Source organism: Modestobacter italicus (assembly GCF_000306785.1).
In the GTDB taxonomy this organism is placed as follows: Bacteria; Actinomycetota; Actinomycetes; order Mycobacteriales; family Geodermatophilaceae; genus Modestobacter; species Modestobacter italicus.
The window spans coordinates 2,479,814-2,708,006 of sequence record NC_017955.1 but is presented as its reverse complement, the minus strand read 5'-3'; the positions used below and the strand labels follow the sequence as shown (position 1 = coordinate 2,708,006).

Genomic DNA, 228,193 nt, shown 5'->3' with positions numbered 1-228,193 from the left:
ACGTGGCCGGCAACAACGTCATCCCCACCCCCATGGCCTGCAACCCCACCCTCACCTCGGTCGCGCTGGCGATCGGCGGGGCCCGGGACATCGCCGACCGGCTGACGGCCGACCCCTCTGCGGTGTCCGCAGAGAGCGGGGGACACGCGGTCCCGGCTTGAGACGCAGGCCACGACACCGTTAGAATCAACACGACGGTTCGGATTGAGCTGTTAGACGCCAGCCCGCGGTGCGGGACCCGCTCGTGGGCGGGGGACCTCCCTGGCGCCGACCTCGACGAGGCACCCGAGCGATCTCGTCGGCCCCGCAGGCACTCCGCAGGGCGCCGTCCGAACGCCCTGCCCACCGTCGAACGGAAGTGGGCGACATGTACCAGCTGTCACCGAACATCGAACTGCTCTTCACCGAGGCCGGGCCGGACCTGGCCGACCGCGTCCGGGCGGCGGCCGCCGCCGGGTTCGACGCCGTGGAGATGTGGGGCACCCTCGACCGGGACGTCCCCTCGCTCGCCAAGGCGCTGGCCGACACCGGGGTGTCCATGACGTCGGTGCTCGCCGAGCCGCGGACGAACTTCGCGATGCCCTGGGAGACGATGGACGCCTTCTTCGCCGGGCTGGACCGCGGCGTGGAGAACGCCCGGCTGCTGGGCAGCCCGCGCATCGTCCTGGGCTCGGGGTCCGGCTTCGGCGGCGCCAAGCGGGTGAAGAACCACGAGCGGCTGGCCGAGATCTTCTCCGAGGCCGTCGAGCGGACCCAGGGCTCGGGCGTGAAGCTGGTGCTCGAAGCGGTCAACACCCGGGTCGACCACCCCGGCGCGCTGCTGGACCACACCGCCGACGCCGTGCTGGTCGCCCGGGCCGTCGGCGCGGAGTCGTTCGGACTGCTGTACGACCTCTACCACTCGATCACGCAGGGGGAGGACCCCGCGGCCGAGCTGGCCAACGCCGCCGGCCTCGTCGACTACGTGCAGATCGCCGACGCCGCTGGCCGCGGCGAGCCCGGCAGCGGCAGCGTCGACTGGCCCGCGCGGCTGGCCGAGCTCCGGGCGGCCGGCTACGACGGTCCGCTCGGCCTGGAGTACGTGCCGACCGTCGAGACGACGGCCTCCGTCGAGTACATCCGCACCGTCGCGGCGGCCGCGTGATGACCGACGCGAGCCAGCGCGCCATCAAGTGGAGCTACATGGACCACTGGCGCAGCAACGGCCCGTCCGGGCCGGTCGACCAGTGGCACTCGCACAAGACGATGTCGGCCTTCCTCAAGCAGGTGAAGGCCGTCGGGTTCGACGCCATCGACACCTTCGACTTCCGCATCTGGCAGATGTACGGCGACTACGGCGGCCCGGCGAAGTACCAGGAGATGGTCACCGACCACGGGCTGGAGCGGATCGTCAACACGTTCCACGCCGCGGACTACGACACCCGGACGTACGCGCCGCACCTGCCGGAGACGCACGAGAACATCCTCGAGGACTTCCGGGTCACGATGGGCCGCTGGTCGGAGATCCAGCTGGACAACATCATCGTGATGCCGGCGACGCTCTACTACGACATGGAGCCGGTCACCGAGGACAAGCTCAAGCACACCGCGGAGCTGTGGAACAAGGTCGGTGAGATCACCGCCGGCTTCGGGGTGAAGCTCACCTGCCACCACGAGTTCTTCTGCGGCATCCAGAGCGAGCCGGACATCGACACCTTCTACTCCTACACCGACCCGCAGTACGTGAACCTGTTCGTCGACACCGCCCAGCACTGCATCGCCGGGCTGGACCCGGTGGCGCTGTACAACAAGCACGCGCACCGGGTGAGCGGCTTCCACTTCAAGGACACCCGGCACGTGGCCACCGGCGACGACCACCGTCACCGCCCGGACTCCGAGATCATGGCGCCGACCACCGGCAAGTGGTTCTACGAGATGGGCACCCCGCAGGGCCTGGTCGACTTCGAGGCGATGATGACCGCGGTCCGGGACAACGGCTACACCGGCTGGATCTCCGTCGAGCACGACAAGGCCAACAAGGAGGGCGGCGACTACTCCGAGAGCACCGCGATCTCCCGCTGGTACGCCAAGAACGTCCTGGAGGAGATCTACCGATGAGCGGCATCCAGTGGGCGTACGGGATCAACCAGTGGAAGCCCCAGTTCGACGACTTCGTGCGCCGCGAGCAGCACGAGCGGGCGCTGAAGACCATCTCGATCGCCGGCTTCGACGGCGTCGAGCTGACCGCGGGCACCGGCCGCTGGGAGCCCCTGGGCAACCCGCAGCAGCTGGCCGCGAACTTCGGCTCGGTCGCCGGCTTCGGCGACTTCGTGCGCAGCTGCGCACTGTCCGCGGTGAGCAGCTGGGTGTGGGACCCGGCCGAACGGTCGATGGAGCACCTCACCGGACCGCTGTCGCCGCTGTCGGCCGGCGACGTGCCGGCGATCGTGGAGAAGGCCCGCTGGTACGCCGGTGCGCTGGCCGCGCTCGGCGGCTCGGTGCTCGTCGTCCCCGGTGCCCCGGCGGCCGGGGACGGCGACCCGTTGGACGACGCCGCGCTCGACCAGCTGGCCGCGACCTGGGACGCCGTCGGCGAGGCGGTCGCGCAGGACGGCGTCCAGCTGGCCCTGCACGTGGACTTCCTGTCCGCCCTGCGGCACGACGGTGCCCTGGACGCCCTGCTGGCCCGCACCGACCCGGCCCTGGTCGGGCTCGCGCTGGACACCGGTGAGCTCACCGTCGCCGGCATCGCCCCGCTCGGCGTGATCGAGCGGCACGGCGACCGGGTCCGGCACGTGCAGTTCAAGGACGCCCTGGCCGTCGACGACGCGCAGGAGTACCGGCAGCCGGCCGCGCACTGGACCGTCCGGGTGCGCGGGGGAGCGCGGGAGGTGCCGCGCTGGTTCGCCGAGCCCGGTGCCGACGGCGGTCTGGTCGACTTCCCGTCCCTGACCCGGGCGCTGGTGGAGGGCGGCTACGCCGGCTGGGTCGTGGTCGAGAGCGACCAGAGCCCGCACCCGGCGCAGAGCGCGCTGCTCGCCGGCTACCTGCTCCAGCGCGAGCTGCTGCCGATCGTCGAGGCGGCAGCCGCCGGCGTGCCCGCCGACCGGTGACCGGCGACACCGAGGTGCTGGCCGGTGCCGGGCGGACCGCCCGGCACCGGCCGAACGCCGTGCTCGCGGTGGCCTGCGTGGCCTCCTTCATGGGCATCCTGGACGTCAGCATCGTGAACGTCGCGCTGCCGTCGATGCGCGACAGCCTGGGCCTGTCGAGCACCGGCCTGCAGTGGGTGGTCAACGGCTACACGCTCACCTACGCCGGCCTGCTCCTGGTCGGCGGCCGGGCGGCGGACCTGCTCGGCCGCCGGCGGGTCTTCCTCGGCGGCCTGGCGCTGTTCACCGTGGCCAGCCTGGCCGGCGGGCTGGCCCAGGAGGGCTGGCAGCTGGTCGCCGCGCGGGCGCTGCAGGGGGTCGGCGGCGCCATCTTCACGCCGGCCACGCTGACCCTGGTCACCACGACGTTCCGCGAGCCCCGGGAGCGGGCCCGCGCGCTGGGCATCTGGTCCGGGGTCGCCTCCGCCGGTGGCGCCCTCGGCGGGGTCATCGGCGGGGTGCTCACCGGCCTGCTGGACTGGCGGTGGGTGCTCTTCGTCAACGTCCCGATCGGCGTGCTCACCTTCGCCGCGGCGTCCTGGGCGCTGGTCCGCGAACCGCGGCTCCCGCTGCGCGGCCGGCTGGACCTGCCCGGCGCGGTCACCGTCACCCTGGGTTCGGCCTGCCTGATCGGCGGGCTGGTGCGCAGCGAGGAGAGCGGCTGGGGATCGCCGTCCACGCTGGGGCTCTTCGCCGCCGCCGTCGTGCTGCTCGCCGTCTTCGTCGTCCTGGAGCGCCGCGCCGCGCACCCGCTGGTCCCGCTGTCGGTGTTCCGGATCCGCTCGCTGGCGCTGGCCAACGGGCTCAGCCTGCTCACCTCGGGGCTGGTCCCGGCGGTGTTCTTCTTCGTCTCGCTGTACCTGCAGCAGGGGCTGGGCATGGAACCGCTGCAGGCCGGGATCGCGCTGCTGCCGGCGGGGCTCGGCATGGTGGTCGGCGCCCAGGCGGGACCCCGGCTGCTGCGCCGGTTCCCGCTGCGCGCGGTCTACCTCTCCGCCTCGCTGCTGAGCGTCGCGTCACTGCTGTGGCTCTCCCGTTTCGGATCGGGCGGGGGCTCAGCCCGCGACGTGCTGCTGCCGCTGTTCCTGGCGACCGTCGGCTTCGGCACCGCCGGGCTGCCGGTCACCCTGTCCGCCACGTCCGGCGTCGGACCCGACCGCGCCGGGCTGGCGTCCGGGTTGCTCAACACCTCCCGCCAGGTCGGCGGCGCCGTGGGGCTGGCCGGCCTGGTGGTCATCGCCGCGACCGTCACCGCGCGGGTCACCGCCGACGGCGGGGCACCGGTGACGGCCCTGACCGACGGGTTCGGCGTCGCCCTCGTCGTCGGCGCCGGGCTGGTGCTCCTGGCCGCGCTCGGTGGCCTCGCCCTCCCCGAGGTGGACCGGCAACCCGCCCGACCGAAGACCTGACGGAAGGCCGAAGAGCTCCTCAGGATCGCGGTCCCGCCCGCGGACCACCTGTTCGTCACCCTCTCGCCCCCACCCGGAGGAACGCCCGCCATGCCCGTCCACCCGGTCTTCGCCGAGGCACTGCCCCTCCTGGAGGGGATCACGTCCTTCGAGACGGCCCTGGCCGATCCTGACCTCGCCCCCCGGGTGCTGGCCTTCATGGACGCCGGGAACGGGCCGCCGCCTCCGGACGCGGACACGTCGGAGGACGCCGCTCCCGGGCCGCACGGGCCCGTGCCGCTGCGCATCTACGCACCCCCGGGGGACGACGCGCCGCAACGGCCGGCAGTCGTCTGGGTGCACGGCGGTGGTTTCCGGATGGGGAGCGTCGACGACCCGTCGAGTGACCGCACGGCCCGGGAGCTGTCCGCCCGGGCGGGTGCCGTGGTGGTCAACGTCGACTACCGCCTGGCGGTCGACGGCGTCTGCTACCCGGTCCCGCACGACGACGTCGTGGCAGCGCTCCGCTGGGTCCGGGACCACGCCGCCGAGCTGGGCGTGGACCCCGCCCGCATCTCGCTCGGTGGGGACAGCGCCGGCGGCAACCTCGCCGCCGGGGCAGCACTCCGCGTGCGGGACGACGACGGCTGGACGCCGGCCGCGCTGCTGCTCGCCTACCCGACCCTCCACCCGGTGCTCCCGCCGCTGTCCCGGGGGCTCGCGGCCGCGGTCGCCGGCCTGCCGGAGCTCCTGCGGTTCCTGCCCGCCGACGTCGAGGACATGCACCGCAACTACCTCGGGGGGCCAGAGACCACGGCGGACGGCTACGCGATGCCGGGGCTGGCCCTGCTGGAGGGGCTGCCCCCCACGCTGGTGGTCAACGCCGAGTACGACGACCTGCGTGCCTCCGGCGAGGCGTTCGCCGCCTCGCTCGCCCTGGCCGGGGTGGACGTCCGGTTGGTGACGGCGCCCGGCATGCTGCACGCCTTCCTCATCGCCTCCGACGCCGTGGAACCCGCCGTGCGGGTGCGCGAGCTCCTGGCCGACACGGTGCGCACCGCCCAGTCGCCGCAGTCGGGAGCGGTGCGGCCGCTCCGCTCCGCCGCGGGGAGTGCGGCATGAACGCGGGGACCGACGTCGACGCCCTGATCGCCCGGATGAGCTGGACCGAGAAGCTCGCCCAGCTGCAGGTCGGATACCGCCCCCAGCTGGAGGACGCCGCCGAGCTGGTCCGCGGCGGCATCGGCGCCGTCTTCTGGCCGCGCAGCGCCGAGGCGACGAACGAGCTGCAACGGGTGGCGCTGGAGGAGACGCCGCACGGCATCCCGCTGCTCGTCGGCCTGGACGTGGTCCACGGCCAGCGCACGACCTTCCCCATCCCGCTGGCCCAGGCCGCGAGCTTCGACCCGGCCGTCGCCGAGACCGACGGGCGGGTGTCCGCGGCCGAGGCCGCCTCGGGCGGGGTGACCTGGACGTACGCGCCGATGATCGACGTCTCCCGGGACCCCCGCTGGGGCCGGGTCGCCGAGGGCTTCGGCGAGGACACCCTGCTCAACGCCGTCTTCGGCGCCGCCAAGGTGCGCGGCTACCAGGGCAGCGACCTGGCCGACCCCGGCTCGATCCTGGCCTGCGCCAAGCACTACGTGGCCTACGGCGCGGCCGAGGGCGGCCGCGACTACGACACCGCCGACGTCTCCGCGTCCCGGCTGCGCAACGTGTACCTGGAGCCCTTCCGGGCCGCGGTCGAGGCCGGCGCCGCCACCGTGATGGCCTCCTTCAACACAGTGGACGGCCGTCCGGTACACGCCTCCCGGGAACTGCTGACCGACGTCCTGAAGGAGGAGTGGGGTTTCACCGGCGCTGTCGTCGGGGACGCCGATGGCGTCGTGAACCTGCTCGCCCACGGCATCGCCGAGGACCTGCACGACGCGCTCGTCCAGTCGCTGTCGGCCGGGCTGGACGTGGAGATGGGCGGCCACGTCATCGCCCCGGACGGCACCACGTCCCTCACCCCGGACGACGTGACCGTGGCGCGGGTCGACGACGCCGTACGCCGGGTGCTGCGGCTCAAGGTCGCGCTGGGGCTCTTCGACCACCCCTACGTCGACCGGGCCGCCGAGGTCGCCGCCCCGACGGCGGCGACCCGGTCCGCGGCACGCGAGGCCGCGGAGCGGTGCCCGGTGCTGCTGGCGAACGACGGCACCCTGCCGCTGGCCGACGGCCCGCTGCGGGTCCTGCTCACCGGGCCCTACGCCGACAGCACCGACCACCTCGGTGCGTGGGTGCAGTCCTTCGCCGAACCGGCCGGCTCCCTCGCCGACGCGCTGCGGGCTGAACGCCCCGACCTCGAGGTCACCGTGCTGCCCGGGGCGTCGTTCGACGGCACCGACCCTGCGCGGCAGGAGGAGGTGGCCCGCGCCGCGGCCGGCTGCGACGTCGTCCTCGTCGCGGTGGGGGAGCCGTCGCACCTGACCGGGGAGGCCAGCTCGCGGGCCGACCTGCGACTGCCGGGTGACCAGGAGGCGCTCGTGCACGCGGTGGCGGACACCGGTGTGCCGTTCGCGGTGGTGCTGGCCAACGGCCGCCCGCTGGTGACCAGCGACTGGATCGACCGGGCGCCGGCGGTGCTGGAGGCCTGGCACCTGGGGCTCGAGGCGGCGCCGGCGATCGCCCGGGTCCTGACCGGTGCGGTGAACCCGGCCGGCCGGCTGCCCATGTCGTTCCCGCGCTCCGCGGGCCAGGTGCCGGTGCACTACGACCACGACAACACCGGTCGTCCGGCCACCACCGGCGGCAGCATGCAGCCGCTGTCGCACGACATCGGCCTGCAGGGGCCGGCCAACGTCCAGGAGTGGTTCACCTCCAAGTACCGCGACCTGCCGCTGGGGCCGCAGTTCGCCTTCGGGCACGGGCTCAGCTACACGACCTTCTCCTACGGGACGCCGGTCCTCTCCCGGGCGCAGCTGTCCGCGGACGAACTGCGGGGCGGGACGGCGGTCGAGGTCTCCGTCGAGGTCACCAACACCGGCCAGCGGGCCGGGGACGAGGTGGTGCAGCTGTACCTCCGCGACCCGGTCGCCTCGTTGGCCCAGCCGGTGCGCCGGCTGCGCGGCTTCCGGCGGCTGCCGCTGGAGCCGGGGGAGAGCGCGACGGTGACGTTGTCCCTCGGGTGGCGGGACCTGGGCTTCTGGACCGGGCGGGGCGAGGAGTTCGTCGTCGAGCCGGGCCGCTTCGAGCTGCACGTCGGCGGCAGCCTCGAGTCCACCCAGCAGTGCGACCTCGTCGTCACCTGACGCGCTGCGCATCCGAGAAGAGGACGACGATGGGATCGACGACACGATGGGGCGCCGGACCCGAGGGACGGCGGATCGCCGACCTCGGCGACGGCACCTACCGGAACCCGGTGCTGGCCGGTGACTTCCCCGACCCGTCGGTGCTGAAGGACGGTGAGGACTACTACCTGACGACGTCCTCCTTCGACGCCGCGCCGGGACTGCTCATCCACCACTCCCGCGACCTGGTCAACTGGGCCCCGTTGACCTTCGCCCTGCCGCGCCCGATCACGACGGGGTTCGCCGTCGACATCGCCGCGCACGACGGCCGGTACTTCATCTACATCCCGTTCATCCCCTCGGCGTGGGCAGAGCCGGACTTCGGGTCCGAGGCGCGGATCTATGTCATCCACGCCGACTCCATGGCCGGGCCGTGGAGCGAGCCGATCGACCTGGGCATCACCGGTGCCATCGACCCGGGCCACGTGGTCGGGGAGGACGGCCGGCGGTACCTGTTCCTGAGCGGGATCCGGCGCGTGCGGCTCACCGACGACGGCCTGGCCACCGACGGGCCCGTCGAGCACGTGTACGACGGCTGGCGGTACCCCGACGACTGCGTCACGGAGGCCTACGCGCTGGAAGGGCCCAAGTTGTTCCACCGGGACGGCTGGTTCTACCTGGTCAGCGCGGTCGGCGGCACGGCCGGGCCGCCGACCGGCCACATGGTCACCGTGGCCCGGTCCCGGTCCGTCCACGGGCCCTGGGAGGACGACCCCGCCAACCCGGTCGTCCGGACCCGCAGTGCCGAGGAGGCGTGGTGGTCGCGCGGTCACGCGACCGTCGTCGAAGGACCGCGCGGCGACTGGTGGCTGGTCTACCACGGGTACGAGAACGGCTACCGCACGCTCGGCCGCCAGGTGCTGCTCGAACCGGTCGAGTGGACCGAGGACGGCTGGCTGCGCGCCCTCGGTGGCGATCTCTCCGAACCGCTGCCGAAACCGATCGACCTGCCGGACCAGCCCGCCGGGATCCCGTTGTCCGACCCGCTGGCCGGGCCGGCCCTGGGCCCGCAGTGGGCGTTCCACGCCCCGGCGCGGGACGAGACCGCCCGGCTGCAGTTCCTCGAGGGGGCGCTCCGGCTCGCCGGAAAGGGAACCGGTCCGGCGGATGCCTCACCGCTGACCGTGCCGACGGGGGACCGGGCCTACGAGGTCGAGGTCACCCTCGAGCGGGTCGGGCCAGGGGCGCAGGGCGGCCTGCTGCTGTTCTTCAACAGCGCCCTCTTCCTGGGCATGGGCTGGGACGGCACGACCCTGGTCACCTACGGGGGAGGCAAGCGGAGCCACTACCGGGAACCGGTGGCCCCCTCCGACTCGCTGCACCTGCGGATCCGCAACGACCGGCACGTCGTCACCTTCTGGCACAGCCCCGACGGGGTCGACTGGACGCGGCACGGCATGCGCTTCGAGGCGAGCGGCTACCACGCCAACACCGCCGGTGACCTGCTGAGCCTGCGGCCGGCCGTCTTCGCCGCGGGGCAGGACGCCGTCACCTTCCGCGTCTTCCGCTACCGGGCACTCCCCGAGGTCGACGCCCCGGCAGGTGCCGAGTGACCGCCCCCGGGCCGCCGCCACCATTCGACCCGGAGTGCGCCGCCGTCCTGGCCGGCCTGCCGCCCTTCCCCACGCTCGCCGTCGAGTCGCTCGCGAGCATCCGGCAGCCACCGCCGCAGTTCATGCCGCCGACCGAGGAGCAGCTGGCCGCCTCCGGCGCGTTCCGGGTCGAGCGGCGGATCGTGCCCGGCCCGGCCGGCGTCCCCGACCTGGCCCTGACCATCTGCCGCCCGGCCACGCTCCCGTCCTCGCGGCCGGCCATCTACCGCGTGCACGGCGGCGGCATGATCATGGGCAACGCGCGCACGGCCCTGCCCCGCTACCTGGACTGGGCGGAGGAGCTGGACGTCGTGGTCGTGGCCGTGCACTACCGGCTCGCGCCGGAGACCCCGCATCCCGGCCCGGTCGAGGACTGCCTCGCCGGGTACTCGTGGCTGGTCGAGAACGCGGATCAGATCGGGGTCGACCCGCGGCGGATCGTCCTCGCGGGCGAGAGCGCCGGGGCCGGGCTGGCTGCGGCGCTGGCCCTGCTGCTCCGCGACCGGGGTGGCCAGTCGCCGGCGGGCGAGCTGCTCATGGCGCCCATGCTCGACGACCGCAACGACAGCCCCTCGGTCCTGCAGATGGCCGGGGTCGACGTCTGGGACCGGGCCCGCAACGAGTTCGGCTGGACCGCGCTCCTGGGCAACGCACGCGGTGGCCCGGACGTCTCCCCGTACGCGTCGCCGGCCCGGGCCACCGACCTGTCGGGCCTGCCACCGACCTTCCTGGACGTGGGCTCGGCCGAGACCTTCCGCAGCGAGGTCGTCGACTACGCCTCCCGCATCTGGCTGGCCGGCGGTCACGCGGAGCTGCACGTCTGGCCAGGCGGGTTCCACGGTTACGACGGCGTCGCGCCGGACGCGGCCATCTCCCGGCAGGCCGGCGCCGCCCGGCTCGTCTGGCTGCGCCGGCTGCTGGCGGACTGACCATCGGCAGCCCTTGAGCGGCGGGGCGAGGGCGGCTACTCTCAAATCAGAATATCCATTCTGATCCTGGGCGGAAGCCCGCTCCCTCTGGAGGCACCGCCGGATGACCGCCAGCCCGCTGCTCGCCCCGCCGCTCGTCGACCCGGCTCCCGCCGCACCGCTGACCCGGGCGGACCGGGGCTGCGGCGCCACCGTGCGGACCGCCGGTGACGCGCTGGACCGGCGGGCCGGCCGGCTGGCCGCCGAGTTCGCTGCCCGCTTCGGCGCCGAGCCGGCAGTGGTGACTGCCGTGCCGGCTGCGGTGACGCTGCTCGGCGGGGACCTCGGGCCGGTGCTGGGCGCCGCCGTCGACCGGTACGCCCTGGCAGCGGTGCGCACCACGGGGAACGGGCGGGTCGACCTGCTCACCGAGCGGGACTTCCCGGCGGGCGCGGGGCTGGGGTCGCGTGCCGCGGAGCGCTGCGCGGTCCGCCGGGCGCTGCTCGAGCTCGGCCGGCCCGACGCCCTGCCCTGGACGGCGGGGGAGCTGACCGCCCGGCTCGGGCGCCCGGGCACGGCGCTGGTGCTCGGGTCGACCCCGGGCGTCGTCACGCACGTGGCCCTCGACCTCGCCGCCTGGGACCTGTCCCTCCTGCTGCTGGACACCGGCGCCCGGCACCTCGGCGCGGACGGCGCCCTGCGGGCGCGGCGGCGGGTGCTGGACCGGGCCGCTGCGGCGCTGGGCACCACCCCGGCCACGGCGACCCCGGAGCAGCTGGCCACGCTGGCCGGGTCCACGGATCAGGTGGTCGGCCGGTACGCCCGCCACCTGGTCACCGAGCGCGCGCGGCTCGACGCGGCGGTCCGGCGGCTCGGCGCCGGTGACGTGGCCGCGCTCGGCGAGCTGATGACCGCCTCGCACCACTCGCTCAGCCAGGACCTGCGCACGACCACCCGGCAGCTGGACCGCACCGTCGAGGCGGCGTGCGCCACCGGTGCCGTCGGGGCGCGGATGGCCGGCGCCGGGCTGGGCGGCGCGGTGCTGGTCCTGGTGCCGACCGCCCGAGTGGGCGCGGTCGTCGCCGCGGTCGGCGAGGCGGCTGCGGAGGCCGGGTTCCCGGCCCCCCGCCAGCACCCCGCCTGACCGCCACCGGCCGCGCGCGGGTGGTCAGCTGACCCCGTCCTCCTGCCTCACAGGTCGAGGACCAGCCGCTGCCCGCGGCAGCGGGACACGCAGGTCATGATCGTCTCACCGGCCAGCCGCTCCTCCAGGCCCAGCACGGAGTCGCGGTGCTCGGGGACGCCGTCGAGGACACGGACCTCACAGGTGCCGCAGGTGCCCTCGCGGCAGGTGGACAGCACCGCGGCGCCGGCCCGGTTGACCGCGTCCAGCACGGTCTCGTCCTCGCCGACGGTCACGACCGTGCCGCTGCGGGCGAGCGCCACCTCGAACGGGCGGTTGGGCTCGGCGGAGGTGGGCCGGGCAGCGAACCGCTCCAGCACCAGCTGCGCCTCCCGTCCGGCGGCCCGGGCGGAGTCCTCCAGCCCGGTGAGCAGCTGCTCGGGGCCGCAGGCGTACACGTAGCCGTCCTCCGCCGGGAGCCCGGACCACAGGCCGTTCAGGTCGAACCGGCCGAGCTCGCGGCTCGGCCACACCTGGACCCGGTCGGGGTGCCGCGCCACCAGCTCGTCGACGTAGGGCATGCGCTGCCGGTCCCGGCCGAGGAACACCAGCTGCCAGTCGGTCCCGCGGTGCTCGGCCTCCTCGATCATCGGCAGCAGCGGGGTGATCCCGATGCCCCCGGCGACGAGGACCAGGGACGCCGCCGGGCGGAGCCGGAAGTGGTTGCGGGGGCCGCGGATGCGCAGCCGGTCGCCGGCCCGCACCTGGTCGTGGACCGCCGCGGACCCGCCGCGGCCGGTCTCCTCGCGCAGCACGGCGATCCGGAGCTCGCCGGTGCCGGGCCGGCCGCACAGCGAGTACTGCCGCAGCGCGCCGTCCGGCAGCTCCAGGTCGATGTGCGCGCCCGGCTCCCAGTCCGGCAGCGCCCCGGGCCCGTCCGCGGTGAGGGTCAGCTCGACGACGTCCGCGGTCAGCGTCCGGCGGGCGGCCACCGTCACCGGCAGGGCCGCGGCGGGCGCGGGGGCAGCGACGGTCCCGGTCGGTTGCCGCTCGGGAACCGGCAGCGGGGTCCACGACAGCGGCAGCGCCACCATCCCGCGCCCGGCGGAGACCGGCAGGTACTGCAGCTCCTCGTACGGCACCGCCAACCGCAGGTCCGGCAGCCGCTCGTGCAGCACGTCGAGCTCGATCCGCAGCAGCAGCCGGGCCAGCGGCGCACCCAGGCACGCGTGCACGCCCTGGCTGAAGCCCAGGTGCGGCACGGCCCAGGAGCGGTCCAGGTCGAGGGCGTCGGGGGAGGAGAACCGGCTGGGGTCCCGGGACCCGGAGGCGTAGGCGAGGAACACCTCCTCACCCGCCTGCAGCCGCACCCCGCCGAGCTGGGTGTCCCGGGTGACCAGGCGCTTCATGCCGGTGATCGCCGACTCGTAGCGGAACAGCTCCTCCAGCGCCGCGGCACGGCTGGTGTCGTCGCGCTGCGCCGCCGCGTACCGCGCCGGGTCGGCGAGCAGGTGCGACAGGCCGGTGCAGATCAGGTTCGACGTCGTCTCGTGCCCGGCCAGCATCAGGCCGGGGAACAGCGACAGCATCTCGAAGTCGGTCATCTCGACGGCGCCGGAGTCGCGCACGTCCCACACGTGGCTGATCAGGTCGTCGCGGCGGTCCTCCTTGCGCTCGGCCATCACCTCCAGCACGTGGTCGTGCAGGTCCAGCAGCCGCTGCGCCTTCTCCTCCGGCGTGCCCGGGTGGGGATCGGCGGGGCCGAGGAAGAAGCCGAGCGCCGCGCCGATCCACTCGGCGCGGTCGGCGTCCAGGCCGACCACGTGGGCGATCACCCGCAGCGGCAGCGGGAGGCCGAAGGAGGCCTTGAGGTCGGTGGACCCCTGCTCGACGAAGCCGTCGATCAGCCGGTGCGCCTGCTCCCGGATCCACGGCTCGTACCGGGCGAGCCGGCGGGGCATGAAGAAGGTGTTGACCGCGGCCCGCAGCCGGTCGTGGTCCGGGTCGTCCAGGCCGAGCAGCGTGCCTCGGGACGGCACCCGGCCGGCGAACATCTCCCGGAACGGGGACGGCATCTCCGGCACCGTCGCGGAGGAGGAGAAGGTGTCCGGGTCGTGCAGCGCCTGGACGATCTCGTCGTAGCGGCTGACCACCCGGGCACCGAACGGCTCGGCGTAGGGCAGGCCGTCGGTGGCCCGGGCGGTGGCGAGGTCTCCGAAGAGGGAACGCGGGGAGGTGAAGGGGCAGGTGCCCTGGGGCGACATGGGTCCTCCGGCTCGGGGATGTCAGTGCCCCGCCGGCAGGTAGCGCACAGGCGGGACACACGGGTGTCCGTCTGCTCGCCCGGTGCGCTGGTCGCACCGAGGGGGATTATCCGCCCCGGCCTGGTCGCCGAGCGTCCTCACCCCACCTGAAGTAGCCGCAGCCTACCGTCGAGCGCGGCGCCGGACCAGAACCATGACTCTGGTTCTTCGTGACGGGGCCTGCCGCCGGTCAGTCGACCATCAGGGCCAGCTGCCGGCTGATCTCGCGGGGGTTGGAGTCGCCGGCGACCTTCTGCAGGAACGGCGTGTGGTCGAACAGGAAGTCCCGGACCGGGCGCAGCGGGGCGGGCGCGTGGTGGAAGACCTTCCCAAGCAGGTATGCCTGCTGCACCTGCCGGGCGGTGTGCGGCTTGCGCGGGTCCTCGTAGGTCTGCAGGGCCCGGGCGAGGGCGGCGGGGTCGGTGAGGTCCACCCCGCGCAGCGCCCGGCCGAGGAAGTACCCGTCCTCGATCGACATGCCCGCGCCGTAGGCGGCGTAGGGCGAGGTCGGGTGCGCGGCGTCGCCGACCAGGGTGGCCCGGCCCTTCGACCACTGCCGCAGCGCCGGGCGGTCGCGCAGCACCCAGCGCTGCACGCTGCCCGGGTCGGTGGCGGCGACGAGGCCCGGGAGCGGGGCGGGGAACTCCGCGGCCAGCGCGGCGGCCGCGGCCTTGAGGTCGGCCGGGGCCGGGGCGTCGGGGTCGGTGGCGGTGAGCACCCACCACTGGTGGCCGTCGCGCCCCTTGTTCCGGATCGACGTCCAGCTGCCCTGGGTGGTCCGGCTGTGGCTGAGCAGGCAGGTGTTCGGGGTCGTGCCGGGCACCTCGGCGAAGGTGAACCCGCCGAAGATGTGCAGCCGGTGCTCCCGCTTGGGTGCGTCCCCCCACAGCGTGCGGCGGACCAGGGAGTCGATGCCGTCGGCGCCCACCAGCAGGTCGTGCTCGGCGGTGCTGCCGTCGGCGAAGTGCAGCGTGACGGCCCGGTCGTCGTGGGTGATCCGCTCGACCTGGGAGCCGAAGCGGATCACGCCCGCGGGCAGCGCGGCGAGCATCCGCTCGTAGAGCTCCGGGCGTAGCAGCCCGATGAACCCGCCGCCGTACTCGCGCTTCACGTCCTCGTCCAGCTTGACCCGGACGCGGACCCGGCCGTGCACGTTGCGGAACTCCGAGTCGGTGGGGGCGCCGAGGTCGTCGGTGTCCACGCCCAGCGAGCGCAGCGCCTTCAGCGGCGGTGGCCAGAGGTTGAGGATGTTCCCGGCCGGCCGGGCCTCGCGGTAGCGCTCGTAGACCACCACGTCGTGGCCGGCCTGCAGCGCGCCGAGCGCCGCGGCCATGCCGGCCGGGCCCGCGCCGAGCACGGCGACCCGGCCGCGCGGTCCGGAGGGGGAGGGGGTGGGGGACATCGGGCACCTCACGACGACGGGACAAACAGTAGCGTGCGCTACTGTTGAGCCGAGACTGTAGCGCGCGTCACCGGCCCGTCAAGGACGGCGCCGTGCCGGGAGGACCGGGGAGGATGGCGGCATGGCCGAGCTGGAGCCGACGCCGCCCGCGGACCTGGAGGTCCGCCCGCCGCAGCAGCGCCGCAGCCGCGAGGCGTGGAGCCGGGTGCTCGACGCGGGGGTGGCGATCCTCGAGGACGGCGGCTCCGAGGCCTTCACCATCGCCGCCGTCTGCGCGCGGGCCGGCGTCGCACCCCCGGCCATCTACGCCCGCACCACCAGCAAGGACGCCCTCTTCCTGGCGGTCTACGAGCACGGCATCGCGCGGCTGCTGGCCGACCAGGCGGTGCTGGCCGACCCCGCCCGGTGGGACGGCCTGGCCCCGGCCGAGCTGGTCCGCGCGGCGGTCGCCGAGGTGGTGCGGGTCTTCCTGCGCCACGAGCGGTTCCTGCGCGCCGTCGTCCTGGTGTCGGCGGCGCACCCCGAGGTGCGCCGGCGCGGCTCGGGCTACGGCCGGCTGCTGGGCGACCAGTTCGGGGCGGTGGTGCTGCGCGCGGCGGGGGCGATCACCCACCCCGACCCGCCGGCCGCGGTGCGGGCCTGCTTCGGCACGGTCTTCGCCGCCGCGGTGATCCGGGTGGCCTACGGGCCGGGCTTCGCCGCGTCGGCTGAGACCAGCGACGAGGTGTTCGCCGCCGACCTGGGGGAGACCGCGGTCCGCTACCTGCTGGCCGAGTGCCCATAGACCCCGGTGATGCCGATCGTCAGCACCAGTTGTTTCCCCTCCGGCCCCCTCGGCCGCACACTGCTCGCAGGGTGCGGGTCAACGGTGACCTGCCGTCCTGAGCCGGAGGACGCCATGAGCGAGTCCGCGACGTTCCTGGAGATCGTGGCGCCGCTGCGCGCCGAGTTCGCCATCGACCCGGCGACGGGCACCCTCTGCGGTCGCCGCCGCGGCGTGCTGGCCCGGCTGGTCCTCGGCCTGTCGGTGCTCGGCTGCGCGCAGGGCGTGACCATGCTGACGCCGGCCGCGACGCTCGGCGGCCTCCCGGACCGGGCGGTCGGGCAGCCCTGACCCCGGGCGTCACCCCGCCGGGGCGTGCAGCGAGCGGGTGATCCCGCGCGCGGTGGCCGACAGCAGCGGGACCAGGCTCCCGCCGCGCCCGTCGTTGGGCACGATCACCGACAGCGCGGCGACCACCTCGCCCCGCCCGTCGCGCACCGGCACCGCCACCCCGGTCGCGTCCGGGTGCTGATGGCCGGCGAGCACGGCCGCGGAGGTGCGCCGGACCTCGGCCAGCGCCGTCCGCAGCTGGGCCGCGCTGCCGAACCCGGCCGGGGTGACCGGGTGCAGCGGCCGGGCCAGCACGCGCTGCTGCAGCTCGGGCGGGGCGTACGCCAGCAGGACCAGCCCGGACGACGACGTCGGCAGCGCCAGCCGGCCGGCGATCCGGGAGTAGTTGACCACCGCGTCCCGGGCGCTGAGCCGTTCCAGGAACAGGACGTCCTCGCCGTCCAGCACGCCGAGCTGCACGTGGTGACCCACCACCGCGTGCACGTCCTCCAGGAACGGCATCGCCGCGTCGCGCAGGGACACCGTGGGGGAGGCGCGCGCCCCGAGCTCCCAGAGCCGGACGCCGACCCGCACCTGGCGGTCCGGGCCCCGCTCGAGCAGGCCGTGCGCGACCAGCTCGGCGACCAGCCGGGACGCGGTGGCCACGTGCAGGCCGCTGCGCCGGGCCACCTCGCCGACGGACAGGGTCGGTGAGTCGGCGGTGAAGGCGGCCAGCACCCGCACGGCGCGGGCCAGCACCGACTCGCCTGTCGGGGTCCGGGGCACGGCCCCAGTGTGACACCGGTCTCTCGTCCATTGAGAAGTCCCTTCTGCCGGGGGTGACCCGGGTCGCACCCTCGACACGACGACGAGGAGGTCGCCCGTGCTCACCGCAACGCAGCCCAGCAGGACCCGCTCCGGCGGGGTGGACCGCACGACCGTCCGGGTGGTGGACAAGACACCGGTCGCCGACGGCGTGGTGACGCTCACCCTCGCCGCCCCGGACGGCGGCCGGCTGCCGGACTGGTCGCCCGGCGCGCACGTCGACCTGACCCTGGACAACGGCCTCACCCGGCAGTACTCGCTGTGCGGGGACCGCTGGGACGCGCACACCTACCGGGTGGGCGTGCTGCTGGAGCCCACCAGCCGGGGCGGCTCCCGGCACGTGCACGAGCAGTTGGAGCCCGGGCACCTCGTGGGGCTGGGCGGTCCGCGGAACAACTTCCCGCTCGTGCCCGCCGAGTCCTACCTGTTCGTGGCCGGTGGCATCGGGATCACCCCGATCCTGCCGATGGTGGAGCAGGCCGAGCTGCTCGGCGCCGACTGGCGGCTGCTGTACGGCGGGCGGCAGCGCGGCTCGATGGCGTTCCTGACCGAGCTGTCCCGCTACGGCGACCGGGTGCTGGTGCGGCCGCAGGACGAGCACGGCCTGCTGGACCTGCCCGCCTTCCTGGGCGAGCCGCGGCCGGGCACCCCGGTGTACAGCTGCGGGCCGGCGCCCCTCCTGGCCGCGATGGAGGCGGCGTGCGCCGGCTGGCCGGCCCGCTCCCTGCACGTCGAACGGTTCGTCGCCGAGGACCGCGGCGCCCCGGTCCGGACGACGTCCTTCGACGTGGAGCTGCACCGCTCCGGGCGGACGGTCACCGTCGCCCCGGACGTCTCGGTGCTGGAGGCGGTCGCCGCCGCCGGCGTGGAGGTCCTGTCCTCCTGCCGGCAGGGCACCTGCGGCACCTGCGAGACCACCGTGCTCGCCGGTGTCCCCGACCACCGCGACTCCCTGCTGGACGACGCGGAGCGCGCTGCCGGCGACTGCATGTACCCCTGCGTCTCCCGGTCGTGCAGCGACCGCCTCGTCCTCGACCTCTGAACCGCCGACCCGCTGGAGCCTGCCGTGACCCTCGCCCCGAGCCGCGCCACCGACCTGCCGGTCAGCGACGCCGACCCGTTCAGCCACGAGGTCCTCGAGGACCCGCTGCCGATGCACGAGCAGCTGCGCGAGGCCGGTCCGGTCGTGTACCTGAGCCGCTACGACGTGTACGCCCTGGCGCGCTACGAGCAGGTGCACGCCGCCCTGGTCGACTGGCAGCAGTTCCAGTCCGCCGCCGGCGTGGGGCTGTCCAACTTCCGCACCGAGAAGCCGTGGCGCCCGCCCAGCCTGCTGCTGGAGGCCGACCCGCCGCGGCACGACGCACCGCGCCGGGTGCTCAGCAAGGTGCTGGGCCCGCGGGCCCTGCGCGGCCTGCGCGACGCGTGGGTCGCCGACGCCGAGGTGCTGGTCGACGAGGTGCTCGCCGATGGCCCGGAGTTCGACGTCGTCCCCCGGCTGGCCGAGGCGTTCCCGCTGCGGGTCTTCCCCGACGCCGTCGGGCTGCCGGCGGAGGGCCGGGAGAACCTGCTGCCCTACGGGGACCACGCCTTCAACGCCTTCGGGCCCGCCAACGACCTGGTGGCCAAGGGGGAGCACCGGGTTGCCGAGCTGTCCGGGTGGGTGGGCAGCGTGTGCGCCCGCGACGTCCTCGCCCCCGAGGGGTTCGGGGCCGACATCTGGGCCGCGGCCGACCGCGGCGACATCACCCCGGCGATGGCCCCGCTGGTCGTCCGCTCGTTGCTCACCGCCGGGGTGGACACCACGGTGCACGGCATCTCCGCCGTCCTCTCCGGCTTCGCCACCCATCCCGACCAGTGGCAGCGGCTCCGTCAAGACCCGGGTCTCGCGCGGGTGGCGTTCGACGAGGCGGTCCGCTGGGAGTCCCCGGTGCAGACCTTCTTCCGGACCGCGACCACCGACGTGCGGATCGGCGGCACCGTCGTCCCCGAGGGGCGCAAGGTGCTGATGTTCCTGGCCGCCGCCAACCGCGACCCGCGCCGGTGGACCGACCCCGACCGGTTCGACCTGGGCCGCGACCCCTCCGGCCACGTGGGCTTCGGCATGGGCCTGCACCAGTGCGTCGGCCAGCACGTCGCCCGGCTCGAGGCCGAGGCCGTGCTCACCGCACTGGCCCGGCGGGTCCGGTCGATCGAGCTGGCCGGGGCTCCCCGCCGGCACCACAACAACACGCTGCGGGCCTGGGAGAGCCTCCCCGTCCGGCTCGAGGTCGGCTGACCCGGCCGCGGGACGGGCTAGGCTCGGCCCTGCTCCACCCGGCGCTCCGCCGGAGCGCCTGGGTCGCCGACCGGTCACCCCTGCCGTGGCGGGACCTGGTGGGAGGACCGATGCCGGACGACGTGCACGACCAGCTCGGCGCCGCGGTGCGCACCCGGCAGCCCGGCCCGGGGGTCGGCTTCGCGGACGCGGCGGGGCGGTCCCGCACCGAGAGCCTCGGTGAGCGGGTGCTGGGCTCCCTGCTCGACCGGGCGCACCTGATGCCGGCCCGGCTGGTCGGCCCGCTGGTGGCCCAGGAGATCACCGCCGTCGGCGGCACCGACGTGAGCATCTGGCTGCAGGACTACGACCAGCGGACCCTGCAACCCCTCACCGGACCGGGTCTGCGCGGCGTGCCGGCGCCGATCGACGGGAGCCTGCCCGGGCGCGCCTTCACCCAGGACGCCCGGATCGAGCAGCCGCTGGCCGACGGCTGCGTGCGGCTGTACCTGCCGATGCTGGACGGCTCGGACCGGGTCGGCGTGCTGGCGTTCACCCTGCCCGGGGTCGACGACAACGACCGCCGGCTCGCCCAGCGGCTGGCCGGGCTGACCGCCGACCTCGTCGTCACCAAGTCGCTGTACACCGGCACGTTCGCCCAGGTGCGGGCCGCCGCGCCGATGAGCCTGTCGGCGCACCTGCAGTGGCAGACGCTGCCGCCGCTGGTGATGACCACCCCGGACGTCGCCCTGGCCGGCATCCTGGAACCGGCCTACGACGTGGGCGGGGACAGCTTCGACTACGCCCTCGACGACCACGTCCTGCACCTGGCCGTCTTCGACGCCATGGGCCACGGGCTGGAGGCGGCGATCATGGCCACCGTGGTGGTGGCCGCCTACCGGCACGGCCGGCGGTCGGCTGCGTCGCTGCCGGACCTCTACGTGCACATGGACGACGTGCTCGCCGCATCCCACCCGGGCCGCTTCGCCACCGCCCAGGTCGGCCGGCTGGACACCGAGACCGGCGTGCTCAGCTGGGTCAACGCCGGCCACCCCGCAGCGCTGCTGGTCCGCGCGGGCGGCGCGGTGTCCGAGCTGACCGGGCCGATCACCCGGCCGGTGGGGTTCGGCGGCGCCACGCCCGCGGTGCAGACCGTGCAGCTGGCGCCGGGTGACCGGGTGCTGTTCTTCACCGACGGCGTCGTCGAGGAGCGGCTCGAGGACGGCGGCCAGTTCGGCGAGGCCCGGCTGGGGGAGCTCGTCGAGCAGAGCGGGTCCGACGGGCTGGGCGTGGCCGAGACCGTGCGGCGGCTCTCGCACACCCTGATGGCCGCGCGCGGGGGCCGGACCAGCGACGACGCCTCGCTGCTCCTCGTCGAGTGGCGCGGGCCGCCCCGGGACGACGAGCTGGCCCGCGGCATCCTGGGCGGCCTGCCCGCCGGCGACATCGACAGCTGACCGGTCAGACCGCGGGCAGCACCGCGGCCCAGACGTGCTTGCGGCCACCATCGGCGGCCCAGCCGACCGCCGCCGCCAACCGGGCGACCAGGTGCAGCCCCAGCCCGCCCAGGGCCGGGTCCCGGCCGACCGCCGGCGCGGGCGGGGAGTCCGGGCAGGCGTCGCTGACGTCGATCAGCCACCCGTGCGGGCACCCGTGCACCTGGACCCGGATCGGGGCGCCGCTGTGCCGCAGACCGTTCGAGGCGAGCTCCTCGAAGCGAGCAGCAGCCGGTCGACGTCGTCGGGCGAGGCCCCCGCGGGCAGGCTGCGGCGCAGGTCGGTGCGTGCCGCGGTGAGCTCGGCGGGGCGGGCGATGGCCCAGGTCCAGGTGTCGCGGGCCGCGGTCGGGGTCGGGGGGACGCGCTGCGCCCAGGTGGCGGCGTGGCCGGTGCTCATCGGCTCCTGCTGTGGTCGAGCGGCTGGTCTCGCCGCGCTGGGGAGGACGGCACCCGGTCGGCAGGGTCGACCGGGCGCACCGAGCTCCCAGCGTCCCACTCCCCGGGCGGGCGGGCACGTCGATCAACCGGTCAGCGGGGTCACCGCTCCCGGCCGGACCGGTCGACCGGGCCTGGTGGGCGAGCGGCACCGTTCCTAAGCTGGCCCCGTCCAGGGGCCTGCTCCGCCGGGGCCACGCCAGGAGAGCGAGACGGACATGGCCCGGAACGTCACGACCGGCGCAGGGCAGCAGCCGGAGGACGGGGCGCTGCCCACCGGCACGGTGACGTTCCTCTTCACCGACATCGCGGGGTCCACGCGGCTCCTCCGGGAGGACCGGCGGGAGTACGCAGCCGCGCTCGCGGACCACCGGACCGTGGTGCGAGCCGCCGTCGCGGCCCACGGCGGGCGGGAGGTGGACACCCAGGGGGACTCGTTCATGGTGGCGTTCCCCGCCGCCACCGAGGCGGTCGCCGCCGCGGCCGAGGCGCAGTTGTCACTGGCGGCCCACCCGTGGCCGGAGAGCGCCCGGGTGCGGGTGCGGATGGGGCTGCACAGCGGTGAGGCCACCCTCGCCGGGGGCGGCTACGTGGGTCTGGCGGTGCACCGGGCGGCGCGGATCGCGGCAGCGGCGGCCGGCGGCCAGGTGCTGCTGTCCGAGGCCACCGCGGCCCTCGTCGGCGACGAACCACCGTCCGGGACGGCGGTGCGCAGCCTGGGCCGGCATGCGCTGAAGGACTTCCCGGAGCCCGCCGGCCTCTACCAGCTGGACGTCGAGGGACTGCCCACCTCGTTCCCCGCACCCGCCACGCTGAGCCAGCACCGACGCCGGCCCCTGCCCGTGCCGGTCGGGGAGGTGCTCGGTCGCGACGAGGACCTCCCCGTCCTGGAGGCGCTGCTGACCGACCCCGGGACGCGGCTGGTGACGGTCACCGGACCGGGTGGTGTGGGGAAGACCAGGCTGGCACTCGAGGCGGCGCGGGCGGTGGCCGGCGCGTTCCCGGACGGCGTGGTGTTCGTGCCGTTGAGCGCGCTCACCGACCCCTCCCTCGTCCTCCCGACGGTGGCCGACGCCGTGGGCGCCCGCGCGACCCCGGGGTGGCGGCGCTGGACGCGCTCCGAGCGGCACTCGGCGAGGACCGGCTGCTGCTGGTGCTGGACAACTTCGAGCAGGTGGTGGCGGCCGCCGGCGACGTCGCGGCCCTGCTGGAGGCGGTGCCGGCCCTCGTCGTGCTGGTCACCAGCCGGCAGGCGCTGCGCGTCCGGCCCGAGCGGCTCCACCCCGTGGCACCCCTGGCCGCCACCCCGGCGGAGCGGTTGTTCGCCGAGCGCGCAGCCGCCGTCCACCCCGGCTTCACGCTGGACGCGGGCAACGCGGCCGTCGTCGCCGAGATCTGCCGACGGCTCGACGGGCTCCCGCTGGCCATCGAGCTCGCCGCCGCCCGGATCCGGCTGCTGCCCGCTCCTGCGCTGCTGGCCCGCCTCGCCGAGCGGCTGGACGTGATCGGGGACGGCCCGGTGGACCTCCCCGAGCGCCAGCGCACCCTGCGCGCGACCATGGAGTGGAGCTCCAGCCTCCTGGGCCGCCACGAGCAGGCGGTGTTCACCCGGCTCGGCGTCTTCTCCGGCGGGTGGACGCTCGACGCGGCCGAGGCCGTCTGCGGCCGGGCCGGCGAGCCTGCCGTCATCGACGCCCTCGCTGCCCTGCTGGACGCCAGCCTGCTGGTCGCCGCCGACGGATCCGCCTCGGAACCGCGCTGGTCGATGCTCGACACGGTGCGGAGCCACGCGGTGGAGAAGCTGCTGGCCTCCGCGGACCGCGCGGAGACCGAGCGACGCCACAGCCAGTGGCTGCTGGCGCTGTCCGACTCGTTCTGGCACACGGGCGCCCTCGGCTTCCCGGCCGCCCTCGCCCGCTTCGACCACGAGCGGGCTGACCTCCGGGCCGCGGTCCACCGGGCCGTCGCGGCCGGCGACGGGCAGACGGGGGTGGTGCTGGCCCGGAACTCGTTGCCGTACCTGGTGCGGCGCGACGGGGTGGGGGAGTTCGCGGCCTGGCTGGACGGGCTGCTGCGATCGGCGGACGAGCTGCCGCCCGCCGTGCGCGGGCGGGTGCTCGTCACCCGTGCGATGGCGGCCGGCTTCCTCGGCGACCTCAGCACCGTGCGCCCGCTCCTGGAGGAGGGCCGCCGGCTGCTCCCGGTCGACGTCGACGATCCCGAGCACCACTACGACCGGGCCGGCGCGGGCCTGGCCGGCGTCTACGCCGCCCTCGCCGACGGCTCGGTCGAGGAGGCGTCCCGGTGCATCGACGAGGTGGAGGCCGGCTTCGCGGCGGCGAGCCAGGAGGTCGGGCTGATGGTCGCCGCGCTGATCCGCGGGAACCTCGCCCTGCTCCTCCGGGACCACCACGGCGCCGAGACGAGCTACCGGGCAGCCCTGGAGATGGCGATCCGGCTGGAGGAGTCGAGCGCAGCCGGTGAGGTCCTCAGCCTGCTCGGCCTGGTCCTGCTCGGCCGGGGTGACGTGTCCGGCGGACGCCGGACCATCCTCGACGGTGCGGCCGCGAACCGGCGGAACGGCACCCCCGCCAACATGGTCCACGGTCTCGTGGGCCTGGCCGCGGTGGCCCTGGAGGACGGCCGGCCGGCAGCGGCCGCACGGGCCCTGGGTGCGGTGGACCGGGCACGCCAGGACACCACGCCGCCGCTGTGGCCGGTGCTGGGCACCCTGACCGAGGAGCTCACCGCCCGCACACGGCAGCAGTTGGGAGTCGAGGGCCACGAGGCGGCCAGCGCCGAGGGCCGGGGGTGGTCCCTGGTCCAGGCGCTGGACCGGACCCTGGCGGAGACGGCGGCCGCCGGGGGGAGCCGCAGCGACGGTGCGCCGGCCGCGATGGACCCCGGCGGGGCGGACGACGACGTCGCACGGTGATCCGGGACCCGGGCCGGGGCGTTCAGCGCGCGGGGTCGTCCGCCCCCGGGGCGGGGGCCAGCCCGAGGGTCCGCTCCAGGAGCCGGAGCCGGTAGGCCGCGCTGAGCAGCGCGAACCAGACCACCAGGGCCGGCAGCACCGTCCGGAAGACCGGGTCGGCGGCGTGCGTCAGGCCGAACCAGTCGGTGAACCAGGGCACGAACAACCCGCCGGAGAACGCCAGGAACAGCGCCAGGACCAGCACGGCCGGTCGCCGGTCGCCGTCCGGCCGCGTCCAGGAGGCGAAGAACCGGGTCGGCGGGCGCAGGAAGAGGATGAGCAGGAACGCCGCGTAGGAGACGAAGGTCGACAGCGCCGTCTGCGCGCCGATGGTCGCCGCGGCCTCGGTGAACCCCACGTCGCCGGAGCTCACGCCGGTGTACCGCTCGAAGTCGGCCACCACGACGTCGGGCACCCGGGACTGCGCGAAGCCGTCCAGCAGGGTCGTGTAGTGGTAGGCGTACAGCGCCGCGCCGGCGGCCGCGGTGAGCACCATCGCCGGGACGACGAACCGCCACAGCTCGGTCAGCAGGTGCGGGTCCGGGGCGGTCGGGCGCGCCCAGGTGGTGAGGAACAGCGTCGGGACGCCGACGGTGAGCAGCGTGAGCCCGACCTGCGCGGGGGAGTAGGGGAAGCCCAGCCCGAGCATGGTGACGGTGAGGATGACCAGGCCCTGGGTGCCGACCCGGGCCAGGAACACCTGCATCGAGGTGCCGATGCCTGCGATGATCCGGCGGCCCTCGTGCTGGGCGGGCAGCAGCGCGGCCAGCGAGTCGTCGGTGAGCACGATGTCGGCGACGTCCCGGGTGACCGCGCTGCCGCTGCGCATCGCCACCCCGACCTGGGCCCGCTTGAGCGCCCGGGCGTCGTTCACCCCGTCGCCGATCATCGCCACGTAGCGGCCGCGCCGGCGCAGCGAGCCCACCAGGCGCTCCTTCTGCTCGGGGGTGACCCGGCCGAACACGACGGCCCCGGCGACCACCTCGTCCAGCTCGGCGTCGGTCAGCGCGTCCAGCCCGGCCCCGCTCACCGGGTCCCCGGCGGGCAGCCCGGCCTGCCGGGCCAGCGCCGCCACGGTGGCCGGGTCGTCGCCGGAGACGACCTTCAGGTCGACGCCGTCGGCGGCGAACCGCGCGATCGCCTCGGGGACGCCGGGACGCAGCTCGTCGGCGAGCACCACCAGCGCCACCGGCTCCAGCGCCGGCAGCCGCGGCCGGCCGGAGGCGTCGCGCAGCGGGGCGGTGGCGTCGACGGCCCGGGCGGCGACGAGCACGCGCAGCCCCTGGGCGGTGCGCGCGGCCACCGCGTCGGTCAGCGGCCCCCCGGTCAGCTGCGCGGCCAGCCGGTCGGGAGCGCCTAGCACGTAGAGCGTGCCGTCGGTGCGCAGCGCGCTCCACCGCAGCGCCGAGGAGAACGGCACCTCGTCCCGGACCGGCAGCGGCTCCCCGGGCAGCGCGCCCGCCAGTGCCGCCGTCGTCAGGTTCCCCGCCGTGGTGCTGGCCGCCATCGAGCCGACCAGCCGCTCGACGTCGGCGGCCGGCAGCGGGCCCACCGGCAGCACCTCGGCGAGGGTCAGCCGGCCGGTGGTGAGGGTGCCGGTCTTGTCGGTGCAGACGACGTCGACGTTGCTCAACGACTCCACCGCGTTGACCTGCTGCACGAGCGCGCCGTGGCCGGCGCTCCGCGCCGCGCCGACGGTGTAGGCGACGGCGACGAGGAAGAACAACCCGTAGGGGACCAGCCCGGACAGCACCGCGGTGGTCTGCACGACCCGCTCCAGCGAGAAGCCCTCCAGCCCGGCCTGCGCCAGGATCGCCGCGCTCATCAGGCCGACCAGCACCATCACCAGCCGGACGACGAACCCGATCCGCCGCTGCAGCGGCGTGCTGTCGGTCGACACCCGGCGCACGTCGGCGGTCAGCCGGCTGGCGTGGCTGGCCGCGCCGACGTCCCGGGCCAGCTGGTGGCCCTCGCCGCCCACGCAGTGGCTGCCGGAGAGCAGGTCGTCGCCGGGCTCCTTGCGCAGCGCCTCGGACTCGCCGGTCAGCAGCGACTCGTCCACCTCCAGCCGGCCGCCGTCCAGGACCGGGCCGTCGACGACGACCTGGTCGCCGGGGCGCAGGTGCAGCACGTCGCCGCGGACGACCTGGTCGGGGACCACCTCGACGTCCCGGCCGTCGCGGACGACGGTGACCCGGCCGCGGCTGAGCAGCTGCAGCCGGTCGAGCTTGCGCTTGGCCCGGATCTCCTGCACGGCGCTGATGGCGGCGTTGACCAGGCCCAGGCCGACGCTGGTGAGGGCGTCGTCGTAGCGGCCCAGCGCGAGCAGCGCCGCGCCGATGACGAACAGCACGAGGTTGAAGAAGGAGAAGACGTTGGTGCGCAGGACCGCGGCGTAGCTCCGCGAGGAGCCCCGGGTCGCGGTGTTGGCCTCGCCCCGCCGGCGCCGCGCCTCGGCCTCCCGCTCGCTCAGCCCCGGGGGAGCGCCGGGCACCACCTGCACGCTCATCGGGTCCCCGGTCTGCACGGGGTCGATCCTCGCGCAGACCGGGTGGGGCCCCGCGCGGGCGGGCGGGTGGTGTCGGCCTCGTCCTCCCGGCGGGCCCCGGTCAGCGGGACGCCGGCGTCCCGGCGGCTGCCGGCTCCTCGGCGCGCGCGGCGGGTGCCGCCGGGGCGGCGGCGCGGGAGGCGCTGCGGCGGGTCCGGGCCCGGAGCAGCCGGGACACCGCGGTCGGGGAGCCGAAGGACGCCGTCAGCCGGTCCAGGAAGATCGCCAGCAGCACGACGGCCAGGCCGCCCTCGACCCCGGCGCCGACGTCGAGCTGGGTGACGGCGCGGACCACCACCGCGCCGAGCCCGGCGGCGCCGAGCAGCCCGGCGGTGACCACCATCGACAGCGCCAGCATGATCACCTGGTTGACGCCGGCCATGATCGACGGCAGCGCCAGCGGCAGCTGCACCTCGCGCAGCACCTGTCCCGGCCGGGCGCCGAAGGCCTGCGCGGCCTCCACCACCTCGCGGTCGACCTGCCGGATGCCCAGCTCGGTCAGCCGCACCCCCGGGGGGATGGCGAACAGGATGGTGGCCACGACCCCGGGCACCACGCCGACGCCGAAGAAGAACACGGCGGGGATGAGGTAGACGAACACCGGGAGGGTCTGCATGAAGTCCAGCACCGGCCGGACCGCGACGCTCACCGCCCGGTGCCGCGCCGCCAGGATGCCCAGCGGCACGCCGATCGCCGCGGCGATGACCGCGGCCACCAGCACCAGGGCCAGCGTCTGCATGGTCTCGACCCACAGCTCCAGCGACACCACCAGCAGGAACGCCAGCAGCGTGTAGAGCGCCAGCCACGGCCCGCGCACCAGCAGGGCGAGCACCGTGGCGACCACGATCCACACCACCGGCGGCGGGGAGACCAGCACGTCGGTCAGGCCGTCGACGAGCACCTGCATGACCGAGGAGACGGCGTCGAACAGCCACGGGACGGTGGCCAGCAGCCAGTCGACGAGGTCGGAGACCCACTCGCCGAGCGGGACGTGCGGGATCACGAGCGCCTCCCGTGGACGGGCACGGCGGACAGGGCGTCCAGCACCGCTGCCCGGGGGACGACGCCGAGCAGCCGGCCGTCGTCGTCGACGACGCCGAGCGGCACCGGGTGCCGGCCGAGCAGGTGGACGAACTCCACGACCGGGCGGTCGGCCGCGGTGGTGGCGAAGTCCGGGACCAGCTCCCGCGGCCCGAGCGCGGTCCGCCCCTCCTGCACGGCGCGGGCCAGCAGGCCGTCGCGGGCGACGCCGGCGATCCGCCGGCCCTCGTCGAGCACGTAGACGCCGTTGGCCTCGACGCCGCCCAGCGCCCGCAGCACGTCGCCGGGGGCGTCCCCGAGCCGGGCGGTCAGCCGCGGCTCGCGCAGCAGGTCCCCGGCGGTGAGCACCCGGGTCCGGTCCACGTCGGAGGTGAAGTCGGCGACGTAGGCGTCGGCGGGCGACGCGATGATCTCCGGACCGGTGCCCAGCTGCACCGTCCGGCCGTCCTTGAGCATGAGGATCCGGTCGCCGAGCCGCATGGCCTCGTTCAGGTCGTGGGTGATGAACACGATGGTCTTCGACAGCTCCGCCTGCAGCCGCTCCAGCAGGTCCTGCATGTCCCGGCGGATCAGCGGGTCCAGGGCGGAGAACGGCTCGTCCATGAGCAGCACCTCGGAGTCCGCGGCCAGCGCGCGGGCCAGGCCGACCCGCTGCCGCATGCCGCCGGAGAGCTCGTCGGGCCGGGCGTCGGCCCGGTCGAGCAGGCCCACCGTCTCCAGCGCCCAGTCCGCCCGCTCCCGCTGCTCGGCGGCGCGGGCGCCGCGGACCTTGAGCGCGTAGCCGGCGTTCTCCCGCACCGTGCGGTGCGGGAGCAGCGCGAAGTGCTGGAAGACCATGCTGATCTTCTCGTTGCGCACGTGCCGCAGCTCCGCGTCGTCGAGCGCCCGCAGGTCCCGGCCGTCGACCTCGACCGTCCCGGCGCTGGGCTCGATGAGCCGGTTCAGCAGCCGGACCAGCGTGGACTTGCCCGACCCCGACAGCCCCATGACGACGAACAGTTCGCCGCGCGCCACCTCGAAGCTGACGTCGTGGACGGCGAGCGTGGCCTGGGTTCGGCGGTACACCTCGTCGCGGCCGAGGCCCTCGCCGGCCAGCCGCAGCGCCTCGCGTTCGCGCGCGCCGAAGACCTTCGTCAGGCCCTGGACGCGCAGCACCGGGGCGCTCACCTCAGCCGATCCACTGGTCGATCTCGTCGGCGTGCTCGTCGACCCACTGCTGCGCGACGGTGGACACGTCGTCGCCGTCGACGTCGACCTGCTTCTGCATGGCCTCCATCTCGTCCACGGAGATGCGCAGGTCGGTCAGCAGGTCGACGAAGGCCGGGGCCTGCTCCTGGAGCTCCTTGCTGGCGGCGATGTTGGCGCTGTAGGAGGGCATCGCGCAGGCGCCGTCGCCGGTGGTGAGGCAGCCGTCGGTGTAGGGAGTGGGCTCCTCGAGCTGGACCATGTCGTACTGCGCGAACACCGCGTGCGGGTGGTACAGGTACAGCACGATCGGCTCCTCGCTGCTGTAGGAGCTCTTCAGCTGGGCGAGCTCGGCCGCCTCGCTGGACACGACGTGCTCCAGCGAGATGCCGTACCCCTCGAGCCGCTTGGTGTTCTGCTCGGTGGTGATGTAGCCGGGGTCGGCGTCGTAGAACTTGCCGCCGAGCTGGTCGGCGTAGTCGTCCAGCTGGGTGACGCTGGTCAGCCCCGCCAGCGGACCGCCCGGCGCGACGGCGTAGGCGGGCACGAACCAGCCCTGCGCGGCGTCGCCGTAGGTCTCGGAGACGATGTCGACCTGGTCGGCGGCCTTGTCGGCCAGCTCCTGCTGGTTGGGCAGGGCGACCTCGGTGAGCAGGTCGATGTCCCCGCGCTGGGCACCCGCCCAGGCCGCGGCCGGGTCCAGCTGGGTGGTGGCCAGCGAGGAGACCCCGAGGTCGGGGTGGTCGGCGGCGATCTCGGCGAGGATGCCGTTGGTCAGGCCGGCGGCGGTCCAGCTGTACTCCGCGGCCCGGACGGTGATGCCGTCCCCGCTGCCGCCGCCGGAGCCCGCCTCCTCGCTGGAGCACCCGGCGAGGGCGGTGGTGAGCAGGGCGGCGAGCGCCAGGGCGGACGCGCCGGGGCGGCGGAGGGTGCGCTGCATGGGGTCATCTCTCTCAGGACGTCGGGCCGGTCTCGGCCGCGGCGGGCACGGGTGCGCGACGAGGCGCAGGCCCTGTCGAGCCTGCGCCTCGTCGCGGATGGGAGCTCGGCTGCGCGCCGGGTGGGCGCAGCGGGAGGTCAGGCGGAGTGCGGCCCGACCGGCGCGTCGCCGCGCAGAGTGATGCGGTGCATGACGCGGCGCGTGTCGCCGTAGTCGCGGTTGGCGTAGTGCACCGTCGACCGGTTGTCCCACATGGCGACGTCGCCGACCGACCAGCGGTGCCGGACGATGTGCTCGGGCTTGGTGATGTGCGCGTAGAACAGGTCGAGGAGGTACCGGCTCTCGGCGTCGGAAACGCCCGCGATGTGGGAGACGAAGCCGGGGTTGACGAACAGGCCCTTGCGGCCGGTGTCCGGGTTGACCCGCACGACCGGGTGCTCGATGGGCACCAGCGTGCGGAACTCCTCGCCCTCCCACTTGGTGCGCTCCTCGCGCTGGGCGAGGTAGTAGCCGAACTCCCGGGTGCCGTCGTGCACCGCGGTGAGCTGGTCCGCCAGCCGCTGCACCGGCTCGCTGAGCGAGCGGTAGGCCAGCTCCAGGTCGGCCCACTGGGTGTCCCCCGCCGGTCGGCGGGAGGACGACGGCCCGCAGCACCGAGCCCAGCGGGGGGCGGCGGACGAAGGTGACGTCGGTGTGCCACACGTCGGCGAAGCCGCCGTTGGAGCTGTCCAGCGCGTAGATCTCGGGGTGCTCGTCGTCGACGCCGGGGACGACCGGGTGCGACTCGGTGACCTCGCCCAGCCGTCGCCCCAGGGCGATCTGGCCGTCGGGCTGCAGGTCGTGCTGGCCGGCGAAGAACAGCACCTTGTACTCGGCGAGGGCGGCCCGGACTGCCCGGACCTGCTCGTCGGTGGCGCGGGCGAGGTCCACGCCGTGGACGCGGGCGCCGATGGTCGGCTCCAGGCGCTCGATCTCGAGGACGGCGCCCGCGGCAGCGGTGGCGTCGAGGTCGGCGGGGGTGGTCGGGGCAGCAGCGAGCAGGGTCATGCGGGGACTCCGGGGGTCTGGGTGCGGGCGGGACGGAGGCGGGTCAGGCCCGACAGAGGGCGCTCGCGCACCGCAGCAGGTCGACGTGCCTGCGCTCGACGAGCGCAAACCCCACAAAGCCGACCGGTTGCATGCGGATTACCTTAGCCGGACCTCCGCTCCCCGTCGCAAGGGGTGGCCGGTCAGAGCAGGCCGCGCTGCCGGGCCACGCTGACGGCCTGCCGCCGGCTCTGGGCGCCCAGCTTGAGGTAGATCGAGCGGACGTGGGTCTTCACCGTGTTGAGCGACACCTGGCGCCGTTCGGCGATCTCCTCGAGGGTCAGCTGGGCGGGGAGGTCGGTGAGCAGCTCGAGCTCCCGGGGGGTCAGCGGCGCGTACGCGCTGCCGTCCCGCGTCTGCGCCGCCGACCGGATCGCGGCGACCACCGGGTCGAGCCGGCCGAAGCGGGACGCGTCCTCGTCCAGCAGCGCCGGGACCCCGGGCATGTCGAGGAAGGCCCGCAGGGCGCCCAGCTCGTCGGCGAGACCGAGAGCCTCCTGCAGCGCCTCGTGGCACCGCTCGTGCTGGCCCTCCTGCGCGGCGAGGACGGCCTCGACCAGCCACGCCTGCTGCAGGGTCAGCGGGTGAGCGCAGCCGACCCTGCCGTCGAGGACGGGGGCGATCCGCCGACGCGCGGCGTCCCGGCGGCCGCGGACGAGGTGCTCGGTCGCGGTGAGCACCTCGACCTCCCCGCCGGGTCCCACCCGCACCCGCAGCTCGCGCAGCGCCTCCCTCGCCCAGTCCGGTCGGCCGACCAGCCAGCTGCAGCGGTGCTGGGTGCGGGCCAGGTGGGCGACCAGCGACGTGGGCAGCCGCCCGTCGCGCGACTGCGTCCAGCTGTCGCGCATGCGCCGGGTGGCCGCAGCAGGCCCGATCCCGTCCTCGACGTCGAGGACGCCGAGCAGGGTGGTCAGCGTGATGTCCACGACCGTGTCCCTCGACCCGGCCAACGCGCTCCGGGCGCGCTCCGCGAGGTTCCGCGCGCCCGCCGAGTCCAGCCGCTGGTAGGCGCACTGCGCGGCCAGCACGAGCACCGCGGCGACCTCCGCCCCCCGCAGGGCGTCGGCCCGTGCGGCGACCCGCACCGTCTCGTCCGCCAGCGACCAGGCGCGCCGCAGGTCACCGCGGCTGCCGGCCAGGGCGGTCAGCCCCGCCGTCGCCCGCAGCAGCACGAGGTCGTTGCCCGTCGCCGCGGCCAGCTGGGCCGCCGCGGTCAGCTCCCCGTCGGCCTCCTCGAGGTCACCCACCAGCAGCGACACCAGGCCCCGGTACAGCCGCAGCAGCAGCCCCAGGTCGTCCGCGCGGCCGGTGGTCGCGGTCGCGCTGGCGCTCAGTGCGGCGCCGGACAGCGCGAGGTCCCCGTGCCGGGCCTGCTGCAGGTAGACCAGGGCCTGCAGCGGGGTGGCCTCGTCGTCCTCGTCGTCCTCGTCGTCCTCGTCGTCCTCGTCGTCCTCGCCGGACCGCCGGGGCCGGGGGACGCGGCTGGGCAGCGCGGTGCCCTCCTCCAGCTCCGCCAGGGTGGTCAGCGCCTGGACGTCGGCGTCGGCCCGGATCCCGGCCGGGCCCGTGCCGATCAGCCCGAGCAGCTGACCCGCCCGGCCGCCGGCGAGCAGCGTGGGCCCGTGGGCCACCAGCGCGCGAGCGGCCCGGGCGTCGTCCCCGGCGGCGACCGCGTGGCCCAGCGCCGCCAGCAGGTCACCGGTGCCGGCGAACCAGTCCGCGGCGAGCTGGTGGGCCGCGAGCAGCAGGTCCCGGGGCGGTCCGGCGGAGCAGGGCGAGCAGGTGGCCGCGGAGCAGCGGGTGCAGGCGGTAGCAGCCGCTGGGCCGCTCGAGGCGGGTCACGAGCGCGTTGTCCCGGTACAGCCGGTCCAGCAACGCCCCCGCCGACGGGTCGCCGGTGAGGGCGGCGGCGAGGTCAGCCGAGAGCTGCTCGGGGACCGCGCACGACCGGAGCAGCTGCCGCTCGGCCGGCGCCAGCCCCTGCAGGACCTCGGCGTCCAGGTAGTCGGCCACCTCGCGGTCGTCGCCGCCGAGGTCGCGGGCGAGGGACCGCGGGTCGGCCGCGCGGGACAGCGCCAGCGCCGCCAATCGCACGCCGGCGGCCCAGCCCTGGGTGCGGTCGACCAGCAGGTCCAGCGACGGCCCGTCCAGCGTCACCCCGTGCTCGGCCAGCACCTGCTGTACCCGCGTCCGGTCCAGCGCCAGGTCGGCGGCCCGGACCTCGCGGAGGCGCCCGGTGAGCCGGAGCAGGTGGAGGCCCACCGCGGGGTCACGGCGGGTGCCCAGCACCACGTGCAGGCCCTCGGGCAGCCGGCGGAGCAGCCGGGCCAGGTCGGTGAGGACGGCGGGGGCGGAGACGGCCTGCACGTCGTCGAGGAAGAGCCAGACCGGTGCTCCGCCCCCGGACACCAGCGCCGCCAGCTCGGCCAGCGGGAGGCCGCCGCGCGCCTCGGCGGCGGTCTCGTCGCCGTTCCGCCCGGCGGTGACGCGGAGCGCCCCCAGGAGAGAGGTCCACACGGCGGCCGGGTCGTCCCCCTGGTCGGCCAGGGACACCCAGGCCACCCGGTGGCCGCGCGCGGCCCGGTCGCTGGCCCACCCGGCCATCAGGGTCGTCTTGCCGGCCCCGGGGGGTGCGGACACCAGCGTCACCGGGGCGCTGCCGGAGCCCCCCTGGGACGGGACCGGCCGGTGGGGCAGCGAGCTGCGGCCGCCCGGCCGCCCGGGCGAGAGCCGGTGCAGGTTGGTGCGCGGCGACGGCATCGGTCGTCCGACCTCTTCTCGGTCGTGGTCGACGTTCGAGGTCCCCGAGGTGCTCGCTCGCCAGGATCTCGGCCCGGGGCGCGGGCCGTCAACCCCCTGTGAGAGCGCTCCACCGGCTCAGGTGGCGCGGTCGGCGACGGCCTGCCCCGGGTCCCGCGGGGCGCCGGACCTCCTGGCCTCGGCCCGTCCGTAGCGCGTGGCCAGGGGCCCGGCGGTCACCCCGTGCGCCACCACGCTGAGCAGCACGGTGACCGCGATGACCGCCACCGCCGGGTCGGCGTCGGAGCCGAGCTCCTCCAGGGCGAGGAGCGCGAACAGCAGCGAGGCCAGGCCGCGCGGGCCGAACCAGCCCACGAAGAGCACGGCGTCCCGGTCGAGGCCGGCGCCCACCAGGGCGAGGGCGACCGGGACCATCCGGACGACGGTGAGGCTGAGCACCGCGTACCCGACCGTGGCCCAGCCCGCGTGGTCGAGCACGACCGGTGCGGCGACCGCGCCGAAGCCCAGCCAGACCAGCAGGGAGACCAGCGAGCCGACCTGCTCGGTGAGCACCAGTTCCGCCGGACCGCGCCGGCCGGCCAGGGCGCGGAAGGCCAGCCCGCCGCAGAAGGCCGCCACGAACCCGTTGCCCCCCAGCGCCAGCGCACCGGCGTAGGCGGCCAGCGCCAGGGCGAGCACGGCGATCCCGGCGAAGTCCTCGGCCACCCACCGCCGGTGACGGGCCCACCGCAACAACGCGCCGCCGGTCCCCGCCACCGCCACCCCCGCGCCCACCCCGATCACCAGGTCGAGCAGTGCGCCGGCCACCCCCTGCGCCCCCTCGAGGCCCTCGGCCGACGCCGCTCCGGCGAGCGCCAGCATGACCACCGGGGTGGCGATCCCGTCGTTCAGCCCGCCCTCGACGCTGAGCAAGCGGCGGACCCGCGCCGGCACCGCCCGGTTCGTCACGACGGGGACGCCGAGAGCTGCGTCGGTGGGCGCCAGCGCCGTGGCCACCAGCAGGGCCAGCCAGCCGCCGATGCCGGGCAGCAGCCAGCCGGCCAGCCCCCAGCCGGCGACCACGGTCAACGGCAGGCCCACGGCCAGCAGCCGGACGCAGCGCCCGGCGTCGCGGCGCAGGTCGCTGACCGCCACCCGGGCGGCGTCGGAGAAGAGGACCCAGACCAGGGTGACCTCCACCAGCGGCCGGAGGGTCTGCCCCGCCACGGCCGGCTCGACGAGGCCACCGGCGGCCAGGGCGGCGCCGACGGCGGTGAAGACCATCGGGGCGCTCAGGTCCGCCCGCACCCACCGGGCCGAGACCACGCCCCACAGGAAGACCGACCCGGCGACGACCAGGAGAGAGGTCCCCTCCATCGGTCCTCCTCCCCGGCCCACCCGACGACCCCGATGCTGGCGGGCGCCCGGACGGCCGAGCTCATCCGTCCGGGATGAGGTCGGCGGGCCGGCCCGGCCGGGGGGCCGGTGGCGGTCGCGACGTGGCGGGGTGGGGAGGGAGAGCGGTCGGGCCGGTCATCTCGGCGGGGTGATGGCCGGGACCGGCAGCACGGTCAAGGTGCTGGCGACCGGGATCGGCGGAGGCGGCAGCGCGGGCGAGCGGGAGGCCCGGGCGGTCGACGTCCTCCCGCTGGAGGACCCCGGGCAGGGTCGAGGACGAGAGGAGCTCGCCATGCCGATGGACACGCCGGCACCGCGGCTGCGGGGACGCCGGTGCACGGACGCAGGGAACCGCTCGAGCGCCGCCCGGCTGGGCGGACGCCTGCGGCCCCTCGGCTGGACCGACGCGCACACCGAGGCCGCTTGGTTCGTCGGCGAGTGCGTCGGCGCCGGTGCGGTGCTGGGCGTGGTCGCGGCGCTGGGCCGCTCGGCGAGGGAGGGCTGACGTGGTCGACGACCTGGTCGACCTCGACCGGCGGATCGTGCAGGCCCTGGCCGTCCTGCGCGGCGCGCGGGCCCGCGCCGCGCACGCGCCCAGCAGCGAGGCGCGGTGGCGGGAGGTGCTCGCCGAGCGTGCGCTCGACGACCTGCTCGACCGTCGACCGCTGTGCCAGATGAGGCAGCAGGCACGCTCGCTCGCGGGCTGAGCCGCGCACCCCGACCGGCCGGCCGGTCGGTCGGCACGGTCGGTCAGGGCGCCACCTGCTGCACCGAGACCACGTGCAGGCCCAGCGACTGGACGAGCGCGAGCAGCTGGTGCAGCTCGTCGTCCCGGTGCACGACCCCGGAGAGCACCGTCTCGGCGGTCACCTCGGCGACGTCGATGCCGCTGAGGGCGTCCTGCGCACGCTGGGACAGCCGTCCCGTCACGCGCACCTCGTACCGCCGTTCCGGCATGGTGGTTCTCCGTCGCCTGCCCCGTGGGGTCGATCCGGTCGACCCATGCCTACTGCGCTGCGCGGGCCGACGCCTCACCCCGCTCAGATGAGCGCTGCCCCGCCGCCCCGGGCCGGCCCGCACCGGCCGCCCGGTGCGCCGGGTGCCGAGCTGCCGGCTCACCCGGCGCGGGCGGTGCACCGGCGCGGCGCCGGCGGGACGGTGAGCGCCTCGTCGGACCGTGGGCAGGCGCCCCCGGGACGACGCCCTCCCGGGCCGCCGGGGCGTCGACCGGCGCGTCGCGGGGTCCGGGTCGGGACCGTGCAGGAACCCGCTGACAGCGGCCCGGGCCCGGGCCACCATGGGGTCCGGTTCGTCACGGCGGACGTGCCCGGCTGAGCACGAGGCGGGGGGAGCGGTCCATGACGGACCTGACGACGGCGCGCGGCGCCGACCTGCGCGAGCCGGACCCCCTCCCCGGGCCCACCGACCACGACGTCGCCACCCCCGCCGCACCCGCGGCCGGCCCGGGCGTGCCGCTGGCCCGGCTGCTCGCGCGGGCCCGGCTGACCGCCCCGCAGGCCGCCGAGCTGGCCGCCGGCCTGCTGCTGGCGGCGGCCGGCCGGGAGGACCGGGCCGCCCCGGACCGGGCCGGCGTCGGCACCGACGGGCGGGTGGTCCTCCGCCCGGACCCGGGCGCCGGACCCGGCGAGGAGCTGGGCGGGCTGCTCGCCGAGCTGGCCGCCGCCGCCCGGCCGCGCGGCCGGCCCGCCGACCCGGCCGCCGAGCAGCTGCTGGGCGTGCTCGACCGGGCCGCGGCGGAGCTGCCCGACGCCGGCGTGCCCGTCGTGGCCGCGCGGCTGCAGGAGACCGTCGCCGGCCTCGACCGCGAGGTGGTCCGCGGTGAGCTGGCCGCGCTCGTCCGGGCGCTCGACGACCGGACGGCGCCGGTGGTGGGCCGGGCCCCGGGAGGCCGACCGGCCCCCGGTGCGCGCCCGGTTCCCGCAGGTCGTGGCCCGTCGGGCGGCACCCGGACCGTGCGGCGCCTCGGTGCCTGGCTGTTCTCGGTGGTGGTCCTCGCCGCGGGCGTGGTGGTGGAGGTCGCGCTCCTCCGTGACGACATCGCCGCCGACGTCCAGCTGCTGCTCGACGCCGGCCGCAGCGGGGAGGAGGCGTCCGCGGCGGCCGAGCCCGACGGCCTGCCGATCACGCCCCCCGCCCCGGCGGCGGCCGGGAGCGTGGCCGCGGTCGACCTGCGGCCGCTGGCGCGCTGCGAGCCGGCCGCGCCCTGCACCCTGCGGCTGCTGGTGCGGCTGGACCCGGGGCCGGGCCCGCAGACGGTGACCTGGACCTACCGGCTCGTCGACCGGTGCACGGGGGAGGCGACCACCGTGCCCGGCGGGACGGTCACCGTGCCGGCCGGCGGACGGCGGGCGGCCGCCGTCGGCACGGTCGCGCTGCCCGACCAGCGGTCCGTGGCGGTGCTCGCCGTCACCGGCTCCCCGGCCACGGCGGCCTCCGCGCCGGTCACGGCCGGGTCGTGCCTGACCGAGCCGGCCGGCTGAGGGGGTGGCCGCGGTGGTGCCCGGAGCGGACGGGGAGCGCAGCCCGCGCTGGACCCGGCGGCAGCGCCGCCGGCTGCACGGGGCGGCCGGGACGGCTCCCCCCGGGGTGCCGGGGGACGGGCGGGGAGCCCGGCGGCCGGACCGGGAGCAGCGCCGGAACCGCCGCAGCGCCGCCTTCGACCTGCTCGCCGTCGTGGCCGCGCTGGCGCTGGTCGGCCTCGGGCTGGCCAACCTGTACCTCATCGGCGAGACCGGGCTGGCCGCGCGGCAGGGCGCGATCGCCGCCGCCGGGCTGCTCGCGCTGGCGGTGTGCTGGCGGTTCCGGGTCCGGTACCTCGCCGTCCTGGGCTGGGTCGCCTTCGGCGCGGCGGTGCTGTTCCTCGTCGGCGTCCTCACCGTGGGCCTGTCCGCGAACGGCGCCACCCGGTGGTTCGCGATCGGCCCGCTGACCTTCCAGCCCTCGGAGCTGGCCAAGCTCGGGCTGCTGCTCGCCCTCGCCGCCGCCCTCGGCTCCGCCCGGCCGCCGGGGCAGCGCTTCGTGCTGGCGGTGCTGCTCGCCGTCCCGCCGATCGCGCTCACCCTGGCCCAGCCCGACCTCAGCACCACGATGCTGCTGGTCGTCCTGGCCGGGGCGATGCTGCTCATCGGGCGGGTGCCCGCGCGCTTCCTGCTGCCCGTGGCCGCCGCGGCGGCCATCTCGGCACCGCTGCTGATCAGCCTGCTGCGGCCCTACCAGGTGGAGCGGCTGGGCACCTTCCTGGTCGGCGCGCACGAGTCCCCGACCGGGTCGGGCTGGGCGCTGCGGCAGGCGCACATCGCGCTCGGCTCGGGCGGGCTGTTCGGGCGCACCGACGACCCGATGCGCGGGCTGCGCGCCGAGTACCTGCCCGAGCGGGACACCGACCTGGCCCTGGCCAGCCTGGTCGGGCAGTGGGGGCTGGTCGCCGGCGCCGCGGTGGTGCTGGCCGCGATCGTCCTGGTGTGGCGGCTCGCGCTGGCCAGCCGGACCTCCCGGACGCCGCACGGCGCGCTCGTCGCCGGGGGGCTGGCCGTGCTGTTCGGGGTGGAGGTCGTCGTCTCGGTCGGGGCGAACCTCGGGCTGCTCCCGCTGGCCGGCGTGCCGTTCCCGCTGCTCAGCAACGGCGGGACGGCCCTGGTGGTGCACCTGGCCGCGGTCGGGGTGGTGCTGGGGGTCCGCCGGGACGGCGCCCGCCGGCGGCTGTGGGCACCGTCCCGGCGGCGCAACCCCCGGCCGCGGCTGGTTCGGGCGACCGCGGTCGCGCTGTCGCTGCTGCTGGTGGCGTTCGGGTTCTACGGGTGGCGGCTGCAGCGGACCCAGGGCGAGGCGCTGGCCGCCGTCGGGGACGAGCAGATGACCCGCTGCGTCCGGCTGCCCGCCGTCCGCGGCGCCATCACCGACCGGCACGACCAGCCCCTGGCCGTCAACGCCGCCGACGTCGGCGCCGGGGTGGACCGGGTGTCGGTGGTCCCCGCGCTGCTCGCCGCCCGCCCCGCCGACGTCGACCGGCTGGCCGACCTGACCGGCCGGCCGCGCGCGGACGTGCACGCCGAGATCGAGGCGGCCGAGCCGACGACGCTGTCGCTGCCGGTGGCCGAGGTGCCCCGCGGCGTCGCCGAGGCGGTCACCGCCGCCGGGATCCCCGGCGTGCTGGTGGTCGCCGAGCCCCGCCGCGCCTACCCGCAGGGCGCGCTGCTCGGACCGGTCCTCGGCTTCGTCGGGGTGGCCACGCCCGAGGACGAGGAGCGCTGGCCGGGGCTGCCGCGGGCCGAGGTCGTCGGCCGCTCGGGCCTCGAGCAGCAGTACGACGCGGTGCTCCGCGGGGTGAACGGGCAGCAGTGCCTGTTCGTGGACCCGACGGGCGTGCCGGTCGCGCTCGGCCAGCGGCGCGACCCGGTGCCCGGGGCGGACCTCCGGCTCTCGATCGACCTGGGCCTGCAGCGGCAGCTGGACACGAGCCTGGCCGCCGCCGTGCGCGCCCAGCCGCGGCCGGCGGGCAAGATCGGCGCCGCCGTCGCGATGGACCCCCGGTCGGGGCAGGTCCTCGCGATCGCCAGCACCCCGTCGTTCGACAACAACGTCTACGGGCCCCCGGTCGACGCCGCGGCGCTGCAGGCGGCCGGTGACGCGCCGGGCTCGCCGATGCTCGAGCACGTGACCCAGGCGGTCGCGCCGCCCGGGTCGACGTTCAAGCTGGTGGTGGCGGCCGCCAACCAGGCCCACGGGGTGTGGGCGCCGGACCGGGTGGTCCCCACCGGCGCGGACTTCAGCTACGGCGGCCACGTCTTCGGCAACTGGAAGCCGATGGGCCCGATGGACCTCGTCCAGTCCCTCGCCATCTCCAACGACGTCTACTTCTACAAGCTCGCCGTCGCCCTCGGCGCCGAGCGGCTGATCGACACCGCCCGGGCGCTCGGCGTGGGGGAGCGGACCGGGATCGACCTGCCGGCCGAGTCCGCCGGGTACCTCGGCACCCCCGAGTCGGTGGAGGCGAAGGGCGGCGCCTGGTACGGCGGGTCCACCGTGATCCTCGGCATCGGGCAGGGCGAGCTGCAGGTCACGCCGCTGCAGAACGCCCGGTGGACCGCCGCCGTCAGCACCGGCACCCTGGTCACCCCGCGGCTGGGCATGGCGGTCGGCACGGAGGGCGCCACGTACACCGCGCTCCCGCCGTCGGCCGCGACGCCGGTGCCCTTCGCCGCCGCGCTGGGCCCGGTCCGCGAGGGCATGCGGGCCACGGTCACCGGCGGCACCGCCACCGGGCTCAGCGGTCTGCCCGCCCCGGTGGGCGCCAAGACCGGCACCGCGCAGGACGGCGGGCTCCGCGACGACGAGTACGACAACTGGATGACCGCCGCGGCGCCGGTGGACGCCCCGGAGATCGTGATGACGGCGATGGTGCAGGGGCCGGGGACCGGCGCGAACAGCGCGAAGGTGGTGGTCGCCGACGGGCTGCGGCACTACCTCGAGCAGCAGCCGGACGTCGTCGCCACCGGCCCGGTGCAGGCGCCCTGAGAGTCAGCTGCGGCCGTAGGCGGCCAGCAGCCGGCGGTCCCGCAGCGCCCGGGCGGCGCCGTCGGCGACGCAGGTCAGCGGCTCCTCGGCGAGCTTGACCGGCAGACCCAGGCTCCGCTCCAGCTCGGCGGCGAAGCCCGGCACCTGCGAGGCCCCGCCGATGACCAGCACGCCCTCGGCCATGACGTCGGCGACGGCCTGCGGGGCGAGGTCGTCCAGGCAGGTGCTCAGCACCCCGACGACGTCGTCGACGACCGGCCGGACGGCCTCGGCCACCTCGGCGGGCTGGACGGTCGCCAGCCGCGGCCGCCCGGTGGTCACGTCCCGGCCCTGGACGACGAGCGGGCCGTCCACCTCCGTCCCGGCACGGATCTTGAGGGCCTCGGCCTCCAGGTCGCCGACCTGCAGTTGGTGCTGCTCGCGGACGTACCGGGCCACGGCGCGGGTCATCTCGTCCCCGGCGCGCGTGCTCGTCCGGGAGGCGAGGACCCCGCCGAAGCAGAAGGCCGCCGTCTCGGCGGTGCCGCCCCCGACGTCGACGACCATGTGCACCCGCCGCTCCATCGGGTCGATGCCGCAGCCGATCGCGCCCGCGACCGGTTGGGCCAGCGCGGTCACCGGTCGGATGCCGGCCTCCTCCGCGGCCTCCAGCAGCGCGCGCTGCTCCAGCGCGCTGGAGCCGACCGGGACCCCGATCACCGCGCGGACGCCGGGGCTCCAGCCCCGCCCGGCCCGGTGCAGGACCGCGCGCAGGTAGGTCCGGGCGGTCTCCAGGTCGGTGACCACGCCGTCCTGCAGGGGCCGGACCGACGACAGGCCGGCCGGGGTGCGCCCGAGCAGGTCGGCCGCCTCGTGCCCGACAGCGACCACCCGCTCCCGCCGGGAGCGCCCGGCGCGCAGCAGCAGGACGGTCGGTTCGTCGTAGAGGACGCCGCGGCGGGCGTGGCTGACCACCGTGTTGGCGGTGCCGAGATCGATGCCGAGTTCCACGCGCGGACCCCCCTGGCCGACAGGTGCCGGTCAGTGTGGGGGTGGGCCTGGTGTCCGGTCTACGGGTCGCGCCGCCTCCGTCGCCGCGGCGACCCGGCCGCCCGGCGCGTCCGGCGGCGCCGCGCCGCCCGGGCGCGGACCGACCGGCTGCACCGGTCGACGGACCGCGGGCGCAGGACGACCGTTATCCCCAACATGCGCCCGGATCCCATGGTGGGCCGGGGAGCACCCCACGGTCACCCCCGGTCAGAGCGCGGCACCGACGAGGACCGGGGCGGACGGCCTGTCGCGTCCTCGCCGGGGCTGTCTATGGTGCCGGTCACAGACGTCGACACCCTGTCGACCTGCCGGGCGACGTCCGGCCCGACGTCGGACCCGCCGTGCGGGCGCCGCGAGGAGGTCCTGATGGACGCAACGGCGGCGTACCGGGCCAGCCGGGACCAGCTGCTCGCGCTGCGCGGGGACCACGCCCGCGCGGTGGCGGAGTTCACCTGGCCGGAGCTGGGGGAGCGGTTCAACTGGGCGGTGGACTGGTTCGACGCCATCGCCCGCGGCAACGACCGCCCGGCCCTGGTGGTCGTGGAGGAGGACGGGTCGACGGTCGCGCGCAGCTTCGCCGAGATGTCCCGCGCCTCGGACCGGCTGGCCGCCTGGCTGGCCGAGCGGGGCGTCCGCCGGGGCGACCCGGTGCTGCTGATGCTCGGCAACCAGGTCGAGCTGTGGGAGTCGATGCTGGCGATCATGAAGCTGGGCGCGGTGGTCATGCCCACCACGACGGCGGTCGGCCCCACCGACCTCACCGACCGGATCGGCCGCAGCGGCGCGCGGCACGTGGTCTGCAACGCCGTCGACACCGCGAAGTTCGCCTCGGTGCCCGGGGAGTACACCCGGATCAGCGTCGGCGCGGCCGCGGGCTGGGCGGACCTGCGGGAGGCCGCCGCGCTCGACGCACCGCCGGCGGCGCACCCGGGCACCGCGCCGGGTGACCCGCTGCTGTGGTACTTCACCTCGGGCACCACCTCGCGCCCCAAGCTGGTGGAGCACACCCAGGTCTCCTACCCGGTGGGGCACCTGACCACGATGTACTGGCTGGGGCTGCAGCCCGGCGACGTGCACCTGGCGATCTCCTCACCGGGCTGGGCCAAGCACGCCTGGTCCTGCTTCTTCGCGCCCTGGATCGCCGAGGCCACCGTCTTCGTCGCCAACTACGCCCGGTTCGACGCCGGGACGCTGCTCCGCCGGCTGGCCGAGCACGGCGTCACCTCCTTCTGCGCCCCGCCGACCGTCTGGCGGATGCTCATCACCACCGACCTCAGCGGCGGGCCCGGTGCGCTGCGCGAGGTGCTCGGCGCCGGGGAGCCGCTCAACCCCGAGGTGATCGCCCAGGTGCAGCGGCACTGGGGGCTGACCATCCGTGACGGCTACGGCCAGACCGAGACCGCCGCGCAGATCGCCAACACGCCGGGGTCGCCGGTCGTGCCCGGCTCGATGGGCCGGCCGCTGCCCGGCGTCCCGGTGGTCCTGGTCGACCCGCTCACCGGCGCCCGCGTCGAGGGGCCGGGGGAGGGGGAGATCTGCCTGGACCTGTCCCGCTCGCCGCTGCCGCTGATGACCGGCTACCGCGGCCACCCCGAGCGCAACGCCGAGGCGATGGCCGGCGGGTACTACCACACCGGCGACGTCGCCAGCGTGGACGCCGACGGGTACGTGACCTACGTCGGCCGGACCGACGACGTCTTCAAGGCCTCGGACTACAAGATCAGCCCCTTCGAGCTGGAGTCGGTCCTCATCGAGCACCCGGCCGTCGCGGAGGCGGCGGTGGTGCCGGCGCCGGACGCCATCCGGCTGGCCGTGCCCAAGGCGTACATCAGCCTCGCGCCCGGGCACGAACCCACCCGGGAGACCGCGGTGTCGATCCTGCGGTACGCCCGCGAGCACCTGGCACCCTTCCAGCGGGTGCGCCGGATCGAGTTCGCCGAGCTGCCCAAGACCATCTCCGGGAAGATCCGCCGGGTCGAGCTCCGCGGCCGGGAGGAGGCCCTGGCGGGTGCGGCGGAGACCGGACCGGCGGAGTGGCGGGACGACGACCTCCCCGAGATCCGCAGCTGAACCGGCTGTGGTCCACTCCTCGGCGACGGGTCGAGGACGCGGGGGAGTGCGGTGACCAGCACGAGCGGGCCGGGCCGGGCCCGGTTCCCGCGGTCGGTGTACGGCGTGGGCGACGAGCCGGACCCCCGGTTCAGCCTGGCCAACGAGCGCACCTTCCTGGCCTGGATCCGGACGTCGCTGGCGCTGTCGGCCGCCGGGGTCGCGCTGGAGGCCCTGGACGTGCCGATCGCCGGGGGGCTGCGGCTGGCCTGCGCCCTGCTGCTCGTCGGCCTGGGCGTGCTGGCCCCGGTCCAGGCGTGGTGGGGCTGGGCGGCCACCGAGCGGGCGGTGCGCCGCCGCCGGCCGCTGCCCTCCCCGCTGCTCAGCCCGGTGATCGCGGCCGGGACGCTGGCCGCCGGGGTCCTGCTGCTGCTCGGCCTGCTGCTGCGGTGAGCAGCCCGCCGGCCCCCGACCCCGGCCTGCAGGCCGAGCGCACCGCCCTGGCCTGGCGGCGGACGTCGCTGGCGCTGGCGGTGGCCGCGGTCGGTGCCGGCCGGCTGGCCGCGCCCACGCTCGGCGGGCTGGCCTTCGCGCTCGCCGGGCTCGGCCTGCTCCAAGCGGTGGCGGTCGGCTGGCGGGCCGCGCGGCGGTACCGGACCGCCCGGCGCGGGCCGGACGCCCGCGGCGCGCTGGCCGCCTCCCGCGCCGGTGGCCTGCCGATGGCCGCCCTCGCCGGCAGCGGGGTGGTCACCGGCCTGCTGGCGCTGGCGTTCGTCCTCGGGTGAGACACGGCGCGACGGGGGCACCGGGCCGGTGACGCGGGTAGTGTCGTATGCGTGATCGGCCGTGTACCGGGAGGGATCCCCGTGGGCTGGACATGGACACCCGCACCGCCCGGTCCTCGGCGCGGGACGCACCGGTGAACGCGCTGCTCGTCGCCGCCGCCGCCAGCTGGCCGGTGGTCGTCGTCGTCGCCGGTCGGCTCATCGGTCGTCGGCTGCGGGAGGCCGACGACCTCCAGGAGGCCCACCGGACAGCGGGCGCCGAACCACCGCTGCGGGAGGTCGCGCCCGGGTCGGCCCCGGACGGGCTGCACCGCGGGCACCCTGCCGGGCACGACCGCGAGCCCCGGACCTGCGGGCAGGTCCCCGCCGGGGACGACGGCCGCTGACGAACCCGCCCTGCAGAGGGCGGCGCCGCAGTAGCGTGGCGCGGTGGACGGGCGGACGGGGCGCAGCCGGTGACCGCGGCACCGCTCGTGGTCGCCGCCTCGTACGGCCCGACTGGGGCCAGCACGCGGGTCCGGGTGCTGGACTGGATGCGGTTCCTCGGTCTTGAGCCCGTCGTCTCCACCTACCTGGGGACGTCGAACGTCCGGCCGGGGACCCTGGCCCGGCGACCCCTCGGCGTCCTCCGTGCCGAGACCCGGCTGCAGGGCCTCCGCCGGGGTCCGGCACCCGAGCGGCTCCTGGTGTCCCGTTCCATGGGGCCGTTCACCGGGGGGCGGCTGGAGAGCAGCCTGCTGCGGCGGGCCGGCTGGGGGGTGTACGACTTCGACGACGCGCTTTACGCCGACCGCCGCGCCGGCCTGCACCGGTTCCTGGGCCAGTCGGCGGTGTGGGCCCGGGCCGTGGCCGCCGCGGACCTGGTGATCGCCGGCAACGTGCACCTCGCCGAGGCTGCAGCCGAGCGGAACCCCGACGTGACCGTCATCCCCAGTTGCGTCGATCCCACGGCCTACCCGCAGAAGCAGGAGTACGCCGTCGGAGCGGTGCCCCGCCTGGTGTGGCTGGGGTCCCCGTCGACGGAGGGCTACCTGGCCTCCGTGGCACCGGCACTGCTGCAGGTGCACCGGAGCACCGGCGCACGGCTGCTGGTGATCAGTGCGGGGAACCGCCCCCTCGGCGACCTCGACGCCATGGTCGACCGGGTCACCTGGGCGGGCCCGCGCACCGACGCCCTCCTCGTCGAGGCCGACTGCGGCATCATGCCGCTCCCGGACACTCCGTTCACCCGCGGCAAGTGCGCCTACAAGCTGCTCCAGTACGGGGCTGCCGGACTGCCGGTGTGCGCGTCCCCGGTGGGGGTCAACGCCCAGGTCGTCGACCAGCTGGGCGGCTGTGCCGCCACCGACCACGGTGCCTGGGTGGACGCCCTGACCGGCCTGCTGACCGAGCCGGCGGCCGACCGCCGGGCACGCGGCCGGGGTGCGCGACGGGCCGTCGAGGAGCACTACAGCTTCGGCGCGTGGCGTCAGCCGTTCCTCGACGCGCTCCGGCTCCCGGGCGGCGTCGGCGACCCGCTCCGGTAGAGCTGCTCGAGACCCGACCAGATCGTCGTTGGCCGGAAGTCGCTCAGCGCCCGCGCCCGGGCCGCCCGGCCGGCGACCCGGACCCCCTCGCGGTCCGCGACGCAGGCCCGGATCGCGGTGGCGAGCCCGTCGACGTCACCGGTCTCCACGAGCCACCCGGTGACCCCCGGGACGACGGAGTCGCGGGCACCCGTCGCGGTGGTGGTGATGCTGGGGACCTCGGCCAGGGCCGCCTCGAGGACGACGTTGGGGAACCCCTCCCGACGGGTGGGCAGGCACAGCACGTCGATGCCGACGTAGACGTGGTCCAGGTCGAAGGTCCAGTCCTCGATCCTGGTCACGCGCTCGCCCAGCGCCGTGATCGCCCCGCGCAGCTCCTCGTCCTCGACCGGGCCCAGCAGCAGCAGCCGGACGGGCAGGTCGGTCAATGGCCCGAAGGCCGCGAGCAGGTCCTGCACGCCCTTGTCGAAGGCGACCCGGCCGACGAACCCCACGACCAGGTCGCCCGGCGCCGCACCCCAGCCGGCCCGGACGGCGTCCCGGTCCGCCGCGCTGAACCCCGGATCCCAGCGCCCGGGGTCGACCCCGTTGCTGCTCCCCGCGGCCAGCACGACCGGCCGGTCCCGCCGGCCGAAGAGCCGCAACGCCGTCGCCTCCTCCCGGAGGCTGTGGCTGACGCACACCACGTCGGTGGCGAGTCCCACGCTCAGCCGCTCCGCCGCCCACAGCACGGCGCGCTGACCGCGGCTGCGGGCGCCCTGGAGCCGGAGGCCGCGCATGACGTAGACGCGGACCGGCACCCGGGCGAGCCAGCCGGCGAGGGTCCCGAGCAGCCCGGCCTTGGGCGTGCCGACGTTGAGCACGTCGGGTCGCAGCCGGCGCAGCAGGACCACCCAGCGCACCAGCGCCACGAGGTCGGCGAGCGGCCGGGTCTCCCGCGCCATGGGCAGCCGGTGCACGGTCACGCGCTCGCGGTCGACCACGGCGTCCAGCGGACCGCCGGGGGAGGTCACGAGGTGGACGTCCCAGCCCTGGGTGCGGAACCAGCCGAGCTGGCCCCGGAGGAGGGTCGCCGCCGACTGCGGCACCGTGATGCCGTAGACGACGCGGGGGCGGCCTCCGGTCGCCGGCCGGCGCCCCCGGGGACCCGGCACCGCGGGGCCGTCGGCTGATCCGCTTCCGGTCACTACTCGACCTCCTGTGCTGTCCGGTAGCCGGTCACGTCGTTGCCGCCGACATCCGGGTCGTCGACGTCCGAGGTGCGGAACCCCACGGGGTCGCCGCAGCCCGGTTCGGCGAGCGTCGCGGTGTTCCCGCGGACGGTCACGTCCGACGCCCGCCGCACCAGCACCCCGTCGCTGTGCGAGAGGAGACGGTTGTCGGTGATGGTGACGGTGTCGGCCGGGACGGTGTTCGCCCGGAAGCTGATCGACGGCTGGCAGTTCTCCACGTCGGACCCCGGCATCGTCACGGTGTTGCCGGTGATGGTGATGCCCGACAGGTCGTTGCGGCGCGTCGGGGTGGGGGCGCCGACGGAGAAGAAGGCCCAGCCGTGGCTGCCGACGGTGTTGCCGGTGTACGTCACGTCCCGGCCCGGCCAGTCGTCACCCTGCAGCTCCAGGTCGAAGACGTGGTAGGCGATGTCGTTGAAGACGCTGCCGGACACCGACACCCCGTCGCAGGCGACGCAGGAGATCCCCATCCGCCCGATCGTCTCGGCGGAGACGTTCCGGATGGTGATGTCGCTGGGGATCGTGGTGTTGTCCGCCCCCTGCGCGATGGCGATGAAGTCGCCCTGGGCCCGCCTGCCGTGCACGTTCTCCACGGTGACGGTGCGGGTGCCCCGGATGAAGATGTTGTGGTCCCACTCGTGGTCGGCGTCGAACTCGGCCGCGGGGGCGACCCCGACCAGCGTCATGTCCCGCAGGGTGATGTTGCTGCCGTACTCCAAATACCACTGCGCGCGGTTGGTGCCTGCGGGCGCCGTCACCCCGGCCCGGAGGGTCGAGCTGTTACCCGCGATCACGAGATCGCGGCGGCCGTCGAGGCGCAGCGAGCCGTCCACCCGATAGCACCCCTCGCGGCCCAGGTCGACCTGGCTGCCGTCGGGGACCGAGGCGAGCCAGTCGTTCAACGCCTCGGTGACGTCGACCGAGCAGTCGGCTGCGATGTCGGCGGGGACCTGCGACTCCGGCAGCCCGGACACCGTGGGAGGGACCGTGTCCGCGGCCGGTGGACCGGTCATCGGCACGGCGGCCGGTCCGGCCGGGGCGGAGGACGGCGGAGCGGGCGGACCGGGGGGCACGGCCACGGTGTCCTCGGCACGGCCCGCGTCGGCCGTGGCGGACACCGCGACGTCGCCGGTGAAGCCGGCCGGGGGCCGGAACGCGGCGTCGAGGCCCCCGTCGCCGGCCGCGGTGACCCACACCGACGCACTGCCCTCGTCCGATCGGGCCGTCAGCACGGCCGGCTCGCCCGCGGGGAAGCCGGACCCGGTCGCCAGGACCAGTCCGCCGCTGACGGTGACCGCCAGGTAGGGGTCGGTTCCGTCGCCGGTCGTGGTGGCCAGCACCAGCGCCCCGGCCAGCACCACGGCCGACCCGGCCGCGACGAACGTGCGTTGGTGTCGGCGACGGGTTGGGGTGCCGGGCAGCGGCGGCGCCGGCGACGCGCTCACCGTCACCGGACCGCACCTGCGGGGACCGGACGGGGAGCGCGCGGAGGGACCGCAGCCGCGCTCCCGCTGGCACACTCGCCGGGGTGCGCGTGCGCCGCCGGGGGCAGGACCAGCCGGTCCGACGACGGCGGTGGTCGGTCCGTCGCCGGTGGCTGATGGGGCTCGCCCTGGCGCTGGCGCTCGGCGTCGCGCTCGCACTCCGGCTGTTCGTGTACCCGCCCACTGGGTCGGTGGGGGGCAGCGACGCGGTCGTCGTCCTCGCCGGTGACGCGTCGACGCGGCTGCCCGTCGCGACCCGGCTGGCCGCCGACGGCGCGGGGGTCCTCGTCGTGTCCGTCGCCGGGGGAGCGGACAACGAGCCGGCGCGGGCACTGTGCAGCGAGCCCGGGGACCTGGAGGTGTACTGCTTCACCGCCGCGGGCGCGGACACCCGTGCCGAGGCCCGGTCGCTGGGAGCCCTGGTCGCCGAGCAGGGGTGGCGGCGCATCACCGTGGTGACCAACAGCTACCACGTGGTGCGCGCCGGCATCCTCGTCCGCCGGTGCACCGACGCCGACGTGGCGGTGGCCGACGCCCGGGCGGACATGGGGCTCCGCCGGTGGGCGTCTGCTGTGGTCGGCGAGGCCGGTGGCCTGGGGGCTGCCGCACTGCGGCAGTCGTGCTGACCGGCTCCGCGTCAACTGGTGCGTCGCCATGGCGGGAAGAACCCGGCCGTCGACGCCGTGCCGGCGAGCTCCCGGTAGCGACGCTCGTCGTGGACGATCTTGGCGATGTGGAAGGGCAGCGGGGCGCCGTCGGGGTCGAACCGCTGCTTGAAGACCTGCAGCGGGGAGTCGGTCCGGCCACCCAGTCCCCCGCCGAGGTGGAACCCGGTCATCGCCCGCGACTGCGCCCACTGGGCTGCGGCGAGGAAGCACCGGTTGGAGGCCCCGAGCGACCGGGCCGTCTCGTCGGACCCGCCGAGGTGGTAGTGCAGCCGGGGGCCGTGCACGAAGCAGAGCAGGGCGGAGATCAGCTCGCCGTCCAGCCGTCCCTCGACCAGGACCGGTTCGAGCACCGCGTCGTCGGCGAGCAGGGCCTCCCAGTAGGCCTCCGGGAAGAAGAAGAACGGGTCGGCTTCGTTGCGCCGCATCGTCAGCTCGTACAGCTTGCGGAACGGCTCGAGGGACTGCGGCCGGGAGGCGACGGTCACCACGACACCGGCCCGGTCGGCCCGCCGGGCAGCCCGCCGGTGGTGGGGGTGCAGGTTCCCGGCGAGGTCGCGCCCGGGCGAGACGTCCCACAACACGGTGGTGCCGAGCCGGACGAGCTCCGCGGTGGCCGGCACCAGGCGGGCGTTGCCCAGCACCGGGTGCAGCCGGAGGAAGGTGGTGACCACCCCGTTCGCCCGGGCCCAGGCGTCGAGGGCCAGCCCGAAGGAGGCCGGCCGGGGTTCGTCCCGCGCGACCGGACCGCCGTACCCGTACGCGCTGATGGCGTCCCAGCCAGCACCGTCGGCCAGCGGCCGCAGGAGGAGGGCCAGGGCCACCTCGCCGTCGGAGTCCCGGTAGTGGACCAGCACCGGCCGCGTGCCGGGTGGCTCCAGCAGGGCGGAGGCACCGTAGTAGGCCGCCCGCGTGTACGTGTCCAGGCCGCCGAGCCGCCGGACCAGCTCGTCCCACTCCGGGACCGGGACGACGCGCACGCCGCCGACGGACCGCACCGAGTCCGGCGGCCCGTCGCCGGGCCGCGGGCCGGTCGCCGGCGCGGTCATGAGCCGGTGCTCGAGGCGCCCACCGTGGTGCGCGGGACCGTGCCCGCGGAGGGCATGCGCAACCGGACCGTCACGGCCATGACGGTATAGGTCAACAGGACCCCGTAGGCGATTCCGACCGCTCCCAGCAGGTGCGACCCGGCGGTCCCGGCCGCCACGAGGACGACGCAGCCGAGCAGGGCACCGCGGGCACCGGTCCGCAGGTCGCGCAGGCCGGCGCAGGCGGCGGAGTCGACGTGGTAGCTGGCGAAGGGGATGCCGGCGGCGCACAGGACCGGCAGGACCGCCCGCGCCGCGGTGAAGTCCTCGCCGAGCAGCACCGGTATCGCGAACCACCCCCCGCACGCGACGACGACCGCCAGCGCGCCGCTGAGGGCGAGCACCGGGCGGTGCATCCGCTCCCATGCCGCCAGGCTCCCCGCCGCTGCCGTCCGCCGGGTCAGCAGGGCGGTCAGCGCCACCGGGGCGACGTAGGTCAGCTGGGCGAGGGAGGACGCAGCCGCGTAGATGCCCACCTGCGCCGCCGACCCGGTGGCCCCGAGCACCAGCCGGTCGCCGTTGACGACGAAGGACTGCCCCAGGGCCGCGACCAGGGCGAAGCGGCTGAAGCCGATGAGGTGCCGAGCCTGCCGTGACCACTCCCGGGCGGTCACGCGTGGCCGCGCCCGCCCGAGGACGTCCGCGGAACGACCGACCGCGACCTGGACCACGACGGAGACGGTGTTGCACAGCGCGAAGCCGAGCAGCGCGACCGCCGGCGAGAGGACCCCGGCGGCGTGCGCGCCCGCGATGAGCGCGAGCTGGCCGACGGCGTTGCCCACGGCGATCGCCAGCGACGTCCGGTGCCGACCGAGCCCGTGCAGGCCCTCCCTCAGCAGGTGGGCGCCGAGCGCGGGGACGGAGTAGACGACGAAGGCGACGGCCACTGTCGGGGAGGGGGTGGTGAGCAGGGAGAGGACGAGCAGCCCGAGGGTCGCGCTCAGCAGCAGGTGCGGCAGCGTGAGCAGCGCCGACAGCCGGACGTACCTGGACCAGGTCCACCAGCGGTCCGGCTCGGCGAGCAGCACCCGGGACGCGTTCCCGGCGCCCAGGCTGCTGACCAGCAGCAGCAACGTGGCCAGCGTCGTGGCCAGGACGAGGTCGCCCCGGTCCTCCGGGCCCAGCCACCGCGCCGACAGCAGGGCGACGAACATCTGCACCCCGACCTGGCCGAAGGACCAGAGCGGGAGCTGGACGCCCCGGAGGAGCGAGCGCAGCTGGCCGGTGGCCGCCCGGGCGCCACCTGCCGCCGCGCCGTCGGGGGGATCGGTCAGGGGCCGGCGACGGGCGTGGCGCGGACCCTCACGCGGCATCGTGCCGACCCGGGGCGGCGTCGGCCGGTGGCGACCCGGTGAACAGGTGCATGGTCGCCGCGCCGGGTGCGGAGATGCCCTGGCGGCGCAGCACGGTCGCCAGCGTGGCGGCGAGGATGCGCAGGTCGGCCCGCCAGCCGACGCCGTCGACGTACTCGACGTCGGCCGCGAACTTCTGGTCCCAGCTGAGCTCGTTGCGCCCCCGCACCTGGGCGAGCCCGGTGATGCCGGGCCGGACCTCGTGCCGGCGGGCCTGGTCGGGCGTGTACCTGTCCAGGTACTCCATGAGCAGCGGCCGGGGGCCCACCAGGCTCATGTCCCCGCGGAGCACGTTCCACAGGGTGGGTAGCTCGTCGAGGCTCGTGCTCCGCAGCCAGCTGCCGAACGGGGTCAGCCGCTGGGCGTCGGTGTCCACGCCGTCGTCCGCGCCGACCGTCCGCATGGTGCGGAACTTGACCAGCTCGAAGGGCGCGCCACGCAGCCCCGGGCGGAGCTGGCGGAACAGCACGGGGGAGCCGAGGTCCCGCCGGACCGCCGCGGCGACGACGGCCATGACCGGTGCCCCGACCAGCAGCCCGGCGCCCGAGACCACGACGTCGACCGCGCGCTTCACCCGGAGGTAGGGGACCGCCGGCCTCCCGCTCACCGGTGCCGGTCCAGGAAGTCGGTGAGGGCGGTCATGACCACCCCGACCTGGTCCGGGGTCAGCGCCGAGCCGCTGGGGAGCGTCAGCCCGGTGGCGAACAGGCGGTCCGCGGCGCCGTTCAGGAACGAGCGCCGGCCGGCGAACACCGGCTGGTCGTGCATCGGCTTCCACAGCGGACGGGACTCGATGTCGGCCGCGTCGAGGGCCGCGCGGAGGTCCTCGGCGGTCCAGCCGGCCGTGCCGGGGTCGACGACCACGGCGGTGAGCCAGCAGTTGTCGTCCTGGTCACCCCTCCGCTGGAACACCTCGACCCCCGGGACGCCCTCGACCACCTGCGCGTAGGCGGCCCGCAGCGCCCGGCGACGGGCGATCATGCCGTCCAGCCGCTCGAGCTGAGCCAGACCCAGCGCGGCCAGGACGTTGCTCAGCCGGTAGTTGTAGCCGATCTCGGTGTGCTCGTAGTGCACCGCCGGCTGCCGGGCCTGGGTGCTCAGGTAGCGGGCGCGGGTGGCGATCGCCGGGTCGTCGGTGAGCAGCATCCCGCCACCGCTGGTGGTCATGATCTTGTTGCCGTTGAACGAGAGCGCAGCGGTGACACCGAAGGACCCGGCGGGCCGGGACGCGTGCCGGGCACCGAGGGACTCGGCGGCATCGGCCACCACCGGGACCCCGGCCCGCTCGCACACGGCCGCGACCCGGGTGTGGTCGGCGCAGCGGCCGAGCAGGTCGACGGGGACGACGGCGGCGACCTCGACACCCTCGGCACGCAGGGTGGTCAGGGCGGTCTCGAGCAGGGCCGGGTCGAGGTTGCCCGACTCCTGCTCGCAGTCGACGAACACCGGTTCCGCGCCGGTGTACACCGCGGCGTTGGCGGTGGCCGCGAAGGTCAGGGTGGGGACCACGACGGCCGTCCCCGGGCGGGCGCCGGCCTGGAGGAGAGCCAGGTGCAGGGCCGCCGTGCCCGAGGACAGCGCCACGGCGTGCCGTCGTCCGCAGCGGTCGGCGACCTGCTCCTCGAAGGCGTCCACCATGGGCCCGAGCGGGGCGATCCAGCCCGAGCGGACGGCCTGCCCGACCAGTTCCTCCTCCCGGTCACCCACGTCCGGCGTGGACAGCAGGATGCGCGTGCGCGCGCCCGGCAGGGTGGCGGTCACCGGGCCACCGACCGCCGGTCGCGGACCGGCTGACCGGCTGCCCGGCCCGCGTACGTGCGGGTGGTCTGCTCGACCGCCCGGACGGTCGCCGGGTGCAGCGGGTGACCGGGTTCCAGGGCCGGCACCGGCACGTGGCTGATGAGGGGGTGGACGGGGCGCGTGTCCCGCTCGCCGGCCCCGAACAGGTCCTCGTGCAGCTTCTCGCCCGGGCGCAGGCCGGTGTAGCGCACGTCGATGTGGGCGCCCTCCATGGTGATCAGCTGCTCGGCGACGTCCGCGATCCGCACCGGGGCGCCCATGTCCAGGACGAGGGCCTCCCCGGCAGCGCCGATCGCGCCGGCCTGGATGACCAGCTGCACGGCCTCGGGGATCGTCATGAAGTACCGGGTGACCTCGGGGTCGGTGATGGTCACCGGGCCGCCGCGGGAGATCTGCGCGGCGAAGGTCTCCAGCACCGACCCCCGGCTCCCCAGGACGTTCCCGAAGCGCACCGAGAGCAGCCGGCCGTCGCTGAGCTCGGCATAGCTGGCGGTCAGCTGTTCCGCCATCCGCTTGGTCCGCCCGAGGACGTTCACCGGGTCGGCGGCCTTGTCGGTCGAGACGTTGATGAAGTGGGTCACGCCCACCGCCGTGGCCGCGGCCAGGACGTTCCGGGTGCCCAGGACGTTGGTCTTCCAGCCCTCGTCGGGGTACTGCTCGAGCATGTTGACGTGCTTCAGCGCAGCCGCGTGGAAGACCACGTCGGGTCGCCGCTCGGCGAACAGGGTCTGCAGCGCCTCCGCGTCACGGATGTCGGCGAGGATCGCCTGCGGGAGGTCCAGCCGTGCCTCGCCGAACATCCGGAGCTGCAGGGCGTGCAGCGCCGACTCGTCCCGGTCGAGCATCAGCAGCTCGGCCGGGCCGAACCCGGAGATCTGGTGGCACAGCTCCGCGCCGATGGAGCCGCCCGCCCCGGTGACCAGCACCCGCTTGCCGAGCAGGTAGTCGGCGATCTCCCCGACGTCGGTGTCGATCTGCCGGCGCCCCAGCAGGTCGGCGACGTCGATGTCGCGGACGTCCCGGATGCCGACGCGCCGGGCGAGCACCTCCTCGAACCGGGGCAGGACCTTCACGGTGAGCCCGGCGGCGTGGGCGCGACGCGAGATGTCGCGGACCAGCTCGGACCCGGCCGAGGGCAGTGCGATGACCAGGACCTCGGCCCCGGTCGCGGCCGCGGCGGCGGGCAGGCTGTCCCGTCCGCCCATCATCCGGATCCCGCGGATGCGGGCGTGCCGCTTCTCGGGGTCGTCGTCCAGCAGACCGACCGGGAGGTAGGGGCTGGCCGGGTCGCCGAGCATGGACCGGAGGAGCTGCTCGCCGGCGTCCCCGGCGCCGAAAATCAGCGTCGGCTGGCCGGTCCGCGGCCGGACGGCGCCCTCGCGCTGGCTCCGGATCGCCAGCCGGAGCCCGATCATCAGCACGAAGCCCACGATCGAGGCCATGGCCGGCACGCTGAGCGGCAGCAGGCGCGGGGAGCCGAGACCGACGTCGACGACCAGGACGACGAACGCGGTCGCCCCGACCGCCACCGCCAGGGCCTTGAGCTCGTCCGCGCTGCCGACGGCGTACCGCCCCTGGTGCAGGCGCACCATCGACGACGCCAGCGGGAAGACGAACACGGTCAGGGCCAGGACGACCAGCAGGCCGCGGGCGTCGACGGGTTCCAGCGACCCGTCGTACCGCGCCGCGGTCGCCAGCACCAGGCCCGCCTGCAGGGAGAGCAGGTCCAGCAGGAGCACCGCGCAGCGGACCAGCCTCCACCGGGCTCCGGGGTGCGACATCGTCATGGTGTCCTCCAGCCATCGGACCGGCTCGGTCCCGCGAGCCGGAGGGCGGGCGGTGGGGCAGGCGCGCGCCGGCGGACGTGGCCCCACCTGCCGGGGTGCCGAGCTGCCTGGGTCGAGATGGTCGAGGTCATCACGGTCATGCCGGGTCGCCCGCCCGGGTCGCCCGGCTGGGCGTGTGGTCGGCAGCGGGGTCCCGGTCCAGCCGCGATCGGCTGCCGTCGTCGTCGCCGTCGGGGACGTCGGGGACGTCCGGGCCGCCGCGGTCGGCGTCGGCCGGGTAGGCCCGCCCCCGCGCCTCGATGTCCCGGCCGCGCGGCACCCGGTTGAGGACCACGCCCAGGAGCCGGGCGTGGACCCGCTCCAGGGTGACCGCAGCCTCGGTGAGGTCGGCCTCGCGGGTCCGGCCGAAGCGCACCACGAGCAGGCAGCCGTCCGCGAGGGCGCTCACCGCGGCCGCGTCGATCACCGGGAGCAGGGGCGGTGTGTCGATGACCACGAAGTCGTGGCTGTCCCGGAGGACCCCCAGGAGCCCCCGGAGCCGGGCCGAGTCCAGCACGGCGTCGGTCTCGGTGGGCAGCGGTCCGGCACCCAGGACGACGAGCCGGCCGTCGCCCCACGCCTGCGTCGCCTCGCGCAGGTCCGCCGTCCCGGCGAGCACGTCGGTGAGCCCGGGGCCGTGCTCGTCGAGACCGAGGTACCGGGCCACCCGGGGCCGGCGGAGGTTCCCGTCGACCAGCAGGACCCGGCTGCCGGACCGGGCGAGGGAGACCGACAGCCGCACGGCGACGGTGGACGCGCCCTCGCCGGGCAGGGCACTGGTGACGACGACCACCTGCGGTGCCCCGCCCTCCACGTGGCGCAGGTTGACCCTCAGCGCCCGGTAGGCCTCGGCGGTGAGCGACTCGCCGTCGAGGACCGGGGAGACCGGGTGGGCCGCCCGCTGCTGGTCCTCGAAGACCCGGCCGAGGAGCTCGGTCCCGACGGACCGCCGGACCTGCTCCTCCCGTCGGACGGTGGTGTCCGTGCGCTGCCGCGCCAGCGCCGCCGCGCTCCCCAGCAGGAGGCCGAGGGCCGCGCCGAGCATCACGTTGCGGCGCCAGCCCGGGCTGGTCGGCTCGGGGTCGAAGTCGGGGGCCTGCAGCGTCTCGATCTGCACCGTGGGGGTGGTGCGGCCGTCCGGCGTCTCCAGCTCGTCGAGCCGTGCGGTGAACTGCCGCTGCAGGGACTCCGCGATGTCCTGGGCCCGCTGGGGTGCGCTGTCGGTGACCGTGACCTGCAGGATCACCGTCCCGGGCAGCGGGGTGACCGCGATCTGCTGCGCCAGTTGGTCCGCGGTGAGCGGCAGGCGGAGGTCGTCGACCACCCGCTGCGCCATCTCCTCGCCGGTGAGGACGCGGACGTAGGAGGCCATCCGCTGCTGGGCGAAGGTGTCGGCGTCCAGGGGGGCGGTCTGGTCGGGAGGGCCGGTCACGGACACGAAGAGCCGGCTCGTCGACGAGTACGTGCGTTCCGCCGTCCAGCTCAGCAGGGCAGCGAGGAGGACACCGAGCAGCACCCCGCCGGCGATCCACCGCTTCCTCGCTCGGATGGTCTCGAGCACGTCGTCGAACAACAACTGGCCCCCGTCCACGGACTCACCGCCGCCCCCTGGTCCGGGAGCTGGTGGACCGGGCAGGCTGGTGCTGGCACAGGAACGTAGTGCCGCAGGAGGCCCGGTCGGCCCGGCGCGAGCGCCCCGGAATCCGGCGGGTGACGGTCGGGTGGGGCGCGGACCGACGGCGTGTCCGCGTTGACGCGCGGGTATGGCTGGAGGTGACCGGCTGCGCACCATCCGTGAGAGCGGCCTGTCGTCATGAGACGCACGTCACGTCCTCACGCTGCGTGCGCAGCCGGACCGGTGGCTCCGGAGCTGCTGGTCCCGATGGTGCTGGTGACGGCACCCCTCCCGGTTCGCCGGCGTCCGGGTGGCGCCGCTGGGCCCGTCCCGACGCGTGCCGAGGTGGCGCTCCGTGACCGCTGTCGCGAGGGGCGCCGCGGGGCTAGCCTCCGCCACGTGACAGCGCGGGGGCTGGGACCGTGGCGGTGGGCCGCGGTGGTGCTCTTCGGCTACGTCCTGGCCCGTCCGGTCTCCTCCAACCAGGTGCTCGTCCCGGTGCTGGCGCTCATGGGCGCGCTCGCCGCGGGCGCCATCGTCCTCGCTCGCAGGCAGCTGGCCGGTCCGCTGCTGCCGGTGCTGCTCACGACCTTCGCCTTCGGCCTGACCGGCCTGGCCGCGGGACCGACCAACCCCGGGGTCTTCAGCGGTGTCCTGGTCTTCGTCGCGGCGCCGCTGCTCTGGTGGATGGTCGCGACGGCCGTGGACGAGCGGATGCTCCGCGCCGCGTTCACGGTCGCCGCGCTGGTGACGATCTGGCTCGGCGGGACGATCGCCGTCTTCGTCGCGCAGAGCACCGGCGGCCTGCCCGACGTCCTCCCCTCGTGGGTGCTGGACCAGTACGGGGCCGCCATCGGGGGCGAGTACGGCGCCGTGCGCGCCGACTCCAGCGACTACACGCAGATCCGCTTCTACGGGCTGACGACGCTGGTCGCGACCGGGCCCATGTGGGTGGCCTCGCTGGTCGTCCCGCGCGACCCGCTGCTGCCTCCCCAGTGGCTGCGGGTCGTGGCCGCGGTCGCCGCCACGGCGGGGACACTGGCGGCCGGGCGGCGTGCCCTCGCGCTGGTCCTGATCGTCTCCCCCCTGCTGGCGTGGGCGGTGAAGGCGGTGCTGAGCCGTTCCGGCGAGGCCCGGCTGTCCCGGCGCCAGCGCCGGGGCCTGGGCGTCGGCGCCGTCACCACCGTGGTGCTGCTGTACCTGACGCCGGGCGCCTCGGGGATCGTCACCGCCGCGGTGGGTGGCCTGGCGGGCTACGTGACCGGCGACGACGACGCTGCGACCAGCAGCCCCGACGACGTGCTCCGCACCTACCAGGCCGACCGGCTGCTGGACGCGTGGTCCTCCCAGCCGGTGTTCGGCCACGGCTTCGGGGCGGTCCTCAACGACTTCTCCCGCAGCGTCGAGGAGCCGTGGCGCTGGGAGCTGCAGTACCACGCCCTGCTGTTCTGGACCGGCCTCGTCGGCGTGCTGCTGGTGGTCGCGGGTGCTGCCCTGACCCTGAACGCCGTCGTCCGCGGGGCGCGCGCCCGGCCCGACCTGGTACCCAGCATGGTCGTCGCGTGCACCGCGGCGGCCGGGATGCTCATCGCCAACGCGACCAACCCCTACCTGCAGGCGCCGGCCCGGGTCTGGTCGATCTTCCTGCCGGTGGCGATCGCCAACGTGATGCTGATCAGCGCGGCGCGCCGGCCCGACGGCCCGGGTGGCCGGTCACCGACCGCCCGGGACCGGGTCCGGTTGCGGGCGCAGGCCCGCGGATGACCGTCCGCCGGCCGCCAACGGCCGTCACCGACCCGCACGGGGTCAGCCCCGGTGGCGGGAGAGGAGCACACCATGACCGTTCTCGTCACGGGCGTCGCGGGTTTCGTCGGCAGCGCGCTGGCCCGGCGACTGCTGGCGGCCGGTGAGCAGGTGGTCGGGCTCGACTCGTTCACCGACTACTACGACCCCGCGGTCAAGGAGGCAAACCTGGCGGCGGTCCCGACCGACGGCTTCCGCTTCGTCCACGCCGACCTCACGACCGTCGACCTCGACGAGCTGCTCACCGGGGTCTCGGTCGTCTTCCACGAGGCCGGCCAGCCGGGGGTCCGGAAGTCCTGGGGGGAGGACTTCGGCACGTACGTGACCGCCAACGTCCTCAGCACGCAGCGCCTGCTGGAGGCCGCCCGGCGCGCCGCGGACCTGCGCCGCCTGGTGTACGCGTCGTCCTCCTCGGTGTACGGCAACGCAGCTGCGTACCCGACGACCGAGGAGGACGTCCCCCGTCCGCACAGCCCGTACGGCGTCACGAAGCTGGCGGCGGAGCACCTGTGCACCCTGTACGCCGACAACTTCGGCGTCCCGACCGTGTCCCTGCGCTACTTCACCGTGTACGGCCCCGGCCAGCGCCCGGACATGGCCTTCCACCGGTTCATCCGCGCTGCCCTCGCCGACCGGCCGATCGTGGTGTTCGGCAGCGGTGAGCAGGTGCGCGACTTCACCTTCGTCGACGACGTCGTCGAGGCGAACCTCCGCGCCGCCGGTGGTGAGGTCGCGCCGGGGACGGTGTTCAACGTCTCCGGGGGGACCAGCATCAGCGTCAACGAGGTCCTCGGCGTCCTCTCCGACATCGCCGGCCGGCGCCTCCCGGTGGAGCGCGCCGGGGCCGTCGCCGGCGACGTCGGCCGGACCGGGGGCTCGGCCGACAAGATCCGGGAGGCGCTCGGCTGGCAGCCGACGGTCGACATCGCCGCCGGCCTCCGCGCGCAGTGGCGGTCGCTGGCCGGCGACGGCCCGGCCCCTGCCTGAATCCTCTAGCCGTCCGCTCCGGACCGTCGCGACGGCTCAGGCCGCCGCGAGCCGCCGCGCGAGGTCGGCGCCCAGGGCCGAGCCGTAGGAGCTGATCCGGCCGCAGTGCTCCATGTGCCACAGCGGGGCACCGTTGACCAGGTTGCCGGCCAGCAACGGGCCCATCACGAACAGGCCCGGAGCGGCCTCGAGGCAGGCGTCGACGGCGATGCCACCGCCGAAGGGGGTCGCCCGGCAGATCCCGCTGGTCAACAGCTGGGAGAGCAGCGTCGAGCCCGCCTGCCGGAGCTCCCTCGCCGGCCCGGCGCAGTTGACGACCACGTCGGCCGGGAGATCGAGGTCGAGCAGGCGGCCGTCCTGCTCGAACCGGACGTGCACCCCGTCCGGGGAGGCGTCCCGGACGTCGAGGAACCGGCCGGGGACCTGGTGCAGCCGGCCGTCGGTGCCGAGGCGCTCCACCACCTCGGAGTACTCCCGTCCGGCGCGCCGCTGGTGCCGGCCGAGCTCGCCCCCCCACCGCCCGGCGAATTCGAGGGCCTCCTGGCGGGGCAGCCGCCCCAGCAGCTGGCCCACTGCGCGGGAGATGGGCCGCAGCGTGTCGGCCACCGACAGCCCGAGGTCGCGTCCCCGGGCGATGTCCGCGAGCGCCGCGCGGAAGACCCCGACCGCCTCGACCGGGTCACCGTGGTCGAGGGCGAGCAGGTGCTCGGGGGAGAAGGGGAGGGGCTCGTGCTCGTCCTCCATCCGCTCGGGCAGCTCGCCACGGGGGGAGAGGACGGTGAACACCGCCTGCTGCAGGGCCGGGACGTCGAGGTCGTTGAGGTGGTAGAGCACGTCCATCGTGCCCGCGTTGCCCCCGATGAGGACGACGTGCGGAGGACGCCCGCTGAGCCTCGGTCGCTGCACCGCCGGGCGGATCAGCTCGACCGCCGCCGCCATGCCCCCGAACGGGTCGTCGACGAGGGCCACCGCCGGGTGCTCGTGGCGCGGGGGCAGCCGGGGGAGGACCGGTGGCGAGCCGGTGGCGAGGACGACCTGACCGGTCCGGACGTCGCCGCTGCCGGTGTGCAGCAGGTAGCCGCCGGCCGCGCGCTCGATCGAGCCGACCTCGTCCTGCACCACGTCCGTCCGGGCGAGCCCGGCCGCCTCCGCCCGGGCGATGGCACGCCAGGTCCGCTCCATGAGGTAGGTGCCGAAGACGTGCCGGGGGAGGTACAGGGACTCGAACTCGTCGAGGTCGAGCTCTGCCCGGTGCCGCGCCCACCAGCGCACGGACAGCGGACCGGCCTCGGCCACGAACTCGGTGAACACCCGGTCCTTGTTGCTCGCCAGCCACGCGACGAATAGCGCCCGCTCGTCGTCGGGGAGGAAGTCGCGCAGCGAGGTGATCAGCAGCGAGGCGCGCGCGGCGCGTCCGCCGTAGGCGATGCCGGAGAAGGCGTCCGGCTCCCGCTCGACGACACCGATCCGCAGCGGCGCGGCCGGCGGCCGGTCCTCCAGTGCGGCGAGCAGCCCCATCAGGACGTAGGCGGTCGAGGCGCCGGCTCCGACGAAGACCAGGTCGTGGTCCGCCGTCGGCCGCCCGGCCGTGCGCTCCATGCGCGACGCGTCGTGGACCGGTGCCGCCATCAGCTCACCGCGCCCAGCCGAGCCGGGCCGCGGTGGCAGTCCGCCGTCCGGTCCGGGGGCGGTTCCCCGGTGCGGTCGGGGACGACCCGCGCCGGGTTGCCCACGACGGTGGTGTGGTCGGGGACGTCGGTCAGCACGACGGCCCCGGCCCCCACCCGGCACCACCGGCCGATCCGCACCTTCGGGATCGCGACGGCACCCGCGCCGACGTGGGTCCCCTCACCGACCTGCACGTGGCCGCACAGGGTGGCGTGCGGGCTGATGTGCGCGAAGTCCCCGACGACGCAGTCGTGGTCGACGCTGGCGGCCGTGTTGACCAGGACGTGCCGTCCGATCCGGGCGTTCGGCTGGACGATCGCGCCGTGCAGCACGACCGTCCCCTCACCGATGCGTGCCGAGGAGGCGATCAGCGCGGACGGGTGGACGGCGCGCAGGTACCGGGCGGTCATCATGGCGACGAGCTCGGCGCGCTCACCGTTCCGGCCCACCGCCATGACGACGGGCACGTCGAGGAACGCCGATAGTCCCGCGTCGGCCAGCCGGACGCCGGGGTGCACGTCGACGCTGGCGGGGTGCTGGTTGGACGGCATGTCGTTGTACTGCCGCCGGACCCGGATGCCGCGGGCGCGCAGCACGTCGACCACCACCTGCGCGTGCCCGCCGGCGCCGTAGACGTCGCACACCGTGACGTCGCTGAGGGGCGGTCGGGTGCCGTTCAGTTCGGTGCCCATCGGTCATCACCGCCGAGTCTCTGGGGGGAGAGAGGGTCATCCGTCCCGTGTGGTCGCAGGAGCCTAGGGGCAACGACGGGCATCCAGGGGGCCGTCGGTCCCGGTCCGGTCGCCCCGCCGCCGGCCCCGCCCCGTCGGCGCGATCCGCGTGCGCCTGGGTGCAGGGAGTCACCGGACAGCGAGCGGGAGGGCTCGGTGCGTGACGACGGGCGCGAGGCGCCTGCCGGGCGGCCCGGCCGCTGGCCGGAGCGGGCCGCTGCGGTCCGCGGGCCCCTACGTTCTGCCCGGGACGTGGTGAGCGACGAGCACGGACGGGGTGGTGGCATGAGGATCTCGGTCGTCGGCTGCGGCTATCTGGGGGCGGTGCACGCCGCCTCGATGGCCGAGCTCGGTCACGAGGTCGTCGGCGTGGACGTCGACAGGTCCAGGACGGCTGCGCTCAACGCCGCCCGGGCACCCTTCTTCGAACCCGGGTTCGAGGAGCTGCTCGCCTCCGCGCTGGCCTCCGGGCGGTTGCGGTTCAGCACCGACATCGCCGACGCCCGGGACGCCGTCGTGCACTTCGTGTGCGTGGGGACGCCGCAGAAGCGGGGGGAGTACGCCGCAGACCTGCGCTACGTGGAGGCCGCGGTCGAGTCGCTGCTGGAGGTGCTGGACCCCGGTGACCTGGTGGTGGGCAAGTCCACGGTGCCGGTGGGCACGGCGGCGCGGCTGGCGGACATCGTGTCGGGCAAGGTGCCCGGCGCGATGCTGGCGTGGAACCCGGAGTTCCTCCGCGAGGGCTTCGCCGTGCAGGACACCCTGCACCCGGACCGGCTGGTCTACGGCCTGCCGAACAGCGCCGACGCCGACACCGCCCGGGCCCGGTTGGACGAGGTCTACGCGGCCATCGTCGCGGCCGGCACCCCGCAGGTGGTCACCGACTACGCCACCGCGGAGATGGTGAAGACGGCGGCCAACTCGTTCCTGGCCACGAAGATCTCCTTCATCAACGCGATGGCCGAGCTGTGTGAGGCCACCGGCGCGGACGTGAAGCTGCTGGCCGACGCCATCGGCTATGACGACCGGATCGGCCGCAAGTTCCTCAACGCCGGCCTGGGGTTCGGTGGCGGCTGTCTGCCCAAGGACATCCGGGCGTTCATGGCGCGGGCGGGGGAGTTGGGGGCCGACCAGGCGCTGACGTTCCTGCGGGAGGTGGACAACATCAACATGCGCCGCCGGATCCGGATGGTGGAGCTGGCGCGGGAGGTCTGCGACGGGTCGCTGCTGGGCAAGCGGGTGGCGGTGCTGGGGGCAGCCTTCAAGCCCGACAGCGACGACATCCGGGACTCCCCGGCGCTCAACGTGGCCGCGCAGCTGCAGCTGCAGGGCGCGGTGGTCCGGGTGACCGACCCGGCCGCGATCGACAACAGCCGCCGGCTCTGGCCGCAGCTGGACTACGCCGACACCCCGGAGGAGGCCGCCGAGCGGGCCGACGCCGTCCTCGTGTCGACCGAGTGGACCCAGTACCGCGAGCTGGACCCGGTCGCGTTCGGCAGGGTGGTGAAGCAGAAGCGGGTGCTCGACGGCCGCAACGCCCTGGACCGCGATGCCTGGGAGACGGCCGGCTGGACCTACCGGGCGCTCGGGCGCCGCGCCGGCTGAGAGGAGGACCCGTCCGCGTGAGCCGCCGGATCCGTCCGGGCGCCGCGGCACCGGCTGTCAGCGCGGTGACCGACCGCGCGGTGCGCTCGGCGCGACGGCAGGCCTTCCGTGCTGCCAGCCTGGTCGCCGAGGTGCTCTTCGACTGGCGAGCGGGCGTCCGCACCCGCGGGCGGGTGCACAACGAGTCCCGGGTCGCGGACCTCTCGGTGGGCGGTGACCCGCAGGGGTACGAGCCCGCGAACATCCTGCTGTGGTGGCGGATGATGCGGGCCGTGCCGGTCGCGCCCGGCTCGTCGACCTTCGTCGACCTGGGTGCCGGTCGGGGGCGCCCGGCGATCCTGGCGGCGCAGCGCGGGCATCGCCGGGTCGTCGGGGTCGAGCTCGACGAGCACCTCGTCGCGGAGGCCCAGGAGAACCTCCGGAGGTGGCGGTCACGGCGCCGGCCGACGCGGGGGGAGGACGCCGACGTGGTCGTCGTGCACGGCGACGCGGCCGCCCACGACCTGCCCGGGGGGCCGCTGGTGGTCTGCGTGTACAACGCCTTCGGTCCGACGACGCTGCGGCACGTGCTGCGCCGGGTCTGCGACGTGCCGCAGGGCGGCACGGATCCCGTCTTCCTGGCGTACCTGAACCCCGTGCACGCGGCCGTGGTGACGGAGTTCCCCCAACTGGTCCTGCACGCCCGGGCCACGCGGTGGGCGGTGTACCGGCTGCAACCGGACACCTCCGCTCCCGCGCCCGGCTAGGTGTAGTGCCCAGCACCGTTGTTGACGGTGATGCGGCTGATCGGTGGGTGTCCGCCGAGTGCGGTGTGGCTGCGGTGATGGTTGTAGGTGTGCAGCCAGCCGGGCAAGGCTGCGGCGCGGTCGGCTGAGCTGGTGAAGGGGCGGATGTAGGCCCACTCGTCGGCCAGGGTGCGGTTGAACCGCTCGGCCTTGCCGTTGGTCTGAGGGCGGTAGGAGCGGGTGAACCGTGGCTGCGCGCCGAGGTCGGCCAGCGCCTCGCGCCAGGCATGGCTGATCCGGTAGGCCTTCGCGTTGTCGGTCATCACCCGCTCGATCCGGGGGATGCCGTGGTCGGCGAACCAGGCGGCGGCCCGGTGCAGGAACGCCGCGCAGGTGACGGCCTTCTCGTCGGGATGGATCTCGGCGTAGGCGAGTCGGGTGTGGTCATCGATCGCGCAGTGCACGTAGTCATAACCGACCCGCCGGCCGGCCAACTGCTCGGTCCGGGCGTTGTTGTGCTGAGCCGAGCCGCGGCCGTGGGCCCACCAGCCGCCACCGGCCCGGATCGCACCGAGCTTCTTCACATCGACGTGCACCAGCTCGCCGGGGCGGGCGCGCTCGTAACGGCGGACCAGCTCACCCGTCGGGCGGTCCAGCCAGGCCAGCCGGTGCAGGCCGTGCCGGGTCAGCACCGCGTGCACCGTGGAAGGCGCCAGCCCGACCAGCGGGCCGATCCGGGCCGGGCCCAGCTTGCGGGTGCCGCGCAGCGCCAGCACCCGCTGCTCCAGCTCTGCCGGCGTCTTCCGGGGCAGCCGATGGGCGCGACTGGACCGGTCGAACAACCCCGCCGGTCCTTCGGCCCGCCAGCGCGCGAGCCACTTGTAGCCGGTGGCCCGGGAGACGTTCAGCTCGACCACCACATGGGCGACCGGGCGGCCCTGCTCGACCACCCGCCGGACCAGTTCCGCCCGGCCGTGCACCGTCAGGCGGGCATTAGCGTGAGACACGAGACCTCCGGGTCGTCGGTGAGGCGTCAGCACCCACACCTTCGCCCGGAGGTCTCCTCACGTCATCAGCCCGACCAAGCGTCAACAACGCTCATGGGCACTACAGCTAGGCCGCGGGGCCTCGACCGGGCCACCGTCCGTGCGGACGGTGCGCTGCCTCGAGCCGGGCCAGGTAGACGGACTCGAGGCCCCGCCAGATCGTCTGCGGGTCGAAGTCCGCCAGGGCCCGCGCCCGGGCGGCCCGGCCGAGCTCGCGCGCACGGTCCGGCGACGCCGCGCAGGCCCGGATCGCGGCGCTGAGGGCACCGGCGTCCCCCGGGGGGACCAGCCAGCCTGTCACGCCGTCGACCACGGCGTCGCGCGCCCCGGTGGCCGTGGTGGTGATGGCCGGCAGCTCGGCCAGGGCGGCCTCCAGCACCACGTTGGGCAGCCCCTCCCGCCGGGTGGGCAGGCACAGCACGTCCATCCCCGCGTAGGCCGACGCGACGTCGTCGGTCTCCTCGATGCGCACCACCCGGTCCCCCAGGGCACGGATGGCCGGCTCGAGCAGCGGATCGTCCAGGGAACCGACGAGCAGGAGGCGGAGCGGGAGGTCTGGGAGTTCCGCGACGGCAGCCAGCAGCGTGTCCACGCCCTTGTCCAGGGTCAGCCGGCCGACGAAACCGACGACCAGCTCCGCCGGTCCCACCCGCCACCCCTGCCGCACGGCCTCCCGGTCGACGGCGGCCAGGTCGGGGTCCCAGCGGTCGGGGTCGACGCCGTTGCTGCTGCCCTTGCCCAGGACCAGGGGGTGGTCCGTCCGGCCGAACAGCCGCCGGGCGACGGCCTCGTCACGGAGGCTGTGGCTGACGCACACCACGTCGGTGGCCAGCGCGATGGTCAGCCGCTCGGCGAGCCAGAGCACGACTCGGGTCGGCCGGCTCCCGGCGGCCTCGAGCCGCAGGCCGCGCATGACGTAGACGCGGGCGGGCACCCGGGTCAGCCAGGCCGCGAGGCAGCCGAGCAGCGCGGCCTTGGGGGTGCCCACGTTGACCACGTCCGGGCGCAGCCGGCGGAGCAGACCGGTCCACCGGGCCAGGGCCCGGAGGTCGTGCGCCGGGGCCATCTCCCGCTCCATCGGCAGGCGGTGGACGACGACCTCCTCGCGGTCCCGGACGACGTCGAGGAGCGGGCCGGGCGACGTGGCGACGTGGACGTCCCACCCCCGGCTCCGGAACCAGCCCAGTTGGCCGCGCAGCAACGTCTCCGCCGAGCCCGCGACGGTGATGCCGTAGAGCAGCCGCACCGGCGCGTCCCCGCCCGGGCGGGGGGAGCTGGTCACCGGGCGGCCAGGGCCGTCGCGGCCCGCCGCAGCCGGACCCGGGCGATGCAGGCCATCACCAGGTAGGTGACCAACACCGCGATGGCGACGCCGTGCGTCCCCCACGCGGCGTACCCGGCCGTCGCCAGCGCCGTCATGACCACGCTGCCCACCACCGCCGCCACCGCCCCGGTGCGCAGGTCCCGGAGCCCGGCGGAGGCGGCCGCGTCGATCGAGCAGCTGGCGTAGGGCACCGCAGCCGCGCAGAACACCGGGAGCAGCGTGCGCGCCTGGTCGAACTCCGGCCCGAGCAGCAGCGGGATGGCGAACCAGCCCCCGACGGCGACGCCCACGGCCGCCGCCCCGGTCAGGGCCAGGACCGGGACGTGCGCCCGTTCCCAGGCCTGCAGGCTGCCGCGTTCGGCGGTCTTCCGGGTGATCGGGGCGGTCAGCGCCAGTGCCGCCATCACCGCGAGGGAGGCGAGGGTCGAGGCGACGCTGTAGATGCCGACCTGGTCGGACCGGCCCAGCGCGCCGAGGACCAGGCGGTCACCGCTGACGACGTAGTACTGACCGAGCGCCGCAACCAGGGCGAACCGGCTGAAGGCGAGCGACTCACCGACCCGGTGCCACCACTCGCGGGTGGTCACCACCGCCGGGGCGACGGTCCGGCTGTGCGCATCGGCCCGCCAACCGATGACGGCGCCGGTCAGCAGCGCCCCGGTGTAGCAGGCGGCGGCGATGACGAGCGCGGTGGTGGCCGAGTAGACGGCGGCGGCGTGGGCGGCGGCCACCAGGGCGAGCTGGGCCGCCGCGGCCACGACGTCGAGGACGATGGACGTCCGGTGCCTGCCCAGCCCGTGCAGGCCCTCGCGGACGAGGTGGGCACCCAGGGCGGCCACGGCGTAGACGACGAAGGCGACGCGCACCCCGGCGCCGGCCCCCGACAGCACGGTCACGAGGTAGACCCCGACCGTGGCGGCGAGGACGAGGTGCGGGACGGTCAGCACCGCGGCCAACCGGAGGTACCGCGACCACGTCCACCACCGGCCCGGCTCCGCCAGGACGACGCGAGAGGCCGCCCCGGTGCCGACACTGCTGACCAGCAGCAGCAGGCTGGCCACGGTCGTGGCGAGGACGAGGGTCCCGCGGTCGCCGGGGCCCAGCCACCGGGCCGAGAGCAGGGCGACGCCCATCTGGACCCCGGCCTGGACGATCGACCACAGCGGCACGTGGAGGGACGCCAGCGCCGGCCGGTGCGCCGCGCGGGGCGGACCCGGCAGGCTCACGGCCCCCGCCGCCGGGCCGGAGCCGGGGCGGGCGGGCCCGGGAGGACCACCTCGGTGCCGGGGTCGTTCATCCCCGGCCGCTCAACCGGTAGTACTTGTCCGGCGACCGGCGGCGGATGACCGTCGTCGCCCCCGGGACCATGACCAGCCGGGCCGGCAGCCGGCGCAGCGGGACCCCCAGCAGCTCCTTGTGTCGGCACAGGCCCTCGTCCTCCCGGGCGTGCAGCCCGTCGACGACCTCGGTGATCCCGCCGGCCCGGCGGCAGGCGTGCAGGAACTCGTGGTGCAGGCCGGTGCCCAGGTTGGCCCGCAGGGCCCAGGTCGCCACCACGCTGCTCGTGGCGTAGGCCGTGCCGTCGACCGCGTGCCCGGTCAGGTAGCCGCCGAGCCGGCCGTCGACGATGCCGGCGAGCACGACACCGGACGCCGGCTCACCCAGGTGGGCCAGGTCGGCGAGGAACTCCTCCCGGCTCGGCAGCCGCCCGTACCCGGTCCGCTCGTGCGCGGACCGCAGGACCTCGTAGCCCTGGTCGTGCAGCACGGCGGGGCCGGTGAGCTCGACCAGCTCAGCCCGTTCGCGGACCTTCCGCAGGGCGTGCCGACGGGTCTTGGGCAGCGCCGCCTCGTCGAAGCCGGCCAGGTCGGAGATCACGTGCGCCGGGACGGCGGCGTTCGCGTGGCCGGCGTCGTCGTCGGCGAGGCACGCCTGGTAGCCCCAGCACGCGGCCGTCGGGCGGGTCGCCTCCCGTGCGGTCAACCGGGCCATGTCGTGCACGGGCCGGTAGAAGCCCGGCACGATCTGCCGCCACCAGCGGCTGCGGTGCTCGACGACGCGCCGGCCCCGTGCCCGGAGGTGCTCGGCCAGCTCCGCCTCCGTGACGACCGGCACCCGGGCCAGGCAGACGTCCCGCATGTCATCGGGTCGACCCATCCTCGCCCCCCTGCATCGGTAGGTCGGGCGCCACGATGTCATCGCAACGGCCCGCAGGGGGCCTCCGGCTGCGCGGCTCCTCCGGCCGACGGAGGGGAGCCGGTCGGTCGCCCTGGTCAGGAGGGCCCCCGGTCGGGCGATACTGGCGCATGGACTGGGACCGGGAACTCCTCCAGGTCGTCGCGGCCCACCGCGTCGGCTGGGTCGACGGGGTGACCCGTGGGCTGATGACCGTCGGGATGAGCCCGTTGACCTACCTCGCCGCGTTCGCGCTCTGCGTCGTGTTCGCCTGGGTGTTCCACGCCTGGCGGGTGTCCGTGTCCGCACTGGTGGCCGCCGTGCTCGCCGTGGCCCTCGCCGACGTCGGCAAGGAGCTCGTCGGGCGCGCCCGGCCGCCGCAGGACCTGTCGCTGGTGACCAGCTCCGGGCTGGCGATGCCCTCGTCCATCGCCGCCATGACCGCGGCGGCCGCGACGCCGGTGGTCCTGTTCGGCCTCCGCGCGGCCGACCGGACCGGGCGGCTGGTCGCCGTCCTGCTCGTCCTCGCCACGGTCGGCACCGGGCTGAGCATGGTCTACCTGGGGGCCCACTGGCTCAGCGACGTCCTCGTCGGCTGGCTGCTCGGCGCCGCCGTCGGGGCCGGGGTCCTCTGGCTGCTCGACCGTGTGCGGGTGCCCCGGAGGTCGGCGGCCAGCTGGCCGGGGACCGGCAACAGGTGATACTCACTGCCGACCACCTGGTCCGGCATGCAACGACGCGTGACCTCAGGAGTGCAGCGATGAGTTCCGTCCCGCGGGTGGGACCCCCGGCCCCTGGCCGGAGAGCGCGGTGACCGAGCCGGCTCCCGCCGTGCGGCCGCCGGATGCCGACACCGTCGTCCCGGTCTTCTTCCTGTCCGACAGCACCGGCATCAGCGCCGAGACGATGGGCAACGCGCTGCTCATCCAGTTCCCGGACGTGCACTTCGAGCGCACCCTGATCCCGTTCATCTCCTCCGTCGACGAGGCCCGCGAGGTCGTCGCCCAGCTCGACGAGGTGATGGCCGGCCCGGTCACCCCGCTGGTGTTCACCACCGCCGCCGTCGACGAGGTCCGCGAGGAGCTGCTGAAGACCAAGGCCCCGATCATCGACTTCTTCGGAATCCACATGGACCGGGTGGAGGAGCAGCTGGGCGCGCGCGGGCTCCGCGAGGCCCGGCGGCTGCACGGCGTCGGCGACGTCCGGCGGTACAACAGCCGGATGGCGGCGATCGAGTTCGCCATCGAGCACGACGACGGGCTGAGCCCCCGCGGGCTGGACCGGGCCGACGTCGTCCTGCTGGCGCCCTCCCGCTGCGGGAAGACCCCGACCGCGATGTACCTGGCCCTGCAGCACGGCCTGTTCGTGGCCAACTACCCCCTCGTCGACGAGGACCTGGAGACCACCGACCTGCCCCGCCCGGTGAAGGACCTCCGCGACCGCTGCTTCGGGCTGACCACCACGGTCGCCCGGCTCAGCCGCGTCCGGCAGGAACGGCGCCCCGACTCGCGCTACGCCTCGGAGGACCAGTGCCGGTTCGAGCTCCGCCGGGCCAGCGCGATGTACGACCGGCACCAGCTGCCCACGGTGGACACCTCGGCGGCCTCCGTCGAGGAGATCGCCGCCGTGGTGATCCAGACCCTGGCCCGGCAGCGCCGCAGCGCCGGCGACCGCACCCCGTCCGGCACGCGCCGGCCGTCCGGCCAGCGCCCGCCATCCGGCCACGACCTCCCGCGAGGAAGGACCCCCCGCCCATGAGCACCGACACCACGTCCGAGGTACCGGCCGGCCCGGCCGACGACGCCGACAACGTCCGCTGGTTCGCCGAGCTGGGGCTGGCCGACCTGGAGGTGGTCGGCGGGAAGAACTCCTCGCTGGGCGAGATGATCTCCCAGCTCGCCGACGCCGGGGTGAGCGTCCCCGACGGCTTCGCCACCACCGCAGCGGCCTACCAGCGGTTCCTCGGCGACACCGGGCTGGCCGCCCGGATCAACGACCGGCTCCGCGACCTGGACACCGACGACGTCCGGGCGCTGGCCGAGGCCGGCCGGCAGATCCGCCGCGAGGTCGTCGAGCAGCCCTTCCCCCCGGCCCTGGAGGCCGACATCCGGGCCGCCTACGCCCAGCTGGCCGGCGACGACGACGAGGCCTCCTTCGCCGTCCGCTCCAGCGCCACCGCCGAGGACCTCCCGGACGCCTCCTTCGCGGGGCAGCAGGAGACCTTCCTCAACGTGCGCGGCATCGACGCGGTGCTGCAGGCGGTGCGGGAGGTGTACGCCTCGCTCTACAACGACCGGGCCATCGCCTACCGGGTGCACCACGGGTTCGAGCACGAGGCGGTCTCGCTGTCGGCCGGCGTGCAGCGGATGGTCCGCTCGGACGTCGGGGCGTCGGGCGTCATGTTCACCATGGACACCGAGTCCGGCTTCCGGGACGCCGTGTTCATCACCTCCGCATACGGCCTGGGCGAAGGCGTGGTGCAGGGGGCGGTCAACCCCGACGAGTTCTACGTCTACAAGCCCGCGCTGGCCGCCGGGCGCCCGGCGGTGCTCAAGCGCGGGGTGGGGGAGAAGGCCACCAAGATGGTCTACACCGCCGACGCCGAGGTCGGCCGGACCACCGAGTTCGTCGACGTCGACCCGGCCGAGCGGCGGCTGCTGTCGCTCACCGACGACGAGGTCACCGAGCTGGCCCGGCAGGCGGTGCGGATCGAGGAGCACTACGGCCGGCCGATGGACATCGAGTGGGGCAAGGACGGGCTCACCGGGGAGCTGAAGATCCTGCAGGCCCGCCCGGAGACCGTGCAGTCCCGGTCCGGGAACACCACCGAGCGCTACCGGCTCACCGGCACCGGGGACGTCGTGGTCGAGGGGCGGGCGATCGGGCAGAAGATCGGCGCCGGCGCCGTCCGGGTGCTCAGCGACATCGAGGAGATGGACGGCTTCACCGCCGGCGACGTGCTCGTCGCGGACATGACCGACCCGGACTGGGAACCGATCATGAAGCGCGCCTCGGCGATCGTCACCAACCGCGGCGGGCGTACCTGCCACGCGGCGATCATCGCCCGCGAGCTCGGCATCCCGGCCGTCGTCGGCACCGGCGACGCCACCCGCCGGCTCACCGACGGCGACCCGGTGACCGTCTCCTGCGCGGAGGGCGACACCGGCCTGGTCTACGCCGGTGAGGTCGGCTTCGAGGTGGAGGAGACCCGGCTGGACGCCATGCCGGAGATCCCCACCAAGATCATGATGAACGTCGGGACGCCGGAGCAGGCCTTCGCGTTCTCCCGGCTGCCGCACGCCGGCGTCGGGCTGGCCCGGCTGGAGTTCATCATCAACCGGCAGATCGGCATCCACCCCCGCGCCCTGCTGGAGCTGGACACCCTCGAGGCGCCGCTCAAGGCGCAGATCGAGGAGCGGATCGTCGCCTACCCCTCGGCGCGGGACTTCTTCGTCCAGCGGGTCGCCGAGGGCGTCTCGATGATCGCCGCGGCCTTCGCGCCGGAGCCGGTGATCGTCCGGATGAGCGACTTCAAGTCCAACGAGTACGCCAACCTCCTCGGCGGCGAGGCCTACGAGCCGCACGAGGAGAACCCGATGCTGGGCTACCGCGGGGCCTCCCGGTACCTGTCGGCGGACTTCGCCGAGTGCTTCGCCATGGAGTGCGAGGCGCTGCGGTACGTCCGGGACGAGATGGGCCTGACCAACGTCAAGATCATGATCCCGTTCGTCCGGACCGTGGCCGAGATCGAGGGCGTGGTGCGGCTGCTCGGCGAGCACGGGCTGCGCCGCGGGGAGAACGACCTGTCGGTGGTCATGATGTGCGAGCTGCCCTCCAACGCGCTGCTGGCCGGGGACTTCCTGGAGCACGTCGACGGGTTCTCGATCGGCTCCAACGACATGACCCAGCTGGTGCTCGGCCTGGACCGCGACTCCAGCCTGGTCGCCGGCAGCTTCGACGAGCGCAACCCCGCCGTCCTCGCGGTGCTGGAGATGGCCATCCGGGCCTGCCTGGAGCGCGGGAAGTACGTCGGCATCTGCGGGCAGGGCCCCAGCGACCACCCCGACCTCGCGGAGTGGCTGGTGGCCCAGGGGATCGAGTCGATGTCGCTGAACCCGGACACCGTCGTGGACACCTGGCAGCACCTCGCCCGGACCGCCCGTGCCACCTGAGCCCGGGCTGACCGGCCGGCCGCAGCAGCCCGGGCCGCCGCGCAGCTCCTCGCCCCGCCCCGGGGAGCTGGACGACGAGCGCCGGGCGCTGTGGTCGCTGATCGCCGACGGCCCCCGCCGGGCGCAGGCCCGGGTGCCGCTCGTCGACGACGACGGCCGGCTGCTCGGCCCGTTCGGGCTGATGCTGCTCTCCCCGCGGATCGGCACCGCCGTGCAGTCGGTGGGCGCGGCGCTGCGGTTCGACGAGGACCTGCCGGCCCGGCTGCGCGAGCTGGCCGTGCTCACCGTGGCCGCGGCGGTCCGCTCGGAGTTCGAGTGGACCGCGCACGAGGCGGCCGCGCTGGAGGCCGGTGCCCGGCCCGCCCAGCTGCAGGACCTGCTGGACGGCCGGCCGCCGGCCGGGCTCACCCCGGCCGAGGAGGTGGGGCTGCAGGTCGTGCGGGCGCTGCTCGCCCGGCACACCCTCGACGACCCGCTCTTCGCGCAGGCCTCCGGCGTGCTGGGCACCCCGGGCCTGGCCGCGCTGGTCTGGCTGGTCGGCTACTACGAGATGCTCGCGACCGCGCTCGCCACCTTCCGCCCGGGGCCGGGCCCCCGGCTGACCGGCGGGCCCGGCGCCCGCTCCGGGGCGTCGGGCCGGTCGCGGCGGGCATCGTCGGTGCCGGGCACTAACCTGACCTGCGGTGGACGGCGAGGTGAGGCGGCGATGACGACGGCGGACGACCGGGCGACCGACGTCCCCGCGGGCACCCGTACCCCCCGGGTGCTGGACCGCGACCAGCTCAGCGACCGGGTGCTCACGCTGCCCAACCTGCTGTCGGTGCTGCGGCTGCTGGGCGTCCCGCTGTTCCTGTGGCTGCTGCTGGGCCCGCACGCCGACGGGTGGGCGATCGTCGTGCTGGCGGTCTCCGGGTTCACCGACTGGGCCGACGGCAAGCTCGCCCGGGCGCTGGGCCAGTCCAGCAGGCTGGGCGCGCTGCTCGACCCGGCGGCCGACCGCCTCTACATCGTCGCCACGCTGGTCGCGCTGGCCATCCGCGAGGTCGTGCCGCTGTGGGTGGTGCTCGTCCTGCTCGGCCGGGAGCTGGTGCTCGGCCTCACCCTGCTGCTGCTCCGCCGGGCCGGCTGGCCGCCGCTGCAGGTGCACTACCTCGGCAAGGCCGCGACCTTCCTGCTGCTGTACGCCTTCCCGCTGCTGCTGCTGGCCGACGGGGACAACCCGGTGGCCGCGGTCGCCCAGCCGATCGCCTACGCGCTCACCGTCTGGGGTGCGGCGCTGTACGTGCTCGCCGGCGTCCTCTACGTCGTGCAGGCGGTGGGCCTGCTCACCGGGGACCGGCGGGCCGGAGCGACCCGGTGAGCGCGCCGGCCCCCGCCCCCGGGAAGCCGCGGTCGCTGGGCGCCTCGCTGCTGGACCAGGTCCTCTCCGAGACCCTCTACCCGGCCTACGCGCAGGCCGCCGCCGCGCGCACGGCCCGCGCCGCCGGGTCCGACGGCGGCGGGGCACCGCCCGGGTGGCTGCGGCAGCGCCGCGGCCAGCTGCTGGTCGCGCTCACCCTGCTGATCGCCGGCCTGCTCGCCTCGATCACCTACGGCGAGGCAGCCGCTGGCGCGCAGGGCCGCGACCAGGCCCGGCAGGCGCTGCGCGACGACATCGGCGAGCAGTCCGACACCGCCGACGACCTCGCCGCCCAGTTGGAGGAGCTCACCGCCCAGGTCACCCGCACCCGGCAGCAGGCCCTGGAGGCCAGCGTGGTCGGCCAGCGGGCGCTGGAGCAGCTCGCCGCGGCCGGGCAGGCGGCCGCCGTCGTGGCCGTCTCGGGTCCGGGCCTGCGGGTGACGATGGACAACGCCCCGCCCGCCGCCGACACCGACCCGGTCGGTGGCTCCGGGGAGGTCGCCGGGGCCGGCATCGTGCAGGACGGCGACCTGCAGCTGGTGGTCAACGCGCTGTGGGCCTCCGGCGCCGAGGCGATCAGCATCAACGGCCAGCGGATCGGGGCGACCACCGCCATCCGGCAGGCCGGCAAGGCCATCCTCGTCGACCTGCACCCGGTGAACACCCCGTACGAGATCTCCGCGATCGGCGACCCGCAGGACCTCAGCAACGCCTTCCTGTCCACCCCGGAGGCCTCCGTGGTGGCCGGGTTGAGCCGCGACTACGGTCTGGTCTTCGAGTTCGCCCGCGACGACGACCTGGCGCTGCCGGCCGGGACCAACGCCGAGCTCCGCTGGGCCACCCCGCTGGACCCGGCCACCGACCCGGGCGCCGACCCGACCACCGCGCCCGGCACCGCGCCCGGCGCCGGTCCCGGCAGCGACCTGGTCGCCCCTGACCGCACCACCGACGGAGGCTGACCCGTGATCCCGATCCTCGGACTCGCGGTCGGCGTGGTCCTCGGGCTCCTGCTGGACCCCAGCGTGCCGCTGTGGCTGCAGCCGTACCTGCCGATCGCCGTCGTGGCCGCGCTGGACGCCGTCTTCGGCGGCGTCCGGGCCCGCTTCGACCGGATCTTCGACGCGAAGGTCTTCGTCGTCTCCTTCGTCTCCAACGTCGTCGTCGCCGGGCTCATCGTGTTCCTCGGCGACCAGCTGGGCGTGGGCGCCCAGCTGTCCACCGCCGTGGTCGTCGTGCTCGGCATCCGCATCTTCGGCAACGCGGCGGCGATCCGCCGGCACCTGTTCCGGGCATGAGCGGCGACCACCCCGAGCAGGACCGCGCCCCGGACGACGTCCCGCCCGACGCGGCCGACGTCCCGGCCGAGGGCCCTGCTCCCGCCGAGGGCCCTGCTCCCGCCGAGGACCCGGCGCCCGCCGAGGACGCGGCTCCGGCCGACGGCCCGCCGGCCGCCGCCCGGCGCGGGCGCCGCGACCCGCTCGCCGCCGCGCTCATCGGGGTGCTCACCCTGCTGCTCGGCTTCGCCTTCGCCGTCCAGGTGCGCAGCACCGACACCGACACCCAGTACGCCGGGGCCCGCGAGGAGGACCTGGTCCGGATCCTCGACGACCTCACCGCCCAGCAGGACCGGCTGCGCCAGGAGATCGCCGACCAGCGCTCCGCGCTGGACCAGCTGGGCAGCTCCGACAGCGACTCCGCCGCCGCGCTGCAGGAGGCCCGTGACCGGGCGGAGGCGCTGTCGATCCTGAACGGCTCGGTCGCCGCCCAGGGGGAGGGGATGACGATGACCATCCGCGACCCGGCCACCGGGATCACCTCCTCGGTGCTGCTCAACGCCATCCAGGAGCTGCGCGGCGCCGGCGCGGAGACCATGCAGGTCGACCAGGTGCGGATCGGGGTCAGCAGTGCCGTCACCGGCACCCCCGGGAACCTGGCGATCGACGGGCAGCAGATCGAGGCGCCCTACGTCTTCCAGGTCATCGGCTCCTCGCAGGACATGGCGACGGCGATGAGCATCCCCGGCGGCGTCGTCTCCACCGTCGGCGGCCGGGGCGGCAGCGTCGACATCGTGCAGTCCGACCGGGTCGTGGTGGACGCGTTGCGACCCCTGGACGCGCCTCAATACGCTGATCCCGACTGAGAGGACCCCCGTTCCCCCCACCACTCGCACGCTCGTGGCGGGCCCCTGAACGGGGGCCGGACACGCACCAGCACCGCACCCTCGACAACCCCTGGAGACGCCGCATGGCCACGCCCGACGACCGCCGTTACACCGACCAGCACGAGTGGGCGCTGGTCCAGGGCAGCGGGGGTGACGGGACGGTGGTCCGGGTCGGGATCACCGACCACGCCCAGGACGCGCTGGGCGACATCGTCTTCGTGCAGCTGCCCGAGGTCGGCGCCGACGTGGCGCCGGGCACCGCCATCGGCGAGGTCGAGTCGACCAAGTCGGTGTCCGACGTCTACTCGCCGGTCACCGGTGTCGTGTCGGCGGTCAACGAGGCGCTCACCGACGCCCCCGAGACGGTGAACAGCGACCCGTACGGCGCCGGCTGGCTGGTCGAGGTCACCGTGCCCGGGGAGGGTGGCGACCCCACCGCGGAGCTGCTGGACGCCGCGGCCTACGAGGCCGTGGTCAGCGCCTCCTGAGCTCCGCGCCGGGGCGGTGCGGCCGACGTCCGGCGGTCGTACCCCCGGCGTCCCCGCGCCCCGGCACACGATCACTATCATCACCGGGACGGCCGGTCCCGTGACCGATGCGGGGCCCGACCCTCACGCTGTACGTGCGGTTGACCCCCGGGTCGGCCGCACGGTTCCATGACCCCCGGCCCGACCGCGATCCTGCGGCGGCCGACCTGCGACGGGCCGACCGGCCCGTCGCCCGCCGGCCGACCGCGGCCCATCCCAGGCCCGCGGCGGTGCCACCTGCACCGGAGGAGACCGACGTGCTCTGCACTCGTTGTGGCCACCAGAACCCCGAGGGCAGCCGATTCTGCGCCCAGTGCGGTTCGGCTCTGAGCCCCGAGCGGGTCGGCGAGTCGACCAGCATCATCCCCAAGGTCGGTGGCGAGGACTCCGGTGAGCAGGCCGAGATCGCCGAGTCGACCGCCGACGCCCACGCCGGGGCCGTCGAGTCGCTGCCCGCGGGTTCGGCGCTGCTGGTGGTCAAGCGCGGCCCCAACGCCGGCAGCCGCTTCCTGCTCGACCAGGAGGTCACCACCGCCGGCCGGCACCCCGACAGCGACATCTTCCTCGACGACGTCACCGTCAGCCGGCGGCACGTGGAGTTCCACCGCGAGGGCGGCGGCTTCACCGTGCACGACGTCGGCAGCCTGAACGGCACCTACGTCAACCGCGAGCCGGTCGACGTCGCCTCCCTCGCCGGGGGCGACGAGGTGCAGATCGGCAAGTTCCGCCTGGTGTACCTGACCGGGCCGCGGACGGGCGAGCCGGCCGGGGCATGACCGACCCGGTCACCGGAGCCCCGGGCGCGCGGGCGTCGTGACCTCGGTGCCCCAGCCCGGCGGGAGCGCGGACCGGGACACCGACACCACGGCACCCCGGTTGACGATCGGGGAGGTCCTCGCCGCGCTGCGCGGGGACTTCCCGGACGTGACCATCAGCAAGATCCGGTACCTGGAGTCCGAGGAGCTGGTGCACCCCCAGCGCACCCCCTCGGGGTACCGGAAGTTCTCCACGGCCGACGTCACCCGGCTCCGGTACGTGCTGGCCGCCCAGCGCGACCAGTACCTGCCGCTGCGGGTGATCAAGGAGCAGCTGGACGCCCTCGACCGCGGTGACCCGCCGCCCGGGCCGGCCAGCACCGACCAGCCGCTGCCCACGACGCCGCTGCCGGCCGCCGAGTTCGCCGAGGCGGCCGGGCTGACCGAGCAGCAGCTGGCCGACTGCGTCGAGTTCGGCCTGGTCGCCCCGGACGCGCACGGCCGGCACCGGCCCAGCGACCTGCCGGTCGCGCGGGCCGCGGCCGGGCTCGCCCGGCACGGCATCGAGCCCCGGCACCTGCGGCTGCACCGCACCGCCGCCGAGCGGGAGGCCGCACTGCTCGAGCAGCTGGTCACCCCGACGCTGCGCGCCCGCTCCGACGACGCCCGCAGCCGCGCCGCCGAGCAGCTGACCGAGCTCGCGGGGCTCTCCGCCCAGCTGCACGCGGCCCTGCTGGAGGCCCGCCTGCGCGAGGTCCTCGGCGGCTGATCGCTGGCGTACCGTGGCGGCACAGCGGGTACCCCGTCCGGCAGCTCCGCAGGCCGCAGGTGGGGGCACGCGGGACGAGCACCAGACGGGCACAGCAGTGCACCACGGAGGCCCCGGCGGGGACTCCAGCGGAGGGAGCCAGACGTGCAGGAGCTCAGAGTCGTCGGCGTCCGGGTCGAGCTGCCCGGCAACCAGCCCATCCTGCTGCTCAAGGAGACCCAGGGGGAGCGCTACCTGCCGATCTGGATCGGTGCGGCCGAGGCCGCGGCGATCGCCTTCGAGCAGCAGGGCGTCCGGCCGGCCCGGCCGATGACGCACGACCTGCTGCGCGAGGTGGTGAAGGCGCTGGGGGCCAACCTGGAGGCCGTGCACATCACCGAGATGCGCGACGGCATCTACATCGCCGAGCTGGTGTTCGGGGACGAGCGCACGGTCAGCGCGCGCCCCTCGGACGCCGTCGCCCTCGCCGTCCGCACCGGGGCGCCGATCTACGGTGCCGAGGCCCTGCTCGACGAGGTCGGGATCGAGATCCCCGACGAGCAGGAGGACGAGGTGGAGAAGTTCCGGGAGTTCCTGGACAACATCAGCCCCGAGGACTTCGGCGCCGGCTCCGGCTCCGGCGGCGGCCCCACCTGACGGTCGGTGCGCAGGTCAGCGGCTCACTCCTCGGGGGTGAGACGCCCGACACGCCGCCCGCTTCGGTTGACCGGGTCCCCGGCCCGGGCCTACCTTCAGCGAATCACGTGCGTGGGGTTCCCGAGCCGCGCGCTGTGACCAGTCCGGCGACAGCCGGCGCGGCCCAGCTGCTGGGTGCGGAGAGCGAGGAGAGCCCGTGAGCGACCAGGACGGCGGTCAGCAGGGTCAGCTGTTCAGCGACGCAGCGGTGGGCGCCTTCTCCTACGACGACGTCGACAGCGACACGGTCGGCTACCGCGGTCCCACGGCCTGCGCCGCCGCCGGCATCACCTACCGGCAGCTGGACTACTGGGCCCGCACCGGGCTGGTCGCCCCGTCGGTCCGCAGCGCCACCGGGTCGGGCACGCAGCGGCTCTACTCCTTCCGCGACATCCTGGTGCTCAAGGTCGTCAAGCGGCTGCTGGACACCGGCGTCTCGCTGCAGAACATCCGCAAGGCCGTGGACCACCTGCGCACCCGCGGGGTCAAGGAGCTGTCGAACATCACGCTGCTCTCCGACGGCGCCACGGTGTACGAGTGCACCTCCGCCGAGGAGGTCGTCGACCTGCTCGCCGGCGGTCAGGGCGTGTTCGGCATCGCCGTCTCCGGCGCCCTCCGCGAGCTCTCCGGTGAGCTCGCCGAGCTGCCCGCCGAGCGGCTGGACGGCCTCCCGCACGCCGACGACGAGCTCTCGCAGCGCCGTCGCCGCCGCGCCGCGTCCGCCTAGTCCCCCTCTCGTCTGTTCGTCCTGTCGCACCGAGTGGGCCCCGGAGGGGTCCGCGCAGGCGCGACGAAACGGCTCCGCGCTCGGGGGAACGGCACCTGGACGCGGTGTCGGCCGTCAGGCTGACGATGTCATCGCCGCTGGTAGCGTGGTGGCAGTGGCCGACCTGACTCCTGGCTCTGACCGACCCCTCCCCGCACTCTCCGCGCTGTCGACGCAGGGTTCGTTCGCGGCCCGGCACATCGGCCCGCGCCCCGGCGACACCGAGGCCATGCTGGCCGTCGTCGGGCACTCCTCGCTGGAGTCGCTGGCCGACGCGTGCGTGCCCGAGGGCGTGCGCGACCGCACCCCGCTCGACCTCCCGGCCGCCGCCGACGAGGCGACCGTGCTGGCCGAGCTGCGCGAGCGGGCCGCGGCCAACGAGGTGTTCACGTCGATGATCGGCCTGGGCTACAGCGGCACGGTCACCCCGGCGGTCATCCAGCGGAACATCCTGGAGAACCCGGCCTGGTACACCGCCTACACGCCCTACCAGCCCGAGATCAGCCAGGGCCGGCTCGAGGCGCTGATCAACTTCCAGACGGTGGTCGCCGACCTGACCGGGCTCCCGGTCGCCGGCGCCTCGATGCTCGACGAGGCCACGGCCGCGGCCGAGGCGATGACCCTGGTCCGCCGCGCGGGCGGTGGCCGGGGCGGGCGGGGCGCAGATCCGTCAGCCGTGTTCGTGGTCGACGCCGACACGCTGCCGCAGACCCTCGCCGTGCTGCGCACCCGGGCCGAGCCGCTGGGCATCGGCCTGCACGTCACAGACCTCTCCGCCGGCTGGCCCACCGACCTGCCCGAGGCAGGCGCGTTCGGCGTGCTGCTGGCCCACCCGGGCGCCAGCGGCGCGGTCCGCGACCACCGCGCGCTCGCCGCCGCCGCCCACGAGGCCGGTGCGGCCGTCGTGGTGGCCGCCGACCTGCTCGCGCTCACCCTGCTCGAGGCCCCGGGGGAGTGGGGCGCCGACGTTGCCTGCGGCACCACCCAGCGCTTCGGCGTCCCGATGGGCTACGGCGGCCCGCACGCCGGCTACCTGTCGGTGCGCGAGGGCCTGGCCCGCCAGCTCCCCGGCCGGCTGGTCGGGGTCTCCGTCGACGCCGACGGCGACGTCGCCTACCGGCTGGCGCTGCAGACCCGCGAGCAGCACATCCGCCGGGAGAAGGCCACCAGCAACATCTGCACCGCCCAGGTGCTGCTGGCGGTGATGGCCGGCGCGTACGCCGTCTACCACGGGCCCGAGGGGCTGACCGCGATCGCCGCCCGGGTGCACCGCACCGCCCAGGTGCTGGCCGGCTGGCTGCGCGCCGGCGGGCTGGACGTGGTGCACGAGCACTTCTTCGACACGGTGACCGTCGCCGTCCCCGGCCGGGCCGCCGAGGTGGTGGCCGCCGCCGCGGAGCGCCGGGTGAACCTGCGGCTGGTCGACGCCGACACCGTCGCGGTGGCCTGCGACGAGACGACGACGCCCGCCGTCCTGCGGCTGGTCGCCGAGGCCTTCGGCGTGACCGCCGGCGACGAGGACGTCGACGGGCCCGCCTCGTTCCCGGTCGGGCTGCGCCGCCGGACGGCGTTCCTCACCCACCCGGTCTTCCGCGAGCACCGCTCGGAGACGGCGATGCTGCGCTACCTGCGCGCGCTGTCGGACAAGGACCTGGCGCTGGACCGCACGATGATCCCGCTGGGCTCGTGCACGATGAAGCTCAACGCCGCCACCGAGATGGCCGCGATCACCTGGCCGGAGTTCGCCGGGCTGCACCCCTTCGCCCCCGTCGAGCAGGCCCGCGGCTACGCCCGGCTGATCGACGAGCTGTGCACCGGGCTGGCCGAGATCACCGGCTACGCCGCGGTGAGCGTGCAGCCCAACGCCGGCTCGCAGGGTGAGTTCGCCGGGCTGCTGGCGATCCGCAGCTACCACCACTCGCGGGGGGAGAGCCACCGCGACGTCTGCCTCATCCCGTCGTCGGCGCACGGCACCAACGCGGCCAGCGCGGTGATGGCCGGCATGCGGGTCGTCGTGGTGGCCTGCGACGACGCCGGCAACGTGGACCTCGCCGACCTGCACGCCAAGGTCGACGCGCACGCCGAGCGGCTCGCCGCGATCATGATCACCTACCCGTCGACGCACGGGGTGTTCGAGGTCGAGGTGCAGCAGATCTGCGCGGCGGTGCACGACGCCGGCGGCCAGGTCTACGTCGACGGCGCGAACCTCAACGCGCTGGTCGGGCTGGCCCGGCCGGGCCGGTTCGGCTCCGACGTCAGCCACCTCAACCTGCACAAGACCTTCTGCATCCCGCACGGTGGCGGCGGCCCGGGCGTCGGCCCGATCGGCGTCCGGGAGCACCTGGTGCCCTTCCTGCCCAGCCACCCGCTGGTCGAGACCGGCGGGCAGGGCCCGGCGGTCTCCGGCGCGCCGTTCGGCTCGGCCGGGATCCTGCCGATCTCCTGGGCCTACCTCCGGCTGATGGGCCCCGACGGGCTGCTGAAGGCCACCGAGCACGCCATCCTGGCTGCCAACTACGTCGCCGAGCGGCTGCGCCCGCACTACCCGGTCCTCTACACCGGGGCCACGGGCCTGGTGGCCCACGAGTGCATCCTCGACATCCGGCCGCTGACCAAGGCCACCGGGGTCACCAACGACGACGTCGCCAAGCGGCTGATCGACCTCGGGTTCCACGCGCCGACGATGAGCTTCCCGGTCGCCGGGACGCTGATGGTCGAGCCGACCGAGAGCGAGGACAAGGCCGAGCTGGACCGCTTCGTCGAGGCCATGGTGCTCATCCGCAGCGAGATCGAGAAGGTCGCCTCCGGGGAGTACGACCCCTCGGACAACCCGCTGCGCAACGCGCCGCACACCCTGAAGATGCTGGCGGGGGAGTGGGCGCACCCCTACCCCCGGGAGACCGCCGTGTACCCGGTGCCCCGGCTGGTGGGCCGCAGCTACCTGGCCCCGGTCCGGCGGATCGACGGCGCCTACGGCGACCGCAACCTGGTCTGCTCCTGCCCGTCGCCCGAGGCGTTCGAGGAGCCGCACCCGCCGGTGCCCAGGGAGCCCTCCCGGGCGCAGGGCGCCCCCGACGACCTCGGGACGACGTCCGACGTGGTGGGCGCGCAGGCCTGACCGGCCCGACGGGCCCGTCGGTCAGCCGGCCGACGGGCCCAGGAACGCCGCCGAGTCGTAGTAGGTGCGCACGCCGGTGCCCTGCTCGTTGGCGACGTCGATGACGGTGACCCCCGTGTAGGTGAGCTCACCGCCGCCGGTGCGCGTGCCCCGCGACGTCCACTCCAGCGACGAGCCGCGGTCGTCGTCGAGGCTGCGGGTGAACTCGGTGGAGATGGTGTCGAACACCGCGCGGTACTCCTCCCAGAAGCCGCGGGCGCCGTCGGGCCCGGTCGCCTCGTGGTGCCGGTCGAGCTTGGTCAGGACCGCGCCGGGAGCGTGAGCTCGACCATCGGCCCGGCGTCGCCCTCGGCGTCGAGGTGGTGCAGGGCCTGCTCGAAACGCTCGCGGACAGTGCTCATCGGTCCTCCTCCGGTCCGGGCGGGCGCCCGTCCCCCCGCGCCTACCCGGCTGGGCTCCGGTGACGCCCGACCGGCCGGGAGCCGTTCCGGCTCGACCACGTCCCGCAACGGCGTGCCGCCGGGGGGTCGACGGGGCGGCTGCGGAGGGTGGACCATCACCGCATGCGGACGTCGGTGCGGGGGTCGGTGTCGGGCGCGGTGCTGGCGGCGGGTGCGGCGGTGGTGCTCACCGCCTGCGGCGGGCAACCGGCGGTCGACGCGGCCGGCCCGGTCGGGGTCAGCGAGGCGGCGGCGACCGGGAGCGCGGCTCCGGCGACGGAGACCGCCGAGGCGCCCGCCGGCGACCTGGCCGCGGGGCTGCTGCCGGCGTCGGCGTTCGGGCCGGACGCCGAGGTCGTGGCGCTGCCCGACGACGCGCCCGGCTGGTGGTCCGGGCGCGACGGCTGGGACGACGACGGCTGGGACGACGACGGCTGGGGTGACGACGGCTGGTGGGGGCACGGCGACGGGCCCGAGGACCTCCCGGAGGGGATGGGCGTCGAGCCGGCCGCGTGCGCCGACGTGCTGGCCGCGCTCCCCGAGTTCCCCGACGACGAGCCGGACGTGGCCGGTCAGATCGCGACGACCGACCAGCTGCGCACCTACCAGGTCCTCGCCGACGGGCCGGCGCTGGAGGGCCTGCAGCTCCCGGTCGACCAGCTGCTGCAGGACTGCGCGGAGGTCACCGTGACCGGTCCGTGGGGCATGACGGCGACCCTCTCGGTCACCGAGCTCGACGCCGTCGACCGCGGCGCGGCGACCACCGCGCTCTCGGTCGCCGTCACCTCGCCGGCCGGCGACCGCTCGGGGCTGGTGGGTCTGGTCACCCAGGGCTCCCGGGCGATGGTGCTGGCGCAGACCGCCGAGGACGGGACCACGCCGGACCCGGCCGCGTTCACCGCGCTGCTCGACCAGGCCGCGGACGCCGCCTCCTTCGACTGAGGAAGGACCCCCTCTCCCCCCACCGCTCGCACGCTCGCGGCGGGACCCTGAGAGGGGGCCGGGCTCAGGTGCCGGCGACCACGGCGGCCGCGGCGGCGTCCAGGGCCGCCCGGGCCCGCGTCCAGCTCGTGCTGGTCGGGAAGTCGCCGAGGAGGACGACGACCCGGCCGTCGGCGAGGATCCCGGCCGAGTGCAGCTGCCGCCGGGCGTCGATGCAGCAGATCCAGCCCTGCTTGACCGCGACCGCGGTCGTGGCGGTCACCTCGGGGGCGAGCAACCCGTACCGCTGGTCGAACCCGTCGGTGGCGATCGGCGCCGCGAACCCCATCCAGCCGGTCAGCGTGGCCAGGTCGTCGGCGGGCAGGTGGTCGGGGAGGGCGGACAGGAACAGCGCGGTGTCCGCCGCGGTGGTCACCGCCTCACCCCACTGGCCGGCCCGCGCCGGGGGAGCGCTCCCCGTCAACCCGAACTCGGCGGCCGCGGCGAGGACCAGCGCCTCCCCGTCGAAGCGGTCCCACAGCACGCTCATGGCGCCGTCGTCGGAGGAGACGATGGCGCGGCGCATCCGGTCCAGGTCGCCGGGGGAGAGCTGCAGCGACCCGGCGGCGTCCCGGGCGAACAGCTGCTGGACCACCAGCAGCTTGACCAGCGAGGCGGTCAGCACGGGGCTCCCGGCGTCCGGGCCGGTCAGCACCTCCGCACCGGAGGGCCCCCGGACGGCGACCTGCACCGTCCCGCGGGCCCGGGCTGCGGCCTCCCCGGCGGCGGTCAGCAGGGCCAGCCCGGCCGCCGGGTCGAGCGCCGGGGCCGGCGGCACCGCGCCCGGCACCGGGACGGCGGGAGGTCCGGCAGGGGGTGGGGGCGCCAGCGGGCGGACGGCGGCCGCGGGGTACGGGTCCGCGGCGCGCGCGACGGGGCACCAGCCGACCGACGAGGCGAGGGCGGCGGTCAGCGCGAGGACCGTGGTGGTCAGCGTCAGGCGGTGCCGCGGGCGGACGCGTGCGGCGCCGGAGCCGACCATGCCGCCCAATGTCCCGGAACCCCGGCGCCCGGTGGAGGGCTCCCGGCGCGGCGACCGCGCTGCGTGGTCGTCCGGGGATCAGGCGGTGGCGAGCTGCCAGCGGCGGTCGAGCACGACCTGGCCGTCGGGGAGGAGCTCACCGTCGTCGTCGAAGAGCACGACACCGTTGCACAGCAGGGTCCAGCCCTGCTCGGGGTGCCGGCTCACCGGCACGGCGAGCACCCGGTCGTCGGCGGTGGCGCTGGGGCAGCTGCGTACGTGAGCACACATCGTGGTCTCCTGTCGGGCCCGGCGGCGGGCTGATCGGCCCGCCGTCCGGTGGTCCGAGTGTGCGCGCGGTCACGTGCGCCGCCGGGAGGCCGAGGTGACGACGTCACCCGGCGCAGTTGGCACAGTGTGTGGTGCCCCGCCGGGCTCAGAGCTTGCGCAGCAGCACCCGGCGCACCGAGTGGTCGGCGGCCTTCTGCAGCACCAGCCGGGCCCGGGAGCGGGTGGGGGCGATGTTCAGCCGCAGGTTGGGCTCGTTGACCGCCGACCAGATGCCCAGCGCCGTCGTCGTGGCCTCCTCGTCGGTGAGGTCGGCGAACCGGTGGAAGTAGGCGGCGGTGTCGGAGAAGGCGGTGCGCCGCAGGGCCAGGAAGCGCTCGACGTACCACCGGGAGATGTCGTGCTCGGTGGCGTCGACGTAGACGGAGAAGTCGAAGAAGTCCGAGAGGAACACCTCGGGCACCCGGCCCTCGGGGCGGCCTCCGGCCTGCAGCACGTTGAGCCCCTCGAGCACCAGGACGTCGGGGGAGTCGACGACCTGCCGCTCGCCGGGGAGCACGTCGTAGGAGGCGTGCGAGTACAGCGGCGCGCTCACCTCGGGCCGGCCGGACTTCACGTCGGCGAGGAAGCGCAGCAGCGCCCGCCGGTCGTAGCTCTCCGGGAAGCCCTTGCGGTCCAGCAGCCCCCGCGCCTCGAGCTCGGCGTTGGGCAGCAGGAAGCCGTCGGTGGTCACCAGGTCGACCCGGGGGGTGTCCGGGGCGGCGGCCAGCAGCGCCTGCAGCAGCCGGGCGGTGGTGCTCTTGCCGACGGCGACGCTGCCGGCCACGGCGATGACGAAGGGGACCTTCGCGGTGCGGGCACCGAGGAACTGGGTCTGGGCGGCCCACAGCCGGCGGCTGGCGGTCACGTGCAGGTGCAGCAGCCGGGCCAGCGGCAGGTACACCGTCGCGACCTCGTCGAGGTCGATCCGGTCGCCCAGGCTCGCCAGCGCCCGCACGTCCGCGGCGTCCAGCGGCAGCTCCGAGCCCGCCGCCAGGGCACGCCAGGACTCCCGGTCGAACGCGGTGAAGGGCGAGACCTGCGCTCGCATGCCGACCGTCACGGCGCCCATGGTGCCGTCCGGGCTCCGCCCACCCCCCGACCGGGTGGTCCGCGGAGTGCGGGGAGGCGGTCCGGGGCGCCCCGGCGGCTAGGGTCCTGGACGTGCCGTCGCCCGGGCTGCTCGACCGGATCGAGCGCTACTTCGCCCTCGCGGCCATGGCGGACGCCCGGGTGCACACCGTCGGGTCGCTGGCCGTGCCGATCGGCTCCCCGGACTGGCCCTACCCGGCACGCCCGTTCCCGGGCCGCGAGGCGGAGGTCACCGTCGCCGACGTCCGGGCTGCCGTCGCGCTGCAGGAGCGGTCCGGCGTCCCGGCGTCGCTGGAGTGGCTCGGTGACCGGTGCCGCGGTCTGGCCGGGGTCGCCCGGTCGGCCGGGCTGGTCGTGGACGACCTGCCGCTGCTGGTCGCCGACGACCCGGTCGAGGTGCTGCTGCCCGCGGGCGTCCGGCTCTACCTCGTGGGGGCCGACGACCCGAGGTTGGGGCTGTACCAGCGGCTCGCCGAGCTGGCGTTCGCCTCGCCCGGGCCGGCCGTGCCCGTCCCCGCCGCCGCCGGCCGGACCACCCCGGACGTCGCCCTCGGCGACCCGGGTCCGGCGGAGCTGCCGCCGACGGAGGTGCTGCGCGAGCGGGTGGCCTCCGGTCGCACGGTCATGATGGTGGCGGTCGACGAGGGCCAGCCGGTGGCCATCGGGTCGCACCAGCCGGTCGACGTCGACGGCGTGGAGATCAGCGAGGTGGTCGGCGTGGCCACGCTGCCGCGGTTCCGCGGCCGCGGCCTCGGCGCCGGGCTCACCTCGGCGCTGGTCGAGCACGCCCGGCAGACCGCCGACCTGGTGTTCCTGTCCGCCGGTGACGACGACGTGGCGCGGGTCTACGAGCGGGCCGGGTTCGCCCGGGCCGGCACCACCTGCCTGGCGGTGCGCCCGTCCCGCTGAGCCGGCGCACCGGCCCAGCGGGACGTCGGGTCACTCGACGTCGTACTCCGCGACGATGGTCCCGCGGGCGAGGGTGTGGCTGAACAGGTTGAACCCGAGGTACGCCGGGGTCGCTTCGGCGGGCACCCCGAGGTCGTCGGTGTCCAGCGCGTGCACCACGACGTAGTAGCGGTGGGTGCCGTGCCCGGCGGGCGGCGCGGCACCGACGTACCCGGCAAACCCGGCGTCGTTGCGCAGCTGCACCGCACCGGCGGGCAGGCCGTCGGACGCCGCGCCGCCGGCCAGCTCGGTGACCGACGCGGGGATGCCGGTGACCGCCCAGTGCCAGAAGCCGCTCGTGGTCGGGGCGTCGGGATCGTAGACGGTGATCGCGAAGCCCCGGGTCCCGTCGGGGAAGCCTGACCAGCTCAGCTGCGGTGACCGGTCCTCACCACCGGGGACGCCCATCGCGCCGCTGGTGTGCGGGGCGGGGAGGCGCTCGCCGTGCCCGATCTCGGTGCTCTCGAGCGTGAACGCGGGGACCTGCGGGAGGAAGTCGTAGGGGTTCGGCGGTACGGGGCGGTCGGCCATGCCGGTGCTCCTCGGGTCGTGGGCTCCCGGTGGGACCGGGAGTGCGGCGGTGCCGCAGCTGCTGCCGACCCTAGGCAGTTCGGTCGCCCGCCGCCCGATCGGGCCCTGCCGACCTGCCCACTGAGCGGCCGTCCGTCATCGACCACCGTTATCCCCAACAGCCGCGCCGCCCGACCCACCCGCCACGTCGACCTGCGCCAGGACACCGGGGGAGCGGACTCCGGGCAGAGCAGCGACGACACCCTCGCCGGCAGCCGTCCTCCCGGCGCGGGCGACCGGGCGGCGAGCGGTGCGCGGGCCGGTGAGCAGTTCGAGGGGAGTGGCACAGGCCCCCTTCACCGGACCGTCGACTGGTCGCCGCCGGGGGACGGTCCTCCGGCGTGCAGCAGCGCGGAGGCGGCCCCTCGCGTCGCACGGGAGCTGACGCCGGGCCGCCGGGGAGGGGAGCCCGGCGTCCGAGGTGGCGGTGGGCGACCTGGGGGAGGGGAGTGGCGGGCCAGGGGCCGAACCCGTCCGCGGAGCAGGACCCGGACGGGGGTGGAGGAGCCACGCCAGCGCCGGCGCCCCTTATACGGGACCGGCACAGAGTGCAGATACGACCGTTATCCCCAACAGCCAGCTCAAGCATCCGCCCGCCGTCCCCGACCACCCGCAGCCGGCCCGCAGTGCCGAAGACCGCCCTCCGGGCGGGCGCCGACGCCAAAAGGCACGGCACCCACGACCTCCCGGGGGAGGGGAGCGGCCGTCGACCTCCGTGCCTGCCAGCAGTCGAGGCAGCGACCGGGTCCGGGCGTGGGAGTCCGGGACGTCGCCGGCCGTCCCGGGACAGACGTACCGCGACGGCGCCGACCTGCCGATGAAGGGGGTGGTGTCCGTCAGGACCATCAACCGTTATCCCTAACAACAGCATCACGTCGCAGATTTGCGACCTCCGCTGAACATGGACGATCCTTTCGCCACACCAGGCGCCCTCCGGGCGCAGCACCAACGCCCACAGGCAGCCCGGCCCAGCCGAGTCGGATCTCGACAGGACTGTCCCAGGAGATCGCCGTAGCGTGTCGCACGTGCTGGGACTCCCCGACGACATCCGCGCGTGCCTCTTCGACCTCGACGGCGTCCTCACCCAGACGGCGAAGGTGCACCAGGCCGCCTGGAAGCGCACCTTCGACGAGTTCCTGCAGGGACGCGACCCGTCGGCGGCCGAGTTCAGCCAGGACGACTACAACCAGTACGTCGACGGCAAGCCCCGGGAGGACGGCGTCCGGGACTTCCTCGCCAGCCGGGGCATCACCCTGCCCGAGGGCACCGACGGCGACCCGGCCGACGCGGCGACGGTCCGGGGGGTGGCGACCCGGAAGAACGAGCTGCTGCTGCGCGAGCTCGACGAGCACGGCGTGCAGGTCTACGAGGGCTCGATGCGCTACCTGCGCGCGGTGAAGGAGGCGGGGCTGGCCACCGCCGTGGTCACCGCGTCGGCCAACGGTGAGCAGGTCGTGGCCGCCGGTGGGTTCGCCGACCTGATCGACGCCCGGGTGGACGGGGTGGTCGCCAAGCGCGACGGGCTGCGCGGCAAGCCGGCTCCGGACAGCTTCCTCGCCGGGGCCCGCGCGCTGGGCGTCCCGCCGGCGCAGGCGGTGGTGTTCGAGGACGCCCTGTCGGGCGTGGCCGCGGGCCGGGCGGGGGAGTTCGGGTTCGTCGTCGGGGTCGACCGGGTCGGCCAGGCCGACGGGCTGCGCGAGCGCGGTGCGGACGTCGTCGTGCAGGACCTGGACGAGCTGCTGTGACGGAAGGGCGCGCACACTTCCTGGTCGAGCCGTGGTCGCTGACCGAGACCGGTGTCGACCTCGCCTCCCTCGGCGTCAACGAGTCGGTCTTCGCGCTGGCCAACGGGCACATCGGCATGCGCGGGTCGCTGGACGAGGGCGAGCCGGTCGTCGTCCCCGGCACCTACCTCAACGGCTTCTTCGAGGAGCGACCGCTGCCCTACGCGGAGGCCGGCTACGGCTTCCCCGAGCAGGGCCAGACGGTGGTCAACGTGACCGACGGGAAGCTGATCCGGCTGCTCGTCGGCGACACCCCGCTGGACGTCGAGTACGGCAACGTGATCGACCACCGGCGCACCCTCGACCTGCGAAACGGGTTGCTCCGGCGCTGCACCGAGTGGCGCTCGCCCAGCGGCCGGCAGGTCAAGGTCACCAGCACCCGGCTGGTCTCGCTGACCCGCCGGTCGATCGCGGCCATCGAGTACACGGTCGAGTGCACCGACGACCAGGGCGACCTGTACATCGCGCTGCAGTCGGACCTGCTGGCCAACGAGGCCGTCAACACCACCGAGACCGACGACCCCCGGGCGGGGTCGGCGATGAACCGCCCGCTGGAGTCCGAGCTGCACGTGGGCCGCGGCCGGCACGCCGTGCTGGTGCACCAGACCAAGCGCAGCCGGCTGCGGCTGGCCGCCGGGATGGACCACGAGGTCGACGTCCCCGACCAGGCCACCGAGGAGCTCGAGGTCTCCGCGGACCTGGCCCGCTACACCCTCGCCGCCCGGCTCCCGGCCGGCTCGAAGCTGCGGCTGGTGAAGTACCTGGCCTACGGCTGGTCCAGCCGGCGGTCCTCGGCCGCCGTCCGGGACCAGGTCGAGGGGGCGCTGGCCACCGCGAAGCTCGCCGGGTGGGAGCGGCTGGTGCGCGAGCAGCGCGAGCTGCTGGATCGGCACTGGGACGAGGCCGACGTCGAGATCGAGGGCGACGACGAGCTGCAGCAGGCGGTGCGGGTCGGCATGTTCCACGTCCTGCAGGCCGGTCTGCGCGCCGAGCGCCAGCCGATCCCGGCCAAGGGGCTCACCGGCGACGGCTACGACGGGCACACGTTCTGGGACACCGAGACCTACGTGCTGCCGGTGCTCACCTACACCGTGCCGGGCGCGGCACGGGACGCGCTGCTGTGGCGGCACTCGACGCTGGACCTGGCCCGGGAGCGGGCCCGGGTGCTCGGCCAGGACGGCGCGGCCTTCCCGTGGCGGACGATCCGCGGCGAGGAGACCTCCGGGTACTGGCCGGCCGGGACGGCAGCGTTCCACATCAACGCCGACATCGCCGACGCGGTGGCCCGGTACTGGTGGGCCACGCTGGACGAGGAGTTCGACCGGGACTTCGGCACCGAGCTGCTGGTCGAGACCGCCCGGCTGTGGGCGTCGCTGGGCCACTTCGACGACGACCGGGGCTTCCGGATCGACGGGGTGACCGGGCCGGACGAGTACACCGCGGTCGTGGACAACAACGTCTACACGAACCTGATGGCGCAGCGGAACCTGCGCGAGGCGGCGGCCGCCGTGGCCCGGCAGCCGCAGACGGCCGCCCGGCTGATGGTGTCCGCCGACGAGGTGGCCCACTGGCAGCGCGCCGCCGACGAGATGCGGGTCCCGTTCAACAAGGCGCTCGGGGTGCACGAGCAGTCCGAGGGGTTCACCCACCACGAGCCGTGGGACTTCGAGGGGACGACGCCGGACCAGTACCCGCTGCTGCTGCACTTCCCCTACTTCGACATCTACCGCAAGCAGGTGGTCAAGCAGGCCGACCTGGTCATGGCGCTGCACCTGCGCGGGGACGCCTTCACCCTCGAGGAGAAGATCGCCGACTTCGCCTACTACGAGGCGCGCACGGTGCGGGACTCCTCGCTGTCCGCGGCCCAGCAGGCGGTGATCGCGGCCGAGACCGGCCACCTGCAGCTGGCCCACGACTACTGGGGCGAGGCCGCGCTGACCGACCTGCAGAACCTGCACGGCAACAGCGGGCACGGGCTGCACATCGCCTCGCTGGCCGGCGGCTGGATGGTCGCGGTCGCCGGGTTCGGCGGGATGCGCGACCACGACGGCAGGCTGACCTTCGCGCCCCGGCTGCCGCCGCGCATCTCCCGGCTGGCGTTCCGGGTGGTGTTCCAGGGCCGGTGCCTGGCCGTCTCGGTGACCGCCGGGCAGGCGACCTACCGGCTGGTGTACGGCGACGAGCCGCTGGAGATCGCCCACCACGGCGAGACCTTCACGGTCAGCTCCGAGGCCTGCGAGCGGAAGATCCCCCCGCCGCTGCAGGTCGAGCCGGTGCACCAGCCCCCGCACGCCGCCCCCCGCCGCCGCAACCGCCCCACCAGCGACTGACGGGCCCAGGCATAGGTACCTATACCTGCGTATTCGGGCGCAGGACGCACGTATAGGTACCTATGCCTGGCCCTGCAGCAGCCAGGTCGTCCCGAGGGTCAGGGCGCCGACGTCTACCAGCAGGAAGACGCCGACCCACAGCAGGCCGGGGAGCCGGGTGAGGCGGGCCAGCTGGTCGGCGTCGGAGTCGCGGCCGGCGCCGCGGCGGCGCTTGGCCTGCAGCTCGACCACGGTCTTCGGGGCGGCCAGCAGCAGGAACCAGGTCACCAGGTGCGCGAACGCCGCCTGGCCCTCGGCCGGCAGCCACCAGGTGGCGGCGAACACCACGGCGCCGGTGACCAGCACCGACCAGAGGCCGTACCAGTTGCGGATCTGCACCAGCAGCAGCGCGAGCAGGGCCAGCAGCGCCCAGAGCAGCCCGATCGCGTACCCGGCGGCCAGCAGGGCGGCCGCGCCCAGGCCGAACAGCCCCGGCCCGGTGTAGCCCGCCGCCGCGGTGAGCACCATGCCGGGCCCGGTCGGCCGGCCGGCGGAGACGGTCAGCCCCGAGGTGTCCGAGTGCAGCCGGATGCCGGCCAGCCGGCGTCCGGTCGCCAGCGCCGCCAGCCCGTGCGCGCCCTCGTGGGCGATGGTCACCGCGTGCCGGGCGCGGCCCCACAGCGCGGGGGAGAGGACCAGCACGGCGGCGAGCACCGCGCTGAGGACCAGCACCCAGCCGGACAGCGGGGGAGAGGGGGCGCTGACGCGGTCCCAGAACCGGTCGAGGGCCTCCACGCCCCGATCATCGCGACCGGACCTGTGCGCGGCCGGTGCGGCGCGCTGAGGACCCCGTCACGCGTTCGTCACGGACGGCGGCGATGCTGGGGGCATGGAGAGCACCACCCCGGTGCCGGCTGCTGCGGAGACCCCGGAGCTGCCGGTGACCGTCTCGTTCACCCGACGGGCCGACCCGGCCCACACGGTGGAGATGACCGCCTGGATCCGCGCCGGCCTGACGATGGCCGAGGGCTTTCCCGGCTTCCTCGGCGGCGGCTGGGTCCGCCCCCGGCACGGCGCCGACGAGTGGCACATGCTGTGCCGGTTCACCTCCCCGGCGACCCTGGCCGCCTGGGAGGCCAGCCCGGAGCGGCGGTGGTGGCTGGGCTCGGCGCAGGGGCTGGCCGAGGTGACCCGCACCGAGCGGCGCACCGGCATCGAGGGCTGGTTCGACGCGCCGGTGGAGTCCTCGGCCGAGCACGCCACCGCCCCGGCGCCGACCGCGCCGCCGCGCTGGAAGCAGGCGGTCACCATCTGGCTGGTCTTCTTCCCGCTCAACCTGCTGGCCACCGTGACCCTCGGCCGGCTGCTGGCCGACGCGCACGTCGTCCTGCGGGTGGCGGTGACGACGCTGACCCTGACGCCGATCATGACCTACCTGCTGCTGCCCTGGGTGACCCGGCGGCTGCAGTGGTGGCTGCACGGCCGCTCCTGGCGCGACCGCTGACCGCCTCGCGAGGAGGGGCTAGACGACACCGGCGTCGTGGGTGAGCAGCGCGACCTGCACCCGGTTGGCGAGGTCGAGCTTCACCAGCAGCCGGGAGACGTGCGCCTTCACCGTCGCCACGCTCAGGTGCAGCTCGGCGCCGATCTGCGCGTTGGACAGCCCGCGGCCGACGGCCAGCGCGACCTCCCGCTCGCGGTCGCTGAGCTGGTCGAGCCGGGCGCGCGCCCCGCGGAGGCGCACGTCACCGGGAGCGACCGGCTCCACCGCGGCGACGTGCGCGATCAGCTGGCGGGTGACGGTGGGGGAGAGCATCGGCTCCCCGGCGGCCACCCGGCGCACCGCCTCCACGATCGCCGCGGGCGGGGTGTCCTTGACCAGGAACCCGCTCGCCCCGGCGCGCAGCGCCCGCAGCACCTGCTCGTCGGCGTCGAAGGTGGTCAGCACGATCACCTCCGGGGCGCCGGGCCGGGCCAGCAGCTGCTCGGTCGCGGTCAGCCCGTCGGTGCGCGGCATCCGGATGTCCATCAGGACGACGTCGGGGGAGCAGCGCTCGACCGCGGCGGGCACCTCGTCGCCGTCGGTGGCCTCGCCGACCAGGTCCAGGTCCTCCGCGCCACCCAGCACCATCGCCAGGGCGGCGCGCACCAGCGGGTCGTCGTCGACCACCAGCACCCGCACCGGCTCCCTCATCGGGCGTCCGGGCCGGTGGGCCAGGGGAACGTCGCCCGCAGCCGGAAGTCGCCGTCCGTCGTCCAGCCGTGCTCCAGGTGCCCGCCGCCCAGGCTGACCCGCTCCAGCAGCCCGACCAGGCCGGTGCCCCCGCCGGGCAGCGGGACGCTGTGCTCGGCGCCGGCCGGTGGCGGGTTGCGCACCTCCACGGTCAGCCCCCGGCCCGGGGCGCCCTCGACCAGGACGGCGGCGACGGTGCCCGGCGCGTGCTTGCGGACGTTGGTGAGCCCCTCCTGCACGACGCGGTAGGCGTTCCGGCCGGTCGCCGGCGGCGCCGATCCCAGCTCGGGCACCCGGTAGTCCGCCCGCACCCGGACGCCCGCGCGGCGGCTCTCCTCGACCAGGGAGGGGAGGTCGCCGAGGGTCGGCTGCGGCCGGGTCGCCGGGTCGCCGTTGGCCTCCCGGAGCACCCCGATCACCTCCCGCAGGTCCTCCAGCGCCTGCCGTGCGCTGGCCCGGACGACGCCGGCGGCCCGGGCGACCTCGGCCGGCGGGGCGTCGGGCCGGAACTCCAGCGCACCGGCGTGCATGCTCAGCAACGACAGCCGGTGCGCGAGGACGTCGTGCATCTCCCGGGCGATCCGGGTCCGCTCCAGGTGGCGGGCCTGCGCGACCCGGAGGTGCTGCTCACGCTCGGCGCGCAGCGCCCGCTCCCGCAGCGACACCACCAGCTGGCGGCGGGCCCGCACGAACATGCCCCAGGCCACGACCGCCGCCGTCATCAACAGCCCGAACCCCAGGACGATCGGGTAGGGGACGTCGTCGGTGGGCCGCACCGCGGTGTAGACGAAGAACGCGGCCAGGTTCAGCGCGGACAGCGCCAGCACGGTCGGCAGCCGCCGGTGCACGGCGACGGTGAACAGCGAGACCAGGACGGCCACGCTCGCCATGTCGGAGAAGCAGCCGACCAGCGCCAGCAGCACCGCCACCTGGACCGGCCAGCGGCGCCGCCCCCACAGCAGCACGCACGCCAGGCTGCCGACGACCACGTCGGCGAACACCAGCCCGTCCGGCGGCGGCGGTGACTCCGACAGCGCCGCGCCCACGAACACCGCACCGCCGGCCAGGGCGAGCAGGAAGGAGCTGACGTCCACGACCCAGTCCCGGACCGAGCGGTGCACCCGCCGCCGGCCGCCGGTGCTGCCCGCGCCGTCCGGACCACGCTCGGGTGCGGCGTCCGGGTCGGCCAGCAGCTGGGCGGGGACGAACGAGGGGTGCTCGACGCGGCGGTCGGCCTCGGACGGGGCACCGCCGGTCAGGGTCACACCCGGAGGCTACGGACGCCCGCCGTGCACCGGAACCGACCGAGGTCTACGTCCACCCGACCGGGCACCGACTTCGGTCGGCCAGGAGACGGGTCGTGGCGTCCGAGGTGTCTACTCCCGGCCGATGCGGGTGACCGGCCGACCAGGCCACGGTCGTCCCATGATCACGATCGACTCGCTGACCAAGCGGTACGGCGCGCAGCTCGCCGTCTCCGACGTCTCCTTCAGCTGCACCCCCGGCACGGTGACCGGGTTCCTCGGCCCCAACGGCGCCGGCAAGTCCACCACGCTGCGGGCCCTGGTCGGGCTGGCCACCCCCACCAGCGGGACGGCGACCATCGGCGGCCGGGCCTACCGCGACCTGCCCAACGCGGGCCGCCAGGTCGGGGTCCTGCTCGACGCCGGCGCCCAGCACGCCGGACGCACCGGCCGCGAGGTGCTCACCCTCGCCGCCCTGGTGCTCGGCGTCGGCCAGGAGCGGGTCGACGAGGTCCTCGGCCGGGTCGGGCTGGCCGGCAAGCCCGCGGCCAAGCGGGTGGGCAACTACTCGCTCGGGATGAAGCAGCGGCTGGGGCTGGCCGCGGCGCTGCTCGGTGACCCGCAGGTGCTCGTGCTCGACGAGCCGGCCAACGGCCTGGACCCCGACGGCATCTTCTGGATGCGCGGCCTGCTGCGCGGGTTCGCCGACCGGGGCGGCACGGTGCTGCTCTCCTCGCACCTGCTGCGGGAGGTCGAGGCGGTCGCCGACCAGCTGGTGGTGATCGCCGGTGGCCGGATCGTGGCCCGGGGCAGCAAGCAGGAGCTGCTCGGCGGGCGGGGGACCCTGGTCCGCGGGCCGGACCGCGTCGTACTGGAACGGGCGTTGCGGACGGCGGGCATCGCCGTCGTCCCCGGCGAGGGCGACGGGCTGGTGGCCGACGCCGACCCGCTGGCGGTCGGCCAGGCGGTCGCGGCGGCCGGCGCGGTGCTCACCGAGCTGCGTCCAGCCGGGGGAGAGGGGCTCGAGGAGCTCTTCCGGTCCCTGACCCACGCCGACGGCTCCCAGCAGGTGCAGGAGGTGGCGGCATGACCACCACGACCGCACCCGCGACCCCCGCCGTCCGCACGCCGCAGGTCAGCGCGCCGTCGCTGCCCACGCTCACCCGGGTGGAGCTGCGCAAGTGCTACGACACCCGCGCCGGACGCTGGCTGCTGATCGTCATCGGGCTGGCGGCGCTCGGCGTCGTCACCCTCGAGTTGTTCGTCGAGGACGCCCCCAAGACCTTCGCGGACTACTTCGCCTTCACCCAGTTCCCGGTCGGCATCCTGCTCCCGGTCCTCGGCATCCTCCTGGTGACCAGCGAGTGGTCGCAGCGCACCGCGATGACCACCTTCGCCCTGGTGCCCCGCCGGGCGCGGGTGCTCACCGCCAAGGTGGTGGCGGCGGTGCTCCTCGCCGTCGGTGGTGTCCTCGCGGCGGCGCTGGCCTCCGCACTGGCCACGGTGCTCACCCCGGTGTTCACCGACAGCGCGATGGACTGGGGGATGTCCGCCGCCCAGGCCGGCCAGGTGCTGCTGGTCCAGGTGGTCTCGGTGCTGGCCGGGGTGGCCTTCGGCATGCTGCTGCTGAGCTCGCCGCTGGCCATCGTCCTGTCCTTCGTGCTGCCGACCGCCTTCACCATCCTGGTCAACACGGTGTCGGCGCTGACCTGGGTGCGCGACTGGCTGGACCTGTCGACGACGACCATGCCGATGTACGAGGGCGACCTGGACGGGCAGGGCTGGCTGCAGGTGGCGACGTCGGTCGCGCTGTGGCTGGCGCTGCCCATGGTGCTCGGCTGGCTGCGGATCCGGCGGGCCGAGATCTCCTGACCCCGGCGGCGCGCTGACCCGCCACCCCGCCCGGGGCGGCGGGTCAGAGCTGCTGGGTGAGGTTGACGGTGTTGCCGTCGGGGTCCTGGACGTGCGCGACCCGCTGACCCCACGGCATGTCGTTCGACGGCCCGCGGACCTGACCGCCCAGCTCGGACACCCGGGGGAGGAGCTCGTCGACGTCGGGGACGGCGACGCTCAGCAGCATCCGCTGCGGCCCCTCGGGTGCGTCGTCGCGGGAGACCAGGCCGAGGTCGGAGTCCCCGATCCGCAGCCCGAGGTAGAACGTCGGCCCCTCGGGCGGGATGCGCTCGGTCTCCTCGGCACCGAGCAGGTCCCGGTAGAAGGCGGCCAGCCGGGGCAGGTCGCGGCTGACGATCATGGGCAGGACGCTGCTGGTCACGAGGAGTCTCCTGGTTCGCCGGGTGCACAGCTGGGACGACCCGCAAAGGGTGAACTCATCGCCGTTCGCACATCCCCGGGGTCTCACCGGTGATACCGTTGAGGCATGGAGTCGGTGTCGGTCCGGGAGTTGCGCAACCACGGGGGAGAGGTGCTCGACCGCGTCGCCCGTGGCGTCGCCGTCATCGTCACCCGTGATGGTGCCGAGGTCGCCGAGTTGCGCCCGCGGGCCCGGCGCAGTCCGTCGTCTGCGGACCTGGTGGCGCGGCGCCGCCACCTGCCCGACGTGGACCCCACTGCGCTCCGCCACGACCTGGACGACGTCCTGGACGCCGGTCTGTGAGCGTCCCTGACGGTCGCGGGCACGACCTGGACGACGTCCTGGACGCCGGTCTGTGAGCGTCCCTGACGGTCGCGGGATGCTCGACACCTCGACGGTCATCCTGCTGGGGCGCCTGTCGGACCCGAGCGTCCTGCCGGATGAAGCGGTGATCAGTGCGGTGACCCTGGCCGAGTTGTCGGTGGGTCCACACGTGGCCCGTACTACAAGCGAGCGCGTCGCCCGGCAGGCGCACCTCCAACAGGCTGAGGCGGACTTCGAGCCGATCGCGTTTGATGCTGGCGCTGCGCGGGCCTTCGGTCGGGTGGCCGCCTCGCTGCGCTCAGCCGGGCGGAAGCCGGCGGCGCGTGCCTACGACGCGTTGATCGCGGCCACCGCCATCGCCGAGGGCATCCCGCTCTACACCTGCAACCCCGACGACTTCTCCGGGATCGACGACCTCGATCTCCGCGTGGTGCCGCACCCGGACCAGCACTGACGAGGAGGCCTGGCGGGTCCGTCGCCGGGCGGTGTGGACACACATAGCGCGGTGCGCCACGCTGCGGACCCATGCGGTCACGGATGCCGGGCATGTGGTGGGGGACCGCCATCGAGGCGCCGGACCCGGGCGCACTGGCCCGGTTCTACTCCGACCTGCTGGACTGGCCGGTGGTTCACGAAGAACCCGGGACGGCGGTCCTCGCGGCCCCCGGCGGGTCGAGCTTCGTGGTGTTCCAGCGGGCGGACGGCTACCGGGCGCCGGTGTGGCCGCCGGTCGAGGGGGAGCAGCGGCCGATGATGCACCTCGACGTCCAGGTCGGTGACCTCGACGCGGCCGCCGCCGACGCGGTGGCGCTGGGTGCGACGGTGGCCGGGGCTCAGCCGCAGGAGAACGTCCGGGTGCTGCTCGACCCGGCCGGCCACCCGTTCTGCCTGGTCCGGGACGACGGCTGAGACGACGGCGGAACTGTCGGTGCCGGGGTCCACGCTGGCACCAGCCGAGGAGCTGAGGAGAGCGACATGACGACGCTGACCGATCGACCCACGACCGGCCTCATGGTGATCGACGTCCAGCAGGGCGTCGTCGACGGAGCGCACCGCCGCGACGAGGTCGTCGCCCACATCGGTGAACTCGTGGAGCGGGCCCGGAGGGACGGCGTCCCGGTGGTCTGGGTGCAGCACTCCGACGACGAGCTGGCCCGGGGCAGCGACGCCTGGCAGTACGTGCCGGAGCTGGTGCGCGCCGAGTCCGAGCCGCTGGTGCACAAGTCGCACGGCGACTCCTTCGAGGGCACCGACCTCGAGCAGGTGCTCGCCGCCGCAGGCATCGGCCACCTGGTCGTCACCGGCGCCGAGTCCGATGCCTGCATCCGGTCGACGATCCACGGCGCCTTCACCCGGGGCTACGACGTCACACTGGTCGGTGACGCGCACACCGCCGGCGACAAGAGCGCGTGGGGCGCTCCGCCGGTCGACCAGGTCATCGCGCACACGAACCTGTACTGGCAGTTCCAGACGGCGCCGGGCCGCACGGCGGCCGTGGTCGGAGCGACGGACGTCGACTTCACCGGGTGAGTGGTGGGGCTGCCTCCAGGAGGGGCTCCCGTCCTCTACTTGACATAATGTCGATTATCGGCGACATGGAGATCGGCGCAGAAGGGGTCGTCCAGCCGGGCTGACCGGGTCGACAGGACGACTCGTCGACATGGCTCTTCGACGCCTCCTGGCCGCTCGTCGCCACCTCGGTCCGCACACCGTCGCCACCTCGCTGCCGATCTCGCTGACTTGCGTCACCTCAGACCACCACGGCCGACAGCTGTCTCGTCACCGACGTCTGACGGGCCGTCGACGTCCGGCGTGCCGTTGATCGCCGTCGACGTCCGAGGTGCGCTGATCATCGGCGGCGTCGGCCAGCCTGTCCCGACACCCCGACCACCGACTCTCCCAGTGAGTCGATCTTGTTCATCGAGGTCACCGGCCGCGTGGTCGTCAGTCAGGCCGTCGGACCCCCGATCCCCCGGGCCCCGCCAGGCCGACCTCAATACGTCACTCTGACGGAATGGCAGTGATTCCGGCGTTCCGACGGGCGGCAGCGGCGAACCGTCCTTAGGGTCGGGACATGAACATCCGACGCTCCATGGCCGGGTTGCTCACAGCGCTCGCACTCGTCTCCGGTGGGGCTCTGGTCGGGTGCCAGGCCGCACCCGAGGCGAACACGGGAACGCCCAAGGACACCGCCAGCAACACCTCGGGGTCCGACCCGGGCGGTGTGTCCCAGGGCAACCTGCCGAAGAACGACAGCAACGAGGTCGACTCGACCAGCAACTCCGACCGCGACGAGAACGGCGACGAGGAGAACGGCGGCTGACCGTCGGGACCGGCCGGGCCGGCTGACCGACACCGTCACGTGCCGCGTTGCGTCACAGTGACGTAGGTGTTCGGTTCAGCCGGCCTGCCTGCCGTTGAGCCACAGCCGGTCCAGCCGGCCGGTGGACCGCACCAGGTCGGCCAGTGAGCGCTCCAGCTCGGCCTTGGTCGGCTTCTCGGTCAGCAGCGTCTGCACGTCCTCGATGGCGCACCGCAGCTGGTACAGCCTGTCCTGCAGGCCGTCGAGCTCGGCGCGGGTGACCAGCACGACGTCGGCGGACAGGCCGGCCTTCGCCGTCGCCGAGCGCTGCTCGTAGGCACGCTGCCGGCACGCCTGCCCGCAGTACAACCGCGGACGCCCGACCGACTCCTGCGCCGGGAGCACCGTGCGGCACCAACCGCAGCGACGCTCCTCGCCCTGCGCACGCCGGGCCCGGGGAGCCGGTCGGCTGCGCCCCTCGACCTCGGCCTTCTGATCCACTGCCACGCCAGGGACGGTAGACGGCACCTCTGACAGGTCCGGTCGGACACGCCCGTGGCCACTCCTCCGACCCCTCGACACGCCGTCCGACCTCCGCACTAGCGTGGGGGCGTGGCCGGCTCGCGATACGCGTTCCTCGACGGGCCGACCCCGGTGGCGATGGCGCACCGCGGTGGGGCGATCGAGCACCTGGAGAACACCCTGCCGGCGTTCCAGGAGTGCGTGGACCTCGGCTACCGGTACCTGGAGACCGACGTCCGGGTGACCGCCGACGGGGAGCTCGTCGTCTTCCACGACCCCACGCTGGACCGGGTCACCGACCGCACCGGGCGGGTCGACGCCCTCCCCTGGCGCGAGGTGCAGACCGCGCTGATCGGCGGACGCGAGCCCATCCTGCGCCTGGAGGACCTGCTCGGCGCCTGGCCGGACATCCGGTTCAACCTCGACATCAAGGCCGCCGGGGTGCTCGCGCCGCTGGTCCGCTCGATCCGCCGGCTCAAGGCGGAGCACCGGGTCTGCCTGGCCTCCTTCTCCGACGCCCGGGTGGCCGCCGCCCGGCGGCTGTTCGGCCCGGAGGTGTGCACCTCGCTCGGCCCGCGCGGGGTGGCCGCGCTGCGGCTGTCCTCGTACTCGCCGCGGGCCGCCGGGCTGGTGCGGATCCAGGCCGGCTGCGCGCAGGTCCCGCTGCAGCTGGGTGGCCGGCCGCTGGTCGACGAACGGTTCATCGCCGCGGCGCACGCCCGCAGCCTGCAGGTGCACGTCTGGACGGTGGACACCGAGGCGGCGGCCACCGAGATGCTCGACCTGGGGGTCGACGGCGTGATGACCGACCGTCCCGCGATGCTCCGCGACCTGCTGGTCGCCCGCGGCGAGTGGCACGGCGCGTGAGCCGGCTGCGCGACTGGCGGCCGGTGCCGCCGCCGCTGCCGGCGGACCTGCAGCAGCTGGTGCAGCTCGACGACCCGGAGTGGTTCGGCCGGGAGCTGGCGATCGCCGCGGCACCGCACTGGTGGTTCTGGCGCTTCATGCTGACCTGGTTCGGCTGGGTCCCCGGCCTGTTCGGCCGCCTCCAGGTCACCGGCGGGGTCCCGGCGGAGTGGCGGGAGGGCCCCCTCCTGCTCGCGGTGAACCACATCGGCGACTTCGACACCTTCGTGATCGGCGTCGCGCTGCACCGGGCCGGGGTGCGGCCCCGCTTCCTGGTCAAGAGCGGCCTGCTGGCCGCCCCGGTCGTCGGGCCGCTGCTCGAGCGCTCCGGCGGCATCCGGGTCGAGCGCGGCACCCACCTCGCCCCCCAGGCGCTGCGGGTCACCGAGGTGGCGCTGGCCGCCGGCGGGCACATCGTGACCTACCCCGAGGGCCGGATCGGGCTGACGCCGGACGGCTGGCCCGAGCGCGGCCGCACCGGCCTGGCCCGGATGTCGCTGGCCGCCGGCGTCCCGGTGATCCCGGTGAGCCAGTGGGGCGCCCACGAGGTGCTGCAGTACCGCACCGACTGGGGCAAGGTGCGCACCCTGCTGTCCGCGCTGCGCCGCCGTCCCGCGCTGCGGGTGCACATCGGCCCGCCGGTGTCCTTCGACGACCTGCAGCCCGGCCGGATCGGGGACGCCAACCGGGCCCGGCTGCGGATCGACGCCGCCCTCACCCGGGGCCTGGCGCCGCTGCGCGCCGGCGAGCCGACCGACCGGATCGGGTTCGCCGACGGCACGAGGCCGACCTCGGCGGTCGCCGCCTTCCCCGGCGGCGTGGTCCCGGACGACATCCCGTGACCGCCGGGTGCTGGCACCGCCACCGCCCGGCTGGCACCCTGCGCCGGTGAGCGCCACCTCGAAGGCCGACCGGCCCGCCGTCCCCGCCGACCCGGCGCTGCGCCGCGAGCGGTTCGGCTGGTACTCCTACGACTGGGCGATGTCGGCGTTCAACACGACCGTCATCAGCGTCTTCCTGGCGCCCTACCTGACCTCGGTCGCCGAGGCGGCCGCCGACGCCGACGGCCGGATCCACCCGCTGGGCATCAGCATCCCGCCGGGCAGCCTGTTCGGGTACGTGGTGTCGCTGTCGGTGGTGCTGCAGGTCGCCGTCCTGCCCCTGACCGGGGCCGTCGCCGACCGCTCCGGGCGCAAGCGGCAGCTGCTCGCGGCCGCCACCCTGGTCGGGGCGCTGTGCACCATGGCGCTGTTCTTCGTCGCCGGTGACGGGTACCTGCTGGGCTCGGGGCTGTTCATCCTCGCCAACATCGCCTTCGGCGCGGCGACCGTCGTCTACTACTCGTGGCTGCCCGACCTGGCCTCGCCCGACGAGCGGGACGCCGTGTCCAGCCGCGGCTGGGCGCTGGGCTACCTGGGCGGTGCGCTGCTGCTGGCGGCGAACCTCGCGCTGTACACCCAGTACGAGTCGCTGGGGGTGACCGAGTCGCAGGCGGTGCGGATCTGCCTGTCCTCGGCGGGGGTGTGGTGGGCCGGGTTCGCCGTGGTCAGCATCGCGCTGCTGCGGAACCGGCGACCGGTCGACGGCGCCGCGGTGCCCAGCACCTCGGTCGCGCTGCGGGCCAGCGTCGGGCAGCTGCGCAGCACGCTGCGGGACATGCGGCGCTACCCGCTGACGCTGTGGTTCCTGGGCGCCTACCTGCTGTTCAACGACGGCGTGCAGACGGTCATCACGGTGTCCGCGCAGTTCGGCTCCGAGGAGCTGGACCTCTCCCAGACCACCCTGGTGTCGGCGATCCTGCTGGTGCAGGTGGTCGCCTTCGCCGGGGCGACCGCGATGGGCCGGATCGCCGAGTCCGTCGGGGCGGTGCGCACCGTGCTGGGCTCGCTGGTGGTCTGGGTCGGCGTCCTGGTCGCCGCCTGCTTCCTGACCCCGGGTGAGGCGACCCAGTTCTACCTGCTGGCCGTCGTCATCGGGTTCGTGCTGGGCGGGACGCAGGCGCTGTCCCGCTCGCTGTTCAGCCAGCTCATCCCGCCGGGCAAGGAGGCGGAGTACTTCGGCTTCTACACGATCTCCGACCGCGGGACGAGCTGGCTGGGCACCTTCCTGTTCGCCCTGACCTACCAGTTCACCGGGTCCTACCGGTCGGCGATCGTCAGCCTGGTCGTCTTCTTCGTCGTCGGCGGTGTCCTGCTGGCGAAGCTGGACCTCCGCCGGGCGATCGTGGCCGCCGGCAACACACCTCCGGAGCGTCTGTGACCCCCACTCCCCTGCTGCCCGACGCCGTCCCCGCCTCCGGTGACCGCCGCCGGCACCCGGCGCCGGCGCACCTGGTCTTCTTCCACGGCCCGATGGACTGCGGCAAGTCGACGCTGGCGCTGCAGGTCGACCACAACCAGAGCCGGCAGGGCCGACACGGGCTGCTGCTGACCCAGGGCGACCGGTCCGGCACGCCGCAGATCAGCTCCCGGGTGGGGCTGCGGCGGGAGGCCGTGGAGGTCGACCCGGGCACCGACGTCCGGCTGCTGGTCCGCGACCGCTGGGCGGGCGGGCACCGGGTGGACTACCTGATCGTCGACGAGGCGCAGTTCCTCACCGGCGAGCAGGTCGAGCAGCTCGCCGAGCTCGTCGACGAGTCGCACGTCGACGTCTACGCCTTCGGGTTGACCACCGACTTCCGGGCTCGGCTGTTCCCCGGCACCCAGCGGCTGTTCGAGCTGGCCGACGACGTGCAGCGGGTGCAGGTCCAGGTGCTGTGCTGGTGCGGTCTCCCCGGCCTGCTCAACGCCCGGGTGGTCGGCGGCGTGATGGTGCGCGAGGGCGCCACGGTGGTGGTCGCCGACACGGCCCCGGCGGCGGTCCCCTCGGCCGAGGCGCCCGGGGACGACGTCCGCTACCAGGTGCTCTGCCGCCGGCACTACGTCCGCGGCGCGCTGGAGCCGACCCCCACCGGACCGGGGCAGCTCGCCCTCCGCTGACCCCGCCGGCTCCCCCGGAAGGGGGGACTCCGGCCGGATCTCTCATCATGTGGGATGATGGAGCGCTGACGGCACGGAATCCAATTCCTTCATCTGTCGTTGACCCCTGCGACACCCCGCACCGGATGCGTGAGCATGCGGCTGCCCGGGCAGTCCAGAACTGACCGACATCAGCACGAGAGGACGGTGTGCCATGGGCGAGCGTTCGCTACGCGGAAGCCGACTGGGCAGCGTGAGCTATGAGACCGAGCGCAACACCGCGCCCATCGAGCGGCAGTACGCCGAGTACCGGTGCCCGCAGGGCCACCTCGTCACGGTGCCCTTCGCCGATGACGCGGAACTCCCCGACACGTGGGAGTGCAAGTACGACGGGTCGCCCGCCAAGCTCGTCGGCGGCGCCGAGCCGGCCCCCAAGAAGGTGAAGCCGCCGCGCACGCACTGGGACATGCTCCTGGAGCGCCGCTCGGTGGACGACCTCGAGGAGGTCCTGGCCGAGCGCCTCGAGGTGCTCCGCGGCCGGCGGACCCGCGCCAGCTGAACCACCCCGGTCCTGCAGGACGGCCCCGACGGGAACTCCCGTCGGGGCCGTTCTGTGTCCAGGGCCGGATCAGGGCCGGATCAGGGCCGGGTCAGGGGGCGACCTCGCCCTCGATGACCCGGGTCGCCGGGCCGGCCCGGTAGGGCTCCGCAGGGCCGGTCACCGGCTCGGTGCGCACCGACCGGACCCGCACCGGCCCGCGCATCGCGTCGGGGAGCCGGCTGGCCACGCTGCGGGCGATGAGCAGCCGCGGCAGCCCCCGGGTGACGGGCAGCAGGCACAGCAGCCCGAACAGGTCGCCGATGAACCCGGGCAGCACCATCAGCAGCCCGCCCAGCGCGATCAGGCCGGCGTCCCCGAGCGCTCGCCCCGGGGCGCGGTGCTCCTCCGCCCGCTGGCGCAGCTCCCCCAGCGCCTTGGTGCCCTGCCGGGCCAGCAGCGCCCAGCCCAGGGCACTGGTGGCCAGGGTCGCCAGGATGGTCCAGCCCAGGCCGATCCAGGACGCGACGAGCACGTAGACGACGACCTCGGCGAGCGCGCCCAGCCCGATCGCCGTCCGCAGCCGTGACGAGGTCCTGCCTGCCGGTCCGCGCGGCGCCGTCCAGCTGGTGGCCATGTGCGCTCCTCCTCCGCCCGGAGGGCGGGAGGTGCTCCCTACCGGAGCACCCGCGTCCGCCGCCCACCTCGGGCACGTCCCGGCACGGGACGGGTCACCCGGCCCGGCAGCCGATCGGCCAACCGGTCCAGGACCCCCCACCACGTCACCCGTGCCAGTGCCTCTGTAACGATCGAGCTGCTCATCTTGCTCCGGCCCACGGTGCGTTCGCTGAAGGCGATCGGAACCTCGACCACCCGAGCCCCCGCGCGGACCGCCCGCCAGGCCCAGTCGACCTGGAAGCAGTAGCCCTGGCTGGCCACCTCGTCGAAGGGCAGCCGGCTCACCAGCTCCATCCGCGCGGCCCGGAACCCGCCGGTGGCATCGGCCAGCGGGAGCCGCAGCGCCCACCGGGTGTAGAGGTTCCCGGCGCGGGAGAGGGCGAGCCGGTGCGGCGGCCAGTCGACCACCGAGCCGCCGGGCACGTAGCGGGAGCCGAGCACCAGGTCGGCGTCCTCCAGGGCGGCGAGCAGGGCCGGCAGCCGCTCCGGCGGGTGCGAGCCGTCGGCGTCCATCTCCACCACCACGGCGTAGCCGCGCTCGGCGGCCCACCGGAAGCCGGCCACGTAGGCCGGGCCCAGGCCGGCCTTGGCGGTGCGGTGCAGCACGTTCACCCGCTCGTCGGCCGCCGCCCGGGCGTCGGCCAGCTCGCCGGTGCCGTCCGGGGAGGCGTCGTCGACGACCAGGGCGTGCGCGGTGGGGACGGCGGCGTGCAGCCGGTCGAGGACGGCGCCCAGGTTGCCGATCTCGTCGTAGGTCGGGACGACGACGAGGACCGGACCCAGCGCGGCCGGCCCGGTCACCGCAGCGCCCGGCGGGCCGCCCGGCGGCGGGCCAGCGCGGGGAGCACGGCGGCGAGGACGGCGCCGACCCCCAGCGCGGTGAGCGCCCACTCCGGGCCGGCGTCCAGCCGTTCGGCGACGGTGCGGGAGTCCCGCTGGGCGATCGGCTCGACGAAGGTGTCCGGGGTGAACAGCTGCGAGCGGCGGACCACCGAGCCGTCCGGGGCGACGATGGCGCTGATCCCGCTGGTGGCCGCGACCACCACGGTGCGGCCGAACTCGACGGCCCGCAGCCGGCTCATCGCCAGCTGCTGCGCGCTCTCGTCGGTGAACCCGAAGGTGGCGTTGTTGGTCTGCACGACGATCATCCCGGCGCCGCCGTCGACCACGTCGGACACCAGCCCGTCGTAGGCGACCTCGAAGCAGATGACGTCACCGACCGCCGCTCCCCCGACGTCGAGGTTGCCCACCTCGGTGCCGTGGGCGAAGTCGTGCACCCGGTCGACGTCGGAGCTGAACAGCCGGAAGAAGGACCGGGCCGGGACGTACTCGGCCAGCGGCACCGGGTGCTGCTTGACGTAGGTGTCGCCGGGGCCGGTGACCGGGTCCCAGACGATGCCGGTGTTGGAGATGAACCGGCCGGGGCCCTGGACCACCGCGCCGACCAGGATCGGCGCCCCGATGGCCCGGGCCGCGCTGCTGATGACGTCGGCGGCGTCGGCGTTGCGGTACGGGTCGATGTCGGAGCTGTTCTCCGGCCAGACGACCAGGTCGGGCTGGGGCTGCTCGCCGCGGGCGACGGCGGCGGCGAGCAGCTGCGTCTGGTCGGCGTGGTTGTCCAGCACGGCGCGGCGCTGGGCGTTGAAGTCCAGCCCGGCGCGGGGCACGTCGCCCTGGATGACGGCCACCGTGCGGGTGGGGCCGCCCTCGGTCAGCGACGCACCGGCCAGCGGCAGCCCGCCGAGCGCACCGACGACGGGCACGGCCACCGCCCCGGCCAGCGCCAGCACCGCCACCCGGCGCCCGGCCCGGCCGCGCCCCCGGGCCAGGGCGAGGACGGCGGCGGCCAGCAGCGTGCCGGTCAGCGCCACCGCGAAGCTGACCAGCGGCACCCCGCCGTAGGCGGCCAGCGGCGTGAGCGGCCCGTCGACCTGGCTGAAGCCCAGCCGGCCCCACGGGAACCCGCCCAGCGGCCACCGACCGCGCAGCGCCTCGTCGGCGACCCACAGCGCCGCGGCCCACACCGGCCAGCCCGGCAGCCGGGAGGTCAGCGCCGCAGCGGCGCCGAGCAGCGCGAAGTACAGCGCCTCGGTCACCGCCAGGGCCAGCCAGGGCAGCGGGCCGACGTAGATGCCGGTCCAGGACAGCAGCGGGACCATGAACACCAGGCCCAGCACCAGGCCCAGCCACAGCCCGCCGCGGGCGCGCTGCCCGCGCACGGCCAGCGCGAGCGCCGCCGGGCCGAGGACCGCGAGCCAGGTCAGGCCGTGGCCGGGGAAGGACAGGAACAGCGCCAGGCCGCCGAGCGCGGCGAGCGCGGTGCGCCAGGGCCAGCGGCGCGCCGGGGCGTCGTCCGCCGGCCGCACCGTGCCGGTGCCCGGGTCTGCCGTGCCGGTCGCCACCACTGTCGGCACGCCCCACCTCTCGCCTGACCCGGGGCGGCCCCGGGGCGTCGAAGGCCCCGCGAGCACGGGACCCGAGGCCGGGGCGCACCGCCGCGACCGGGCTCCAGCATCCCACCCCGGCCGGAGCGGGTGGACGCGACTCCACAGGCCGGGCCGTCGTCCTCCGTGGGGGTACCCCGCGCCTTCGGGCCGGTGCACCGGCCGCTGGCTGCGACCACTGCACCGTTGTCTGGTGACGCGGGGCCCCGCACACGGCGGACGACGGGAGCCAGGACGTGCGCCTCCGGGTCCGGTGCTCCTCCCCGGCCGGGCCGGGGCGGGGCACACTCCGGTCTCCCGGGGTGTGGAACGAGGTGACCATCGGCAGCCCGGACCGCGCGCAGGAGCCCTCGGGAGCGGGTCGTGACCAGCGGTGCGGTCCGTTACCCGTTCGTGATGTCCGCGTCCGCCGCCGGGACGACGAGGGTGGCGGTCGCCTCCACCACCCGCAGCGGCGGGTCCAGCACCCGGGCCGCCGAGGGGCCGCGGGCCGGGTCGGCGCGGGCCACGACCTCGGCCCAGCAGCGCAGCTCCCGGCTGCGGCGGCCCACCCGGACCACCTCGCAGGAGGCCTCCAGCACGTCACCGGCCTGGACGGGGGCGAGGAAGGAGACGGCGGAGTAGCCCGCGAGCAGCCCCTCGTCGCCGTCGGCCCGGATGGCCAGCTCGGTGGCCACGTCGCCGAAGAGGCCGAGGGTGTACGCGCCGTCGACCAGGCTGCCGCAGTAGTGGGCGTGCGCGTACGGCACGTACCGGCGGTGGGTGACGGTCAACCCGACCCGGGGATCGCTCATGCGCCTGCCTCCTCTGGGACCAGTGCGTGCACCAGGTAGCTCGCCACCTCGCCGGGCGTCGTCCCCCGGCCGAAGACCTTGTCGACGCCGAGCTCGGCGGCCATGGCGGGGTCGAAGCGGGGGCCGCCGACCACCAGCAGCGGCCGCGCCTCCCCCATCGCCTCGCGGAAGGCACCGGCCAGCTCGCGGGTGTTGCGCAGGTGCGCGTCCTTCTGGGTGACCACCTGGGAGACCAGCACGGCGTCGGCCCTCCGCGCCCGGGCGGCGTGCACCAGCTCCGGCACGCTCACCTGGGCGCCGAGGTTGGCCACCTGCATCTCCCGGTAGTACTCCAGGCCCTTCTCGCCCGCGAACCCCTTGAGGTTGAGGATCGCGTCGATGCCGACGGTGTGCGCGTCGGTGCCGATGCACGCCCCCAGCACGACCAGGCCCCGCCGCAGCCGGGTCTTGATCGCGGCGTTGACCTCGCCGGGTGACAGCAGCGGGTAGGCGCGCTCCTCCACGTGCACGGCGTCAAGGTCGACCAGGTGCCGCACGCTGCCGTAGACGACGAAGAAGGTGAACTGCTCGCCGATGCCGTGGCTGTGCACCACCATCGCCGGCTCGATGCCCATCTTGTGCGCCAGCTGCAGCGCCGCGCCCTCGGCCCGCGGCCCCGGCGGCACGGGCAGCGTGAACGACGTCTGCACCATCCCGTCCCCGGTGGTGTCCCCGTAGGGCCGGACCACGCTCCCGTCAGACACGGACACCCTCCATCAGCTCCAGCGCCGGGTTGTACGCGTCCGCGGCGAGCCGGGCGACGCCGTCCAGGCCCTTGCCGCCGTCCGGGGACCGCTTGGTGATGCCGAAGGTCCCGTCGGCGATCGCCTGGATCAGCCCCTGCGGGTGGTCGGCGATCCGCTCCAGCAGCTGCACCGCCTCGGTGAGCACGGTGTGCGCGCGGCGGTCGATGAAGCCGCCGGGGCGGGGCGCGAAGTCCTCGTGCAGGTTGCCCGCGGCCTCCAGCACGTAGCGGACGTTGCGCAGCGCCAGGTCCCGGTCGGACAGCCACGGGGTGACCACCGCCTCGGTCATCATCCCGACCAGCAGGATGCCCTGGCCGGTGAGCGCCCCGGCCAGGTTGAAGAACCCGTCCAGCAGGTAGCCGCCGAACACGTCGCCGGTCATGTGCTTGGTCGGCGGCATCCACTTCAGCGGCGCGTCCGGGAACAGCCCGCGGGCCAGCAGCGCGTGCGCCAGCTCCAGCCGGAAGGACTCGGGCACCGCCGGGTTGATCTCGAAGGCGTGGCCCAGGCCCAGCTGCCAGTCCGCCAGCCCGGCCTCGTGGGCCAGGGTCTCGTTGAGCAGCTGGCTGACGGTGACGGTGTGCGCTTCGTCGACGGCGTCGGCGGTGGTGAGGTAGTTGTCCTCGCCGGTGTTGATGATGATCCCGGCGCGGGCGTGCACCATCCGGCTGAACCGCTGGTCGACGAAGGTGCGCCGCGGGTTGATGTCGCGGAAGAGGATCCCGTACATCGCGTCGTTGAGCATCATGTCCAGCCGCTCCAGCCCGGCCAGCACGGCGATCTCCGGCATGCACAGCCCGGAGGCGTAGTTGGTGAGCCGGACGTAGCGGCCCAGCTCGGCGCTGACGTCGTCCAGCGCGGCCCGCATCAGCCGGAAGTTCTCCCCGGTGGCGTAGGTGCCGGCGTACCCGGTGCGGGTCGCACCCTCGGGCACGTAGTCCAGCAGCGACTGCCCGGTGGAGCGGATGACGGCGATGACGTCGGCGCCGGCCCGGGCGGCGGCCTGGGCCTGCGGGATGTCCTCGTAGATGTCGCCGGTGGCCACGATCAGGTAGATCCACGGACGGCGGGGCGGGTCCCCGTGCAGCGCCACGAGCTCGTCGCGGCGGGCGCGGTTGGCGTCGATCCGGGCCATCCCGGCGGCGACGGCGGCGCGGGCGGCGTCCCGGGCGGGCTCCGGGTCGGCCGGGATGCTGAACCGGGCGGTGCCCGCGCCCACCTGCTCGGCCAGCTCCTGCAGGCTGCCGTCGCGGCCCAGGGCGTGCCACACCGGCAGCGCCACGCCGTGCTCAAGCCCGACCTGCTCGCGGACGGCGTCGACGACCCGGTTCACCCAGGGCACCTCGCCGTCGCCGAGCACCGGGTCGGTGCCGGTCAGCCCGGCCAGCCGCAGCACGGCCCGCTCCACCGAGACCGTGGTGTGGGTCCGCGCCAGGTCGACCACCGGCGCCGCCGCCCGCGCGGCCAGCTCGCGCGCCCGGCGCACCAGCTCACCGTCCAGCTCCAGCGCGTTCATGGGACGAACCAGGTTTCGGCGCCGGAACCTGCGTCGGTTTCGGCGCCGAACCCGGCGGTGGTGGTTTCGCGCGCGAAACCGCGCGTACTTGATCGCGCGAAACCGCAGAGGTGGGTCATCGGGGGTCTCCGATCGACTGGCCGGCGACGATCAGGTGCCGGCAGGTGGGGCGTTCCCGGGCGGCGAGGACGGCGGACAGCGTGCCGGTGGTCTCCCACAGGGCGAGGTCCGCCGGGGCGCCCACCGCCAGCGGGCCCTCCGGGTGCTCGGCGCGGGCGGCCACCCACCCGCCGTGGGTGGCGGCGTCGAAGGCGTCGAACGGGCGCATGCCCGAGCCGGGGGTGGTGTGGTCGACGGCGGCGTGCACGCCACCCCAGGGGTCCAGCGGGGTGACCGGGGCGTCGCTGCCCAGGGCCACCGCGACCCCGGCGTCCACCAGGTCGGCCAGCGGGTTGCAGCCAGCGGCCCGGTCGACGCCCAGCCGCTCGGCGTACATCCCGCTGGGCCCGCCCCAGGCGGCGTCGAAGGCGGGCTGGACGCTGGCCACCATGCCCCAGCGGCGCAGCTGGTCGACGGCCTCGTCGCCGACCATCTCCACGTGCTCGAGCCGGTGCCGGCAGGCCCGGACGGCGGGCAGGCCCAGCTCCTCGACGACCGCCGCGACCGCGGTCAGCACCTGGTCGACCGCGGCGTCGCCGATGACGTGGAACCCGGCCTGCAGCCCTGCCCGGGTGCAGGCCCGCAGGTGCTCGACCAGCGAGGCGGTGTCGAACCGCAGGTTGCCGGTGGTGTCGGGCCGGTCGGTGTAGGGGGCCGACAGCGCGGCGGTGTGCGAGCCGAACGCGCCGTCGCAGAACAGGTCCCCGCCGGCGCCGGCCAGCCGCAGCTCGCGGACGACGTCGAGCCCGCCGCGCTCGGACAGCTCGCCCCAGTAGCCGACCACCCGCGGCCCCGGCCCCTCGGCCGCGAGCTGGAGCAGCCCGGCGAGGTCCTCGGCGCTGGACACCTCCGGGCCGGCCATCTCGTGCACGCTGCCGATGCCCAGCGACGCCGCGGCGGCCAGGGTGGCGCGCTGCGCGGCCCGCCGCTGGTCGGCCGGCACCGAGCCGTAGGCGGCCTTCCGGACGGCGTGGTGGGCGTCGAGCCGCAGCCGGCCGTCGGGGCTGTAGCCGGGCAGGTCGGTGATGCCCGGCACCCGGTCCAGCAGTGCGGTCGACACCGTCGCGGAGTGCACGTCGACCCGGGCCAGGTAGGCCGGCCGGGCCCCCACCACGGTGTCCAGGTCGTGCCGGGTCAGCCCGCGGCCCTCGGGCCAGGCCGTCTCGTCCCAGCCGGTGCCCAATACGGTGCCGGTGGGGGCGGCGGTGGCGTGCTCGGCGACCCGGGTCACGGCCGAGCGCAGGCTGTCGGCGCCGTGCAGGGCCAGCCCGGTCAGCGACAGCCCGGTGGCGGTGGCGTGCACGTGGGCGTCGACGAACGCCGGGGTGAGCAGCGCGCCCCCGCCGTCCACCGTGCGCTCGGCCGGGGGCGCGTCGGCGTCCGCGCCGAGCCAGGCGATCCGCCCGTCGACCACCTGCACCGCCCGCCCGGGCCGGTCCCCCACCGTCACGTCCCGGACGACCAGCGACGTCATGCGCGCACCCGGGGGTCGATCAGGGACCGCACGCCCGGCGAGCGCCGGTACAGGTCCATCGCCAGGGCCGCGTGCCCCGGCGTGTAGCCGTTGCCCACCAGCATCGTCACGTCCGCCGCCATCCCCTCCGCGCCCAGGGCCGCCGCCGAGAACGACGTGGCCATGGAGAAGAAGACCACGGTGCCGCCGTCGGCCGTCGCGAGGACCGCCCCGTGCTCGGCGCCGGGCACGTCGACGCAGACCACCGTGACGTCGACCGGCTCGCCGACCGCCTCGGCCACCGCCAGCGGGTCGGTGGCGTCGGCGACCACGACGACGTCGGCCAGCCCGGCGGCGCGCAGCGCGTCGGCCTCCCGGCCGTCCCGGACCACCCCGGTCAGCCGCCCGGCGCGGGCGTCGCGGGCCGCGGCCAGGCTCAGGCAGCCGGACTTGCCGGCAGCGCCCAGGACGGCGACCGAGGGCCGGTGCCCCGAGCGGTGCACGACGCGCTCGGTGGCCGCCGGGGCGCCGCACACGTCCAGCACGGCCAGCGCGACCTCCTCGGGGAGGTCGTCGGGCAGCACCGCGGCGATGGACCGGGAGAAGAGCACGGCGGTGCCGGTGGCCGGGACCTGCTCGCTGCGGCCGTCCCAGCCGGCGAGGCCGTCGGTGATCTGCAGCGGGGTCAGCGTCAGCGAGACCAGGGTGGCCACCCGCTGGCCGGGCTCGAGCCCCAGCGGGGACTCCGGGCCGACCTCGTCGACGACGCCGATCAGCATGCCGCCCGAGCCGGTGACCGGGTTGTGCATCTTCCCGCGGCTCTCCACGATGCCGAGCACCGCGGCCCGCACCGCCGCGCCGTCCCCGGCGTGGGCCTCCGACAGCTGCCGGTAGGAGGCGGCGTCCAGGTTGAGCCGGCGGACGGCGATGCGCACCTCGTCCGGGCCCAGCTGCGGGTCCGGGTCCAGCCGCCGGGCCGCCTGGGGCAGGACGCCGATCGGCTCCAGCACCCGGTGCACCCCGAGGCTGCGCTGCAACGCGCTGAGCACCGACGCTCTCCTTCCGTCCATCCCGGCCCGACGCCGGAGAACCTATCGTCAATGTGGCTGTCTGCGTGAGATCCTCCCGTAGAGTCGCCGAGTCACCGACGTCTGGGGAGGACCCTCGTGCTGGAGCAGCCCTACGAGTACACCGCGCGCGAGCTCGTCGAGCCCGACTGGCGCCGGCTGCCCGGCTTCGCCGCGGTGACCGACGAGGAGTGGCGCAGCGCCCAGTGGCAGCGCTCGCACTGCGTGAAGAACGTCCGGCAGCTGCGCGGGGTCTACGGCGACCTGCTCGACGAGTCCTTCTACGCCGACGTGGAGGCCGACCAGGCCGGGCGGGCGACGATGTCGCTGCTGCTGCCCCCGCAGATGCTCAACACCGTGGTGCCGGCCGCGGTGCCGACCACCGCCGCGATGCTGGCCGACCCGGTGCGCCGCTACATGCTGCCGGTGGCCTCCGACCGGCTCCCCGGCGACGCCGGCAGCCACCCGCACGCCGCCCGCGACTCGCTGCACGAGCACGAGATGTGGGCGGTGGAGGGGCTGACCCACCGCTACCCGACCAAGGTGCTCGCCGAGCTGCTGTCGACCTGCCCCCAGTACTGCGGTCACTGCACCCGGATGGACCTGGTGGGCAACTCGACCCCCGCCGTCCCGAAGCTGAAGTTCGACCTCAAGCCGGTCGACCGGCAGGGGGCGATGCTCGACTACCTGCGCGCCACCCCCGGCGTCCGGGACGTCGTCGTCTCCGGCGGCGACGTGGCCAACCTGCCGTTCAAGAACCTGGAGGCGTTCGTCGCCGGCCTGCTGGAGGTCGAGTCGGTGCGCGACATCCGGCTGGCCACCAAGGCGCTGATGGGGCTGCCGCAGCACTGGCTGCAGCCCGAGGTGGTCGACGGGATGGGCCGGCTGGCGGCCACCGCCCGCGCGCGCGGGGTCTCCCTGGCCGTGCACACCCACGTCAACGCCGCCCAGTCGGTGACGCCGCTGGTGGCCGAGGCGGCCCGCGGGCTGCTGGCCGCCGGGGTGCGCGACGTGCGCAACCAGGGGGTGCTGCTCGAGGGGGTCAACGCGACCGCCGGGCAGTTGCTGGACCTGTGCTTCGCGCTGCTCGACGGTGCCTCGATCACGCCCTACTACTTCTACATGTGCGACATGATCCCCAGCGCCGAGCACTGGCGGGTCTCGCTGGCCACCGCCCAGACCCTGCAGCACGACATCATGGGCTACCTGCCCGGCTTCGCCACGCCGCGGATCGTCTGCGACGTGCCCTACGTCGGCAAGCGCTGGGTGCACCAGGTCGCCGAGTACGACCGCGAGCGCGGCATCAGCTACTGGACGAAGAACTACCGCACCGGCATCGAGCGCACCGACGAGTCCGCGCTGGACCGCCGGCACGTCTACTACGACCCGATCCACACGCTGCCCGTCGAGGGCCGCGCGTGGTGGGCCGCCCAGCAGGCGCCGGTGCTCGAGCCGGCCTGAGGCCGGGGGCCGGCGCCCCGCTACCGTCCCGGTCGTGTTGATCATGGCCGCCTCGGTCGGTGTCGCGCTGCTGGCCGGTCTGGCCGTGGTCCAGGTGCTGCTCGCCGCCGGCGCGCCGCTGGGCAGGTTCGCCTGGGGCGGCCAGCACGTGGTCCTCCCCGCCGGGCTGCGCGTCGGCAGCGCCGTCTCCGTGGCGGTGTACGCGGCCGTCGCCGTCGTCCTGCTGGACCGGGCGGAGGTGGTCGACGTCCTGCCCGACGGTCTCGTGCACGTGCTCGCCTGGGTGCTCACCGGGTACTTCACCCTGGGCACCGCGATGAACGCGGTCTCCCGGAGCCGCCCGGAGCGCCTGGTCATGACGCCGGTGGCGCTCGCGCTGGCCGTCGTCTGCCTGCTGCTCGCCCTGGGCTGACACGACGTCGGCGAGGAGCGGGTTCCGGCCGCCGCAGAGGGGTAGCTCCGCTCGGGTGGAACTGCTCTGCACCGGCCGGTTGCGGTTGCGGGCGTGGACGGCGGCGGACGCCGACCTCGCCCGGCTGGCCGACATCTACGGCCGCGACGAGGTGACCCGCTGGCTGGGCGGCCCGCCGACGGTGACCCCGGCGGAGCTGGTCGAGCGCTGGCTGCTGGTGCACGAGCTCAACGCCGTCCACGGCTGCTGGGCGATCGACCCGCTGGACGGCGACGCGCCGGCCGGCACCGTGCTGCTCAAGCCGCTGCCCGACGGCGTCGGCGAGGTCGAGGTCGGCTGGCACCTGCACCCGGACAGCTGGGGCCGCGGCTACGCCACCGAGGCGGCCCGCGCCGTGGTCGACCGGGCCTTCGACGACGGGCTGCTGGAGGTCTTCGCCGTCGTCCGCCCCGGCAACGAGCCCTCCCTGGCGGTGTGCCGGCGGCTGGGCATGCAGCCGCTGGGGCGGACCAGCCGCTGGTACGGCCGCGAGCTGGAGGCCTTCCGGCTCGACGCGCCGGAGAGCTGAGCACGGGAGGGCGGCCGCGTGGACTGGTTCACCGACCCCGGCGCGTGGCTGGGCCGCTGGCTGTTCACCCGCGGCATCGCGCTGGTCTACCTGATCGCCTTCGTCGCCGCGTTGCGCCAGGGCCGGGCCCTGATCGGCACGACCGGGCTCACCCCGGTCCCCCGCTTCCTGGAGCGGGTGCCGTGGCGGCGGGCGCCGAGCCTGTTCCACCTGCACTGGTCGGACCGGTTCTTCGCCGGCTGCTGCTGGGTCGGGATCGCGCTGTCCGCGGCCGCGCTGGCCGGCCTCGCCGACCGGTTGCCGGTCGCGGGCTGGATGGTGCTGTGGCTGGTGCTCTGGGCGCTGTACCTGTCGATCGTGAACGTCGGGCAGATCTGGTACGGCTTCGGCTGGGAGACACTGCTGCTGGAGGCGGGGTTCCTCACCGTCTTCCTCGGCCCGGCGCACGTCGCCCCGCCCACGCTGGGCATGTGGGCGCTGCGCTGGCTGCTGTTCCGGCTGGAGTTCGGCGCCGGGCTGATCAAGATGCGCGGCGACCGGTGCTGGCGCGACCTGACCTGCCTGGCCTACCACCACGAGACCCAGCCGATGCCCAACCCGCTGAGCTGGTGGTTCCACCGGCTCAGCCCGCGGCTGCACAAGGTGGAGACGCTGGCCAACCACCTCACCCAGCTGGTCGTCGTCTTCGGGCTGCTGCTGCCCCAGCCGGTCGCCGGGGTCGCCGCGGCGGTCATGGTGGTCACCCAGGGCTACCTGCTGGTCAGCGGCAACTTCGCCTGGCTGAACGCGCTGACCCTGGTGCTGGGTCTGTCGGCGCTCGACGGGCGCTGGCTGGCCGCCGTCCTGCCGTTACAGCCACCCGACGCACTGTCCTCCCCGGACTGGTTCCTGGCGGTCAGCGTCGTGCTCGCGGTGGCCGTCGCCGGGCTCAGCGTCGGCCCGGTGCGCAACCTGCTGTCACCCGACCAGCGGATGAACACCAGCTTCGACCCGCTGCGCCTGGTCAACAGCTACGGCGCGTTCGGCTCGGTGACCCGGGTCCGCCGGGAACTGGTGGTGGAGGCGACCGACGACCCGCAGCCCGGCCCCGGCACCGTCTGGCGGGAGTACGAGTTCCGCGGGAAGCCCGGCGACGTCCGCCGCCGCCCGCCGCAGTGGGCGCCCTACCACCTGCGGCTGGACTGGCTGATGTGGTTCGTCGCGCTCTCCCCGGCCTACGGGCGGGCCTGGCTGACGACCTTCCTGGACCGGCTGCTGGACGCCGACCCGGCCACGCTGCGGCTGCTGCGGTCGGCGCCGTTCGGGTCCGACCGCCCGGCCGCCGTCCGGGTGCTGCTCTACCGGTACCGGTTCACCACCCGGGCCGAGCGCCGGGCCACCGGCGCCTGGTGGCACCGCACGTACGAGCGGCAGCTCGTCGGCCCCCGGACCGCGGCCGGACGGGGCAGCCTCAGCGGCGACGGGTGAGGAGCTTCCTGACCTGCTCCAGCGGCGGGGTGCGGGTGCTGGTCACCTTGTGGCCGGCCGCGTAGGCGTTGTCCCGGACGGCGGCCTCCTCCGGGGTCGGCGCCGTGCCGCCCAGGTGCGCCGGCAGCCACCAGCGGTCGTCGTCGCCGGCCGGCTGGTCGGGGTAGCTGCGCTGCGCCTCGTCTAGCAACGCCTCCATCGCCACGCGGGTCCGGCGCAGCAGCGCCTGGGGCTTCTCCCCCGGCTCGGGGACGAGCGGTTCACCGATCAGCACGGTCACCGCGACGTCGCGGCGCAGGACGACGTCGTGGGCCTTGGTGGCGATCCGGTGCCCACCCCACACGGCCGCCGGGAGGATCGGCACCCCGGCCTGCACGGCCATCCGGGCCGCCCCGGCCTTGAGGTCCTTGACGGTGAACGAGGTGCTGATCGTCGCCTCCGGGAAGACGCCGACGACCTGCCCGTCCTTGAGCGCCCGCACGGCGGAGTCGAAGGCGGCGGCGCCGGCCGTCCGGTCGACCGGGATGTGGTGCATGGCCCGCATGAAGGGGCCGGAGAACCGGTTGGAGAAGACCGAGGCCTTGGCCATGAACCGCACCATCCGGTGCTGGGGCAGCGCCGCCAGCCCGAGGTACGTGAAGTCGAAGAAGCTCACGTGGTTGCTGCAGATGATGGCGCCGCCGGTGGCCGGCACGTGCTCCTGACCGCGCACGTCGAACCGGAAGCGGAACAGCCGGAAGACGATCAGCGCCAGCCGGATGACACCGTGGTACGGCCGGTCGCGCGGGTCAGGGTGCGGCCCGAACAGGTCCCGGCGGGCGACGTCGCCCCAACGTGCGGTGTACATGCCGGGACCCTAACCAACCGCGCCGGCCAGGGCGCCCGGTCCTCGCCGCGGCGGTCAGCCCAGCGCGCGGGCCTGGGCGACCAGCGCGGCGCTGGCGTCGGCGAACAGGGCGTCGTCGGCGCCGACCGCCAGCACGGTGAAGCCGTGGTCGCCCAGCAGCTGGGCGCGGGCCGGGGTGCCGCCGTAGGCGGCGGCCACGACGCCGTTCTCCGCGCACGCGGCGACGACGCGGCGCAGCGCGGAGCCCTCGCCCCGGTCGGCCAGCAGCTGCTCCAGCGGCACCCCCAGGGCGAGGGACAGGTCGAAGGGGCCCAGGAACACCCCGTCGATCCCCGGGACGGCGGCGATCTCCTCGACGCGGTCCAGCGCCGCGGGTGACTCGACCATCACCAGGCACGCCGTCGAGGCGTTGGCGGCCGCGGGGTCCGACGGCGACGAGGTGTACGGGGAGCGGGTCGCGCCCCAGCTGCGGCGGCCCTCGGGGGCGTAGCGCGCCGCGGCGACCGCCGCCCGGGCCTCCTCCGCCGACTCGACCATCGGCACGATCACCCCGTCGGCGCCGGCGTCGAGGACCCGGCCGATCTCCTCGGGCCGGTTCCAGCCCACCCGGACCAGGGCGTGCGCCCCGCCGGCCCGCACCGCCGCGACCAGGTCGGTGCAGTCGTGCCCGGCGTTCCAGCCGTGCTGCTGGTCGATGCCCACCCAGTCCAGCCCCGCGGCGGCCATCGCGTGGGCGGTCCGCGGCTCCCGGAGGTTCGCCCAGCCACCGAGGCTCGGGCGGGTGCTGCGGAGGTGAGCGCGCAGGCCCTGGCTGGCGTCGATGGGGACCTCCGGAGGCGGGTCGTCGGGCCGCGCCCGGGCGGGCGCGACGTGGAGGACCTACGGTCTCCCAGACCGGACCGGACGGCGACCCACGGAAGGAGGGGCCACGTGGAGATGACCATCCTCCCGCTGGGCGACTGCATCTGCGCCGGCGCCGTGCTGACCCCCGGCCACGACGACACCGTGATGACCCCGGTGCCGGTCTCCGGCTACCTGGTCACCCTTGACGACGGCCGGCGGGTGCTGGTCGACACCGGGATGAGCCGGGACCACATCGGCAACCCGGGCCTCACCTTCGGCGGGTCCCCGGCCGAGGAGATCATCACGCCGGCCATGCAGCCCGCCGACGACCTCGTCAGCCGGCTCGCCGAGGCCGGTCTGGCGCCCGGTGACGTCGACGTGGTCATCAACACCCACCTGCACTTCGACCACGCCGGCAACAACTTCCTGTTCCCCGGCGCCACGATCGTCGTCCAGCGGGAGCAGTACGAGTTCGCCGACGGGCACCCGTCGTTCCCCAACCAGTACTGGAACCTGCCCGAGCTGCACTACGAGCTGGTGGACGGCGCGGCGGAGGTGGCGCCCGGCGTGGAGGTGCTGCCCACCCCCGGGCACGTGCCCGGCCACCAGTCGGTGGTGCTCACCCTGCCCCAGACCGGGACGGTGATCCTGTCCGGCGACGCCGTGCACGTGGCTGCCAGCTACGAGCTGGACAACTGGGACGGTCACATGGACCCGGCGGCCGCGCGGGAGTCGGCGCACATGCTGCGCCGGCTGGCCGCCGACCGGCGGGCCGTCTTCCTGCTCGGCCACGAGCCGGCGCAGGTCGCCGAGTACCCGCGGTTCCCGCACGTGTACCGCTGAGACCTCCCACGACGCGGCGGGGGTCACGGTCACGAGCTCGACTGCCGATGTCTGGAGGGGGTCGTCGGTGCCCGTTCTTCGCCCGGAGGGCGCCCTTCCCTCTTCGGAACGAGTCCACTACTTGCTTTTCGCGTCGTTAGGGATAACGGCTCTAGGATGGGGCCATGACGAGTGGGTGGCAGCGGGCGCTGCCGGACATGCCGGCTCCGCCGGCGGCTCGTGCCTGGGCCCGGATCTCCCCGCCCCGGCGGTACGAGGCCCAGTGGCGCCGGCTGGTCGAGGCCGCGCTCGAGCAGGACCTCGGGCCCGACGCCCTGGCCGAGACCGGGCTCGAGCCGGTGGCGGCGGCCCGGGAGTGGAAGCCGGCGACCGTCGCGCTGTACACGAAGGTGGCCCGCTACGGCGGGCTCGAGATCGCCCAGCCGCGGACCCCGGAGCCCGACCCGCTCACCCTCGACCTGAAGGAGCTGACCCGGATCCGCAGCGACGGCCTGGAGCACCTGCGGACGGTGGCCTGGTGCTCGCTCGCGCTGGGTTGGCCGGGCACGGTCGGGCAGTTCCGGGGGCTCCGCCGCGACCAGGTGCACGCCACCACCCGGCGGCTGCTGGTCTCCACCGACGACGGTGAGTGGGCGGTGCCCGGGGCGCTGACCGCCTGGCACGCGTGGGAGGCGGCGCGGGACCGGTTCCCCAGCCTGGCGGCCAGCCCCTGGGTGCTGCCCGCGCTGCGCAAGGGCCCCGGGGTCAACTCGCACGTCGGAGGTCAGCTGTCCACCCAGGCGCTGCAGGTGACCTTCGCCAAGCACGCCGTCCGGACCGCCACCGCGATGCAGGCCACCGCGCCGCCCAGCCGGCGCCCGGAGGTCGAGGCGCTGGCCGCGGTCTACCTGACGCTGTCCTACGACACCTACCGGCGGCTGGCCCTGGCCGCCGGGACACCCCCGGTCGCACCCCGCGGCGCGGTGCGCGCCAAGCGCAGCGTCAGCCGGGCCGCCCGGCTGGCCGGCGGCTGACGCCCACCGTTCAGCACAGGGACAGCTGCTCGGCCGCCTCCGGCGGTGGCTCGGACGGCCCCGACAGGCGTACCGGCAGGCTGCCTGCCGGGAAGCCCACGGACTCGTCACCGGGCAGCCCGGTGTCCGAGCCGCCCAGCCCGCGGGCGGTGCCGCCGCTGTGCCGGTCCAGGCCGTGCTCGGCCAGCAGCGGACCGACCCGGCCGGCGAGCCAGCGGCGGTACTCCGCGGGGACGTAGGCGCCGCGGCCGTAGAGCTGCCGGTACCGGCCGACCAGCCCCGGGTGCTCGCGGGCCAGCCAGCTGGTGAACCACTCCCGGGCGCCGGGCCGCAGGTGCAGCGGGAGCACGGTGACCCCGGTCGCGCCCGCCTCGGCGATGGCCCCGATCGCCGCCGCGAGGTGGGCCCTGCCGTCGGTCAGGCCCGGCAGCACCGGGGCGAGGAAGACCCCGCACGGCAGCCCGGCGTCGGTGATCGCGCGGACCAGGTCCAGCCGGGCCCGGGGTGTCGGGGCGCCGGGTTCCAGGGCGGTGTGCAGGTCGTCGTCCCAGATGGCCATGGAGACGCCCATGCCGATCGGGACGTCGCGGGACGCGGCGGCCAGCAGCGGCAGGTCGCGGCGGGCCAGCGTCCCCTTCGTGAGGATGGAGAACGGGGTGCCGGACCGGGCCAGCGCGTCGATGACCCCGGGCATCAGCCGGTACCGGCCCTCGGCCCGCTGGTAGGGGTCGGTGTTGGTGCCCAGCGCGACGTGCTCATGGTTCCAGCTCGGCCGGGCCAGCTCGCGGCGCAGCACCTCGACGACGTTGGTCTTGACCACGATCTGCTGGTCGAAGTCCTTGCCGGTGTCCAGCTCCAGCCACTCGTGCGTCCCCCGGGCAAAGCAGTTGTGGCTCACCACGCCGTTTGCGATGAAGTCCCCGGTGCTCGTGGTGATGTCGAACATCGGCATCTCGGCAGCAAGGTCGTCCACGGCCGTGACGGTGAGCTCCGGGTCGCCACGGACGAGCGTCCCGACGAGCAGCGGCCGCCGTTCCAGGACGGCGACGGGCTCTCGCCGGTCTCCCGCGCGGGAGCTCCTCGGGGCGGTTGCGAGTGAGGCACCGAGGCCGCTGAGCTCCTCACCCACGCCCAGGTACGGGCGCCCGTCCACTGAGCCGGTGACGTGCCTCCAACCGCGTCCAGTCAGGAAGCGGTGGTCTCCGCTGGCCACGAGCGCGGTCCCGTCGGCCAACCGCACTCGGTACGCCGGCTTGACCGTCGACCAATGCGCCAGCACCTCGGTCTCGACGTAGAAGCGGTAGCTCCCGCGCTTCTCGGTCCCGATGATCCGGTCGCCCACCCGCAGGTCGGCGATGGCCCGCTGGCTCCCGTCGGCCATCAGCACTGCGGTGTCCCCTGCTACGCAGTACACGCAGGCATGGGAGCAGCCCCGGAAGGTGTTGATGGTGTGACCGAACGGCATGGCCGAGCCCTTGGGCACGGCGTTGAGCGCGCTCTTGGCCCGCACCTCATGGAATGTCAGACCCGGGAACTCCGGCACCTCGACGCTGCGCAGTAGCCCGCGGACGGTGGGCAGGCCGGGCAGCGCGTCGGGCTCGGCGAAGTCCAGCCGTTGCGCGTCCCATCGCATGACCCTGATCCGAACACATGTTCGACGCGCTGTCCACTGGCCCCCTCGCAGGGGCCCACCGCGAGCGTGCGAGTGGTGGGGGGCGAGGGGGTCCTTCGTCAGACGGGCGGGCGGTCCTCGTAGAACGTCGAGAGGACGACGGTGGTGCGGGTGGTGACGTTGGCTACGGCCCGGATCTCCTGCAGCAGCGCCTCGAGGGCATCGGGTGAGGCGACGCGGACCTTGAGGATGTAGCTCTCCATCCCCGCCACCGAGTGGCACGCCTCGATCGCCGGCAGCCGCGCCAGCCGGGCCGGGGCGTCGTCCGGCTGGGCGACGTCGATCGGCGTGATCGACACGAACGCGGTCAGCGGCAGCCCCAGCGCCTTGGCGTCCAGCTGCGCGGCGTAGCCGGTGATCAGGCCGCGCTGCTCGAGCCGGCGCACCCGCTGGTGCACCGCTGACACCGACAGGCCCACGCGCTCAGCGAGGTCGGTGAAGCTCGCCCGCCCGTCCCGGGCCAGCGCGCTGAGCAGGGCGCGGTCGACGTCGGGCGCGGCCGGGGGCGCACCACCGGCCGGCGGGTCAGCCGGGGAGTTCGACGAGCTCACGGGTGCCCCTGTTCAGGATGCGGACGCCGTCGTCGGTGCAGACCACGATGTCCTCGATGCGGGCGCCGTAGCGGCCCGCCAGGTAGATGCCGGGTTCGACGGAGAAGGCCATCCCCGGCTCGAGCGGCAGGTCGTTGCCGGCGACGACGTAGGGCGCCTCGTGGGTGTCCAGGCCGATGCCGTGCCCGGTCCGGTGGAGGAACTGCTCGCCCCAGCCGGCGTCGGTGATCACCTGCCGGGCCGCCGCGTCGACCTGCGCGCAGGTGACCCCGGGGCGGACCGCCGCGGTGGCCGCGGCCTGCGCCCGCTGGAGCACCCCGTACCACTCGAGCAGCCCGCGCGCGGCCACGCCGCCGACCAGGTAGGTGCGGGTGCAGTCCGACCGGTAGCCGGTGTCGGTCTCCCCGCCGATGTCGACGACCACCATGTCCCCGGCCTCGACCACCCGGTCGGAGAGCTCGTGGTGCGGGCTGGCGCCGTTGGGACCCGAGCCCACGATCGTGAAGTCGACCGCCACGTGCCCCTCGGCGAGGATCGCCGCGGCGATGTCGGCTCCCACCTCGGCCTCGGTGCGCCCGACCCGCAGCCACTCCCCCATCCGTGCGTGCACCCGGTCGATCGCCGCGGCAGCCCGGGCGAGCTCCTCGACCTCGTGCGGCGTCTTGACCATCCGCAGCCGGTCGACCACCGGTGCGGCGAGCTCCAGCACCGAGCCGGGCATCGCCCGCTGGAGGCCCAGCGCGTGCTCGGCCCAGGTCCGGTTGCCCACCGCCACCCGCGCCGGCGGGCCGCCCAGCCGGGCCTGCACCGCCGTGGCCACCAGCGCGAACGGGTCGTCGGTCTCGTCCCAGGCCAGCAGCTCCAGACCGAGCGCACCGGCCGGGGACGCCCCCACCATCGGCGCCTCCAGGCGGGGCACCACGAGCAGCGGCTCACCGCGGCGCGGCACGACCAGCGCGGTCAGCCGCTCCATCGCGTGCGCGGCGTACCCGCAGAGGTAGCGCAGGTCCGACCCCGGGGTGAGGACCACGACGTCGATGCCGAGCTCGGCGGCCACCGCCCGGGCGGCGTGCACGCGGTCGACGGACGCCGGCGGGAGAACAGGAGGGGCAGCCACCCGCGCAGACTATCCAGCGGCGCGGACGGCACCGCCCGCCGACGCCGGGCCGTTACGGTCTGGCCGTGACGACCATGCTGCTGGACGCGGCGAGCCTGTACTTCCGCGCCTTCTTCGGCGTGCCCACCAGCGTCACCGGTCCCCACGGCCGGCCGGTCAACGCCGTCCGCGGGTTCCTGGACATGACCGCGCGGCTGGTCGTCGCGCACTCCCCCGACCGGCTCGTGGCCTGCTGGGACGACGACTGGCGGCCGGCCTTCCGGGTGGCCGCGCTGCCCAGCTACAAGGCGCACCGGGTCGCCGAGGCCGGCGGCGAGGAGGTCCCCGACGAGCTCGGCCCGCAGGTGCCGGTGCTGGTGGAGGTGCTCGCCGCCGCCGGCCTGACCCGGGTCGGGGCGCCGGGGTACGAGGCCGACGACGTGATCGGCACGCTCGCCACCCGGGCCCGGGGGCCGGTCGACGTGGTCACCGGCGACCGGGACCTGTTCCAGCTGGTCGACGACGACCGCGGCGTCCGGGTGCTGTACACCAACCGCGGCATCAACGACCTGGAGTTCGTCGACGAGGCGGCGGTGGCCGCCAAGTACGGCATCCCCGGCCGCGCCTACGCCGACTACGCGGTGCTGCGCGGCGACCCCAGCGACGGGCTCCCCGGCGTGGTCGGCGTCGGGGAGAAGACCGCCGCCACGTTGATCAACGAGTTCGGCTCGCTGGCCGGCATCCGGGCCGCCGTGGCCCGCGCCGTCGTCCCGAAGCCGCCGCTGACCGCGGCGCTGCTGAAGAAGTTGCGCGCGGCCGACGCCTACCTGGACGCCGCCCCGGAGGTCGTCGCCGTGGTCACCACCATCGACCTGCCACCGGTGGACGGCGCCCTGCCGCGCCGCCCCGTGGACCCGGACGCGCTGGACGCGCTGGCCGAGGCGCACGGCCTGGAGTCCTCGGTGCGCCGGCTGGGCGCGGCCCTGGGCTGGCCCGACCGCTGACCGGGGTCAGCTGTCGGACCAGGTGTAGTCCCCGTCGGTGCCCGACAGCTCGAGGGTGATGGTGACCGGGTCGCCGTCGGCGGTCGTCCCGTCGCACTCGTAGGTCCGGCCGTCGGCGACGGTCATCGTCTGGTCGCAGGAGAGGTCCAGGGCCACCCCCTCGCGCTCCTGGTACTGCGCGGCGACGTCCCGCTGCACCGCGTCCGGGTCCAGCCGGGTGCCGCCCAGCCGCGCCGGCAGGGTGAAGGCCAGCCCGATGAGCAGGGCCAGGACCAGCAGCCCGAACAGCAGGCCGAACCGCCGGGTGCGGCGCGCCGGTGCCGGCGGCTGCTGCCACCCGCCGTACTGGCCGTGCTGCTGCCCGTAGCCGGGCGGGGCGCCGTACTGGCCGGGCTGCCCGTACTGCGGCGGGGGGCCGTAGGGCTGGCCGGCGGGGGCGCCGTACTGCCCCGGCTGACCCCAGCCGCCCGGTGCGCCGTACTGCCCGGGCGCGCCGTACTGGCTCGGCGGCCCCCAGCCGCCCTGACCGGGCTGGCCGCCCTGGCCGCCCTGTCCTGGCTGGCCGTACTGGCTCGGCGGCCCCCAGCCGCCCTGCTGGCCGTACCCGCCGCCCTGCTGCCCGGACGGCGGCCCCCAGCCGGGCTGCGCCCGGCCGTCCTGCTGCGGGTCCTCGCCCTGCGGCGGCTGGCTCATCGTCGCTCCTCGGTGCGGTGCCGGGCACCCGGTCACGGGTGCGGCGATTGTGTCCTACGGCCCCGGCCGGTCCCGGGGCGCCACGACGCGCGGGCCGGCGGTCAGCCGCTGACCGCCACGGCCACCACGCCGCGGCGCACCCGGCCGACCGCGGCCCGGGCGGTGCCGGCCAGCGGCTCGTCGGCGACCTTGGCCAGCTGGTCGAGCAGGTCGACCAGCTGCCGCGCCCACCGCACGAAGTCCCCGCCGGACAGCTCGGTGCCGGCCTGCTCGGCCCCGGCCAGCACCCGGTCCAGGGTCTGCCCGTCGGCCCACCGGTAGGCAGCCCACACGAAGCCCAGGTCGAGCTCCCGGGTCACCGGCACCTCGTGCTCCCGCTCGACGTCGGCCAGCTGCAGCTGCACCCGGCGCATCTCGGCGAGGGCGGCGGACACCTTGCCCGCCGGCACCGACGGCGTCCCCGGACCCTCCCGGCGGGCCTCGAACACCAGCGCGGAGACGCAGGCCGCCAGCTCGGCGGCGTTCAGGCCGCGGAAGACGCCGGCGCGGATGCACTCGGCGGTGAGCAGGTCGGTCTCCGACCAGATCCGGCTGAGCCGGCGGCCGGCGTCGGTGACCACCGGCGACTCCTCCGGCGGTACCCCGTCCTCGGGCACCTCGACCGGCAGCACCGCGGCCGGCAGCAGGTAGCCCAGCTCCTGCAGGACGTCGCAGGTGCGGTCGAACTGCCGGGTCAGCGAGCCGGTGCGGTCCGCCATCTGCCGGCGCAGCCGCTCGGCTTCGCGCACCTCGCGCAGCCAGCGGTCGGCCGCGCGCACCCGCTCCTCCCGGTCGGGCAGCCCGTGCACCGGGTGGGCGCGCAGCGCGTGCCGGAGGTCGGCGAGCACCGGGTCGTCGGCGGCGGCCGAGCGCCCCCGGGTGCGCCGGGCGCCGAGGTCGTTCTCCACCCGGGCGGTGCGCAGCGTCGCGGCGAGGTCGCGGCGTGCGTGCGGGCTGCGGTGGTTGAAGTTCTTCGGCACCCGGACCCGGGCCAGCGCGGTCACCGGTGAGGGGAAGTCCACCGAGGCCAGCCGGCCGGCCCACTTGTCCTCGGTGAGCACCAGCGGACGCGGCTCGGCGATCTCGGTGACCCCGGGGTCCAGGACGACGGCCAGCCCCTGCCGCCGGCCGCTGGGCACCCGGATCACGTCGCCGGCCCGCAGCGCGGCCAGCGACTCGGCGGCGTCGGCCCGGCGCCGCGCCTGGGTGTCCCGGGACAGCTCCTTCTCCCGCTCGGACACCTCCATCCGCAGCCGCGCGTAGCCGGCGACGTCCAGGACGGCGGCGCTCAGCCCGTCGTTCATCTCCTTCGCCAGCCGGGCGGCGTCCTCCTCGTGCCGGGCCGCGGACCGGGCCAGCCCGACCACCGACCGGTCTGCCTGGAACTGGGCGAAGGAGGAGGCCAGCAGCTCCCGGGCGCGGTCGCGGCCGAAGGCGCCGACCAGGTTGACCGCCATGTTGTAGCTGGGCCGGAACGACGACCGCAGCGGGTAGGTGCGGGTGCTGGCCAGGCCGGCGACGACGGCCGGGTCGACCCCCGGTGCCCAGACGACGACCGCGTGCCCCTCGATGTCGATGCCGCGGCGCCCGGCCCTACCGGTGAGCTGGGTGTACTCCCCCGGCGTCACGTCGGCGTGCGCCTCGCCGTTCCACTTGACCAGCTTCTCCAGGACGACGGTGCGGGCGGGCATGTTGATGCCCAGCGCCAGCGTCTCGGTGGCGAACACCGCCTTGACCAGGCCGCGGACGAAGCACTCCTCGACCGTCTCCTTGAACGCCGGGACGAGGCCGGCGTGGTGCGCGGCGAACCCGGCGAGCAGCCCCTCGCGCCACTCCCAGAAGCCCAGGACGTGCAGGTCCTCCTCCGGCAGCGACCCGGTGCGCCGGTCGATCACCTCGGCGATCGCCGACCGCTCCACCTCGTCGGTGAGCCGCATCCCCGACGCCAGGCACTGGCCGACGGCGGCGTCGCAGCCGTTGCGGCTGAACACGAAGGTGATCGCCGGCAGCAGCCCGGCCCGGTCCAGCCGCTCGATGACCTCGGGCCGGGACGGCGGCCGGTACCGGGGCCGGTTGCCGCCACCGCGGATGCCCGACCCCCCGCCGCCGTGCCAGGAGTCGTGCCGCCGTTCCTGCTCGTGCACGTAGCGGACCAGCTCCGGGTCGACCACCGCCCGGCCCCGCTCGCGGGTGGACAGCCCCCGCGGGGTCTGCTCCCACTCCCCCGCGTGCGCGGCCGGCCGCAGCGCGAACAGGTCGAACACCCGGCCGCCCACCAGCATGTGCTGCCACAGCGGGATGGGCCGGACCTCGCTGACCACGACCTTCGTGTCGCCGCGCACGGTGACCAGCCAGTCGGCGAACTCCTCGGCGTTGCTCACCGTGGCCGACAGCGACACCAGCCGGACGTGCTCGGGGAGGTGGATGATCACCTCCTCCCACACCGCGCCGCGGAACCGGTCGGCCAGGTAGTGCACCTCGTCCATGACGACGTAGCCGAGGTCGGTCAGCGCGGGGGCGTCGGCGTAGAGCATGTTGCGCAGCACCTCGGTGGTCATCACCACCACCGGGGCGTCGCCGTTGATCGCGTTGTCCCCGGTGAGCAGGCCGACCTTCGCGGCGCCGTAGCGGTCGCAGAGGTCGCTGTACTTCTGGTTGGACAGCGCCTTGATCGGCGTCGTGTAGAACGCCTTGCGGCCCTCCTGCAGGGCCTTGTGCACGGCGAACTCGCCGACCACGGTCTTCCCCGCGCCGGTCGGGGCGCACACCAGCACCCCGGAGCCCTCCTCCAGGGCCTCGCAGGCCTCCACCTGGAACGGGTCGAGCGAGAAGCCGAGCTCGGCGGTGAAGTCCGACAGGGTGGGGTGTGCGGTACGCCGACGGGCAGCCGCGTACCGCTCAGCCGGGCTGGACATGCCCCCACCGTATGCGCGCTCCGCCGGTCCGGCTCGGACGCCTGACCACCGAGGGAGGCCATGTCGGCCACCATGGCCCTCAGGCGCGGCCGGTCCCCAGCACGGCCAGGGCGCCGGGCTCGCAGACCGACACCGCGGGCAGCGGGCACACCGGTTCGCCGTCGGCCCAGGTGGTCAGCCCGGCGCCGTGCAGGGCGACCTCCCGGCCGCGCAGCACCGTCACCGCGGGGTGGTCGACGTGCGTGCCGGTGGCCAGCCGCGGCCGGGTGCGGACCAGCTCCCGCCGGCTGACCGGGCCGACGACGACCACCTCCAGCAGGCCGTCGCCCGGGTCGGCGCCGGGGGCGATCCCCAGCCCACCGCCGTACCAGGCGGTGTTGGCCACGGCCACCAGCGTCACGTCCAGCTGGCCGCCGACGCCGTCGACGGTGAGCGCCACCTCCCGCGGCCGGAGCCGGGCCAGCTCGGCCAGGATCGCCACGTCGTAGCGGCGGGGACCGCGCGGCCAGCGCAGCCGGTCGGCCCGGTCGGTGACGGCGGAGTCGAAGCCGCAGCACAGCACCGTCGCCCACCAGCGGTCGCCGGTGCGCGCGGCGTCCACCCGCCGGACCAGGCCGGCGTGCAGGTCCTCGGCCAGCGCGCGGGCCGCCGCGGCCGGCTCCCGCGGCACGCCGAGGGCCAGCGCCAGGTCGTTGCCGGAGCCGGCCGGGAGCAGCCCCAGCGGCGTCCCGGTGCCGGCGACCGCCTGCAGGGCGGCGTGCGCGGCGCCGTCACCACCGAGCGCCGCCACCGCGGCGACCCCGTCGGCCACCGCCGCGGCGCACTGCCGCTCCGCGTCGTCCCGGTCGGTGGCGGTCAGCAGCCGGGGGCGCACCCCGGCAGCGGTGAGCGCCGCGGCGACTGCGGCGGCGGAGCGGGCGCCGCGGCCCCGGCCGGCCGCGGCGTTGACCAGGACGGCCACCTCCGGCTGCGGCACGGGGCGCGGCTCAGCGCTGGGTCTGCGCCGGCTCGTCCAGCGCGCTCGGCCGGGGATCCAGCGGGCTCGGGGCGGCGTCCAGCGGTGAGGCCTCGTCGTCGTCCAGGCCCTGCAGGCCCAGCGCCGCCTCCCGCTTGGCCCGGCGCTTGTCCACGACCCGGGCGACCTGGATGGCGAGCTCGAACAGCACGCACATCGGCCCGGCCATCAGCAGCATGGTGAACGGGTCCTGGGTGGGGGTGATGAAGGCGGCGAAGACGATGGTGAGGAAGTAGATCCACCGCCGCGACCTCGCCAGCACCGCGTGGCTGAGCACCCCCACCAGGTTCAGCACCACCGCGATCAGCGGCAGCTCGAAGCTGACCCCGAAGGCCAGCAGCAGTGAGATGACGAAGCCGATGTAGTCCTGCGCGGTCAGCGCCACCACCACGCCCTCGCCGGCCAGCCCGAGCAGCAGCCGGAGGCCCGCGGACAGCGAGATGTAGGCCAGCGCGGCACCGAGGGCGAACAGCAGCGTGGAGACGGCGACGAACGAGACGCCGAAGCGCTTCTCGTTGCGCTTGAGGCCCGGGGTGATGAACGCCCAGATCTGGTAGAGCCAGCACGGCGCGGACAGCACGATGCCGGCGATGAACGCGATCTTCAGCCGGATCAGCGCGCCGCCGAAGACGTCGGTGACCAGCAGCCCGCAGCTGCCGTCGGCCTCGTTGTACCGCAGGTCCTCGGGCAGGTTGCAGTACGGCGCCCGGATGAAGTCACCGAGCCCGTGCTCGTACCACCAGAAGGCGACCGCGGTGCCGATCAGCACGAACAGCAGCGCGATGCCCACCCGGTTGCGCAGCTCGCGGAGGTGCCCGATCAGCGTCATCGTCGCCGCGGCGTCCCGCTCGGGACGCCGCGGTCGGCGGCCCTGCGGACGCGCGGCCATGGTCACGGGCGGGGGGTCGGCGGACGGGTCAGTGCGAGGTGTCGGTCACGGCCGACGACGCGCGGGCCTGCTCGGCGCGGGCCCGGGCCTCGGCGGCGCGGGCCTCCATCGCACGGGCCTCGGCCTCGTAGTCTACCGCGGACGGGGCGACGGTGGGGTTCGGGCTGGGGGTGACCACCGTGCCGGTGACCGGCGTGGTGCGGGCCTGGTCCTTGGCGCGGACGTCGTCGTCCTTCATGCCCTTCATCTCGCCCTTGAAGATCCGCAGCGACCGGCCGAGCGACCGCGAGGCGTCCGGCAGCTTCTTGTAGCCGAACAGCAGCAGGATGGCCAGGATGATCAGGCCGATCTCCGCGGGGCCGAGGTTCATGGGGTCCTCCGAGACGTGGGGGTGCCGCCGACTCTACGCCGGAGCGGTGCTGCGATCGGGCCGTGCCGGGGCGGTGGACGCCCCGGAGCTGGGAGTTCAGTCGTCGGTCGTCGAGCGTTGGGCTGCCGCCCGCGCGGCGGTGGCCTGGGCCTCGACGAGCAGCGGCTGCACGTCCTGCTCGAGGCCGCTCAGCTCGCGGCGGAGCCGCCCGGCCGCACCCAGCAGGCCGTAGGCGAGCACGCCGAGCACGCCCAGCGCGAGCACGGCGACGACGATCCACACGATCAGCAGCACGACCACGACCCTAGCCGCCGCAGGTGGGGCATCGCTGTGGTCGGGCTGCGCAGCTGCTGACCGTCAGTCGGCGTAGCGGGCCAGCGCGGCCCGGGCCTCGCCCGCGACCTGGGCGGCGAGCTCTGCCGGCTCGTCGACCGTCGCGGTGCCGCCGAGGGAGGCGACCAGCCGGCGGGCCCAGGCCAGGTCCGTCGTCCGCACCGTGACGGCCAGGCCGCCGGGCGGGTCGCTGACCTCGGCCGGGTCCTCCACCGGGTAGTAGTCGGCGACCCAGCGGGCGGTGCGGGCCAGCCGCAGCCGCACCCGGGGTGCCTCCGCGGGCGGCTGGTAGAGCCCACCGTCGAGGTCGCGTTCGTGCGCCTCCGGCGGCGGGGCGGCCGGCTCGTCGAGCACGGTGACGTCGTCGATCCGGTCCAGCCGGAACAGCCGGGTGCCCTCGACGTTGCGGCACCACGCCTCCAGGTACCAGTGGCCGTCGACCAGCAGCAGCCGCATCGGGTCCACGGTGCGCTCGGTGCGCTCGTCCCGGCTGGGCACGTAGTAGTGCAGGTGCAACGCCCGGCGCCGTTCCAGCCCGTCGCGGACGACGGCCAGCGACTGCTCGCGGGCGTCGACGCTGACCACGACCGGTGCGGCGACCTCGGCGGGGTGGCCGGCCGCCGCCGACACCTTGGCCAGGGCGCGGCTGACCGCCTCACCCTCGGCCAGTCCCGGGAGCTCGAGCAGGGTGCGCAGCGCGACGATCAGCGCCACCGCCTCGTCGGTGCTCAGCCGCAGCGGCCGCACCATGCCGGCGGTGAAGGTGACCCGCACCCGGTCGCCCTCGAAGGCCAGGTCGATGAGGTCGCCGGGGCCGTGGCCGGGCAGCCCGCACACCCACAGCAGGTCCAGGTCCCGGCGCAGCTGGGCCTCCGGGACGCCGAAGTCGGCGGCGGCGTCGGCCAGCCGGACGCCGTCCGGGCGGGCCTGCAGGTAGGGCACCAGGGCCAGCAGCCGGGTCATCCGCTCCGCGGTGCTCGGGGCGGTCACGCCGGCTCCGCCATCGCGGCGAGCCGGGTCAGCCGGGCGACGACGGCATCGCGCACCAGCCGGGGCGCCTCGACGAGCACGTCGGGACCGTAGGAGGCCAGCTCGTCGGCCAGCGCCCACGGCTCGGTGGTGCGCACCTGCAGCCGGTCGTCACCGTCGTCGGCGGGCCCGAGCGGCTCGGCGTGCCGGCGCAGGCCGATGGCGGTGCCGGGGCGGGCCCGGACGACCACCAGGTGCTCCTCCCGGGCCTCCTGCCGGGCCACCACCGCGGCCAGGTCCAGGTCGGCCGGCGGTTGGAAGGCGCCCTCGGGCCCGCTGGCGCGCGGGGTGCCGGTGACCCGGGAGAGCCGGAACACCCGCGGTGCCTGCCGGTCCAGGTCGTGTCCGACGAGGTACCAGCGGCCGTGCCAGGCGACCACGCCCCAGGGCTGGACGCGGCGCCGGCTGGCCTGCTCGGCGTCCGGACGGCGGTAGTCGAAGGCCAGCTCGCGGCGGTCGCGGGCGGCGGCGTAGCAGGGCTCGAAGGCGGGCTCGCCGGCGTCCAGGCGGGGCTGGATCTGGATGCCGCGGGTCTGGTCGACCTCGATGCCGGCGGCGCGCAGCTTGACCAGCGCGCTCTGCGCGGCGCCGGCGAGCTGCGCGGACTGCCAGAGGCGCAGCGCCAGGCCGACCGCCGCCGCCTCCTCGCCGGTGAGGGTGATCTCGGGCAGCTCGTACTCGGCGCGGGCGATCCGGTAGCCGTCCTCGGTGTCGAAGGCGCTCGTGCGGCCGGTCTCCAGCGGGACGCCGATCTCGCGCAGCTCGGCCTTGTCCCGCTCGAACATCCGCTTGAACGCCTCGTCGGCCCGCTCGGTGCCGTCGTCGGGCTCGTAGCCGGGGACGGTGTCCCGGATCCTGGCCGCCGACACGTACTGCCGGGTGCCGAGCAGGGCGATGACCAGGTTGACCAGTCGTTCTGCCCGCTTGGCTGCCACGTGCACAGGCTAGTGCCCTCCTCCCGCCGGGCACTCCCGGCGATCGGCTCCCCGGCTGACTACCCTGCCCCGGGTGACCAGCGACTCCTCCCCCGTGCCCGGCAGCCGGATCCGCTGGCGCCGCGGCCGGGTCACCGCACTCGGCCGGTCCTGGCGGGACGCCCAGGAGATGACCGTCGAGGTGGACGGCGACGGGACGCTGCGGGCACTGGCCCACCCCTCCGTCGTCGGCTCGCCCCAGGCCGGGGACGACGTGCTGCTGAACACCACCGCGTGGGCGCAGCGGCTGGGCACCGGCGGCTACGCGCTGGTGGTCGCGGTCCCCGACCGGCTGCCGGCCGACCCGACCGGCACCGGGCACCTGGTGAAGGGCCGGTACACGCCGCTGCAGGTGACCGTGCAGGGCGTGGACGAGCAGGACACCGAGCACCACCAGCTGATCGCCGAGGCCGAGGACCTGGAGGGCATGCCGGTCGTCGTCGCTGACCTGCACTCGGCGCTGCCCGCCGTCCTCGCCGGGGTGCAGGCCACGGACCCGGCGCTGCGGGTCGCCTACGTGATGACCGACGGCGGGGCGCTGCCCGCGGCGTTCTCCCGCACCCTGGACGCGCTGGCCGACTCGCTGGCCGGGGTGGTGACCGTGGGCCAGGCCTTCGGCGGGGACCTGGAGGCGGTCACCGTGCACACCGGGCTGCTGGCGGCCCGGCACGTGCTGCACGCCGACATCACGATCGTCACCCAGGGGCCGGGCAACCTGGGCACCGGGACGCCGTGGGGCTTCTCCGGCGTGGCCGCCGGCGAGGTGTGCAACGCGGTGCACGTGCTGGGCGGTCAGACCGTGGGGGCGCTGCGGATCTCCGAGGCCGACCCGCGGCCCCGGCACCGCGGGGTCTCCCACCACTCGCTGACCGCGTTCGGGCGGGTGGCGCTGGGCGGGGTGTACCTGGTGGCACCCCGTGGACTGGGCTCGGAGCTGGGCAGCCAGGTCGAGGAGGACCTCGCCGGCCAGCCGCAGCGCAACCCGATCGAGTGGGTCGACAGCGACGGGCTGGAGACGGCGCTGCGCGACGTCGGCGTCCCGCTGTCCACGATGGGGCGCGGGCTCGACGAGGACCGCGCGTACTTCCTGGCCGCGGCGGCCGCCGGCCGCTACGCCGCCCAGCTCACGCTGTTCGGCCCGCTGCCGGCCTGACCGACCGCTCCCCCGGGACCTGCCGGGGTCCGCGCCTCCCCGAGTGGCGCGGTGAAGCCGCCCCGCCGTCGGGGTGGGCGCGCGCGCCGTGTCCGCTGGCCGGCTACCGGTGCCGAGCTCGGGCGGGCTCCGTGGTCGTCGTTGGCCCGGTCTTCCCTGGCGGGTGAGCGGCGGCCGTGTTGGGGATAACGGTTGTATGTCGGGTGAGGTCGTCGGTCGCAGGGAACAGTGGCGTCGCGATGGCCCGGCCGGCTTGGTCGCCGCTGTCGTTGTCGTCGCCGTCCGGATGCGCGGTGGTTGGGGATAACGGTCGTGCGCTCACCGACTGCCGCTGCTCCCCCGCGGCCCGCCCGGTCCGTCGTTCGGTCGCGGGACGCGCCGGCGGCCTCGAGCCGTCCCTCTCGCCGGACGCGCCGTCCGCGCTCCGACTCGATCGACGCCCTCGCCACACGGAGTTCGCCGACCGCAGGCCCCGCGCTCCCCGCCGTGCACTCAGCCACCCCGGGGCGAGGTCCTGGCCGCGCGCTCCCTGCGCCCTCCCCCGGTCCTGCGCTGTCCGCACACGAGTTCGCGCCGGCAGCCCCGGACCGTCGCTCCCCCAGCGCACGGGCAACCGGCGGTCGGGCGACCACGTGGGCGCCCGACTCCTCGAGCGCGCCCGGACGACCCAGGCCCACTCCCCCGTCGAGGCGGTCCCCTGGTCGTGCGACACGGTCGAGGCGGGTAGTTGGGGATAACGGTCGTCGAGACGCGACAGGACGCGGGCTCTCGACGGTCGTCAGCCGCCGAGCTCCCAGCGGGTGGGCTCGTCGTCCCGTCGGCGCCAGTCGACCGGCCGACCCAGTGGCGGCAGGATCTCGGTCAGCCACCACGTGGCGTCCGGGTCCCAGCCGCCGAGCAGCGTGCGGGTCGGTCGGCCGTCGAGCTCCACCGGCAGTGCCCGGCCCGCGGTGGACAGGTAGCCGTCGACCGTGAGGTGCACAGCGTCGAAGGCCTCGGCGACCGCCGCCCAGTCGGGGATGGCCCAGGCTCCGGCCCAGCCGGTGACCTGCCACCAGTCGTGCCGTCGCGCAGCGCTGACGTCCAGCGGGTACCGCGAGACCAGGGCCGTCCAGGCCGCCGGGCCGCTGATCTCGTGGACCCGCGCGGTGGGCGGTGACTCCACCGGCCAGGTCCGCGCGCTCTGCCAGCCCATCTCGTCCTCGACCAGCAGCAGTCCGACCGGGGCAGCCCGGTCGACAGCCACGCCCGGCCGCGCCCGGGTGGTGACCGGCACCCCGGCGAAGGTGGGCGTGGACCACCAGTGGCCGCTGTACGGCGCCGTCGGGTCGACCGGTCGGTCGTCGCGAGCGTCGTCGATCAGCGTGTCGGTGCGCCACTGCAGCAGACCGGACCTGGCTCCGGTCACCGCCGGAGGGACTGTCACGCCCTCGTCCGGCCAGCCCACGACGTGCTGATCGCCCGTGGCAACGGCCTCACCCCACCACTGCGTGGCCGGCGCCCGCACGACCGCCTCGACGACCGGGCTCAGCAGCGCTGCGACCTCCGGGTCGGCGAGCGCGGAGTCCGCGTCGTCCGGCGGCTGCCAGTACCGCGCCTGGTCGACCGAGGCGAGCAGGGCGGCCAGCAGCCGGTCCGGCTGCCCGATCGCGTCCAGGTCGATCCGGGAGACGTCGGCGGCGAGGGACGCACGGACGGCGGCCGGGTCGAAGCGACCGATCGGGTACCCGTCCGGTCCGTCGGTCCAGGACAGCGGGGGCCACAGTCGACCCGCCGCCTCCTGGACCAGCTCGAGGCACAGCCGCCGGCCGCGCGGGCCGGACAGCAGGAGCTCCGCGCGGCTGGTCACCGGCGCAGTGTGCCCGGTGGCCTACATCGAGGCGATCAACTTCTCCACCCGCTCGTCGACGGCCTTGAACGGGTCCTTGCAGAGCACGGTCCGCTGGGCCTGGTCGTTGAGCTTGAGGTGCACCCAGTCGACGGTGAAGTCGCGGCGCTTCTCCTGCGCGCGGCGGATGAACTCGCCGCGCAGCTTGGCCCGGGTGGTCTGCGGCGGCACGTTCTTCGCCTCGAAGATGGCCGGGTCGTGGGTCACCCGGTCGACCTGGCCGGCGTTCTCCAGCAGGTAGTAGAGGCCGCGGCCGCGGCGGATGTCGTGGTAGGCGAGGTCCATCTGGGCCACCCGCGGGCTGGACAGCGGGAGGTCCCGCTTGCCCCGGTACCGCTCGATGAGCTGGTACTTGATCGCCCAGTCGATCTCCCGGTCGATCAGGCTCAGGTCGCCGCCGTCGATGGCCTTGAGGGTGCGGCCCCACAGCTCGAGCATCTGCCGGTGCACCGGCCCGTAGCCCTCGCGCTCGACGAACTCGGCGGCCCGGTCGTGGTACTCCTGCTGGATCTCCAGCGCTGACATCTCCCGGCCGTTGGCCAGCCGGACCTTCCGCCGCCCGGTCATGTCGTGGCTGATCTCGCGGATCGCCCGGATCGGGTTCTCCAGCGTCATGTCCCGCAGCACGACGCCCTGCTCGATCATCCGCAGCACCAGGTCGGTGATGGTGACCTTGAGCAGGGTCGTCGTCTCGCTCATGTTGGAGTCGCCGACGATCACGTGCAGCCGCCGGTAGCGCTCGGCGTCGGCGTGCGGCTCGTCGCGGGTGTTGATGATCGGCCGCGAGCGGGTCGTGGCGCTCGAGACGCCCTCCCAGATGTGCTCGGCACGCTGGCTGACGCAGTACACGGCGCCGCGGGGAGTTTGCAGGACCTTGCCCGCGCCGACGACCATCTGCCGGCTGACCAGGAACGGGATGAGCACGTCGGCCAGCCGGCTGAACTCGCCGTGCCGGCCGACCAGGTAGTTCTCGTGGCAGCCGTAGCTGTTGCCGGCCGAGTCGGTGTTGTTCTTGAACAGGTAGATGTCGCCGGTGACGCCCTCCTCGTTCAGGCGCTGCTCGGCGTCGATCATCAGGCCCTCGAGGATCCGCTCCCCCGCCTTGTCGTGGACGACGAGCTCGGTGACGTCGTCGCACTCGGCGGTCGCGTACTCGGGGTGGCTGCCCACGTCGAGGTACAGCCGGGAGCCGTTGCGCAGGAACACGTTGGAACTGCGTCCCCAGGAGACGACGCGGCGGAACAGATAGCGCGCCACCTCGTCAGGTGAGAGGCGCCGTTGCCCCTTGAAGGTGCACGTGACGCCGTACTCGGTCTCGATGCCGAAGATCCGTCGTTCCACCTCGCCGAGCCTAGGCGTCCGCGGCGCGCTCGGCTCGTGTCCCGAGCGCGCCGCGCCGCTCACCGGCCGCCGGTCGTGCTGTCGCCGTCGGTGCCGCCGCCGACGCCGTCCTGGGTGCTCGGCTGGGCGGAGGCACCCTCGGTGCCACCGGCGGTGTCGACCGCAGCCGGGTCACCCAGCCCGGGCGGGGTGCCGGGTGCCGGCGCGCTGGGCGCGTGACCGGCGGCGGCCTCGGCCGGGGGCGCCTCGTCGGGGGCCGGCCGGTCGGCGATCAGCGCGGCCAGCGCGGCGCCGACGACCCGGCGGAAGGCCCGCTTGGGACGGCGACGGTCGAGGACGGCGACCTCGATCTGCTCGGCGGGGAGCTGCTCGTGCCCTCCCCCGTTGGCCGCCGTGGCCGGGCTCACCGCGGACAGCGCCTGCACCCCGACCCGCAGCGCCTCCGCCAGACCGAGGCCATGGGTGAAGTTCTGCCGCAGGTTCGCGGTGACCGCGTCGGCCTGGCCGCCCATGACGACGAAGTCCGGCTCGTCGACGATCGACCCGTCGAAGGTGAGCCGGTAGAGCTGGTCGGACTCCGGGGTGTCGCCCACCTCGGCGACGCAGAGCTCCACCTCGAAGGGCTTCATCTGCTGGGTGAAGACCTCGCCGAGGGTCTGCGCGTAGGCGTTGGCGATGACCCGGCCGGTGACGTCGCGGCGGTTGTAGGAGTAGCCGCGGACGTCGGCGAGCCGGATGCCGGCGACCCGCAGGCTCTCGAACTCCGAGTACCGGCCGACAGCGGCGAAGCCGATCCGGTCGTAGAGCTCGCTGACCTTGTGCAGGGTGGAGCTGGGGTTCTCGGCGATGAACAGGACGCCGTCGGCGTAGGTGAGGACGGCGACGCTGCGACCGCGGGAGATGCCCTTGCGGGCGTACTCCGAGCGGTCCCGCATGACCTGCTCGGCGGAGGCGTAGTAGGGCATGGTCATGGCTCAGGCCTCCCGCTCGGCGGCGGACCGGTCGGCGACGATCGCCTCGGCGACCGCGGCGACCTCGTCGTCGGTCAACCGCACCGCGCCCTCGGCGTCGACGCGGTACACGATCGGGTAGAGCCGCCGGACGGTGTCGGGTCCGCCGGTGGCGGAGTCGTCGTCGGCGGCGTCGTAGAGGGACTCGACGAGCGCGCGGGTGGCGGCCTCGGCGGACAGCCCCGGGCGCCACGTCTTCTTCAGCGAGTTCTTGGCGAACAGCGAGCCGGAGCCGACCGAGGCGTAGCCGCGCTCCTCGTAGTTCCCGCCGGTGACGTCGTAGCTGAAGATCCGGCCGGGACTGGCGCCCTCGGCGGCGTCGAGGTCGTAGCCGGCGAAGAGCGGGACGACGGCCAGGCCCTGCATGGCCGCGCCGAGGTTGCCGCGGATCATCCCGGCGAGGCGGTTGGCCTTGCCGTCGAGGGACATCGTCATCCCCTCGATCTTCTCGTAGTGCTCGAGCTCGACCTGGTACAGCCGGACCATCTCGATCGCGATGCCCGCGGCGCCGGCGATGCCGATGACCGACCAGGAGTCGGCGGCGTAGACCTTCTCGATGTCCCGGCTGGAGATGAGGTTGCCCATGGTCGCCCGCCGGTCACCGCCCATCAGGACGCCGCCGTCGAAGGTCACCGAGACGATCGTGGTCGCGTGCGGGGCGAGCTCGGCGACCGACACCGCCGGCAGCGTGCGCCGGCCGGGCAGCAGGTCGGGGGCGGTGGTGCCCAGGAAGTCGGTGAACGAGGAGCCCACCCGGTCCAGATAGGCGGGGGTGAACCCGCTCCGGGTAGTCGACTGTTCGTTCACGCATCCGCCTCTCTCGCCGCCAGGAACGCGCGGCCTCGACTGCACAGACCCGTCCGCCGGATCACCGGCGGACGTCGGTTGGACCCTACCGGCGGGGTCCCGGCCCGCACCGTGACCTCGGGACGGCGCCGGGCCAACGGCCGCGGCCGGTTCCGCCGCTGCAGCTCGCGGTGCCGCTCGACGTAGTCCGCAGCCGCCCGCAGGACAGCTGGGTCGTCCCGGAACTGGCCGAGACCGCCGTTGCAGTTGAAGCAGAGCAGTTCCCGGACGGCGTCGGTAGCGTGGTCGTGGTCGACGTGCACCGCCGGCGCCACCCGGCAGACCGCGCACAACCCACCCTGCGCGGCGAGCATGAGGTCAGCCTCCTGAGCGGAGATCCCGTACCGCCGCGAGAGGTGGTACGTCCGGCTACCGCCGACCTTCTCCCGAGACTGCTTTCCGCGCAGGTTGTGACAGGACAAGCAGTAGGTCGCGATGCCGGACGCGTGGGATCGCGAGCGAGGGAAGTCCGCGAAAGGCAGGACGCGGGAGCAATCAGGGCACCACTTGAAACCCGGCGGCACGTCCACGTCGGTCGGAGTGACCCGGTAACGCCGGGGCTGCACACGCCTGGCTTCGCGACTCCTGGCGCTCCGTGCCGACAAGTGTTCACGGCAGTAGAACGCCAGCCCGTCGCGCGAGCGCTTGTTGCTGCTGAAGTCAGCGACCGGCCTGTGCGCTCCACAATCGCGACAGAACTTCGTCTCCATCAAGGTCGGGAAACGAAGAGATGATCTTGGTCATTGACCCCCTTTTTGTACGTAAGAACGCACAAACTCCTCGGCGTTCTCCTCGAGGACCCCGTCGATCTCGTCGAGCAGAGAATCGACGTCCTCGGTCACTTCCTTGGTGCGCTCGGAGACGTCGGTGTCGACCGACGCCTCGACCTCCTCGGTCTCCTCGCGCGACCGCGTGGCCCGCTGCTGCCCGCCGGTGTCCCTGGTGGCCATGTCGTCCTCCTGAGCTCGGTGCTGGGGTCGGTGCTGGAGGTGAAGCTACCCGCGTGATGTGACAGTTCGCCGTCGTCCCGCGGTGCCCGGGGAAAACGGTCGAACCCGCCGGTGGGCAGCGCCTACGGTCACCCGGTGGCCGAGGACTCCGCGCTGTCCGGACTGGTCGTGCTCGTGCCCGAGGCGGAGCCGGTCGTCGGCCGGCACCGGCTGCTGCTGGACGACAACGCCGCGCGCGGCGCCCCGGCCCACGTCACGGTGCTCTTCCCCTTCGCGGCGCCGTCCGCGCTCGACGAGCCGACCCTCGCCCGGGTCGCCCGGGCCGTCGGCGCCGTGCCCGCCTTCGACCACGCGTTCACCGGGACCACCTGGTTCGGCGACGACGTGCTGTGGCTCGCCCCCGCCGACCCCGCGCCGTTCCGCGAGCTCACCGACCGGGTGTCCGCCGCGTTCCCGGCGCACCCGCCCTTCGAGGGTCGGTTCGCCGACGTCGTCCCGCACCTGACCGTGGGCCACCGGCGTCCCCGGCCGCTGCTCGAGGCGGCGGAGCGGGAGGTGCGGGCCGAGCTGCCGGTCCGCGGCCGCGCGACCGAGGTCGCCCTGCTCGCGCGGGACACCCCGGACGACCGCTGGGCGGTCCGGGCGACGTTCCCCCTCAGCCGCCGGTGATCGTGTCCACGAGCTCGGCCGCCGAGGACGTGGAGTCGAACAGCGCCCCCACGTGCTCGCGGGTCCCGCGCAGCGGCTCCATGGTCGGGATGCGCACCAGGTTCTCCCGGCCGACGTCGAACACGACCGAGTCCCAGGACGCGGCGGCCACCTGGGCGGGGTAGCGCCGCAGGCACTCGCCGCGGAAGTAGGCCCGGGTGTCGACCGGCGGGTGGGTCATCGCCCGGGTGACCTCCTCGTCGGTGAGCAGCCGCTGCATCGACCCGCGGGCGACCAGCCGGTGGTACAGCCCCTTGTCCGGCCGCACGTCGGAGTACTGCAGGTCGACGAGCTTGAGCCGCGCGTCCCCCCACTGCAGGCCGTCGCGCTGGCGGTACCCCTCCAGCAGCCGCAGCTTCGCCGGCCAGTCCAGCCGGTCGGCCAGCCGCATCGGGTCGATGCTGAGCTCCTCGAGCACCTCGGCCCACCGGCGGAGCACGTCGGCGGTCTGCTCGTCGTCGGTGCCGGTGTCGGCCACGAACTTCCGGGCCATGGCCAGGTACTCCTGCTGCACCTCGATGGCGGTCAGCCGCCGCCCGTCGCGCAGCCGCACCCGGTGGGTCAGCGAGGGGTCGTGGCTGACCGCCTGCAGCGCCTCGACCGGCTCCTCGATCGTGAGGTCCTGGGTGAGCGCCCGGGCCTCGATCATCGCCAGCACCAGCGACGCCGTCCCGACCTTCAGGTAGGTGGACAGCTCGGCGAGGTTGGCGTCCCCGATGATCACGTGCAGCCGGCGGTACTTGTCGGCGTCGGCGTGCGGCTCGTCCCGGGTGTTGATGATCGGCCGCTTGAGCGTCGTCTCCAGCCCGACCTCGACCTCGAAGAAGTCGGCCCGCTGGGACAGCTGGAAGCCCTGGGTGCGCCCCTCCGTGCCGATGCCCACCCGGCCGGCGCCGGCGAACACCTGGCGGGTGACGAAGAACGGGATGAGGCCGCGGATGATGTCGATGAACGGCGTCGAGCGGCTCATCAGGTAGTTCTCGTGCGAGCCGTACGAGGCGCCCTTGCCGTCGGTGTTGTTCTTGTACAGCTGGATGGGCTGGGTGCCGGGGACCCGGGCCGCGCGGCGGGCCGCCTCGGCCATGATCTTCTCCCCCGCCTTGTCCCAGAGCACGACGTCGCGCGGGGTGGTCACCTCCGGCGTCGAGTACTCCGGGTGCGCGTGGTCGACGTACAGCCGGGCGCCGTTGGTCAGGATGACGTTGGCCATCCCGGCGTCCTCGTCGAGGTCGGCGTGGTCCAGCGCGCTGGCCGGGGAGAGGTCGAACCCCCGCGCGTCGCGCAGCGGCGACTCCTCCTCGAAGTCCCAGCGCGGCCGCCGGGGCGTCGGCGCCTCGGCCACGGCCCAGGCGTTCACCACCTGGCTCGACAGCGTCGTGGGGTTCGCACCCGGCTGTCCCGGCACGGAGATCCCGTACTCGAGTTCGGTGCCCATGACCCGTCGCACGCTCATGGGCTCAGGTTAGGCGGCGCGGGCGACGGGCCGGTGGGCAGCGCACGGGCGACCGGCCCCTGCCGCGTGAGCAGCAGGGGCCGGTCGTCGGTGCTGCTCGTTACAGGTACTGGCCGGTGTTGGTCGCGGTGTCGATGGCCCGGCCGCTCTCCGGGCCCTTGCCGCTGATGAGCGTGCGGATGTAGACGATCCGCTCGCCCTTCTTGCCCGAGATCCGCGCCCAGTCGTCGGGGTTGGTCGTGTTGGGCAGGTCCTCGTTCTCCTTGAACTCGTCCACGCACGCCGCCATCAGGTGCCCGACCCGCAGGCCCCCGACGCCGGTCTCCAGCCGGTCCTTGATCGCCATCTTCTTGGCCCGGTCGACGATGTTCTGCAGCATCGCGCCGGAGTTGAAGTCCTTGAAGTACAGGACCTCCTTGTCACCGTTGGCGTAGGTGACCTCCAGGAAGCGGTTCTCCTCGGTCTCGGTGTACATCCGCTCGACGGTGCTCTGGATCATCCCGGCGATCGTCGCCTCGCGGCTGCCGCCGTGCTCGGCCAGGTCGTCGGTGTGGATCGGCAGCGTCGTCGTCAGGTACTTGCTGAAGATGTCCCGGGCGGCCTCGGCGTCGGGCCGCTCGATCTTGATCTTCACGTCGAGCCGGCCGGGCCGCAGGATGGCCGGGTCGATCATGTCCTCCCGGTTGGAGGCGCCGATGACGATGACGTTCTCCAGCCCCTCCACGCCGTCGATCTCGCTGAGCAGCTGCGGGACGATCGTGCTCTCCACGTCGGAGGACACCCCGGACCCGCGGGTCCGGAAGATGGAGTCCATCTCGTCGAAGAACACGATGACCGGTGTGCCCTCGCTGGCCTTCTCCCGGGCCCGCTGGAACACCAGGCGGATGTGCCGCTCGGTCTCACCGACGTACTTGTTGAGCAGCTCCGGGCCCTTGATGTTGAGGAAGAACGACTTCCCCTGGCTCCGGTCGTCGTCGCCGTTCATCTCGGCGACCTTCTTGGCCAGCGAGTTGGCCACCGCCTTGGCGATCAGCGTCTTGCCGCACCCGGGCGGCCCGTAGAGCAGGATGCCCTTCGGCGGCCGCAGCTCGTACTCGCGGAACAGGTCGGCGTGCAGGAACGGCAGCTCCACCGCGTCGCGGATCTGCTCGATCTGCCGGGACAGCCCACCGATGTCGGTGTAGTCGATGTCGGGGACCTCCTCGAGGATGAGCTCCTCGACCTCGCTCTTGGGGATCCGCTCGTAGACGTAGCCCGAGCGGGACTCCAGCAGCAGCGAGTCACCGCTGCGCAGCGGCTGCCCCTCCAGGGAGTCGGCGAGGTAGACCACCCGCTCCTCGTCGGTGTGCCCGATGACCAGCGCCCGCCGCGGGATGCCCGGCAGCGGCTCGAGCAGCTCCTTGAGCATGACCACGTCACCGGCCCGCTCGAAGCCCCGCGCGGCGACCACGTTCATCGCCTCGTTGAGCATGACCTCCTGCCCGTGCCGCAGCTCCTCGACCTCGATCGTCGGGGACACCGAGACCCGCAGCTTGCGGCCGCCGGTGAACACGTCGACGGAGCCGTCCTCGAACCGCTCCAGGAAGACGCCGTAGCCAGACGGCGGCTGGCCGAGCCGCTCGACCTCCTCCTTCAGCATGACCAGCTGCTCGCGCGCTTCGCGCAGCGTGCCGGCCAGCTTGTCGTTCCGCTCGGACAGGAAGGCCGCCCGGCCCTCCGCCTCGGCGAGCCGCTCCTCCAGCGCGCGCACCTGACGCGGGCTGTCGGACACCTTGCGTCGCAGCAGCCCGATCTCCTCCTCGAGGTAGGAGATCTGGCTGACCAGCGAGGCGACGTCACGCTCACGTCGCGCTCGGAACTCGTCGGGACCCACGGTCATCGCGCACCTCCGCACACCATCGGGGGCCAGGGAGCCAATCTATACACGCGGGCACCGACGACGCCGCACCCTGCGCGACGCCCGGGTCCGGTGGTCCCCGCCGTCATCCCCCCGACATCCGGCGGCCGCCGCGCGAGGGGTCAGACCAGCTTCTTGCGGCGCTGCCGCATCGGCGCGACGGTCCCCTCGGCCAGCCGGCGGGCGGTGACCAGGAAGGCGGTGTGGGCGACCATCCGGTGCTCGGGCCGGACGGCGAGGCCCTCGGCGTGCCAGGGGCGCAGCAGCGTCTCCCAGGCGTAGGGCTCGGTCCACACGCCCTGCGCGCGGAGCGCCTCCACGTAGGCCGACAGCTGGGTGGTCGTGGCCACGTAGCCGATCAGGACCCCGCCGGGCCGCAGCGCCGCGGCGACGGTCGGCAGCACCGCCCACGGCTCGAGCATGTCCAGGACGACGCGGTCGACGGTCTCGCCGGCCGGGTGCTGGTCGAGGTCGCCCAGCCGCAGCGACCAGTTGGTCGGCACCTCGCCGAAGAACGCGCCCACGTTGCCCCGCGCGACGTCGGCGAAGTCCTCGCGCCGCTCGTAGCTGGTCAGCGTGCCGTGCTCCCCCACCGCGCGCAGCAGCGAGCAGCTCAGCGCCCCGGACCCGGCGCCGGCCTCCAGCACCCGCATGCCGGGGCCGATGTCGCCGAAGCCGACGATCTGGGCGGCGTCCTTGGGGTAGATGACCTGCGCCCCGCGGGGCATGGAGAGCACGAAGTCGGCCAGCAGCGGGCGCAGCGCCAGGTACCCGGTGTTCGCGGTCGAGTGGACGACGGAGCCCTCCGGCGCGCCGATCAGCTCGTCGTGGCTGATCGCGCCGCGGTGGGTGTGGAACTCCTTGCCGGGGGTCAGTACGACGGTGTGGTGCCGGCCCTTGGGGTCGGTCAGCTGCACCCGGTCGCCCACCCGGAAGGCCCCCTCGACCGGCTCGGCGGCCTCCGCCCCCGCCGCTGCCGGGGCCGGCTCACCGGCGACCACGACCGGCTCGAGCGGGACGTCGGCGAGCACCTCGCCCGGGGTCGGGGTCGGGTCGGCCGGGTGCTGCTGCTTCCACTCCACGGAGGACGAGGGTACGGACGGCGATCCGCGGCGGCCCCGGCGCGCACACCCGGAACTGTCGGGGGCGCCACCTAACCTCGGGTCCATGACGGCGACGCTGACCACCGAGCAGACCGTGGACCCCTCCCCGGAGCGGACGACGGCGGCCGACACGGCCCCGCGCCGCCCGTCCCTCTCCCCCTCCCGGGCCGCCGACTTCAAGTCCTGCCCGCTGCTGTACCGGTTCCGCACCATCGACCGGCTGCCGGAGAAGAAGTCGAGGGCCGCGGTCCGCGGGACGCTGGTGCACGCCGTGCTGGAGCGGCTCTACGACCTCCCCCCGGCGGAGCGCACCGTCGAGGCGGCCCGGACGCTGGTCGCGCCGGCCTGGTCGGAGCTGCGCGCCGAGCCGGGCATCGCCGAGCTCTTCGAGCCGGCCGCAGGCGCCGACCCCGCGGAGGGCGCCGAGGTCGCCGCCGACGGCGGGCTGGAGGCGTGGCTGGAGTCGGCCGGGCAGCTGGTGGAGACCTACTTCCGGCTGGAGGACCCGACCCGCATCCAGCCGCACGGCCGGGAGGAGCTGGTCGAGGTGACCCTGCCCGACGGGCTGCTGCTGCGCGGTTTCGTCGACCGGCTGGACGTCGCGCCCACCGGTGCCCTGCGGGTGGTGGACTACAAGACCGGTGCGGTGCCGCGGGAGGCGTTCGAGGCCAAGGCGCTGTTCCAGATGAAGTTCTACGCGCTGGTGCTGTGGCGCACCCGCGGCGTGGTCGCCGCGCAGCTGAAGCTGCTCTACCTCAAGGACGGCGACGCGCTGACCTACGCCCCCGACGAGGCAGAGCTGCTGCGCTTCGAGCGGACCCTGCAAGCGATCTGGGCGGCCATCGAGCGGGCCGTGGCCACCGGTGACTTCCGCGCGAACAAGAGCCGGCTGTGCAGCTGGTGCGACCACCAGGCGCTGTGCCCGGCGTTCGGCGGCACCCCACCGCCGTTCCCGGCCGACGCGGCCGCGGCCGCCGGCTGGCGCACCACCCTCCCGGTCACCCCCGTCTGAGCCGGCCGGCCGTGCTGCGGGCGTCGACCTCGGCGTACCCGGTGGCCGGGGGTGCGGGCTCGCCGTCCCGCAGCCGGCCGGCGACTCCGACGGCGGCGTCCAGCGCGGCCCGGAACAGCAGCGAGCCGGTGCTCACCCGGCGGACGCCCAGCTCCGCCAGCCGGGGCAGCATGGCGTGCGGCGTCGCCAGGACGTTCACCGGCACCGGCAGCGCACGGGTCAGCGCCTCGATGTCGGGCTCGGTGAGGGCGCCGGGCACGAACACCCCGTCGGCGCCCGCCGCCACGTAGCGCTCGGCGCGGGCGAGGGTGCCGGCCAGGGTCGCGTCCCGGCCCAGCCACCAGGTGTCCACCCGGGCGTTGAGGAAGACCGACGGGCAGGTCTCCTTCACCGCGGTCACCCGGTCGGCGTGCCGGCGCGGGTCGACCAGCCGCCCGCCGGTGCTGTCCTCCAGGTTCACCCCGGCGACCGGCAGGCCGGCCACGAGCGCGGCCACCTCGGCCGGGTCGTCGGAGAAGCCGTCCTCCAGGTCGGCGGTCACCGGCACCGGCAGCTCCGCCAGCCGGGTGACCAGGTCCACGGTGTGCCGGCGGACCGCACGGCTGGCGTCCGGGTGACCGGCGGCCGCCGCGATGCCCAGGCTCGTCGTCCCGATCGCGGGGTGCCCGTCGGCCACCAGGGCCAGCGCGGACGCGACGTCCCAGGCGTTGGGCAGCAGCAGCGGCTGCGGACCCCGGTGCAGCGCGGCGAAGGTGGCCCGCCGGGCCGCCAGGTCGGCCGACACCGGGGCTGCACCGCCGCCCCCCCGGCGGCCTAACATCTCAGCGATCGCCCTTACGGGGGCAGGCAAAAAAACCGGCGCAGAAGGGTGCCCCGGTCCAGGTCGACCTCGACGGTGCTCCCCGCCGAATAGACCCCGGCGGGTGGTCGGGACCGGGGGCCCGCCGGTACCCGCCCGGAGCAGGGCGCGCAGGGCCCGGAGCGCGGCGTGCGCCTGGACCAGCACGCAGACCCGCGCCGCGGCCGCTTCCGTGCGGCCTCCGCACCGGGCGACCAGCCGGTCGGCGGCCGCGTCCGCCGCGGCCGACTGCGGCGCGTGCGGCTGGTAGGCCGCGGCCACCAGCTCGACGTCGGGCAGGCAGCCCGGCGGCAGCCCCAGCGCCTGGAGCAGCGCGGTCGTCGGATCCGCTCCCGGGTCCGGGGCCGCGTCGACGCCGGCCAGCAGGCGGTCGACGAGCGCCCGGCGGCGGGCGTGCACCTCCCCGTCGCTGAACCGGGGCACCGCCGCCCGCAACCAACCCAGCCCGCCGGTCGCGGTCGGCGCGGCGGGGACCCGGTAGCCCGGGTCCAGGAGGACGGAGGACGGCAGCAGGCGCATGCCCCCAGGGTGGTGCCGCGGGTGTTCGGCCGGGACCGAACCGTGCTCCAGGATGGGCAGGTGCCGCTGTCCGCCGAGTCCATCGCCCGGTTCGCCGCCGTGCTCGCCGACCGCAGCCGGGTCGCCATGTGCCTGGTGCTCATGGACGGCCGGGCCTGGACCGCGGCCGAGCTGGCCCGCAGCGCCGGGATCGCCCGCTCGACCGCCAGCGAGCACCTGACCGCCCTGGTGCGGGCCGGGCTGCTGGTCGAGCGCCGGCAGGGCCGGTCGCGCTACCTGCAGCTGGCCGGCCCGGACGTCGCCGCGGTGCTCGAGGGGCTCGGCGCCGCGGTGGGTCAGCGGGTCCCGCCCACCTCGCTGCGCAGCGCCCGGGCGGACGCCCGGCTGACCGAGGCCCGGACCTGCTACGACCACCTGGCCGGCCGGTGGGGCGTCGCGCTGTACGACGCGCTGCTCGCCGGCGGGCTGCTCAGCGCGGACGGCGGCCTGGTCGTCACACCCGAAGGACGGCGGTGGTTCGCCGGGCACGTCCCGCCGGGCGGTCGCCGTCCGGAGGTCCGGGAGTGCCTGGACTGGACCGAGCGGCGCAGCCACCTGGGCGGGCGGCTGGGTGCGGCCCTGCGGGACCGGGCGCTGGCCGCCGGCTGGGTCGTCCCCGTCGAGGGCCTGCCCCGAGCCCTGCTGGTGACCGAGGCCGGGCACCTCGCGCTCGCCGAGCTGCAGGCCGCAGCCCCCGCGCCGCTGCGCTGAGCGGCGGGCTCAGGCGGGCAGCTCGACCGCCCCGCCACCGGCCAGCAGGTCCACGAGGTCGGTGACGGTCAGCCCGACGAGGGAGTCCCGGAGCACCAGACCGGGCCGTCGGTCCAGTGACTGCAACGACGGCACCCCGAGGACGACGACGCCCGCGGCCAGCCCGGCGGTGACCCCGACCACCGAGTCCTCCACCACGAGACTCGACCCGGGGTCGACCCCCAGGGCGGCCATCGCCTGCCGGTAGGGCGCCGGGTCGGGCTTGCGGGCCGGTACCTCGTCGCCGCAGACGGTGACGTCGAACGGCGGCTCCCCGAGCTCGTCGGCGAACCGGTCCAGCACGATGGCCGCGATCCGCCGGGCCGTCGTCGTCACCAGGGCCGTGGCGATCCCGGCGTCCCGGACGGCGGTCAGCAGCTCCCGCGCGCCGGGACGCCACGGGACGCCGCGGCTGCTCATCAGCGCCGCCGTGCGGTCCTCCACCCACCGGGCGTCGTCGGCGTGCTGCTGTTCGGTGCGGGTGGTGCCCAGGTCGGCGTAGAGGATCTCCATGGCCACCTGCATCGACGTGCCGACCGTTCGGCTCCGGGCGCCCTCGGAGAGCACCCCGCCGAGCTGCCCGGCGAGCTCGCCGAGGGCCTCGCCCCACAGCTCCTCGGTCTCCACCAGGGTGCCGTCCATGTCGAACAGCACTGCCTCCAGTAGCTGTAACGACCTGTCCCGGCCCCCGTGCAGGGGCCCGCGGCGAGCGGAGCGAGGCGTGGGGGGCACGGGGGTCCTTCCGTTCATTCGTTCTCGGTGCGGTAGCCCAGGTTCGGGGAGAGCCACCGCTCCGCCTCGTCGACGGTCCAGCCCTTGCGGCGGGCGTAGTCCTCGACCTGGTCGCGGCCCAGCCGGCCGAGCACGAAGTACCGCGACCGCGGGTGGGAGAAGTACAGCCCGCTGACGGCCGCACCCGGCCACATCGCCATGCTCTCGGTCAGCTGGATCCCGGTCGCGGCCTCGACGTCGAGGAGCTCCCAGATCGTCTGCTTCTCGGTGTGCTCAGGGCAGGCCGGGTAGCCCGGGGCGGGCCGGATGCCGGTGTACTTCTCCGCGATGAGCCCGTCGGCGTCCAGGTGCTCGTCGGGGGCGTAGCCCCAGAACTCCCTGCGCACCCGCTCGTGCAGCCGCTCGGCGAACGCCTCCGCGAGCCGGTCGGCCAGCGACTCCAGCAGGATCGCGTTGTAGTCGTCGTGGTCGGCCTTGAACTGCGCGACCCGCTCCGCCGAGCCCAGCCCGGCGGTGACGGCGAAGGCGCCCACGTGGTCCCGCAGCCCGGTGGAGCTCGGTGCCACGAAGTCGGCGAGGGACTTGCGCGGCGAGCCGTCGCGGCCGGCGGTCTGCTGCCGCAGCTGGTGCAGCGTGGCCCGGACCTCGGTCCGCGAGTCGTCGGTGTAGACCTCGATGTCCTCGCCGTCGACCTGGTTGGCCGGGAACAGCCCGAACACCCCGCTGGCCCGCAGCCACCGCTCCTCGACCACCCGGTCGAGCATCGCCTGCGCGTCCTCGAACAGCCGGCGGGCGGCCTCACCGCTGGCCGGGTTGTGCAGGATGTCGGGGAACCGGCCGCGCATCTCCCAGGCGGAGAAGAACGGCTGCCAGTCGATGTAGCCGCGCAGCTCGTCCAGCGGGTAGTCGGTGAAGGTCCGCACGAACTGGGTCGCCGTGCCGTGCCGGTGGTCGCAGTCCGGTCCGCTGCACACGTCGTGGGCCTGCTGCAGCAGCATCCGCGGCCGCGGCGGGGCGTAGCTGCTCCAGTCGATCTCCGGGGCCTGGGCCCGGGCGGTGGCCAGCGGCAGCAGGCTGCGGGTGTCGTTCCGGGCGGCGTGCCGCTCGCGCAGCGTCTCGTACTCGGCCTCGGTGTCGGCGAGCAGCTTCGGGCGCTGCTCGTCGGACAGCAGCGCCGCGACGACCGGCACCGACCGTGAGGCGTCCTTCACCCAGACGACGGGCCCGTGGTACTTGTGCGCGATCTTGACCGCGGTGTGCGCGCGCGACGTCGTCGCCCCACCGACGAGCAGCGGCACCTCGAAGCCCTGCCGTTCCATCTCGGTGGCCAGGTTGACCATCTCGTCCAGGGACGGCGTGATCAGCCCGGACAGCCCGATGATGTCGGCGCCCTCCGCCTTGGCGGTGTCCAGGATCCTCTGCGCCGGGACCATGACCCCCAGGTCGACGACGTCGTAGTTGTTGCACTGCAGGACGACGCCGACGATGTTCTTGCCGATGTCGTGCACGTCGCCCTTGGCCGTCGCCATCACGACCTTGCCGTTGCTGCGCTCGGCGTCCCCGGGCTGCTTCTCCGCCTCGATGAACGGGATGAGGTGGGCGACGGCCTTCTTCATCACCCGGGCGGACTTGACCACCTGCGGCAGGAACATCTTGCCGGCGCCGAACAGGTCGCCGACCACGTTCATGCCGTCCATCAGCGGGCCCTCGATGACCTCGATCGGCCGGCCGCCGCGGTCGCTGATCTGCTGCCGCAGCTCCTCGGTGTCGTCCTCGACGAACGCGTCGATCCCCTTGACCAGGGCGTGGGTGATCCGCTCGTCGACCGGCAGGGACCGCCACTCCTCGGTGGCCGCCTCCTTGACCGACCCGTCGCCGGCGAAGTCGGCGGCGATCTCCAGCAGCCGCTCGGTGCTGTCCGGGCGGCGGTTGAGGACGACGTCCTCGATCCGGTCGCGCAGCAGCTCGGGGACCTCGCTGTAGACCTCGAGCTGCCCGGCGTTGACGATCGCCATGTCCAGCCCGGCCGCGATCGCGTGGTACAGGAAGACCGAGTGGATCGCCTCTCGCACCGGGTTGTTGCCGCGGAAGGAGAACGAGACGTTCGAGACGCCGCCGGAGACCAGGGCGCCGGGCAGGTTCTGCTTGATCCACCGGGTGGCCTCGATGAAGTCCAGGCCGTAGTTGGCGTGCTCCTCGATGCCGGTGGCGACGGCGAAGATGTTCGGGTCGAAGATGATCTCCTCGGCCGGGAAGCCCACCTGGTCGACGAGGAGGTCGTAGGCGCGCCGGCAGATCTGGGTGCGGCGCTGGAGGGTGTCGCCCTGCCCGTCCTCGTCGAAGGCCATCACGACGACCGCGGCGCCGTACTTGCGGCACAGCCGGGCGTGGGCGAGGAACTCCTCCTCGCCGTTCTTCAGCGAGATCGAGTTGACGATGGCCTTGCCCTGGACGTTCTTGAGGCCGGCCTCGATGACCTCCCACTTGGAGGAGTCGATCATCGTGGGCACCCGGCTGATGTCGGGCTCGGAGGCGATCAGCTTGGTGAAGCGGTCCATCGCCGCGACGCCGTCGATCATCCCCTCGTCCATGTTGACGTCGATGACCTGGGCGCCGGCCTCCACCTGCTGGCGGGCGACGGCGAGCGCGGCCGGGTAGTCGCCGGCCTTGATCAGGTTCCGGAAGCGGGCCGAGCCGGTGATGTTGGTGCGCTCACCGACGTTGACGAACAAGGAGTCCTCGTCGATGGTGACCGGCTCCAGCCCGGACAGCCGGAGCGCCGGGCGGACCTCCACCGGGGTGCGCGGCGCCCTGCCCTCGACGGCCCGGGCGATCGCGGCGATGTGCGCCGGGGTCGTGCCGCAGCAGCCGCCGACCAGGTTGACGAACCCGGCGCCGGCGAACTCCTCCAGGATGGCCGCGGTCTCCTCGGGCGCCTCGTCGTACTCGCCGAAGGCGTTGGGCAGCCCGGCGTTCGGGTAGCAGGACACGAACGTGTCGGCGACCCGGGAGATCTCCGCGATGTAGGGCCGCATCTCCTTGGCACCCAGCGCGCAGTTGAGCCCCACCAGCAGCGGCTGCGCGTGCCGCACCGAGTGCCAGAAGGCCTCGGTGACCTGGCCGGACAGCGTGCGGCCGGACGCGTCGGTGATGGTGCCGGAGATCATCACCGGCCAGCGGCGGCCGCGCTGCTCGAACAGCGTCTCCAGCGCGAAGACGGCGGCCTTGGCGTTGAGCGTGTCGAAGATGGTCTCGATCAGCAGCACGTCGGAGCCGCCGTCGACCAGCCCACCGGCCTGCTCGAGGTAGGCCGCGACCAGCTCGTCGTAGCTGACGTTGCGGGCGCCGGGGTCGTTGACGTCGGGCGAGATGGACGCCGTCCGGCTGGTCGGGCCGATCGCACCGACCACGTAGCGCGGCTTGTCCGGGGTGCGGGCGGTCATCGCGTCGCACTCGGCGCGGGCCAGCCGGGCCGAGGCCACGTTCAGCTCGTAGGCGAGGTCGGACATCCCGTAGTCGCTCAGCGAGATGCGGGTGGCGTTGAAGGTGTTGGTCTCGATCAGGTCCGCGCCGGCCTCGAGGTACTCGCGGTGGATGGCGGTGATGATCCCGGGCGCGGTGATGCTGAGCAGGTCGTTGTTGCCCTGGACGTCGGTGGGCCAGTCCGCGAAGCGCTCGCCGCGGTAGCCGGCCTCGTCGGGCCGGTCGCGCTGGATCGCGGTGCCCATCGCCCCGTCCAGCACCAGGATGCGCTGCGCCAGCTGCGCGGTGAGCGCGGCGGTGGCGTCCGGTCGGAGCTCGGCGGGGACGGGCGGGGAGAACTCGGGCACGGGAGGTCCTCGGGCGTCGGTCGGGCACGGTCACAGAGGCGTCCGGCGCCAGGGCCCTGGCAACTCCGACGGGCCGCTGCGCCTCGTCGTCCTCGAACAGCGCTCCCATGGTCCCACTTCCCGTCCAGCCCCCCAACCCGCCCGCCCGCAGCAGCAGCCGGGCGGCCGGATCGACGTAGGCTCGTCAGGTGATCGATCCCAAGTCCGTCGCAGACGACCTGCCCGAGCTGGACGACCCGGTGGTCGTGGTCGCATTCGAGGGGTGGAACGACGCCGGGGACGCCGCCACCGACGCGGTCGAGCACCTGGAGCTCATCTGGGACGCCGACCTGCTCGCGGCGCTGGACCCCGAGGACTACTACGACTTCCAGGTCAACCGCCCCACCGTCTCCCTGGTCGACGGCGTCACCCGGCGCATCGAGTGGCCGACCACCCGGATCTCGGTGACCAAGCCCCCCGGCAGCGACCGGCACGTCGTGCTGATCCGCGGCATCGAGCCGAACATGCGCTGGCGCAGCTTCTGCGACGAGCTCATCGAGCTGTGCCAGGACCTCGGCGTGACCACCGTCGTCGCCCTCGGCGCGCTGCTGGCCGACACGCCGCACACCCGGCCCACCCCGGTGAGCGGGTCGGCCTACGACGCCGAGTCCGCCGCCCAGTGGGGGGTGGAGACCTCGCGCTACGAGGGGCCGACCGGCATCCTCGGCGTCTTCGCCGACGCCTGCGTGCAGGCCGGCCTGCCCGCGGTGAGCTTCTGGGCCGCCGTCCCGCACTACGTCTCCCAGCCGCCGTCGCCGCGGGCCACCGTGGCGCTGCTGACCCGGGTCGAGGAGGTGCTGGAGGTGACCGTGCCGCTGGGCACGCTGCCCCAGCAGGCCGACGAGTGGGTCAAGACCGTCGACGAGATGGCCGGCGAGGACGACGAGGTCGTCGAGTACGTGCGCTCCCTGGAGGAGCGGGCCACCCAGAGCGACCTCTCCCAGGCCAACGGCGACCAGATCGCCAAGGAGTTCGAGCGGTACCTCCGCCGGCGGGGCTCCTCCCCCAGCTGAGGCGACCGGTGATCAGCTCGGGCTGGGCGGTGTCATCCGATCCGGATGGCACCGCCCAGCCCGTTCTCGTCCCCGGGGCGGGCAGCGCAGCTACGGCGTGACCAGCAGCGGGCGCATCCGGAGCGAGGCGGTGTCGTCGAACAGCCGGTCGTGCGTGGCCAGCGCGAACCGGTCGGTCATCCCGGTCACGTAGTCCACGACCTGGGTGACCGCGTCGGCCTCGGTGTCCCGATAGCTGGCGGGGATGAGCTCGGGGTGCGCGAGGTGGTGGTCGACCAGCCGGCGGATGACGTCGATGGCCACGTTCTTCTGCCCGGCCGCGGTGTCGGACTCGTAGACCCGGGCGAACATGAACGCCCGCAGCTCGGCCATCGCCTCCAGTGCGTCCGGGGCCATGACCACCGCGCCGCCGGTGTTGGCCGGCGACAGGGTGCCCGCGACCACCGCGTCGATCATCGACCCGACCATCGCGCTGCCCGGGTCGCCGAAGACGGTGCGGGTGCGGGCGGGCAGGTCCCCGACCCGCAGCACCCCGGCCCGGACGGCGTCCAGCGCGTCGTGGGAGAGGTAGCCGATCCGGTCGGCGTACCGCACGCACTCCCCCTCCCGGGTGGACGGCGGCGGGGTGATCTTCCAGCTGTGCGCCCGCACCCCGTCGCGGACCTCCCAGGTGAGGTTGAGGTCCTCCAGGACCTCGACGATGCGCACTCCCTGGGCGGCGTGGTGCCAGCCGCCCGCGACGTAGGGGTCCAGCGCCTCCTCGCCGATGTGGCCGAACGGCGAGTGGCCGACGTCGTGGGCCAGCGCGATCGCCTCGGCCAGCGTCTCGTTCAGCGACAGCGCGGTGGCCAGCGACCGGGCCACCTGGGTGACCTGCAGGGTGTGCGTGAGCCGGGTGACGAAGTGGTCGCCGTCGGGGTGCAGGAAGACCTGCGTCTTGTGCTTGAGCCGGCGGAACGCCTTCGCGTGCAGGATCCGGTCGCGGTCCCGCTCGTAGGCCGTGCGCAACTGGTCCTCCGGCTCCGGCCGGGCGCGACCGCGGGTCCGCGCCGAGCGGGCGGCGGCCAGCGCGAGCTGCTCCTCCGCGCGCTCCCGGGCCGCGCGGTCGGCCAGCCGGAAGGCGCCGCTCACGGCGCCAGCGCGATGCCCAGCAGCGAGTCCACGAGGTCGCGGACCACCGCCGGGGACTGCTCGTCCCAGTCGTCGGTCGCCTCGGCGGCGGGCGTGCCGCTGCCCGACCGGGCCTCGGCCAGGCTCGCCGCGGCCCAGGCGTCGACGACGGCGATCGCGCCCGGGGTGTCAAGGTCGTCGGCCAGCCGCTCGCGCACCGCGGCCAGCACCGGGCCGGCGGGCGCGCCGAGGGGCAGGGACACCGCGCGGCGCCAGGTGTCCAGCCGCTGCAGCGCGGTGTCGAGCAGGTCCGGCGTCCAGGCCCGGTCGGTGCGGTAGTGCCCGGACAGCAGCGCCAGCCGGATCCCCATCGGGTCGACGCCCTCGCCGCGGAGCCGGGAGACGAAGACCAGGTTGCCCCGGCTCTTGCTCATCTTCTCCCCGTCCAGCCCGATCATCGCGGCGTGCACGTAGGCCTGGGCGAAGGGCTTGGTGGCGGTGAGCGCCTCGGCGTGGACGGCGGAGTACTCGTGGTGCGGGAACACCAGGTCGCTGCCCCCGCCCTGGACGTCGAAGCCGGTGCCGATCGTGTCCAGCGCGATGGTGGCGCACTCGATGTGCCAGCCCGGCCGGCCGGCGACCCCGCGGGGGCCGGGCCAGCTGGGCTCGCCGTCGCGGGCGCCGCGCCACAGCAGCGGGTCGAGCCGGTTGCGCTTGCCCGGCCGGTCGGGGTCGCCGCCGCGCTCGGCGGACAGCCGCAGCATGGTCGCCTCGTCGTAGCCGGACTCGGCGCCGAACCCGGGTGCCTGGGCGACGTCGTGGTAGACGTCGCCGGTGCCGTCGTCGAGCGGGTAGGCCAGCCCGGCGTCCCAGAGCGACTCGACGTGCGCGACGATCCGCGGGATCGCCTCCACCGCGCCGACGTAGTCCTCCGGCGGCAGCACCCGCAGCGCCGTCATGTCCTCCCGGAACAGCGCGGTCTCGCGCATGCCGAGCACGATCCAGTCCTCGCCGTCGCGGTCGGCGCGCTCGAACAGCGGGTCGTCGACGTCGGTGACGTTCTGCACGTAGTGCACGGCGTGCCGGGCGTCCCGCCACACCCGGTTGACCAGGTCGAAGGCCAGGTAGGTGGCGGCGTGGCCGAGGTGGGTGGCGTCGTAGGGGGTGATGCCGCAGACGTACATCCGGGCCGTGCGGCCCGGGGTGGTCTCGACCACCTCACCGCGCGCGGTGTCGAACAACCGGAGAGCCGGGCCGGCACCGGGCAGGGTCGGGAGCAGCGGGGCGGGCCAGGAGAGCACGTCAAGGAGCGTAGTTCCGGACGCCGACAGCGGGCACGGGCACCCGATCGCGTCACCCCCCTCCCCTAGCGTGGGCCCGACCGTCGGAGGAGGGGACGCCCGTGGCACCCGAGGAGCACCTGCAGGTCCTGCGCGCGGCGAACGCCCGCTTCGCCGCGGCGGCCGGCGCCGCGCGCACCCGGCACGGCTGGCGGGCGCGGGTGCCCGGCTGCCCGGACTGGGACCTCGCCGACCTGGTGTGGCACCTGGCCGAGGTGCAGCACTTCTGGGGCTGGCTGGTCCGCACCCGGGCCCCCTCCCCGGCCGGGTACCCCGAGCCGGTGCGGCCGGCCGACGACGCGCTGCTGGCGTTCTCCGCCGACCACGCCCGGGCCCTGGAGGACGCGCTGGACGGGGCGGCGCCCACCGACCGGGTGTGGACCTGGGCGCCCCGGCAGGACGTCGCCTTCGCGCTGCGCCGGCAGGCCCAGGAGGCCACGGTGCACCGGGTCGACGCCGAGCAGGTGCTCGACGAGGTCACCCCCATCGGCGCCGACGTGGGGCTGGACGGGCTCGACGAGTGGCTGGAGGTCATGGTCCCCGGCGCCCTGCCCGACGGCCCGCCGGCCGGGGCCGAGCCGGTGGTCCTCCACGCCGTCGACGCCGACGCCGAGCGCCGGCTCTTCGCCGGATCGGGCGACCTCCCGGTGGCCACCCTCACCGGCCCGGCCGGCGACCTGCTGCTGGCCGTCTGGCGGCGCCTCCCGCTGACCGCCGTCACCGTCGACGGGGACGCCGACCGGGCGCAAGAGCTGCTGGCCGCCGTCTCCCTGGACTGAGCAGCCACCCCGGTTTTGCATGGTCATGCAGCGCCATGCATACTTCTTGTCGTGTCCAAGGTCCTCACCTCCCTGCCCGTCGGCGAACGCGTCGGGATCGCCTTCTCCGGTGGTCTCGACACCTCGGTGGCGGTCGCCTGGATGCGCGACCGGGGCGCGGTCCCCTGCACCTACACCGCCGACATCGGCCAGGCCGACGAGCCCGACATCGGCTCGGTGCCCGGCCGGGCCACCGCCTACGGCGCCGAGATCGCCCGGCTGGTCGACTGCCGGGCGGCCCTGGTCGAGGAGGGGCTGGCCGCGCTGACCTGCGGGGCGTTCCACATCCGCTCCGGCGGCCGCAGCTACTTCAACACCACCCCGCTGGGCCGGGCGGTCACCGGCACCCTGCTGGTCCGCGCGATGCTGGAGGACGGCGTCCAGATCTGGGGCGACGGCTCCACCTACAAGGGCAACGACATCGAGCGGTTCTACCGCTACGGCCTGCTGGCCAACCCGGCGCTGCGGATCTACAAGCCGTGGCTGGACGCCGACTTCGTCACCGAGCTGGGCGGCCGCACCGAGATGTCGGAGTGGCTGGTGGCCCACGGCCTGCCCTACCGGGACAGCGCGGAGAAGGCCTACTCGACCGACGCCAACATCTGGGGCGCCACCCACGAGGCCAAGGCCCTGGAGCACCTGGACGCCAGCGTGGAGATGGTGCAGCCGATCATGGGCGTCCGGTTCTGGGACCCCGAGGTCGAGGTGCTCACCGAGGACGTCACGGTCGGCTTCGAGTACGGGCGGCCGGTCACCCTCAACGGCAAGGAGTTCGACTCCCCCGTCGACCTGGTGCTGGAGGCCAACGCCATCGGCGGCCGGCACGGGCTGGGCATGTCCGACCAGATCGAGAACCGGATCATCGAGGCCAAGAGCCGCGGCATCTACGAGGCGCCCGGGATGGCGCTGCTGCACGCCGCCTACGAACGGCTGGTCAACGCCATCCACAACGAGGACACCCTGGCCAGCTACCACACCGAGGGCCGGCGGCTGGGCCGGCTGATGTACGAGGGCCGCTGGCTGGACCCGCAGGCGATGATGCTGCGCGAGTCGCTGCAGCGCTGGGTCGGCATGGCGGTGACCGGCGAGGTGACGCTGCGGCTGCGGCGCGGCGAGGACTACTCGGTCCTCGACACCACCGGCCCGGCGTTCAGCTACCACCCGGACAAGCTGTCGATGGAGCGGACCCTGGACTCCGCCTTCGGGCCGCTGGACCGGATCGGCCAGCTGACCATGCGCAACCTGGACATCGCCGACTCCCGCGCCAAGCTCGAGCAGTACGCCCGGATGGGCATGGTCGGCGGCTCCGTCCCGGCGTCGATCGGCGCGGCGCAGGCCGCGGCCACCGGGCTGATCGACGCCACCCAGGAGGGCGGCGCCGAGGCGATCGCCTCCCGGGGCGGCATCTCCGCCCACGACGAGCTGCTCGACCGCGCGGCCATGGAGTCCGGCACCGACTAGGGCCAGGTGGTGGCGTGCCGGTCGAACTCCGCACCGGTCTGCACGCCGACGACGCAGAACACCAGCCCGGCCGGGTCCGTCATCTGCCAGAACCGGCCCATGTCGGCCAGCCGGCGGGCGCCGAGCTCCTCCAGCCGGGCCACCTCGGCCGCGAGGTCGTCGGTCTCGATGTCGACGTGCCACCGCGGCGGCGTGCCGGCACCGGTGCGCTGCACCTCCAGGTGGAACCCGTCGGCGAAGCTGCCCAGCGAGCTCCAGGCCTGATCGGCGGCGTCGGCCGCGACGGGGTGCCCGGTGGCCGCCGACCAGAACCCGCGACCGGCGTCATGGTGCTCCGGCGGCAGGTCGAGCAGCAGGATCGCCAACCGGCTCCTATGCGTCATCCCCGGAACCCTGTCAGCGAGCCTCAGGCACCAGCAAGAGATGAGGCACGACCGCCGAGGCCGGAAGCGTGCCCACCGTCGCCGCGAAGCGGCTCGCCGGGAGGAGTGGGGGCCGGAGGCTCCCGCGATCGAGCGGCGGCAACGGCTCAGCGGCGGCCGGGGACGGCTCCTGGCCGCGGTGGCCGCGGAGCGGCTCGCCGGGAGGAGTGGGGGCCGGAGGCTCCCGCGATCGAGCGGCGGCAACGGCTCAGCGGCGACCGGGGACGGCTCCTGGCCGCGGTGTCATCCGGAGGATGACCATGGGCACTGCTCAGAAGGGCGGCCATGGCAGCGCGGGCCAGTCGCCACTGGGCTGCGGGTGCAGCTGGGTGCGCAGCAGGGCCTCGACGCGCTGCTGGGTGCGCCGCACCTCCCGGCGGGTGAGGTGCTCGTGCAGCTGCTCCCCCAGGTCGCCGCGCAGGTCCTCGGCCAGCCGCTCGAGCACGGCCAGGTGCTCCAGCAACAGCGGCCGGCCGGCCCAGCGCCACAACAGGGTGCGCAGCTTCGGGTCGACGGAGAAGCAGATGCCGTGGTCGACGCCGTACACGTGCCCGTCGGGCATCGGGATGATGTGGCCGCCCTTGCGGTCGGCGTTGTTGACCACCGCGTCGAACACGGCCATCTGGCGCAGCCCCGGGTCGTCGCGGCGGACGAACTCGGCCAGGTCGACGCTCGGGTCGGCGTCCATCCACAGCTGCACCATGCCGCGCCCGTACGGCCCGTCGCGGAGCACCGTCGGCGGCACCACCGACCAGCCGGTCGCCTCGGACACCAGGTGGGCGCTGATCTCGCGGCCGGCCAGGGTGCCGTCGGGGAAGTCCCACAGCGGCCGCTCGCCCGCCACCGGCTTGTAGACGCAGGTCGCCGCCAGCGTCTCGGTGCGCACGGCGCCGACCAGCGTGACGTTGCTGGCGTCGAGCAGCCGGCCCTCCATGTCCAGCTCGCCCTCGCGCAGCAGCGTGTCGATCTCCGCGCGGTCGGCGGGGGCGCGACGGTCGCCGTGGTCGAGGGCGGTCACGTCCAGCTCGCGGACGTCCTCGTCGTCGTCCTCGTACTCGAGCTCGTCGTCGAGGTCGCTGTCGAGGAGCTCGTCGTCGGGCCGGGGGCCGGGCTCGGGGGCGCTCATGGTGGCGGCCGCCGGCTCAGCGGCGGTAGCCGTTCTGCCGCGGGCAGACGTGACCGGCCGGGTCCAGCGGCATGGAGCACAGCGGGCAGGCCGGCCGGCCGGCGGCGATCACCCGGCGGGCGCGGGCCACGAAGGCCCGGGCGGCGACCGGGGTGATCGTCACCCGCAGCGCGTCGGGGCCCTCGTCGCTGTCGGAGAGGATCGCGTCCTCCTCGATGGGCTCCTCGCCGGCGGCGACGGCCTCGACGACGACGGCGTCGGCCTCGCCGTCCCAGGCCAGGCCCATCGCGGCGACCCGGAACTCCTCGTCGACCGGCGCGGTCAGCGGCTCGAGGTCGTCGACGTCGGCGTCGGGCGGGACGACGACGGTGGCGCGGTTGGCCACCTCGTCGAGCAGCTCGCTCATCCGGTCGGCGAGCACCTGGACCTGGGACTTCTCCAGCGCCACGCTGATCGTGCGGCCTGCTTCGTCGGAGGCCTGCAGGTAGAAGGTGCGGTCACCGGGCTGGCCCACGGTACCGGCGACGAACCGGCTGGGACGGTCGAAGAGGAAGACCTGACGTGGCACGGGATCAGGTTACGCGGCGCCGGAGCCCGCGCCGCCGCCGACGACGGCGTCGGAGGAGGGCCTGCGGCGTCCGCGCTTCTTCTTCGGCGGGATGAGGGCGGCGACGTCCCCACCGGTGTCGTTGACCCGGGCCACGAACGGCCGGGTGTCGGTGTACGTGACGACCGAGATCGACGCCGGGTCGACGACGATCCGCTGGAAGGCGTCCAGGTGCATGCCGAAGGCGTCGGCCAGCACCGCCTTGATCACGTCACCGTGGCTGCAGGCCAGCCACACCGCGTCCGGCCCGAGCTTCACGTTCCACTCCCGGACGGCGGCGACCGCGCGGGCCTGGGTCTGCGCCAGCCCCTCCCCCTCCGGGCCGGGGAAGACGGCCGCGGAGGGGTGCTGCTGCACGACCTTCCACAGCGGCTCCTTGGCCAGCTCCTTGATCGGCCGGCCGGTCCAGTCGCCGTAGCGGGCCTCGCCGAGCCGGTCGTCGGTCTGCAGCTCCAGGTCGCGGTCGGCGACCACGGCGCCGGCGGTCTGCCGGCAACGCTCCAGCGGGCTGCTCACCACCGCGGCCAGCGGCACGCCGGCCAGCCGCTGCGCCACCGCCTGCACCTGGGCCTGGCCGGCCTCGTCGAGCTGGACCCCCGGGGTCCAGCCGGCGAGCACACCGGCGGTGTTGGCCGTCGTCCGGCCGTGCCTGAGCAGGATGACGGTGGTCACCGCTCGACCCTACGGCCCTGCTGCAGGGGCCCGCCGCGAGCTCGCGAGTGGTGGGGGGGCAGCAGGGTCCCTCGTCAGGTGGGGTCGAGGACGCCGGCGCCGACCAGCGCGAGCAGCAGCAGCCCCAGCACGACGCGGTAGACGACGAACGGCGTGAAGCTGCCCCGGGTGAGGTAGCGCAGCAGCCAGGAGATGACCACCAGCCCGACGCCGAAGGCGATGACGGTCGCCAGGATCGTCGGCCCCCAGTCGACCCCGCTGTCCAGCGACTCGACCACCTGGAAGAACCCCGAGCCGAGCACCGCGGGGATGGCCAGCAGGAACGAGTAGTCAGCGGCGGCGGAGCGCGAGTAGCCGAGGAACCGGCCGGCGGTGATCGTGCCGCCGGACCGGGAGACGCCGGGGATCAGCGCCATCGCCTGCGCCAGCCCGAACACCAGGCCGTGCTTGACGGTCAGGTCGGGCAGCTCGCGGCGGGTGCCGCCGACCCGGTCGGCCCAGAACAGGATCAGCGAGAACACCACGAGGGCGATGGCGATGATCCGCAGGTCGCGGAAGGTCGACTCGATCTGGTCCTGGAACAGCAGCCCGAGGACGACGATCGGGATGCTGCCGATGATGATCAGCCAGCCCATCCGGGCGTCCGGGTCGCTGCGCAGCGCCGGGTCGCGCAGCGCCCGCAGCCAGGTGCCGATGATCCGGCCGATCTTCTTCCGGTAGTAGAGGAGGACGGCGAACTCGGTGCCGATCTGGGTGATCGCGGTGAACGCCGCGCCCGGGTCGTCCCAGCCAAAGGCCGACCCGACGATCCGCAGGTGGGCGCTGGAGGAGATCGGCAGGAACTCGGTGAGGCCCTGGACCAGGCCGAGGACGACGGCTTCGAACCACCCCACGGTCAGCCCACCCGCCGCATCGTCGGCGGGGAGGCGGGGCACGAGGGGGTCGGTTGCACGACGGGCACCCTAGAGCCGCGACCTGGGCCCGGCCCGGCGACGCCCGGGAGCACCCGGCGTTGCCCGGGTCACGACCGGGGCGACGGTAGGTTGGGCAGTCGTGGAACAGCGGGCGCTCGGGCGCAGCGGCCTGGTCGTCTCGCGGCTCGGTCTGGGCACCATGACCTGGGGCCGGGACACCGACGAGGACGAGGCCGCGATGCAGCTCACCGCCTTCGTCGACGCCGGCGGCACGCTGGTCGACACCGCCGACGTCTACGCCGACGGGGAGAGCGAGCGGACCCTCGGGCGGCTGCTGGCCGACGTCGTCCCCCGCGACCACGTGCTGGTCGCGACCAAGGCCGTCGGCCGCACCGCGCCCGGGCCGATGGGCCGCGGCGCCTCCCGCGGCCACCTGCTGGCCGCGCTGGACGCCTCGCTGGAGCGGCTGGGGCTGGACCACGTCGACCTGTGGCAGCTGCACGCCTGGGACGACGCGACCCCGCTGGAGGAGACGCTGGCCGCCTGCGACCAGGCGGTGAGCTCGGGCCGGGCCCGGTACATCGGGATCAGCAACTTCTCCGGCTGGCAGACCGCCCACGCCGCCACCTGGCAGCGGGCCTGGCCCGGCCGCACCCCCATCGTGAGCACCCAGGTCGAGTACTCGCTGCTGCAGCGCGGCGTCGAGCGGGAGGTGGTGCCCGCCGCCGAGGCCCTGGGGCTCGGCCTGCTGCCGTGGTCACCGCTGGGCCGCGGCCTGCTCACCGGCAAGTACCGGCACAGCACCCCCGCGGACTCCCGGGGTGCCTCCCCGCAGTGGCAGGGGTTCATCGACCGGCTGCGCTCGACCACCGCCGACCGGGTGGTGGAGGCGGTGATCACCGCCGCCGAGGGCCTCGGGACGACGCCGCTGGGGGTGGCGCTGGCCTGGCTGCACGACCGCCCCGGCGTCGTCGCGCCGATCGTGGGCGCCCGCACCGCGCAGCAGCTGCAGGCCGCGCTGGACGCCGACGGGGTGCGGCTGCCCCCGGCGATCGTCACCGCCCTGGACGACGTCTCCTCCCCGCCCTTCTCCTATCCCGAACGCCGTCCGGAGCAGTGACCGTGAGCACGCCAGTGACCAGCCCCACCCCCGACCTCGTCTTCGCCGCCTTCTGCACCGCCGGTCTGTGGCCGGGGCTGGGCAAGCGGACGGCCGCCGACCTGCCCGCCGCCGGGATCACCACCGCCGACGACGTCTCCGCCGACCGGCTGCAGAAGCTGCCCCGGGTGGGCCGGCAGCGCGCCGAGCGGCTGTTCAGCTCCTTCCTGGCCGCGCAGCCGACCTACGAGGTCGTCGAGCTGCTGGTCGCCGCCGGGCTGAACGCCCGGCTGGCCGCGAACTCCGCCGACGCGCTCGGCCCGGACGCCGCCCGCCGGCTGCGCGACGACCCGTGGGCGCTGCTGGGGCTGACCGGGGTGACGCTGGCCGACGCCGACCGGCTGGCGGTCAACGTGCTCCCCGGCGCCGACCGGCAGGACACCCGCCGGGGCCGGGCCGTGGTCGGGCTGACCCTGCGCACCGCCACCCGGGACGGGCACACCGTGCTGCCGGCCGACCTGGTGGTGGCGGCGCTGCGGGCCGAGCAGATCGAGGACCCGGAGGCGGCGATCGTGGCCGCCGTCGAGGGCGGTGACGTGCTGGAGCACGAGCCGCCGTTCGTCGAGCCCGACGAGGACGACCCGGACGCCGAGTTCCCCGAGCCCGACCCCGCGCTGCGGATGCTGTCGCTGGCCCGGTACGGGATGGCCGAGGAGGCCGTGGCGGAGAACGTGCACCGGCTGGTGGCCACCAGCGGGCGGCTCGCCGACCCGGCCTCGGTGCGGTCGGTGGCCAAGGGCCTGGACCCGGCCCAGCAGGCCGCCGTCGCCGGGGTGCTCGGCGCGGGGGTCTCGCTGCTCACCGGCGGCCCGGGCACCGGCAAGAGCCGCACCGTGGCCTCCCTGGTCCAGTTGCTGCAGGCCAAGGGCACCGAGGTGGCGCTGGCCGCCCCCACCGGCCGGGCGGCCAAGCGGCTCGAGGAGCTCACCGATCACCCGGCGGTGACGGTGCACCGGCTGCTGGGCGCGCAGGGCACCACCGGCGGGTTCTCCCGCAACGAGGAGTGGCCGCTGGACGCCGACGTCGTCGTGGTCGACGAGGCCTCGATGCTCGACGTCGAGCTGACCGCCGCGCTGCTGGAGGCGTGCAAGGACGGCACCCACCTGCTGCTGGTCGGCGACCCCGCGCAGCTGCCCTCCATCGGCCCCGGCCACGTGCTGGGCGACCTGATCGACTCCGGCGCCGTGCCGGTCACCGAGCTGACCATGCTGCACCGGCAGGCCGCCGGTGGCGCGATCGCCCGGCTGGCCACCGGCGTCCGGGGCGGGGAGCTGGTCCAGGTCGAGTCCCCCGACCGGGAGGTGGTCATCGTGCCGGCGACCGGCAGCGCGGAGGCCGCCAAGCGGGTGGTCCAGCTGGTGACCGACTCGATCCCGCGGGCGCTGGGCATCGACCCGGCGACGGTGCAGGTCGTCACGCCGGTGCACCGCGGGCCGGCGGGCACGATCGAGCTGAACAAGGCGCTGAAGGAGAAGCTGAACCCGGGCACCGGGACGGTGTTCGGCTTCGACGTCGGCGACCGGGTGGTGGCCACCGCCAACCACCTGGACATCGAGCCGATCGGCTTCGCCAACGGCGAGGTCGGGGTGGTCACCGGCACCGGCGAGGGGTCGCTGAGCATCGACTTCAGCTCCGGGCCGGTGACGGTGACCGGCTCCGCGCTGTCGGACCTGCGGCACGGCTGGGCGATCACGGTGCACCGCGCGCAGGGCTCGGAGTGGCCCGGTGTCGTGGTCGTGCTACCGCCGGAGGCCGGCGGGATGCTGTCCCGGCCGCTGGTCTACACCGCCCTGACCCGGGCGCAGAAGCACCTGTCGATCGTGCACGCCAGCGGCGCGGCGCTGGCCCGCGCGGTGCGCGAGGTCGACGTCCGGCCCCGGCGCACCCGGCTGTCCGGGCTGCTCGCCGAGCTCGCCGACTGACCGTCGTGGCGGGCGTCGCGTTTGGCCGGTTGATCTTGAGGGAACCGTCCGCCCATGGGCATCATCGGCTTCCTCGTGTTCGGGCTGATCGTCGGCGCGCTCGCGCGCCTCATCAAGCCCGGTAGGCAGAACCTCAGCATCCTCATGACCCTGGTGCTGGGCGTCGTCGGCTCGCTGATCGGCGGCGTCGTCGCCACCGCGCTGGGCACCGGCGACTTCGGCGAGCTGAACGTCCTGGGCGCGATCGTGGCCATCGTGGCCGCGGTGCTGCTGATCGGCGTCGCCGAGGGCGTCAGTGGTGGCCGGCGCTCCGTGCGCTGACCTCCCTCCCCTCCCGCACCTCCCCTGCCCGGGGCGCTGACCGCGTGGTCAGCGCTCCGGGCAGGCGCGTCTCGCGGCGCACATCAGCCGGTGCACCGCGGCGCCCAGCTGCTGGGGGTCGTTGACCGGCTCGGCGAACGGGACCCGGACGTCGGCGTGCCCGCGGCGCTGCTCGATGCGCAGCCGGAAGCCGTACCGATCCAGCCCCAGCGGCCGCACCACGTCGTCCGCGGCCGCCCTGCGCGGCACCCGGGTCCGCAGCAGGGCCAGCTCCTCCGGGTGGGCGGCGTCCAGGTGCTGCAGCGCGGCGGCCTCGAGCCCGACCAGCGGGTCGGGGGCGGCGGCGAGGTACTCCTCGGGCTGCACCTCGGTGACCGTGCCCGACTCCCCCAGCACCACCTCGGCCAGGTCGAGCGACAGCAGGGTCGTACCGCGTCCGACGTCGAGCAGCGCGCCCACCGGGGCGACCTCGGCGAAGGCCACCGCGGCCGCCCGCGCGTCGGGGCCGGCCACCGGCGTGAGCCAGCCGGAGAGCCACACCTGCGCCCGCACCGGGTCGCGCAGCGGCACCGGAGCGTGGTCGGTGACCAGCAGCAGCGCGGCGAGGTCGCCGTCGGCGCTGCCGGCGACCGCGCGGCAGACCTCCCCGTCGGTGGGCACCACGAGCAGGACCCGGCCATCGGCCGTCGTGGCGTGACCGAGCACCCGGCTGCCGTCGATGCCGGCCGCGCAGACCGCGGCGGCGGGGCGCGCGGCGACGGTGCGGGCGCGCTCGGCGACCGGAGGCCGCAGGGCACCAGCGGCCGGACCGGGGACGGCGGGACGGGGCGTTCGTGTCATGCGGCACTCCGGGGTCGGGACGTCTCGTCGTCGGGGTAAGGTGAGCCTAACCGAACTCGGAGGCCCGTGTGAACAACTCCCGCCCGAAGGTCCGGCGCAGCCGCGCGCTGGGCATCCCGCTCACCCCCAAGGACGTCCGCTACTTCGAGCGGCGCCCGTACCCGCCCGGTGAGCACGGCCGCAAGCGCAAGAACACCAGCGACTACAAGACCCGGCTGTTGGAGAAGCAGCGGCTGCGCGCCCAGTACGACATCAGCGAGACCCAGCTGCGCTCGGCGTTCGACCGGGCCCGGCGCAGCGGCGGGAAGACCGGCGAGGAGCTGATCACCCACCAGCTCGAGTCCCGGCTGGACGCCACGGTGCTGCGCGCCGGCTTCGCCCGGACCATCTACCAGGCCCGGCAGACCGTCAGCCACCAGCACGTGACGGTCAACGGCAAGCGGGTCGACCGACCGAGCTACCAGGTGCAGCCCTACGACGTGGTGGAGATCGCCGAGCGCAGCAGGGCCAAGGCGCCCTTCCAGGTGGCCGCCTCCGGTGCGCACGCGACCGCGCCCGCCTACCTCGAGGTCTCGTTGGCCCAGCTGCGCTGCGTGGTGGCCCGCCGGCCGCGGCGCGACGAGGTGCCGGTGGTCTGCGAGGAGCAGCTGGTCGTGGAGTACTACTCCCGCTGACCGGTCGCCGGCGCCCTGCGCTCAGGGCGCCGGCGGTCCACCGTTGCGCACCAGAGCCCGCCGCGGCCCGCCCGCCAGCCAGAGCGCGGCGAGCTGCCACTCCACCGTCCAGCCGATGCCCACCACGACCCAGCGGCCCCGGGCGAGGGCGATCACGCCCAGGACGGCGAGCCCGGCGACCAGCGCCCAGGTGACCGCGCGGGACCGGAGCGGCTCAGGGTCCCCGGCGACCTGCTCGGCCCAGTCCACCGCGGCGGCGCGGAGCCGCCGGTCCGCCAGCGTCCGGCCGTGCGCGACGGCGCGGGCCACCTCGACCAGCTCCGCCTCGGTGAGCGCGAACCGCTCGGGCAGGCCTGCCGGGGCGTCGGGGTGACTGACGGCGGGACGGTGCACGCCCAGGCGCGGCAGGGTCCAGGCCAGCACGATCGGCGCCGCCAGCAGGAGCACCACGCCCAGCACCATCACCGCGGCACCGGGTCGCTGTTGCGCTCGACCGCCCGCCGCGGGCCGGAGTGCAGCCGCCACGCCCACCAGCCGCAGGCCGCGTAGAGGACGGCGGTGGACCAGTTCACGTCGCCCCAGCGCCCCGCGGCGACCGCGAACACCAGCCGGGCTACGACGAACGACAACCAGAGCGCGAGCACGACGACCAGCAGGCCGCTGAGCGCCGGCCGCGCCGCCCGGCGACGCCGGTGGGCGTCGATCACCTGCTCCGCGAGGTCGACGGCGGCGGCCCGCAGCGCCGGCTCCTCCAGCCGGTGCCCCCAGGTGACCGCCTTCTGCACCAGCGCCGCCTGCACCGGGCGGAGCCCGTGCCGCTGGGCCACGGTCCGGCCCAGGGCCGCCGCCTCGGCCGCCGCGTTCGGCCGGTCCAGGAAGCTCCGCCCGCCCAGCCACCACGCCCCGAGCGGCAGCACGACCAGGAAGAACGCGATCGCGACCCAAGCGGCGATCACCGGACGCCCACCGGCGCGCGGTCGTCGCCGTTGACCCGCACGGCCCGGTCCAGCCAGCGGGTCTCGGTGAGCGGGACGGCGAGGACGCACGCCCACGAGACGGCCCACCACCACGGGAACCCCGGCAGCCGCCCGAGCACCTCGGCGGCGACCAGGCCGGCCATCGCCGCGCCGTACAGCAGCACCACACCCAGCCAGACCAGCCGGCGGCCGCGGGTCCGGGCGGCACGCCGGCGACCGGCCTCCCGTGCCGCCCACTCGGCCGCCGCGGCCCGTTCGGCGGGGTCGGTCAGCGCCCGGCCCCAGTAGGCGGCGCGCCGGACCCGCGCCAGCGCCCGGTGGTCGAGCCGGTGCCGCTCCCCCAGCCCGCGCCAGTCGCGGTCCAGCCGGGCCTGGCGGCGGGACCAGCCGGCCCGGCCGGGCAGCCACCAGCCGCAGCCGACCCCGCCGACGGCGACCAGCACGACGACCCCGGCCATGAGCACGCTGATGATCATGACGCACGACCCGGTGTCCGTGCAGGTCAGGGCAGTGCTCGGGCGATGTCGGCACCGGCACATCCGACAGGCGGGTCGGCGGCGAAGACCTATCGTGGTCGATCATCGCGGCATGCCCGGTGCTCGGATCGCCGCCGTCCTGCTGCCCCTGACCCTGGCGCTGGCCGGTTGTGCGTCGTCCGGTCCGGCGGCCGAGCCGTCGCCGCCGAAGGCCGCCGAGCCCGCCGACTCCCCCGCGCTCACCGTCGACCCCGCCGGCACGGTCGTCCCGCTGGACCCCGACGCCGAGGGCATGGTCTTCGACCCGGTCACCGGGCTGCTCGCCGTCGCCGTCCGCGACCCCGACCGGTTGCTGCCGACCGACCGCGACGGGACGACCGTCCGCGAGGTGCCGCTGCCCGGGCACGCCCGGCACCTGCAGCTCGCCGCCCCCGGCGGCCCGGTGCTGGTGCCGGCCGAGGACGCCAACGCGCTGGTCGAGGTGGCACTCCCCGGCGGGGAGACCACGCAGACGGCGGTGGGCAGCTACCCGCACGACGCGGCTCAGGTGGCCGGCGGGCAGGTGCTGGTCGGCGACGAGAAGGGCGGCACGCTCAGCGTCGTCGACGCCGGCCGGGTGACCCGCACGTTCACCAGCCAGCAGCAGCCCGGTGGTGTGGCGGTCGTCGGCGACACCGCCGGCGTGGTCGACGTCGGGGCGTTCACCCTGACCAGCTACGACGTCGCGGCCGGGGAGCTGCTGGACGTCGTGGACGCCGGCGCGGGCCCGACCCACCTGGTCACCGACTCCCGCGGCCGGTTCCTCGTCGCCGACACCCGGGGCGACGCCGTCCTCACCTTCTCCGCCGACCCGCTCGAGCAGGTGGCCGAGCTCCCGCTCCCGGGGACTCCCTATGGCCTCGCCTACGACGCCACCGACCAGGTGCTGTGGGTGACGCTGACCGCCACCAACGAGGTGGTCGGCCTGTCGACGGCAGGGGACGAGCTCACCGAGGTGGCCCGCCTCCCCACCGTCCGCCAGCCGAACACGGTCGCCGTCGACCCCAGCTCCGGGCGGGTCTTCGTCGGCAGCCGGGCGACCGGCGAGCTGCAGCTCGTCGACCCGCGCTGAGCCCGGACCTCAGTCCCGGACGTCGTCCTCGTCGGCGGGCACCGCGGCCTGCTGCTCCAGGACGTCGTACTCGTCGGCCTCCGGGTCAGCGGCCCGCCGGCCCCCGCTGCTGCCCGGGACCGCCGACAGCTGCTGCTCGATGCCGTCGGCCTCCGGGACGTCGTCGGCCGGCGGGGCCACCTCGTCGGCGAGCTCGGGCACCGGCGGGGTCGCCAGCTGCTGCTGCTCCTGGACGTCGGCGTCGGTCGCTTCGGGGTCGGTCATCAGGTGCTCCTCCTGGTCTGCTGCGGTCGTGGACAGCCTGCCCGGGGACCGCCCCGCTGACACCCGTGGACGTCGTCGTGGCGACCACCACATGACCTGGAGGCGTCCGGCAGGCACAATCGGGCGGGTGTCAGCACCCGGCGAGTACGAGTACGCCCCGCTGCGCATCCCGGCGGGCACCTCGCGCTCGGCGGCTGCGCAGCTGATGAGCATGCAGTCCGACACCGGCGGCTGGGAGCTGGCCCGCCTGCAGCTGCACGCCGACGGCACCCGCAAGGTGATCATGCGGCGCCGGATGCGGCTGTCCTACCTGCCCCGCCCCATGGTGTGAGGACCCCGCTGCCCCCCACCGCTCGCACGCTCGCGGCGGGCCCCTGCAGCGGGGCCGACGGACCAGCGGAATCCACGCATCACGGCTTCAGGACGACCTTGCCGACCGTGCTGCGGTCGGCGATCGCGGCCATCGCCTGCGGCAGCTCCGCCAGCGGCAGCGTCTGGCCGATCAGCGGGGCGATCTGCCCGGCGGCGAACAACCGGCACAGCTCGTCGTGCACCTGCCCGAACAGCGCCGGGTCGTGCTTGCGGTACAGCCCCCAGTGCAGCCCGACGATGCTGTAGTTCTTCACCAGCGCGTGGTTGACCGGCGCCTGCGGGATGGTGCCGCTCGTGAACCCGACGACGACCAGCCGGCCCTCGAAGGCGATGCACCGGCGCGACTTGTCGAAGACCTCGCCGCCCACCGGGTCGTAGACGACGTCAGCCCCGCGGCCACCGGTGATCTCCTTGACCAGGGGCACGAAGTCCTCGGCGGTGTAGTCGATGACGTGGTCGGCGCCCAGGGAGCGGCAGACCTCGGTCTTGCGCTCCCCGCCGGCGGTGGCGATGACCGTGGCACCGGCGGCCTTGCCCAGCTGGATGGCGGCCGAGCCCACGCCGCCCGCGCCGGCGTGCACGAGCAGCACCTCCCCCGGCTGCAGGGCGGCGCGACGGTGCAGCCCGACGTGGCCGGTCTGGTAGGTCAGGTGCAGCGCGGCGGCCTGCTCGTCGGACATGCCGTCGGGCACCGGGAAGGCCGCGGCGGCGTCCATCAGCGCGTACTCGGCGAAGCCGCCGGGCCCGCCGGCGGGCGAGCCGAGCACCCGCTGGCCGGTGCCGACGACCTCGCCGCAGATCTCGACGCCCGGGGTGAACGGCAGCGGCGGGCGCTCCTGGTACTGGCCCATGGCCATGAGCACGTCGGGGAAGTTGAGCCCCGCCGCCCGCACCTTGACCAGCAGCTGGCCGTCTCCGGGCGTCGGCTGGTCGACCTCGTCGAGGGACATGACCTCGGCCGGGTCGCCGAGGGAGTGGACTCGCCATGCGCGCATGCCCCGACCCTGCCAGAGCACCGGTGACCGGGGTCACCCGGGTGAGCGGGAAACACTGGTGTGGCACCACCGTTGGATCGTGCACAACCGATCCGCCCTCGAGCGTCCCCTGACCCAGGAGGCCCGCACCGTGCACGCCCCGCTCACGACCCTGACCCGGCTCGGCGCCGACCTGACCGCCGGTGCCGGGTCCGCCGCCATGGTCGAACGGCTGGTCGACGACCTGGCCCGGCCCTATGCCGTGGACTTCTCGGTCCGGTACGAGGCGGCGCCGGCCGAGCGGGCGCTGACCCTGCACGACACCACCGGCATCGCCGCCCGGCACCTGCCCGCGCTGGAGGTGGTGCACCTCGGTGAGGCCGTCTGCGGGATGGTCGCGCAGCAGCGGCGTCCCGAGGCGCACGGCCGGGTGGACGCCGACCCCGACCCCCGGCTCGCGCTCGCCCGCGAGCTGGACGCCACCGCCTACGCGAGCTTCCCGCTGACCGCCGGGGCCACCCTGCTGGGCACGCTGTCGGTGGGCTCGCGCACCCGGCCCCGGTTCGAGCCCGAGGAGCTGACGGTGCTCGGGCTGGCCGCCGACCTGGTCGCCGCCGCCGCGGCCCGGGAGCAGGACACCGCCGCCCTCGACGCCGCCGTCACCGCCCGTGCGGTGGCGGAGGAACGCCAGCGCCACCTCGAGGCCGCCCTGGTCAGCAACCGGACCATCGCCATGGCCATCGGCATCGTGATGGCCCGGAAGGCACTGACCGACGACGCCGCGCAGCGCTGGCTCGCCGAGGCCAGTCAGCGCCGCAACACCAAGATGCGCACCCTGGCCGAGCAGATCGTGTTCACCGGCTCGCTGGACCTCTGAGGGTCAGCGCAACGACGGCGGCATCAGCGCCTGCGGGACGACCGCGGTCTCGCCGCTCGCCGTCCGGGCCGCCGGGACGCCCTTGAACTTGTACGGGACAGCGCCGACCCCGGGCTGGACGACGTAGGCGGCCCCCGGCTCGGCGCCGGCCCACGCGGCCAGCATGGCCGAGGCGACCTCGTCGGCCGACAGCACCGGGAAGTCGGCCGCAGCGAACTCCTCGCGCAGCGGGTCGATGATCGCGGTGTCGGCGAAGCCGGGGCAGATGGCGGACATGGTGATCCCGTCGCCGACCAGCCGCGGCGCCAGCGAGCGGACGAAGGCGATGGCGCCGCCCTTGGCCACGCTGTAGCCCGGGTCGGTGGCGACCGGGGCGAGCCCGGCCAGCGACGCCGTCACCACGATCGAGCCGCCGCCGGCGCGCCGGAGGGCCGGCAGCGCCGCCTCGGTGCCGTAGACGACGCCGAACAGGTCGACGTCGACCACGTGCAGGAACTCGTCGACGTCCAGGGTGTCGCGGCTGTTGCCGGCGATGCCGGCGTTGAGGAAGGCGGCGTCCAGCCGGCCGTGCTCGGCCTCGACCGAGGCGACGACGGCGGCGTTGGCGGCCCGGTCGGTGACGTCGAGCCCGACGAAGTGCGCGCCCAGGCCCTCGGCGGTCTGCCGGTTGGCCTCGGTGTCCAGGTCGGCGAGGACGACGGTCACCTCCCGCTCGCGCAGGAGCGCGGCGAGGGCGCGGCCGAAACCGCCCGTCCCGCCGGTGATCAGGGCGACGCTGCCCGGGGCGATCGTGGTGTCGGTCACCGCTGGATCACACCACGTCTCAGACCTGGCGGAGGAACCGGTCCAGCACCCGGATGCCGAAGTGCAGCGAGTCGACCGCGATCCGCTCGTCGATGCCGTGGAACAGCGAGGCGAAGTCCAGGTCGGCGGGCAGCTTGAGCGGGGAGAAGCCGAAGCAGCGCATGCCCAGGGTCTCGAAGCTCTTGGCGTCGGTGCCGCCGCTCATGGTGAACGGCACCGGGCGGGCGCCGGCGTCCTCGGCCTTGAGCGCGGCGACCATCAGGTCGACGGTCGGCCCGTCGAACGTCGTCTCGACGGCCTGGTCGTGGACCAGCCACTCCCGGGTCACGCCCTCGCCGATCAGCTCGTCGAGCTGCTCCTCGAAAGCTGCCTCCTGCCCGTACAGGAAGCGGCCGTCGATGGTCGCGCTGGCGGTGCCGGGGATGACGTTGGTCTTGTAGCCGGCGTCGAGCATCGTGGGGTTGGCCGTGTTGCGCAGCGCCGCGCCGATCATCCGGCTGATGCTGCCGAGCTTGGCGAGAGCCTCCTCGGGCTGGTCGGGGTCGATCTCGATGCCGTAGGCGTCGCTGACCTCGTCCAGGAACTGGCGCATCGGCGGAGTGAGCACGGTGGGCAGCCGGGTGGAGCCGATCCGGGAGACGGCCTGCGCCAGCCGGGTGACGGCGTTGTCGTCGTGGACGAAGGAGCCGTGGCCGGGCTTGCCGCCGGCGGTCAGCTTCAGCCAGGCGAGCCCCTTCTCCGCGGTCTGCACCAGGTAGAGGCGCAGGTCGTCGCGGACGGTGATGCTGAAACCGCCGACCTCGCTGATCGCCTCGGTGCAGCCCTCGAACAGGTCGGCGTGGTGGTCGACCATGTAGTGCGCGCCCTTGCGGCCGCCGGCCTCCTCGTCGGCGACGAAGGCCAGCACGATGTCGCGGTCGGGCTTGACGCCGGTGCGGGCCCAGTCGCGGACCAGCGCGAGGGTCATCGCGTCCATGTCCTTCATGTCGACCGCGCCGCGGCCCCACACGTAGCCGTCGCGCTCCTCGCCGCTGAACGGGTGGACGCTCCACTCGGTCGGGTCGGCCGGGACGACGTCCAGGTGGCCGTGCACCAGCAGGGCCGGGCGGTCGCGGTTGGTGCCCTCGACCCGGGCGACCAGGCTGGCCCGGCCGGGCTCGGACTCGTGGATCACGCTGCTGATGCCGACCTCGTCGAGCTTGGCCGCGACCCACTCGGCGGCCTTGCGCTCCCCCGCGCTGGTGGCGGTGTCACCGGTGTTCGTGGTGTCGATCCGGATGAGGTCGGAGAGCAGCTCCGCGACCTCGGCCTGGGCACCGGCGAGCGGCGTGGGGTTCGTCTCCGACATGCCGACGATCCTGCCACCGGGGGCTCTGCCGGGCCGATGGGAGCCTCGGTTATGCTCTTCCCCGGCCCCTCCACGGAGGGCGTCCACCTCGTCCGGGTGGCGGAATGGCAGACGCGCTAGCTTGAGGTGCTAGTGCCCTTTATCGGGCGTGGGGGTTCAAGTCCCCCCTCGGACACAGTCTCACCCCGGTGTTCCTGCAGGTCAGGAGCCCGGGGTGGCTCCGTTTCAGGGCCCGGAAGGGCCTCGTGATACCAATTTGATACTTCGCGGCCCCGGCGCTGCGCTCAGCCGTCGAGCAGTGCGGCGAACCGGTCGGCCGCCTGCCGGCCCATTCCGGGGTGCACGTGCTGGTACACGGTGAGCGTGATGGTCGCGCTCGCGTGGCCGAGCCGTTCGGAGACGACCTTGACCGGCTCGCCGGCGGCCAGCAGCAGCGTGGCGTGGGTGTGCCGCAGGTCATGCAGCCGGATGACCGGCAGCTGCTCCTCCCCCAGCGCCCTGCGAGCCTGCAGCTGGTGGTCGACGAACTGGCGGGAGAACCGCTCCGGGTGACGGTGCCCGCCGGCCAGCGTGCCCAGCACCAGGGCTGTGTCCCGGACGAGGTCCAACGCGATCGAGCCGCGGACCGCTCGGTAGGCGTGCAGCGCCGCCACCGTGCCGGCATCGAGGTCGACGACGCGGGACTGGCCGCTCTTCGTGGCGCCCTCGACCAGCTGCTCGCCCTTCCCCTTGTCCTTGACCACGCCCACGCTGCGCCGGACGGCGACCCGGCCAGCGTCCAGGTCGACGTCGCGCCACCGCAGTGCGAGCGCCTCACCGCGGCGCATGCCGGTGTAGGCGAGCAGCCGATAGGCCATGGCGATGTCGGAGTCGTGCTCGTCGGCCCAGCGTAGGAACCGGGCGAGCTCCGGTGCGGTCCAGGCGTGCATCTCCGGTGGCCGAGCCTGCGACGGACTGGGCGGGGTGGACCTGTCGGTCGGGTTCACGGCGAGCCGGCCGTGTTTCACCGCGTCGGCGAGGGCTGACCGCAGGATCGTGTAGACGTAACGCACCGTGCGGGGTGACAGTCCGCCCTGCCCGTCAGCGCGGCCGGAGACCTCCAGCTCGCGCATCCAGGCGTCCACGGCAGTGCCGGTGAGCCGGTCCATCGGTACAGCACCCAGGCGGGGCACGACGTGCAAACGGACGTTCTTCCGATAGCTGGCGAGCGTGGCCGGCGCCAGCCGCTGACCGTCGAGCCACTCGGACAGGTAGGCCGCCAACGGCTGCTTGGACGGGTTGACCCACTCTCCCGTCTCCATCCTGCGGATTTCTGCGCGCAGGGCTGAGGCGGCGTCGCGCCTGGTCTTGTAGCCACGCTTGAGGACGACGCGCTTGGTCCCGTACTCCTGCAGCACCGGGTACTTGATCAGGAACCGTGGCCCGGCCTTCGTCTGGTACTCGCTAATCCCACCTTCGCCGGCCTGCCGCCGCTTCGTCGTGCCCATCAGCTCACCCCTCCACCGGTCGGAGGTCAGGCGCGCAGTACTGCAGCCGCCTGACGCGAACGGCCGAGCCAATCACCGGATACTGACGCTGCGGGGCCTTCTTACAGATCTGTGCAACGACACTGCGCCTGGGGACATGGAGATGTCACCCCGCCCGGGGTGAGGGTGACGTAGCTCTAGGCGACTGGTGAAGTCCAGCGAGCCACCAACGGTTCGACGGTCACCGGTTGGTGAGGCGGACGGGCGAGCCGCGATGGAGTGACCAGCCACCGCTGGGACATGGTCGAGGTAGCCGGCGGACGACGGCGCCAGCCGTCGACCTGACGCTGACGGCGCCGGAGTCGAAATGTCCCTAAAGGCGGCCTCAGGGACAGGGGAGTGACGCGAGATCTCCGTCTGGGAGGGACCTGACCATGCGAACGCCCACGATGCTCGAATAACCGTTCACCGGCAACCGTTGCTCAAGTCCGTTCGGCAGGCTGAAAGCCCGGACGGGATATGTCAGGGGGATGCCGCGGCGGCGCTGCCCCTCTGGATCAGCGATCAGGTCGGACTGGCCGATCCTCGAGTGGATGCAGCACTGGCAGCCTTCTGGGATCAGCGGTCTACGACTCGTCCATCAGCGAAGGGCTATTGGTCACGCCGTAGGGGATGTGCACGCTCGGCACGACTCGGGAGGCCGAGTCCAGGTGGCCCATCTGGTCGTCGAAGAAGATGTGAGGGCGGAGTATCTCTAGCACCTTGCCCTTGTCGATTCCTCCCAGGAAAAATGCGTCATTCACCGTCACACCCCACTTCATTAAGCTGCGGACTGCCCGCTCATGGGATGGGGCATTTCGTGCCGTGACGATCGAGACGTGGACCCTGATCTTGTAATCGGGATCCGCTTGGCGACGCTCCTCCTCGCGCCTCTGGATGGCGTTGATCTTGGCAAGGAAATCTCGCAGTGGGCCTGGGTTGTGCGGGGTGACGTCGTTCGACACTTCATGCTCATGGAAGGCCGCCATCCCATCCGCTTGGTAGACCCGCTCGGACTGGTCATCAGCGAGGACACCGTCGAAGTCGAAGGCGATCCGTAGGTCGTCGTCCTCGTCGTTCACCGCCGAGGACTCCAGGACGCGACCCGCCGGGAGCCCGAGCTCTGTTGCTTCACGGACATCGGTTTCGCTGGCGGAGAGAAAGAGCGACATATTGAAGCTGGGCATGAACTTGTAGGGCGAGCGCCCCTGCATGAAGACCGCGCGGCTGATGGCAAGGTCGTGATGCTGAGCCGACCGCATGACGCGAAGACCGGTGAACGGGTCGTTGCGCGACATGACGATGACCTCAACTAGGGGTGCGCCATCTGCCTCACCAAGGTCGTTAAGCGACAGCAGGCGCTGCGTGAAGGCGAAGGCGACCCCAGGGTCAAGAGGGTCGTTGATGTGCTTGTCCTGGTAGTCGCGATAGGCGGCCTCTCCCTGATTCCGGAAGACCTCGTCGGACTGTGCGAGGTCGAAGAGGGCGCTTGACGCGATGCCGATGACGAGGCTGCTGCTGAGGTCGTACGGAATCTGGGGCTCCCTGGCTCGGACGTCTGCTCGATGTCGGCGGTGGGGCGCGCGCTGCCCACCACACGGTGGGCAGCGAGCGCTTGAGTCACCGGTTATGGGCGATCGTCGTCCGAGGTGAACGCTTGGCCCACTCGTTCGCCACGGACCAAGCGCCAACAGGTTACGTCGGCCGGTACAGGTAGGACATCTGCATGATCAAGAAGTCCTGCCTGGGATGCAACCGGCTCAAGACCATCGAGGAGTTCGGCGTCCGGACACGGTCCGTCGACGGGTACGCCGACCGGTGCCTCGAGTGCTGCCGCGCGGAGTCCCGCGAGCGGTACGCCAAAAACCCTGGTGCTGGCCGCGGCCGGGCCAACCGGTACCGGGCCAGATACCCGGAGAGGGTTCGCGCCGCTGCGCGCCAGGCTGCTCGCGCGAACAAGGCGCAGCGGCGGATCGACAAGGTCGGCATCGTCGCGCGCAACAACGACTACGTGAACGCGATCAAGCTGGCGACCGGCTGCGTCGAGTGTGGCTTCAAGGGCGACGAGCCGTGGCTGCTGGAGTTCGACCACGTGCGAGGGACGAAGGTCGAGGCAGTGTCCCAGCTCGTGGCCGGCGCCTACAGCCTGGCCGTCATCCAGGCCGAGATCGGCAAGTGCGAGGTCGTCTGCCAGCGACACCACCGAATGCGCACGATCGCCCGCATGCAGGAGCGGCGACGCACTGCAACCGAGCCCGCGGAGGATGGCCCGGGCGTATAACTCGCACGCTCTCCGCGGTGGCTCTATCGAGTTGTAAAGGTATGCCGTTGCGTCCTCGACCTGAGCGCCGATGAGCTGTCGCGACCGCGTCCCGAAGTGGGCCGTTCGAGGACAGCCTCGGAGGCGGCTGGGGGTCACCAGGCTCACTGGTGCTGCTTTTTCCTGTGCGCTACAAGGGCAGCACTGACGAAGGCGACCAGGGCCAGCAGTGGGTAGATGAGGACTTCTATGGCGAAGACGTTCCCCGTGGTTTGTTCCTCGTCTACGCGCACCCCGTACTGGTAGTAGACGACCAGCGTGACCAGCACAAGGACTACGCCGGCGGCGTTCAGGGCCTTGACCACGATCTCCTCCTCGGGATGGTTCCCTTAGGCCGACGCAACGCGGCCGGTCCTGCGCGACTGCCTACACGGCGTCCCGTCGTGAGCCGCCAACGAGCAGCAAGCGGATTCTGCGGGACCGTGCCGTAAGCGCGCCACCATGTCCCCTAAAGCGCTGCAGGACCCGGGGGACGGCACGCGGTCATAGACGTGTCAGGAGGCGCAGTGTTCGACGACGGCTCCTGATGAGCAGCCATATGAGCGGCGCCGCGTATTCACGGCGTGTCGCGCCCCGGCTCACGCTGGGGCGCATGCCCGAGCTGACCCCGGATCCGACTCCGGCCTCCACGTACTTCGACACGGTGGAGCCCACGTGGACCCACGCGGACGGCCGCCGGTTCTGGCGGCTAACGGAAGCCGTGCAGGTGACCGTTCACCCGAACGGCCACATCGAGATCATCGATACGACCCGCCGCACCTTCCGGGTCCGCACCCTGCCCAGCCGCAAGGGCCGCAAGATCGATCTGTCACTTCGACCGGACGCTGCCTGAGACTCGCCGAAACTCCTTCGGTCGGCATCGGTCAGTAGGACTGCATACGGTGCACAGGTGACCGAAGAAGCAGCGCCAACCGCCCTTATCAGTTGGGCACACGACTCTGACGCTGGGGCCCCGCTGCCCAAGGGCGCAGCGAGGCGGGAGGCCGACGAGCTGTGGCTAGGCACGGTGCTGGACCTCGTGACGCATCTGCGAACCATCGGAGGCGTGGACGCTGACATCGACTTCGTTCACGGTGCAGAGCCGGTGGACTGGTCCCGCTGGGGACCCGAGAAGGTGCGCACCAGCGACTTCGTGCTCGTGGCGGTAAACAAGGCATGGATCCGGCGCTTCAGTGGCACCGAAGCGCCGACTCGTGGCGCGGGAGCGACCGCTGAAGCCGACGAGTTGCTGGGCTTGTTCGAGACGGACCGGGATGCCTTCGACCGGAAGGTCATCCTGGTCTTGCTGCCTGGCGTTGACGCGGCTGACATCCCGAACCGTCTTCGTGGTCGGTTGACGCGGGTGCGGGTTGATTCTTTTGACGAAGATGGATTGGACGACCTGCTCCGTCGCATCTATGGCAAGCCGAAATTCCAGCTACCGCCAGTTAGAGGAAACACGCCAGCATTGCCGCCAACGCATAATCGTGTGAACATTCGAGACTTCCTTGGAGAAGACCCGGCGACTCGGGAAGGCACGTCCACGACCGATGAGCGGTCCTCCGAGAACAAGCCTAGCTCTCGGGTAACCACCGCGATCAGCGACCTGGAAAGTCGCCTTGCGGTCGTCACAAGTGGACTTCGAGCACTGTCACCCGACGCAGCGAACGACGGACCCGCCTTGCCTATAGGTCGTCAGTGGCAGTACCTCGCGGCCGAGCGGGCCAGGATTGATGACGAGCTCCAACGGCGTAAGAGCTCCTCCGATGAGGACCTTCACACGGTCCGGTTTATGTGGGTGGAGGGTTCCCGAGAGATTCGCGGATACCAAGGAGATGTCGACTCGGCCGTGCTCCAACAGGGATGGATCGAGCCGAACGCCGCGAGCGAGTTTCCGGGACCTTCAGGCAAGTTCCGGTTGATGCCGCCGGAGCACTGGGAGACCATCGACAAGGAGGATCCAGCCCCCATCTTCCTGCACGAGTCGTACGTGTCGCGCATCGAGAAGTGGATTCAGCCGATCTCCAATCGAGTCGAAGAAGTGCGCGCGATAGCGAAGGTTCGAGATGCCGTCATCGCACTTGTGGACTCGCGAGTAGAGGCCGACCCGAGAGTGATTCCAGTCAGCTCGACGGTCACCACTAAAGAAAGAAGTCAACACCGGACGGCAGTTGTCGGGCGGGCCGTCGTAATCAGCCCGGCCTGATGCAACATCCCGACTTCTACTCCGTCGCCACCACGGTCGCGCTGGTGTTCCTAGTTGGTGGACTGTATGTGGTCAGCCAATCAACACACCTCCCGATAGCAAATTTCTACTTTTTGTGCGGCCCCTTCATCTTGCCCGGAACTGGAGTCGTCTTGGCATCCCTGTTGGTCCTAGCCGACATTTGGCCCGACATATCGGCAGTCAGATGGATGATCGTTCTGCTAGTTACCATTCAGCTACTCAGCGGCAGCGTGGGCCTCGGTGTTCAAGCGATGCAAGGTCGACAGAAGTAGTCCCGCTAACTGATGCCTGGTGGCTGGCAGCTCACCGACGCCGCCACAAAGGCGAATGTCAACTGGTTCCCCGGGCTGTCAGAGGAATAGGCGCCAGCGGCGTCGCCGGTTCGACTGTGCGGCCAACCCCAACGCTCAGCTCACGGGTGTCCCATAGTGGGCCGCTCAGGGACACCGCCCACAGGGCGGCTTCAGGGACAACCGGCGACTGCCGTTCCGCCGTTCACCCAGACGGGCGAAGGGCCGAGCGAGCGTCGCTCGACCGCTGGGGTGACGAGACCTGGACACCTACTGTCCAGCCTGTGGTGACGGTGAGAGGCCTCAAGCGGCTGGGGTGGGCGATGCGCGTCATCGCCTTCGCCTGCTTGTTCCTACAAGCCAGTTTTGGGCTGTTCGACGCTCCCTGGAGGCGGACGTCTTGGGCGTACACCATGGCAGGCGTTGTTCTCGCCATGATCGGTTATGCATGGGCTAGTTGGCGGCTCAAGAGGGCGCAACGGGAGTGCAACAGCTCGTCCCTCGGTGATCGCAAGCCGTACTGAGGCCAGGGGCCCCTGGAACCCAGGGGTGTCCTCAAGTGGGCCGCTTGAGGACAGTTTGACAGTTTCGCCGAGGGCGTCTCGCCTGTGCTCGGCTACTGCGGGACCGCTACGTTCCTTGCGTGCAGCGACCAGGCGAGGCGTATTGGGCAGGCGTCAAGACGCGCCTGTTGCCCGCCCTGCTCGTGGGGCTGGTTGTCGCGGTCGTTGTCTGGTGGTTGTTCGACGATGGCTTTGCGTTCTACGGCGGGCTTGCGTCCTTCATGACCGCTGCCTTGATGCCGGACCGGCCGAGTCGCAGCCATCGCCCATAGTGGGCCGCTCGGGGACACATCCGGAAGCCCGGCTGCACGGACGGCTGCCCCCAGGAACGCGGGCCGGTGGAACTCGTCGGGCCAGTCGGGCAGCCGTCCGAGATGGCAGGAGGAGCGACTGACCCTATGGTCACCCTCAAGATCATCGCGCTGCGCGTGCTGACGAGGGGCAGGCAACCGTCATGGGTGAACAGGACAAGGCTCGGTACGAGGCGGCGGCGGTCAACGCCCGCCGCCACAGCGAGAACCAGGTCATAGGCCGGTACGGCAGCGGCACGACAGCTAGCTGGGCACTCAAGTCGCTGGCGATCGCTGCCGCGATCGGGCTGCTCGGATACTTTATGGCCGGCTGGTCAACGGCAGTGGTCTTCTTCATCGTGTGGGCGGCCACCGCCGTCGTGCTCCGCGTCTACGCAAAGCGACTGCAGAGCCGGCGGCTTCGGTGAGTGGGACCCCCGTGGAGCCGGAGCACCCGCACTTCGGTCAGCCGCAGCGTGCGTTCGGCGGCCCGGGTACAAACGGTTCCGGGTTGAGCCGAGGGCACAGCCGAGGACCCGGCGACAACGCATTCGCCAGTCAGGCCGATCGCGGTGGCGCTGCCGCCTGGGCCCGCGACCAAGGCTGGCAGTCACTCGACCAGGCTGACCCCCGAATGAGCGACGCCGCGGAGCTGGTGCGCAGCGCCCCGGCCCGGCGGATCGACCGCGACCACCATCCACGCAACGTCATGGCCGGGCACATCGGCGACACCGACGCACTGGCCTTCGACATCGCCGTCAATGCCTCCACCGGGTGGATCGCCGAGTGGGCCGTCACCGCGATCGGCATACCGGACGAGCTGCCGAGGATCCGCTGGACGCCCGCCCGGCTCTGGTCGCACAACCCCGACCTGCTGATCCAGGTGCCCACCGGCGATGAGCTCTTTGACGCTCGCTGGCGAGTGCTCGCCAACGCAGACGACCCGCGGGTGCGACGCCTTGCTGCCGATCCAGCGATCCGGCAAGCACTTCTGGCCACCGATGACGGCGATGACATCTGGACCGCAGCCGGCTACCTCGCCGCGTTCCGCCCGGATGGCCACCGGCCCCAACTGCTGACCCATCACGTCGGACTGCTCACGACCCTCCGGCACAGCCTCATCAACGTCTGACTACAGCCCCGTGAGGGTGCCCCCAAAGTGGGCCGCTCAGAGACAGCCGCGCCAGTCGCCCGCAGGGGTGCAGGGGCAGGGGCCGCCGCGCTGCTCGGCAACGGGCGGTGCGCTACAGCAGTTCGCTCTCACAACCCGGGTCGTTCCTGGTTGGGTGATCATGTGCTCGTGGTTGATTGGACCGAGTCAGTAGCGATGCGTTTGGCCGGCTTGGCCCTTGACCCTCGAGGACGCCTCACCGATGACCTGGTTACCCCGATCGCAGTACGAGGGGCGATCGCTGTCGAGATGGTCCTACGGGACAGATTGACCGATGTGGCTGACTCGGTTGAGCTAGATGCGAGCCCGACACACTTTGCGCCGGCCGATCGCTGGGTGACGGACTGGGTCGGGGCCGGCGGGACGCTGCGGGACGCACTCGTGCGTCCTGGCGTAGACCAGTACGACCTGCGTGATGAGCACCTCCGTCTCGGTAGCTGGACTGAACGCCCCCGCCGCTGGGTGGGGCGACAGCCCTACGTCGACCACCGGAGTGAGCGCACCGCGCGGGATGAGGAGCTGCCACAACGGGTCGCAAGCTTGCGGGATCCGCGGGACGCCGCATTGCTCTGCATCGCCTGGCCACTGGGCCTGCTGGGGATGCCGCGGACCTTCCCCGAGGACGAGCAGTTGGCCACCACCGGCCCAGCCAGATGGGTCGTCGAGCTCACCGTCGACCTTGTCCACCGCGCCAGGATCGGCTGGTTCCTCGGGGCTGCCGACACCGTCGGCCCCGGCTGAGCCACGTCGAGATCGAGGGCATCACGCGGAGGCCCGCGGCCACCCACGGAGGCTGGCCTTGACTTTGCGCACCTGCCGCCACCTGCCCCTGAGTGGGCCGCTCCAGTACACCGGTCGCGGCACCACGCGGAGCGGTACCTCGGCCGTTGCACTGACCGTCGAGTCATCACTCGAGGACGCGCGAAGGTCAGGCTCACCACGGTGACCGATTTAACTCGGCTCGACGCGAGTGCGGCGCGGAGCGGTCGATAACCGGAACGACCACGTAACGCATCGGGCGTCGAGTGCGTCCCGTTCATGAGGAGCGACTGTGCCCCTTGTCCGTCGAGTTGGCGCCATCGTGCTTGCGCTCGCCGCCGTCGTCATCTGGTTCGCAATGGCACCTGACGAGTCCAGCGATCGATCCTCGGACATTGCGAGCGCGCTGTCCGATTACGAACTGAACGAGGCGCGCACTGAGGGTGCGCCACAGCAACAGGTGGTCAACGGCTGGGTGGCGAAGGACCTGCTGACCGTCATTGCCCAGCAGCAGAACGACTCCGTGACGGACGAGCGGCTGCCTGCGCTTGCCGTACTGGTCGTCCTTGGACTGGCCCTGCACATCGCGACGTCCATGCGGCCCACCACGCCGGATGGGGTGGTCACCGCTCCAGTTGCACCGGCAGCCAACCCCAGTCCTGAGCCCGCTTCTGCTTTGTAGGCGCGCCGATGGTGGAAGAGGATGCATCGGCAAAGGGATCCACCATTCCTCATCGCCGTCAGCTAGGGCGGTGTCCCAGGTGGACCGTTTAGGGACGACTTCCGCAGCCCCAGTCCTACTCGGGCCCGTCGCGGCGGCTGCCTACCTCAGGGTCAAGCCGGGCACTAGGCGGCTGTGGCGGCATCGCTCTAACCCGACACCGCATACAGGTCCGGGCCGAGCGCCTCTACATCTGCAAGCCGAACTGGATGCCGTTCGCGCCAACCCGACCGTTGGGCACGGCCCTGGAATGGTGTCCAACGCTCGGTGAAGTTTGGCGAGTTAGGCGTGATCGGACGAGCCGGCCGCCATCTTCCGGCGGCCACTACCGCACGAGGGAATGACATGAAGCGCACAGCACTCGTCCTGACCGCTGCCGGTCTGCTTGCCTTGACCGGCTGCACCGGGTCCGATTCAGGCGCCGAGGCTTCAGCGACAAGCCTCGCCCCGTACACCCCCGGGGACACCGTGGCGAGCGCAGCCAGCCAGGCCGCCGAAGATCAAGCTGCCGCATCCCAGGCACGGGCGACCGCCGAGGCAGCAGCCTCCAGCGCGTCGAGTGTTGGCAAGTTCGGCCAAACCTTCACGTACACCGACGGCTTAGAGGTCGCCGTCGCCCCGCCAGAGGACTTTCAGCCCTCCGACAGCGCCGCTGGCAACACCCCTGGCAAGGCCGCAGTGACTCTGTCGATCACGATCACCAACGGCACCTCCGCGAACTACGACCCGGCGATCTTCTCGGCCTCGGTGCAATCCGGCACTTCTCCGGAAGAGCAAATCTACGACAGCGCCAACGGGATAGCGGGTGCGCCTTCTACAACTCTGCTGCCGGGCCGATCGGTCACCTTCGAGGTCGCATTCACCGCGACGGACCCTGGGGACCTGGTCGTCGAGGTGACGCCTGGGTTCGAGTACAACTCGTCGATCTTCACGAGTTGACATGTGGAGCTGCGCACGAGCCCCGTCAGATGGCAGGTGGGTGCTCAGTTGTCCATAGAGGCAGCGCCTGGATGCCGCCGAGACTTGGCCCGGCCTGGCGAGGCATCGACTCCCCTCCCCGCCCGCGCCGTCATCAGACAAGATCATGACTGACACACCTCATGCATCTGCGGTAATAGACGGGCTCCGTCACCGAGGCGGGGTGCTCGCGGGCGTCACCGGCGAGGCTCGACCTTTTGCTGCCCGCCGTGTTCTGTCGTGGCCTTCGTAGTGAGTGCCCGCCGGTGACGTTCGCCGAGGTCCGGGCGGCTGACGCTTGATAGGAGCATGGGCTCACGGCGGCCCGCAGATGCATGCGCTGCGCCCGGGCACCGGCGGTTCGCCAGCTCGCTGGACCGGGATGGAGACGCATGCTCGCCGGGATCGACACCCACAAAGACACCCTCGCCGTCGCGGTCATCGATGACACCGGCCGCCCGGCGGTGGTCACTGAGCTGGCCAACACCGAGGCCGGCTTCGACGCTCTGGAACTGCTGCTGGAGGAGCACACGGTGACCCGGGTGGGCATCGAGGGCTCGGGCAACTACGGCCGCGGTGCCGCGGTCCGCCTCGTGCTCACCGGCGGGCTGGAGGTGGTGGAAGTACCACCGAGCCTGACCAGCCGGGAACGCTCGGGCCGGCCCGGGCAGGGCAAAACCGACCCGGTCGATGCGGTCGCCATCGCCCGGATCACCGCCCGCGAGGCCGGGCTGCCGGCGGTCCGGTTGGCCATCGGCGTGGCCGCGGACCTGCGGGCGCTGGCGGACTACCGCGCCCAGCTGGTGGCCGAGCGCACCGCGCTGGCCAACCGCACCCACTCCGAGCTGCACGGCCTGCTGCCCGGCTACCAGGCCACCATCCCCCGGCTGACCGCCCCGACGTTCCTCACCGCCGCGCAAGACCTGCTCGACGGCGACACCAGCGTGCGGGCGCAGCTGACCCGCCGCCGGCTGATCCGCCTGGCCCAGCTCACCGCCGAGATCCGGGACCTCACCGGGCTGATCGCCACCGCGATCGCCGAGGTCGAGACCGGGCTGACCGACCTCTACGGCGTCGGCCCGGTGGGCGCGGCCACCATCCTCGGCGAGGTCGCCGACATCCGCCGCTACCGCTCCCGGCACGCCTTCGCCGCCGCCAACGGCACCGCCCCCATCCCGGCCTCCTCCGGGCGCACCACCCGGCACCGGCTCAACCGCTCAGGCAACCGAACCTTGAACCGGGTGCTCTACACGATCGCGATCACCCAGATCCGCGCCGACACCGAGGGCCGGGCCTACTACCTGCGCAAACGCGCCGAAGGGAAGACCAGCCGGGAAGCCCTGCGCTGCCTCAAACGACGACTCTCCGACGTCGTCTACAAGACCCTGCAGGACGACCTCGCGGCTCACCCGCTACCGGAGCTGGCCGGCGCCGCCGCACCGGGACGGTGAGTGCGGCAGCGGCAAACGGGACGCGTCTCTACGGCCGAAGCCAGCTGCGCGACAGGCTTGCAGTCCCGAACCTGATCTTCGCTACGGCCAGTCCACCGCACCCACCGCCGAACCGGACGCTACGCCCGACCAGCGTTGACACATAGGAGCTCACTCTGGATTCTCTTTACGTCGTGACGACTGGGCGACACCGACGACGACGGAAGCGCGCCTGGTTCCTGCATGCCGCGACGACGCCGGTCCAAGCCGTCCAGGTCGGCGATTCCCGCCGTCGATCGCTCAAGGTCGGGCACACACCATCCAGGTGAAGAATCGACCGACTGGCTCGCCTCAGATGGGCCAGCGGAAAGCCGGCTCCGACGTCTCGAAACGCGCACGTGCGGCTGGTGTGGCGGCCCCATCGCGGTGAAGGACCGGGGCCGCATCCCGAAGTGGTGTTCTCCCTCCTGTCGCCAGCGGGCGTGGGAGCAGTCCCGCGCGGCCGCCTCGGGCCTGTCAGCGACCCACCTCGTCGAGCGCACCGTCAAGGTCCCGGTGCCGATACAGCCGACACGCAAAGACTGGCCACGACTTCTCCATGAGCTTGCCTGCCAGATCGACGACGGCCGCATCTACGACCGAGATCTCAACGACCTGGCCGTGGCGATCGACGCCGTCGTCGATGCCTACCGCCGACGTCCCTGGGTCCGGGCATTCCATCGTCCCGTGCCCCCACACAGGGGCCGGTGGCCCAGCCAGGGGTGACCTGTCCGCCGCGGGGCGCCCAGAGCGAGCCCTGTTCCCATGCCACGTCGCTCGTTCTTGCTGATCACTCATGGCGACGTCATCCCGCCGGCGCGCGGGCACGGCGGCAACGTGCGCCGCCTACCTGTCAGTGACCGGTCTGCAACCGACGCCTCTCCCACTGAGGCCCAGCTTCGGCGCAGCACGGTGGCGATCGCCGTGGGCCCACGACGACGCGCGGAGGATGAGAGCCGTATGGACCTCGAAGAGCTCAGGGCCTGCCGGTCCGCCGTCATCACCATCGCCGACGCAGCAGCCGTGCTCGGTGTCGATGCCCGAACCGTGTCACGTGCGGTGCAGTGTGGCGAGCTGCCAGTCCTCCGGGTGGGCCGACGGCTTCTCATCCCCCGCCTCCCGTTGCTCGCGCGTCTCGGCGTCATCGACTCCAGCAGCGGAGCACCGCAGGACTCCCCCACCGTCGCCTGAGCCCGCCGGCGACTCGAGTCAGCCCGCGTACGTCGTCCGTCTCGGGGCTCAGCTCATCGACATGGGACCGGAACATCCGGCATGTTCCCCTCCATCTCGTGATACCGATCCTGATACTGCGCGCCCGGTATCCGGGGGTATCTAGAGGTGTTTCCGCCGCCCGCCAAGATCATCTGATCGCCGAACGTGCAGCTCAGCGCCTTGTGATGCTGCTCGATGCAGGTCGACTTACGTGAGTTCAAGTCCCCCCTCGGACACAGACACCAGAGCCCCCACGGTCACCGACCATGGGGGCTCTGTCGCGTACCTGGGCCGCTCCCGGGGGCCCTGGCTACCGCTCGGGGAACGGCCCGTTGTCGGCGCGCGTGTCGAGCCGGTTCAGCCGATCGGCACCGTCACCCGCGCGGGAGCCGCGGGAGCGGCCTCGACGTCGCCCTCCACCCGGACCACGGGCAGCAGCCTGTCGAGCCAGGCCGGCAGCCACCAGTTGGCCCTGCCCAGCAGCGCCATCGTCGCCGGCACGAGCACCATGCGCACCAGCGTCGCGTCGAGCGCGATCGCGACGGCGAGCCCCAGGCCGATCATCTTGACGAACGGGTTCGGGTTCGCGACGAAGGACAGGAACACCGCCGTCATGATCAGCGCGCCGCAGGTGATCACGCGGGCGCTGGACGCCAGCCCGCGCGCGACCGCCTCGACCGTGTCGCCGCTGGCGTCGTAGGCCTCGCGGACGCGCGAGACGAGGAAGACCTCGTAGTCCATTGACAGGCCGAACAGCACCGCGAAGAAGATGGCCGGCAGCGGCGAGGCGATGAGGTGGGTGCCCTCGAGCCCGATCAGCCCGCCGAGCCAGCCCCACTGGAAGACCGCCACGACGACGCCGTAGGCCGCGCCGATCGACAAGAGGTTCATGACGACGGCCTTGAGCGCCACGGTGACGGAGCGGAACACCACGACCAGGAGCACGAACGAGGCGGCCAGCACCGATCCCAGGAGCAGCGGCAGGGTCGAGTTGAGCGAGGTGGTCAGGTCGATCGCGAGGGCGGCCTGCCCGGTCACGTGGACGCCGTCCGGCGCAGCGTCGCGGATCCGCTCGAGCGTCGCCGCCGTGGCCGGGTCGGCCGGCGCGGTGGTCGGCAGCGCCGCGAGCACGGCCGTGGCGCCGTCGGTCGAGAACGTCGCCTCGGCGACCGAGCCGATGCCCGGGTCGTCGCCGATCCGCTCGGCGAGCAGCGGGACGTCGTCCGCGGACAGACCAGGACCCGAGAGGTCGGCGACGACGAGCAGCGGCGCGTTGATGCCGGGACCGAACCCCTCGGCGAGCAGGTCGTGCGCCTGCCGGTGCGTGGTGCTGACCGGCTCGTCGCCGGCGTCGGGGAAGCCGGTCCTCATCGACAGCGCCGGCGCGGCCAGCGTCAGGAGCAGCACCGACGCGACGACCAGGTACGGCCAGGGCCGCGCCGAGATGCGGTGGGACAGGCGCCACCAGGCACTCGCCTCGACGGGACGCGCGGCACGGCGCCGGCCGACGACGCGTCCGGCGTCGATGCGGTCACCGAGCAGCGACAGCAGCGCGGGCAGCAGGGAGAGCGCCGTCGCCACGGCGAACAGCACGACGAGCGACGTCGCCAGGCCGATCGATGCGAGCACGCCCGTGCCGGTGAGCACGAGGGCGGCCATGGCGAGCACCACCGTGGCGCCGGCGAAGAACACCGCGGTGCCGGAGGTGCCCATCGCGGCGGAGAGCGCCGTCGCGTTCTCCTGGCCCGCAGCGCGGTTCTCGCGGTAGCGGGACACGACGAACAGCGCGTAGTCGATGCCGACGCCGAGCCCGACCATCCCGGCGATCACGGGCGCGGAGGTGGAGACGTCCATGACCGCGGCGAGCAGCGTGATGCCGCCGAGCCCGGCCGCCACCGCGACCAGCGCCAGCGCGATCGGCACCAGTGCGGCGACGACGGTGCCGAACGCCACGACGAGCACGACGAGCGCCACGACGACGCCGACGGCCTCCGCGCCCGACGGCTCGGGCTCGGAGTTCAGGAACACGGCCTCCCCACCGACCTCGGCGGTGAGCCCGGCGTCGCGCGCCGGGGCGAGGGCCGCGGCGAGCGCCTCGGCGGGCTGGGGGCCGAGCTCCCCGGACGGCGCGTCCAGGACGATGTCGGCGAACCCGATCCGCCCGTCGGTCGAGATGGCGCCGCTGGCGAAGGGCTCGCTCACCGCCGTGACGCGTTCCGTCGCGCGCAGCCGGACGAGCGTCGACTCGAGGTCGTCCCGGTAGGCGTCGAGCCGCTCGCCCTCGGGCGCCGCGAAGACGGCGACGGCGTTGCCGCCCGTCGCCTCGGGGAACCGCTGCTCGAGCAGCTCGGTCGCGGCGGCGCTGTCGCTGCCCGGTGCGGTGAAGTCGTCGAGGTACGCGCCGCCCAGCGTGCTGGAGAGCACGACGACGAGCGCGGCGAGGAGGGCCCAGACGCCGATCGTCCGCCCGGGGCGGCGGGCGCTCGCGGTGCCGATCCGTCGGATCCAGCGGTTCATGGTCGCTCCAGGGGGTGGTGGGAATGCGGCACCTCGGACTGTTCGCGCCGGCCCGGGGGCTGTCGCCCGGCGCGGGACGGGTCCGAGCGGCCGCGGTCTCCCCCTGGAGGTGGGGACCGGCGTCCCCCGCCGGACCGGCGACAGCGGAGCTGGGCGCGCCTACGTTCCTCGCATGCGACCCGGCCCGTTCACCCGATGGCCGAGGGCGGCCGACGCCGCCCTCGCCGCGGTGCTGTTCGCGCTCGCGGTTTCGATCAGGGAGGGCCCCGGCGATGCGCTGCGGTGGCGCGCGGCCGTCGACGTCCCGATCTGGGCGCTGCTGCTGGTCGCGGTGGCCAGCGCCGCGCTCTACTGGCGCCGGCGCGCACCGGCGGCCGTGCTCGCGGTCGTGCTGGCCGCCTGGGCGCTGCTGCTGGGGAGCGACTTCTCCGTCGTCGGCGGGCAGGCGCTCTTCGCCGTCTACGCCCTCGGTCGGTACGGGACGGCCGACCGGTGGGGGCACGTCGGCGTCGACGCCGCGCTCGTCGTGCTCGTGCTGGACGGCATCACCGCGGACGAGCCCTGGGGTGGGGTGGCCTTCGGCGTCGTCGTCTTCGTCGCCGTCTGGGACGTCGGGCGCCGGCTGCGGACGCGCGCCCAGCGAGCCGCGGCACGCGTGCGCGAGCTCCAGGAGCGGGAGCAGCGGATCGTCGCGGACGAGCGCGCCCGCATCGCCCGCGAGCTGCACGACGTCGTCGCGCACCGGGTGAGCCTGATGACGGTCCAGGCGGGCGCGGCGAAGACCGTCGCGTCGAGCGACCCCGAGGCAGCGGCGCGCGCCATGGGCGCGGTCGAGGAGGCCGGCCGGCAGGCGCTGGACGAGCTGCGTCACCTGCTCGGCGTGCTGCGCCCCTCGGCCGGATCGGCGGACACCGAGCCGCAGCCGGGTCTGGCCGACCTCCCCGCGCTGGTGGCGCGGATGCGCGAGGCGGGCCTGGACGTCGACCTGCGGATCGACGGCGTGACCCGGGGGCTGCCCGCGCGGGTGGAGCTGTCGGCCTACCGGATCGTGCAGGAGAGCCTGACGAACGTGGTGAAGCACGCGGGACCCGGCGCGCGCACCGACGTCCGGCTCACGACGGAGGGACGGGACCTCGTCGTCGAGGTGCGCGACGACGGCAGCGGGGCGACGTCGCTGCCCGGCGCCGGGCACGGCATCGTCGGCATGCGCGAGCGCGCGCAGCTGCTCGGCGGCGCCCTCGACGTCGGCCCGCGTCCGGACGGCGGGTTCGCCGCGCGGGCCCGCCTGCCGCTCGACGGCGGCGCGTCATGACGGTCCGGGTGGCCGTCGTCGACGACCAGGCGCTCGTGCGCGGCGCCTTCGCGATGGTGCTGAACCACCAGCCGGACATCGAGGTCGTCGCGGAGGCCGGCACCGGCGTCGAGGCGATCGAGGTCACCCGCCGGCATCGGCCCGACGTCGTGCTGATGGACATCCGCATGCCGGAGATGGACGGCCTGGAGGCCACGGTGCGCATCGTCGCCGAGCTCGGCGACGCGGTGCGGGTGCTCATCCTCACGACGTTCGAGCCGGACGAGTACGTCTACCGGGCGCTGCGCGCGGGAGCCAGCGGCTTCGTCCTCAAGGACCTGCCGCCCGAGCAGCTGGTCGTCGCCGTCCGCACGGTGGCCGATGGCGGCGCACTGCTCGCGCCGTCGATCACCCGGCGGCTGATCGGGCGCTTCGCGGAGCAGCGCGCGCCCGACACCGCCCTCGCCGGACGGCTGGAGAGGCTGACCGCCCGGGAGCGCGACGTCGTCACCGCCGTCGCGCGGGGGCGGAGCAATGCCGAGATCGCGCGCGAGCTGTACATCGGCGCGGCGACGGTCAAGTCGCACGTGTCGAGCGTGCTCACCAAGCTCGGCCTGCGCGACCGCGCCCAGGTGGTGGTGTTCGCCTACGAGGCCGGGCTCGTCGAGCCGGGATCCTGAACGGGCGCGGCCTGCGGATCGCCGGCGAGGCAGCAGGTCAGCCGGGGACGACGTCGGGCACGACGTCCTGACTCCCCGTGGGCGGCCGGACGTGGTCGTCACGCACCGGTGGCCGGGGTGGCAGCACGGGCGGCTCGGGCGTCAGGTCCTCGTACGGCACCTGGGTGAGCAGGTGGTTGATCACGTTGAGCCGGGCCCGCTTCGTGACCTCGGCTTCCACGGCCCGCCACGGCGCCTCAGGGATGTCCGTGGCAGCGACCAGGGGTTGAACTCGTCCTCGCTGCGGCCGGGTCACGTCCCGGAGGCTCCAAGACGCTCATGCGTGTGCGGAAGTACCGTGTCGCCCCTCGGACACCGAGTTGAACCCCCACGGCCTCACTGGCTGATGGGGGTTCGTCCGCTTCTGGCATCGGCATGTCCGCTGGATGGCTGTAGGACTACGTCAGCCGACCAGGGGGTCGGTGACGGCAGGTCAGCTGTCCCCTCATCGGCGGTGCCGCCGGTGGTCCTGCGGCAGTCTCGACCCAACCTGTCACCACTCCGTGCAGGAGTCCCCCAACTTTCGGGCGTGACGTGTTCCAAGCTGGGGGGCACTGGGGCGGAGCATGCACTGCGCGGGCCCGGCGGACGAGGGAGGACCGCCTCTAGCAGCTCCATCCAAGGCACTTCTGCTCCCCAATGTACTTCCGGCCAACGTAGCCGGCATGGTCGCGATGCCGCCGCTAGTTCCGGTTGAGGCCGTGCTGCCGGGAGAGGAGCGCCCGCTTGTAATGGGCTTCCGCCGCATCGACCTCAGCGGTAGTCGCGATCGGGCCGAACACACGCAAGATGCTGAAGATGAAGTGCCGACGGTGAGTCACGTCGATCTCTGCAAGTTCGCGAAGCGCGACGTTGCCGCCGTGGCCGTCGCGGGCGTAGGCACTCCACCGACCCAGAAGGCGCTCCGTGCCGTCCGCTTTCCCGACGTACAGCTCGCCGCTGCTGGTGTCTGCGACGAGGTAGACGCCCTGGACGGCGGCCAGCGCTGTCCTCCACTCCGCGTATCGCGAGTCTTCGACCACTGCCAGCAGCTCGTCGTGCGTGATGAGGACGTTGTCGAAGCCCGGGAACGGCACGCGGGCAGGGTCGGCGATCTCGACCACCGGCATCTGCCCGGCCTTCCCGCCTGCCTTGGCCCAGTTGATCGTGTCGTTCGACCACTCGATGACGAGCCGGTCCCGAAGCGAGACGAGAACGTCGGATTCGTGGAGATCGAAGTACCGCAGGACGTCGGTCCGCTCAGCCAGAACTTCACCCCTGTTCTCGTAGGCAGCGAGGAACCGGGAGCGTCGCTTGCCATCCGCCACGAAGTTGAGCCACAAGGCAGGTGGATCCCTCGGGATCTTGCTCTGCCGGATCGACTGGGCTCGGGAGTAGTTGAGGACGTTCTCGACCGTAGCGTCGTGCGGGCCGGCGAGGCCGTCGGCGCTGTAGGTATGCCGGACGAGGAGCACGTCGTCCGTCGCGATGCCCGCCACGTTCAGCAGGTCGGCGAGGCTCAGGTCACCGTGCAACGGGGATGCCTCGGTTGACTGCATGATCGAAACTTACGGGCCGCGCCAGGGTGGCAGCTGCATGCACTCGGTTCGGCCCCGCGATCGGGCTGCACTCAGGAGCCCCTCCCGTAGTACGTCCCTCGTCCGGGCAGCTGCTCAGCCGGGTGACAGGCGTGTGCAGAAGTACCGTGTCGCCCTTCGGACACCGAGTCGAAGCCCCACGGCCTCTGGGCTGTGGGGGCTCTCATTTCTCCCCTAGCCTCCCGACCAGGGATCGGTGGGCATCCGAGGGGGCAGCGATGAAGGCGATCGTCCAGCGCGAGTACGGATCCCCCGACACCTTGCGCCTCGAGGACGTCGACCGGCCGGACGCCGGCCCGGGGCACGTGCTCGTTCGGGTCCGCGCCGCTTCGGTCAACGCGGCTGACTGGCACGTCATGCGCGGCGACCCCAAGCTCGCCCGGCTGCAGCTCGGTCTGCGCCGCCCGAAGGCCCCCGTCCGCGGCCGCGACTTCGCCGGCGAGGTCGCCGAGGTCGGCACCGGAGTGAGCCACATGCTGCCCGGCGACGAGGTGTACGGCGAGACGGGCATGACCGATGGCGCCTTCGCCGAGTACGTCCGTGCACCGGCCGGCCAGGTCGCGCCCAAGCCCGACGGTCTGACGTTCGAGGAGGCGGCAGCCCTGCCACTGGCCGGCTGCACCGCGCTGCAGGCGCTCCGCGATGTCGCGCGCGTGCAGCCCGGCCAGCGGCTGCTGGTCAACGGCGCCTCGGGTGGGGTCGGCACCTTCGCCGTCCAGATCGGCAAGGCCCTCGGCACACACGTCACGGCCGTCTGCAGTACCCGGAACCTGGATCTGATGCGCTCGCTCGGCGCAGACGCCGTCGTCGACTACACGACCGAGGACGCCCTCGCCGCCGGTGAACGCTTCGACGTCGTGCTCGATCTGGTGGGCAACCGTAGCCTCCGTGAGTTGCGCGGGGTCCTGACCGAGCGGGGAACCCTGGTGCTGTCCGGCGGAGGGGTGTTTGACGGCGGCAGCCTGATCGGGCCGATGGCCCTGATCGTCCGCGGCGGGCTGGTCGGCCGCGTGGTCCGTCAGCGGATCGCGCCGTTCACTGCGACGCCGACCGCGGAGCGACTGACCGCGTTGGCTCAGCTGGCTGAGTCCGGACGAGTCCGCCCGGTGATCGACCGCGCCTACTCGCTGGCCGAGGTGCCGATCGCGATCCGCTACCTGGAGACCGAACACGCCTCTGCCAAGGTCGTCGTCACCGTCCCCTGAGCGTCATCGGCCGCGCCCCGCGCCATCCCCGCTTGGTTGCGGTGGGACGCAGCCAACGTGTGCGTGTGTAGCGTGTCGCCCCTCGGACACGGTCCCCGGTGTTCTTGCAGGTCAGGATCCCAGGGTAGTGCCATGTCAGGGGCTGGAAGTGCCTCGTGACACCGCTCTTGACACGTCACGGCCCGCGTTGTCGCCAGCCTCGAGCAGCGCCGCGAACGGGGCGGCCACATGCGGGGTGCACGTGCTGGTGGTCGCAGAGGGTGATGCTCGCGCCGGCGTGGCCCAGCGTTCGGAGACGACCGTGACAGCGCCTCCCCCACGGCGTTGCGCGGCTGGCGGGCAGCCGCGTCGGCCAGCCACTCGGCGCTGCGCGCGATGTCGGGGCGTGCACGGGTGCCGCGCTTGCGAGTGACGCAGTCGCTGGCTGACCGGCACCACGGTGCTACCGGATCTCATGGCCCGCCGGCATCACGGCGGGCCCGATCCCGGTCAGCCGTTACGCGGACGCAGGCGGTCAGCGATGGGGCCGAGAAGCGGCTCGACCGTTGTGAGGACCGCGATCGAAGAGCCATCGCGGAGGTCGGAAGAGAGGACCATGAGCACCATGCTGTCGAGCCTGGGAGCGCACGCCCTGTCGGCCATCGGTCCGGCCCACCGGATTGCTCAGAAGGCCGGGTTCGACGAGGTAGCGGACTTCCTCCATCCGATGGCCACGCACAAGCGCCAGTTGGAAGTCCGTGAGTACGGCGAGCAGTTGCAGGCGGCGCTCGGGTCCCAGGAGGACGGCGACACGACGGGCGAGGGGACGGAGCCCAGTGCTGCCCCGGGGGACGGTGCGGAGACGAGTGCGGTCGCCGCACCCAGCAGTTCCGATGCGACCACCCCGATCGACGACGGGGACGGGTCTCTCCTCGGGGGTGTCGGCCGAGCGATCCACGGCGTCCGCGGGTGGATCTCCGATGCCTGGTGACGGCCGCCGTCACCAACACGTCGACCACACATCGGCCGGGACCATGCTCGTGAGCTGACCTGCTTCTGAACAGCCCAGCCCGCGGCCGCGCCCCGGCCACGTGATCGCCCCGGGAGTCCGGGCAGGAGGGGGTGGCCTCTCATGCGGCCGTCTGACCGGAGCGGGCGGGGTTCCGCCGCGTCCGAGGGGCACGACCAGGCGCATCCGACCGCGCGCGGAGGACGTGGACCAGCCACCTCCGACTCCAGGGCGCCGGTGCTCGTGGACACGATCGCCGGGACCTACGCGATGGCACCGTCCGAACTCGACTCCTGGCTGGACGTCTCCCGCCGGTTGGCAGCCTCCGATGCCGTGGCGCCGGCCGTGGCCGGTCGGCTCCGGGTTCTGTCGGCCCGGCTGCGAGGCGACCTGGGCAGGACGCGGTCAGCCGTCAGGGTGGCGGTCTTCCCCGCCGAGCAGCAGGCATTCGAGATGTCCCTGACGCAGACCCGTGCGCGACGGGAGCTCGCGCACGCAACCACCTGGCGGTGCCGCACCTGCGGTCGTTCCACCGCAGCTCCGCAGGCGTGCACCGACGGCCCCCATCAGGGCGCCCACGGCTCGCAGCCCATCAGCCGGCGGGATCAGCTCCTCGCGGCCGGCGCGACCGAGGCGGCGGTGAGGATCCGCGGTCTCGTGCAAAGGGCGTCCGACGTCCTGGCCGGCGTGGTCCGCGACGCGGTGCCGTGCCCGGCCTGCGGCGGACTGGAGCGGGTCCAGGGCTCCGATCCCGCATGCCCGCGCGACGGCACGCCGCAGCGTGAGACCGTCCTCGGCAAGTGTCTGACCTGCCGGATCTCCGTTCTCGGCCCCCCGGTCTCCTGGCTGCCCGCAACGCCGCCGGCGCAACTGGGCAAGAGGGAACTCGCGATCGCCGTCGACACCGCTGACCCACAGGAGCCGGTCGTCCTGCTGCACGGCGACGAGGCCGGCCTGCTGTCCCTTGCCGACCAGGCGGAGCTGCTGCAGGTCGCCTTGCTCCTGACGACGCTGCCCCCGGTTGACCAGCCCCAGCCGCTCACCGACGTCCTGATGCCCTTGGCCCGACGTCTTGCGGCCCACCTGCTCGTGCCTGCCCGTGGAGCGCGTCTTCTGACGGTGTCCCCGGCAGAGCGGGACGTGCTCGACACGGTGGCCGCGCTGTTCGTCGCCGGTAGAGCGGCGGAATCCCGCCGCAAGCTCATCTGCGTCTCCTGCGGGCACACCAGGCCGGACGACCGTGACGCCCGCCGTCGGCAGCAGGACCTCCAGCGCCGACGAACGTTGCTCACCTCCGCGGCGTCCGCCGGCGTGCTGTCGGTGGTCAGCCAGAACCCGGCACCGCTGGCTCTGGTCGTCAAGTCGCTGATGCTGGGCAGGTCCGGTGCGCCGAGTTCATGCCCGGCGTGTGCCGAACCCGTCGCGGTCTCCGCCCCTGTCCCCGTGTGCCCCAGGTGCCTGTCCGACGTCCGCGTTCCCAGTGATGAGTCGTGTACCGGCTGTGGGCACCGTTTCGCCCTCGGCCCCCCGCGGGATTCCCTGTTCGCGCGCAGCGCGGATCAGGTCTTCTGGGTGGACCTCGCCCATCCGGTCGGCAAGCCGCCGCTCGCGGGCGTGTTCGGGCGCGGCGGCCGGGACCCGTCGCCCGAGCCCGTGCCGCTGGTGCGCTCCGTGGACGGCGCGGTGCGGCTCGAGGACGGCGACGTCGTGGTGCACAACTCCGCGGGGGGCGGCAGGCTCCCGACGCACCTCATCCGAGACGTCGTCCTCATCGAGCCGCACGGAGCCGATCCCGGCTGGTTGAGGTTCGTCCCAGCAGGTGGCCCAGCGACGGACGCCGGTCGGCCGCCCGTGCGCTCGGCTGCGGCTGCGGCTGCGGCGCACCTGGATCCCGTCGCGCTCCTCATCGACCCGCCGCAGCTGCCGGCCGCCCTGTCGGTGCAGGCCTGGTTGCGGTCGCGACGTGACGCCTGACCAGCGCACCTGGACGGTCGACGACCGACCAGCCCGAAAGCACGATGGCCATGGACTCGCCCGGACCCTCGCTGGGCCTGGGCTGAGCGAAGCCCCGGGGGGCAGGGAAGCGTGGTAGGCCTGCGCAGGCCTCCGTCGTTGCAAGGATCGGCTTGTCGTGGGCCGACAACTGCCAGACCACGCCACCTCAGGAGGGGTTGATCGAGCGTTCGCCTGACGCACGCGTGAGGTCGGGCAGCCCGAAGACATCCGGCGCCCGGCGAGCGGCCTGGATCAGCGCAGATTCCGCCGCAGCGGCTCGGATGTTCAACTCCTTCTTGACGGCGGAGCCCACGTCTGGCCTGTCGATGGTGTCCATGAAGTGCACAACCGCCCAATAGAAGTCGTCCACCTCCGCCAGGACCGTGTCGTCGAGGACCATCCGCGCCAAGACGGAACTGCCGCGGAACGCCGAGTCCTCCTCTTGTCTGGTCCCAGTTCCCGACCCGATGAACGCATGTGCCGCGGTGATCATGTCGACCAGCGTCTCCCGGCTCAGGCGTTGATCGGCCGTTGTGCGATCTGCGAGCGCATTCTTTCTGTTGACGTAGACGGTAAAGCCCTGAGTGATGAGCGCACCGAGGACGATCCCGCTGATGGTGAAGACCGGAATCCCCCACCACGGCTGAGTCTGCGCTGAAGCAGCCGCGAGCTGCATACCGCGAGGCTAGACGAGTTGGCCTGCCGGCAGGCAGGACCGAGGGTCGTTGCAGGGGCAGGCGGATGGCGTCCGGACTCGTGTCCCTCGGACCACCGTCGCGTGACTGCGCGGACCGTCCTCCTCGAGCAGTGAGGGGCGGCGCCGATGCACAGCGAGCCGCTCGCCGGTCGCGGGTAGGTGTCCCCTGCCGACCCCCGGACCTCGTCATGGTGCCGAGCAACCGCGTCGGACCTCGATGGCCGACGTCGCGGCGGCGCGCCCGACTGCACGACCTCCCCTCCTTGACGTACTCCCGGAAGATCGCCGTCTCGAGGGCATCGAGCCGGACGTGCCGTGAGCCGTCGGCCAGCGCCTCGACGGCACAGAACTGCGTCCCGTTCACGATGCCGGCGCCGGTGAGCTCGAAACGCCTCGCGATGTCCGCCCAGTCGATCAAGGCGATCAGCTTCAGGTGACCAGGCGTGCGTGTGCAGCGTGTCGCCCCTCGGACACCATGTGACGCACACCGGCGTCTTCCCACGTGGCCACCGGCGCTCGTCTGGACCCGCCGCGTTCCTCCTCTGGTCGGTCCAGGAGCAACGCTCGGGCCATCGTGGACATCAGGAGGTGCTGGCTCTCGGCGATCTCTTGGACTGCAGCGAACCGCTCATCCGAGAGGCGGACATCGAACATCCGACTCGCCTGGTTCGGGCGGCTGGTGAACGTGCCGTCCGGAAACGGCTCGCCGGTGCCGGCCTCCGCCTCGCGTCGCCGGGCGTACTCGCGCGCGGCGCCAGCCTCGTGATTCGACCGCCGCGTCGGCCACGACCTCCGGAACTCCACGGAGGCGAACGTGCTCAGCGGTTCAACGACGGAAGTACAGGCGGATGGCCGTTCCCGTGGGACTGGAAGCAACGGCGGCGTCATCGGCGAGACTCCACGCGAGCCACATTCCACGGCCTCCCGCGAGATCGGCGGCGGGAGGGACGTAGCCGCGCGTCTCATCGGGCAGCCCTGGTCCGGTGTCGGCGACCTCGACGACCAGGGTCTCGTGGTCGGTCCAGAACGCCACCTCGACGAACGGGGCGACCCGGAGCGCGTTGGTGAGCAGTTCGTGCGTCGCCAGGACGACGTCGTCGGCTCGCTCCCGCCAGCCGTCGATCACCGCCGCGGCCAACGCCCGGCGTGCCTCCTGCGGTGCGGTGACGGTCCACACGGCCGAGTGCCCGGGTCTCGCGTCCCATTCCGGCTGCACCGATCGGAGGAACCGCGTTGGGTCCTCGTACGCGGCCGCCTCCACCGGTGCGTGCCCGCTCCAGGTGAGCGGGTGCGTGCGGACCACCGCGTCGAGCACCGACGTCGGGAGCCGCCGCCGGTCGTGCAGGCAGAGGCTGTAGTACGGCATGGCGGCGTAGCACCGGTTCGCGACAGCCTCGAAGCGACTCCACTCCCGGCCGTCTTCGCGTGCCAGCCACACCGGCTCCGCGACCAGCCGCCAGGTCGGCGCAGCGGACCGCAGGGTCCGTAGGTCGCGGTCGTAGGCGTGCAGCGTCCCGTGGCCACCACGCCACCAGGTCTCCGCGGCGGCGAAGGTCGCCAGCCGGCGAACGTCCTGCCCCAGCTCCGCGGCCAGGAGCCTGCGGACCCGCTTGCCGGCGACGACGAGGACCGGTTCCCCACGGGACAGCCCTTCCACCGTGAAGGGCACGATCCGGTCGAGGACCTCCTGATCAGTGGCGAAGAGGAACGCCTCGTGCGCGAAGGTCGTGCCGTCCCACTCGCCGGTCGGACGCATCGAAGTCATGTGCAGACCGCCTGCCCATCGGCCAGGTCGAACAGCTGCAGGCATCGGCCGACGGGCCGCCGAGCTCGGACGAGCCGCAGGTGGACGCCCACCTCCCCGAGCAGGCGGACGGCCGTGGCCAGCATGCGCGCACCAGCCACGTCGAGGAACTCGAGGTCCGCCAGATCCAGCACCACCTCGCCGGGCGCATCCCGTGTCACGTCGACGAGGGCGCGCAACACAGCGTCGGCAAGGCTCAGGTCCACCTCCCCGCGCAGGGACAGCCACGGTCCTCGCTCGCAGAGGCATCCCAGCACCCGTCCCCCGTGGTGCTGATCGGGATGCAGGACGGCAAGCGGCCGCAGGACGTCGTCATCCAGCCACGAGTCGTACAAGCACAACGCCGTCAGAGCAACAGACGCCGTCATCCGGTCGGCCAGTCGCTCGTAGACGTGCAGCTGCCGACGGTCAACGGAACCGCGTTGGGCCAGCGTGGTGACGTCTGCGGCCACCCGCAGACCGGTTCGACCACGCCCGAGCGCGGCCGCCACCTGTCTGCGGTACGACTCCATCTGCTCCACCGGCTCCAGTCCACGCGCCGGGTCGACGATGTCGCAGATGAGGCGCACCTCGAGCTGCCCACTGGCCAGCATCTGGTCTCGCTCGGGCAGGTCTGCGAGTCCATCCAGCAGGGCCGCCCGTGACGTTCCGGTCAGGAGCAGTTGCTCGCCGAGCCACCGTCCCTCATCGAGATAGGGCAGGACTGCGGCCGAGAAGTCCGAGGGATCGTCGAACGTCCAGAAGACGTGGTCGCCGTGCCTCAGGCCGGTCGGCGATGCCAGCTGCCGCAGAGCTGTCACCCCCGCGACGCTACTCCCGCAGCCCCACGGACGCGGGTGGATCATGGTGGCGGTGGGACGCCCGCCCGCGGGCAGGACAGCCTCGAGCCGTTCTCGCCTCAGCCCCGACGGAGGACCCCCTGCCTTGTCGTCGGCGCCTCGACACGGCCGCCTCGGCCTCCCCGTACCCCGAGCGCTGTCACCCTCGCTGTTCGAACCCGTGCCTCTCGCCCGTCTCGGGCCAGGAAGCCCTCACCACAGGAAGCCGACTGGTGGCCGTGCTCAAAGCCCGGACCGCCCGTCGCGGAACCGACGGCGTGCCCCAGAGCTGTGTCGCCGCCCCCTGCCCTTCAGCACGCGGCCGGCCTGAGCCGTGTGCGTGTCCACGTGGCGCCCCTTGGACAGAACAGAGATCGAAGCGCCACGGTGGACCGCCGTGGGGCTTCGTCCTTCCCGGTCCCATCCGCCTGTACCGCCCATCCGGCGGGCGAGCGGGCTGTGGACAACCGTCCTGGGCCGTCGGCAGCTGGTGTCACCGTGGCGGCATGACCGACATCCTGCGATCGACCGTGCCCATCGCCTCTGCTGCCGAGTTGAGTCTCTGGTGGGCCGAGGTCCTGTCCGGGGACCACCACCCTGGTGCCACGCTGGCGATGCTCTGGCTCGACTCCCTCGGCCACCGGATCGGGCGCTGCCTCCGCATCACCGGCGTGGCTGACCCCGACCTGCGGGCCGCTCAAGCGGTCCTGCAGGTCCACCGTGCCGTCACAGCGGACGGGGTCGACGACGGGCACGTGGCATTCGCACTCTCCCGGCCCGGTGGCGCCGATGTCACCGCTGCCGACGAGGAGTGGGCCGACGTCCTCGACGCCCTCCTGGTCGACCGGGATGAGGGGACCTGGAGTCTTCATCTGGCCGCCGGCGGGTGGATCACGCCGGTCGTGCACCCGCCCGCTGTGAGGTTCGACCCGCGTCGCGTGGCCCTGCGGTCACCAGGCGATCTGCTTGACCGCGAGTGGCTTGTTGGTCAGAATTCTGGTCATGACGACGCAGTCGCTCGCGACGGTGAAGGCTCGGTTCAGCCAGGTGATCGATGAGGTGGCCGGCACCCACGACCGGGTCACGATCACGCGCAACGGCAGTCCGGTGGCCGTCATCCTCGCGGTCGGGGACTACGAGTCGTTGATGGAGACCCTTGAGGTCCTGTCCGACCCTCAGGCCCGCTCGGAGATCCGGCGAGCCGAGGCCGAGATGGCGGCCGGGAACTCCTATGACGAGGCCCAGGTGCGGGCGGCACTGGCGGCTCGCCGCCGGTGACCGGTCCGACGGCTCACACCGTCGTCCTCTCCGCCGCGGCCAAGCGGGCCATCGAGCGCGACCTCCCCGAGCCGGTCGCAGTCGCGGTCGTCAACTTCTTGTACGGCGCACTCGCCGCGGACCCGTACCGCGTCGGCAAGCCTCTGCGTTTCGACCTGGAGGGCTACTGGTCCGCACGGAGGGGTCAGTACCGCGTCGTCTACTCGATCCACGCCGACGAGGTCCTCGTCCGCGTCGTGCGCATCTCGCACCGCGCCGACGTCTACGGCTGATCGGCCTGCTCAGCAGCGCGGAGGTACCGGATCGCCCTCGGACACCGAGTCGAAGCCCCACGGCCTCCGGGTCCGTGGGGCGTCTCCGGTTGTGCCGTAGGCCCGTACGCCGATCGCGGCTTGCTGGTCGGTCCCCACGACACAATGGCCACATGGTCATTGCGCCGACGCGCGCAGTCGCAGCTGTCGTCACCGGAGCTGGGACCGCCGTGTACTGCGCCACGCCCGATCTCATCTCCTCGTACGTAGCGTGTCACCCCTCGGACACAGCCTCCGCCCGGCGTCCGTCCAGGTCAGGAGCCGGGCCGTCCGTCTTGATCGATCGCATGCTCCCGTGACGAGCGCATGACACCTGGCGCTGGACATCCGCAGAACCGGCGACGATCGGCGCTGACCGTGCCGGGTCGACACTGTCCCCATGCGTGATGCGGTCCTCCAGGGCCGTGCGTCTCTCGGCCGGCGGGCCTGGGAAGACGCGTGGTCAGAGCTGTCGGTCGCGGATGGCGAAGTCCCACTCCAGTTCCGGGACCTGGAGCGGCTCGCCGTAGCCGCGTTCCTGACCGGCAGGGACGAGGAGAGCGTCGATGTCTGGGCACGCGCCCATCAGGAGTGCGTTCGGCTCGGCGAGGTCCCCCGCGCGGCGCGTTGTGCGTTCTGGATCGCGTTCATCCTGCTGAACGCACGCCAGCCGGCCCGCGCCGGCGGCTGGATCCACCGGGCGCAGCGGCTGCTCGACGACAGCACGCTGGACTGTGTCGAACATGGTTACCTGGCTTACGCAACCGCTCTCCGGCGGACGTTCGAGGGCGACGCGGCGGGCGGCAGCGCCGGTTTCGCGCACGCTGCCTCGGTCGGCGACCGCTTCTCCGACCCCCAACTGGGTGCGCTGGCCCGGGCTGGTCGAGGCCGCTGCCTGATCTGCCTCGGGGAGGTCGCCGAGGGGATGGCGTTGCTGGACGACGCCATGGTGGCCATCACGGCGCACGAGGTGTCGCCCGCCGCGGTCGGTGACATGTACTGCACGGTCATCGAGGGGTGCCACCAGGTCTGTGACGTGCGTCGAGCCCAGGAGTGGACTGCGGCACTCAGCCGCTGGTGCGAAGCCCAGCCGCAACTGGTGCTCTACCGCGGTCAGTGCCTGGTGCACCGTGCTGAGCTCATGTTGCTGCGTGGGGCGTGGTCGGACGCCGGGATCGAGGTCCAGCGGGCATGCGACCGCCTCGCCCGACCCACGGGTCAAGCCGCCCTCGGTGCCGCGCACTACCTGCGGGCCGAGCTCCACCGGCTCCGGGGAGAGATCCCCGAGGCGGAGGACGCGTACGGGCGTGCCCATCGATGGGGACGCCCACCAGAACCCGGCCTGGCGCAACTCCGGCTCCGGCAGGGCCGCGTCGACGAGGCTGTCGCCGCCATGCGCCGCGTGCTGGACGAGGCCGGGGATCCGGTGACGCGGTCGAGGCTGCTGGCACCCTACGTCGAGGTCATGCTCGCCTCCGGCGACGTCGCCGCTGCCCGCGCCGCGGTCGACGAGTTGTCGACGATCGTGCCCGCGTGGAACACACACCTGCTGCGGGCAGTGCTCCTCCACGCAACCGGCGCGGTGCTCCTGGCCGAGGGAGACATGCGCGCCGCCCTCACCACGCTGCGCCGCGCGGCCGCGGACTGGTCCGAGTTGGGAGCGCCGTACGAGGCGGCACGGGTGCGGGTGCTGATCGGGCTGGCCTGCCGATCGATGGGAGACACCGGTGGCGCGCAGAGGGAGCTGGACGCGGCACGGTCGGTCTTCCGTGACCTCGACGCGGAGCCGGACCTGGCTGCGACCGAGGCGCTGTTGCCGGGGGCTGCCCACCGGGGAGATGGCGGGCTCACCGCCCGCGAGACGGAGGTGTTGGCGCTGGTCGCGACAGGTAGGACCAACCGGGCGATCGCCTCCGAGCTCTCGATCAGCGAGAGGACGGTGGCCACGCACGTGAGCAGCATCTTCACGAAGCTCGCGCTGTCGTCCCGATCGGCCGCCACTGCCTACGCGTACACGCACGACCTGGTCCAGGTGCCCTACGCAGAACTGCCCATCCACCCCTCCGGCGATCTCCACGATCCGCCCGATGCGGCGGTCGGCTCGGATTCCTAGTGTCGACGACAGCCGGCGCCGACCGTCACCGCGGCGCCGGGAGTCCGGACAGGAGGGCTGGGCCATGTCGATGGATGCACGGACACCGGCGAACCACCACGAGGTCCCCCCGGCCGAGGCCTGGGACGCGATCGCGGCGGGCTATGACGAGTTCGTCGCCCCCGGCGAGGCCTCGTTCGCGCACGCGGGCCTCGTCCTGGCTGGCCTGCAGGTCGGTGACCGGTTCCTGGACGTCGCCGCCGGACCGGGTGGCTTGAGTCTGCCGGCCGCGCGCCTCGGCGCCCGGGTCCTCGCGACGGACTGGTCCCCGGTCATGGTGGAACGGTTCACCGTGCACGTGCGCGAGGAAGGGCTCCGCGACGCCGCGGCACGCGTGATGGACGCCCACGCCCTTGATGTCGGAGACGACACCTTCGACGTCACGGGATCGCAGTTCGGCGTCATGCTGGTCCCGGACCAGCCGGCGGCGTTGCGCGAGATGGTCCGCGTGACACGGCCCGGCGGGCGGGTCCTGGTGATCGCCTACGGCTCCCCGGCCGAGTTCGAGGCCCTGCAGTTCTTCATCTCCGCGCTCCTCGCCGTGGTGCCCGAGTTCGCGGGGCTACCGGACGATCCCCCGCCGCTGGAGTTCCAGGTGGCTGATCCAGACGTGTTGCGCCGGCGTCTGATCGACGCCGGCCTGAGAGACGTCATGGTGGACACGGACCATCGGGAGCGGATCGAGTGTCGTTCCGGGCAGGAGTTGTGGAACTGGATGCTGAGCAGCAACCCGATCGCGGGGATGATCGTCGGTGACCTCACGACCGACCAGCAGGCCACGGTGCGCCAGGTCCTCGACGACATGCTCCGTGAGCGGGCAGACGGGACGCGCCCCGCCGAGCTGTTCGCACCCCTCAACATCGGCGTCGGGACCAAGTGACGGCCGTGTCCCAGCCGGTCGCGGAGCGGCTGCTGCGTGACCGGATGGGACACGGCTGGACCTCGTGCGTCACGGAGCGGATCACCCCTCGGGTTCCCCTCGGAGACCTCACGTGAGCAGAGGCCCTGCCGCCGGGCGTGGCCCCGGACTCCGCGTCATCCGCGGGCCATGGGGTGCCCACTCAGGAAGTCACCCATCGCGCGGGCGACCGGCTCCGGTCGCTGCAGGTGCAGGAGATGGCCGACCCCCTCGATGGTGCGCTCCTCGAGGTCCGGCACGGACGAGCGGAGCAGGGCGGCGACCTCCACGAAGAACGGCAGGGTGGCGGCGCCCAGCACGGACAGCACGGGACACCTGACGGCGCCTGCCTGTTCGGGGCCGAACGCCCACTCGGCCATGGCGGGCAGCTCGACGCCGAAGCAGGTGTCGGCGTCCTTGACCGCCTGCGCCACCACACCGGGTACTCGCTCCTCCAGCACGGCCCGGCACGTCGACCATTCCAGGCCGCTCGCGGCCGTCAGGAAGGCGGCCCACGCTCCTTCGTGGTCTCCCCTGCCGTACGCCTCGAACGCGGGTCCAGCCTGCTGGAGGACGGCCGCACCGCTGGGCACCGAGAGCACGAACGGCTCCAACAGCAGCAAGGTCTCCGCGATCTCAGGATCGTCGAGCGCCAGCTGGGTGGCGATGACCGCGCCGGTCGAGTGACCGGCGACGTGAGCGCGCGCCAGTCCCAGGTGGTCGAGGATCCCCGCGGCATCGGCGGCGTGGTCCGCGACGCCCACCGGCGGCGGGGTGTGGGTGCTGCCGACCCAGCCCCGCCTGTGGTATCGGATCACCTGGTACCGATCAGCCAGCGCCGGCTGTGCGACGAGCGGCAGAAGGCCGTCAGCCAGGACGGAGCTGATCAGCAGGACGGGTTCGCCGGAGCCCGTCACCTCGTAGTCCAGTTCGACACCGTTGACACTCAGTCGTTGCATGACTCCTCCTCGGGTCTGCTGGTCCGGACCGGAACTCGTGGCCCACCCGAGGGGCGTGAGCGACACTGTTACCGCGGTGACCCCGGCGGTCACCTCCCGGCGCTGGGCGACCGGTCCTCCCGGCACGGCTGGGGAGGGATCCCATGAGCGGTGCCCCTGACCTCGGTCCGGTCGAGCGCGCACGGTCCGCCGTGGCCGGCGGCGACTGGGCAGAGGCGTTCGACCTCCTGACGGGGGCCGACGCGGAGGGCGTGCTGACCGCCGCCGACCTCCCGCTGCTGGCCGAGGTGGCCTACGCGGCGGGCCGGCTGGACGTGACCATCGAGGTCTGGGAACGGGCGTACGCCACGTACCTCCAGGCCGGGGACCTGGACGCGGCGGCTGGGGCAGCCGTCCGTGTCGCGATGCACCTCCTCTTCGACACCGCCCTCATGGCACCGGTGCGTGGGTGGTCGGCCCGCGCCGACGAGCTCCTCGCGGGCAGGACCACGTCCCCGGTCCACGCGTGGCTGGGCGTCGTCCGGGCTTACGAGCGGATGCTGAGCGGGGACCTGACCGGAGCCCGGCCCTGGGCGCGGCAGGCCATCGACGTGGGCTCGGCCTGCGATCCGGCGGCGTGCGCGATCGGGCGGGTGGCAGAGGCCCGCCTCCTCATCCTGGACGGCGACGTGCAGCAGGGCCTGTCGCTCCTGGAGCAGGCCGGGGTGTCCACCGTCTCCGGCGAACTCGACCCACTGTCGACGGGGGTCGTCTACTGCGAGGTCGTGTGCGCCCTCCAGGGGCTGGCGCAGTACGACCTGGCCGAGCAGTGGACCGAGGCGATGGAGCGATGGAGCCAGACCGACGCCACCGGGAGCCTGCACGGTCGCTGCCGGGTGCACCGCGCCGAGATCCTCCGGCTCCGTGGAGCGTGCGCCGAAGCCGAGGCGGAGGCCCTCATCGCCTGCGAGGAGCTCCGCCCTTACCTGGGACGCGAGCTGGGATGGCCGTTGACCGAGCTCGGCCGCATCCGCCTGCACCGGGGGGACGTCGAGGGTGCGGAGGAGGCGCTGCTCGCCGCCCACCGCGCCGGGTGGGACCCCCAACCCGGTCTCTCGCTGGTCCGTCTCGCACAGGGCGACGTGGCCACGGCGGCTGCCGCGATCCGGGACGCGCTCGCCCACCCCGTCCGGCTGCCGTGGAAGGAACGACCACCGGACAACGACCTGCAGCGCGTCCCGCTGCTCGAGGCGCAGGTCCTGACCGAGCTCGCCGCCGGCGACGTCGACCGGGCGCGATCGGCCGCCGCCGAGCTGGAGGTCACGGCGGCCCGCTACGGCAGCACGGCGCTGGCTGCCGGGGCCGCCCTCGCCCGGGCGAGGATGCGGCTCGCCGACGGGGATGCGGTCGGGGCTGAGCTGGCCTCGACCGAGGCGGTGCGGCTCTGGAGCCAGATCGGCGCGCCGTACGAGACGGCCGTGGCCCGCACGACCCTGGCCGACGCCCACACCGCGAGCGGCAACGAACACCGCGCCGCCCTCGAGCGCCGTTCGGCCCAGGTCGTGTTCGCTGCTGTCCGGGCCGCGCCGTCGGTGGTGCCATCGGAGAACGGGGCGGGCGACGAGTACCCGGCCGTGGGCGCCGGCGTCTTCCGACATGAGGGCGACTACTGGACCGTGGTGTTCGACGGCTCCACCGTCCACGTGCGTGACCTCAAGGGCATGCACCATCTGGCGCGTCTCCTGGCGGACCCGGGTCGGGAGCACCACGTCCTCGAGCTCGTGGCCGCAGCGGAGGACCGCGGGAGGCGGCCCGACAGAGGCCGCGCGGCGGGCGTGCCCCGCTCGCTGCTCGGCGACGCCGGCGAGATGCTCGACGCACGGGCCAAGGACGCCTACCGCCGCCGACTCGCCGAGATCGACGACGACATCGACGAGGCGCGCGCCGTCGGGGACGCCCACCGGGTCGGCAGGCCGAGACCGAACGCGGCTTCCTCGTCGGAGAACTCGCGCGCGCGTTCGGCTTGAGCGGCCGTCCCCGACGAGCGGCGTCCGCATCCGAACGCGCCCGCGTCAGCGTGACCCGGGCCGTCCGCCAGGCGATGGCACGGCTCGGCGAGCGCCATCCCCTCCTCGCTCAGCATCTCGACCGCACCATCCGCACCGGTACCTACTGCGGTTACTTCCCCGACCCCCGCGCGCCCGTCAGCTGGACCCTCTGACCCCGCTCCGGGGCGCCCGAGGCCCTGGCGACCCAGTGACACCGGAGTGACGGCACCGTGACGACGGCTGCGGACAGTCGCCGACACATGCCCCGCACGGCCGCGCACCCGGAGGAGTCCCGCCATGTCCCTGCAGCTCGACGAACAGCTGATGAGGACGGGAACCCGCTTCCTGCTGTTCCCGCAGCCCCGCTTCCTCCGCCGGACCGACGGCACCCCGCTGTTCCCGACGCCGGAGACGGTGGCCGTCTCCGTGCCCCCCGCCGACATCCAGCCGGGCCCTGCCGACGACCGCATGTTCGTCGTGGACGCGATCGGCAAGTTGCCCTACAAGCAGTTCACCGGGCCGCCCTGGCGCGGGCTGCAGCGCCCACCGGTGCAGCCGGGCGAGGACGGGCACTTCACCCATCTGGACCCGGACAGCCGGGAGTTCTCCGCCGCCACGATGTACGCGACCGTCCGCCGTGTCCTCGACATCTGGCAGGACTACTTCGGCCACCGGATCGACTGGAGCTTCGAGTCGGACTTCGCGAGGCTCGAGCTCATCCCGCTCATCGAGTGGGACAACGCCCAGTCGGGCTTCGGGTTCCTCGAGTTCGGTTTCGGCCGCACCGTGACCGGGACCATCGACCACACCCGGCCGTTCTGCGAGAACTTCGACGTCCTCGCCCACGAGCTGGGGCACAGCATCATCTTCTCCGAGGTCGGGGTGCCGAGCAGCCCGCTGGACGCGGGGATCGACTACGGCGGCTTCCAGGAGTCCTGCGGTGACCTGACCGCGATCATCGCCCTGCTGCACTTCCGCTCGTTCGTCGACCAGCTGCTCACCGAGACCAAGGGCAACCTGCTCACCGTCAACGGCCTCGACCGCGTCGGCGAGCTGTCCGACAGCCGGGAGATCCGCGTCGCACTGAACAGCAAGCGGATGTCCGACGTCGGCCAGGCGCCCCATGTCCGCTCGCTGCCGCTGACCGGCGCGGTCTTCGACACGATGGTCGAGATCTTCCAGAAGGCACTGGTCGCGCGGGGGTTGATCACCCAGGACCTGCGGGACGCCTCCAACAACATCCCGAGTGACACGGTGGGCCTGGACCCGGACGAGATCCAGCGTCAGTTCACCGCCGCCTACACCGGGGCGGAGGAGGAGTTCACGAACGCCCTGCTGGAGGCCCGGGACGCCACCGGCCGGCTGCTCGCGACGACCTGGGGACAGCTCTCCCCCGACTTCCTGACCTACCACGAGGTCCTGCGCGGGCTGGTCCGCGCCGACCGCGAGCTCACCGACGGGGACAACCAGCAGATCATCCGGGACAGCTTCGCCTGGCGGGAGATCTCCCCCGTGCCGGACTCGCTGCTGCTCCGGCCGCGCAAGCTCGAGGACTGCGGCCTCCGGACGGCCGACCCGGCCGACGTCTCGGACGCCACGAGACGGGTCGTCGCCGCCGACGACCTCATCCCGAGACCCCGGGGTCACGCCGCGGCGGTCGAGGTCGCGCCGGCGGCCCGTCGATGAGCACCGACCCGGCGCCGGCCACGCGGCTGGACGGCGTCGAGATCAAACTGACCCTCGCCGGGGACCGGGTGGACCAGGCGGTCCAGACGCTGGAGCTGGCGCCGGACCAGCCCACCTGGCGGATCTACTTCTGCGAGGACGTCACGGCGGCGGTCGGGCCCACCACCCCGCTGCTGGACCTGGGAGTGGTCCTGCGGGCACGCCGCAGACCCGGCGAACCGGACGACACGACCATCAAGCTGCGTCCCTGCCGCCGATCCCAGCTCAGCGGCCCGTGGCCGACCGCGACCAAGGGCAACGGCTGGGAGCTGGAGGTCGAGGCCGACTGGGCCGGCGACAAGCACGTGCTCGCGGTGTCGATGACCGCCGACCGCCCGGGGGACGTCATCGCCGCCGCCGCCGACGGCGCGCCGGTCCGCTCGCTGTTCCTCGACGACCAGCTCGACTTCCTGCACGACTGCTGCGACGCCCGGGTCGACCCGGACGCGCTCACCGTGCTGCCACCGGTGACCGCGAGACGGTGGAAGCGGGTCGAGACGGCGCCGGCCGGGCTCGGGGTCCGGGCCGAACGGTGGACCGTCGACGACCTGGACTTCCTCGAGCTCTCCGTCGTCGCCGACCCCGGTGACGCGCTGCAGAGGCAGCGGGCCCTGGCCGGGTTCGTCGGCTCGCTCGGCCTCACCGTCCCGCCGGTGACGGAGACGAAGACCCGCCAGGTCCTCGAGCACCTCGTCCGATCCGCGCACCTCGTCGCGGGATGACGGGAGCGTGCAGTCCGGTGGCTGCCGTCGCGCAGCTCGTGCCGCAGAGGGCCGTCCGTGGCCAGCCGTGAGATCCACGTGGCGCGCGCCGACGCCGAGCACGCGCAGGCCCTCGCCGGAGGGGACTCGCCGTTCACCATCGAGGTCCGTTTCCTCGGTGGGCTGACCGGCGTGCAGCGGGAGGCGTTCGCCGCCGCGGCCGACCGCTGGACCAGGATGGTCGTCGGTGACCTGCCCGCTGTGCTGGTCGACGGTGAGGTGATCGACGACCTGCTCGTCCTCGCCCAGGGCGTCACCGTCGACGGCCCTGGCCGGTATCTCGGGGAGGCCGGCCCGACCCACGTCAGGCCCGCAGGGGCGGGCGCTGCGGCCTTCCTGCCGGCCAAGGGGATCATGTCCTTCGCCACCGCCGACCTCGCCCGGATGGAGGCCGACGGCACGCTGCACGACGTGATCGCCCACGCGATGGGTCACGTGCTCGGCATGGGCACGATCTGGGACCTCAAGCGCCTGCTGCAGGGCGCCGGTTCGTCCGATCCCACCTTCACCGGTGCCGGTGCGCAGGAGGAGTTCGGCGCCCTCCTGGGTACCGGGGTCGGGCAGCCGGTTCCGGTCGAGAACACCGGGGAACCGGGGACCCGCGACGCCCACTGGCGCGAGAGCGTCTTCCGCGACGAGCTCATGACCGGCTCCATGAGGGCGGCCGGCAACCCCCTGAGCCGCCTGACGCTGGCGAGCCTCGGCGATCTCGGCTACCAGGTCGACGTCGACGCGGCCGAGCACTACGCGCTCCCCGACCTCCGGGCGCTGGCCGTGGGCGGCGAGACGGTGCCACCCGCAGCCCCGACCGAGCACGGGATCCTGCTGCTCACGACCCCCGTCGTGCTGCCCGACGACAGACTGCAGGGGGTCGCCGGGGGTGGGGACCGCTCCGCACCGGCGTCCCCCGAGCCGCTCGGGCCGGCGGTCCCGAGCCCGAGGACTCCTCTCTCCGGAGGCGGGGCAGCGGCAGGGACCTGGGCCGACCGCGCCCTGGTCGCGCTGGAGGAGCTGCCGCCGGACACCGATGCCACGGTCGAGGCGGTGACCGAGGAGGTCGCTCTGCGTTTCGCCGACCAGTTCGCGCCTCCGGACCGTGACTACGAGGGTCTCGCCGACCGACCGCGCTGGCACGTCGCGGTCGCCGACGCCCTCGACGGGCTGCGTCTTGCCGGCCTGACCACCGGCCAGGAGACCTTGGCGCTCAGCCCAGCCGGCACCGCGGCTGTCGCGGGCGCCCGGCATCGGCTGGCGGACCCAGGAGAGGCCGACCAGCGTTCCCTCCGCAGCCGACCTGAGCCAGGAGGCGGCCGGGACGCGGCGCCGCCGCTGGTGGTGGCCGGTGTGATCTCCGCACCGTTGCGGGATCCGGCCTCGCGCCGGGACCTGGGGTTCAGCGAGGACGAGAACGAGCCGGTGCCCGTCATGGTCGAGCTGAACCTGCAGTTCCATGCTGGCGTGACGGCGGCGTTCGAACGGCTGGAGCGCCTGTGGCAGCGGGTCACCGGAGACGTCCCGCCTGCGCGGCTCGCCGGGCGCTACACGGCCGGCGAGCTCTCGATGCGCGAGATCGAGCGCCTCGTCGCCGCCGATGCGGTGCCGGCCCGCCTCGTCAGCCGCAGCATCCACCACGTGTGGCCGGACTTCCCGGTGCGCGAGCACGTCGACGCCTCGAGCGTGACCATCAAGGTGGACGCCGCGCGCAACTCCTTCGACGCCGACGGGCGGGGCATCACCTGGGCGGTGATCGACTCGGGGGTCGACGCGGACCATCCGCACTTCGCCGCCCACGAGACGCTCACCCACGACTCCGTGCGCGACCTGCACCGCGCCTTCCCGCTCGGCGGGACGCCCACGGCGGAGGGCGCGCTGACCGACGACACCGGCCACGGCACCCACGTGGCGGGCATCATCGCCGGGGCCGCGGCGCCGTGGCTGGCGGAGAAGCCGGGGCGAGCGGTCTACGCGACGGAGAGCCGCTACAACGTCGAGAACCCCGACCAGCCCATGCGGCGACCGCGCCCGGTCGACGACCCGCAGCTGCTCGCCGGGATGGCGCCCCGGGCGAGGCTGGTCAGCCTCAAGGTCCTCGGTGGGGGCGGAACGCTGCAGAACCGCGTGCACCGGGTGATGCAGGCGCTCGCCTACGTCCGGGAGGTCAACGGGGACGGTGTCGACGGCATGCGGATCCACGGGGTGAACCTCAGCGTCGGCTACGAGTTCGACCCCCGCTGGTTCGCCTGCGGGCGGAGCCCGCTCTGCCAGGAGGTCAACCGGCTGGTGCGCACGGGCGTCGTGGTCGTGGTCGCGGCGGGGAACTCCGGCTACGGGTCGCTGACCGTCATGCTCGAGGCGCCGACGAAGTTCGGCCTGGGGATGACGATCAACGACCCCGGCAACGCGGCGCTGGCCATCACCGTGGGCTCGACCCATCGCAGCGCCCCGCACACGTACGGGGTGTCGTACTACTCCTCCAAGGGCCCCACCGGCGACGGGCGGGACAAGCCCGACCTGGTCGCCCCGGGCGAGCGCATCACCTCGTGCGCCGCCGGCGCGAACCTCGCCGCCGTCCTCGGCACCGACCGCGCACCCGACACGGCGGTGTACGTCGAGTCCACCGGGACGAGCATGGCCGCGCCGCACGTCTCCGGGGCGATCGCCGCACTGCTGTCCGTCCGGCGCGAGTTCATCGGCGAACCGGAACGGATCAAACGGATCTTCGTCGACTCGGCCACCGACCTCGGTCGGGGCAGGGACTTCCAGGGCGCCGGCCTGCTCGACCTGATGCGGGCCCTCCAGCAGGACATCTGACGCCGACACGAGAGGACAGGAGGAGACGCCATGGCCGAACGCATGGGCGGACTGCCGTTCTGGCAGGTCACCTTCGACGCCGAGGGCGACGCGGACGCCACGGGCCGGGACGCACTGCTGGCGGAGGTCCCAGCGGGCGGGATCGCCGACCTCTTCGTCTTCTCCCACGGGTGGAACAACGACCGGTCCGTCGCCCGCCGGCTCTACGCGGGGTTCTTCGGTCTGCTCGCCGGCCAGCTGCCCGCGGAGCGACGGGGGGACGTCGGGCTGGCGGGTGTCGTCTGGCCGTCGCGACGGTGGGCCGACGAGCCGATCCCGGACTTCGCCCCGTCGCCCGCGGCCGTCGGGGCCGGTCCCGACGGCGCAGCGTCGGCCGGCGCCCACGTGGACCCACCCACCCCGGTGTCCTCACCGACCCTCGACGAGCGGACGCTGGCGGACCTGCACGCGACCTTCCCCACGGCCGGCGTGGCGCTGGACCGCATGGCTGCGCTGCTCGCGGGCCCACCGACGGACGAGGCGCAGGCGGAGTTCCTCCAGCAGTTGAAGGAGTTCTCGCGGCTGGCCGGCACGCCGGACAGCGACGGCGAGACCGAGCCGTCCGTCGAGCCGCGCATGCTGGGAGACGGGCCTGCCGAGCTCTTCGGTCGCTTCCGCGACGCGCTGCGCCGCACGGGGGTGCAGCTCCCCGGCGAGGAGGGCGGCGAGGCGGGGATCGGTGACGCGTTGCGCGGCGTCTGGAACGGCGCGAAGGAGGCCCTGCGCCAGGCCACGTACTGGCAGATGAAGAACCGGGCGGGCGTCGTGGGCCGCGAGGGCCTCGGCCCGCTCCTCGGGGAGCTGCACCGGGCGGCGCCGGAACTGCGCGTCCACCTCATCGGCCACAGCTTCGGCGCGCGTCTGGTGGCCAACGCGCTGGCGGGCCTGCCGGACACCTCACCGTCGCCGGTCCGGTCCCTGACCCTGCTGCAGGGAGCCTTCTCCCACTTCGCCTTCGCCGATCCGCTGCCCTTCGATGCCGGCCGGCGCGGCGCCCTGGCCGGCATGCAACGACGGGTCGACGGACCGGTGACGGTCTGCTTCTCCGAGCACGACAGCGCAGTCGGCACCCTGTACCCGCTGGCCTCACTCGCCGCCCGGGACGACGCAGCGGCCGGGATGAGCGCCCTCTACCGGTGGGGCGGGATGGGGGCGGACGGCGCGCAGAACGCCGACGTGGCCCTCGACGGCATCCAGCCGGTGGGACCCGGGACGACCTACCGCTTCTCCCCCGACCGGATCCTCAACATCGACGCCGGCGAGGTCGTCCGGCGCGGTGGGCCGCCCAGCGGAGCGCACAGCGACATCGTCCACCCCGAGCTCACCTGGGTGGTGCTGTCCGCGAGCTCGCTGGTCTGAGACCCACCTGCCCACCGGACGTCGACGAGCGGTGCGCTCGCCGTCCACCACCGTGGGGCAGGTCTCGACCCCCGACCGGCAGAGGTGATGCCGCGGTGACAGGTCGGTGACGTCGTCGCGCGACGATCGGACGGCCCACGATGACCGATCGCCGGCTGTCCCGACGAGCACACGAACCGCAACGGTCACGTGTCCTCGGCGAGAGGAGATCGCGACCGTGCACCCGACGACAGCGGCAGGAGAACGGGACACGTCACCCACCTCCCCGGAGGCGGCCGGCGAGGATCCGTCCGCGCAGCACAGCGGTCGTTGGGATCCCGTCCTCCCCATGCCCAACGTGGCGGTACACGCGCATCTGCTGCCGAACGGGAAGGTGCTGTTCTGGGGTCGCCGAGACCACCCGGGTGGCTCCATGCACGAGCACACCTGCACTCCGCACGTGTGGACACCGGGTACGGAGACGTTCACCGCGACACGTCCGCCGGCGCGGGCGGACGGCGAGACGGTGAACCTCTTCTGCTCCGGTCACGCGTTCCTCCCCGACGGCAGGCTCCTCGTCGTAGGAGGACACCTGCGGGACGGGGACGGCGTCAACCAGGCATGCGTCTTCGACCCGGCGGACGACTCCTGGACCGCGCTGCCGGAGATGAACAGCGGCAGGTGGTACCCCACGGCGACGTCCCTTCCCGACGGGAGGGTGCTGGTGCTGTCGGGCAGCTTCTCCGACGGGCACCACGACGTCATCAACCACGTCCCGCAGGTCTGGGACGGGACGCAGTGGCAGAGCATCGCCCACTTCGTCGCGCTGCCCCTGTACCCCCGGGTGCACGTCGCGCCGGACGGCCGCGTCCTCATGTCCGGGTCCAACGCCGCCACCCACCTGCTCGACACCCACGGGACCGGGCACTGGACCAGGCTCCCCGAGCCGGGCGGAGTACGTCCGAACGGGGAACGCCAGTACGGCCCGGCAGTGGCGTACGAGCCGGGGAAGGTCCTCTACACCGGCGGCGGGAACGACGCCCACACCGACCTGCCCAGCGCAGGGACCGACGCCATCGACCTCGACGCCACCCCTCCTGCGTGGCACCCGGTCGCGAGCATGCGGTTCCGCCGGCGCCAGCACAACGCGACGATCCTCGCCGACGGCACGGTCCTCGTGACCGGAGGAACGGGCGGGCCCGGCTTCAACGACGTGTCACCGGGCAGGCCGGTGCACGCTGCCGAGCTCTGGGACCCGACGTCGGGCACGTGGACGACCCTGGCCGCGGAGGACGTCGACCGCTGCTACCACTCCACTGCCCTGCTGCTCCCGGACGCGACGGTCCTGAGCGCCGGCGGCGGTGAGTGGATGGTGGGCGGCAGCCAGAACGCCCCCGCCGACACCCACCGCGACGGCCAGGTCTTCCGTCCTCCGTACCTGTTCCGAGGCCCGCGGCCCCGGATCGACGACGCCCCCGACGAGCTCGCGTACGGCGGCACCTCGACCGTCGAGGTGGACGGGCCCGACATCGGCGCGGTGACCCTCGTCCGGCTGTCGTCGGTGACGCACGCCTTCAACAGCGGCCAGCGGTTCAACTCGCTCACCTTCACCGCTCAGGGTGGTGTCCTCCGGGTCACCGCCCCTCCGGGGCCCGAGTCCTGCCCGCCCGGGCACCACATGCTCTTCGTCCTCAGCACGGCGGGGGTCCCCTCGATCGCGCACGTGCTCCGCATCGGGCCCGCCACCGCGGACACCGCCGGAGCGGCCGGAGGACCAGCTGCGGTGGCCGGGACCACCGGAGCGCCGGCCGGCGCGAGGTCGCAGCCCCTCCTCGGCGGCGGGGACGCCCTGCAGGACTGGGACCGGGAGGCCCAGCAGGAGTTCGCCGGCAGCCGGGTGACGGTCGGGCTGACCGCACAGTGCCCGTACGGACTGGGGGCCTGCTGGGGCGGCGCCTACGAGGCCCTGAGCAGGCTGGACGGAGTGGCCGCGGTCCGCCCTGTCGCCGATACCGCGGACTCCACCGCGACGGTCTACCTCAGTGGACCGGGCCTGCCGGATCTGGAGCGGTGGCGGGAACAGTTCGCCCACTGGGCCAACGGCAGCTACGCGTTCCGTGGCGTGGAGGTGGAACTCGCCGGCACCGTCGTCGAGGCGGACGGCGAACTGCACCTCGCAGCGCCGGACGTCTCCGGACCCGTGCGGCTCGAGGCGCTGCAGCGCGGTCAGGAGCTCGCCTGGGACCTGGGGACCCGGCATCCCCGGTACGCCGGCGAGCACGAACGCACCGCCCACCAGCGGCTCGTCGAGCAGTGGAGGCGACGCGACGCCGACGGCCTGCCGGTCCGCGTGACCGGTCCGGTCAGGAAGACCGACCGTGGCTGGTCGCTGTCCGTGCGCCGCTACGAGGACACGTGACCGTCCGCGGGACGCTCACCGGGGGCGGCTCGACAGCCACCCGGAGTCCGTCGCTCACGTCGGCAGCTCCCGCAGACTGGCCCGGCGCACCTCGACGGCGAGGCCCCTGCCATCGGCGACACGGCAGTGGTCACGGCCCTGGTGCAGGAGGGCCACGCGCGTCCCCGCCCTCATGACCCCATCGGGTTCGGCGGCGCGGTCAGGTCGGTCCAGGTGATAGGGCTCGTCGACCACCAGTTCGTGGGTGAACCGGGTCGGTGGCGGCCGGACGACGTTCCCCGCAGGGACGAGCGCCTGGTCATCCAGGACGACGATCTCCGGCCGGAGCACCACCTCAGCGTCCGGGTCGTCCTCGCCGCGCCGCCCCTCACCGGCCACGGGGACGTCAGCCGCGACCGGCCGAGCCGGACTGGAGGCTGCCGGCGGGCAGGACGATCGGGATGACGGGCAGCACCATGCCCACGTCGGTCGGGGCGGTGTGCGCGACGAGCGCGCCCTCCACAGCCAGCGCGAACAGGTCCGGGAGCTCGAACGCCTCGGCGGCATCCAGGTCGACCTGGTACCCCAGATCGCCGAAGCTGGCCGCCGTCATCCGGCTCAACGGGTTCCCTGCCTGGCCGACGAAGCCCGTCATCAGCTCGTTCCGGAAGACGGTCTCCCGCCAGTGTCCGTCCGCGGTGCCGGGCCCACCGGTGTTCTCCACCGGCACCGGTTTCGGTCCCCCGGCGCCCTGCAGCAGGCCGAACTCCTGCATGGCACCGTCGCCGATGAAGGTGGGGTTGGCCGTACCGCCGTCCTCGAGCAGCCCCTTCAGGTCCCAGATGGTGCCCAGACCCAGCACGTGACCCATCTCGTGCGCGATGACGTCGTGGAGCGTCCCGTCGGACTCCATCTTGGCCAGGTCGTCCGTGTCGAACGACATGATGCCCTTGACCGGGATGAGCGCCGCCGCGCCGGCCGCCTCCGGCCGGACGTGGGTCGGACCGGCCTGCCCGAGGATCTTGCCCGGACCGTCGATCGGGACGCCCTGGGCGATGATGACCAGGTCGTCGATGATCTCCTGGTCGACGAGGACGTCGGGGAGGTCTCCGACGATGATGCGCGTCCAGCGGTCGGCGGCCGCGGTGAACGCCTCCTGCTGCGCTGAGGTGAGCCCACCGAGGAAGCGGACCTCGATGGTGAACGGTGATGTCGTCGCGGCCAGCGCCTCCGCGCGTGCCTCGTCGGCTCGCGCTCGGTAGACCTCGTAGTCGGCCATTCCTGTTCTCCGGTCGGCTGGGGGCCCGGACGACCTGCCCGGGGCCGGTTGTGGATGCGTGGCGGCTCGTCCGAGAGCGCTCGCGCTCCCCGACCGGCCGTGTGGTGACGCACGTTCCTCGGACTCCGTCACCGCTGCGTCACGGCCGTCTCCGCTGCTCCGCGGGCCGACCGGCTGGTCCAGGAGGCCTCGCGGACGGCGGGTCGTCGCCGGTTCCTCAGACAGCGTGCTCACCGGGTCGCCCGGGGTGCGGGACCGCCAGGTCACGGTCGAGCCGGGCGATGTCCTCCGGGTCGCGCCCGGACGTCCGGAACATCTTGACGACGGAGACAGCGGCATCCGTCCCGAAGTAGAAGGCCACGATCAGGGCAACGGAGTTCCGGAAGTCCGACAACAGGTCCTGGACGACCTCGGCGGCGGCCTCGGCTCCGTCGCCGGCGTCCGAACCCGCGACGACACGTGCCAGGCCGTCGAGGGTCAGCATGAAGCTGAGCAGGACGAAGAACGTCAGCACGAAGCTGGCGGCGAAGCCGACCCGGGACCGGCGGGAGGCGAGGTAGAAGCCCCCGAAGCTCGCCATGGCGACAGCGCTCATGGTCAGGCCCACGACGGGCTGCCAGGCGAACGGCAGACTGCCCACGGCCGATCGCCACGCGACGCCGTACAGCAGGGTGACGAACATGCAGCCGGCCGCCGTGGCAACGCCGGCGACGACGAGGGAGGCGCCCCACCGCTGCCGCATGTCCGACCAGCTCGCCACGGGAAGGACGAGCCGCAGCAGACCGACGATCACCCCCAGCGGGGCTCCCGCGGCCAGGCCCCACACCAGCGCGTCACCCAGACGCCACGCGGTCGTCGGTGCGGCCGCGCTGCCGAGGCTGGCGGCGAGCAGCGCGAGGTTGCCCGCGGCAGCGGCGGCCACGCAGAAGGCAGTCGTGGCGGCCGCCCAGAGGCCGCTCTTCGCGTCCGTGAAGAGCTCGACCTGCCCCGCGGGTGCCGCGGCACTCGCCGACGCAGGAGGCGTGAGTTCCGGCGGCGGGACCGACCCGCGCTCGGCGAACACGTCCTTCGTCACTGTCGCCACGCTGGTCCCCTGTCGAGAGATGGTGTGCCGGGTAGAGCGGCGTGGGACGCCCGGTGATACGTCAGGGCCGAGGCAGCCTCGTCCACCGTCGGGTCGAAGAGCGCTCGGAGTGCGTCGAGGTGGACCGCTCCCTCCGGTCCAGCCGCCAGCTCCCTGGCGCGGACCGCCGGCCGGTGCAGGAACGTGCGGAGGATGCGGTAGACGGTCGCAGCCGTCTCTGCCCGCTCCTGTTCGGTCAGGCCCGGGAGCCGGCGGTGCAGGCGGCGCAGCTCGGTCTCGGCCAGTTCCCTGACCTGTGCGTGCATCGCTCCGATGAACGGCGCGGCGGCCGCTTCCTCCTGCCGCCGCAGGTAGGAGATGACCTCGGCGGTGACGATGGCACGGACCCGGGGGACGTCCGCCGGTACCTCCTGCTCCGTCAGGTGCCGACCGATCGCGTCGAGGTCCACGAGGGTGACACCGGCCAGCCCGCCGACGGCCGGCTCCACGTCAGGTGGCATGCCCAGGTCGAGCACGAGCAGCGGCCGGTCGCCGGTCCGTTCCCGGGCTGCCCGAACCGGCTCGGCCCGCACCACCGGCACGACGCTCCCCGTGGCCGCGACCAGCAGGTCCGAGTGGGCGAGCGCCCCGGGCAGGTCGACCGGCCGCAGCGCCGAGCCGTGGCATGCCGCGGCCACCTCGGCCGTGCTGGCCTCGCTGCGCCCGGCCACCGACAGCCGCCCGACTCCGGCTTCCCGCAGCAACCGGGCCGCGAGCCGGCCCACGCTGCCGCTTCCCAGGACCACCGCGGACCGGGTCGCGAGTCCACCGAGGTGCGCATCGGCCAGGTCGAGGCCGGCCCGGACGAGGGATATGCCGGCCGTGCTGATCGTCGTCTGCGTCCGCGCCCGCTTGCTGACCCGCAGCGCCGCATCCAGCAGGCCCGTGAGGACCGGACCGCTGGTCCGCGCCTCGGCGGCCGCCCGGGCCGCCGCCCTGACCTGCGCGGTGATCTGGTCCTCGCCGACGGCCATCGAGTCGAGCCCGCACGCGACCGCGAACACGTGCTCGACGGCGGCGGCATCGACGTGGACGCACGCGATCCGCGCGATCTCACCGACCGGCAGTCCCCCGCGTTCGGCCAGGAGTCCGGCGACGGTCTGCGTCAGCGGTTCCGCCGGACCCCGGGTGACGGCGTAGACCTCGATCCTGTTGCAGGTGGACAGCACCGCCACCTCGTCGATGGTCGGGACGGCGTGCAGCCGGGCCAGCATCGCGCCGAGCAGCGCAGCGGGGACGGCGAGCTCCTCGAGCAGCTCCGTCGGCGCCGTCCGATGGGACAGGCCGATGTTCACGATCGTCATCGCGGTGACCGTCCAGTCGGGGTCGTCGTGCCTCCGGTACGAGCGCGTGCGCAGGCCACGACGCCGCTGCCACCGTCGCGGGCACGCGTCACCTCGTCGTCACCGTCGTGCCCGCGCCAGACGTCGTGCCCGTGACGGTCTGGTGACGCCAGGACCGGACAGTGGTGCCCGTGACCCCACCAGGGGGTCGACCGAGCACCGACCTGCCGCCCCACACGGCCGCACCCCTCCCCCGGAGACCGCTGTGACGTCTCGAACCGCCCACACCGTCTCGTCCGTGGCCCTCGACGAACCGGCCCTGAGGCGCATGTCGAACCGCGAGCTGGACGCGCTGTTCCGTCGCAGCCCCGCAGGCGAGGTCCCGCGCGGACGCCTCCCCGGCACAGCCCTGCTGTTCCCGGGGAGCCCGGTCTGCGGACCTCTCGCCCGGCTGGTCCGGCTGCTCGTCTGGCAGGGCAAGCAGACCGAGAGCTCGGGCCGGTCGCTGAGGAACGTCGTCGGCCCGCTGCGGACGCGCGCGATCCGGGCCCTGCTCTGCCACGACCGCAGCTGGGTCGACGGCAAGCGGTGCGTCCTCATCGACTACTCGACGACCTCCCGGGTGGCGCACATGGTCCGCGACGAGGTCCGGCTCGTGTCCCCGAGCCTCTACCTCGGTGTCGTGTGGACGTGGAGGCGCCGGGTCGGCTGGTTCGCGTTGCGTCAGCAGCAGCCGTGAGGCCACCTCGTCCGCCACTGAGGAGGGGACTCCGATGACGTCACCCACGGACATCACCCGGGTGCTGCTCGCCGGGGTCCGGCTCACCATGGGATCGGCAGGTCTGCTCGTCCCCGACCTCGTCATCCGCCGGCTGGGCATCGACCCGGCCAGCCAGCCGGCCATGCGCTACCCGTTGCGGATGTTCGGGATCCGGACCGTGCTGATCGGCGCCGACCTGCTGTCGACCAGCAGCTCCCGACGGCAGCACGCGGAGCTGGTGGCCCCGGTCGTGCACGGCAGCGACACGGTCGCTGCGCTGCTGGCCCGGCGTCGGGGAGACCTGTCCCCGCGGGCCGGCGCCGTGGTCACCGCCATCTCGGCGGTCAACCTCGCACTGGCGTTGGTGACCCTGGCCTCGCGGCCGGACCAGTCGGGGGCACGGCGCTCCGGCCCGGGCTGCTCGATGCGTGAGCCCCGGTGGACCTCACCTCCTGCGGGGCCACCGCTCCGGCACGGGATCCTGAGGAGGCGCGACTCATGACCGAGAGGGAGCCCGACCCGCGGGGCGGCCACCGGAGCTCGCTGCCGTGGCGGGTCTACCGCGCGGCGGCCGGTGTCGTGGACCGGCGTCGCGGCTGGGACCGGCTGCCCCTGCCGCTCGCCCTGGTCGTGCTCAGCGGCCTGCGCGACTCGCTGCGTCGGCACAACCTGGTCGACACCAGCGCAGTGCCCACCACCCTGCCCCCCGTCGTCCCGCCGTTCGACCCGGACGTCCTGACCCAGCGGACCACGGACGGGAGCTGGAACCAGCTCGACGCACCGTCCGCGGGGATGGCCGGCACCCGGTTCGGGCGGAACCTCCCCCTCGCGTCGGCCGGCCGGCCGACGCGGGCCGAGGTCGTCGAACCGAGCCCGCGGGAGGTCAGCCGGCAGCTGATGACCCGCCACGGGCTCATCCCCGCCACCTCGGTCAACGCACTGGTCGCGCCGTGGCTGCAGTGGATGATCCGGGACTGGTTCAGCCACGGGAAGAGCCCCACCGAGGACCCGTGGCGGATCGAGCTGGCCGAGGACGACCCGTGGCCGGAGCGACCCATGCTCGTCATGCGCACGCCCGAGGACCCGACGCGGCCGGATGCCGGCCGGTCCCCGAGGACGTCGCTGAACACCAGCACCCACTGGTGGGACGCCTCCCAGATCTACGGCAGCACGCCGGAGCACCAGCGCGAGGCCCGGACCTTCGAGGGCGGCCGGCTCCGCGTCGAGGCCAACGGGATGCTGCCGACGCCGAAGAGCGACCACCCGACGATGGCGGAGCCGGGGTTCTGGCTCGGGCTGGTCCCCCTGCAGACCCTGTTCACCCGGGAGCACAACGCCGTGTGCGACATGCTGGCGGACAGCTTCCCGAACTGGGGCGACGAGGAGCTCTTCCAACGGGCGCGGCTGGTCATCGCCGCGCTGATCGCCAAGATCCACACGGTGGAGTGGACGCCGGCCGTGATCAGCCACCCGGCGACGGTCGTCGCCATGCGGGCGAACTGGTGGGGGCTGGCCGGTGAGCGGCTGGGCACCGCATTCGGCCGGCTGAGCGACAGCGAGGTGATCAGCGGCATCCCGGGATCACCGATGCGGGGGTACGGGGTGCCCTACTCCCTGACCGAGGAGTTCGCCGCCGTCTACCGGATGCACCCCCTGGTCCCCGACCTGTTCGACCTGCGGTCGCACACCGACGACCGGCGCTTCCGGGAGGAGCCGTACTCGCTGCAGGAGCTGTCCGGGCCGAAGTCGCTGGCGTTGCTGGAGACGCTGCCGATGGCCGACTTCCTGTACTCACTCGGCACCGAGCACCCCGGGCTGGTGACCCTGCACAACTTCCCGGCGTCCCTGCAGCAGTTCGTACGGCCGGACGGGCAGGTCATGGACCTGGCCGCCGTCGACATCCTGCGGCACCGGGAGCTCGGCGTCCCCCGGTACTGCGAGTTCCGGCGGCAGTTGCGGCTCCGGGCCCCGGCCGGCTTCGAGGAGCTCACCGGCGACGCCGAGCTCGCCTCCGAGATGTCCCGGGTCTACGGCGGAGACATCGAGAAGGTGGACCTGATGGTCGGGCTGTTCGCCGAGCGCCGACCGGAGGGCTTCGCGTTCAGCGACACGGCGTTCCGGATCTTCATCGTCATGGCATCCCGCCGGCTGGACAGCGACCGGTTCCTCACCGAGGACTTCACCCCGGCGGTGTACACCGCCGCCGGGATGCGGTGGCTGGCCGACACCACGATGACGTCGGTGATCCTGCGGCACCACCCGGAGCTGCGGCCGGCCATGCGCTCGGCGCCCAACGCCTTCCAGCCGTGGCAGCGTCCCGGCGCGACCGCCGCAGCAACGACACCGTAGGGAGGACCGGCCATGCCTGCCGATGAGGCGTCCGCGACGTCCGCCGAGGACACAGGAAGGGACGGCAACGCCAGGGAGCAGGACCTGCTCGCCGCGCTGCGGCAGTTCATCCGGACCAAGGGTGAGGACTACCTGCGGGACCCGAACATCACCTCCATCGGCATCGGCTACAAGGTGACCGACGGTCGGCGGACGCCGGAGCTCTCCGTGCAGTTCACCGTCAACGAGAAGCGCTCGGCGCCGGACGCGCTCCGAGCGCTGGGTACCGCCGCGGTACCGAGGTCGATCACGGTCGACGGGGTGGAGGTCCCCACGGACGTCCTCGAGCGGCGGTACGAGCCCGCCTTCAAGGTGGTGCCCGAGCCGGTCCCGGTGCAGCGCAAGGCCCGGATCGACCCCGTCGTCCCCGGCGTCAGCGTGGGGAACGTGCACGTCAGCGCGGGCACCCTCGGCGGCATCGTCTACGACCGGGCCGACGGCACGCCGTACGTCCTGAGCAACTGGCACGTCCTGCACGGCCCGGACGGTGCGCTGGGCGACGACGTCGTGCAGCCCGGGACGCACGACGACAACCGCACCGACCGCAACCGGCTGGGCCGCCTCGTCCGCTCGCACCTGGGCATCGCCGGGGACTGCGCCGTCGCCA

Annotated in this window: 211 protein-coding genes, 1 tRNA gene and 4 pseudogenes (2 of these 216 cut by a window edge); 114 read left to right on the top strand and 102 right to left on the bottom strand. The window is 74.1% G+C overall.

What is annotated here, in order from left to right; all coding sequences use genetic code 11:
* The 10 genes from MODMU_RS13155 to MODMU_RS27055 form a co-directional block, all read left to right on the top strand.
* A protein-coding gene (locus tag MODMU_RS13155) for a GMC oxidoreductase (protein ID WP_041795256.1) crosses the window boundary here: on the top strand, positions 1-161 show its final stretch. Its footprint begins 1,414 nt before the window's first position; 161 of the gene's 1,575 nt are visible here — the last part of the coding sequence; its start codon lies off the left edge, out of view; its stop codon occupies positions 159-161.
* A 206-nt stretch (positions 162-367) separates the two neighbouring features.
* On the top strand, positions 368-1,144 hold the full coding sequence (locus tag MODMU_RS13150; protein ID WP_014740758.1) for a TIM barrel protein: 777 nt from the start codon (positions 368-370) through the stop codon (positions 1,142-1,144).
* On the top strand, positions 1,144-2,097 hold the full coding sequence (locus tag MODMU_RS13145) for a sugar phosphate isomerase/epimerase family protein (protein ID WP_014740757.1): 954 nt from the start codon (positions 1,144-1,146) through the stop codon (positions 2,095-2,097). Before MODMU_RS13150 ends, MODMU_RS13145 begins: the two co-directional genes overlap by 1 nt.
* Positions 2,094-3,092, top strand: a complete 999-nt coding sequence (locus tag MODMU_RS13140; RefSeq protein ID WP_014740756.1) for a sugar phosphate isomerase/epimerase family protein — start codon at positions 2,094-2,096, stop codon at positions 3,090-3,092. The genes MODMU_RS13145 and MODMU_RS13140 overlap by 4 nt, the downstream gene beginning before the upstream one ends.
* Entirely contained in the window at positions 3,089-4,540 is a 1,452-nt protein-coding gene (locus MODMU_RS13135) for an MFS transporter (RefSeq protein WP_014740755.1), read from the top strand. Before MODMU_RS13140 ends, MODMU_RS13135 begins: the two co-directional genes overlap by 4 nt.
* A gap of 90 nt (positions 4,541-4,630) precedes the next feature.
* The gene (locus MODMU_RS13130) at positions 4,631-5,641 is read left to right on the top strand and encodes an alpha/beta hydrolase (protein ID WP_014740754.1); all 1,011 of its coding nucleotides are present in this window, start codon (positions 4,631-4,633) and stop codon (positions 5,639-5,641) included.
* The gene (locus tag MODMU_RS13125) at positions 5,638-7,812 is read left to right on the top strand and encodes a glycoside hydrolase family 3 N-terminal domain-containing protein (RefSeq protein ID WP_014740753.1); all 2,175 of its coding nucleotides are present in this window, start codon (positions 5,638-5,640) and stop codon (positions 7,810-7,812) included. The genes MODMU_RS13130 and MODMU_RS13125 overlap by 4 nt, the downstream gene beginning before the upstream one ends.
* Positions 7,813-7,841: 29 nt before the next feature.
* Complete coding sequence (locus MODMU_RS13120) at positions 7,842-9,404, top strand: family 43 glycosylhydrolase (protein WP_014740752.1); 1,563 nt, start codon at positions 7,842-7,844, stop codon at positions 9,402-9,404.
* Positions 9,401-10,372 carry an alpha/beta hydrolase gene (locus MODMU_RS13115; RefSeq protein ID WP_014740751.1) on the top strand — a complete coding sequence of 324 codons (972 nt, stop codon included), beginning with the start codon at positions 9,401-9,403 and terminating at the stop codon, positions 10,370-10,372. Before MODMU_RS13120 ends, MODMU_RS13115 begins: the two co-directional genes overlap by 4 nt.
* A 103-nt stretch (positions 10,373-10,475) precedes the next feature.
* Positions 10,476-11,495 (top strand): galactokinase, encoded by a 1,020-nt coding sequence (locus tag MODMU_RS27055; protein ID WP_014740750.1) that lies wholly within the window; start codon positions 10,476-10,478, stop codon positions 11,493-11,495.
* A gap of 47 nt (positions 11,496-11,542) precedes the next feature.
* Here MODMU_RS27055 and MODMU_RS13105 read toward each other — a convergent pair whose 3' ends face one another.
* A complete protein-coding gene (locus MODMU_RS13105) occupies positions 11,543-13,738 on the bottom strand; it encodes a cytochrome P450/oxidoreductase (RefSeq protein WP_014740749.1) in 2,196 nt (731 codons plus the stop codon).
* Positions 13,739-13,967: 229 nt separating this feature from the next.
* Positions 13,968-15,179 carry an FAD-dependent oxidoreductase gene (locus MODMU_RS13100; protein ID WP_014740748.1) on the bottom strand — a complete coding sequence of 404 codons (1,212 nt, stop codon included), beginning with the start codon at positions 15,177-15,179 and terminating at the stop codon, positions 13,968-13,970.
* A gap of 121 nt (positions 15,180-15,300) precedes the next feature.
* Here MODMU_RS13100 and MODMU_RS13095 point away from each other — a divergent pair, with 121 nt between their 5' ends.
* Both MODMU_RS13095 and MODMU_RS13090 read left to right on the top strand, forming a co-directional pair.
* Positions 15,301-15,963, top strand: a complete 663-nt coding sequence (locus MODMU_RS13095; RefSeq protein WP_014740747.1) for a TetR/AcrR family transcriptional regulator — start codon at positions 15,301-15,303, stop codon at positions 15,961-15,963.
* 114 nt (positions 15,964-16,077) lie between these two features.
* Complete coding sequence (locus tag MODMU_RS13090) at positions 16,078-16,293, top strand: hypothetical protein (protein WP_014740746.1); 216 nt, start codon at positions 16,078-16,080, stop codon at positions 16,291-16,293.
* Positions 16,294-16,302: 9 nt separating this feature from the next.
* On the opposite strand, the gene MODMU_RS13085 is transcribed toward MODMU_RS13090, so the two are convergent.
* The gene (locus tag MODMU_RS13085) at positions 16,303-17,058 is read right to left on the bottom strand and encodes an IclR family transcriptional regulator (RefSeq protein WP_041795255.1); all 756 of its coding nucleotides are present in this window, start codon (positions 17,056-17,058) and stop codon (positions 16,303-16,305) included.
* A gap of 157 nt (positions 17,059-17,215) precedes the next feature.
* Here MODMU_RS13085 and MODMU_RS13080 point away from each other — a divergent pair.
* The 3 genes and pseudogenes from MODMU_RS13080 to MODMU_RS13070 all read left to right on the top strand — a co-directional run.
* Positions 17,216-18,139 (top strand): annotated as a pseudogene (locus MODMU_RS13080) (PDR/VanB family oxidoreductase); the annotation flags it as partial.
* Between the two features lie 24 nt (positions 18,140-18,163).
* The gene (locus MODMU_RS13075; protein WP_014740743.1) at positions 18,164-19,375 is read left to right on the top strand and encodes a cytochrome P450; all 1,212 of its coding nucleotides are present in this window, start codon (positions 18,164-18,166) and stop codon (positions 19,373-19,375) included.
* A gap of 110 nt (positions 19,376-19,485) precedes the next feature.
* Complete coding sequence (locus MODMU_RS13070; protein WP_014740742.1) at positions 19,486-20,811, top strand: PP2C family protein-serine/threonine phosphatase; 1,326 nt, start codon at positions 19,486-19,488, stop codon at positions 20,809-20,811.
* Positions 20,812-20,815: 4 nt separating this feature from the next.
* Here the strand turns inward: MODMU_RS13070 and MODMU_RS29510 are convergent, their stop codons facing one another.
* On the bottom strand, positions 20,816-21,013 hold the full coding sequence (locus MODMU_RS29510; RefSeq protein WP_014740741.1) for an ATP-binding protein: 198 nt from the start codon (positions 21,011-21,013) through the stop codon (positions 20,816-20,818).
* Positions 21,014-21,505: 492 nt separating this feature from the next.
* Here MODMU_RS29510 and MODMU_RS30325 point away from each other — a divergent pair.
* Together MODMU_RS30325 and MODMU_RS29505 are read left to right on the top strand one after the other, a co-directional pair.
* A pseudogene (locus tag MODMU_RS30325) lies at positions 21,506-21,958 on the top strand (adenylate/guanylate cyclase domain-containing protein); the annotation flags it as partial.
* A 428-nt stretch (positions 21,959-22,386) separates the two neighbouring features.
* Complete coding sequence (locus MODMU_RS29505; RefSeq protein ID WP_014740738.1) at positions 22,387-24,222, top strand: ATP-binding protein; 1,836 nt, start codon at positions 22,387-22,389, stop codon at positions 24,220-24,222.
* A gap of 22 nt (positions 24,223-24,244) precedes the next feature.
* Here MODMU_RS29505 and MODMU_RS13055 read toward each other — a convergent pair whose 3' ends face one another.
* The 10 genes and pseudogenes from MODMU_RS13055 to MODMU_RS13020 all read right to left on the bottom strand — a co-directional run bounded on the left by MODMU_RS13055 (position 24,245) and on the right by MODMU_RS13020 (position 35,177).
* Complete coding sequence (locus tag MODMU_RS13055) at positions 24,245-26,788, bottom strand: HAD-IC family P-type ATPase (protein WP_014740737.1); 2,544 nt, start codon at positions 26,786-26,788, stop codon at positions 24,245-24,247.
* Positions 26,789-26,870: 82 nt separating this feature from the next.
* On the bottom strand, positions 26,871-27,812 hold the full coding sequence (locus tag MODMU_RS13050) for an ABC transporter permease (RefSeq protein WP_014740736.1): 942 nt from the start codon (positions 27,810-27,812) through the stop codon (positions 26,871-26,873).
* Positions 27,809-29,017: a quaternary amine ABC transporter ATP-binding protein gene (locus tag MODMU_RS13045; RefSeq protein ID WP_014740735.1), complete on the bottom strand. Its 1,209-nt coding sequence runs from the start codon at positions 29,015-29,017 to the stop codon at positions 27,809-27,811. Before MODMU_RS13045 ends, MODMU_RS13050 begins: the two co-directional genes overlap by 4 nt.
* 1 nt (position 29,018) lies before the next feature.
* Positions 29,019-29,975 (bottom strand): glycine betaine ABC transporter substrate-binding protein, encoded by a 957-nt coding sequence (locus MODMU_RS29500; RefSeq protein ID WP_014740734.1) that lies wholly within the window; start codon positions 29,973-29,975, stop codon positions 29,019-29,021.
* A gap of 137 nt (positions 29,976-30,112) precedes the next feature.
* Positions 30,113-30,586: pseudogene (locus MODMU_RS30320) on the bottom strand (TauD/TfdA dioxygenase family protein); the annotation flags it as partial.
* Positions 30,587-30,659: 73 nt separating this feature from the next.
* Positions 30,660-31,022, bottom strand: a pseudogene (locus MODMU_RS30315) (TauD/TfdA dioxygenase family protein); the annotation flags it as partial.
* Positions 31,023-31,065: 43 nt separating this feature from the next.
* A complete protein-coding gene (locus MODMU_RS30310) occupies positions 31,066-31,155 on the bottom strand; it encodes a putative leader peptide (protein ID WP_430699190.1) in 90 nt (29 codons plus the stop codon).
* A gap of 49 nt (positions 31,156-31,204) precedes the next feature.
* Complete coding sequence (locus tag MODMU_RS13030; protein WP_014740732.1) at positions 31,205-32,692, bottom strand: LuxR C-terminal-related transcriptional regulator; 1,488 nt, start codon at positions 32,690-32,692, stop codon at positions 31,205-31,207.
* Positions 32,693-32,756: 64 nt separating this feature from the next.
* On the bottom strand, positions 32,757-33,701 hold the full coding sequence (locus tag MODMU_RS13025) for a winged helix-turn-helix domain-containing protein (protein ID WP_166503485.1): 945 nt from the start codon (positions 33,699-33,701) through the stop codon (positions 32,757-32,759).
* A 237-nt stretch (positions 33,702-33,938) separates the two neighbouring features.
* On the bottom strand, positions 33,939-35,177 hold the full coding sequence (locus MODMU_RS13020; protein WP_014740730.1) for a cation:proton antiporter domain-containing protein: 1,239 nt from the start codon (positions 35,175-35,177) through the stop codon (positions 33,939-33,941).
* A 172-nt stretch (positions 35,178-35,349) separates the two neighbouring features.
* Here MODMU_RS13020 and MODMU_RS13015 point away from each other — a divergent pair, with 172 nt between their 5' ends.
* Positions 35,350-35,703, top strand: a complete 354-nt coding sequence (locus tag MODMU_RS13015; protein ID WP_014740729.1) for a hypothetical protein — start codon at positions 35,350-35,352, stop codon at positions 35,701-35,703.
* A 1-nt stretch (position 35,704) separates the two neighbouring features.
* A complete protein-coding gene (locus tag MODMU_RS13010) occupies positions 35,705-35,905 on the top strand; it encodes a hypothetical protein (RefSeq protein ID WP_014740728.1) in 201 nt (66 codons plus the stop codon).
* 43 nt (positions 35,906-35,948) lie between these two features.
* Here the strand turns inward: MODMU_RS13010 and MODMU_RS13005 are convergent, their stop codons facing one another.
* On the bottom strand, positions 35,949-36,155 hold the full coding sequence (locus MODMU_RS13005; RefSeq protein WP_014740727.1) for a hypothetical protein: 207 nt from the start codon (positions 36,153-36,155) through the stop codon (positions 35,949-35,951).
* A gap of 401 nt (positions 36,156-36,556) precedes the next feature.
* On the opposite strand from MODMU_RS13005, the gene MODMU_RS13000 reads away from it, so the two are divergent.
* Entirely contained in the window at positions 36,557-37,699 is a 1,143-nt protein-coding gene (locus tag MODMU_RS13000) for a hypothetical protein (RefSeq protein ID WP_014740726.1), read from the top strand.
* A 13-nt stretch (positions 37,700-37,712) separates the two neighbouring features.
* Positions 37,713-40,733, top strand: a complete 3,021-nt coding sequence (locus tag MODMU_RS12995) for an FtsW/RodA/SpoVE family cell cycle protein (protein ID WP_197537408.1) — start codon at positions 37,713-37,715, stop codon at positions 40,731-40,733.
* 3 nt (positions 40,734-40,736) lie between these two features.
* Here the strand turns inward: MODMU_RS12995 and MODMU_RS12990 are convergent, their stop codons facing one another.
* Positions 40,737-41,723: a rod shape-determining protein gene (locus MODMU_RS12990; protein WP_014740724.1), complete on the bottom strand. Its 987-nt coding sequence runs from the start codon at positions 41,721-41,723 to the stop codon at positions 40,737-40,739.
* A 405-nt stretch (positions 41,724-42,128) separates the two neighbouring features.
* Between MODMU_RS12990 and MODMU_RS12985 the strand changes: the two genes are divergently transcribed.
* The 5 genes from MODMU_RS12985 to MODMU_RS27050 all read left to right on the top strand — a co-directional run bounded on the left by MODMU_RS12985 (position 42,129) and on the right by MODMU_RS27050 (position 46,122).
* Positions 42,129-43,832: an AMP-binding protein gene (locus tag MODMU_RS12985; protein ID WP_014740723.1), complete on the top strand. Its 1,704-nt coding sequence runs from the start codon at positions 42,129-42,131 to the stop codon at positions 43,830-43,832.
* A gap of 51 nt (positions 43,833-43,883) precedes the next feature.
* Positions 43,884-44,264 carry a YidH family protein gene (locus MODMU_RS12980; protein ID WP_014740722.1) on the top strand — a complete coding sequence of 127 codons (381 nt, stop codon included), beginning with the start codon at positions 43,884-43,886 and terminating at the stop codon, positions 44,262-44,264.
* Complete coding sequence (locus tag MODMU_RS12975) at positions 44,261-44,596, top strand: DUF202 domain-containing protein (protein WP_014740721.1); 336 nt, start codon at positions 44,261-44,263, stop codon at positions 44,594-44,596. Before MODMU_RS12980 ends, MODMU_RS12975 begins: the two co-directional genes overlap by 4 nt.
* 92 nt (positions 44,597-44,688) lie before the next feature.
* Complete coding sequence (locus MODMU_RS12970; RefSeq protein ID WP_014740720.1) at positions 44,689-44,982, top strand: hypothetical protein; 294 nt, start codon at positions 44,689-44,691, stop codon at positions 44,980-44,982.
* A 69-nt stretch (positions 44,983-45,051) separates the two neighbouring features.
* Positions 45,052-46,122: a glycosyltransferase family 4 protein gene (locus MODMU_RS27050; protein ID WP_014740719.1), complete on the top strand. Its 1,071-nt coding sequence runs from the start codon at positions 45,052-45,054 to the stop codon at positions 46,120-46,122.
* Here MODMU_RS27050 and MODMU_RS12960 read toward each other — a convergent pair.
* Positions 46,065-47,276 (bottom strand): glycosyltransferase family 4 protein, encoded by a 1,212-nt coding sequence (locus MODMU_RS12960; protein WP_166503484.1) that lies wholly within the window; start codon positions 47,274-47,276, stop codon positions 46,065-46,067. The genes MODMU_RS27050 and MODMU_RS12960 overlap by 58 nt on opposite strands.
* A 32-nt stretch (positions 47,277-47,308) precedes the next feature.
* Positions 47,309-48,805, bottom strand: a complete 1,497-nt coding sequence (locus MODMU_RS12955; protein ID WP_166503483.1) for a right-handed parallel beta-helix repeat-containing protein — start codon at positions 48,803-48,805, stop codon at positions 47,309-47,311.
* Positions 48,806-48,954: 149 nt separating this feature from the next.
* Here MODMU_RS12955 and MODMU_RS12950 point away from each other — a divergent pair, with 149 nt between their 5' ends.
* Complete coding sequence (locus tag MODMU_RS12950; protein ID WP_014740716.1) at positions 48,955-49,464, top strand: ElyC/SanA/YdcF family protein; 510 nt, start codon at positions 48,955-48,957, stop codon at positions 49,462-49,464.
* 11 nt (positions 49,465-49,475) lie between these two features.
* Here the strand turns inward: MODMU_RS12950 and MODMU_RS12945 are convergent, their stop codons facing one another.
* The 6 genes from MODMU_RS12945 to MODMU_RS12920 form a co-directional block, all read right to left on the bottom strand.
* A complete protein-coding gene (locus MODMU_RS12945; protein ID WP_014740715.1) occupies positions 49,476-50,552 on the bottom strand; it encodes a GNAT family N-acetyltransferase in 1,077 nt (358 codons plus the stop codon).
* Positions 50,549-51,904, bottom strand: a complete 1,356-nt coding sequence (locus tag MODMU_RS12940; protein ID WP_014740714.1) for a lipopolysaccharide biosynthesis protein — start codon at positions 51,902-51,904, stop codon at positions 50,549-50,551. Before MODMU_RS12940 ends, MODMU_RS12945 begins: the two co-directional genes overlap by 4 nt.
* Positions 51,894-52,550, bottom strand: coding sequence for a sugar transferase (locus MODMU_RS12935; protein ID WP_014740713.1), 657 nt, complete (start codon positions 52,548-52,550; stop codon positions 51,894-51,896). Before MODMU_RS12935 ends, MODMU_RS12940 begins: the two co-directional genes overlap by 11 nt.
* Positions 52,547-53,704, bottom strand: a complete 1,158-nt coding sequence (locus MODMU_RS12930) for a DegT/DnrJ/EryC1/StrS family aminotransferase (protein WP_014740712.1) — start codon at positions 53,702-53,704, stop codon at positions 52,547-52,549. Before MODMU_RS12930 ends, MODMU_RS12935 begins: the two co-directional genes overlap by 4 nt.
* A complete protein-coding gene (locus MODMU_RS12925; RefSeq protein WP_197537407.1) occupies positions 53,701-55,524 on the bottom strand; it encodes a nucleoside-diphosphate sugar epimerase/dehydratase in 1,824 nt (607 codons plus the stop codon). The genes MODMU_RS12930 and MODMU_RS12925 overlap by 4 nt, the downstream gene beginning before the upstream one ends.
* 142 nt (positions 55,525-55,666) lie before the next feature.
* The gene (locus tag MODMU_RS12920) at positions 55,667-57,160 is read right to left on the bottom strand and encodes a tyrosine-protein kinase domain-containing protein (protein ID WP_014740710.1); all 1,494 of its coding nucleotides are present in this window, start codon (positions 57,158-57,160) and stop codon (positions 55,667-55,669) included.
* Between the two features lie 423 nt (positions 57,161-57,583).
* Here MODMU_RS12920 and MODMU_RS12915 point away from each other — a divergent pair, with 423 nt between their 5' ends.
* On the top strand, positions 57,584-58,948 hold the full coding sequence (locus tag MODMU_RS12915) for a hypothetical protein (RefSeq protein WP_166503482.1): 1,365 nt from the start codon (positions 57,584-57,586) through the stop codon (positions 58,946-58,948).
* Between the two features lie 72 nt (positions 58,949-59,020).
* On the top strand, positions 59,021-59,974 hold the full coding sequence (locus MODMU_RS12910; RefSeq protein ID WP_014740708.1) for an NAD-dependent epimerase/dehydratase family protein: 954 nt from the start codon (positions 59,021-59,023) through the stop codon (positions 59,972-59,974).
* A 36-nt stretch (positions 59,975-60,010) separates the two neighbouring features.
* On the opposite strand, the gene MODMU_RS12905 is transcribed toward MODMU_RS12910, so the two are convergent.
* Together MODMU_RS12905 and MODMU_RS12900 are read right to left on the bottom strand one after the other, a co-directional pair.
* On the bottom strand, positions 60,011-61,603 hold the full coding sequence (locus MODMU_RS12905) for an FAD/NAD(P)-binding protein (RefSeq protein ID WP_014740707.1): 1,593 nt from the start codon (positions 61,601-61,603) through the stop codon (positions 60,011-60,013).
* Positions 61,603-62,334, bottom strand: coding sequence for an acetyltransferase (locus MODMU_RS12900; RefSeq protein ID WP_014740706.1), 732 nt, complete (start codon positions 62,332-62,334; stop codon positions 61,603-61,605). The genes MODMU_RS12905 and MODMU_RS12900 overlap by 1 nt, the downstream gene beginning before the upstream one ends.
* 324 nt (positions 62,335-62,658) lie before the next feature.
* Here MODMU_RS12900 and MODMU_RS12895 point away from each other — a divergent pair, with 324 nt between their 5' ends.
* Both MODMU_RS12895 and MODMU_RS12890 read left to right on the top strand, forming a co-directional pair.
* Positions 62,659-63,978, top strand: a complete 1,320-nt coding sequence (locus MODMU_RS12895) for a UDP-glucose dehydrogenase family protein (protein WP_014740705.1) — start codon at positions 62,659-62,661, stop codon at positions 63,976-63,978.
* Between the two features lie 17 nt (positions 63,979-63,995).
* Positions 63,996-64,724, top strand: a complete 729-nt coding sequence (locus tag MODMU_RS12890; protein ID WP_041795250.1) for a class I SAM-dependent methyltransferase — start codon at positions 63,996-63,998, stop codon at positions 64,722-64,724.
* Here the strand turns inward: MODMU_RS12890 and MODMU_RS12885 are convergent.
* The 4 genes from MODMU_RS12885 to MODMU_RS12870 form a co-directional block, all read right to left on the bottom strand.
* Positions 64,721-65,710 carry an IS481 family transposase gene (locus MODMU_RS12885; RefSeq protein ID WP_041795247.1) on the bottom strand — a complete coding sequence of 330 codons (990 nt, stop codon included), beginning with the start codon at positions 65,708-65,710 and terminating at the stop codon, positions 64,721-64,723. The genes MODMU_RS12890 and MODMU_RS12885 overlap by 4 nt on opposite strands.
* A 106-nt stretch (positions 65,711-65,816) precedes the next feature.
* On the bottom strand, positions 65,817-67,031 hold the full coding sequence (locus MODMU_RS12880; protein WP_166503481.1) for a glycosyltransferase: 1,215 nt from the start codon (positions 67,029-67,031) through the stop codon (positions 65,817-65,819).
* Positions 67,028-68,299: a lipopolysaccharide biosynthesis protein gene (locus MODMU_RS12875; protein WP_014740701.1), complete on the bottom strand. Its 1,272-nt coding sequence runs from the start codon at positions 68,297-68,299 to the stop codon at positions 67,028-67,030. Before MODMU_RS12875 ends, MODMU_RS12880 begins: the two co-directional genes overlap by 4 nt.
* A gap of 67 nt (positions 68,300-68,366) precedes the next feature.
* Positions 68,367-69,230 (bottom strand): GNAT family N-acetyltransferase, encoded by an 864-nt coding sequence (locus MODMU_RS12870; RefSeq protein WP_014740700.1) that lies wholly within the window; start codon positions 69,228-69,230, stop codon positions 68,367-68,369.
* 149 nt (positions 69,231-69,379) lie between these two features.
* Here MODMU_RS12870 and MODMU_RS12865 point away from each other — a divergent pair, with 149 nt between their 5' ends.
* The 13 genes from MODMU_RS12865 (at position 69,380) to gcvP (ending at position 83,590) form a co-directional block, all read left to right on the top strand.
* Positions 69,380-69,949 (top strand): phosphatase PAP2 family protein, encoded by a 570-nt coding sequence (locus MODMU_RS12865; protein ID WP_014740699.1) that lies wholly within the window; start codon positions 69,380-69,382, stop codon positions 69,947-69,949.
* Between the two features lie 109 nt (positions 69,950-70,058).
* A complete protein-coding gene (locus tag MODMU_RS12860; RefSeq protein ID WP_014740698.1) occupies positions 70,059-71,006 on the top strand; it encodes a pyruvate, water dikinase regulatory protein in 948 nt (315 codons plus the stop codon).
* The gene (gene ppsA, locus MODMU_RS12855) at positions 71,003-73,420 is read left to right on the top strand and encodes a phosphoenolpyruvate synthase (protein ID WP_014740697.1); all 2,418 of its coding nucleotides are present in this window, start codon (positions 71,003-71,005) and stop codon (positions 73,418-73,420) included. The genes MODMU_RS12860 and ppsA overlap by 4 nt, the downstream gene beginning before the upstream one ends.
* Positions 73,410-74,780, top strand: a complete 1,371-nt coding sequence (gene clsA / locus MODMU_RS27710; RefSeq protein ID WP_014740696.1) for a cardiolipin synthase ClsA — start codon at positions 73,410-73,412, stop codon at positions 74,778-74,780. The genes ppsA and clsA overlap by 11 nt, the downstream gene beginning before the upstream one ends.
* On the top strand, positions 74,777-75,778 hold the full coding sequence (locus tag MODMU_RS12845) for a DUF881 domain-containing protein (RefSeq protein WP_014740695.1): 1,002 nt from the start codon (positions 74,777-74,779) through the stop codon (positions 75,776-75,778). Before clsA ends, MODMU_RS12845 begins: the two co-directional genes overlap by 4 nt.
* Positions 75,779-75,781: 3 nt before the next feature.
* Positions 75,782-76,114 carry a small basic family protein gene (locus MODMU_RS12840; RefSeq protein WP_014740694.1) on the top strand — a complete coding sequence of 111 codons (333 nt, stop codon included), beginning with the start codon at positions 75,782-75,784 and terminating at the stop codon, positions 76,112-76,114.
* Entirely contained in the window at positions 76,111-76,959 is an 849-nt protein-coding gene (locus tag MODMU_RS12835; protein WP_014740693.1) for a DUF881 domain-containing protein, read from the top strand. Before MODMU_RS12840 ends, MODMU_RS12835 begins: the two co-directional genes overlap by 4 nt.
* 104 nt (positions 76,960-77,063) lie before the next feature.
* Positions 77,064-77,468, top strand: coding sequence for a glycine cleavage system protein GcvH (gcvH, locus tag MODMU_RS12830; protein ID WP_014740692.1), 405 nt, complete (start codon positions 77,064-77,066; stop codon positions 77,466-77,468).
* A 269-nt stretch (positions 77,469-77,737) separates the two neighbouring features.
* Positions 77,738-78,283, top strand: a complete 546-nt coding sequence (gene odhI, locus MODMU_RS12825) for an oxoglutarate dehydrogenase inhibitor Odhl (RefSeq protein WP_269454065.1) — start codon at positions 77,738-77,740, stop codon at positions 78,281-78,283.
* A gap of 37 nt (positions 78,284-78,320) precedes the next feature.
* Positions 78,321-79,031 carry a transcriptional regulator FtsR gene (gene ftsR / locus MODMU_RS12820; protein WP_014740690.1) on the top strand — a complete coding sequence of 237 codons (711 nt, stop codon included), beginning with the start codon at positions 78,321-78,323 and terminating at the stop codon, positions 79,029-79,031.
* Positions 79,032-79,175: 144 nt separating this feature from the next.
* Complete coding sequence (locus tag MODMU_RS12815; RefSeq protein WP_014740689.1) at positions 79,176-79,667, top strand: bifunctional nuclease family protein; 492 nt, start codon at positions 79,176-79,178, stop codon at positions 79,665-79,667.
* A 196-nt stretch (positions 79,668-79,863) separates the two neighbouring features.
* Positions 79,864-80,433, top strand: a complete 570-nt coding sequence (locus tag MODMU_RS12810; protein WP_014740688.1) for a MerR family transcriptional regulator — start codon at positions 79,864-79,866, stop codon at positions 80,431-80,433.
* A gap of 154 nt (positions 80,434-80,587) precedes the next feature.
* A complete protein-coding gene (gcvP, locus tag MODMU_RS12805; protein ID WP_014740687.1) occupies positions 80,588-83,590 on the top strand; it encodes an aminomethyl-transferring glycine dehydrogenase in 3,003 nt (1,000 codons plus the stop codon).
* A 21-nt stretch (positions 83,591-83,611) separates the two neighbouring features.
* On the opposite strand, the gene MODMU_RS12800 is transcribed toward gcvP, so the two are convergent.
* On the bottom strand, positions 83,612-83,893 hold the full coding sequence (locus tag MODMU_RS12800) for a nuclear transport factor 2 family protein (RefSeq protein ID WP_331437111.1): 282 nt from the start codon (positions 83,891-83,893) through the stop codon (positions 83,612-83,614).
* Positions 83,894-84,153: 260 nt separating this feature from the next.
* Between MODMU_RS12800 and MODMU_RS12795 the strand changes: the two genes are divergently transcribed.
* The gene (locus MODMU_RS12795) at positions 84,154-84,972 is read left to right on the top strand and encodes a hypothetical protein (protein ID WP_014740685.1); all 819 of its coding nucleotides are present in this window, start codon (positions 84,154-84,156) and stop codon (positions 84,970-84,972) included.
* 64 nt (positions 84,973-85,036) lie between these two features.
* Here the strand turns inward: MODMU_RS12795 and MODMU_RS27045 are convergent, their stop codons facing one another.
* The 3 genes from MODMU_RS27045 to coaA form a co-directional block, all read right to left on the bottom strand.
* A complete protein-coding gene (locus tag MODMU_RS27045) occupies positions 85,037-85,993 on the bottom strand; it encodes a hypothetical protein (protein ID WP_014740684.1) in 957 nt (318 codons plus the stop codon).
* 78 nt (positions 85,994-86,071) lie between these two features.
* The gene (locus MODMU_RS12785) at positions 86,072-86,263 is read right to left on the bottom strand and encodes a DUF5999 family protein (protein WP_014740683.1); all 192 of its coding nucleotides are present in this window, start codon (positions 86,261-86,263) and stop codon (positions 86,072-86,074) included.
* 145 nt (positions 86,264-86,408) lie between these two features.
* The gene (gene coaA, locus MODMU_RS12780) at positions 86,409-87,371 is read right to left on the bottom strand and encodes a type I pantothenate kinase (RefSeq protein ID WP_014740682.1); all 963 of its coding nucleotides are present in this window, start codon (positions 87,369-87,371) and stop codon (positions 86,409-86,411) included.
* A 92-nt stretch (positions 87,372-87,463) separates the two neighbouring features.
* Between coaA and MODMU_RS12775 the strand changes: the two genes are divergently transcribed.
* Complete coding sequence (locus tag MODMU_RS12775) at positions 87,464-88,300, top strand: GNAT family N-acetyltransferase (RefSeq protein WP_014740681.1); 837 nt, start codon at positions 87,464-87,466, stop codon at positions 88,298-88,300.
* Between the two features lie 30 nt (positions 88,301-88,330).
* Here MODMU_RS12775 and MODMU_RS12770 read toward each other — a convergent pair whose 3' ends face one another.
* On the bottom strand, positions 88,331-88,870 hold the full coding sequence (locus MODMU_RS12770) for a YbhB/YbcL family Raf kinase inhibitor-like protein (RefSeq protein ID WP_014740680.1): 540 nt from the start codon (positions 88,868-88,870) through the stop codon (positions 88,331-88,333).
* A 1,064-nt stretch (positions 88,871-89,934) separates the two neighbouring features.
* Between MODMU_RS12770 and MODMU_RS12765 the strand changes: the two genes are divergently transcribed.
* Complete coding sequence (locus MODMU_RS12765) at positions 89,935-90,654, top strand: HAD family hydrolase (RefSeq protein ID WP_014740678.1); 720 nt, start codon at positions 89,935-89,937, stop codon at positions 90,652-90,654.
* On the top strand, positions 90,651-93,023 hold the full coding sequence (locus MODMU_RS12760) for a glycoside hydrolase family 65 protein (RefSeq protein ID WP_014740677.1): 2,373 nt from the start codon (positions 90,651-90,653) through the stop codon (positions 93,021-93,023). The genes MODMU_RS12765 and MODMU_RS12760 overlap by 4 nt, the downstream gene beginning before the upstream one ends.
* Positions 93,024-93,083: 60 nt before the next feature.
* Here MODMU_RS12760 and MODMU_RS12755 read toward each other — a convergent pair whose 3' ends face one another.
* Positions 93,084-93,797: a M50 family metallopeptidase gene (locus MODMU_RS12755; protein ID WP_014740676.1), complete on the bottom strand. Its 714-nt coding sequence runs from the start codon at positions 93,795-93,797 to the stop codon at positions 93,084-93,086.
* A 94-nt stretch (positions 93,798-93,891) separates the two neighbouring features.
* Here MODMU_RS12755 and MODMU_RS12750 point away from each other — a divergent pair, with 94 nt between their 5' ends.
* The gene (locus tag MODMU_RS12750) at positions 93,892-94,506 is read left to right on the top strand and encodes a putative antibiotic biosynthesis monooxygenase (RefSeq protein WP_014740675.1); all 615 of its coding nucleotides are present in this window, start codon (positions 93,892-93,894) and stop codon (positions 94,504-94,506) included.
* A gap of 18 nt (positions 94,507-94,524) precedes the next feature.
* On the opposite strand, the gene MODMU_RS12745 is transcribed toward MODMU_RS12750, so the two are convergent.
* Positions 94,525-95,196, bottom strand: coding sequence for a response regulator (locus MODMU_RS12745; RefSeq protein WP_014740674.1), 672 nt, complete (start codon positions 95,194-95,196; stop codon positions 94,525-94,527).
* Entirely contained in the window at positions 95,193-96,500 is a 1,308-nt protein-coding gene (locus tag MODMU_RS12740; RefSeq protein WP_014740673.1) for a sensor histidine kinase, read from the bottom strand. Before MODMU_RS12740 ends, MODMU_RS12745 begins: the two co-directional genes overlap by 4 nt.
* A gap of 160 nt (positions 96,501-96,660) precedes the next feature.
* Here MODMU_RS12740 and MODMU_RS12735 point away from each other — a divergent pair, with 160 nt between their 5' ends.
* Positions 96,661-97,569 carry an ABC transporter ATP-binding protein gene (locus MODMU_RS12735; protein ID WP_014740672.1) on the top strand — a complete coding sequence of 303 codons (909 nt, stop codon included), beginning with the start codon at positions 96,661-96,663 and terminating at the stop codon, positions 97,567-97,569.
* Positions 97,566-98,351 carry an ABC transporter permease gene (locus MODMU_RS12730; protein WP_014740671.1) on the top strand — a complete coding sequence of 262 codons (786 nt, stop codon included), beginning with the start codon at positions 97,566-97,568 and terminating at the stop codon, positions 98,349-98,351. The genes MODMU_RS12735 and MODMU_RS12730 overlap by 4 nt, the downstream gene beginning before the upstream one ends.
* Before the next feature lie 43 nt (positions 98,352-98,394).
* Here MODMU_RS12730 and MODMU_RS12725 read toward each other — a convergent pair whose 3' ends face one another.
* Positions 98,395-98,754, bottom strand: coding sequence for a VOC family protein (locus MODMU_RS12725; RefSeq protein WP_014740670.1), 360 nt, complete (start codon positions 98,752-98,754; stop codon positions 98,395-98,397).
* A 105-nt stretch (positions 98,755-98,859) separates the two neighbouring features.
* Between MODMU_RS12725 and MODMU_RS12720 the strand changes: the two genes are divergently transcribed.
* The 5 genes from MODMU_RS12720 to MODMU_RS12700 all read left to right on the top strand — a co-directional run bounded on the left by MODMU_RS12720 (position 98,860) and on the right by MODMU_RS12700 (position 101,440).
* Complete coding sequence (locus MODMU_RS12720; RefSeq protein WP_014740669.1) at positions 98,860-99,096, top strand: type II toxin-antitoxin system Phd/YefM family antitoxin; 237 nt, start codon at positions 98,860-98,862, stop codon at positions 99,094-99,096.
* A gap of 76 nt (positions 99,097-99,172) precedes the next feature.
* Positions 99,173-99,571, top strand: coding sequence for a type II toxin-antitoxin system VapC family toxin (locus MODMU_RS12715; protein WP_014740668.1), 399 nt, complete (start codon positions 99,173-99,175; stop codon positions 99,569-99,571).
* A 71-nt stretch (positions 99,572-99,642) separates the two neighbouring features.
* A complete protein-coding gene (locus tag MODMU_RS12710) occupies positions 99,643-100,026 on the top strand; it encodes a VOC family protein (protein ID WP_041795242.1) in 384 nt (127 codons plus the stop codon).
* Between the two features lie 66 nt (positions 100,027-100,092).
* On the top strand, positions 100,093-100,647 hold the full coding sequence (locus MODMU_RS12705) for an isochorismatase family protein (protein WP_014740666.1): 555 nt from the start codon (positions 100,093-100,095) through the stop codon (positions 100,645-100,647).
* A gap of 544 nt (positions 100,648-101,191) precedes the next feature.
* Positions 101,192-101,440 (top strand): hypothetical protein, encoded by a 249-nt coding sequence (locus MODMU_RS12700; protein ID WP_014740664.1) that lies wholly within the window; start codon positions 101,192-101,194, stop codon positions 101,438-101,440.
* A gap of 75 nt (positions 101,441-101,515) precedes the next feature.
* Here the strand turns inward: MODMU_RS12700 and MODMU_RS12695 are convergent, their stop codons facing one another.
* A complete protein-coding gene (locus tag MODMU_RS12695) occupies positions 101,516-101,926 on the bottom strand; it encodes a hypothetical protein (protein WP_231851841.1) in 411 nt (136 codons plus the stop codon).
* Positions 101,927-102,031: 105 nt separating this feature from the next.
* Between MODMU_RS12695 and MODMU_RS12690 the strand changes: the two genes are divergently transcribed.
* The 5 genes from MODMU_RS12690 to MODMU_RS12670 all read left to right on the top strand — a co-directional run bounded on the left by MODMU_RS12690 (position 102,032) and on the right by MODMU_RS12670 (position 106,363).
* Positions 102,032-102,808, top strand: coding sequence for a glycerophosphodiester phosphodiesterase family protein (locus MODMU_RS12690; RefSeq protein WP_014740662.1), 777 nt, complete (start codon positions 102,032-102,034; stop codon positions 102,806-102,808).
* Positions 102,805-103,689, top strand: a complete 885-nt coding sequence (locus MODMU_RS12685; RefSeq protein WP_014740661.1) for a lysophospholipid acyltransferase family protein — start codon at positions 102,805-102,807, stop codon at positions 103,687-103,689. Before MODMU_RS12690 ends, MODMU_RS12685 begins: the two co-directional genes overlap by 4 nt.
* 46 nt (positions 103,690-103,735) lie before the next feature.
* Positions 103,736-105,106, top strand: a complete 1,371-nt coding sequence (locus MODMU_RS12680; RefSeq protein ID WP_014740660.1) for an MFS transporter — start codon at positions 103,736-103,738, stop codon at positions 105,104-105,106.
* Positions 105,103-105,825 (top strand): thymidine kinase, encoded by a 723-nt coding sequence (locus MODMU_RS12675; RefSeq protein WP_014740659.1) that lies wholly within the window; start codon positions 105,103-105,105, stop codon positions 105,823-105,825. Before MODMU_RS12680 ends, MODMU_RS12675 begins: the two co-directional genes overlap by 4 nt.
* 193 nt (positions 105,826-106,018) lie before the next feature.
* Positions 106,019-106,363 carry an RNA polymerase-binding protein RbpA gene (locus MODMU_RS12670; RefSeq protein ID WP_026845509.1) on the top strand — a complete coding sequence of 115 codons (345 nt, stop codon included), beginning with the start codon at positions 106,019-106,021 and terminating at the stop codon, positions 106,361-106,363.
* 91 nt (positions 106,364-106,454) lie between these two features.
* On the opposite strand, the gene MODMU_RS12665 is transcribed toward MODMU_RS12670, so the two are convergent.
* From MODMU_RS12665 to kdd, 8 genes are all read right to left on the bottom strand, one after another.
* Positions 106,455-106,979: an FxsA family protein gene (locus MODMU_RS12665; RefSeq protein ID WP_014740657.1), complete on the bottom strand. Its 525-nt coding sequence runs from the start codon at positions 106,977-106,979 to the stop codon at positions 106,455-106,457.
* A gap of 38 nt (positions 106,980-107,017) precedes the next feature.
* The gene (locus MODMU_RS12660) at positions 107,018-107,821 is read right to left on the bottom strand and encodes a polyprenol monophosphomannose synthase (protein ID WP_014740656.1); all 804 of its coding nucleotides are present in this window, start codon (positions 107,819-107,821) and stop codon (positions 107,018-107,020) included.
* Positions 107,818-109,434, bottom strand: a complete 1,617-nt coding sequence (gene lnt, locus MODMU_RS12655; RefSeq protein WP_014740655.1) for an apolipoprotein N-acyltransferase — start codon at positions 109,432-109,434, stop codon at positions 107,818-107,820. The genes MODMU_RS12660 and lnt overlap by 4 nt, the downstream gene beginning before the upstream one ends.
* A 413-nt stretch (positions 109,435-109,847) precedes the next feature.
* A complete protein-coding gene (gene kal, locus MODMU_RS12650) occupies positions 109,848-110,258 on the bottom strand; it encodes a 3-aminobutyryl-CoA ammonia lyase (RefSeq protein ID WP_014740654.1) in 411 nt (136 codons plus the stop codon).
* A complete protein-coding gene (gene kamE / locus MODMU_RS12645; protein WP_014740653.1) occupies positions 110,255-111,001 on the bottom strand; it encodes a lysine 5,6-aminomutase subunit beta in 747 nt (248 codons plus the stop codon). Before kamE ends, kal begins: the two co-directional genes overlap by 4 nt.
* Positions 110,994-112,559, bottom strand: coding sequence for a lysine 5,6-aminomutase subunit alpha (kamD, locus tag MODMU_RS12640; RefSeq protein ID WP_014740652.1), 1,566 nt, complete (start codon positions 112,557-112,559; stop codon positions 110,994-110,996). Before kamD ends, kamE begins: the two co-directional genes overlap by 8 nt.
* 115 nt (positions 112,560-112,674) lie before the next feature.
* Positions 112,675-114,192: an amidohydrolase gene (locus MODMU_RS12635; RefSeq protein ID WP_014740651.1), complete on the bottom strand. Its 1,518-nt coding sequence runs from the start codon at positions 114,190-114,192 to the stop codon at positions 112,675-112,677.
* On the bottom strand, positions 114,189-115,220 hold the full coding sequence (gene kdd / locus MODMU_RS12630) for an L-erythro-3,5-diaminohexanoate dehydrogenase (RefSeq protein WP_014740650.1): 1,032 nt from the start codon (positions 115,218-115,220) through the stop codon (positions 114,189-114,191). Before kdd ends, MODMU_RS12635 begins: the two co-directional genes overlap by 4 nt.
* A gap of 117 nt (positions 115,221-115,337) precedes the next feature.
* On the opposite strand from kdd, the gene MODMU_RS12625 reads away from it, so the two are divergent.
* The 4 genes from MODMU_RS12625 to MODMU_RS12610 are packed head-to-tail and all read left to right on the top strand — an operon-like array spanning position 115,338 to position 119,146.
* Positions 115,338-116,699, top strand: coding sequence for a KamA family radical SAM protein (locus MODMU_RS12625; RefSeq protein WP_014740649.1), 1,362 nt, complete (start codon positions 115,338-115,340; stop codon positions 116,697-116,699).
* 43 nt (positions 116,700-116,742) lie between these two features.
* Positions 116,743-117,111 carry a hypothetical protein gene (locus MODMU_RS12620; RefSeq protein ID WP_041795239.1) on the top strand — a complete coding sequence of 123 codons (369 nt, stop codon included), beginning with the start codon at positions 116,743-116,745 and terminating at the stop codon, positions 117,109-117,111.
* 55 nt (positions 117,112-117,166) lie between these two features.
* Positions 117,167-117,679, top strand: a complete 513-nt coding sequence (locus tag MODMU_RS12615) for a GNAT family N-acetyltransferase (RefSeq protein WP_014740647.1) — start codon at positions 117,167-117,169, stop codon at positions 117,677-117,679.
* A gap of 18 nt (positions 117,680-117,697) precedes the next feature.
* Positions 117,698-119,146, top strand: coding sequence for a lipase maturation factor family protein (locus MODMU_RS12610; RefSeq protein WP_014740646.1), 1,449 nt, complete (start codon positions 117,698-117,700; stop codon positions 119,144-119,146).
* Here the strand turns inward: MODMU_RS12610 and MODMU_RS12605 are convergent.
* Together MODMU_RS12605 and MODMU_RS12600 are read right to left on the bottom strand one after the other, a co-directional pair.
* Complete coding sequence (locus MODMU_RS12605; RefSeq protein WP_014740645.1) at positions 119,130-119,993, bottom strand: lysophospholipid acyltransferase family protein; 864 nt, start codon at positions 119,991-119,993, stop codon at positions 119,130-119,132. The genes MODMU_RS12610 and MODMU_RS12605 overlap by 17 nt on opposite strands.
* A 54-nt stretch (positions 119,994-120,047) precedes the next feature.
* The gene (locus MODMU_RS12600; protein WP_041795238.1) at positions 120,048-120,797 is read right to left on the bottom strand and encodes an HpcH/HpaI aldolase family protein; all 750 of its coding nucleotides are present in this window, start codon (positions 120,795-120,797) and stop codon (positions 120,048-120,050) included.
* A 132-nt stretch (positions 120,798-120,929) separates the two neighbouring features.
* Between MODMU_RS12600 and MODMU_RS12595 the strand changes: the two genes are divergently transcribed.
* Positions 120,930-121,679, top strand: a complete 750-nt coding sequence (locus tag MODMU_RS12595) for an N-acyl homoserine lactonase family protein (protein ID WP_231851873.1) — start codon at positions 120,930-120,932, stop codon at positions 121,677-121,679.
* A 164-nt stretch (positions 121,680-121,843) separates the two neighbouring features.
* Complete coding sequence (locus tag MODMU_RS12590; RefSeq protein ID WP_014740642.1) at positions 121,844-122,692, top strand: hypothetical protein; 849 nt, start codon at positions 121,844-121,846, stop codon at positions 122,690-122,692.
* 10 nt (positions 122,693-122,702) lie between these two features.
* Here the strand turns inward: MODMU_RS12590 and MODMU_RS28515 are convergent, their stop codons facing one another.
* The 3 genes from MODMU_RS28515 to MODMU_RS12575 form a co-directional block, all read right to left on the bottom strand.
* Positions 122,703-124,325: an Rv2578c family radical SAM protein gene (locus MODMU_RS28515; protein ID WP_014740641.1), complete on the bottom strand. Its 1,623-nt coding sequence runs from the start codon at positions 124,323-124,325 to the stop codon at positions 122,703-122,705.
* Between the two features lie 98 nt (positions 124,326-124,423).
* The gene (locus MODMU_RS12580) at positions 124,424-124,915 is read right to left on the bottom strand and encodes an Lrp/AsnC family transcriptional regulator (protein WP_014740640.1); all 492 of its coding nucleotides are present in this window, start codon (positions 124,913-124,915) and stop codon (positions 124,424-124,426) included.
* Entirely contained in the window at positions 124,890-126,032 is a 1,143-nt protein-coding gene (locus MODMU_RS12575) for a M24 family metallopeptidase (protein ID WP_014740639.1), read from the bottom strand. The genes MODMU_RS12580 and MODMU_RS12575 overlap by 26 nt, the downstream gene beginning before the upstream one ends.
* Positions 126,033-126,106: 74 nt before the next feature.
* On the opposite strand from MODMU_RS12575, the gene MODMU_RS12570 reads away from it, so the two are divergent.
* The gene (locus tag MODMU_RS12570) at positions 126,107-127,015 is read left to right on the top strand and encodes a 5'-3' exonuclease (RefSeq protein ID WP_041795236.1); all 909 of its coding nucleotides are present in this window, start codon (positions 126,107-126,109) and stop codon (positions 127,013-127,015) included.
* A 6-nt stretch (positions 127,016-127,021) separates the two neighbouring features.
* Here the strand turns inward: MODMU_RS12570 and MODMU_RS12565 are convergent, their stop codons facing one another.
* From MODMU_RS12565 to MODMU_RS12530, 8 genes are all read right to left on the bottom strand, one after another.
* Positions 127,022-127,708, bottom strand: coding sequence for a DUF4333 domain-containing protein (locus tag MODMU_RS12565; RefSeq protein WP_014740637.1), 687 nt, complete (start codon positions 127,706-127,708; stop codon positions 127,022-127,024).
* A gap of 101 nt (positions 127,709-127,809) precedes the next feature.
* Positions 127,810-130,662 (bottom strand): DEAD/DEAH box helicase, encoded by a 2,853-nt coding sequence (locus MODMU_RS12560; protein ID WP_014740636.1) that lies wholly within the window; start codon positions 130,660-130,662, stop codon positions 127,810-127,812.
* Positions 130,663-130,741: 79 nt separating this feature from the next.
* Positions 130,742-131,638, bottom strand: coding sequence for a diacylglycerol kinase family protein (locus MODMU_RS12555; protein WP_014740635.1), 897 nt, complete (start codon positions 131,636-131,638; stop codon positions 130,742-130,744).
* A gap of 10 nt (positions 131,639-131,648) precedes the next feature.
* Positions 131,649-132,566: a twin-arginine translocase subunit TatC gene (tatC, locus tag MODMU_RS12550; protein WP_041796598.1), complete on the bottom strand. Its 918-nt coding sequence runs from the start codon at positions 132,564-132,566 to the stop codon at positions 131,649-131,651.
* A gap of 28 nt (positions 132,567-132,594) precedes the next feature.
* Positions 132,595-132,936 carry a Sec-independent protein translocase subunit TatA gene (tatA, locus tag MODMU_RS12545; protein WP_014740633.1) on the bottom strand — a complete coding sequence of 114 codons (342 nt, stop codon included), beginning with the start codon at positions 132,934-132,936 and terminating at the stop codon, positions 132,595-132,597.
* Between the two features lie 96 nt (positions 132,937-133,032).
* Positions 133,033-133,230 (bottom strand): hypothetical protein, encoded by a 198-nt coding sequence (locus tag MODMU_RS12540; protein WP_014740632.1) that lies wholly within the window; start codon positions 133,228-133,230, stop codon positions 133,033-133,035.
* Positions 133,231-133,293: 63 nt separating this feature from the next.
* The gene (locus tag MODMU_RS12535) at positions 133,294-134,259 is read right to left on the bottom strand and encodes a helix-turn-helix transcriptional regulator (RefSeq protein ID WP_014740631.1); all 966 of its coding nucleotides are present in this window, start codon (positions 134,257-134,259) and stop codon (positions 133,294-133,296) included.
* On the bottom strand, positions 134,256-135,233 hold the full coding sequence (locus MODMU_RS12530; protein ID WP_041796596.1) for a helix-turn-helix transcriptional regulator: 978 nt from the start codon (positions 135,231-135,233) through the stop codon (positions 134,256-134,258). Before MODMU_RS12530 ends, MODMU_RS12535 begins: the two co-directional genes overlap by 4 nt.
* Before the next feature lie 73 nt (positions 135,234-135,306).
* Here MODMU_RS12530 and MODMU_RS12525 point away from each other — a divergent pair, with 73 nt between their 5' ends.
* Positions 135,307-136,425 (top strand): DUF3866 family protein, encoded by a 1,119-nt coding sequence (locus MODMU_RS12525; RefSeq protein ID WP_014740629.1) that lies wholly within the window; start codon positions 135,307-135,309, stop codon positions 136,423-136,425.
* A 778-nt stretch (positions 136,426-137,203) separates the two neighbouring features.
* Here the strand turns inward: MODMU_RS12525 and MODMU_RS12520 are convergent.
* The 6 genes from MODMU_RS12520 to MODMU_RS12495 are packed head-to-tail and all read right to left on the bottom strand — an operon-like array spanning position 137,204 to position 142,460.
* The gene (locus tag MODMU_RS12520) at positions 137,204-138,274 is read right to left on the bottom strand and encodes a hypothetical protein (RefSeq protein ID WP_014740627.1); all 1,071 of its coding nucleotides are present in this window, start codon (positions 138,272-138,274) and stop codon (positions 137,204-137,206) included.
* 21 nt (positions 138,275-138,295) lie between these two features.
* Positions 138,296-139,654 carry a Pup--protein ligase gene (gene pafA / locus MODMU_RS12515; RefSeq protein WP_014740626.1) on the bottom strand — a complete coding sequence of 453 codons (1,359 nt, stop codon included), beginning with the start codon at positions 139,652-139,654 and terminating at the stop codon, positions 138,296-138,298.
* A gap of 59 nt (positions 139,655-139,713) precedes the next feature.
* Entirely contained in the window at positions 139,714-140,625 is a 912-nt protein-coding gene (gene prcA, locus MODMU_RS12510) for a proteasome subunit alpha (protein ID WP_014740625.1), read from the bottom strand.
* 3 nt (positions 140,626-140,628) lie between these two features.
* On the bottom strand, positions 140,629-141,471 hold the full coding sequence (gene prcB, locus MODMU_RS12505) for a proteasome subunit beta (RefSeq protein ID WP_014740624.1): 843 nt from the start codon (positions 141,469-141,471) through the stop codon (positions 140,629-140,631).
* Positions 141,468-142,220 carry an endonuclease VII domain-containing protein gene (locus tag MODMU_RS30035; protein ID WP_041795234.1) on the bottom strand — a complete coding sequence of 251 codons (753 nt, stop codon included), beginning with the start codon at positions 142,218-142,220 and terminating at the stop codon, positions 141,468-141,470. Before MODMU_RS30035 ends, prcB begins: the two co-directional genes overlap by 4 nt.
* A 30-nt stretch (positions 142,221-142,250) precedes the next feature.
* Positions 142,251-142,460 (bottom strand): ubiquitin-like protein Pup, encoded by a 210-nt coding sequence (locus tag MODMU_RS12495; protein WP_014740622.1) that lies wholly within the window; start codon positions 142,458-142,460, stop codon positions 142,251-142,253.
* A 135-nt stretch (positions 142,461-142,595) separates the two neighbouring features.
* Between MODMU_RS12495 and MODMU_RS12490 the strand changes: the two genes are divergently transcribed.
* Positions 142,596-143,129 carry a 2'-5' RNA ligase family protein gene (locus tag MODMU_RS12490; RefSeq protein WP_041796586.1) on the top strand — a complete coding sequence of 178 codons (534 nt, stop codon included), beginning with the start codon at positions 142,596-142,598 and terminating at the stop codon, positions 143,127-143,129.
* Here MODMU_RS12490 and dop read toward each other — a convergent pair.
* From dop to MODMU_RS12475, 3 genes are all read right to left on the bottom strand, one after another.
* A complete protein-coding gene (gene dop / locus MODMU_RS12485; protein WP_014740620.1) occupies positions 143,116-144,621 on the bottom strand; it encodes a depupylase/deamidase Dop in 1,506 nt (501 codons plus the stop codon). The genes MODMU_RS12490 and dop overlap by 14 nt on opposite strands.
* Before the next feature lie 100 nt (positions 144,622-144,721).
* Entirely contained in the window at positions 144,722-146,500 is a 1,779-nt protein-coding gene (arc, locus tag MODMU_RS12480) for a proteasome ATPase (protein WP_014740619.1), read from the bottom strand.
* A 140-nt stretch (positions 146,501-146,640) separates the two neighbouring features.
* On the bottom strand, positions 146,641-147,600 hold the full coding sequence (locus MODMU_RS12475) for a tRNA (adenine-N1)-methyltransferase (RefSeq protein WP_014740618.1): 960 nt from the start codon (positions 147,598-147,600) through the stop codon (positions 146,641-146,643).
* 85 nt (positions 147,601-147,685) lie between these two features.
* Here MODMU_RS12475 and MODMU_RS12470 point away from each other — a divergent pair, with 85 nt between their 5' ends.
* The gene (locus MODMU_RS12470; protein WP_014740617.1) at positions 147,686-148,633 is read left to right on the top strand and encodes a RecB family exonuclease; all 948 of its coding nucleotides are present in this window, start codon (positions 147,686-147,688) and stop codon (positions 148,631-148,633) included.
* Here the strand turns inward: MODMU_RS12470 and MODMU_RS29480 are convergent.
* Positions 148,620-150,011, bottom strand: a complete 1,392-nt coding sequence (locus MODMU_RS29480; protein WP_014740616.1) for an isocitrate lyase/PEP mutase family protein — start codon at positions 150,009-150,011, stop codon at positions 148,620-148,622. The genes MODMU_RS12470 and MODMU_RS29480 overlap by 14 nt on opposite strands.
* Before the next feature lie 60 nt (positions 150,012-150,071).
* Between MODMU_RS29480 and MODMU_RS12460 the strand changes: the two genes are divergently transcribed.
* Complete coding sequence (locus MODMU_RS12460; RefSeq protein ID WP_014740615.1) at positions 150,072-150,761, top strand: ArsR/SmtB family transcription factor; 690 nt, start codon at positions 150,072-150,074, stop codon at positions 150,759-150,761.
* A 9-nt stretch (positions 150,762-150,770) separates the two neighbouring features.
* On the opposite strand, the gene MODMU_RS12455 is transcribed toward MODMU_RS12460, so the two are convergent.
* Positions 150,771-151,454, bottom strand: coding sequence for an HAD family hydrolase (locus MODMU_RS12455; RefSeq protein WP_014740614.1), 684 nt, complete (start codon positions 151,452-151,454; stop codon positions 150,771-150,773).
* A gap of 92 nt (positions 151,455-151,546) precedes the next feature.
* On the bottom strand, positions 151,547-155,362 hold the full coding sequence (gene metH, locus MODMU_RS12450; protein WP_014740613.1) for a methionine synthase: 3,816 nt from the start codon (positions 155,360-155,362) through the stop codon (positions 151,547-151,549).
* Positions 155,363-155,550: 188 nt separating this feature from the next.
* Here metH and MODMU_RS12445 point away from each other — a divergent pair, with 188 nt between their 5' ends.
* Positions 155,551-156,414, top strand: coding sequence for a PAC2 family protein (locus MODMU_RS12445; protein WP_014740612.1), 864 nt, complete (start codon positions 155,551-155,553; stop codon positions 156,412-156,414).
* 90 nt (positions 156,415-156,504) lie between these two features.
* Here MODMU_RS12445 and MODMU_RS12440 read toward each other — a convergent pair whose 3' ends face one another.
* Both MODMU_RS12440 and mshC read right to left on the bottom strand, forming a co-directional pair.
* Positions 156,505-157,545, bottom strand: a complete 1,041-nt coding sequence (locus MODMU_RS12440; RefSeq protein WP_014740611.1) for an HD domain-containing protein — start codon at positions 157,543-157,545, stop codon at positions 156,505-156,507.
* Positions 157,542-158,825 carry a cysteine--1-D-myo-inosityl 2-amino-2-deoxy-alpha-D-glucopyranoside ligase gene (mshC, locus tag MODMU_RS12435; RefSeq protein WP_014740610.1) on the bottom strand — a complete coding sequence of 428 codons (1,284 nt, stop codon included), beginning with the start codon at positions 158,823-158,825 and terminating at the stop codon, positions 157,542-157,544. The genes MODMU_RS12440 and mshC overlap by 4 nt, the downstream gene beginning before the upstream one ends.
* Before the next feature lie 101 nt (positions 158,826-158,926).
* Here mshC and MODMU_RS12430 point away from each other — a divergent pair, with 101 nt between their 5' ends.
* Together MODMU_RS12430 and argG are read left to right on the top strand one after the other, a co-directional pair.
* The gene (locus MODMU_RS12430) at positions 158,927-159,643 is read left to right on the top strand and encodes a maleylpyruvate isomerase N-terminal domain-containing protein (RefSeq protein ID WP_014740609.1); all 717 of its coding nucleotides are present in this window, start codon (positions 158,927-158,929) and stop codon (positions 159,641-159,643) included.
* 51 nt (positions 159,644-159,694) lie between these two features.
* The gene (gene argG, locus MODMU_RS12425; RefSeq protein WP_014740608.1) at positions 159,695-161,143 is read left to right on the top strand and encodes an argininosuccinate synthase; all 1,449 of its coding nucleotides are present in this window, start codon (positions 159,695-159,697) and stop codon (positions 161,141-161,143) included.
* Here argG and MODMU_RS12420 read toward each other — a convergent pair.
* From MODMU_RS12420 to MODMU_RS12400, 5 genes are all read right to left on the bottom strand, one after another.
* Entirely contained in the window at positions 161,140-161,508 is a 369-nt protein-coding gene (locus MODMU_RS12420; protein ID WP_014740607.1) for a VOC family protein, read from the bottom strand. The genes argG and MODMU_RS12420 overlap by 4 nt on opposite strands.
* Positions 161,509-161,836: 328 nt before the next feature.
* The gene (locus MODMU_RS12415) at positions 161,837-162,691 is read right to left on the bottom strand and encodes an SCO1664 family protein (protein WP_014740606.1); all 855 of its coding nucleotides are present in this window, start codon (positions 162,689-162,691) and stop codon (positions 161,837-161,839) included.
* A 16-nt stretch (positions 162,692-162,707) separates the two neighbouring features.
* Positions 162,708-163,259, bottom strand: a complete 552-nt coding sequence (locus MODMU_RS12410) for a DUF3090 family protein (protein WP_014740605.1) — start codon at positions 163,257-163,259, stop codon at positions 162,708-162,710.
* A gap of 9 nt (positions 163,260-163,268) precedes the next feature.
* A complete protein-coding gene (locus MODMU_RS12405; RefSeq protein ID WP_014740604.1) occupies positions 163,269-163,970 on the bottom strand; it encodes a histidine phosphatase family protein in 702 nt (233 codons plus the stop codon).
* A gap of 74 nt (positions 163,971-164,044) precedes the next feature.
* Positions 164,045-164,863 carry an undecaprenyl-diphosphate phosphatase gene (locus MODMU_RS12400; protein WP_041796575.1) on the bottom strand — a complete coding sequence of 273 codons (819 nt, stop codon included), beginning with the start codon at positions 164,861-164,863 and terminating at the stop codon, positions 164,045-164,047.
* Positions 164,864-165,023: 160 nt separating this feature from the next.
* Between MODMU_RS12400 and MODMU_RS12395 the strand changes: the two genes are divergently transcribed.
* The 3 genes from MODMU_RS12395 to MODMU_RS12385 are packed head-to-tail and all read left to right on the top strand — an operon-like array spanning position 165,024 to position 168,286.
* Complete coding sequence (locus MODMU_RS12395) at positions 165,024-166,004, top strand: aldo/keto reductase (RefSeq protein WP_014740602.1); 981 nt, start codon at positions 165,024-165,026, stop codon at positions 166,002-166,004.
* 2 nt (positions 166,005-166,006) lie between these two features.
* Complete coding sequence (locus tag MODMU_RS12390) at positions 166,007-167,965, top strand: AAA family ATPase (RefSeq protein ID WP_269454064.1); 1,959 nt, start codon at positions 166,007-166,009, stop codon at positions 167,963-167,965.
* 54 nt (positions 167,966-168,019) lie between these two features.
* Positions 168,020-168,286: a GlsB/YeaQ/YmgE family stress response membrane protein gene (locus tag MODMU_RS12385; protein ID WP_014740600.1), complete on the top strand. Its 267-nt coding sequence runs from the start codon at positions 168,020-168,022 to the stop codon at positions 168,284-168,286.
* A gap of 48 nt (positions 168,287-168,334) precedes the next feature.
* Here MODMU_RS12385 and MODMU_RS12380 read toward each other — a convergent pair whose 3' ends face one another.
* Positions 168,335-169,126: a DUF2470 domain-containing protein gene (locus MODMU_RS12380; RefSeq protein WP_014740599.1), complete on the bottom strand. Its 792-nt coding sequence runs from the start codon at positions 169,124-169,126 to the stop codon at positions 168,335-168,337.
* Positions 169,127-169,194: 68 nt separating this feature from the next.
* On the opposite strand from MODMU_RS12380, the gene rpsD reads away from it, so the two are divergent.
* Positions 169,195-169,800, top strand: a complete 606-nt coding sequence (rpsD, locus tag MODMU_RS12375) for a 30S ribosomal protein S4 (protein WP_014740598.1) — start codon at positions 169,195-169,197, stop codon at positions 169,798-169,800.
* Between the two features lie 21 nt (positions 169,801-169,821).
* On the opposite strand, the gene MODMU_RS12370 is transcribed toward rpsD, so the two are convergent.
* From MODMU_RS12370 to MODMU_RS12360, 3 genes are read right to left on the bottom strand one after another with little or no spacing between them, the layout of a single operon-like run.
* Positions 169,822-170,250 (bottom strand): hypothetical protein, encoded by a 429-nt coding sequence (locus tag MODMU_RS12370; RefSeq protein ID WP_166503477.1) that lies wholly within the window; start codon positions 170,248-170,250, stop codon positions 169,822-169,824.
* Between the two features lie 11 nt (positions 170,251-170,261).
* Positions 170,262-170,756, bottom strand: coding sequence for a hypothetical protein (locus tag MODMU_RS12365; RefSeq protein ID WP_014740596.1), 495 nt, complete (start codon positions 170,754-170,756; stop codon positions 170,262-170,264).
* On the bottom strand, positions 170,753-171,253 hold the full coding sequence (locus tag MODMU_RS12360; protein ID WP_014740595.1) for a hypothetical protein: 501 nt from the start codon (positions 171,251-171,253) through the stop codon (positions 170,753-170,755). Before MODMU_RS12360 ends, MODMU_RS12365 begins: the two co-directional genes overlap by 4 nt.
* A gap of 112 nt (positions 171,254-171,365) precedes the next feature.
* Here MODMU_RS12360 and MODMU_RS12355 point away from each other — a divergent pair, with 112 nt between their 5' ends.
* Positions 171,366-172,364, top strand: coding sequence for a Vgb family protein (locus MODMU_RS12355; RefSeq protein WP_051143982.1), 999 nt, complete (start codon positions 171,366-171,368; stop codon positions 172,362-172,364).
* 9 nt (positions 172,365-172,373) lie between these two features.
* Here MODMU_RS12355 and MODMU_RS12350 read toward each other — a convergent pair whose 3' ends face one another.
* Positions 172,374-172,628, bottom strand: coding sequence for a hypothetical protein (locus MODMU_RS12350; RefSeq protein WP_014740593.1), 255 nt, complete (start codon positions 172,626-172,628; stop codon positions 172,374-172,376).
* A gap of 127 nt (positions 172,629-172,755) precedes the next feature.
* Here MODMU_RS12350 and MODMU_RS12345 point away from each other — a divergent pair, with 127 nt between their 5' ends.
* Positions 172,756-172,959, top strand: coding sequence for a DUF5703 family protein (locus MODMU_RS12345; protein ID WP_014740592.1), 204 nt, complete (start codon positions 172,756-172,758; stop codon positions 172,957-172,959).
* Between the two features lie 79 nt (positions 172,960-173,038).
* Here the strand turns inward: MODMU_RS12345 and MODMU_RS12340 are convergent, their stop codons facing one another.
* Positions 173,039-173,995 carry an NADPH:quinone oxidoreductase family protein gene (locus tag MODMU_RS12340; RefSeq protein ID WP_014740591.1) on the bottom strand — a complete coding sequence of 319 codons (957 nt, stop codon included), beginning with the start codon at positions 173,993-173,995 and terminating at the stop codon, positions 173,039-173,041.
* A gap of 79 nt (positions 173,996-174,074) precedes the next feature.
* Between MODMU_RS12340 and MODMU_RS28505 the strand changes: the two genes are divergently transcribed.
* On the top strand, positions 174,075-174,851 hold the full coding sequence (locus MODMU_RS28505; protein ID WP_166503476.1) for a GAF and ANTAR domain-containing protein: 777 nt from the start codon (positions 174,075-174,077) through the stop codon (positions 174,849-174,851).
* A gap of 3 nt (positions 174,852-174,854) precedes the next feature.
* Here the strand turns inward: MODMU_RS28505 and MODMU_RS12330 are convergent, their stop codons facing one another.
* Both MODMU_RS12330 and MODMU_RS12325 read right to left on the bottom strand, forming a co-directional pair.
* The gene (locus tag MODMU_RS12330; RefSeq protein WP_014740589.1) at positions 174,855-175,655 is read right to left on the bottom strand and encodes an SDR family oxidoreductase; all 801 of its coding nucleotides are present in this window, start codon (positions 175,653-175,655) and stop codon (positions 174,855-174,857) included.
* A gap of 19 nt (positions 175,656-175,674) precedes the next feature.
* Complete coding sequence (locus MODMU_RS12325) at positions 175,675-177,003, bottom strand: M20/M25/M40 family metallo-hydrolase (protein ID WP_014740588.1); 1,329 nt, start codon at positions 177,001-177,003, stop codon at positions 175,675-175,677.
* Between the two features lie 90 nt (positions 177,004-177,093).
* Here MODMU_RS12325 and MODMU_RS12320 point away from each other — a divergent pair.
* Positions 177,094-177,178 (top strand) — tRNA-Leu (locus tag MODMU_RS12320).
* A 109-nt stretch (positions 177,179-177,287) separates the two neighbouring features.
* Here the strand turns inward: MODMU_RS12320 and MODMU_RS12315 are convergent.
* Together MODMU_RS12315 and MODMU_RS12310 are read right to left on the bottom strand one after the other, a co-directional pair.
* Entirely contained in the window at positions 177,288-178,490 is a 1,203-nt protein-coding gene (locus MODMU_RS12315) for a tyrosine-type recombinase/integrase (protein WP_014740585.1), read from the bottom strand.
* 605 nt (positions 178,491-179,095) lie between these two features.
* Positions 179,096-180,199, bottom strand: coding sequence for a 5'-nucleotidase (locus MODMU_RS12310; protein ID WP_014740584.1), 1,104 nt, complete (start codon positions 180,197-180,199; stop codon positions 179,096-179,098).
* 35 nt (positions 180,200-180,234) lie between these two features.
* Here MODMU_RS12310 and MODMU_RS12305 point away from each other — a divergent pair, with 35 nt between their 5' ends.
* Positions 180,235-180,789: a hypothetical protein gene (locus MODMU_RS12305; protein WP_014740583.1), complete on the top strand. Its 555-nt coding sequence runs from the start codon at positions 180,235-180,237 to the stop codon at positions 180,787-180,789.
* 143 nt (positions 180,790-180,932) lie between these two features.
* On the opposite strand, the gene MODMU_RS12300 is transcribed toward MODMU_RS12305, so the two are convergent.
* Positions 180,933-181,133, bottom strand: a complete 201-nt coding sequence (locus MODMU_RS12300; RefSeq protein WP_014740581.1) for a hypothetical protein — start codon at positions 181,131-181,133, stop codon at positions 180,933-180,935.
* A gap of 287 nt (positions 181,134-181,420) precedes the next feature.
* Between MODMU_RS12300 and MODMU_RS12295 the strand changes: the two genes are divergently transcribed.
* The 10 genes from MODMU_RS12295 (at position 181,421) to MODMU_RS28495 (ending at position 190,445) form a co-directional block, all read left to right on the top strand.
* A complete protein-coding gene (locus tag MODMU_RS12295) occupies positions 181,421-181,660 on the top strand; it encodes a hypothetical protein (RefSeq protein ID WP_014740580.1) in 240 nt (79 codons plus the stop codon).
* Positions 181,661-181,717: 57 nt separating this feature from the next.
* Positions 181,718-183,013: a hypothetical protein gene (locus MODMU_RS28500; RefSeq protein ID WP_014740579.1), complete on the top strand. Its 1,296-nt coding sequence runs from the start codon at positions 181,718-181,720 to the stop codon at positions 183,011-183,013.
* Positions 183,014-183,967: 954 nt separating this feature from the next.
* Positions 183,968-184,159 (top strand): hypothetical protein, encoded by a 192-nt coding sequence (locus MODMU_RS12280; RefSeq protein WP_014740576.1) that lies wholly within the window; start codon positions 183,968-183,970, stop codon positions 184,157-184,159.
* A gap of 182 nt (positions 184,160-184,341) precedes the next feature.
* On the top strand, positions 184,342-184,605 hold the full coding sequence (locus tag MODMU_RS12275; RefSeq protein WP_014740574.1) for a hypothetical protein: 264 nt from the start codon (positions 184,342-184,344) through the stop codon (positions 184,603-184,605).
* Between the two features lie 206 nt (positions 184,606-184,811).
* The gene (locus tag MODMU_RS12270) at positions 184,812-185,309 is read left to right on the top strand and encodes a hypothetical protein (RefSeq protein ID WP_051143980.1); all 498 of its coding nucleotides are present in this window, start codon (positions 184,812-184,814) and stop codon (positions 185,307-185,309) included.
* Positions 185,310-185,684: 375 nt separating this feature from the next.
* Complete coding sequence (locus MODMU_RS12265) at positions 185,685-186,089, top strand: hypothetical protein (protein ID WP_166503475.1); 405 nt, start codon at positions 185,685-185,687, stop codon at positions 186,087-186,089.
* 310 nt (positions 186,090-186,399) lie between these two features.
* On the top strand, positions 186,400-186,789 hold the full coding sequence (locus MODMU_RS12260; RefSeq protein WP_041795227.1) for a hypothetical protein: 390 nt from the start codon (positions 186,400-186,402) through the stop codon (positions 186,787-186,789).
* Positions 186,790-187,173: 384 nt separating this feature from the next.
* Positions 187,174-187,767, top strand: a complete 594-nt coding sequence (locus tag MODMU_RS27040) for a hypothetical protein (RefSeq protein WP_014740570.1) — start codon at positions 187,174-187,176, stop codon at positions 187,765-187,767.
* A gap of 410 nt (positions 187,768-188,177) precedes the next feature.
* Positions 188,178-189,236, top strand: coding sequence for an IS110 family RNA-guided transposase (locus tag MODMU_RS12250; RefSeq protein WP_014740567.1), 1,059 nt, complete (start codon positions 188,178-188,180; stop codon positions 189,234-189,236).
* Positions 189,237-190,214: 978 nt separating this feature from the next.
* Entirely contained in the window at positions 190,215-190,445 is a 231-nt protein-coding gene (locus MODMU_RS28495; protein WP_041795224.1) for an excisionase family DNA-binding protein, read from the top strand.
* 378 nt (positions 190,446-190,823) lie between these two features.
* Here the strand turns inward: MODMU_RS28495 and MODMU_RS12235 are convergent, their stop codons facing one another.
* Positions 190,824-192,983, bottom strand: coding sequence for an MMPL family transporter (locus tag MODMU_RS12235; protein WP_014740564.1), 2,160 nt, complete (start codon positions 192,981-192,983; stop codon positions 190,824-190,826).
* Positions 192,984-193,155: 172 nt separating this feature from the next.
* Here MODMU_RS12235 and MODMU_RS12230 point away from each other — a divergent pair, with 172 nt between their 5' ends.
* Together MODMU_RS12230 and MODMU_RS12225 are read left to right on the top strand one after the other, a co-directional pair.
* Positions 193,156-194,295 (top strand): sensor histidine kinase, encoded by a 1,140-nt coding sequence (locus MODMU_RS12230; RefSeq protein WP_014740563.1) that lies wholly within the window; start codon positions 193,156-193,158, stop codon positions 194,293-194,295.
* A complete protein-coding gene (locus MODMU_RS12225; RefSeq protein ID WP_014740562.1) occupies positions 194,292-194,954 on the top strand; it encodes a response regulator in 663 nt (220 codons plus the stop codon). The genes MODMU_RS12230 and MODMU_RS12225 overlap by 4 nt, the downstream gene beginning before the upstream one ends.
* A gap of 37 nt (positions 194,955-194,991) precedes the next feature.
* On the opposite strand, the gene MODMU_RS12220 is transcribed toward MODMU_RS12225, so the two are convergent.
* Positions 194,992-195,249 carry a hypothetical protein gene (locus MODMU_RS12220; RefSeq protein ID WP_014740561.1) on the bottom strand — a complete coding sequence of 86 codons (258 nt, stop codon included), beginning with the start codon at positions 195,247-195,249 and terminating at the stop codon, positions 194,992-194,994.
* A 427-nt stretch (positions 195,250-195,676) separates the two neighbouring features.
* The gene (locus tag MODMU_RS12215) at positions 195,677-196,531 is read right to left on the bottom strand and encodes a GIY-YIG nuclease family protein (protein ID WP_014740560.1); all 855 of its coding nucleotides are present in this window, start codon (positions 196,529-196,531) and stop codon (positions 195,677-195,679) included.
* Positions 196,532-196,788: 257 nt separating this feature from the next.
* On the opposite strand from MODMU_RS12215, the gene MODMU_RS12210 reads away from it, so the two are divergent.
* From MODMU_RS12210 to MODMU_RS12200, 3 genes are all read left to right on the top strand, one after another.
* Positions 196,789-197,775: an NAD(P)-dependent alcohol dehydrogenase gene (locus tag MODMU_RS12210; protein WP_014740559.1), complete on the top strand. Its 987-nt coding sequence runs from the start codon at positions 196,789-196,791 to the stop codon at positions 197,773-197,775.
* Between the two features lie 595 nt (positions 197,776-198,370).
* Complete coding sequence (locus MODMU_RS12205) at positions 198,371-198,745, top strand: hypothetical protein (RefSeq protein WP_014740558.1); 375 nt, start codon at positions 198,371-198,373, stop codon at positions 198,743-198,745.
* 261 nt (positions 198,746-199,006) lie between these two features.
* Positions 199,007-200,737 carry a hypothetical protein gene (locus tag MODMU_RS12200; RefSeq protein WP_166503474.1) on the top strand — a complete coding sequence of 577 codons (1,731 nt, stop codon included), beginning with the start codon at positions 199,007-199,009 and terminating at the stop codon, positions 200,735-200,737.
* Positions 200,738-200,924: 187 nt separating this feature from the next.
* Here the strand turns inward: MODMU_RS12200 and MODMU_RS12195 are convergent, their stop codons facing one another.
* From MODMU_RS12195 to MODMU_RS12180, 3 genes are all read right to left on the bottom strand, one after another.
* On the bottom strand, positions 200,925-201,434 hold the full coding sequence (locus MODMU_RS12195) for a hypothetical protein (RefSeq protein WP_014740556.1): 510 nt from the start codon (positions 201,432-201,434) through the stop codon (positions 200,925-200,927).
* Positions 201,435-202,281: 847 nt separating this feature from the next.
* Positions 202,282-203,220, bottom strand: a complete 939-nt coding sequence (locus MODMU_RS12185; RefSeq protein ID WP_014740554.1) for an anti-sigma factor RsbA family regulatory protein — start codon at positions 203,218-203,220, stop codon at positions 202,282-202,284.
* Positions 203,217-204,059 (bottom strand): MEDS domain-containing protein, encoded by an 843-nt coding sequence (locus MODMU_RS12180; RefSeq protein WP_014740553.1) that lies wholly within the window; start codon positions 204,057-204,059, stop codon positions 203,217-203,219. Before MODMU_RS12180 ends, MODMU_RS12185 begins: the two co-directional genes overlap by 4 nt.
* A gap of 524 nt (positions 204,060-204,583) precedes the next feature.
* On the opposite strand from MODMU_RS12180, the gene MODMU_RS12175 reads away from it, so the two are divergent.
* From MODMU_RS12175 to MODMU_RS12155, 5 genes are all read left to right on the top strand, one after another.
* On the top strand, positions 204,584-205,135 hold the full coding sequence (locus tag MODMU_RS12175; RefSeq protein ID WP_014740552.1) for a hypothetical protein: 552 nt from the start codon (positions 204,584-204,586) through the stop codon (positions 205,133-205,135).
* Positions 205,080-205,355 carry a type II toxin-antitoxin system Phd/YefM family antitoxin gene (locus tag MODMU_RS12170; protein ID WP_041795217.1) on the top strand — a complete coding sequence of 92 codons (276 nt, stop codon included), beginning with the start codon at positions 205,080-205,082 and terminating at the stop codon, positions 205,353-205,355. The genes MODMU_RS12175 and MODMU_RS12170 overlap by 56 nt, the downstream gene beginning before the upstream one ends.
* Complete coding sequence (locus MODMU_RS12165) at positions 205,352-205,627, top strand: type II toxin-antitoxin system RelE family toxin (RefSeq protein ID WP_014740550.1); 276 nt, start codon at positions 205,352-205,354, stop codon at positions 205,625-205,627. The genes MODMU_RS12170 and MODMU_RS12165 overlap by 4 nt, the downstream gene beginning before the upstream one ends.
* A 418-nt stretch (positions 205,628-206,045) precedes the next feature.
* Entirely contained in the window at positions 206,046-207,758 is a 1,713-nt protein-coding gene (locus MODMU_RS12160) for a LuxR C-terminal-related transcriptional regulator (protein WP_014740549.1), read from the top strand.
* 64 nt (positions 207,759-207,822) lie between these two features.
* Positions 207,823-208,677 (top strand): class I SAM-dependent methyltransferase, encoded by an 855-nt coding sequence (locus MODMU_RS12155; protein WP_014740548.1) that lies wholly within the window; start codon positions 207,823-207,825, stop codon positions 208,675-208,677.
* 155 nt (positions 208,678-208,832) lie between these two features.
* On the opposite strand, the gene MODMU_RS12150 is transcribed toward MODMU_RS12155, so the two are convergent.
* Positions 208,833-209,747: an alpha/beta fold hydrolase gene (locus MODMU_RS12150; protein ID WP_197537406.1), complete on the bottom strand. Its 915-nt coding sequence runs from the start codon at positions 209,745-209,747 to the stop codon at positions 208,833-208,835.
* Positions 209,748-209,797: 50 nt separating this feature from the next.
* Here MODMU_RS12150 and MODMU_RS12145 point away from each other — a divergent pair, with 50 nt between their 5' ends.
* The 6 genes from MODMU_RS12145 (at position 209,798) to MODMU_RS27035 (ending at position 220,774) form a co-directional block, all read left to right on the top strand.
* Positions 209,798-211,660 (top strand): hypothetical protein, encoded by a 1,863-nt coding sequence (locus tag MODMU_RS12145; RefSeq protein ID WP_014740545.1) that lies wholly within the window; start codon positions 209,798-209,800, stop codon positions 211,658-211,660.
* Positions 211,661-211,978: 318 nt separating this feature from the next.
* Positions 211,979-213,367: a gluzincin family metallopeptidase gene (locus MODMU_RS12140; RefSeq protein ID WP_014740543.1), complete on the top strand. Its 1,389-nt coding sequence runs from the start codon at positions 211,979-211,981 to the stop codon at positions 213,365-213,367.
* Complete coding sequence (locus MODMU_RS12135; RefSeq protein WP_014740542.1) at positions 213,364-214,128, top strand: hypothetical protein; 765 nt, start codon at positions 213,364-213,366, stop codon at positions 214,126-214,128. The genes MODMU_RS12140 and MODMU_RS12135 overlap by 4 nt, the downstream gene beginning before the upstream one ends.
* 57 nt (positions 214,129-214,185) lie before the next feature.
* Entirely contained in the window at positions 214,186-216,978 is a 2,793-nt protein-coding gene (locus MODMU_RS12125) for a S8 family peptidase (protein ID WP_014740541.1), read from the top strand.
* A gap of 30 nt (positions 216,979-217,008) precedes the next feature.
* Entirely contained in the window at positions 217,009-218,376 is a 1,368-nt protein-coding gene (locus MODMU_RS12120) for an alpha/beta hydrolase family protein (RefSeq protein WP_014740540.1), read from the top strand.
* Positions 218,377-218,788: 412 nt separating this feature from the next.
* The gene (locus MODMU_RS27035) at positions 218,789-220,774 is read left to right on the top strand and encodes a galactose oxidase-like domain-containing protein (RefSeq protein ID WP_166503473.1); all 1,986 of its coding nucleotides are present in this window, start codon (positions 218,789-218,791) and stop codon (positions 220,772-220,774) included.
* A gap of 54 nt (positions 220,775-220,828) precedes the next feature.
* Here MODMU_RS27035 and MODMU_RS12110 read toward each other — a convergent pair whose 3' ends face one another.
* The 4 genes from MODMU_RS12110 to hemA form a co-directional block, all read right to left on the bottom strand.
* On the bottom strand, positions 220,829-221,152 hold the full coding sequence (locus tag MODMU_RS12110) for a hypothetical protein (protein ID WP_014740538.1): 324 nt from the start codon (positions 221,150-221,152) through the stop codon (positions 220,829-220,831).
* A 7-nt stretch (positions 221,153-221,159) separates the two neighbouring features.
* Positions 221,160-222,032 carry a leishmanolysin-related zinc metalloendopeptidase gene (locus MODMU_RS12105; RefSeq protein WP_014740537.1) on the bottom strand — a complete coding sequence of 291 codons (873 nt, stop codon included), beginning with the start codon at positions 222,030-222,032 and terminating at the stop codon, positions 221,160-221,162.
* Positions 222,033-222,249: 217 nt separating this feature from the next.
* Positions 222,250-223,107, bottom strand: coding sequence for a hypothetical protein (locus MODMU_RS12100; protein ID WP_014740536.1), 858 nt, complete (start codon positions 223,105-223,107; stop codon positions 222,250-222,252).
* Entirely contained in the window at positions 223,104-224,459 is a 1,356-nt protein-coding gene (hemA, locus tag MODMU_RS12095) for a glutamyl-tRNA reductase (protein WP_014740535.1), read from the bottom strand. The genes MODMU_RS12100 and hemA overlap by 4 nt, the downstream gene beginning before the upstream one ends.
* 307 nt (positions 224,460-224,766) lie before the next feature.
* Here hemA and MODMU_RS12090 point away from each other — a divergent pair, with 307 nt between their 5' ends.
* The 4 genes in view from MODMU_RS12090 to MODMU_RS29475 are tightly spaced (at most 34 nt apart) and all read left to right on the top strand, a layout consistent with a single transcriptional unit that may run on beyond the window.
* A complete protein-coding gene (locus MODMU_RS12090; RefSeq protein ID WP_231851839.1) occupies positions 224,767-225,177 on the top strand; it encodes a hypothetical protein in 411 nt (136 codons plus the stop codon).
* A 34-nt stretch (positions 225,178-225,211) separates the two neighbouring features.
* The gene (locus MODMU_RS12085) at positions 225,212-225,700 is read left to right on the top strand and encodes a hypothetical protein (protein ID WP_014740533.1); all 489 of its coding nucleotides are present in this window, start codon (positions 225,212-225,214) and stop codon (positions 225,698-225,700) included.
* A complete protein-coding gene (locus MODMU_RS12080; protein WP_014740532.1) occupies positions 225,697-227,547 on the top strand; it encodes a peroxidase family protein in 1,851 nt (616 codons plus the stop codon). The genes MODMU_RS12085 and MODMU_RS12080 overlap by 4 nt, the downstream gene beginning before the upstream one ends.
* Positions 227,548-227,559: 12 nt before the next feature.
* On the top strand, positions 227,560-228,193 hold the beginning of the coding sequence (locus MODMU_RS29475) for a DNA/RNA non-specific endonuclease (RefSeq protein ID WP_014740531.1). 1,247 nt of this gene lie beyond the right edge of the window; 634 of the gene's 1,881 nt are visible here — the first part of the coding sequence; its start codon is at positions 227,560-227,562; the stop codon falls past the right edge of the window.

Bases quoted from the DNA above. Each gene is read 5' to 3' on its own strand.
- MODMU_RS12710 (WP_041795242.1), top strand. From the start codon at position 99,643: ATGCGGTCACGGATGCCGGGCATGTGGTGGGGGACCGCCATCGAGGCG.
- kal (WP_014740654.1), bottom strand. From the start codon at position 110,258: ATGAGCGATCCCCGGGTCGGGTTGACCGTCACCCACCGCCGGTACGTG.
- MODMU_RS27055 (WP_014740750.1), top strand. From the start codon at position 10,476: ATGACCGCCAGCCCGCTGCTCGCCCCGCCGCTCGTCGACCCGGCTCCC.
- MODMU_RS13150 (WP_014740758.1), top strand. From the start codon at position 368: ATGTACCAGCTGTCACCGAACATCGAACTGCTCTTCACCGAGGCCGGG.
- MODMU_RS12950 (WP_014740716.1), top strand. From the start codon at position 48,955: ATGGGGCTCGCCCTGGCGCTGGCGCTCGGCGTCGCGCTCGCACTCCGG.
- MODMU_RS12275 (WP_014740574.1), top strand. From the start codon at position 184,342: ATGGGTGAACAGGACAAGGCTCGGTACGAGGCGGCGGCGGTCAACGCC.
- MODMU_RS12340 (WP_014740591.1), bottom strand. From the start codon at position 173,995: ATGCGCGCATGGCGAGTCCACTCCCTCGGCGACCCGGCCGAGGTCATG.
- ppsA (WP_014740697.1), top strand. From the start codon at position 71,003: ATGAGCACCGACACCACGTCCGAGGTACCGGCCGGCCCGGCCGACGAC.
- MODMU_RS12205 (WP_014740558.1), top strand. From the start codon at position 198,371: ATGAGCACCATGCTGTCGAGCCTGGGAGCGCACGCCCTGTCGGCCATC.
- MODMU_RS12175 (WP_014740552.1), top strand. From the start codon at position 204,584: ATGACCGACATCCTGCGATCGACCGTGCCCATCGCCTCTGCTGCCGAG.
- MODMU_RS12795 (WP_014740685.1), top strand. From the start codon at position 84,154: ATGCGGACGTCGGTGCGGGGGTCGGTGTCGGGCGCGGTGCTGGCGGCG.
- MODMU_RS12225 (WP_014740562.1), top strand. From the start codon at position 194,292: ATGACGGTCCGGGTGGCCGTCGTCGACGACCAGGCGCTCGTGCGCGGC.
- MODMU_RS12170 (WP_041795217.1), top strand. From the start codon at position 205,080: ATGACGACGCAGTCGCTCGCGACGGTGAAGGCTCGGTTCAGCCAGGTG.
- MODMU_RS12900 (WP_014740706.1), bottom strand. From the start codon at position 62,334: ATGGGCACCGAACTGAACGGCACCCGACCGCCCCTCAGCGACGTCACG.
- MODMU_RS12230 (WP_014740563.1), top strand. From the start codon at position 193,156: ATGCGACCCGGCCCGTTCACCCGATGGCCGAGGGCGGCCGACGCCGCC.
- MODMU_RS12140 (WP_014740543.1), top strand. From the start codon at position 211,979: ATGTCCCTGCAGCTCGACGAACAGCTGATGAGGACGGGAACCCGCTTC.
- MODMU_RS12360 (WP_014740595.1), bottom strand. From the start codon at position 171,253: ATGATCATCAGCGTGCTCATGGCCGGGGTCGTCGTGCTGGTCGCCGTC.
- MODMU_RS13015 (WP_014740729.1), top strand. From the start codon at position 35,350: ATGGCCGGGACCGGCAGCACGGTCAAGGTGCTGGCGACCGGGATCGGC.
- MODMU_RS12945 (WP_014740715.1), bottom strand. From the start codon at position 50,552: ATGACCGCGCCGGCGACCGGCCCGCGGCCCGGCGACGGGCCGCCGGAC.
- MODMU_RS12560 (WP_014740636.1), bottom strand. From the start codon at position 130,662: ATGTCCAGCCCGGCTGAGCGGTACGCGGCTGCCCGTCGGCGTACCGCA.
- MODMU_RS13095 (WP_014740747.1), top strand. From the start codon at position 15,301: ATGGCCGAGCTGGAGCCGACGCCGCCCGCGGACCTGGAGGTCCGCCCG.
- MODMU_RS12590 (WP_014740642.1), top strand. From the start codon at position 121,844: ATGACGAGTGGGTGGCAGCGGGCGCTGCCGGACATGCCGGCTCCGCCG.
- MODMU_RS12470 (WP_014740617.1), top strand. From the start codon at position 147,686: ATGACGGCGACGCTGACCACCGAGCAGACCGTGGACCCCTCCCCGGAG.
- MODMU_RS12160 (WP_014740549.1), top strand. From the start codon at position 206,046: ATGCGTGATGCGGTCCTCCAGGGCCGTGCGTCTCTCGGCCGGCGGGCC.
- MODMU_RS12745 (WP_014740674.1), bottom strand. From the start codon at position 95,196: ATGAGGGAGCCGGTGCGGGTGCTGGTGGTCGACGACGACCCGCTGGTG.
- MODMU_RS12270 (WP_051143980.1), top strand. From the start codon at position 184,812: ATGAGCGACGCCGCGGAGCTGGTGCGCAGCGCCCCGGCCCGGCGGATC.
- MODMU_RS12720 (WP_014740669.1), top strand. From the start codon at position 98,860: ATGGAGTCGGTGTCGGTCCGGGAGTTGCGCAACCACGGGGGAGAGGTG.
- MODMU_RS27045 (WP_014740684.1), bottom strand. From the start codon at position 85,993: ATGGTCGGCTCCGGCGCCGCACGCGTCCGCCCGCGGCACCGCCTGACG.
- MODMU_RS13000 (WP_014740726.1), top strand. From the start codon at position 36,557: ATGACGGACCTGACGACGGCGCGCGGCGCCGACCTGCGCGAGCCGGAC.
- MODMU_RS28495 (WP_041795224.1), top strand. From the start codon at position 190,215: ATGGACCTCGAAGAGCTCAGGGCCTGCCGGTCCGCCGTCATCACCATC.
- tatC (WP_041796598.1), bottom strand. From the start codon at position 132,566: ATGGCCGCGCGTCCGCAGGGCCGCCGACCGCGGCGTCCCGAGCGGGAC.
- MODMU_RS13070 (WP_014740742.1), top strand. From the start codon at position 19,486: ATGCCGGACGACGTGCACGACCAGCTCGGCGCCGCGGTGCGCACCCGG.
- MODMU_RS12870 (WP_014740700.1), bottom strand. From the start codon at position 69,230: ATGGGTCGACCCGATGACATGCGGGACGTCTGCCTGGCCCGGGTGCCG.
- MODMU_RS12350 (WP_014740593.1), bottom strand. From the start codon at position 172,628: ATGACCGACCCCGAAGCGACCGACGCCGACGTCCAGGAGCAGCAGCAG.
- MODMU_RS12080 (WP_014740532.1), top strand. From the start codon at position 225,697: ATGACCGAGAGGGAGCCCGACCCGCGGGGCGGCCACCGGAGCTCGCTG.
- MODMU_RS30310 (WP_430699190.1), bottom strand. From the start codon at position 31,155: ATGCAACCGGTCGGCTTTGTGGGGTTTGCGCTCGTCGAGCGCAGGCAC.
- MODMU_RS12085 (WP_014740533.1), top strand. From the start codon at position 225,212: ATGACGTCACCCACGGACATCACCCGGGTGCTGCTCGCCGGGGTCCGG.
- MODMU_RS12605 (WP_014740645.1), bottom strand. From the start codon at position 119,993: ATGTACACCGCACGTTGGGGCGACGTCGCCCGCCGGGACCTGTTCGGG.
- MODMU_RS12865 (WP_014740699.1), top strand. From the start codon at position 69,380: ATGGACTGGGACCGGGAACTCCTCCAGGTCGTCGCGGCCCACCGCGTC.
- MODMU_RS12105 (WP_014740537.1), bottom strand. From the start codon at position 222,032: ATGGCCGACTACGAGGTCTACCGAGCGCGAGCCGACGAGGCACGCGCG.
- MODMU_RS13125 (WP_014740753.1), top strand. From the start codon at position 5,638: ATGAACGCGGGGACCGACGTCGACGCCCTGATCGCCCGGATGAGCTGG.
- MODMU_RS12595 (WP_231851873.1), top strand. From the start codon at position 120,930: ATGACCATCCTCCCGCTGGGCGACTGCATCTGCGCCGGCGCCGTGCTG.
- MODMU_RS12665 (WP_014740657.1), bottom strand. From the start codon at position 106,979: ATGGCCACCAGCTGGACGGCGCCGCGCGGACCGGCAGGCAGGACCTCG.
- MODMU_RS12155 (WP_014740548.1), top strand. From the start codon at position 207,823: ATGTCGATGGATGCACGGACACCGGCGAACCACCACGAGGTCCCCCCG.
- MODMU_RS12145 (WP_014740545.1), top strand. From the start codon at position 209,798: ATGAGCGGTGCCCCTGACCTCGGTCCGGTCGAGCGCGCACGGTCCGCC.
- coaA (WP_014740682.1), bottom strand. From the start codon at position 87,371: ATGGGCGCCGTGACGGTCGGCATGCGAGCGCAGGTCTCGCCCTTCACC.
- MODMU_RS30035 (WP_041795234.1), bottom strand. From the start codon at position 142,220: ATGGAGACGAAGTTCTGTCGCGATTGTGGAGCGCACAGGCCGGTCGCT.
- MODMU_RS27040 (WP_014740570.1), top strand. From the start codon at position 187,174: ATGAAGCGCACAGCACTCGTCCTGACCGCTGCCGGTCTGCTTGCCTTG.
- MODMU_RS12325 (WP_014740588.1), bottom strand. From the start codon at position 177,003: ATGTCGGAGACGAACCCCACGCCGCTCGCCGGTGCCCAGGCCGAGGTC.
- MODMU_RS12670 (WP_026845509.1), top strand. From the start codon at position 106,019: ATGGGCGAGCGTTCGCTACGCGGAAGCCGACTGGGCAGCGTGAGCTAT.
- MODMU_RS12730 (WP_014740671.1), top strand. From the start codon at position 97,566: ATGACCACCACGACCGCACCCGCGACCCCCGCCGTCCGCACGCCGCAG.
- MODMU_RS12195 (WP_014740556.1), bottom strand. From the start codon at position 201,434: ATGCAGCTCGCGGCTGCTTCAGCGCAGACTCAGCCGTGGTGGGGGATT.
- MODMU_RS13105 (WP_014740749.1), bottom strand. From the start codon at position 13,738: ATGTCGCCCCAGGGCACCTGCCCCTTCACCTCCCCGCGTTCCCTCTTC.
- MODMU_RS12940 (WP_014740714.1), bottom strand. From the start codon at position 51,904: ATGCCGCGTGAGGGTCCGCGCCACGCCCGTCGCCGGCCCCTGACCGAT.
- MODMU_RS12620 (WP_041795239.1), top strand. From the start codon at position 116,743: ATGGCCGCCTCGGTCGGTGTCGCGCTGCTGGCCGGTCTGGCCGTGGTC.
- MODMU_RS12750 (WP_014740675.1), top strand. From the start codon at position 93,892: ATGGAGAGCACCACCCCGGTGCCGGCTGCTGCGGAGACCCCGGAGCTG.
- MODMU_RS12215 (WP_014740560.1), bottom strand. From the start codon at position 196,531: ATGCAGTCAACCGAGGCATCCCCGTTGCACGGTGACCTGAGCCTCGCC.
- MODMU_RS13090 (WP_014740746.1), top strand. From the start codon at position 16,078: ATGAGCGAGTCCGCGACGTTCCTGGAGATCGTGGCGCCGCTGCGCGCC.
- kamD (WP_014740652.1), bottom strand. From the start codon at position 112,559: ATGAACGCGCTGGAGCTGGACGGTGAGCTGGTGCGCCGGGCGCGCGAG.
- MODMU_RS12835 (WP_014740693.1), top strand. From the start codon at position 76,111: ATGAGCGGCGACCACCCCGAGCAGGACCGCGCCCCGGACGACGTCCCG.
- MODMU_RS12135 (WP_014740542.1), top strand. From the start codon at position 213,364: ATGAGCACCGACCCGGCGCCGGCCACGCGGCTGGACGGCGTCGAGATC.
- MODMU_RS12235 (WP_014740564.1), bottom strand. From the start codon at position 192,983: ATGAACCGCTGGATCCGACGGATCGGCACCGCGAGCGCCCGCCGCCCC.
- MODMU_RS12700 (WP_014740664.1), top strand. From the start codon at position 101,192: ATGAACATCCGACGCTCCATGGCCGGGTTGCTCACAGCGCTCGCACTC.
- MODMU_RS12250 (WP_014740567.1), top strand. From the start codon at position 188,178: ATGCTCGCCGGGATCGACACCCACAAAGACACCCTCGCCGTCGCGGTC.
- MODMU_RS12925 (WP_197537407.1), bottom strand. From the start codon at position 55,524: ATGTCGCACCCCGGAGCCCGGTGGAGGCTGGTCCGCTGCGCGGTGCTC.
- MODMU_RS12970 (WP_014740720.1), top strand. From the start codon at position 44,689: ATGGACACCCGCACCGCCCGGTCCTCGGCGCGGGACGCACCGGTGAAC.
- MODMU_RS12415 (WP_014740606.1), bottom strand. From the start codon at position 162,691: ATGAGCGCCCCCGAGCCCGGCCCCCGGCCCGACGACGAGCTCCTCGAC.
- MODMU_RS13120 (WP_014740752.1), top strand. From the start codon at position 7,842: ATGGGATCGACGACACGATGGGGCGCCGGACCCGAGGGACGGCGGATC.
- MODMU_RS12120 (WP_014740540.1), top strand. From the start codon at position 217,009: ATGGCCGAACGCATGGGCGGACTGCCGTTCTGGCAGGTCACCTTCGAC.
- prcA (WP_014740625.1), bottom strand. From the start codon at position 140,625: ATGACCATGCCCTACTACGCCTCCGCCGAGCAGGTCATGCGGGACCGC.
- MODMU_RS12495 (WP_014740622.1), bottom strand. From the start codon at position 142,460: ATGGCCACCAGGGACACCGGCGGGCAGCAGCGGGCCACGCGGTCGCGC.
- MODMU_RS12210 (WP_014740559.1), top strand. From the start codon at position 196,789: ATGAAGGCGATCGTCCAGCGCGAGTACGGATCCCCCGACACCTTGCGC.
- MODMU_RS12380 (WP_014740599.1), bottom strand. From the start codon at position 169,126: ATGACACGAACGCCCCGTCCCGCCGTCCCCGGTCCGGCCGCTGGTGCC.
- MODMU_RS12735 (WP_014740672.1), top strand. From the start codon at position 96,661: ATGATCACGATCGACTCGCTGACCAAGCGGTACGGCGCGCAGCTCGCC.
- MODMU_RS28515 (WP_014740641.1), bottom strand. From the start codon at position 124,325: ATGCGATGGGACGCGCAACGGCTGGACTTCGCCGAGCCCGACGCGCTG.
- MODMU_RS12315 (WP_014740585.1), bottom strand. From the start codon at position 178,490: ATGGGCACGACGAAGCGGCGGCAGGCCGGCGAAGGTGGGATTAGCGAG.
- MODMU_RS12305 (WP_014740583.1), top strand. From the start codon at position 180,235: ATGATCAAGAAGTCCTGCCTGGGATGCAACCGGCTCAAGACCATCGAG.
- MODMU_RS12985 (WP_014740723.1), top strand. From the start codon at position 42,129: ATGGACGCAACGGCGGCGTACCGGGCCAGCCGGGACCAGCTGCTCGCG.
- dop (WP_014740620.1), bottom strand. From the start codon at position 144,621: ATGAGCGTGCGACGGGTCATGGGCACCGAACTCGAGTACGGGATCTCC.
- MODMU_RS12295 (WP_014740580.1), top strand. From the start codon at position 181,421: ATGCCCGAGCTGACCCCGGATCCGACTCCGGCCTCCACGTACTTCGAC.
- hemA (WP_014740535.1), bottom strand. From the start codon at position 224,459: ATGACGATCGTGAACATCGGCCTGTCCCATCGGACGGCGCCGACGGAG.
- MODMU_RS13005 (WP_014740727.1), bottom strand. From the start codon at position 36,155: ATGCCGGAACGGCGGTACGAGGTGCGCGTGACGGGACGGCTGTCCCAG.
- MODMU_RS29480 (WP_014740616.1), bottom strand. From the start codon at position 150,011: ATGCGCCTGCTGCCGTCCTCCGTCCTCCTGGACCCGGGCTACCGGGTC.
- MODMU_RS12785 (WP_014740683.1), bottom strand. From the start codon at position 86,263: ATGTGTGCTCACGTACGCAGCTGCCCCAGCGCCACCGCCGACGACCGG.
- MODMU_RS13100 (WP_014740748.1), bottom strand. From the start codon at position 15,179: ATGTCCCCCACCCCCTCCCCCTCCGGACCGCGCGGCCGGGTCGCCGTG.
- MODMU_RS12705 (WP_014740666.1), top strand. From the start codon at position 100,093: ATGACGACGCTGACCGATCGACCCACGACCGGCCTCATGGTGATCGAC.
- MODMU_RS12715 (WP_014740668.1), top strand. From the start codon at position 99,173: ATGCTCGACACCTCGACGGTCATCCTGCTGGGGCGCCTGTCGGACCCG.
- MODMU_RS29500 (WP_014740734.1), bottom strand. From the start codon at position 29,975: ATGCAGCGCACCCTCCGCCGCCCCGGCGCGTCCGCCCTGGCGCTCGCC.
- tatA (WP_014740633.1), bottom strand. From the start codon at position 132,936: ATGAACCTCGGCCCCGCGGAGATCGGCCTGATCATCCTGGCCATCCTG.
- MODMU_RS13130 (WP_014740754.1), top strand. From the start codon at position 4,631: ATGCCCGTCCACCCGGTCTTCGCCGAGGCACTGCCCCTCCTGGAGGGG.
- gcvH (WP_014740692.1), top strand. From the start codon at position 77,064: ATGGCCACGCCCGACGACCGCCGTTACACCGACCAGCACGAGTGGGCG.
- MODMU_RS12355 (WP_051143982.1), top strand. From the start codon at position 171,366: ATGCCCGGTGCTCGGATCGCCGCCGTCCTGCTGCCCCTGACCCTGGCG.
- MODMU_RS12635 (WP_014740651.1), bottom strand. From the start codon at position 114,192: ATGACGTCGCTGGTCGTCCGGGACGTGACGGTGGGGGACCGGCCCGGG.
- MODMU_RS12570 (WP_041795236.1), top strand. From the start codon at position 126,107: ATGCTGCTGGACGCGGCGAGCCTGTACTTCCGCGCCTTCTTCGGCGTG.
- MODMU_RS12905 (WP_014740707.1), bottom strand. From the start codon at position 61,603: ATGGCGGCACCGGTCCACGACGCGTCGCGCATGGAGCGCACGGCCGGG.
- MODMU_RS12090 (WP_231851839.1), top strand. From the start codon at position 224,767: ATGTCGAACCGCGAGCTGGACGCGCTGTTCCGTCGCAGCCCCGCAGGC.
- arc (WP_014740619.1), bottom strand. From the start codon at position 146,500: ATGACCGTGGGTCCCGACGAGTTCCGAGCGCGACGTGAGCGTGACGTC.
- MODMU_RS12385 (WP_014740600.1), top strand. From the start codon at position 168,020: ATGGGCATCATCGGCTTCCTCGTGTTCGGGCTGATCGTCGGCGCGCTC.
- MODMU_RS12895 (WP_014740705.1), top strand. From the start codon at position 62,659: ATGAGGATCTCGGTCGTCGGCTGCGGCTATCTGGGGGCGGTGCACGCC.
- MODMU_RS13140 (WP_014740756.1), top strand. From the start codon at position 2,094: ATGAGCGGCATCCAGTGGGCGTACGGGATCAACCAGTGGAAGCCCCAG.
- MODMU_RS13020 (WP_014740730.1), bottom strand. From the start codon at position 35,177: ATGGAGGGGACCTCTCTCCTGGTCGTCGCCGGGTCGGTCTTCCTGTGG.
- MODMU_RS12565 (WP_014740637.1), bottom strand. From the start codon at position 127,708: ATGAGCCAGCCGCCGCAGGGCGAGGACCCGCAGCAGGACGGCCGGGCG.
- MODMU_RS12185 (WP_014740554.1), bottom strand. From the start codon at position 203,220: ATGACTTCGATGCGTCCGACCGGCGAGTGGGACGGCACGACCTTCGCG.
- MODMU_RS13145 (WP_014740757.1), top strand. From the start codon at position 1,144: ATGACCGACGCGAGCCAGCGCGCCATCAAGTGGAGCTACATGGACCAC.
- MODMU_RS12770 (WP_014740680.1), bottom strand. From the start codon at position 88,870: ATGGCCGACCGCCCCGTACCGCCGAACCCCTACGACTTCCTCCCGCAG.
- MODMU_RS12910 (WP_014740708.1), top strand. From the start codon at position 59,021: ATGACCGTTCTCGTCACGGGCGTCGCGGGTTTCGTCGGCAGCGCGCTG.
- MODMU_RS27035 (WP_166503473.1), top strand. From the start codon at position 218,789: ATGCACGAGCACACCTGCACTCCGCACGTGTGGACACCGGGTACGGAG.